Annotated in this window: 222 protein-coding genes, 6 tRNA genes, 1 other RNA gene and 1 pseudogene (2 of these 230 cut by a window edge); 117 read left to right on the top strand and 113 right to left on the bottom strand. The window is 62.2% G+C overall.

Going from position 1 to position 227,965, the window contains the following annotated elements; all coding sequences use genetic code 11:
- Positions 1-603: the 5' portion of a bifunctional 2-C-methyl-D-erythritol 4-phosphate cytidylyltransferase/2-C-methyl-D-erythritol 2,4-cyclodiphosphate synthase gene (locus tag OOT33_RS04740; protein WP_307748854.1), read on the bottom strand. It extends 570 nt beyond the left edge of the window; only the first 603 of its 1,173 coding nucleotides appear in the window; the start codon lies at positions 601-603; its stop codon lies off the left edge, out of view.
- A gap of 103 nt (positions 604-706) precedes the next feature.
- On the opposite strand from OOT33_RS04740, the gene dusB reads away from it, so the two are divergent.
- The 10 genes from dusB (at position 707) to OOT33_RS04790 (ending at position 11,348) form a co-directional block, all read left to right on the top strand.
- The gene (gene dusB / locus OOT33_RS04745) at positions 707-1,705 is read left to right on the top strand and encodes a tRNA dihydrouridine synthase DusB (RefSeq protein WP_307748855.1); all 999 of its coding nucleotides are present in this window, start codon (positions 707-709) and stop codon (positions 1,703-1,705) included.
- Between the two features lie 29 nt (positions 1,706-1,734).
- On the top strand, positions 1,735-2,817 hold the full coding sequence (locus tag OOT33_RS04750; RefSeq protein ID WP_307749302.1) for an ATP-binding protein: 1,083 nt from the start codon (positions 1,735-1,737) through the stop codon (positions 2,815-2,817).
- Entirely contained in the window at positions 2,814-4,292 is a 1,479-nt protein-coding gene (gene ntrC, locus OOT33_RS04755) for a nitrogen regulation protein NR(I) (RefSeq protein WP_307748856.1), read from the top strand. The genes OOT33_RS04750 and ntrC overlap by 4 nt, the downstream gene beginning before the upstream one ends.
- A gap of 147 nt (positions 4,293-4,439) precedes the next feature.
- Positions 4,440-6,644, top strand: coding sequence for an ATP-binding protein (locus OOT33_RS04760; protein ID WP_373690497.1), 2,205 nt, complete (start codon positions 4,440-4,442; stop codon positions 6,642-6,644).
- Positions 6,634-8,004 (top strand): sigma 54-interacting transcriptional regulator, encoded by a 1,371-nt coding sequence (locus OOT33_RS04765; RefSeq protein ID WP_307748858.1) that lies wholly within the window; start codon positions 6,634-6,636, stop codon positions 8,002-8,004. The genes OOT33_RS04760 and OOT33_RS04765 overlap by 11 nt, the downstream gene beginning before the upstream one ends.
- Before the next feature lie 150 nt (positions 8,005-8,154).
- Positions 8,155-8,646, top strand: coding sequence for an RNA chaperone Hfq (gene hfq, locus OOT33_RS04770; protein ID WP_307748860.1), 492 nt, complete (start codon positions 8,155-8,157; stop codon positions 8,644-8,646).
- 33 nt (positions 8,647-8,679) lie between these two features.
- On the top strand, positions 8,680-10,023 hold the full coding sequence (hflX, locus tag OOT33_RS04775) for a GTPase HflX (protein ID WP_307748861.1): 1,344 nt from the start codon (positions 8,680-8,682) through the stop codon (positions 10,021-10,023).
- Between the two features lie 142 nt (positions 10,024-10,165).
- Positions 10,166-10,411 carry a type II toxin-antitoxin system ParD family antitoxin gene (locus OOT33_RS04780; RefSeq protein WP_307748863.1) on the top strand — a complete coding sequence of 82 codons (246 nt, stop codon included), beginning with the start codon at positions 10,166-10,168 and terminating at the stop codon, positions 10,409-10,411.
- Positions 10,404-10,529, top strand: a complete 126-nt coding sequence (locus OOT33_RS04785; RefSeq protein ID WP_307748864.1) for a type II toxin-antitoxin system RelE/ParE family toxin — start codon at positions 10,404-10,406, stop codon at positions 10,527-10,529. Before OOT33_RS04780 ends, OOT33_RS04785 begins: the two co-directional genes overlap by 8 nt.
- A 30-nt stretch (positions 10,530-10,559) precedes the next feature.
- The gene (locus tag OOT33_RS04790; protein ID WP_307748865.1) at positions 10,560-11,348 is read left to right on the top strand and encodes an energy transducer TonB; all 789 of its coding nucleotides are present in this window, start codon (positions 10,560-10,562) and stop codon (positions 11,346-11,348) included.
- Between the two features lie 53 nt (positions 11,349-11,401).
- Here the strand turns inward: OOT33_RS04790 and mazG are convergent, their stop codons facing one another.
- The 12 genes from mazG to OOT33_RS04850 all read right to left on the bottom strand — a co-directional run bounded on the left by mazG (position 11,402) and on the right by OOT33_RS04850 (position 24,455).
- On the bottom strand, positions 11,402-12,181 hold the full coding sequence (gene mazG / locus OOT33_RS04795; RefSeq protein WP_307748866.1) for a nucleoside triphosphate pyrophosphohydrolase: 780 nt from the start codon (positions 12,179-12,181) through the stop codon (positions 11,402-11,404).
- A gap of 350 nt (positions 12,182-12,531) precedes the next feature.
- Positions 12,532-13,131 carry a TIGR02281 family clan AA aspartic protease gene (locus tag OOT33_RS04800; protein WP_307748867.1) on the bottom strand — a complete coding sequence of 200 codons (600 nt, stop codon included), beginning with the start codon at positions 13,129-13,131 and terminating at the stop codon, positions 12,532-12,534.
- 41 nt (positions 13,132-13,172) lie between these two features.
- Positions 13,173-13,961, bottom strand: a complete 789-nt coding sequence (locus tag OOT33_RS04805; RefSeq protein ID WP_307748868.1) for an MBL fold metallo-hydrolase — start codon at positions 13,959-13,961, stop codon at positions 13,173-13,175.
- Positions 13,961-14,737: a YchF/TatD family DNA exonuclease gene (locus OOT33_RS04810; protein ID WP_307748869.1), complete on the bottom strand. Its 777-nt coding sequence runs from the start codon at positions 14,735-14,737 to the stop codon at positions 13,961-13,963. Before OOT33_RS04810 ends, OOT33_RS04805 begins: the two co-directional genes overlap by 1 nt.
- Positions 14,734-16,314, bottom strand: coding sequence for a methionine--tRNA ligase (gene metG, locus OOT33_RS04815; RefSeq protein ID WP_307748870.1), 1,581 nt, complete (start codon positions 16,312-16,314; stop codon positions 14,734-14,736). The genes OOT33_RS04810 and metG overlap by 4 nt, the downstream gene beginning before the upstream one ends.
- 44 nt (positions 16,315-16,358) lie before the next feature.
- The gene (locus tag OOT33_RS04820; RefSeq protein ID WP_307748871.1) at positions 16,359-17,333 is read right to left on the bottom strand and encodes an AAA family ATPase; all 975 of its coding nucleotides are present in this window, start codon (positions 17,331-17,333) and stop codon (positions 16,359-16,361) included.
- Positions 17,330-17,974, bottom strand: coding sequence for a dTMP kinase (gene tmk / locus OOT33_RS04825; RefSeq protein ID WP_307748872.1), 645 nt, complete (start codon positions 17,972-17,974; stop codon positions 17,330-17,332). Before tmk ends, OOT33_RS04820 begins: the two co-directional genes overlap by 4 nt.
- Positions 17,971-19,131, bottom strand: coding sequence for a serine hydrolase (locus tag OOT33_RS04830; protein ID WP_307748873.1), 1,161 nt, complete (start codon positions 19,129-19,131; stop codon positions 17,971-17,973). The genes tmk and OOT33_RS04830 overlap by 4 nt, the downstream gene beginning before the upstream one ends.
- 50 nt (positions 19,132-19,181) lie before the next feature.
- Positions 19,182-20,075: a septal ring lytic transglycosylase RlpA family protein gene (locus OOT33_RS04835; protein WP_307748874.1), complete on the bottom strand. Its 894-nt coding sequence runs from the start codon at positions 20,073-20,075 to the stop codon at positions 19,182-19,184.
- 49 nt (positions 20,076-20,124) lie between these two features.
- Positions 20,125-21,183, bottom strand: coding sequence for a lytic transglycosylase domain-containing protein (locus OOT33_RS04840; protein WP_373690498.1), 1,059 nt, complete (start codon positions 21,181-21,183; stop codon positions 20,125-20,127).
- Between the two features lie 128 nt (positions 21,184-21,311).
- Positions 21,312-22,979 (bottom strand): MFS transporter, encoded by a 1,668-nt coding sequence (locus OOT33_RS04845; protein WP_307748876.1) that lies wholly within the window; start codon positions 22,977-22,979, stop codon positions 21,312-21,314.
- A gap of 27 nt (positions 22,980-23,006) precedes the next feature.
- Entirely contained in the window at positions 23,007-24,455 is a 1,449-nt protein-coding gene (locus OOT33_RS04850; RefSeq protein ID WP_307748877.1) for a DcaP family trimeric outer membrane transporter, read from the bottom strand.
- Positions 24,456-24,643: 188 nt separating this feature from the next.
- Between OOT33_RS04850 and acs the strand changes: the two genes are divergently transcribed.
- Together acs and OOT33_RS04860 are read left to right on the top strand one after the other, a co-directional pair.
- Positions 24,644-26,581 (top strand): acetate--CoA ligase, encoded by a 1,938-nt coding sequence (gene acs, locus OOT33_RS04855; RefSeq protein WP_307748879.1) that lies wholly within the window; start codon positions 24,644-24,646, stop codon positions 26,579-26,581.
- A 10-nt stretch (positions 26,582-26,591) separates the two neighbouring features.
- Positions 26,592-27,218, top strand: coding sequence for a LuxR C-terminal-related transcriptional regulator (locus OOT33_RS04860; RefSeq protein ID WP_307748880.1), 627 nt, complete (start codon positions 26,592-26,594; stop codon positions 27,216-27,218).
- A 12-nt stretch (positions 27,219-27,230) separates the two neighbouring features.
- Here the strand turns inward: OOT33_RS04860 and OOT33_RS04865 are convergent, their stop codons facing one another.
- Positions 27,231-30,587, bottom strand: a complete 3,357-nt coding sequence (locus tag OOT33_RS04865; protein WP_307748881.1) for a PAS-domain containing protein — start codon at positions 30,585-30,587, stop codon at positions 27,231-27,233.
- A gap of 209 nt (positions 30,588-30,796) precedes the next feature.
- Between OOT33_RS04865 and OOT33_RS04870 the strand changes: the two genes are divergently transcribed.
- A tRNA-Ser gene (locus OOT33_RS04870) sits at positions 30,797-30,886 on the top strand.
- Between the two features lie 316 nt (positions 30,887-31,202).
- Here OOT33_RS04870 and OOT33_RS17855 read toward each other — a convergent pair.
- From OOT33_RS17855 to tkt, 12 genes are all read right to left on the bottom strand, one after another.
- Entirely contained in the window at positions 31,203-31,361 is a 159-nt protein-coding gene (locus OOT33_RS17855; protein ID WP_373690499.1) for a hypothetical protein, read from the bottom strand.
- Positions 31,306-32,001, bottom strand: coding sequence for a hypothetical protein (locus OOT33_RS04875; protein WP_307748882.1), 696 nt, complete (start codon positions 31,999-32,001; stop codon positions 31,306-31,308). Before OOT33_RS04875 ends, OOT33_RS17855 begins: the two co-directional genes overlap by 56 nt.
- A gap of 2 nt (positions 32,002-32,003) precedes the next feature.
- Positions 32,004-32,561, bottom strand: a complete 558-nt coding sequence (locus OOT33_RS04880) for a hypothetical protein (RefSeq protein WP_307748883.1) — start codon at positions 32,559-32,561, stop codon at positions 32,004-32,006.
- Positions 32,562-32,815: 254 nt separating this feature from the next.
- A complete protein-coding gene (locus OOT33_RS04885) occupies positions 32,816-33,106 on the bottom strand; it encodes a hypothetical protein (RefSeq protein ID WP_307748884.1) in 291 nt (96 codons plus the stop codon).
- Complete coding sequence (locus OOT33_RS04890) at positions 33,103-33,306, bottom strand: hypothetical protein (RefSeq protein WP_307748885.1); 204 nt, start codon at positions 33,304-33,306, stop codon at positions 33,103-33,105. Before OOT33_RS04890 ends, OOT33_RS04885 begins: the two co-directional genes overlap by 4 nt.
- A gap of 184 nt (positions 33,307-33,490) precedes the next feature.
- The gene (locus tag OOT33_RS04895) at positions 33,491-33,676 is read right to left on the bottom strand and encodes a helix-turn-helix domain-containing protein (RefSeq protein ID WP_307748886.1); all 186 of its coding nucleotides are present in this window, start codon (positions 33,674-33,676) and stop codon (positions 33,491-33,493) included.
- A gap of 572 nt (positions 33,677-34,248) precedes the next feature.
- Positions 34,249-34,482, bottom strand: a complete 234-nt coding sequence (locus OOT33_RS04900) for a hypothetical protein (protein WP_307748887.1) — start codon at positions 34,480-34,482, stop codon at positions 34,249-34,251.
- Positions 34,479-35,723, bottom strand: coding sequence for an integrase arm-type DNA-binding domain-containing protein (locus tag OOT33_RS04905; RefSeq protein ID WP_307748888.1), 1,245 nt, complete (start codon positions 35,721-35,723; stop codon positions 34,479-34,481). Before OOT33_RS04905 ends, OOT33_RS04900 begins: the two co-directional genes overlap by 4 nt.
- Positions 35,724-35,974: 251 nt before the next feature.
- Positions 35,975-36,880, bottom strand: a complete 906-nt coding sequence (locus OOT33_RS04910; RefSeq protein WP_307748889.1) for a fructose bisphosphate aldolase — start codon at positions 36,878-36,880, stop codon at positions 35,975-35,977.
- A 58-nt stretch (positions 36,881-36,938) separates the two neighbouring features.
- Entirely contained in the window at positions 36,939-38,102 is a 1,164-nt protein-coding gene (gene pgk / locus OOT33_RS04915; protein ID WP_307749303.1) for a phosphoglycerate kinase, read from the bottom strand.
- Positions 38,103-38,197: 95 nt separating this feature from the next.
- Positions 38,198-39,208 carry a type I glyceraldehyde-3-phosphate dehydrogenase gene (gene gap / locus OOT33_RS04920; protein ID WP_307748890.1) on the bottom strand — a complete coding sequence of 337 codons (1,011 nt, stop codon included), beginning with the start codon at positions 39,206-39,208 and terminating at the stop codon, positions 38,198-38,200.
- A 33-nt stretch (positions 39,209-39,241) separates the two neighbouring features.
- On the bottom strand, positions 39,242-41,212 hold the full coding sequence (tkt, locus tag OOT33_RS04925) for a transketolase (RefSeq protein ID WP_307748891.1): 1,971 nt from the start codon (positions 41,210-41,212) through the stop codon (positions 39,242-39,244).
- 194 nt (positions 41,213-41,406) lie between these two features.
- Here tkt and OOT33_RS04930 point away from each other — a divergent pair, with 194 nt between their 5' ends.
- The 5 genes from OOT33_RS04930 (at position 41,407) to OOT33_RS04950 (ending at position 43,205) form a co-directional block, all read left to right on the top strand.
- Positions 41,407-41,595 carry a hypothetical protein gene (locus OOT33_RS04930; RefSeq protein WP_307748892.1) on the top strand — a complete coding sequence of 63 codons (189 nt, stop codon included), beginning with the start codon at positions 41,407-41,409 and terminating at the stop codon, positions 41,593-41,595.
- Positions 41,588-41,935 (top strand): cell division protein ZapA, encoded by a 348-nt coding sequence (locus OOT33_RS04935; protein WP_307748893.1) that lies wholly within the window; start codon positions 41,588-41,590, stop codon positions 41,933-41,935. The genes OOT33_RS04930 and OOT33_RS04935 overlap by 8 nt, the downstream gene beginning before the upstream one ends.
- Positions 41,936-42,252: 317 nt before the next feature.
- The gene (locus tag OOT33_RS04940; RefSeq protein WP_307748894.1) at positions 42,253-42,828 is read left to right on the top strand and encodes a 5-formyltetrahydrofolate cyclo-ligase; all 576 of its coding nucleotides are present in this window, start codon (positions 42,253-42,255) and stop codon (positions 42,826-42,828) included.
- A complete protein-coding gene (locus OOT33_RS04945; protein ID WP_307748895.1) occupies positions 42,825-43,049 on the top strand; it encodes a DUF2842 domain-containing protein in 225 nt (74 codons plus the stop codon). The genes OOT33_RS04940 and OOT33_RS04945 overlap by 4 nt, the downstream gene beginning before the upstream one ends.
- 79 nt (positions 43,050-43,128) lie before the next feature.
- Positions 43,129-43,205: transfer RNA gene (locus tag OOT33_RS04950), tRNA-Asp, on the top strand.
- Between the two features lie 88 nt (positions 43,206-43,293).
- Here OOT33_RS04950 and OOT33_RS04955 read toward each other — a convergent pair.
- The 5 genes from OOT33_RS04955 to glmM all read right to left on the bottom strand — a co-directional run bounded on the left by OOT33_RS04955 (position 43,294) and on the right by glmM (position 47,537).
- Complete coding sequence (locus OOT33_RS04955; protein ID WP_307748896.1) at positions 43,294-44,430, bottom strand: DNA methyltransferase; 1,137 nt, start codon at positions 44,428-44,430, stop codon at positions 43,294-43,296.
- Between the two features lie 212 nt (positions 44,431-44,642).
- Positions 44,643-45,224: a ribonuclease HII gene (locus OOT33_RS04960; protein ID WP_307748897.1), complete on the bottom strand. Its 582-nt coding sequence runs from the start codon at positions 45,222-45,224 to the stop codon at positions 44,643-44,645.
- Complete coding sequence (gene thiD / locus OOT33_RS04965) at positions 45,221-45,973, bottom strand: bifunctional hydroxymethylpyrimidine kinase/phosphomethylpyrimidine kinase (RefSeq protein ID WP_307748898.1); 753 nt, start codon at positions 45,971-45,973, stop codon at positions 45,221-45,223. The genes OOT33_RS04960 and thiD overlap by 4 nt, the downstream gene beginning before the upstream one ends.
- Positions 45,970-46,194 carry a DUF1272 domain-containing protein gene (locus OOT33_RS04970; protein ID WP_307748899.1) on the bottom strand — a complete coding sequence of 75 codons (225 nt, stop codon included), beginning with the start codon at positions 46,192-46,194 and terminating at the stop codon, positions 45,970-45,972. Before OOT33_RS04970 ends, thiD begins: the two co-directional genes overlap by 4 nt.
- Positions 46,194-47,537 carry a phosphoglucosamine mutase gene (gene glmM, locus OOT33_RS04975; RefSeq protein WP_307748900.1) on the bottom strand — a complete coding sequence of 448 codons (1,344 nt, stop codon included), beginning with the start codon at positions 47,535-47,537 and terminating at the stop codon, positions 46,194-46,196. Before glmM ends, OOT33_RS04970 begins: the two co-directional genes overlap by 1 nt.
- A 121-nt stretch (positions 47,538-47,658) precedes the next feature.
- Here glmM and OOT33_RS04980 point away from each other — a divergent pair, with 121 nt between their 5' ends.
- Positions 47,659-48,891: a cation:dicarboxylate symporter family transporter gene (locus tag OOT33_RS04980; protein ID WP_307748901.1), complete on the top strand. Its 1,233-nt coding sequence runs from the start codon at positions 47,659-47,661 to the stop codon at positions 48,889-48,891.
- Here OOT33_RS04980 and OOT33_RS04985 read toward each other — a convergent pair.
- Positions 48,878-50,398, bottom strand: a complete 1,521-nt coding sequence (locus OOT33_RS04985) for an oligopeptide:H+ symporter (protein WP_307748902.1) — start codon at positions 50,396-50,398, stop codon at positions 48,878-48,880. The genes OOT33_RS04980 and OOT33_RS04985 overlap by 14 nt on opposite strands.
- A gap of 128 nt (positions 50,399-50,526) precedes the next feature.
- On the opposite strand from OOT33_RS04985, the gene OOT33_RS04990 reads away from it, so the two are divergent.
- On the top strand, positions 50,527-51,114 hold the full coding sequence (locus OOT33_RS04990; protein ID WP_307748903.1) for a nitroreductase family protein: 588 nt from the start codon (positions 50,527-50,529) through the stop codon (positions 51,112-51,114).
- Between the two features lie 57 nt (positions 51,115-51,171).
- Here OOT33_RS04990 and rplS read toward each other — a convergent pair whose 3' ends face one another.
- The 8 genes from rplS to ffh form a co-directional block, all read right to left on the bottom strand.
- Positions 51,172-51,543, bottom strand: coding sequence for a 50S ribosomal protein L19 (gene rplS, locus OOT33_RS04995; protein ID WP_307748904.1), 372 nt, complete (start codon positions 51,541-51,543; stop codon positions 51,172-51,174).
- 41 nt (positions 51,544-51,584) lie between these two features.
- Positions 51,585-52,388, bottom strand: coding sequence for a tRNA (guanosine(37)-N1)-methyltransferase TrmD (gene trmD / locus OOT33_RS05000; protein ID WP_307748905.1), 804 nt, complete (start codon positions 52,386-52,388; stop codon positions 51,585-51,587).
- Positions 52,385-52,708 (bottom strand): hypothetical protein, encoded by a 324-nt coding sequence (locus OOT33_RS05005; RefSeq protein WP_307748906.1) that lies wholly within the window; start codon positions 52,706-52,708, stop codon positions 52,385-52,387. The genes trmD and OOT33_RS05005 overlap by 4 nt, the downstream gene beginning before the upstream one ends.
- A complete protein-coding gene (locus OOT33_RS05010; protein WP_307748907.1) occupies positions 52,708-53,085 on the bottom strand; it encodes a PIN domain-containing protein in 378 nt (125 codons plus the stop codon). Before OOT33_RS05010 ends, OOT33_RS05005 begins: the two co-directional genes overlap by 1 nt.
- The gene (locus OOT33_RS05015; RefSeq protein WP_307748908.1) at positions 53,082-53,351 is read right to left on the bottom strand and encodes an AbrB/MazE/SpoVT family DNA-binding domain-containing protein; all 270 of its coding nucleotides are present in this window, start codon (positions 53,349-53,351) and stop codon (positions 53,082-53,084) included. The genes OOT33_RS05010 and OOT33_RS05015 overlap by 4 nt, the downstream gene beginning before the upstream one ends.
- A 30-nt stretch (positions 53,352-53,381) precedes the next feature.
- Positions 53,382-53,864, bottom strand: coding sequence for a ribosome maturation factor RimM (gene rimM, locus OOT33_RS05020; RefSeq protein ID WP_307748909.1), 483 nt, complete (start codon positions 53,862-53,864; stop codon positions 53,382-53,384).
- Between the two features lie 3 nt (positions 53,865-53,867).
- A complete protein-coding gene (gene rpsP, locus OOT33_RS05025; RefSeq protein ID WP_307748910.1) occupies positions 53,868-54,401 on the bottom strand; it encodes a 30S ribosomal protein S16 in 534 nt (177 codons plus the stop codon).
- Between the two features lie 141 nt (positions 54,402-54,542).
- Entirely contained in the window at positions 54,543-56,009 is a 1,467-nt protein-coding gene (gene ffh / locus OOT33_RS05030) for a signal recognition particle protein (protein WP_307748911.1), read from the bottom strand.
- A 256-nt stretch (positions 56,010-56,265) separates the two neighbouring features.
- Between ffh and OOT33_RS05035 the strand changes: the two genes are divergently transcribed.
- The 6 genes from OOT33_RS05035 to ispZ all read left to right on the top strand — a co-directional run bounded on the left by OOT33_RS05035 (position 56,266) and on the right by ispZ (position 61,497).
- Complete coding sequence (locus tag OOT33_RS05035; RefSeq protein WP_307748912.1) at positions 56,266-56,772, top strand: hypothetical protein; 507 nt, start codon at positions 56,266-56,268, stop codon at positions 56,770-56,772.
- A gap of 124 nt (positions 56,773-56,896) precedes the next feature.
- The gene (locus tag OOT33_RS05040) at positions 56,897-57,847 is read left to right on the top strand and encodes a PAS domain-containing protein (protein ID WP_307748913.1); all 951 of its coding nucleotides are present in this window, start codon (positions 56,897-56,899) and stop codon (positions 57,845-57,847) included.
- Between the two features lie 51 nt (positions 57,848-57,898).
- Positions 57,899-58,702, top strand: a complete 804-nt coding sequence (gene dapF, locus OOT33_RS05045; RefSeq protein WP_307748914.1) for a diaminopimelate epimerase — start codon at positions 57,899-57,901, stop codon at positions 58,700-58,702.
- Entirely contained in the window at positions 58,699-59,943 is a 1,245-nt protein-coding gene (gene mtaB / locus OOT33_RS05050; RefSeq protein WP_307748915.1) for a tRNA (N(6)-L-threonylcarbamoyladenosine(37)-C(2))-methylthiotransferase MtaB, read from the top strand. Before dapF ends, mtaB begins: the two co-directional genes overlap by 4 nt.
- Entirely contained in the window at positions 59,940-60,872 is a 933-nt protein-coding gene (ftsY, locus tag OOT33_RS05055; RefSeq protein ID WP_307748916.1) for a signal recognition particle-docking protein FtsY, read from the top strand. Before mtaB ends, ftsY begins: the two co-directional genes overlap by 4 nt.
- Positions 60,865-61,497 (top strand): septation protein IspZ, encoded by a 633-nt coding sequence (gene ispZ, locus OOT33_RS05060; RefSeq protein WP_307748917.1) that lies wholly within the window; start codon positions 60,865-60,867, stop codon positions 61,495-61,497. The genes ftsY and ispZ overlap by 8 nt, the downstream gene beginning before the upstream one ends.
- Positions 61,498-61,739: 242 nt before the next feature.
- Here ispZ and OOT33_RS05065 read toward each other — a convergent pair whose 3' ends face one another.
- Entirely contained in the window at positions 61,740-63,818 is a 2,079-nt protein-coding gene (locus tag OOT33_RS05065; RefSeq protein WP_307748918.1) for a malate synthase G, read from the bottom strand.
- Positions 63,819-63,916: 98 nt separating this feature from the next.
- Between OOT33_RS05065 and OOT33_RS05070 the strand changes: the two genes are divergently transcribed.
- Positions 63,917-64,795, top strand: a complete 879-nt coding sequence (locus OOT33_RS05070) for a LysR substrate-binding domain-containing protein (RefSeq protein WP_307748919.1) — start codon at positions 63,917-63,919, stop codon at positions 64,793-64,795.
- Positions 64,796-64,815: 20 nt separating this feature from the next.
- On the opposite strand, the gene OOT33_RS05075 is transcribed toward OOT33_RS05070, so the two are convergent.
- The 6 genes from OOT33_RS05075 to OOT33_RS05100 all read right to left on the bottom strand — a co-directional run bounded on the left by OOT33_RS05075 (position 64,816) and on the right by OOT33_RS05100 (position 68,306).
- On the bottom strand, positions 64,816-65,151 hold the full coding sequence (locus OOT33_RS05075) for a PilZ domain-containing protein (RefSeq protein ID WP_307748920.1): 336 nt from the start codon (positions 65,149-65,151) through the stop codon (positions 64,816-64,818).
- A gap of 158 nt (positions 65,152-65,309) precedes the next feature.
- Positions 65,310-65,735, bottom strand: a complete 426-nt coding sequence (locus tag OOT33_RS05080; RefSeq protein ID WP_307748921.1) for a biopolymer transporter ExbD — start codon at positions 65,733-65,735, stop codon at positions 65,310-65,312.
- Between the two features lie 39 nt (positions 65,736-65,774).
- Positions 65,775-66,200, bottom strand: coding sequence for a biopolymer transporter ExbD (locus tag OOT33_RS05085; RefSeq protein WP_307748922.1), 426 nt, complete (start codon positions 66,198-66,200; stop codon positions 65,775-65,777).
- A 21-nt stretch (positions 66,201-66,221) separates the two neighbouring features.
- On the bottom strand, positions 66,222-66,713 hold the full coding sequence (locus tag OOT33_RS05090; RefSeq protein WP_307748923.1) for a biopolymer transporter ExbD: 492 nt from the start codon (positions 66,711-66,713) through the stop codon (positions 66,222-66,224).
- Positions 66,714-66,819: 106 nt separating this feature from the next.
- Positions 66,820-67,581 (bottom strand): MotA/TolQ/ExbB proton channel family protein, encoded by a 762-nt coding sequence (locus OOT33_RS05095; protein WP_307748924.1) that lies wholly within the window; start codon positions 67,579-67,581, stop codon positions 66,820-66,822.
- Positions 67,582-67,661: 80 nt separating this feature from the next.
- The gene (locus tag OOT33_RS05100; RefSeq protein ID WP_307748925.1) at positions 67,662-68,306 is read right to left on the bottom strand and encodes a TonB family protein; all 645 of its coding nucleotides are present in this window, start codon (positions 68,304-68,306) and stop codon (positions 67,662-67,664) included.
- 545 nt (positions 68,307-68,851) lie between these two features.
- On the opposite strand from OOT33_RS05100, the gene OOT33_RS05105 reads away from it, so the two are divergent.
- The 3 genes from OOT33_RS05105 (at position 68,852) to glpX (ending at position 71,856) form a co-directional block, all read left to right on the top strand.
- Complete coding sequence (locus OOT33_RS05105; protein WP_307748926.1) at positions 68,852-69,436, top strand: hypothetical protein; 585 nt, start codon at positions 68,852-68,854, stop codon at positions 69,434-69,436.
- Positions 69,437-69,519: 83 nt separating this feature from the next.
- Positions 69,520-70,797, top strand: coding sequence for a homoserine dehydrogenase (locus OOT33_RS05110; protein WP_307748927.1), 1,278 nt, complete (start codon positions 69,520-69,522; stop codon positions 70,795-70,797).
- A 69-nt stretch (positions 70,798-70,866) separates the two neighbouring features.
- Positions 70,867-71,856 (top strand): class II fructose-bisphosphatase, encoded by a 990-nt coding sequence (gene glpX / locus OOT33_RS05115; RefSeq protein ID WP_307748928.1) that lies wholly within the window; start codon positions 70,867-70,869, stop codon positions 71,854-71,856.
- Between the two features lie 52 nt (positions 71,857-71,908).
- Here glpX and OOT33_RS05120 read toward each other — a convergent pair whose 3' ends face one another.
- Together OOT33_RS05120 and OOT33_RS05125 are read right to left on the bottom strand one after the other, a co-directional pair.
- Positions 71,909-72,670, bottom strand: a complete 762-nt coding sequence (locus OOT33_RS05120) for an ABC transporter permease (protein ID WP_307749304.1) — start codon at positions 72,668-72,670, stop codon at positions 71,909-71,911.
- 8 nt (positions 72,671-72,678) lie between these two features.
- Positions 72,679-73,626, bottom strand: coding sequence for an ATP-binding cassette domain-containing protein (locus tag OOT33_RS05125; protein WP_307748929.1), 948 nt, complete (start codon positions 73,624-73,626; stop codon positions 72,679-72,681).
- Between the two features lie 91 nt (positions 73,627-73,717).
- On the opposite strand from OOT33_RS05125, the gene recJ reads away from it, so the two are divergent.
- The 3 genes from recJ to OOT33_RS05140 all read left to right on the top strand — a co-directional run bounded on the left by recJ (position 73,718) and on the right by OOT33_RS05140 (position 77,067).
- Positions 73,718-75,478, top strand: a complete 1,761-nt coding sequence (gene recJ / locus OOT33_RS05130) for a single-stranded-DNA-specific exonuclease RecJ (protein ID WP_307749305.1) — start codon at positions 73,718-73,720, stop codon at positions 75,476-75,478.
- A gap of 101 nt (positions 75,479-75,579) precedes the next feature.
- Positions 75,580-75,654: transfer RNA gene (locus tag OOT33_RS05135), tRNA-Glu, on the top strand.
- A 162-nt stretch (positions 75,655-75,816) separates the two neighbouring features.
- On the top strand, positions 75,817-77,067 hold the full coding sequence (locus OOT33_RS05140; protein ID WP_307748930.1) for an integrase arm-type DNA-binding domain-containing protein: 1,251 nt from the start codon (positions 75,817-75,819) through the stop codon (positions 77,065-77,067).
- Here OOT33_RS05140 and OOT33_RS05145 read toward each other — a convergent pair whose 3' ends face one another.
- The 3 genes from OOT33_RS05145 to traA all read right to left on the bottom strand — a co-directional run bounded on the left by OOT33_RS05145 (position 77,068) and on the right by traA (position 81,388).
- Positions 77,068-77,274: an AlpA family phage regulatory protein gene (locus OOT33_RS05145; RefSeq protein ID WP_307748931.1), complete on the bottom strand. Its 207-nt coding sequence runs from the start codon at positions 77,272-77,274 to the stop codon at positions 77,068-77,070.
- 403 nt (positions 77,275-77,677) lie between these two features.
- On the bottom strand, positions 77,678-78,421 hold the full coding sequence (locus tag OOT33_RS05150) for a DUF6118 family protein (RefSeq protein ID WP_307748932.1): 744 nt from the start codon (positions 78,419-78,421) through the stop codon (positions 77,678-77,680).
- A gap of 9 nt (positions 78,422-78,430) precedes the next feature.
- Entirely contained in the window at positions 78,431-81,388 is a 2,958-nt protein-coding gene (gene traA / locus OOT33_RS05155) for a Ti-type conjugative transfer relaxase TraA (protein ID WP_307748933.1), read from the bottom strand.
- A gap of 170 nt (positions 81,389-81,558) precedes the next feature.
- On the opposite strand from traA, the gene OOT33_RS05160 reads away from it, so the two are divergent.
- The 3 genes from OOT33_RS05160 to OOT33_RS05170 all read left to right on the top strand — a co-directional run bounded on the left by OOT33_RS05160 (position 81,559) and on the right by OOT33_RS05170 (position 84,464).
- Entirely contained in the window at positions 81,559-81,864 is a 306-nt protein-coding gene (locus OOT33_RS05160; protein WP_307749306.1) for a conjugal transfer protein TraD, read from the top strand.
- A 22-nt stretch (positions 81,865-81,886) separates the two neighbouring features.
- Positions 81,887-82,111 (top strand): conjugal transfer protein TraD, encoded by a 225-nt coding sequence (locus OOT33_RS05165; protein WP_307749307.1) that lies wholly within the window; start codon positions 81,887-81,889, stop codon positions 82,109-82,111.
- A 127-nt stretch (positions 82,112-82,238) separates the two neighbouring features.
- Entirely contained in the window at positions 82,239-84,464 is a 2,226-nt protein-coding gene (locus tag OOT33_RS05170; protein ID WP_307748934.1) for an adenosylcobalamin-dependent ribonucleoside-diphosphate reductase, read from the top strand.
- A gap of 31 nt (positions 84,465-84,495) precedes the next feature.
- On the opposite strand, the gene OOT33_RS05175 is transcribed toward OOT33_RS05170, so the two are convergent.
- The 5 genes and pseudogenes from OOT33_RS05175 to OOT33_RS05195 form a co-directional block, all read right to left on the bottom strand.
- Positions 84,496-85,218, bottom strand: coding sequence for a cyclic nucleotide-binding domain-containing protein (locus OOT33_RS05175; protein WP_307748935.1), 723 nt, complete (start codon positions 85,216-85,218; stop codon positions 84,496-84,498).
- Between the two features lie 109 nt (positions 85,219-85,327).
- Positions 85,328-85,882, bottom strand: coding sequence for a pyridoxamine 5'-phosphate oxidase (gene pdxH, locus OOT33_RS05180; RefSeq protein WP_307748936.1), 555 nt, complete (start codon positions 85,880-85,882; stop codon positions 85,328-85,330).
- 1 nt (position 85,883) lies between these two features.
- Positions 85,884-86,729: pseudogene (locus tag OOT33_RS05185) on the bottom strand (U32 family peptidase); the annotation flags it as partial.
- Between the two features lie 73 nt (positions 86,730-86,802).
- Entirely contained in the window at positions 86,803-87,759 is a 957-nt protein-coding gene (locus tag OOT33_RS05190; RefSeq protein ID WP_307748938.1) for a U32 family peptidase, read from the bottom strand.
- A gap of 40 nt (positions 87,760-87,799) precedes the next feature.
- Positions 87,800-88,336, bottom strand: a complete 537-nt coding sequence (locus tag OOT33_RS05195) for an SCP2 sterol-binding domain-containing protein (RefSeq protein ID WP_307748939.1) — start codon at positions 88,334-88,336, stop codon at positions 87,800-87,802.
- 80 nt (positions 88,337-88,416) lie between these two features.
- On the opposite strand from OOT33_RS05195, the gene OOT33_RS05200 reads away from it, so the two are divergent.
- Positions 88,417-89,655, top strand: a complete 1,239-nt coding sequence (locus OOT33_RS05200; RefSeq protein WP_307748940.1) for a hypothetical protein — start codon at positions 88,417-88,419, stop codon at positions 89,653-89,655.
- Between the two features lie 134 nt (positions 89,656-89,789).
- Here OOT33_RS05200 and OOT33_RS05205 read toward each other — a convergent pair whose 3' ends face one another.
- Positions 89,790-90,584, bottom strand: a complete 795-nt coding sequence (locus tag OOT33_RS05205; protein WP_307748941.1) for a helix-turn-helix domain-containing protein — start codon at positions 90,582-90,584, stop codon at positions 89,790-89,792.
- A gap of 156 nt (positions 90,585-90,740) precedes the next feature.
- On the opposite strand from OOT33_RS05205, the gene OOT33_RS05210 reads away from it, so the two are divergent.
- The 13 genes from OOT33_RS05210 (at position 90,741) to trmFO (ending at position 107,725) form a co-directional block, all read left to right on the top strand.
- The gene (locus OOT33_RS05210) at positions 90,741-93,440 is read left to right on the top strand and encodes a NarK family nitrate/nitrite MFS transporter (protein ID WP_307748942.1); all 2,700 of its coding nucleotides are present in this window, start codon (positions 90,741-90,743) and stop codon (positions 93,438-93,440) included.
- A 3-nt stretch (positions 93,441-93,443) separates the two neighbouring features.
- The gene (locus OOT33_RS05215) at positions 93,444-97,181 is read left to right on the top strand and encodes a nitrate reductase subunit alpha (RefSeq protein ID WP_307748943.1); all 3,738 of its coding nucleotides are present in this window, start codon (positions 93,444-93,446) and stop codon (positions 97,179-97,181) included.
- Positions 97,178-98,704 carry a nitrate reductase subunit beta gene (gene narH, locus OOT33_RS05220; protein WP_307748944.1) on the top strand — a complete coding sequence of 509 codons (1,527 nt, stop codon included), beginning with the start codon at positions 97,178-97,180 and terminating at the stop codon, positions 98,702-98,704. The genes OOT33_RS05215 and narH overlap by 4 nt, the downstream gene beginning before the upstream one ends.
- The gene (narJ, locus tag OOT33_RS05225; RefSeq protein ID WP_307748945.1) at positions 98,704-99,402 is read left to right on the top strand and encodes a nitrate reductase molybdenum cofactor assembly chaperone; all 699 of its coding nucleotides are present in this window, start codon (positions 98,704-98,706) and stop codon (positions 99,400-99,402) included. Before narH ends, narJ begins: the two co-directional genes overlap by 1 nt.
- Positions 99,395-100,090, top strand: coding sequence for a respiratory nitrate reductase subunit gamma (gene narI / locus OOT33_RS05230; RefSeq protein WP_307748946.1), 696 nt, complete (start codon positions 99,395-99,397; stop codon positions 100,088-100,090). Before narJ ends, narI begins: the two co-directional genes overlap by 8 nt.
- On the top strand, positions 100,087-100,893 hold the full coding sequence (locus OOT33_RS05235) for a peptidylprolyl isomerase (RefSeq protein WP_307748947.1): 807 nt from the start codon (positions 100,087-100,089) through the stop codon (positions 100,891-100,893). Before narI ends, OOT33_RS05235 begins: the two co-directional genes overlap by 4 nt.
- The gene (gene moaA, locus OOT33_RS05240; protein ID WP_307749308.1) at positions 100,893-101,903 is read left to right on the top strand and encodes a GTP 3',8-cyclase MoaA; all 1,011 of its coding nucleotides are present in this window, start codon (positions 100,893-100,895) and stop codon (positions 101,901-101,903) included. The genes OOT33_RS05235 and moaA (OOT33_RS05240) overlap by 1 nt, the downstream gene beginning before the upstream one ends.
- Before the next feature lies 1 nt (position 101,904).
- Entirely contained in the window at positions 101,905-102,441 is a 537-nt protein-coding gene (gene moaB, locus OOT33_RS05245) for a molybdenum cofactor biosynthesis protein B (protein ID WP_307748948.1), read from the top strand.
- A gap of 7 nt (positions 102,442-102,448) precedes the next feature.
- A complete protein-coding gene (locus OOT33_RS05250; RefSeq protein ID WP_307749309.1) occupies positions 102,449-103,636 on the top strand; it encodes a molybdopterin-binding protein in 1,188 nt (395 codons plus the stop codon).
- Positions 103,637-103,760: 124 nt separating this feature from the next.
- Positions 103,761-104,942 carry an NnrS family protein gene (locus tag OOT33_RS05255; protein WP_307748949.1) on the top strand — a complete coding sequence of 394 codons (1,182 nt, stop codon included), beginning with the start codon at positions 103,761-103,763 and terminating at the stop codon, positions 104,940-104,942.
- Positions 104,939-105,556: a carbonic anhydrase gene (locus OOT33_RS05260; RefSeq protein ID WP_307748950.1), complete on the top strand. Its 618-nt coding sequence runs from the start codon at positions 104,939-104,941 to the stop codon at positions 105,554-105,556. Before OOT33_RS05255 ends, OOT33_RS05260 begins: the two co-directional genes overlap by 4 nt.
- A 325-nt stretch (positions 105,557-105,881) precedes the next feature.
- Entirely contained in the window at positions 105,882-106,082 is a 201-nt protein-coding gene (locus OOT33_RS05265; RefSeq protein WP_307748951.1) for a hypothetical protein, read from the top strand.
- A 293-nt stretch (positions 106,083-106,375) separates the two neighbouring features.
- Complete coding sequence (trmFO, locus tag OOT33_RS05270) at positions 106,376-107,725, top strand: methylenetetrahydrofolate--tRNA-(uracil(54)-C(5))-methyltransferase (FADH(2)-oxidizing) TrmFO (protein WP_307748952.1); 1,350 nt, start codon at positions 106,376-106,378, stop codon at positions 107,723-107,725.
- Between the two features lie 78 nt (positions 107,726-107,803).
- On the opposite strand, the gene OOT33_RS05275 is transcribed toward trmFO, so the two are convergent.
- Complete coding sequence (locus OOT33_RS05275) at positions 107,804-108,268, bottom strand: hypothetical protein (RefSeq protein ID WP_307748953.1); 465 nt, start codon at positions 108,266-108,268, stop codon at positions 107,804-107,806.
- A 17-nt stretch (positions 108,269-108,285) separates the two neighbouring features.
- Positions 108,286-108,936 carry a hypothetical protein gene (locus tag OOT33_RS05280; protein ID WP_307748954.1) on the bottom strand — a complete coding sequence of 217 codons (651 nt, stop codon included), beginning with the start codon at positions 108,934-108,936 and terminating at the stop codon, positions 108,286-108,288.
- 141 nt (positions 108,937-109,077) lie between these two features.
- Between OOT33_RS05280 and OOT33_RS05285 the strand changes: the two genes are divergently transcribed.
- The 3 genes from OOT33_RS05285 to OOT33_RS05295 are packed head-to-tail and all read left to right on the top strand — an operon-like array spanning position 109,078 to position 112,660.
- Entirely contained in the window at positions 109,078-111,342 is a 2,265-nt protein-coding gene (locus OOT33_RS05285) for a pilus assembly protein TadG-related protein (RefSeq protein WP_307748955.1), read from the top strand.
- Between the two features lie 5 nt (positions 111,343-111,347).
- Positions 111,348-111,953 carry a TadE/TadG family type IV pilus assembly protein gene (locus tag OOT33_RS05290; RefSeq protein WP_307748956.1) on the top strand — a complete coding sequence of 202 codons (606 nt, stop codon included), beginning with the start codon at positions 111,348-111,350 and terminating at the stop codon, positions 111,951-111,953.
- Positions 111,953-112,660 carry a pilus assembly protein gene (locus OOT33_RS05295; RefSeq protein WP_307748957.1) on the top strand — a complete coding sequence of 236 codons (708 nt, stop codon included), beginning with the start codon at positions 111,953-111,955 and terminating at the stop codon, positions 112,658-112,660. Before OOT33_RS05290 ends, OOT33_RS05295 begins: the two co-directional genes overlap by 1 nt.
- Before the next feature lies 1 nt (position 112,661).
- Here OOT33_RS05295 and OOT33_RS05300 read toward each other — a convergent pair whose 3' ends face one another.
- From OOT33_RS05300 to eno, 4 genes are all read right to left on the bottom strand, one after another.
- Entirely contained in the window at positions 112,662-114,074 is a 1,413-nt protein-coding gene (locus OOT33_RS05300; RefSeq protein ID WP_307748958.1) for a pyruvate dehydrogenase complex E1 component subunit beta, read from the bottom strand.
- Positions 114,074-115,162, bottom strand: coding sequence for a pyruvate dehydrogenase (acetyl-transferring) E1 component subunit alpha (pdhA, locus tag OOT33_RS05305; protein WP_373690502.1), 1,089 nt, complete (start codon positions 115,160-115,162; stop codon positions 114,074-114,076). Before pdhA ends, OOT33_RS05300 begins: the two co-directional genes overlap by 1 nt.
- A 146-nt stretch (positions 115,163-115,308) precedes the next feature.
- Positions 115,309-115,560 carry a septum formation initiator family protein gene (locus OOT33_RS05310; protein ID WP_307748959.1) on the bottom strand — a complete coding sequence of 84 codons (252 nt, stop codon included), beginning with the start codon at positions 115,558-115,560 and terminating at the stop codon, positions 115,309-115,311.
- A gap of 160 nt (positions 115,561-115,720) precedes the next feature.
- Entirely contained in the window at positions 115,721-116,995 is a 1,275-nt protein-coding gene (gene eno / locus OOT33_RS05315; RefSeq protein WP_307748960.1) for a phosphopyruvate hydratase, read from the bottom strand.
- Between the two features lie 201 nt (positions 116,996-117,196).
- On the opposite strand from eno, the gene OOT33_RS05320 reads away from it, so the two are divergent.
- From OOT33_RS05320 to OOT33_RS05340, 5 genes are all read left to right on the top strand, one after another.
- Positions 117,197-117,796, top strand: a complete 600-nt coding sequence (locus OOT33_RS05320) for a hypothetical protein (protein ID WP_307748961.1) — start codon at positions 117,197-117,199, stop codon at positions 117,794-117,796.
- A 74-nt stretch (positions 117,797-117,870) separates the two neighbouring features.
- Positions 117,871-118,245 carry a hypothetical protein gene (locus OOT33_RS05325; protein ID WP_307748962.1) on the top strand — a complete coding sequence of 125 codons (375 nt, stop codon included), beginning with the start codon at positions 117,871-117,873 and terminating at the stop codon, positions 118,243-118,245.
- Entirely contained in the window at positions 118,242-118,613 is a 372-nt protein-coding gene (locus OOT33_RS05330) for a hypothetical protein (protein WP_307748963.1), read from the top strand. The genes OOT33_RS05325 and OOT33_RS05330 overlap by 4 nt, the downstream gene beginning before the upstream one ends.
- Complete coding sequence (locus OOT33_RS05335) at positions 118,606-118,914, top strand: hypothetical protein (protein ID WP_307748964.1); 309 nt, start codon at positions 118,606-118,608, stop codon at positions 118,912-118,914. Before OOT33_RS05330 ends, OOT33_RS05335 begins: the two co-directional genes overlap by 8 nt.
- Positions 118,915-118,960: 46 nt before the next feature.
- Positions 118,961-119,194 carry a DUF4170 domain-containing protein gene (locus OOT33_RS05340; protein WP_307748965.1) on the top strand — a complete coding sequence of 78 codons (234 nt, stop codon included), beginning with the start codon at positions 118,961-118,963 and terminating at the stop codon, positions 119,192-119,194.
- A 3-nt stretch (positions 119,195-119,197) separates the two neighbouring features.
- Here the strand turns inward: OOT33_RS05340 and OOT33_RS05345 are convergent, their stop codons facing one another.
- From OOT33_RS05345 to carB, 3 genes are all read right to left on the bottom strand, one after another.
- A complete protein-coding gene (locus OOT33_RS05345) occupies positions 119,198-119,851 on the bottom strand; it encodes a rhomboid family intramembrane serine protease (protein WP_373690503.1) in 654 nt (217 codons plus the stop codon).
- Between the two features lie 69 nt (positions 119,852-119,920).
- Positions 119,921-120,397, bottom strand: a complete 477-nt coding sequence (gene greA / locus OOT33_RS05350; protein ID WP_307748966.1) for a transcription elongation factor GreA — start codon at positions 120,395-120,397, stop codon at positions 119,921-119,923.
- Positions 120,398-120,482: 85 nt separating this feature from the next.
- Positions 120,483-123,800 carry a carbamoyl-phosphate synthase large subunit gene (gene carB / locus OOT33_RS05355; RefSeq protein ID WP_307748967.1) on the bottom strand — a complete coding sequence of 1,106 codons (3,318 nt, stop codon included), beginning with the start codon at positions 123,798-123,800 and terminating at the stop codon, positions 120,483-120,485.
- Between carB and OOT33_RS05360 the strand changes: the two genes are divergently transcribed.
- From OOT33_RS05360 to OOT33_RS05370, 3 genes are all read left to right on the top strand, one after another.
- The gene (locus tag OOT33_RS05360) at positions 123,781-124,107 is read left to right on the top strand and encodes a hypothetical protein (RefSeq protein WP_307748968.1); all 327 of its coding nucleotides are present in this window, start codon (positions 123,781-123,783) and stop codon (positions 124,105-124,107) included. The genes carB and OOT33_RS05360 overlap by 20 nt on opposite strands.
- Entirely contained in the window at positions 124,104-124,517 is a 414-nt protein-coding gene (locus OOT33_RS05365; protein ID WP_307748969.1) for a PIN domain-containing protein, read from the top strand. The genes OOT33_RS05360 and OOT33_RS05365 overlap by 4 nt, the downstream gene beginning before the upstream one ends.
- Positions 124,518-124,669: 152 nt before the next feature.
- The gene (locus tag OOT33_RS05370; protein WP_307748970.1) at positions 124,670-125,014 is read left to right on the top strand and encodes a DUF559 domain-containing protein; all 345 of its coding nucleotides are present in this window, start codon (positions 124,670-124,672) and stop codon (positions 125,012-125,014) included.
- 331 nt (positions 125,015-125,345) lie between these two features.
- Here the strand turns inward: OOT33_RS05370 and carA are convergent, their stop codons facing one another.
- On the bottom strand, positions 125,346-126,503 hold the full coding sequence (gene carA, locus OOT33_RS05375) for a glutamine-hydrolyzing carbamoyl-phosphate synthase small subunit (protein WP_307748971.1): 1,158 nt from the start codon (positions 126,501-126,503) through the stop codon (positions 125,346-125,348).
- A gap of 192 nt (positions 126,504-126,695) precedes the next feature.
- Here carA and OOT33_RS05380 point away from each other — a divergent pair, with 192 nt between their 5' ends.
- Positions 126,696-127,148, top strand: a complete 453-nt coding sequence (locus OOT33_RS05380) for a GatB/YqeY domain-containing protein (RefSeq protein ID WP_307748972.1) — start codon at positions 126,696-126,698, stop codon at positions 127,146-127,148.
- Positions 127,149-127,157: 9 nt separating this feature from the next.
- Here the strand turns inward: OOT33_RS05380 and OOT33_RS05385 are convergent, their stop codons facing one another.
- Entirely contained in the window at positions 127,158-127,937 is a 780-nt protein-coding gene (locus tag OOT33_RS05385; RefSeq protein ID WP_307748973.1) for a hypothetical protein, read from the bottom strand.
- 88 nt (positions 127,938-128,025) lie between these two features.
- On the opposite strand from OOT33_RS05385, the gene dnaG reads away from it, so the two are divergent.
- From dnaG to OOT33_RS05425, 8 genes are all read left to right on the top strand, one after another.
- The gene (dnaG, locus tag OOT33_RS05390; protein ID WP_307748974.1) at positions 128,026-129,882 is read left to right on the top strand and encodes a DNA primase; all 1,857 of its coding nucleotides are present in this window, start codon (positions 128,026-128,028) and stop codon (positions 129,880-129,882) included.
- Between the two features lie 39 nt (positions 129,883-129,921).
- Complete coding sequence (rpoD, locus tag OOT33_RS05395) at positions 129,922-131,970, top strand: RNA polymerase sigma factor RpoD (RefSeq protein ID WP_307748975.1); 2,049 nt, start codon at positions 129,922-129,924, stop codon at positions 131,968-131,970.
- Positions 131,971-132,124: 154 nt separating this feature from the next.
- Positions 132,125-132,811 (top strand): hypothetical protein, encoded by a 687-nt coding sequence (locus OOT33_RS05400; protein WP_307748976.1) that lies wholly within the window; start codon positions 132,125-132,127, stop codon positions 132,809-132,811.
- Between the two features lie 76 nt (positions 132,812-132,887).
- Positions 132,888-133,733, top strand: coding sequence for an AAA family ATPase (locus OOT33_RS05405; RefSeq protein WP_307748977.1), 846 nt, complete (start codon positions 132,888-132,890; stop codon positions 133,731-133,733).
- A gap of 1 nt (position 133,734) precedes the next feature.
- Positions 133,735-134,586, top strand: coding sequence for a subclass B3 metallo-beta-lactamase (bla, locus tag OOT33_RS05410; RefSeq protein WP_307748978.1), 852 nt, complete (start codon positions 133,735-133,737; stop codon positions 134,584-134,586).
- Between the two features lie 5 nt (positions 134,587-134,591).
- Positions 134,592-135,008, top strand: coding sequence for a GFA family protein (locus OOT33_RS05415; protein ID WP_307749312.1), 417 nt, complete (start codon positions 134,592-134,594; stop codon positions 135,006-135,008).
- A gap of 3 nt (positions 135,009-135,011) precedes the next feature.
- A complete protein-coding gene (locus OOT33_RS05420) occupies positions 135,012-136,193 on the top strand; it encodes a VWA domain-containing protein (protein WP_307748979.1) in 1,182 nt (393 codons plus the stop codon).
- 260 nt (positions 136,194-136,453) lie between these two features.
- Complete coding sequence (locus tag OOT33_RS05425; RefSeq protein ID WP_307748980.1) at positions 136,454-136,765, top strand: hypothetical protein; 312 nt, start codon at positions 136,454-136,456, stop codon at positions 136,763-136,765.
- Here OOT33_RS05425 and OOT33_RS05430 read toward each other — a convergent pair.
- Entirely contained in the window at positions 136,759-137,958 is a 1,200-nt protein-coding gene (locus OOT33_RS05430) for a DUF1343 domain-containing protein (RefSeq protein WP_307748981.1), read from the bottom strand. The genes OOT33_RS05425 and OOT33_RS05430 overlap by 7 nt on opposite strands.
- A 9-nt stretch (positions 137,959-137,967) precedes the next feature.
- Complete coding sequence (locus OOT33_RS05435) at positions 137,968-138,555, bottom strand: DOMON-like domain-containing protein (RefSeq protein WP_307748982.1); 588 nt, start codon at positions 138,553-138,555, stop codon at positions 137,968-137,970.
- A gap of 29 nt (positions 138,556-138,584) precedes the next feature.
- Here OOT33_RS05435 and tyrS point away from each other — a divergent pair, with 29 nt between their 5' ends.
- The gene (tyrS, locus tag OOT33_RS05440) at positions 138,585-139,799 is read left to right on the top strand and encodes a tyrosine--tRNA ligase (protein ID WP_307749313.1); all 1,215 of its coding nucleotides are present in this window, start codon (positions 138,585-138,587) and stop codon (positions 139,797-139,799) included.
- A 16-nt stretch (positions 139,800-139,815) separates the two neighbouring features.
- Here the strand turns inward: tyrS and recG are convergent, their stop codons facing one another.
- A complete protein-coding gene (recG, locus tag OOT33_RS05445; RefSeq protein WP_307748983.1) occupies positions 139,816-141,879 on the bottom strand; it encodes an ATP-dependent DNA helicase RecG in 2,064 nt (687 codons plus the stop codon).
- A gap of 65 nt (positions 141,880-141,944) precedes the next feature.
- On the opposite strand from recG, the gene OOT33_RS05450 reads away from it, so the two are divergent.
- Both OOT33_RS05450 and mfd read left to right on the top strand, forming a co-directional pair.
- Positions 141,945-142,211, top strand: coding sequence for a succinate dehydrogenase assembly factor 2 (locus OOT33_RS05450; RefSeq protein ID WP_307748984.1), 267 nt, complete (start codon positions 141,945-141,947; stop codon positions 142,209-142,211).
- Entirely contained in the window at positions 142,208-145,702 is a 3,495-nt protein-coding gene (gene mfd, locus OOT33_RS05455) for a transcription-repair coupling factor (RefSeq protein ID WP_307748985.1), read from the top strand. Before OOT33_RS05450 ends, mfd begins: the two co-directional genes overlap by 4 nt.
- Here the strand turns inward: mfd and OOT33_RS05460 are convergent.
- The gene (locus OOT33_RS05460; RefSeq protein WP_307748986.1) at positions 145,699-146,994 is read right to left on the bottom strand and encodes an EAL domain-containing protein; all 1,296 of its coding nucleotides are present in this window, start codon (positions 146,992-146,994) and stop codon (positions 145,699-145,701) included. The two genes, mfd and OOT33_RS05460, sit on opposite strands and share 4 nt — an antisense overlap.
- A 133-nt stretch (positions 146,995-147,127) precedes the next feature.
- On the opposite strand from OOT33_RS05460, the gene moaA (OOT33_RS05465) reads away from it, so the two are divergent.
- The 3 genes from moaA (OOT33_RS05465) to OOT33_RS05475 all read left to right on the top strand — a co-directional run bounded on the left by moaA (OOT33_RS05465) (position 147,128) and on the right by OOT33_RS05475 (position 149,086).
- Positions 147,128-148,150 carry a GTP 3',8-cyclase MoaA gene (moaA, locus tag OOT33_RS05465; protein WP_307748987.1) on the top strand — a complete coding sequence of 341 codons (1,023 nt, stop codon included), beginning with the start codon at positions 147,128-147,130 and terminating at the stop codon, positions 148,148-148,150.
- Positions 148,147-148,911 (top strand): NAD kinase, encoded by a 765-nt coding sequence (locus OOT33_RS05470; RefSeq protein WP_307748988.1) that lies wholly within the window; start codon positions 148,147-148,149, stop codon positions 148,909-148,911. The genes moaA (OOT33_RS05465) and OOT33_RS05470 overlap by 4 nt, the downstream gene beginning before the upstream one ends.
- Before the next feature lie 100 nt (positions 148,912-149,011).
- Positions 149,012-149,086 (top strand) — tRNA-Asn (locus OOT33_RS05475).
- Positions 149,087-149,203: 117 nt separating this feature from the next.
- Here the strand turns inward: OOT33_RS05475 and ald are convergent.
- Positions 149,204-150,319: an alanine dehydrogenase gene (gene ald, locus OOT33_RS05480; RefSeq protein WP_307748989.1), complete on the bottom strand. Its 1,116-nt coding sequence runs from the start codon at positions 150,317-150,319 to the stop codon at positions 149,204-149,206.
- A 128-nt stretch (positions 150,320-150,447) separates the two neighbouring features.
- Between ald and OOT33_RS05485 the strand changes: the two genes are divergently transcribed.
- Together OOT33_RS05485 and OOT33_RS05490 are read left to right on the top strand one after the other, a co-directional pair.
- Positions 150,448-150,924 carry an Lrp/AsnC ligand binding domain-containing protein gene (locus OOT33_RS05485; protein ID WP_307748990.1) on the top strand — a complete coding sequence of 159 codons (477 nt, stop codon included), beginning with the start codon at positions 150,448-150,450 and terminating at the stop codon, positions 150,922-150,924.
- Positions 150,925-151,086: 162 nt separating this feature from the next.
- Positions 151,087-153,267, top strand: a complete 2,181-nt coding sequence (locus OOT33_RS05490) for a tetratricopeptide repeat protein (RefSeq protein ID WP_307748991.1) — start codon at positions 151,087-151,089, stop codon at positions 153,265-153,267.
- A gap of 162 nt (positions 153,268-153,429) precedes the next feature.
- Here the strand turns inward: OOT33_RS05490 and folP are convergent, their stop codons facing one another.
- Both folP and OOT33_RS05500 read right to left on the bottom strand, forming a co-directional pair.
- A complete protein-coding gene (gene folP, locus OOT33_RS05495) occupies positions 153,430-154,545 on the bottom strand; it encodes a dihydropteroate synthase (protein WP_307748992.1) in 1,116 nt (371 codons plus the stop codon).
- Between the two features lie 85 nt (positions 154,546-154,630).
- Positions 154,631-155,245: a Fe-Mn family superoxide dismutase gene (locus OOT33_RS05500; protein ID WP_307748993.1), complete on the bottom strand. Its 615-nt coding sequence runs from the start codon at positions 155,243-155,245 to the stop codon at positions 154,631-154,633.
- Positions 155,246-155,472: 227 nt separating this feature from the next.
- On the opposite strand from OOT33_RS05500, the gene OOT33_RS05505 reads away from it, so the two are divergent.
- The 3 genes from OOT33_RS05505 to OOT33_RS05515 all read left to right on the top strand — a co-directional run bounded on the left by OOT33_RS05505 (position 155,473) and on the right by OOT33_RS05515 (position 157,575).
- Complete coding sequence (locus tag OOT33_RS05505; RefSeq protein ID WP_307748994.1) at positions 155,473-156,036, top strand: urate hydroxylase PuuD; 564 nt, start codon at positions 155,473-155,475, stop codon at positions 156,034-156,036.
- A gap of 85 nt (positions 156,037-156,121) precedes the next feature.
- On the top strand, positions 156,122-156,526 hold the full coding sequence (locus OOT33_RS05510) for a SufE family protein (RefSeq protein ID WP_307748995.1): 405 nt from the start codon (positions 156,122-156,124) through the stop codon (positions 156,524-156,526).
- A gap of 47 nt (positions 156,527-156,573) precedes the next feature.
- Positions 156,574-157,575 carry an MsnO8 family LLM class oxidoreductase gene (locus OOT33_RS05515; RefSeq protein ID WP_307748996.1) on the top strand — a complete coding sequence of 334 codons (1,002 nt, stop codon included), beginning with the start codon at positions 156,574-156,576 and terminating at the stop codon, positions 157,573-157,575.
- Here OOT33_RS05515 and OOT33_RS05520 read toward each other — a convergent pair.
- Positions 157,565-158,098: a DnaJ domain-containing protein gene (locus OOT33_RS05520; RefSeq protein ID WP_307749314.1), complete on the bottom strand. Its 534-nt coding sequence runs from the start codon at positions 158,096-158,098 to the stop codon at positions 157,565-157,567. The two genes, OOT33_RS05515 and OOT33_RS05520, sit on opposite strands and share 11 nt — an antisense overlap.
- A gap of 107 nt (positions 158,099-158,205) precedes the next feature.
- On the opposite strand from OOT33_RS05520, the gene rnpB reads away from it, so the two are divergent.
- Positions 158,206-158,630: RNase P RNA component class A (gene rnpB / locus OOT33_RS05525), an RNA gene on the top strand.
- Between the two features lie 130 nt (positions 158,631-158,760).
- Entirely contained in the window at positions 158,761-159,441 is a 681-nt protein-coding gene (locus OOT33_RS05530) for a PEPxxWA-CTERM sorting domain-containing protein (RefSeq protein ID WP_307748997.1), read from the top strand.
- 99 nt (positions 159,442-159,540) lie between these two features.
- On the opposite strand, the gene OOT33_RS05535 is transcribed toward OOT33_RS05530, so the two are convergent.
- The 8 genes from OOT33_RS05535 to OOT33_RS05570 all read right to left on the bottom strand — a co-directional run bounded on the left by OOT33_RS05535 (position 159,541) and on the right by OOT33_RS05570 (position 166,987).
- On the bottom strand, positions 159,541-160,269 hold the full coding sequence (locus tag OOT33_RS05535) for an N-acetylmuramoyl-L-alanine amidase (protein ID WP_307749315.1): 729 nt from the start codon (positions 160,267-160,269) through the stop codon (positions 159,541-159,543).
- A gap of 20 nt (positions 160,270-160,289) precedes the next feature.
- Positions 160,290-161,129 carry a CheR family methyltransferase gene (locus tag OOT33_RS05540; protein ID WP_307748998.1) on the bottom strand — a complete coding sequence of 280 codons (840 nt, stop codon included), beginning with the start codon at positions 161,127-161,129 and terminating at the stop codon, positions 160,290-160,292.
- Complete coding sequence (locus tag OOT33_RS05545) at positions 161,129-162,205, bottom strand: chemotaxis protein CheB (RefSeq protein WP_307748999.1); 1,077 nt, start codon at positions 162,203-162,205, stop codon at positions 161,129-161,131. The genes OOT33_RS05540 and OOT33_RS05545 overlap by 1 nt, the downstream gene beginning before the upstream one ends.
- Positions 162,206-162,241: 36 nt before the next feature.
- Complete coding sequence (locus OOT33_RS05550; RefSeq protein ID WP_307749000.1) at positions 162,242-162,604, bottom strand: response regulator; 363 nt, start codon at positions 162,602-162,604, stop codon at positions 162,242-162,244.
- Between the two features lie 119 nt (positions 162,605-162,723).
- Entirely contained in the window at positions 162,724-163,179 is a 456-nt protein-coding gene (locus tag OOT33_RS05555) for a chemotaxis protein CheW (protein WP_307749001.1), read from the bottom strand.
- Positions 163,176-165,596 (bottom strand): ATP-binding protein, encoded by a 2,421-nt coding sequence (locus OOT33_RS05560; protein WP_307749002.1) that lies wholly within the window; start codon positions 165,594-165,596, stop codon positions 163,176-163,178. Before OOT33_RS05560 ends, OOT33_RS05555 begins: the two co-directional genes overlap by 4 nt.
- 247 nt (positions 165,597-165,843) lie before the next feature.
- Positions 165,844-166,509 (bottom strand): histidine phosphotransferase family protein, encoded by a 666-nt coding sequence (locus tag OOT33_RS05565; RefSeq protein ID WP_307749003.1) that lies wholly within the window; start codon positions 166,507-166,509, stop codon positions 165,844-165,846.
- 67 nt (positions 166,510-166,576) lie between these two features.
- A complete protein-coding gene (locus OOT33_RS05570; protein WP_307749004.1) occupies positions 166,577-166,987 on the bottom strand; it encodes a Mov34/MPN/PAD-1 family protein in 411 nt (136 codons plus the stop codon).
- 17 nt (positions 166,988-167,004) lie between these two features.
- On the opposite strand from OOT33_RS05570, the gene OOT33_RS05575 reads away from it, so the two are divergent.
- The 13 genes from OOT33_RS05575 (at position 167,005) to OOT33_RS05635 (ending at position 177,604) form a co-directional block, all read left to right on the top strand.
- Positions 167,005-167,964, top strand: a complete 960-nt coding sequence (locus OOT33_RS05575; protein WP_307749005.1) for an RluA family pseudouridine synthase — start codon at positions 167,005-167,007, stop codon at positions 167,962-167,964.
- A gap of 70 nt (positions 167,965-168,034) precedes the next feature.
- Positions 168,035-168,937 carry an RNA polymerase sigma factor RpoH gene (rpoH, locus tag OOT33_RS05580; RefSeq protein WP_307749006.1) on the top strand — a complete coding sequence of 301 codons (903 nt, stop codon included), beginning with the start codon at positions 168,035-168,037 and terminating at the stop codon, positions 168,935-168,937.
- A gap of 221 nt (positions 168,938-169,158) precedes the next feature.
- Positions 169,159-169,644: a hypothetical protein gene (locus OOT33_RS05585; protein WP_307749007.1), complete on the top strand. Its 486-nt coding sequence runs from the start codon at positions 169,159-169,161 to the stop codon at positions 169,642-169,644.
- Between the two features lie 26 nt (positions 169,645-169,670).
- Complete coding sequence (ribD, locus tag OOT33_RS05590; protein WP_307749316.1) at positions 169,671-170,624, top strand: bifunctional diaminohydroxyphosphoribosylaminopyrimidine deaminase/5-amino-6-(5-phosphoribosylamino)uracil reductase RibD; 954 nt, start codon at positions 169,671-169,673, stop codon at positions 170,622-170,624.
- A 10-nt stretch (positions 170,625-170,634) separates the two neighbouring features.
- Complete coding sequence (locus tag OOT33_RS05595; protein WP_307749008.1) at positions 170,635-171,258, top strand: riboflavin synthase; 624 nt, start codon at positions 170,635-170,637, stop codon at positions 171,256-171,258.
- A 49-nt stretch (positions 171,259-171,307) separates the two neighbouring features.
- The gene (gene ribB, locus OOT33_RS05600) at positions 171,308-172,588 is read left to right on the top strand and encodes a 3,4-dihydroxy-2-butanone-4-phosphate synthase (protein WP_307749009.1); all 1,281 of its coding nucleotides are present in this window, start codon (positions 171,308-171,310) and stop codon (positions 172,586-172,588) included.
- Positions 172,589-172,600: 12 nt separating this feature from the next.
- Positions 172,601-173,023 carry a 6,7-dimethyl-8-ribityllumazine synthase gene (ribH, locus tag OOT33_RS05605; protein ID WP_307749010.1) on the top strand — a complete coding sequence of 141 codons (423 nt, stop codon included), beginning with the start codon at positions 172,601-172,603 and terminating at the stop codon, positions 173,021-173,023.
- 58 nt (positions 173,024-173,081) lie between these two features.
- Positions 173,082-173,753, top strand: a complete 672-nt coding sequence (locus OOT33_RS05610) for a COQ9 family protein (RefSeq protein ID WP_307749011.1) — start codon at positions 173,082-173,084, stop codon at positions 173,751-173,753.
- Between the two features lie 41 nt (positions 173,754-173,794).
- A complete protein-coding gene (locus OOT33_RS05615; RefSeq protein ID WP_373690504.1) occupies positions 173,795-174,442 on the top strand; it encodes an outer membrane lipoprotein carrier protein LolA in 648 nt (215 codons plus the stop codon).
- 249 nt (positions 174,443-174,691) lie between these two features.
- Positions 174,692-175,486, top strand: coding sequence for an exodeoxyribonuclease III (locus OOT33_RS05620; protein WP_307749012.1), 795 nt, complete (start codon positions 174,692-174,694; stop codon positions 175,484-175,486).
- The gene (gene ribA / locus OOT33_RS05625; protein WP_307749013.1) at positions 175,486-176,559 is read left to right on the top strand and encodes a GTP cyclohydrolase II; all 1,074 of its coding nucleotides are present in this window, start codon (positions 175,486-175,488) and stop codon (positions 176,557-176,559) included. The genes OOT33_RS05620 and ribA overlap by 1 nt, the downstream gene beginning before the upstream one ends.
- Complete coding sequence (locus OOT33_RS05630) at positions 176,556-177,080, top strand: L,D-transpeptidase family protein (protein ID WP_307749014.1); 525 nt, start codon at positions 176,556-176,558, stop codon at positions 177,078-177,080. Before ribA ends, OOT33_RS05630 begins: the two co-directional genes overlap by 4 nt.
- Before the next feature lie 92 nt (positions 177,081-177,172).
- Positions 177,173-177,604 (top strand): hemerythrin domain-containing protein, encoded by a 432-nt coding sequence (locus OOT33_RS05635; RefSeq protein WP_307749015.1) that lies wholly within the window; start codon positions 177,173-177,175, stop codon positions 177,602-177,604.
- Positions 177,605-177,628: 24 nt separating this feature from the next.
- On the opposite strand, the gene OOT33_RS05640 is transcribed toward OOT33_RS05635, so the two are convergent.
- A complete protein-coding gene (locus OOT33_RS05640) occupies positions 177,629-180,394 on the bottom strand; it encodes a [protein-PII] uridylyltransferase (RefSeq protein WP_307749016.1) in 2,766 nt (921 codons plus the stop codon).
- 8 nt (positions 180,395-180,402) lie between these two features.
- The gene (gene mutS / locus OOT33_RS05645; RefSeq protein WP_307749017.1) at positions 180,403-183,051 is read right to left on the bottom strand and encodes a DNA mismatch repair protein MutS; all 2,649 of its coding nucleotides are present in this window, start codon (positions 183,049-183,051) and stop codon (positions 180,403-180,405) included.
- A gap of 159 nt (positions 183,052-183,210) precedes the next feature.
- Here mutS and OOT33_RS05650 point away from each other — a divergent pair, with 159 nt between their 5' ends.
- Complete coding sequence (locus OOT33_RS05650) at positions 183,211-185,472, top strand: phosphate acyltransferase (RefSeq protein WP_307749019.1); 2,262 nt, start codon at positions 183,211-183,213, stop codon at positions 185,470-185,472.
- Here OOT33_RS05650 and OOT33_RS05655 read toward each other — a convergent pair whose 3' ends face one another.
- Together OOT33_RS05655 and OOT33_RS05660 are read right to left on the bottom strand one after the other, a co-directional pair.
- Complete coding sequence (locus OOT33_RS05655; RefSeq protein ID WP_307749021.1) at positions 185,473-186,153, bottom strand: SAM-dependent methyltransferase; 681 nt, start codon at positions 186,151-186,153, stop codon at positions 185,473-185,475.
- Positions 186,150-187,259, bottom strand: a complete 1,110-nt coding sequence (locus OOT33_RS05660; protein WP_307749022.1) for a Ppx/GppA phosphatase family protein — start codon at positions 187,257-187,259, stop codon at positions 186,150-186,152. The genes OOT33_RS05655 and OOT33_RS05660 overlap by 4 nt, the downstream gene beginning before the upstream one ends.
- Positions 187,260-187,435: 176 nt before the next feature.
- On the opposite strand from OOT33_RS05660, the gene OOT33_RS05665 reads away from it, so the two are divergent.
- Positions 187,436-187,509 (top strand) — tRNA-Gln (locus OOT33_RS05665).
- Between the two features lie 54 nt (positions 187,510-187,563).
- Here OOT33_RS05665 and OOT33_RS05670 read toward each other — a convergent pair.
- Positions 187,564-188,577, bottom strand: coding sequence for a polyprenyl synthetase family protein (locus tag OOT33_RS05670; protein ID WP_307749023.1), 1,014 nt, complete (start codon positions 188,575-188,577; stop codon positions 187,564-187,566).
- Between the two features lie 99 nt (positions 188,578-188,676).
- Here OOT33_RS05670 and OOT33_RS05675 point away from each other — a divergent pair, with 99 nt between their 5' ends.
- On the top strand, positions 188,677-188,955 hold the full coding sequence (locus OOT33_RS05675) for a chorismate mutase (RefSeq protein ID WP_307749024.1): 279 nt from the start codon (positions 188,677-188,679) through the stop codon (positions 188,953-188,955).
- 9 nt (positions 188,956-188,964) lie between these two features.
- On the opposite strand, the gene OOT33_RS05680 is transcribed toward OOT33_RS05675, so the two are convergent.
- Both OOT33_RS05680 and radA read right to left on the bottom strand, forming a co-directional pair.
- Entirely contained in the window at positions 188,965-189,531 is a 567-nt protein-coding gene (locus tag OOT33_RS05680) for a CvpA family protein (RefSeq protein ID WP_307749025.1), read from the bottom strand.
- An 11-nt stretch (positions 189,532-189,542) separates the two neighbouring features.
- On the bottom strand, positions 189,543-190,922 hold the full coding sequence (radA, locus tag OOT33_RS05685; RefSeq protein ID WP_307749026.1) for a DNA repair protein RadA: 1,380 nt from the start codon (positions 190,920-190,922) through the stop codon (positions 189,543-189,545).
- 89 nt (positions 190,923-191,011) lie between these two features.
- Between radA and OOT33_RS05690 the strand changes: the two genes are divergently transcribed.
- A complete protein-coding gene (locus OOT33_RS05690) occupies positions 191,012-191,731 on the top strand; it encodes an endonuclease/exonuclease/phosphatase family protein (RefSeq protein WP_307749028.1) in 720 nt (239 codons plus the stop codon).
- A 3-nt stretch (positions 191,732-191,734) separates the two neighbouring features.
- Here OOT33_RS05690 and OOT33_RS05695 read toward each other — a convergent pair whose 3' ends face one another.
- The 3 genes from OOT33_RS05695 to OOT33_RS05705 all read right to left on the bottom strand — a co-directional run bounded on the left by OOT33_RS05695 (position 191,735) and on the right by OOT33_RS05705 (position 195,275).
- Complete coding sequence (locus OOT33_RS05695) at positions 191,735-193,138, bottom strand: nitronate monooxygenase (RefSeq protein ID WP_307749318.1); 1,404 nt, start codon at positions 193,136-193,138, stop codon at positions 191,735-191,737.
- A gap of 108 nt (positions 193,139-193,246) precedes the next feature.
- Positions 193,247-194,404 carry a glycosyltransferase gene (locus tag OOT33_RS05700; protein WP_307749029.1) on the bottom strand — a complete coding sequence of 386 codons (1,158 nt, stop codon included), beginning with the start codon at positions 194,402-194,404 and terminating at the stop codon, positions 193,247-193,249.
- Complete coding sequence (locus OOT33_RS05705) at positions 194,397-195,275, bottom strand: alpha/beta fold hydrolase (RefSeq protein WP_307749030.1); 879 nt, start codon at positions 195,273-195,275, stop codon at positions 194,397-194,399. The genes OOT33_RS05700 and OOT33_RS05705 overlap by 8 nt, the downstream gene beginning before the upstream one ends.
- 37 nt (positions 195,276-195,312) lie before the next feature.
- On the opposite strand from OOT33_RS05705, the gene OOT33_RS05710 reads away from it, so the two are divergent.
- From OOT33_RS05710 to OOT33_RS05740, 7 genes are all read left to right on the top strand, one after another.
- Positions 195,313-196,707: a protein adenylyltransferase SelO family protein gene (locus OOT33_RS05710; protein WP_307749031.1), complete on the top strand. Its 1,395-nt coding sequence runs from the start codon at positions 195,313-195,315 to the stop codon at positions 196,705-196,707.
- Positions 196,708-196,753: 46 nt separating this feature from the next.
- Positions 196,754-198,187, top strand: coding sequence for a succinylglutamate-semialdehyde dehydrogenase (locus OOT33_RS05715; RefSeq protein WP_307749032.1), 1,434 nt, complete (start codon positions 196,754-196,756; stop codon positions 198,185-198,187).
- Between the two features lie 85 nt (positions 198,188-198,272).
- On the top strand, positions 198,273-199,061 hold the full coding sequence (gene cobA, locus OOT33_RS05720) for a uroporphyrinogen-III C-methyltransferase (RefSeq protein ID WP_307749319.1): 789 nt from the start codon (positions 198,273-198,275) through the stop codon (positions 199,059-199,061).
- Positions 199,058-199,354: a DUF2849 domain-containing protein gene (locus OOT33_RS05725; protein ID WP_307749033.1), complete on the top strand. Its 297-nt coding sequence runs from the start codon at positions 199,058-199,060 to the stop codon at positions 199,352-199,354. Before cobA ends, OOT33_RS05725 begins: the two co-directional genes overlap by 4 nt.
- A gap of 1 nt (position 199,355) precedes the next feature.
- On the top strand, positions 199,356-200,987 hold the full coding sequence (locus OOT33_RS05730; protein WP_307749034.1) for a nitrite/sulfite reductase: 1,632 nt from the start codon (positions 199,356-199,358) through the stop codon (positions 200,985-200,987).
- Complete coding sequence (locus OOT33_RS05735) at positions 200,980-201,411, top strand: DUF934 domain-containing protein (protein WP_307749035.1); 432 nt, start codon at positions 200,980-200,982, stop codon at positions 201,409-201,411. Before OOT33_RS05730 ends, OOT33_RS05735 begins: the two co-directional genes overlap by 8 nt.
- Before the next feature lie 2 nt (positions 201,412-201,413).
- The gene (locus OOT33_RS05740) at positions 201,414-202,193 is read left to right on the top strand and encodes a phosphoadenylyl-sulfate reductase (RefSeq protein ID WP_307749036.1); all 780 of its coding nucleotides are present in this window, start codon (positions 201,414-201,416) and stop codon (positions 202,191-202,193) included.
- Between the two features lie 188 nt (positions 202,194-202,381).
- Here OOT33_RS05740 and OOT33_RS05745 read toward each other — a convergent pair whose 3' ends face one another.
- From OOT33_RS05745 to OOT33_RS05785, 10 genes are all read right to left on the bottom strand, one after another.
- Positions 202,382-202,975, bottom strand: a complete 594-nt coding sequence (locus OOT33_RS05745) for a hypothetical protein (protein WP_307749037.1) — start codon at positions 202,973-202,975, stop codon at positions 202,382-202,384.
- A 76-nt stretch (positions 202,976-203,051) separates the two neighbouring features.
- Positions 203,052-203,426, bottom strand: a complete 375-nt coding sequence (locus OOT33_RS17860) for an HGGxSTG domain-containing protein (protein WP_373690506.1) — start codon at positions 203,424-203,426, stop codon at positions 203,052-203,054.
- A gap of 47 nt (positions 203,427-203,473) precedes the next feature.
- Positions 203,474-203,767, bottom strand: a complete 294-nt coding sequence (locus OOT33_RS05750) for a hypothetical protein (protein WP_307749038.1) — start codon at positions 203,765-203,767, stop codon at positions 203,474-203,476.
- Positions 203,768-203,911: 144 nt separating this feature from the next.
- Positions 203,912-205,123 carry an AAA family ATPase gene (locus OOT33_RS05755; RefSeq protein WP_307749039.1) on the bottom strand — a complete coding sequence of 404 codons (1,212 nt, stop codon included), beginning with the start codon at positions 205,121-205,123 and terminating at the stop codon, positions 203,912-203,914.
- Positions 205,120-206,106, bottom strand: a complete 987-nt coding sequence (locus OOT33_RS05760) for a CHC2 zinc finger domain-containing protein (protein WP_307749040.1) — start codon at positions 206,104-206,106, stop codon at positions 205,120-205,122. The genes OOT33_RS05755 and OOT33_RS05760 overlap by 4 nt, the downstream gene beginning before the upstream one ends.
- Entirely contained in the window at positions 206,103-206,309 is a 207-nt protein-coding gene (locus tag OOT33_RS05765) for a hypothetical protein (RefSeq protein WP_307749042.1), read from the bottom strand. Before OOT33_RS05765 ends, OOT33_RS05760 begins: the two co-directional genes overlap by 4 nt.
- The gene (locus tag OOT33_RS05770; RefSeq protein ID WP_307749043.1) at positions 206,302-206,610 is read right to left on the bottom strand and encodes a hypothetical protein; all 309 of its coding nucleotides are present in this window, start codon (positions 206,608-206,610) and stop codon (positions 206,302-206,304) included. Before OOT33_RS05770 ends, OOT33_RS05765 begins: the two co-directional genes overlap by 8 nt.
- Positions 206,603-206,785, bottom strand: a complete 183-nt coding sequence (locus OOT33_RS05775; RefSeq protein WP_307749044.1) for a hypothetical protein — start codon at positions 206,783-206,785, stop codon at positions 206,603-206,605. The genes OOT33_RS05770 and OOT33_RS05775 overlap by 8 nt, the downstream gene beginning before the upstream one ends.
- A 3-nt stretch (positions 206,786-206,788) precedes the next feature.
- Positions 206,789-206,977: a helix-turn-helix domain-containing protein gene (locus OOT33_RS05780; protein ID WP_307749045.1), complete on the bottom strand. Its 189-nt coding sequence runs from the start codon at positions 206,975-206,977 to the stop codon at positions 206,789-206,791.
- Positions 206,978-207,057: 80 nt separating this feature from the next.
- A complete protein-coding gene (locus tag OOT33_RS05785; protein WP_307749046.1) occupies positions 207,058-209,244 on the bottom strand; it encodes a hypothetical protein in 2,187 nt (728 codons plus the stop codon).
- A 330-nt stretch (positions 209,245-209,574) separates the two neighbouring features.
- Here OOT33_RS05785 and istA point away from each other — a divergent pair, with 330 nt between their 5' ends.
- Together istA and istB are read left to right on the top strand one after the other, a co-directional pair.
- Positions 209,575-211,089 (top strand): IS21 family transposase, encoded by a 1,515-nt coding sequence (istA, locus tag OOT33_RS05790; RefSeq protein ID WP_041378971.1) that lies wholly within the window; start codon positions 209,575-209,577, stop codon positions 211,087-211,089.
- A complete protein-coding gene (gene istB, locus OOT33_RS05795; protein ID WP_011950403.1) occupies positions 211,076-211,804 on the top strand; it encodes an IS21-like element helper ATPase IstB in 729 nt (242 codons plus the stop codon). Before istA ends, istB begins: the two co-directional genes overlap by 14 nt.
- A 20-nt stretch (positions 211,805-211,824) precedes the next feature.
- Here istB and OOT33_RS05800 read toward each other — a convergent pair whose 3' ends face one another.
- The 3 genes from OOT33_RS05800 to OOT33_RS05810 all read right to left on the bottom strand — a co-directional run bounded on the left by OOT33_RS05800 (position 211,825) and on the right by OOT33_RS05810 (position 214,196).
- Positions 211,825-212,607: a hypothetical protein gene (locus tag OOT33_RS05800; RefSeq protein WP_307749047.1), complete on the bottom strand. Its 783-nt coding sequence runs from the start codon at positions 212,605-212,607 to the stop codon at positions 211,825-211,827.
- A gap of 96 nt (positions 212,608-212,703) precedes the next feature.
- Positions 212,704-213,933, bottom strand: coding sequence for an integrase arm-type DNA-binding domain-containing protein (locus OOT33_RS05805; RefSeq protein ID WP_307749048.1), 1,230 nt, complete (start codon positions 213,931-213,933; stop codon positions 212,704-212,706).
- 189 nt (positions 213,934-214,122) lie between these two features.
- Positions 214,123-214,196: transfer RNA gene (locus OOT33_RS05810), tRNA-Gly, on the bottom strand.
- Positions 214,197-214,278: 82 nt separating this feature from the next.
- On the opposite strand from OOT33_RS05810, the gene OOT33_RS05815 reads away from it, so the two are divergent.
- On the top strand, positions 214,279-215,475 hold the full coding sequence (locus OOT33_RS05815) for a LysR substrate-binding domain-containing protein (RefSeq protein ID WP_307749050.1): 1,197 nt from the start codon (positions 214,279-214,281) through the stop codon (positions 215,473-215,475).
- A 201-nt stretch (positions 215,476-215,676) separates the two neighbouring features.
- A complete protein-coding gene (locus OOT33_RS05820) occupies positions 215,677-217,797 on the top strand; it encodes a TonB-dependent receptor domain-containing protein (protein WP_373690525.1) in 2,121 nt (706 codons plus the stop codon).
- Here the strand turns inward: OOT33_RS05820 and OOT33_RS05825 are convergent.
- From OOT33_RS05825 to OOT33_RS05835, 3 genes are read right to left on the bottom strand one after another with little or no spacing between them, the layout of a single operon-like run.
- Positions 217,794-218,159 (bottom strand): hypothetical protein, encoded by a 366-nt coding sequence (locus OOT33_RS05825; RefSeq protein ID WP_307749051.1) that lies wholly within the window; start codon positions 218,157-218,159, stop codon positions 217,794-217,796. The genes OOT33_RS05820 and OOT33_RS05825 overlap by 4 nt on opposite strands.
- 55 nt (positions 218,160-218,214) lie before the next feature.
- Positions 218,215-219,849, bottom strand: coding sequence for an L-aspartate oxidase (gene nadB / locus OOT33_RS05830; protein ID WP_307749053.1), 1,635 nt, complete (start codon positions 219,847-219,849; stop codon positions 218,215-218,217).
- A 20-nt stretch (positions 219,850-219,869) separates the two neighbouring features.
- Positions 219,870-220,805 (bottom strand): ATP-binding cassette domain-containing protein, encoded by a 936-nt coding sequence (locus tag OOT33_RS05835; RefSeq protein ID WP_307749054.1) that lies wholly within the window; start codon positions 220,803-220,805, stop codon positions 219,870-219,872.
- A gap of 79 nt (positions 220,806-220,884) precedes the next feature.
- Between OOT33_RS05835 and OOT33_RS05840 the strand changes: the two genes are divergently transcribed.
- The 3 genes from OOT33_RS05840 (at position 220,885) to OOT33_RS05850 (ending at position 223,999) form a co-directional block, all read left to right on the top strand.
- Entirely contained in the window at positions 220,885-221,085 is a 201-nt protein-coding gene (locus OOT33_RS05840) for a zinc-finger domain-containing protein (RefSeq protein WP_307749055.1), read from the top strand.
- Positions 221,086-221,184: 99 nt separating this feature from the next.
- On the top strand, positions 221,185-222,627 hold the full coding sequence (tldD, locus tag OOT33_RS05845) for a metalloprotease TldD (protein WP_307749056.1): 1,443 nt from the start codon (positions 221,185-221,187) through the stop codon (positions 222,625-222,627).
- A gap of 142 nt (positions 222,628-222,769) precedes the next feature.
- Positions 222,770-223,999, top strand: a complete 1,230-nt coding sequence (locus OOT33_RS05850; protein ID WP_307749057.1) for an FAD-dependent monooxygenase — start codon at positions 222,770-222,772, stop codon at positions 223,997-223,999.
- Here the strand turns inward: OOT33_RS05850 and OOT33_RS05855 are convergent.
- Positions 223,935-225,434 carry an EAL domain-containing protein gene (locus OOT33_RS05855; RefSeq protein ID WP_307749058.1) on the bottom strand — a complete coding sequence of 500 codons (1,500 nt, stop codon included), beginning with the start codon at positions 225,432-225,434 and terminating at the stop codon, positions 223,935-223,937. The two genes, OOT33_RS05850 and OOT33_RS05855, sit on opposite strands and share 65 nt — an antisense overlap.
- 277 nt (positions 225,435-225,711) lie before the next feature.
- Here OOT33_RS05855 and OOT33_RS05860 point away from each other — a divergent pair.
- From OOT33_RS05860 to OOT33_RS05870, 3 genes are all read left to right on the top strand, one after another.
- A protein-coding gene (locus OOT33_RS05860; RefSeq protein ID WP_307748392.1) for an IS5 family transposase occupies positions 225,712-226,472 on the top strand; the annotation gives its coding sequence in 2 pieces (ribosomal slippage) (positions 225,712-226,048 and positions 226,048-226,472; 762 coding nt in all).
- 149 nt (positions 226,473-226,621) lie between these two features.
- Entirely contained in the window at positions 226,622-227,056 is a 435-nt protein-coding gene (locus tag OOT33_RS05865) for a UrcA family protein (protein ID WP_307749059.1), read from the top strand.
- Between the two features lie 214 nt (positions 227,057-227,270).
- Positions 227,271-227,735, top strand: a complete 465-nt coding sequence (locus OOT33_RS05870) for an Hsp20 family protein (RefSeq protein WP_307749060.1) — start codon at positions 227,271-227,273, stop codon at positions 227,733-227,735.
- Positions 227,736-227,821: 86 nt separating this feature from the next.
- Here OOT33_RS05870 and OOT33_RS05875 read toward each other — a convergent pair whose 3' ends face one another.
- On the bottom strand, positions 227,822-227,965 hold the final stretch of the coding sequence (locus tag OOT33_RS05875; RefSeq protein ID WP_307749061.1) for a CTP synthase. The gene runs 1,491 nt beyond the window's last position; only the last 144 of its 1,635 coding nucleotides appear in the window; the start codon falls outside the window, past its right edge; its stop codon occupies positions 227,822-227,824.

The raw sequence follows: 227,965 nt of genomic DNA on the forward strand, positions 1-227,965 counted from the left end.
CACGGGAATGTCCATCAGCCGCAGCAGGCCCGCATCGTCCGTCACATCCGCATCGGCAGGGCAGGCGCGATGCGCATTGAGGATCGCGTCGAAGCGAAAGGCCTGTGGCGTCTGCACCCGCATCAATCCGTCGCGCGCCACCGGCCCGCCCATTGCGCCGCCGGTTTCGCGCACCAGCGTGTCGGCCACGGCAAGCGCGGGAATCGCGCCGTCATGCCGCTCCAGCGCCTCGATCAGTCTGTCGATAACGGCGGAGGGCAGGAACGGCCGCGCGGCGTCATGAATGAGCACCGCGTCCGCGCCGCCCGCAGCCTCTATCTCCGCCAGGGCCGCCATAACGGACTCGCGACGGGTCGCGCCGCCCTCCACCAGCCACGGATCCTCGGCAACGCCCGCCAAAGCCTCGCGCGCCATCGCTTCCTGCCCCGGCCCGATGGCGACGATCACACGCCCGATGCGCGGGTGCGACGCCAGGGCGGCATGGCTATGCGCCAGCACCGCCTGCCCGCCGAGCGGGGCATATTGCTTGGGCGCGTCCAGTCCGCTCCGCGCGCCGACTCCCGCCGCAACAATGATCCCAACGATGGAGCGCCCCGCTGTCATGACGCCGCGCCATAATGGAGGCCGGGCCGCAACGCCAGCCTCCTTGCGAGCGCACCACTATTCGGCTATGGCCTGCCTGTTTTTTAGGCAGATTCAAAGACCCATGCAGACGTTGAAACCCATCCAGATCGGGCCGGTTACGATCGACACGCCGGTGATCCTCGCGCCGATGACCGGCGTGACGGACATGCCGTTTCGCACCCTTGTGCGGCGCTACGGCTCGGGCCTCAACGTCACCGAGATGATCGCCTCACCGGCGATGATCCGCCAGACGCGCCAGTCGCTGCAAAAGGCGGCATGGCATTTGAGCGAAGAGCCGGTCAGCATGCAGCTCGCGGGGTGTGTCCCCGAAGAGATGGCCGAGGCGGCCAAGCTCAATGCCGACAAGGGCGCCGCCATCATAGACATCAATATGGGCTGCCCGGTTAAAAAGGTTGTCAATGGCGACGCGGGCAGCGCCCTGATGCGCGATCTGCCACTCGCAGCAAGGCTCATCGAGGCGACGGTGAAGGCGGTCGACGTGCCTGTCACGGTGAAGATGCGCATGGGCTGGGATCACTCCAGTCTCAACGCGCCGGAGCTGGCGCGCATCGCGCAAGATCTGGGCGCACAGCTGATCACCGTTCACGGCCGCACCCGCAACCAGATGTACAAGGGCAGCGCGGACTGGGCGTTCGTGCGCAAGGTGAAGGATGCCGTCAGCCTGCCCGTCATCGTCAACGGCGACATCTGCTCGATCGACGACGCGCGCACCGCGCTGGCGCAGAGCGGCGCCGATGGCGTGATGATCGGCCGCGGCGCCTATGGCAGGCCGTGGCTGTTGGGGCAGGTGATGCAGGCGCTTTCGGGCGGCACGCCGCGCGGCGAACCGTCGATGGACGAGCAATATGCCCTCATCATCGAGCATTACCGCGCGATGCTGGAGCATTATGGCGAGCAGGTCGGCGTCAACATCGCGCGCAAGCATCTGGGCTGGTACACCAAGGGGCTGGTCGGCTCGGCGGAATTCCGCAATGCCGTCAACCAGATCCCCGATAGCCGCACCGTGCTCGATATGCTGGCCCGCTTCTACGAGCCGCACTTAAGCAAAGCGGCTGCGTGACGACGGCCGCCGTAAAGGCATCCGCGCTCATGCCGCCCCCCAGTCGGCAAGGCCCGGGGATGGCGGATATGTTCTCCGCTCTTCCGGTGGCAACTCTCCTGATCGGCCCGGATAATATCATCATGGAGGCGAACGGCCGCGCCGAGGCGCTGCTCAACATGGCGCGCACCGCCATCATCGGCAGCGACATCGCCCGCACCGTCCGCATAGACGAGAGCCACCCCCGTTTTCAGCTCTGGCAGTCTGACAAGCCGCTGGCCGCCTATGACATCTCGCTCCACGCCGGGCGCAATGCCGCCATCAAGGCGGATGTGATGATCGCGCCGCTGGCAGAGCACGAGGGCTGGCGCGTGGTAACGATCCACGCCCAGAGCCTTGCGCAGGCCATAGGCGGGCGGCGCACATCTGGCGGTGCGCGCTCGGCCATGGGCGCGGCGGCCATCCTCGCGCACGAGATCAAGAACCCATTGTCCGGCATACGCGGCGCGGCGCAGCTGCTGTCCGGCAGCGACAATGAGGGAGACTCCGCGCTCACCCGCCTGATCTGCGACGAGGTAGACCGGATCGCCGCGCTGATTGACCGGATGCAGGATTTCACCACCGAGCGCCCGCTCGACTGCGTACCCACCAATATCTACCCTGTGCTCGACCGCGCGATCCAGATCGCCGGCAACGGCTTTGCCAGCGGCACCCAGATCATCCGGAAATATGACCCCTCGCTCCCCAACGCGCTGTGCAATCCAGATGCGCTCTCGCAAATCGTCATCAACCTGCTCAAAAACGCCAGCGAGGCGGCAGCCGGGCAGGAAAGGCCGGTCCTGCGCATCGAAACCGCGTTCCGCCATGGCGTCTCGGTGATGCTGGGCGAGGGCAAGGGCAACGCGATCCTGCCCATCGAGATCGTGGTGAGCGACAACGGCCCGGGCGTGCCCGCCCATATCCGGGATGACCTGTTCAACCCCTTCATCTCCACCAAGCGCGACGGGCAGGGGCTCGGCCTCGCGCTGGTCGACAAGCTGGTGCGCGATATGAACGGCTTCGTGCAGCATGCGCGAGATGAGGCGGCGAAGGAGACGGTGTTCCGTATTCTCCTGCCGATGGCTCCGGCATGATCGAGCGGCGCGGCCCCGGCGGCAAGGTGCTCGTCGTTGATGACGATCAGGCGATCTGCGTTGTGGTGAGCGAGGCTTTGCGCCGCGCGGGCCATACGGTGAAGGTCGGCGGGACGATCGCCGAGCGGGCGCAGCTGCTCGCCACTTTCCAGCCCGATATTCTCGTGACCGACGTCAAGCTTCCGGATGGCGACGGGCTGGACGACGTGCAGGCGATCCTCGAACGCTGGCCCGCTATGCGCGTGATCATCCTTTCCGCGCAGAACACGCTCAACACCGCCGTGAGAGCGGCGGAGCAGGGTGCGTTCGAATATCTGCCCAAGCCGTTCGATCTGAATGAGCTGACCCGCGCCGTAAAGGACGGGCTGGCCACCCGCCGCTCGCCCGAAACGGCTCTTTCCGAAGGCGCCGAGGGCGAGGCGGAGGACGACAACCAAATCAGCGAGGATATGCCGCTCGTCGGTCGTTCCGCCGCGATGCAGGAGGTCTATCGCACCGTCGCACGTGTGCTCGGCAATGATCTTACCATCCTCATCCTCGGCGAATCCGGCACAGGCAAGGAGCTCGTCGCGCAGGCCATCCACCGCCTCGGCCATCGGCGCGCGCATCCCTTTATCGCCGTCAACATGGCTGCCATCCCGCGTGAGCTGATCGAGGCGGAGCTGTTCGGGTATGAAAAGGGCGCCTTCACCGGCGCGACCCAGCGTACTGCCGGCAAGTTCGAGCAGGCCGATGGCGGAACGCTCTTTCTGGACGAGATCGGCGACATGCCGCTGGAGGCACAGACACGTTTGCTGCGTGTGCTCCAGAGCGGCGAGGTGACGACCGTCGGCGGCTCGACCCCGGTCAAGGTCAATGTCCGCATCATCGCGGCTACCAACAAGGATCTGCCTGCGCTCATCACGGAAAACCGCTTCCGGCAGGATCTCTATTACCGCCTCAACGTGGTTCCCATCGACCTGCCGCCCTTGCGCGCCCGGCGAGACGATGTGGCGCTGCTCGCCCGCCATTTCCTTGATCTCGCCGCGCAGGAGGGGCTGCCCCGCAAGACGCTGGATGGTGACGCCGCGCGCCTTCTCTCGCTCTACAGCTGGCCCGGCAACGTGCGCGAGCTTCAGAACCTCATGCAGCGCATGGCCGTGCTCAATCGGGAAGATGTCATTTCGGTCGAGGCCGTGCGCGCCAATATCGACATGGGTGATATCGCGGCTTCGTCCGGGGAGGCCGCTTCGGACGACCTCAACCGACTGCTGGAGGAGTGGGTGCGCCAGCGCGTCTCGCTCAACACCTATGGTGATGGCCCCGGCCTGCACGACGCCATGCTCGCGCTGATCGAACCGGTACTGCTGCGCGAGACGCTTTCCGCCGTCGACGGCAACCAGATCCGCGCCGCGAGCCTGCTGGGCATCAATCGCAACACGCTGCGCAAAAAGCTGACCGATTACGACATAGACCCTTCGCGACTACGGGCTTAGGTCTTCATCATCCTCCTATTTTGCGCAATTCGAGGAAACCTCCCTGCATTTCGTGTGTTCAACAAGGCACACATATGTTGTATAGCTGCAACTTCATGATGTTGAGAGGCTAAGTCCGCCATTTCGCTGAGTCGCGCATCACGGATATTGAGGGTGTGGACCCGCAACCCGCGTTTCTATGCGGGCGCGGAGATCGCGACCGTCTGCCTGATGTTGGCCACGGCGCTCGCCACCTACCTGTCGCTGTCCGATCAGGGCAACAACTCCGCGCTGCTCTCTCCTCCGGTCGTCGCGCTGCTGCTGATCGCCAACCTCGTGCCCGCCATCGCGCTGCTCGTGCTGCTGGGGCGGCGGGTGGCGATGCGCCGCGCCACCCGGTCCGCCATCGGCGGCGACGGCCAGCTCCATGTCCGCCTGGTCGCCATCTTTTCCCTCATCGCCAGCATCCCGACACTGCTGGTGGTGATCTTCGCCTCTTTATTGTTCCAATATGGCGTGCAGTTCTGGTTCTCTGACAGCGCCCGCGCCATGCTTCAGAACGCAGGCAATTTCGCGCGTGGCTATTATGAGCAGAACCTGCGAGAGGTGGGTGACGAGACGCTGACGATGGCGAGCGACCTGCGCGACTATCTCAACCAGTCGCGCGTCAACAGCCCGGAGTTCGCGGAAGGCTATATCTATCAGGTCGTTACCCGCAAACTCAACCGCTCGGCCATCATCGAGATCGGGCCGGACGGTATCGCGCGCACCGCCGCCACCGTGGACCCGGACCGGCGGCCCGTCGCGCAATATCTTACAAAGGACATCGTCAATCGGCTCGCGCGCGGGGAGGGCGTGGTCGTCTCCGCCGAACCTGATCAGATTCAGGCCTTCACCCAGCTTTACCCTGACCGCCGCATCTACCTCTACGCCACGCGCGATTCAGACGCGCCCGCCTTCAGCCAGGTAAAGCGCGCGCAGGCGGTGCTCGCGAATTATGAGAGCTTCGCCCGCCAATCCCGCGCCCTGCAAATCCGTTTCAACTCCGCGCTGTTCATCGGTTCGCTCGGGCTGATCGGTATTGCTGTGTATATCGCGCTCAAAGTGGCGGACAGGCTGGTCAAGCCGGTGAACGAGCTGGTCGACGCTGCCCGGCGCGTGGCGGCGGGTGACTTGAGTGTACGCGTGCCCGGCCCGCACGCGCGCGACGAGATCGGCGTGCTGTCCAACGCCTTCAACCGCATGACCCAGCGCCTGGAGGGCCAGACCGGCGCGTTGATGGCCGCCAACTCCCAGCTTGAAAACCGCCGCGCGTTCATCGAGGCGATCCTCTCGGGCGTCAGCGCAGGCGTGCTCGCCGTTTCGCAGGACCGGCACGTGCGCATGATGAACGATTCGGCGCGCAGCATCCTTGCCGTGCAGGAAGAGGATGTGACCGAAAGCCCGCTGCGCGAGGTCTCGCGCGATCTTGACGACCTGCTTGTCGAAGGGGCGAGCGCCGAGATCGTCCAGATCCGCGCGGGGACGGACCTGCGCACCCTCGCCGTCAAGATCGTGAAGGATCAGAGCGGCCATGTGCTGACGTTTGACGACATCACCCAGCAATTGTCGGATCAGCGCCGCGCTGCATGGTCGGATGTCGCCCGCCGCATCGCCCACGAGATCAAGAACCCGCTCACCCCGATCCAGCTCGCGGCGGAGCGTCTCCAGCGCCGCTATGCCGAGCAGATCAGCAACGATCAGGGCACCTTCACCCGCCTCACCGGCACCATCGTGCGCCAGGTGGGGGATCTGCGCCGCATCGTCGACGAGTTCTCTGCCTTCGCCCGTATGCCAAAGCCGGTGTTCCGTGCCGAGGCGCTGGCCGACATCGCCAGCCACTCGCTCTTCCTCCACGAGGTGGCCCACCCCGCCATCCGCTTCCGCTTCGCCGATGAAGCGCCCGACACGATGATCGTCTGCGACAGGCGGCAGCTGGGTCAGGCCTTCACCAACATCGTCAAGAACGCGGTCGAGTCAGTCGAGGCGCGGTGCGTGACCGAGCCCGATCATCAGGGCGAGGTCACGATGCGCATCGCGCGCGAGGCGGACGGGCGCATCGCCATCGAGGTGTGCGACAACGGCACCGGCCTGCCGCCGGAGCGCGACCGCATGATCGAGCCCTATATGACGACGCGCGCCAAGGGTACCGGCCTCGGCCTCGCCATCGTCAACCGCATCGTGCAGGAACATGGCGGAACCATGCACTTCGCTGACGCGCCCGGTGGCGGCGCGCGGGTCTGCATCCTGCTCGATCCCGAACATCTCGCCCGCATTGAGGAAAAGACCGCTGCTACTGAGCGGAAGGGAGAAGCCTTGGCCCATGGCGCTTGATATTCTGATTGTTGACGATGAAGAGGACATCCGCGAGCTGGTCGCTGGCGTGTTGGACGATGAGGGTTACCAGACGCGCACCGCCGCCAATGCCGACGAGGCGCTTGAGGCGCTTGCCGTCCGGCGGCCCTCGCTGGTGCTGCTCGATGTCTGGCTGCAGGGCTCCCGGCTCGACGGGCTGGAAATCCTTGACGAGATCAAGCGCCACGATGCCTCCATCCCCGTGCTGATGATCTCCGGCCATGGCAATATCGACACCGCCGTCGCCGCCATCCGCAAGGGCGCGGCGGACTTCATCGAAAAACCGTTCGAGGCCGACCGCCTGCTCCACCTCGTCTCGCGCGCGACAGAGACGGAGCGGCTGCGGCGCGAGAATCAGGAGCTGAAGGCGCGGGTAGGGCAGGACGATGAACTGACCGGTACCTCCGGCGCCATCAACAGCATCCGCGCGACCATCAAGAAGGTGGCAGGCACCGGCAGCCGCGTGCTCATCACCGGCCCGGCGGGCGTCGGCAAGGAGGTCGCCGCCCGCATGCTGCATAACTGGAGCGGCCGCGCCAACGGCCCGTTCGTGATCGTCACCGCCGCGCGCATGGACCCGGAGCGGGTGGAGGAGGAGCTGTTCGGGGTGGAAGACCCCAGCGGCCTCGTCCGCCCCGGCTATCTCGAACAAGCGCACGGCGGCACGCTCTATCTCGACGAGGTGGCGGACATGCCGCTCACCACGCAGGCGAAGATCCTGCGCGTGCTCACGGACCAGAGCTTCACCCGCGTCTCGGGCCAGCGCCAGGTCAAGGTCGATGTCCGGTTCATCAGCTCCACCGCCACCAACCTCGCCGAGAAGATCGAGGAAAAGCACTTCCGCGAGGATCTGTTCTACCGCCTCAACGTGGTGCCGCTCGCCATCCCCTCGCTGGCCGAGCGGCGCGAGGATATTCCGATGCTGGTCGAGCATTATGTCGCGCGCTTCGCCGCAGATCGCCGCGTGCCGCCGCCCGAAATCGCGCCCGACGCCATGGCCGCGCTTCAGGCGGGGGAATGGCCGGGCAACGTCCGCCAGCTGCGCAACATGATCGAGCGCACGATGATCCTCGCGCCGGGCGACCGCATCGGCCGCATCGAGCTGGACATGCTGCCCGCCGAGGCCAGCGCTGCCGACTCGGGCGATCAGGCGATGCCCGGCTCTATCATGACCGCCCCTTTGCGCGAGGCGCGCGAGAATTTCGAGCGTGAGTATCTGCGCGTCCAAATCCGTCGCTTTTCAGGAAACATTTCCCGCACCGCGAGTTTTATCGGCATGGAACGCTCGGCATTACATCGAAAACTCAAGTTGCTGGGCCTTACGGACGACAAGGATTAATTTATTACCATCGCTCAATTACGCCATGGAATTGCCTTCGCAACTGCGATATGAGGAATCGTCTCCGGCGAGCCGCGCCGGAATGGCACGACGCCCGGCACGGGCGCGAGTGCGGATAACATTCCGCCAATAAGGAAGGCATGATGCACCATGGCCGAAAAATCCAACAATCTTCAGGACATATTCCTGAATCACCTCCGCAAGACGAAAACTCCGGTCACCATGTTTCTGGTGAAGGGCGTCAAGCTTCAGGGCATTATCACCTGGTTCGATAACTTCTCGGTGCTGCTGCGGCGCGATGGGCAGTCCCAGCTCGTCTACAAGCACGCTATCTCCACCGTCATGCCCGCACAGCCGCTCGAGCTGAGCGACGTGCGCAAGGCCTTCGCCGAGGCAGGGCGCAAGTCCAAGCTGCTGCAGGAAGTGTTCCTCAGCGCGGTTCAGCGCTCGCAGGATCCGGTGACGATGTTCCTCGTCAACGGCGTCATGCTGCAGGGCGCGGTCGCCGCGTTCGATCTGTTCTGCATGCTGCTGGAGCGTGATGGCATGGCCCAGCTTGTCTACAAGCACGCCATCTCCACCGTCCAGCCGTCGCGCCCGCTCGACCTCTCCGGCGAGAGCGAGCAGGACGACAAGGAATAGGCTGACCGGAGCGCTCATGGCCGATTTCGCGCGATGAGCGTCTTCAACCGCGACAGCGACGACGAGGTCGCCCGTGGCGCGCGCGCGCTGGTCGTGCGCGCCGATGTCCCCGGCCCGGCCATGCGCGATGCCGCCGCGCGGTTGGAGGAGGCGAGGGGGCTTGCCCTCGCCATCGGCATCGATGTCGTCTGGAGTGACAGCTTCCGCGTCCGCCAGATCAAGCCCGCAACCCTGTTCGGCAGCGGGCAGGTGGAACAGATCGCCGCACAAGCAGAGGCGCACGGGGCCGAGCTGGTCATCGTCGACAATCCCTTAAGCCCCGTTCAACAGAGCAATCTCGAAAAGGCGTTCTCCGCCAAGGTGATCGACCGTACCGGGCTGATCCTCGAAATCTTCGGAGAGCGCGCCGCCACCAACGAAGGCCGGCTGCAGGTCGAACTCGCGCATCTCGATTATCAGGCCGGGCGCCTGGTGCGCAGCTGGACCCACCTTGAGCGCCAGCGCGGCGGCTTCGGCTTCCTGGGCGGGCCGGGCGAGACGCAGATCGAGGCGGACCGCCGCATGATCCGCGACCGCATGGCCAAAATCCGGCGCGAGCTCGATCAGGTGACGCGCACTCGCAGCCTCCACCGCGCCCGCCGCCAGCGCGCCCCCTGGCCGGTCATCGCGCTGGTGGGTTATACCAATGCGGGAAAATCGACGCTTTTCAATCGCATGACCGGCGCAGATGTCACCGCGCAGGACATGCTGTTCGCCACGCTGGACCCGACGATGCGCCAGATCAGCCTGCCGGGGCTGGACAAGGCGATCCTGTCTGACACCGTCGGTTTCGTTTCAGACCTGCCGACCCAGCTCATCGCTGCCTTCCGCGCGACGCTGGAGGAGGTGGTCCACGCCGATCTCATCATTCACGTACGCGATATTTCGCATCCCGATACGGAGGCGCAGCGCGCCGATGTGATGCAGGTCTTGTCCGAACTCGGCGTCAACCCGGCGGGGCAGGGGGAGGTCGCGGAAGCCGACGCCGACGCGCTCGCGCCCGCCTATATCGAGGCGTGGAACAAGATCGACCTGCTGCACGGCGAAGCGCGCGAAGACACGATCAGCGCCGCCGAGCGCCGGGCCGATGTCGTCCCGCTCTCGGCAGTGACGGGTGAAGGCCTCGATGCCCTGCGCCGCGCGGTGGCAGACCGGATGACCCAGGGCAGCAAGCTCCACCGCCTCACGCTCGCCACACAGGATGGCGCTTCGCTTGCGTGGCTGCATGAGCATGGCGAAGTGCTGGGCGTGGAAGAGCAGGGGGTGGATGGCGATGCGCTGACGGTATTGGTACGGCTGTCAGACCCGGCCTATGCGCGGTTCATGGCGCGGGATTGACTGCGCGCGCTCAAAGCAATGGTTACACAGGCATAGGGGCCGTGGCAGACAAAACTGCTTCGCGATGACGTAGAATGGTGTTATATTACACCAATAGTATGAACATATCATCAAACCCCTGGCATATCATGGAGGGCGCGATATGGCGACCGTGCGAAAAACCATCACCCTGACAGAGCAGCAAGACGCCTGGATTGCGGCACAGGTCGCCGCAGGCCACTACACAAACGACAGCGAAGCCATCCGCGACCTTATCCGCCGCGAACAGGAGCGCACCGCCGAGGTCGAGGCTATTCGCGCGGCACTCATTGAGGGCGAGAATAGCGGCACACCAAGGCCGTTTGACGCCGCCGCGTTCAAGCAGCGCATGGCTGCCACATATGGCTGAATATCGCCTTTCCCCCGCCGCCGAAGGCGACATGGAGGGGATTTGGCGCTACACGCGCAAGCAATGGGGCATCGAGCAGGCGCACCAAGAAAGTGATTATGCTCTTTACGTGGGATGACGCATCTCCAATAATAAACGATATAGCAAAATGGGGGTAATTGCTTTGTTACCAATAGTTCTTCTTGCATCGTCCGTTATAGCGGTTCCACAAACTGATCCGAGAACATGGCTAGACCCGGACGATTATCCAAAATCATCTATCATATCTGACAAAGAGGGCGCACTAACGGTTGCACTCGAAGTTGATGAGAAGGGGCAGCCCTCAGCCTGCAAAGTCATCGTGACATCTGCTGAACCCGATCTCGACGATCTTACCTGTGCGCTAATCATGAAGCGCGCTCAATTCGTATCGGCAAAGGATAAGTTTGGCCACCCAACCACATCAACATTTACACAGAAAGTAACATGGAGAATTCCTCGCGATAAGCTCATAACTCAAGGCTTCAAATTAACCTTTGTTGTAGATACTAAGGGGCGCTTGTCGGGATGTGAAAAGGTTGAGTATGGCGAACGAGACGATGATCTCAGGTGCGATCCCCAAATGATAGATGAGATTGCCCTACAAATGCTTCCTTCTCCTCTTTCATCATACAAAAGTCTGTCTTTGCTTCTTGCTATGGAGGTCGACCAGGCTAGTATCTCCATCCCTCGTGAAATGAATGACGAGCGAGCGATAATTTCCCGCGCGTTCTTCGATGTATCTCCAGCAGGGATCATTACTTCATGTAAGGCAGATATTGCTCGTTCATGGATGGGCAAACCGGCGGACCTCTGCCATGATGTTATAGAGATAGGTTCCAAAGAATTTGACCGTGACCCAGATGGCAGAAGTCGTAAGGCCATAGTGACGTTAGAAATTTCAGGCATGAAGAGATGACACCTACTCCCAACTTCGCTGACTACTGCGAAGCTCTTTGAATTAATTCAAACCTAACGTTCTTGCGCCTTTGCAGCTTTCCACAGAACCTCCATCTCTTCCAGAGATGTTGCAACAAAATCAATATCTTGTTCCACAGACTTCATTTCCATACTACGAAACCGCCGCTCAAACTTCGCATTGGCCGCGCGTAGGGCACTCTCTGCATCGACCTTCATATGGCGCGCGAGGTTGACGACCGCGAACAGCAGATCGCCGATCTCCTCGGCCTGTTCGTCCGGCGTCTGCGCCGCGCGAACCTCGGCCAGTTCCTCGTCGATCTTGGCGTAAACGCCGTCCGCATCCGGCCAGTCAAAGCCGGTGCGCGCGGCGCGTTTTTGCAGCTTTTCGGCGCGAACGAGCGCGGGAAGGGCGGTCGCAACACCCGCAAGCGCGCTTTTCTCATCATTTTTCAGGGGCTTGTCCGCGCGCTCGGCGGCCTTGATTTCCTCCCAGCCGGGCGACGTCGCGCCATCCGGGCCGAACACATGCGGATGGCGGCGGACCATCTTGTCGCAGATCGCGGCGATCACGTCCGCCAGCGCAAAATGGCCGGATTCCTCGGCCATCCGCGCATGATAGACCACCTGGAGCAGCAGATCGCCCAGCTCGTCGCGCAGCTCAGCCATGTCATTGCGCGCAATCGCGTCCGCTACCTCATAGGCTTCCTCGATCGTGTAGGGCGCGATCGTGGCGAAGCTCTGCTTGATGTCCCATGGGCAGCCGGCGTCCGGATCGCGCAGCCGCGCCATGATCGCCACCAGCGGTGCGATGTCTGCGGGTGTGCCGGTCACTGGGGTATCGGCAAATGCTGGAGGATGCGCGGCTCGCTCACTGGTGGCGATGGGTGCGCTGTCAGTGATTGCCGTATCGGCCGGCGACGCAGGGTGCGCGTCTCGCTCACCGGTGGCGACGTCGATACCGTCAGCGGTTTGCGCCGTGAGAGCAGTTTGAGCCGTGAGAGCGGTGTGAGCCGTCAGAGCCGTGTGAGCCGTGAGAGCGGTGTGAGCCGTGTGAGCGGTATGAGGGGGGCTGTCCGGCTTCAACGATCCATCTGATGCCATATACAAATCCGATAATATATATTATGTTAAATCAAGGACGATGCGGAAGGGCTTTCCACATGGAAAAAGCCGTGGAAACCTCAAGGCTCCAGCACCATCTCGCCATTCTCCACCCGCCAGCTTTTCAGCCGCGAAAGAAAGTTCATCCCCAGCACATTGACGCCGTTGAACCTGTCCGAAACCACAATCGGCAAGTCACTAGTGCGTATCGGCCCGACAGCCAGCCCGGTGATCGACGAGCGCTTGGCCATCACCACACCATTCGCCGTCTGCATCGCCATGCCCGGCGCATAGCTGTCGATATTGAGCCCGGCCTTCATCGCCACATCGTCGGACAGCGCCGTCACCGTCGCGCCGCTATCGATCAGGAAACGCGCGCTAGTCCCGTTGATTTCGCCGGTCACCCAGAAATGCCCGTCCGGCGCCTGGCGGATATGGAGCCGCTGGCCCTCCGCGCGTTGCAGCGGCTCGCCCAGCACCTGCTTCTTGACATGCAGTGCAACGCTGGTGAACTCCTGCCCATAGCTGAACAGCGCGAGCGCGCCGAGAAAGATCGCCACCCAGCCAAGCGCCATCGCCAGCGTGCCGCCCAGCGAAATCCTGCGCGCCAGCAGCGCCGACACCGGCAGCAGCGCCGCCAGCAGCCACCAGATCATCGTCGTGCCCTGATCGGCGCTCATTGCATTTGTTCCTCTCGTGCCCCCACACGAAATGCGCACCCTCAGGCGGCTTCGCGCAATCCATCATAGGCCGGGCGAACATGCGGCGGCAAGACCGCGCACAGCCGCTCATAGTCCAGGCTGTTGTCCATATGTGTCAGATAGGCACGACCGGGCGCAACGCAAGTGATGGCGTCGAGCGTCTGGGCAAGATGCGGGTGCGTGGGGTGCGGCTTTTCCCGCAGGGCGTCGACGACCCACACATCGACCCCGGTGAACAGCTCGACCATCGCGTCAGTCGTTTCGTGAAAGTCGGTCGCATAGCCTACCGATCGGCCGTCATGCTCAAACCGAAAACCGGTTGACCAGATCGCGCCGTGAGGCATGTCCACACAGCGGAGCTGTATATCGCCGATCATCAATTCGTCCGGCAACGAATGCCCGGCAACGATCGGCCGATAGCCCTCGCGCCCCTCGAACGCATAGGCAAAGCGCTGGCGTAGCAGCTTCAGTGTCGGCGCCCGCGCATAGCCGTCGATCGGTTCATTATGACGGCCCATATATGTGCGATGATGATAGACCTGCCGTAAGTCATCGATACCGTGGCAATGATCCGCGTGGTCGTGCGTCCACAACACAGCGTCCAGCGCGATCACCTCGGCCCTGAGCAGCTGTTCGCGCATGTCGGGCGAGGTATCGACAAGCAGCGTCGTCGTCTCGCTCTGCACCAGCAGCGACACACGCGTACGGCGGTTTTTCGGATCGGCAGGATCGCAGCTGCCCCAATCGTTGCCGATGCGCGGCACCCCTGCCGATGTGCCGCAGCCCAGCACTGTGAAACTCAGGGGCATCAGGCGGACTGCGCTTTGGTGAACAAGGCGTAAAAATTGGCGGTGGAGCTGTCGATGAGCGCCTCCTCCTCCACTCCGCGCAGATCAGCCAGGAAGCGCGCGGTGTCGGCCACAAAGGCTGGCTCACAAGTCTTGCCCCGGTGCGGCACCGGCGCGAGGAAGGGAGCGTCAGTCTCGATCAGCAGGCGCTCGGTGGGCAGACGCTGCGCCACTGCCTGGAGCTCTTTAGCGTTCTTGAACGTCACGATGCCGGAAATGCTGATATAAAAGCCCAGTTCCACCGCGGCGTCGGCAAACGCCCCGCTGGCAGTGAAGCAATGGATGAGACCGGGAAATGCCCCCTTCCCCGTCTCTTCGCGCAGTATGCTCAGCGTATCCTCTTCCGCGTCGCGCGTGTGGACGATGAGCGGCAGCCCGGTCTCGCGGCTCGCGTTTATGTGCGCGCGAAAGCTCGCCTGCTGCTGCACGCGGTCACTATGGTCGTAGTAATAATCGAGGCCGGTCTCGCCAATGCCGATGACTTTGGGATGCACGGCGGCGGCAACAAGCTTGCGCGCGTCGATGTCCGGGTGCGCGTCTGCCTCATGTGGGTGAATGCCGACGCTCGCCCAGATGTCCTCATGCGCCTCTGCGGTGGCGATGATGTCCGCCCACTCGCGTTCGCGCGTGGAGATGTTGAGCATGCCCCTCACCCCCGCCCCCCGCGCGCGGGCGATGACAGCGGCCTGATCCTCCACAAGTCCCTTGTAGTTGAGGTGGCAATGGCTGTCGATCATGCAGGCGAAGCGCCCTCGTCAGCGGGAAGTTCCAGCCGGGGAAATAGAGGCTTAGGCGGAGATAGGGTGAAACTGGACTCCGCGAGATCTGCATACCAGTAGCTGTCAATTAGTCCAAGGTCGCGTCTGCCGTATGCAATGCCCATTTGATCCAAGAGCGCTGCGGAAGTCATTGGAATGACGGGCTGAATGCCGATGGCAAGATGAGCAATAACCACATAAAGCGTCGCCAATACGGTCTCCATACGCGCAGGATCGGTTTTACGCAGGGTCCAAGGCGCTTGTGAATCGATGTAGGCATTGCAAGCAAACACTCCACGCATCCAGGCCTCAATGGCGATCGATGGCGAGAGAGCATTCATTGCTTCAGGAATTTCCCGTTTCACCACTTTGTTGATATTGGCGAGGAGACCCATATCTTCCTTGGTCGGGTCGCCACTAACCGGCAGTCTCCCATCCAAATTCTTCGCAATAAAGCTCAGCGTCCGCTGCGCCAGATTGCCGAAGCTGTTGGCAAGGTCGCTGTTTGCGCGCTGGACGATCGCTTCAGCGCTATAGCTCCCGTCATTCCCGAAGCTTACCTCGGCCAACAGGAAATAGCGCAGCTGATCCACGCCGAACTTCTCGGCGAGTTCGAGCGGGTCCGCGACGTTGCCGAGCGATTTCGACATCTTCTCGCCCCGGTTGAGCAGAAAGCCATGGCCGAACACGGTCTTGGGCAGCGGCAGCTTCGCGCTCATGAGGAAGGCTGGCCAGTAAACCGCATGAAAACGCACGATATCCTTGCCGATGATGTGCGTGATATCTCCGCCTTCCGCCCAATAGCGCGCCATGCGCTCCGCATCATCCGGATAGCCGCAGCCGGTCAGATAGTTGGTGAGTGCGTCGACCCACACATACATGACATGCCCTTCAGACCCCGGCACCTTCACGCCCCAATCGAAGCTGGTGCGCGAGACGCTAAGGTCCGAAAGCCCACCTTCGACAAAGCGCATCACCTCGTTGCGGCGGCTTTCGGGCTGAATGAATTCCGGGTGGTCGCGGTAGAGCGAGAGCAGCGGTTCCTGATATTTGGACAGCCGGAAAAACCAGCTTTCCTCCACTGTCCACTCGACCGGCGTTCCCTGCGGAGAAAATTTCGCGCCCCCCTCCCCGTCAGTCAACTCCTTCTCATCGTAGAAGGCCTCGTCGCGGACGGAATACCAGCCCTCGTAGCGATCGAGATAGAGGTCGCCGTTCGCCTCCATTGCCCGCCAGAGCGCCTGACTGGCGGTGTGATGATCCAGCTCGCTGGTGCGGATGAATCGATCATAGGAAATGTTAAGTGTGTCACACATTTCCCTGAAATAAGCAGACATTTCATCTGCCAACTCCTGCGGCGACACTCCCCTGCCCCGCGCGGTCTGCGCCATCTTGAGGCCATGTTCGTCCGTCCCGGTCTGAAAGAACACATCCCGCCCCATCATGCGCTGAAACCGGGCGAACGCATCGGTGGCAATCGCTTCATAGGCGTGGCCGATATGGGGGCGGCCGTTGGGATAGGAGATGGCGGTAGTGATCGTATAAGGCTTGCTCATCCCGGCACCTGTAACGGCGCGTGCGGATGAGGCCAAGGGGATATTCAGGCGAACAGGCTCGCCTCGGGCTCCTCCTCGGCCAGTGCCGCAACATGGGTGCAGAGTGCGAAGACCGTGGCGGCAGGATCGAGCGAGAGCGGGATCGCCTGTGCCGCAAGATCGCGTGCCTGCTCCCACCGCACAATGGCGGAGCGAAGCCGGTCCCCTTCATAAAGCCGCGTGCGCCCGGCTATAAAACTGGGCGCCAGCTCGAGAAAGGCCTCCAGACGGGGGCGTGCGGCCTTGGGCGTCAGCATCTTGGCGAGCGCAAGGCGTTCGCTATGCAGCCGGTCGCCGTCCCGCGCGATCCGCTCCAGCGTGCCGATCATCTCGCTGACCCCGAGGCCTGATAGCGCCAGCGCCCGGCCGGGAGAGCCTTCACCTATCGCGACCAGCTCCATAATGGCTGCCTCGCTCAAGGTCGCATCGGCGCCACGGAGCGCGGCCGCCATGTCTGCGCTCCCCAGCGGAGACAGCCGCAGCAGTCGGCAGCGGGAGCGGATCGTCGGCAGCAGACGCGAGGGAGCATGGCTGACGAGCAGGAACAACACATCGCGTGGCGGTTCTTCCAGGCTTTTCAGCAAGGCGTTGGCCGCGCCGCGCTCCATATCGTCGGCCGCGTCGATGAGGATGACGCGGCGCTGCGACACTGACGGCGCGGTGGAGAGTAAACGCGCCAATCCACGCACCTGATCGACGGAAATATTGCGGGCGCGTTCGCCCCCTTCCTTCTCCAGCCGCGAAAGTTCGGCAAAGTCAGGATGCGTGCCCGCCTCGAACAGATGGGCGGCGGGGTGTGATCCCGACACCTTGCCTGCGGCCTCCTCGCCCGCCAGCAGGGTCAGGGCCAGTTCGCGCGCAAGGCTGGCCTTGCCGATGCCGTGCGGGCCGGAAAGAATCCACGCATGATGCAGGCGCTGGCCCATGGCCGCTTCGAGGATCGCGCTGCGTGCCGCGTCGTGCCCGTAAACACGGATCATGACAGCAGATCCCCGAGTGCCTCAAATATCCGTGAAGAGACGGCTTCCGCACTGTCTGCGGCGTCGACGATACGGATGCGCTCCGGTTCCCGCGCCGCGAGCATGAGGAAAGCGGCACTCACCGCCTCATGAAATGAATGTCCCCTCGCCCCAAAGCGATCCGCCCGCCCCGCATCACGCTGCGCCGCGCGCTCTGCCGCAACATTGAGGGGCAGCGTGAGCAGCAGTGTCCGATCCGGCATCAGGCCACCGGACCCGATCTTGTGCGCCGCCATGATGTCCTCATCGGCCAGACCGCTCGCGCCTGCCTGATAGGCGCGGTTGCTGTCTATGAACCGGTCGCACAGCACCCACGCCCCGCGATCCAGCGCCGGGCGGATCACCCGCGCGACATGGTCCGCACGCGCGGCGGCGAAGAGCAACGCCTCGGCCTGCGCGTTCCACCTGTCCGCCGCCCCGCCGAGCAGCAGCGCGCGGATCGCCTCAGCGCCTTCCGTTCCTCCCGGCTCGCGTGTCTCGACCACCTCCAGCCCACGCTGGCGCAGCGCATCAGCCAACAGGCGGATCTGGGTCGATTTGCCGACCCCCTCCCCGCCCTCCAGGGTAATGAAGATACCGCGAGGGGGGCGTGCGTCGTTCACCCGAAGAAGTTCTTCAAACCATTCCAGAAGCGACCGAAAAAGCCTGCCTCGCTCACCGCTTCACCGGCGACCAGCGGCATCACCTGCTCGCCGGCATCGCGCGTGGAGACGACAAGGCGCGCAATCTCCTGACCCTTGGCGATCGGCGCCTTGATCGGCCCGTCATAGACCACCCGCACCGAAACCGCATTGGACGCCGTGCGCGGCAGCGTTACCGCGAGGTCGCGCGGGGCGACCAAGGGCACGCTGCTGGCCCAGCCCTGCTGCACCTCGGCCTGTTCTACCGTCGTGCCCTTGCGGAACAGAGGCATCGCGCGCCAGGCCTTGAAGCCCCAGTCCATGAAACGGACCGATTCCTCGATGCGCCCGTTGAAACTGTCCAACCCGGCGACCACCATGACAAGCCGCCTGCCGTTCTGGATGGCCGAACCGGTGAACCCATAGCCCGCTTCCTCGGTATGCCCGGTCTTGAGGCCATCCGCCCCGGCGATGCGACCCAATATCGGGTTGCGGTTGTCCTGCCGGATGGCCGAGCCGCCCATCGTCTGCCCCCAAGTGAACGAGCGCACCGAGTAGAACAGCTTGTAGAGCTGGGGCGTCTCCTCGATCGTCGAGCGTGAGAGCGTGACGAGATCGCGCGCGGTAACATAGGTGCGCCCTTCGTCCGGCCAGCCGTTGCTGGTGCCGAAATGGCTGTCCTTCATGCCCAGCCGCGCAGCTTCGGCATTCATCATGTCGGTGAAGGCTTCCTCTGTCCCCGCTATCCCCTCGGCCAGCACCACGCAGGCATCGTTGCCGGACAGCGTGACGATCCCGTGCAGCAGGTCTTCGACCGAGACCTGCTCTCCGGGTGAGAGGAACATCGTCGATCCCGCTGCCGGGCCATGCCATTTCTGCCATGTCTCGGGTTTGACTGTGAACTTCTGCTTCAGCTTCAGCTGGCCCTGCTGGATCAGGCGAAAGGCGACATGCGCTGTCATCATCTTTGCCATCGAGGCGGGCGGCATGCGCGTGCTGCCACCCTTGTCATAAAGCACGGCGCCGGACGAGAGATCCTGCATATAGGCAATCTTGGCCATGCTTTCGTACGAAGGAGCAGCGGCAGAAAGCGGCGTTGCAGTGAGGGACAGGGCAAGGACGGCAGAAATGATACGCATCGAACTCTCTGAACGACAAGGGGCGAATCCCGCGAACGGGCGGGTGTGCCTCAGTCGTTTACCACGATCCGCGCGCCTGGGAAGCCCGCCGCCGCAGCCTTTTCAATACCGCGCTGCGCTGCTGCCTGGTCGGCATAAGGGCCGGTGCGCACACGCCAGAGTTTGCCTGCGGGAGAAGCCGCGCCACCCAGCCTTTTAGCGATCGCTTCTGCCCCCTGCCTGCTGGAATAGGCACCAATCTGCACCATGATCCCGCGCGCTAAAATCGGTGCAGGCTTGATAGCAGGCGCGGGTTTGGGCGCGGAGGAGACTGGAGACGGCCTCGCCGCAGGTTTGATCGTCGGCATGGCCGTTCCGGCTATGTGGGCTTGGGGTTGAGGTGTCGCCGGAGGCGCTGCTGACGCTGGCGACGGCAGGCGCTTGCGCAGCTCAACCAGCACCGTCTCCGGCATGTCCATGCGCGCTGGCGCGCGTTTTCCAGCGCGCAGCAGGCCCTTCTCTGGCTCGGAAGGGTTGACGCGGCGCACCCGGACGCCAGCCGGCCCCGCCCCGCTTATGCCCAGTTGCTCCGCCGCCCCCTGAGACAGGGCGATCAGGCTGCCGCCGGTCGATGGCCCGCGATCGTTGACACGCACCACAATCGTGCGCCCGGTGTCGAGCGCCGTCACCTCGAGATAACTGGGCAGCGGCACGGTGCGATGCGCGACGGAGATGGCGGCGGGGTTATAGGTCTCTCCGCTCGCAGTGGTTTGGCCGGCCCGTGCGGCATCGTAAGGAACGGCATATCCGGTCTCGTCATAGAACGGATCGTCAGCGGGGACATAACGAACCCCGTTCAGCTGATAGGGTTCGCCGATCCTGACCGGGCTATCGCTCGCTACGCCCGATTGATGGATGACTGGTTGCGCCACCCTGACGCCACCGTCCGTCCTCCCGCCCGCCATCCCACATCCGACGAGCCCGAGCGCCGCCGCAAAACCGAGCCAATTTCTACTAGCTGCCCACCGCATCCGCCAACAACCCCACCGACAAGGCATAAAAGTTGGAGCAGTTATAATCGAGAATTGCTTGATAATTGCTTGTCAGCAGATAGCCGGTCTTGCCCGGGCCGTCAGGCTCCAGCAGCACGGCAAGCGTGTCATCGGAGAGAGCGGAGGGAACCACCGGCGCGACGCCAAGCCGCTTCCACTCGCCCAGCGTCATCCAGCGGCTGAACCGCTCGAACACACGCGGGCAGCGGGTCGGCGTCGTCCGGTTGGCAATGGCGGTTCGATCCAGAGTCGACGGAACGCTTACCGCCACGCCCCATGCCTGCCCCTTGCGCCATCCCGCGTCGACAAAATAGCGGGCGATGGAAGCGAGCGCATCGGCCTCACTGGCCCAGATATCCGCCTTGCCATCGCCGTCGCCATCGGCCGCAACGCGCAGATATACGGACGGCAGGAACTGGGGATAGCCGGTAGCACCAGCCCAGCTCCCCACCAGCTTGCTGCGGGGAATGCCGTTGTCCACCATCTTCACCGCCGCAAGGAACTCCGGCTCGAAAAGGTCGCGCCTCCGCCCTTCATAGGCCAGGGTTGCGAGCGAACGGAGCAGGTCGAAATCGCCCGTGAAGGTACCGTAGCTGGTCTCATGGCCATAGATGGCAACCATGACCGCCTCCGGCACGCCGGTCTCACGCTCTATCCGCTCCAGCATCCCGCGGTTGGAAGTCCACTCCGTGCGCCCGCGCGCGATCAGCGAGGGCGTAACATGCTTAAGTCGATAGGGTTCGAACGGCGGGATCGGGCCATCGAACGATCCGCCGGGCTGCGCCTGATCGAGCTGAATTACGCGCGGATTATAGCTCAGCGTCGCCGCTATGGCGTCAAGGGTCTGAGGGCGGATACCCATGGCCGTCGCCTTGCCTCGCAAGCTGGCGAGGTAGGCCTGAAACCCGTTCTCATTGGCTGGCGGCACGGTCTGCGCCGGAGCAGAATCTGGCGTCACAACGCCCAACGCAAGGAAAATGAGCAGGAGCTGCAGGGAGCGGAGGCGGATCGGGGTCTTCATTCCACCCTGATGGCAGAATTATCGCGCGGGGTTAACCCGCTTCGTCCCCCTATCCCGGCGCCGCAGCGCAAAAAAAGGGGAGGACGAGTCTTGCGACCCGCCCTCCACCCTCTCCCGTGGGGAGGAGTTTATTGGTCGATGTTCCGGCGGAAAGTCTCCGGAAGGAACAGCAGACCAACCACCACGGTCAGCGCGGCTACCACGACCGGATACCAGAGGCCGTAGTAGATATCCCCCGTCGCCGCGACCATCGCGAAGGCCGTGGTCGGCAGGAAGCCACCGAACCAGCCATTGCCGATGTGGTAAGGCAGCGACATCGAGGTGTAGCGGATCCGGCTCGGGAACAGCTCGACCAGCATCGCTGCGATCGGTCCGTAGACCGCCGTCACCAGCAGGACGAGGACGAACAGGATAGCGATCACCGCGGGCTTGTTGATCTGCGCCGGGTCGGCCTTGGCGGGGTAACCCGCGTCGGCGAGGCCCGCCTTCAGCTCATCCTGGAACTTGGTGATCGCGGCCTTCTTGTCGTCCTTCGAAAGGCCAGCCGGGTTGGGCGCCGCGAACACCGCATTGCCCACTTTTACCTGCGCGCCGCTTCCCGCCGCTGCGTCGCTGTTGCTATAGCTGATGCCCGTCTTCGCCATATAGGCCTTGGCGATGTCGCAGCTGCTGGTGTCGAACTTGTTCTTGCCGACCGGGTCGAACATGAACGAGCACTCTTCCTGATGGGCGACGATCGTTACAGGAGCCACCGCCTGGGCCTGAGCGAGAGCGGGGTTCGCCGCCGTGGTCAGAGCAGAAAACAGCGGGAAGTAGGCAAGCGCGGCAATCGCGCAGCCGCTGAGGATGATGGGCTTGCGGCCGATCTTGTCGCTGAGCCAGCCGAAGAACACGAAGAACGGCGTGCCCAGTGCCAGCGCAATGGCGATCAGCACGTTCGCCGTAGCGCCATCGACCTTCATCATCTTCTCAAGGAAGAACAGCGCATAGAACTGGCCGGTGTACCAGACCACTGCCTGCCCCGCGACAGCACCCACCAGCGCGATAATCACCCAGCGCAGGTTGCCCCACTTGGCGAACGCTTCCGTCAGTGGCGCCTTGGACGTGGTGCCTTCGTCCTTCATCTGCTGGAAGACCGGGCTTTCATTGAGCTGCATGCGGATCCACATCGACACCGCAAGCAGTACGATCGAGATCAGGAACGGCACCCGCCAGCCCCATTCTCCGAACGCCTCCTCGCCCATATAGGTGCGAAGGCCGATGACGACGAGCAGCGCAGCGAACAGTCCGAAGGTTGCCGTTGTCTGGATCCAGCTGGTGTAGAGGCCGCGCTTGTTGTTGGGCGCGTGCTCCGCCACATAGGTTGCCGCCCCGCCATATTCACCGCCGAGCGCGAGTCCCTGCAGCAGGCGCATTGCCAGCAGAATGAGGGGAGCCGCCACGCCGATGCTCTCATAGCTGGGCAGCAGGCCAACCGCGAAGGTCGACAGGCCCATGATACCCATCGTGACGAGGAAGGTATTCTTGCGGCCGACAAGGTCTCCGATCCGCCCGAACACCAGCGCGCCGAACGGCCTCACCGCAAAGCCCGCCGCGAATGCCGCCAGGGCGAAGATGAAACCCGTGGTTTCGTTCACGCCTGAGAAAAACTGCGCCGAGATGTAGGTGGCCAAAAGACCGTAGAGATAAAAATCATACCATTCGAACACCGTGCCGAGCGACGACGCAGCGATGACCAGCTTTTCGCTCTGGGTCGCCTTGTGGTGCTTTGGCATTCCGTCATAGACCGTAGCCATATGCCCTCTCCTTTCCCTATTTGCCGACTAGAATGAGTATTTCGCTGCGAATTCGAGCCGATCAAGCTGTCCGCTCGCGCCGCTCACAAGTTCCCGCACGCCATGACGATATTCGGCGCCAAGGTCGAAGCCCTTGGCAGGCGTCCAGAAGATATTCCCTGCAAAGCTGTAGGCTGTCTCGTTGAAGGTATTGAAGTACGCTGCAGCGAACCCGCCGGGATAGGAGACATCCTGATAGCTCGCCATCAGGTTCGTGCGCACGCTCGGCGTCAGGCTGATGCGCAATGCGGCAAAGCCCGCGAACAGGCGCGGCGTCTCAAGCTGCCCGGTAGCGCGAATGATGGCGTCGGGCGAGAAATTCAGGCCAACATAACGGCCGAGCCCTTCGCCATAGGTGGCCATGAAGCGCAGGTCGTGCTGCTTCTTGTCGCCGAACATCAGCTTGCCGGAGCCGCTCACGCCCCAGCCCATCGCGGTATCCTTGACCGCGCCACTATCGACGCGAAGCTGCCTGCCTATGCCTGCGAGTGCAAACTCGCCAGCCTTCGTCACCACGTTCAGACGAGCCACGATGTCAGGCATCTTGTCCTGGTCGTTCTCCACTGTCGCCAATGCGGGGCCTGTGGCGGACTGGGTCTCGCCATTTTCCACCGCGAGATGCAAGGTTGCCTTGTCTCCCAGCTTTTTGGAGTAACGCACCAGCGGCTGCCTTACGAAGACTGTGCCTTCCGTCGTGCCCACAAAGTCCGTCGATTCAGGCAGTGTGGCAACATTCTGGAAAGTGCTCCAGTCCTGCCCAACCGTCAGATTGTCGAACTGCACATAAGCACGGCGCAGCGCCAGATTATAGCCGTTGGTGGTGCGCTCGGACCCACCACCCGTGATGGTGGGAGCAGCGTTGGCCGTCGTCTGGAAATCCGTCTCGACATATCCTTTCAGTACATGTCCAGCCACCGTTGTGTCGAGGTTCAGCCACAGACGGGTGTGCTTGGCGGAATAATCGTTGTTCGTCGTGGACCGGGCTGGAACTGCTGCTCTCACCGGTATGGCCGATGGCAGATAGAAATCGCGGCCCAAGGAATTCGCCGCGACACTGCCGTCATCCCACTTGCTCATGGTCACGACCGTTTTCAGGAAACCGCCGATCTTGATCCGCGTGCTCCCGTTGCCGACTGTGAAGCCGTCCTGTTTGGCGGCGGCGAGCGCGGGTTTGGCGGCTTCAAGGCTCCTGGCCGCCTCGCCCGCCTTCGCCTGGGCGTCGGCCGAGCTCGCCTGCGCCTGCGCCACGGCGGCGCGCAGCTGCGCGTTTTCGGCCTGGCTGGCCTGGAGTTGCCCGGTTAGCGACCCGAAGGCTTTCTCCAGCGCCTCGATCCGCGCCTCAAGTTCCTTTTCCTTTTTGGTATCGGCATAGGCGCTGTTCGCCGAGAGCGCGAATATCGCTGCCCCCGCCATCAGCCCCGCATATGTGCGCTTCACTGACATAGTCCTCTCCCATTCAAGAACCTTCGCAATTCAATTTTCAGGGGAGAGTGTCCTCCAATATGCTAGTCTGGAATACTTAGACCTTGGTGGAACCTTGCTTAGACTTTAGTCTGGGATGAAGGCACGCCGCGACAGCGGTAGATATCGCGCGAGAACATGCGCATTTAAAGGAGGGCAGTGTCATGAGCAGCGTTCATCCCGTTCCGGCAGAGTGGGCCGCCAACGCCAAGATCAACGCAGAGCGCTATGAGGCGATGTATGCCGCGGCGGCGACCGACGCTGAGGGCTTCTGGCGCAAGGAGGCGATGCGGCTGGACTGGATGACCCCCTTCACAAAGGTGAAGAACACGTCGTTCAACGAGGCTGATTTCGGCATCAGGTGGTTCGAGGACGGGGCGCTCAATGTCGCGGCCAACTGCATCGACCGTCACCTTGCCGAGCGCGGTGATTCTGTCGCCATCCTGTGGGAAGGCGACTCACCGGGCGAGGATCGTCGCATCACCTATCGCGAGCTGCATGAAGAAGTCTGCCGCCTCGCCAACGCCCTGAAAGCCAATGGCGTGCGCAAGGGTGACCGGGTGACGATCTATCTGCCGATGATCCCGGAAGCGGCGTTCTCGATGCTCGCTTGCGCACGTATTGGCGCTATCCACTCCGTCGTGTTCGGCGGTTTCTCGCCTGATAGTCTTGCCGGCCGCATTGAGGACTGCGACTCGACGCTCGTCATCACCGCGGACGAAGGCCTGCGTGGTGGCAAGAAGGTGCCGCTCAAGGCCAATGTCGATGAAGCGCTGGCGAATTGCCCCGGCGTCTCGCGGGTATTGGTGGTCCGCCGTACCGGTGGTGACATCATGATGAAAGACGGCCGCGATGTCTGGTACCATGACGCGGTGGCGAAGGTGTCCGCCGACTGCCCGGCCGAGCCCATGAACGCCGAAGACCCGCTCTTCATCCTCTACACCTCTGGCTCCACCGGCAAACCCAAGGGCGTTCTCCACACGAGCGGTGGTTATCTCGTCTGGGCGTCGATGACCCATGACTATGTGTTCGACTATCGGCCCGGTGACATCTTCTGGTGCGCGGCGGACGTCGGCTGGGTCACAGGGCATACCTATGTCGTTTATGGGGCGCTGGCCAACGGCGCCACCACGCTCATGTATGAAGGCGTGCCCAATCATCCCGATTTCAGCCGCTTCTGGCAAATCGTCGATAAATATGAGGTCGACATCTTCTACGGCGCACCCACCGCGATCCGCGCGTTGATGCGTGAAGGCGAAGAATGGGTCAAGAAAACCAGCCGCAAGTCGCTGCGCCTGCTGGGCAGCGTTGGCGAGCCGATCAACCCCGAGGCATGGGAATGGTATTATCGCGTGGTGGGCGACAGCCGCTGCCCGATCGTCGATACATATTGGCAGACCGAGACCGGCGCCTGCATGATGACCCCCCTGCCCGGCGCGCATGCGCTCAAACCGGGCGCGGCATCAAAGCCGATGTTCGGCGTGAAGCCTGTCATCGTGGACGCGGAAGGCAAGGTGCTGGACGGACCGACCGACGGCAATCTGTGCATCACGGATAGCTGGCCCGGCCAGATGCGCACCGTCTGGGGCGATCATGAGCGCTTCTTCCAGACCTATTTCACAACCTATCCCGGCAAATACTTCACCGGAGACGGCTGTCGCCGCGATGAGGACGGATATTACTGGATTACCGGGCGCGTCGATGACGTCATCAACGTTTCCGGCCACCGCATGGGCACGGCGGAGGTCGAGAGTGCGCTCGTCGCGCACGCCAAGGTCGCGGAAGCAGCCGTGGTCGGCTATCCGCATGACATCAAGGGCCAGGGCATTTACGCCTATGTCACATTGAACGCCAATGAGACGGAGAGCGCAGAAGTGCGCGCAGAGCTGGTGAAATGGGTACGGCAGGAAATCGGACCGATTGCCACGCCGGATGTGATCCACTTCGCCCCGGGCTTGCCCAAGACCCGCTCCGGCAAGATCATGCGCCGCATCCTGCGCAAGATCGCGGAGGGCGATACGTCAAACCTCGGCGACATTTCCACGCTCGCCGATCCCTCCGTGGTGGAGAGCCTCGTCACCTCGCGGTCGGTGCCGGCCTGAGCGGTACGCCGTGTCGGGCACGATCCTGATCGCAGATGATCATCCCCTGTTCCGCCAGGCTCTGGCCATGGCGGCGCAGGGGGCGAGGCCCGACGCAAGAATCGCGGAAAGCGGCAATCTCTCGTCGGCGCTAAACCAGGCAATCGCAGCCGACGACCTGATCCTGATCCTGTTGGATCTCAAGATGCCGGGTGCCGAGGGCTATTCCGGCGTGGCGCTCCTCCATGCCGAGAAGCCCGGCGTGCCGATCCTTGTCGTCTCCAGTGCTGAGGCTTCACAGGCCGCACGCGAGGCTGTGCGCTTTGGCGCGGTAGGCTTTATCGGCAAGGACTCGGACCTTTCCGCCATCGAGGAGGCGATCCGCGATGCCTTGGCAGGCAAGCGCATGGAGGCCCCACGGGATGCCGCCATCGATCCGGTGGCCGCGCAAATCGCCTCGCTCACGCCAACGCAGCTCAAGGTCCTTCTCGGTGTGATGGAAGGGCGGTTGAACAAGCAGATCGCCTATGATCTCGGCATCAGCGAGGCGACTGTTAAGGCACACATGACCGCAATCCTGAAAAAGTTGGATGTGCATAACCGGACCCAGGCGGTTCTGGCCGCCAAAGCGCTCGGTCTCTCGATCAATCACCGTTGAGGAGGCAGGGCACTATGCGGGCACCGATTCCCGCGCTACGCCCACATCAGCGAGCCACGCATCGAGATCGGCAGGTGCAAGCGGCTTGCGCAGCACCTTCACTCCTGCGGCGCGCGCCCGGGTGACGTAATCCTGCTCCCGCGCCGCGGTCACCAGCGCGTACCGGGCCGCAGGCGCTTTTTTGCGAAGCGCGCGGATAAGCGCGATGCCGTCCATCCGACCATTGAGGTTGAAGTCGACGAAAGCCACATCGTAAGAACTATCCCCGCTCAGCGCCTCTTCAGGTGACTCGGCGCTGGTCACCACATGCCCTTGCGAACGCAGATACCCCCCCAAAGCCGCACGATTCGCCGCGTCGTCATCGACGACCAGCGCCTTGAGCACCTGTCCCCCTGCCCTCCGCCCCGGGCGTCCACTGGGCGCATCTTCCGGCTCCAGCGACGAGACCGGCAGCGCGATGCTGAACCTGCTTCCCCGGCCCTCCGTGGCATTGAGCGACACGCGCGCGCCGAGCAGCCGCGCCGTGCGTTCGACGATTGCAAGTCCCAGCCCGATCCCGCCCTCGCTCGCATTCTCCAGCCGCTCAAACTCGCGAAATATGATCGTTCGTTTATGTTCGGGGATGCCGGGTCCGGTATCGATCACGTCTATCCGGGCACTGCGTGAGCGGTGGCGCACGCCGACTATGATGCCGCCGCGCGTCGTGTAGCGGATTGCATTCGAGAGGAAGTTCTGCATGATGGAACGCAGCAGGCCCGGGTCACTCTCCACCACGGCATCACCCGGCCCGATACGCAACTCCAGTCCCTTCTCGCGTGCGAGCGGCATCATCGTCTCGACAAGGTCCACCAGCAGCGGCCTTAGCCGGATCGGCCTGATATCAGGGCGCACGCCGCCTGCGTCGAGTTTCGAAATGTCCAGCAGCGCACGGAGCAGGGACTCGGCGGACTGGATCGAGCGGTCCAACCGCGCCAGCACCTCCTGCTTTGCGTCAGGCAGATCGCGCCCGAGCGCCGCGGAAAATAGGCGCGCTGCGTGAAGCGGCTGTAGCAGATCATGGCTGGCCGCCGCGAGGAATCGCGTTTTTTCGGCATCCGCCTGCGCAAGCGCGTCATTGGCGGCGCGTAAGGCGCCGGTGCGCTCCTCTACCCGTTCCTCCAACTCGCTCCGTGCGCTGTCGAGGGCGCGCAAAGCCTCCTCCTCTGCCGTCACGTCGGTATAGCACATCACATAGCCGCCGCTCGGCATTGGCCCGCCGACGGTCTTCAGCACCCGTCCATCGGGCCGGATGCGCTTGAAGCTATGCTGATGGCCGCGCCGCATGTGGCTCAGGCGCCTTTCCACATGCGACTCCACCTCGCCCGGCCCGCACTCGCCCCGCACCGCGTTATAGCGGATCAGGTCGGCGATCGGCGCACCCACCCGCACCATGCTGGCAGGATAGTCGAACAGCTCCAGATAGCGCCGGTTCCAGGCGACGAGGTTGAGGTCGCGATCGACCACGCTGACGCCGGGGTCGATATTCTCAAGCGTCGCGGCGAGCAGCCCCTTCGAAAAACGCAGTGACTGCCCGGTGTCATCAAGGATGCGTTCCACCTCCCTGTGGGTGAGGTTCGATCCGTGCAGCGCGGAGCGGATGAAGGCGCGTGCCGACGGCATACCCACGACGCTTGCTATCATCCGCTCGGCCTGCCGCCGGTCGGTGCGGTCAATCGGCTTCGCCTCATCGCGCTCCCGGAAAGCGTCGTCCACCACCTCGGGGCCAACAAAGCGGGAGACGAGGCGCTTGAGGTCGGCCACACTCAGCACCGTTCCCACTGAGCTATTTGGCCTGTGCAAGAACTTCGGCAAGGCGGCGGGCGGCACGCGCCGCATTCTCATCAATAGGAAGGCGGTGATGTTGCCGCCAAGACTCCACAGCGCGCCATGGCCGACAAGACTCAGGTCGCCGATGCCCAGCAGCCGGGTCGGGTTCCAGGGTGTGCCCGCCAGCTCCGCAAGCAGCGCCTCGTCTGCCAGTTGCGGCAGCGCCAGCGTATAGAGCCACAGCATCAGCCCAACGCCCAGACCCCCTTTCGCAGCCTGCGCATCGCGGCTCCCGCCCATCACCGCCATCACAAGCACCGGCGCGAACTGAGCCATGGCGGCAAACGCGACAAGGCCGATGGCGGCAAGGCGCTCGTTTTCCCTAATGCCCAGGGCCCATCCGACTGCCCCCGCCATGATAAGCGCGATGAGCGCTCGGCGGACGCTGAGCAGCGCGCGCCCCATCTCGCCCTCTCCGCGCAGTTTCCGGCTGCGCAACAGAAGGGGCGCGACAAGATCATTGGAAACCATGGTGGACAGCGCGATCGTCTCGACCAGCACCATCGCCGTCGCCGCCGAAAATCCGCCGAGGAACACCAGCAGCGCAATGAGACTGCTGCCCTGCGATAGCGGAAGTTGCAGCACGTAGAGGTCCGAACGGACGGTATCCGGCAGCAAAGTGAGGCCCGCCGCCGATATGGGTAACACGACGAGCAGCGTCAGCATCATGTAGCCAATGAAGGGCCAGCGCGCGCGTTCCAGATCCGATGCGGACTGCGCTTCGATCACGGTGACGTAAAACTGGCGCGGCAGGCAGATGATTGCCGCCATGGAAAGGGCGGTAATGATGAAGAAATCTACTCCAATCAGCGAGGGTGCGAAGTTCTCGGACAGCCGTCGCATTCCCTCGTCAAGCGCTGGCGCCGGGGCTTCGCCCAGCAACATCAGTGCCGCCACCCCTGCCACGATAAGGCCGCTCAGCTTCATCAGCGATTCAAAGCCTACTGCGAACAACACAGAGTCGTTGCGACTGGCTGCCTCGTAGCGGCGCGTTCCATAGATCATCGCGAACAGCGCCAGCCCGGCCGCAGCCAGCGCAATGGTCAGCGGGCTGACCGCTGCGCCGGAGACCAGGGCATAGGTGGTTCCGAGCGATCGCAGCTGAAGCGCAAGATAGGGGATGCTGCCCAGCAGGGCCAGGATCGTCACCAGCGCCGCCACGCCCCTGCTGTTACCGAAGCGCCCGCCTATGAATTCCGAGATGGTGCTGGCGCCGTCCGCTTTTACAGCGTCGATCAGCCGGCGCAAAAACCTGTGGCCGAACAGGAACAGCAGGATCGGTCCCAGATAGATGGGAAGATACGACCAACCGTCGGCTACCGCGCTGCCGACGGCGCCATAATAGGTCCAGCTCGTGCAATAGACGGCGAGAGCGAGCGCATAGGCAGGCGGGCGGAGCTGGCCCTTGAGCCTGACATTACCCGTAGCTTCGGCCCAAGACGCGAAGGCGAACAGAAGCAATGCGTAAACCAGCGCAACCGCCAGTGGCAGCACAGCCTCCATGCACCCTCTTTATTCTGTTATTGCCTGTTCGCAGGATTTAGCACGAAGGCGGCATAGCGGAAAGAGGCCCTGAAGGTTGCTGCCTGTGATGGGTGAGTGCCCTGCCCCAGCCCTCACCACGACTTTACCCCTCGCCAAGAAATCCGCTTGGATTCTCGCACGCCCGCCGATAGGAAGGCGCGCCGGGGCAACCGCCCTGGCAACAATGCGGACAGGTGGCCGAGTGGTTTAAGGCAGCGGTCTTGAAAACCGCCGTGGGTGGAAGCTCACCGTGGGTTCGAATCCCACCCTGTCCGCCAATTGCAATTGATTTTGTTTCTATTTTTTCAAATCAACGGCTTTGTTCCCATAACCGCTCCCCGATAGACCACGCGCTAGGCGCTTAGCCTCACAATGCCGCCGGAATGAGATTGCAGATCGGCTAGGCCAGATCGGGCAACTTTTCAGGCTGGTGCGGGTGCAGTTCGATACACACCCTACGCGACAAATCGCGGCTGGAAATGGCGGAAAGCCGCGCATTCGCGGCAATGGCAGCTTTCCAGTCAAAAATGACTGGCAACGGGCAATTGACCGAAAGCGCCGAAACGCGAGGGAGGCGAGCCAATCAAGTTCAGGTCATGGCGTTTCGCGCACCAGCCGCGCAATTTCCCTCACGTATCGGGCCGCTGCCTTTGCCTTGGCAGAATAGCCGCCATGCTTTCGGGCGTTGCGGTTGCCCCTAGGTGCGCCGGGATTCGTGCCGCCGTGCATCCGGCAGCGGCGCTTGCCCTTCACTGCCGGGGACTTGCACTCCGTTCCCGAGCGGGTTCGGGCTAGGCAGCGCGGTGATTGCGCCAGCCGGGCCGGTTGCATCGGATTGTTTGACTGATTTTCCATTTTCCCGGTCCCCCTTGTGCTGGTGGAAATGATCGGCAACCACCGCCTGCCCGCCTTCGTTCACATGCACATGCTTGACGGTTTGTTCGCGCGGCTGGTGGAGCCTTGCCAGTGCCTCCAGCGTGGATCGACATGCAGCTTGGGCCTTGAGCGCCAGCCGCATGTATCTGTCCGCCGCGTCGGGATAATGACCCATGTTGTTGCCCGAGCGCCGGGCCATGTCGGTAAACAACGCGTCCAGCGAGATCGCTTGCGAGGTGAATATGCGGCTGGCCAGCGACAGGTCGCCTTTCATCGCGCGCTGAATTTCCTCCGCCAGCACTGCGCTGCTTTCGGCAATGTCGGGCTTGAGTTGGTCGCCAAACATTTGCGAGCCGAACGACATTGCCAAATTGGCATTGCGGGTTTGCGGGTCCAGCGTGATCCGGGCCAACGTCCGCCCGATTTTTTCGTCCGTCCGCTTTTCGACTTCGAGCTTGCCGGTTTCGCCCGGTGCCACCAGTCCATCGTCGGGATTGGCTTTCGCCTTTTTCGCCATTGTCAGTCCTTTGCCTTGCGCGCTTTCGCGCCGATGTTTTGAGAGGTTCCGCAACGCTTGCCGATCACGCGCCCGCCCGCCTCCAGCCGCTCCAGGCCGAATTTTGACGCGGCCTCAGGGCTTGCCCCTTTCAGGACATAGGCAAGCGCCGCCTCCAGATTGACGGCGTGGAGATCGGGATTGCCCGCCTCCAGCCCCAGCCGTCCGCCTATCGGTTTGCTGTGGATTACGCGCGCGCGATAACTGCGCAGTGTGATTCGGCGCAGCCAGCCCCGTTGCAGCGCCGTAACAACGGGAACGAGATCGGCAGGCACATGGGCGAGCAAGTGGCAGTGCCCGCCTTTCCCGTCGCCGTTCTCATGCGTCCAGAGCCATGCCGTCCCGCTGCCATGCCGGGCCAGAGCCTTCGCCATGAGATCGGTAAAGCGCCCGGTCGCCTTCGCCATGCCCGCCAAGGGCACTCCAGCGGCCTGCCAGTGAATTGAGATCATTCGGGTGAACGGCAGCCCGATTTTTTCGGCATGGCGCTCAGCGGCCTTGAGATTGCCAATTTGAGCCATTGTCAGAGCAAGGCTCTCCCGGTCGGCACGGTTGCGCGCGCCGCCTCTGCCAGTGCTGCAAGTGGAAAGGGCTGCCACACCAGAGGTAAGGTAATTAATCGCAAGCGCCGTGCCAGTTCGGACAATCGGCGGATTTGCGGGCGACTGTGGCTGGAGCGGTGCAATTGAAACTTCACCGAAACCGCGATCCCGGTGAAGTTTCAAAGCGCCGCCATGCCGGGCGCTATTGTGCGGCTTGGGCATGGCGGCAGCGATCACGCGGCAATCCAGACAATGGCCCGCTTGCCGGTGCTGTTCGGCCTGCGCTGCCCGCTGTCACGGATAAGCCCCTTGCGCCGCAACTCGCTGGTGCGGGGCTGGATGGACCAGCGGTCCATATCGAGCCGCGCCGCCAGTTCATCGGCGGTAAGGCCATGCGCGCCAGCATCGCGGATTGCGCCCTCCGCCATGCGCTGGAGCCGCCCCAGCTTGGGCGCTATGGCGTCGGCAGCGGCAATCGAGGTTTCCACATTCCGGTGCCCCGCTGCATCGGAATAGGCACTCATTTCGCGCCTCCCTGTGCCATCGGCGGCAAACTCGCGCGGTCCAGCAGCTTCGCAAGCCAATCGGCCTGCGCTTCGCTCATGGGCGTGGAATCGACGGCAAGCTGGCCAAGGAATTGCCCGGCCTTGCGGCTGAGCCTGTGATTGCCGTTGAGCAGGGCAAGCGCCGCTGCCCGGTGATCGGGAAAGGGCCGCTCAGTCATTGCAGCCCTCCCCAAAGCAGAGCCGCGCCATATCCCGCGCCATCCAAGGCGACAGGCAGAAACGGGCCGCAAGCATTTGCGCCCGCCAGTCCGATGCGGTAGATGAGGGATGCAACCAGCCGCCAAGTTGATTGCGCGAAGCCCCGGCCTGCCCGCCGGGGTTTTGCATTTGTGCTGCCATCGCTCATGCCCCCGCCTGATAGGTCGGAAGGCTGGCCAGATAGGTTTCGAGATCGGCAAACGAGATCAACGTGCGCCGCCCGGCCTTGCGAGCCTTGAGATCGCCGCGCTTCAACGCCTCATAGATTGAGGTGCGCGACATGCCCGAAAACTGCACGGCCTCGGGCAAGGTGCCGTATGCTTTTGTCATGGGAAATTCCCTGTGCTGCTTTGCCGCGATAAGTGCGGACGCACAGGGGTTTAGACTTGTCCGATTAGTCGCTTGTCGAAGTGCCTAAAATTCAAGTTTCGGTGGAATCCTGCGACTCTCGCTCAAAGCGACGATATGCTTGCCACAGGTTATCGACCGCTGATTCGGACAGCCCCGATAAACTGGCGACTTCGGCGATAATTCGTTTGCGCGTGCCCCTTCGCGGCTTTGTTGAGACTGTAACCAACCGTGGAGCCGCGCCAAGGTAGTTGCCGCTTTCGTCGCTAAAGGGGGTGCCAGCGCGATCATGGAGGAATGCCTCTATGTCGCCCCTGTGATCGTCATAACCATCGCCTGCGAGCCATGCCTTGCGTTGCGACACAGGGATTGCTTGAGCGCCTTCCTGAAGCGCCCGTATGTTGTCGGCATGGGGAAGGCGGGAAAGGCCCGCTTCAATGGCCAGCTTGGATTCTCCGCGCCAGCGCGTTTCGCAATCCTGGCCTATGGTCAACATCTGCCAAAAGTCATGTTTTCGTGGGCGTCCTGCCCCAGAGCGAGCGCCGCCGTGCCCACTATTCTTGCTTGGCTTTGGCACGGCTTTTCCGCTTCGGCTGGAGTTTCACAACTTCCGCATCCGGCGCACAACATACCTGCCAAGCATCCTGCATCACGGCTTGCCGAAACCTAAGCGCCACATGGGCGGGAAGGTGGAAGCGAAAGGCATCGCCGCCAGATTTGAACGTCACCAGCATGTGCCCGGTAGTGGCCTCAACCGCCGTTTCATCAATGTAGAAAATGCCGTTCATGCCGCCGCTCCCCGGATTGGCGAAACCTTGGCACCAGCCGCGCCGTCGCTGGCGCAATAGGTTGCCCAATCGGCCATGAGCCGCCGCCGCTTGTCGAATAGATCGCCGCGCCGGTAAGCCGCTTCGGACTTGTTGCCGATCACATGGGCCAGCGCCATTTCGCAAACTTCATGGGCATAGCCAGTGCATTCGGCTGCCCAATCGCGGAAGCCCGAACGGAAGCCGTGAACGGTGCATTCCAGCTTCATGCGGCGAAGCAACATTGACATGGCCATTGTGGACAGCTTGCCACCCTTGTCGGCTGGAAACAGGCTGGCCTTGCCGAGCGGTTTCACGGTCTCCAGAATCTCGACAGCGCGCGGCGACAGGGGAATGCGATGCTCCTTGCCCGCCTTCATGCGAGACGCTGGCACGGTCCAGATTGCCTTGTCCAAATCGACTTCGGCCCAAGTTGCCCCCAGCACTTCGCTGGTGCGCGTGGCGGTCAGAATGACAAACTCCAGCGCCAGTGCCGCCATTGCCTCCCGCTCCCGCAGTTTCACCATGAACGCCGGTATAGACTCATATGGCATGGCCTTGTGATGGCCGCGCGTAAGCCGGGAACGGGCTGGCAGGATTTGTGCGATATGGCCGCGCCAGCGGGCAGGGTTTTCGCCCTCCCGGTATCCGCGCGCCTTCGCGGCATCGAGGACGGTTTCAATCCTGCCCCGGATGCGGCTGGCGGTTTCGGGCTTGTCCTGCCAGATCGGTTCAAGGATTTTCAGCACATGCGCCGTGCCAATTTCGGCAACCGGCAATTCGCCCATGACGGGATAGACGTAGCTGGCCAGCGTGTTGCGCCATTGCTGCCGGTGCTTGTTATTGCGCCAGCTCGCCTCATTCGCGCCGATATAAGCCTCTGCCACAGCCTTGAACGTCATTCCGGCAATCGCAGCCGCCTGAGCCGCTGCAAGCGCCTCTGTGGCCTCCCGCTGGCGTTCCTCCAGTGGATCAATCCCGGCTTTCACCTTGAGCCGCAAAGCATCGCGCGCCGTGCGGGCATCGGCAAGGGAAATGCCGCCTTGTCCAGCCGCACCCAAGCCAATGTCGCGCGACTTGCCCTTGAGCATGAAGCGATAGACCCATGACCGCGCGCCGGTTTCCTTCACCAGCAAATGCAGCCCGCCCCCGTCCGCATGGCGTCCCGGTTTCGCGTTCTTGACCGCCAAAGGCGTTAGGGCGTTGCTGAGCTTGCGCGGCATGGCTTGCGTCTCCGTTCCCAAATCCGTTCCCCGATAATACGCCGGTTTTATGGGAACGCAACCGGATAGAACGGGACGGGAACGGAGTTGGATAGAGCCTATTATCGCTTATTTTCCGTGCTTATTCTAATGCTGACGGATGCATCCGGACGCTAGTTTCGGGGACACCCTGTCCGCCAATTTCTGATCCCGGCACCCCACAAAAAAGGGCGGGATCGCCCGCCCTTCCCTGTTTGCTTTTCCGCTATCGCTTACGCCGGGCTGTGTGCCTTGGCGGTCGACGCCGCGTGGATCTCGTTGATTGCGCCGCCCAGCGAGCGGTTGAACTCGTCATCAGACATCTGGTGGCGCAAATCTTCGAGCAGCGCGCGGCTGAAGCTCGCGATGATGCCGCGGTTCTTCGCCAGCTCGATGCAGGCCTCCGGGCGCTTGAACCCGCCCGACAGCGCAACGACGCGCAATACCTTGGGGTGGTCGACCAGCGGATCGAACAGCCCCGGCTTGGTGGGGAGCGAGAGCTTGAGCATCACCTGCTGGCCCTCGGGCAGCGCATCGAGCGCTTTCAGCGTCTCTTCGAGCAGGATCTGGTCGCACTCGGCGCGGGTCTCGCTCTTGATGTTCACTTCCGGCTCGATGATCGGCATCATGCCGTGGGAGAGGACCTGGCGGCCCACCTCGAACTGCTGCTTGACCACGGCGGCGATGCCCTCGCGGTTGGCGGAATTGATGACCGAACGCTCCTTGGTGCCGAACACGCCGAGCGCCTTCGCACGGGTGAGCAGCGCGTCCAGTTCCGGCATCGGCTTCATCAGCTGCACGCCGTTGGCTTCGTCCTCCAGACCCTTGTCGATCTTGATGAAGGGGACGACGCCACGCTCGACCAGCGCTTGCGGTGTCGGCTTGCCGTCGACGGTACCATCCATGGTGCGCTCAAACAGGATCGCGCCGATCACCTTTTCGCCGGTGAAGCAGGGCGAGGTGATGATGCGGCTGCGCATCGCGTGGATCAGGCCGAACATCTCCTCGTCGCCGGAATAGGCGTCTTCCTCTATGCCATAGCCCTTCAGCGCCTTGGGGGTGGATCCGCCGCTCTGGTCTAGCGCGGCGATAAAGCCGTTGCCGTCGGCCATCTTGCTGGTCATTTCATCAAACTGCATCTGCACATGCTCCGCTTGCTGTGCCGGCCTCGGGCCAGCGTTGTGTCCCCAATTAGGATCAGTTCATTAACGCTTTGACACCCGGCAGCTCCTTGCCCTCCATCCATTCGAGGAAGGCACCGCCTGCGGTCGAAACAAAGCTGAAATCGGCGCCCACGCCCGCATGGTTGAGCGCGGCGACGGTATCCCCGCCCCCCGCCACCGAAGTGAGCGACCCTTCCTTGGTCAGCGCCGCCGCCGTCTGCGCGAGCGCGACCGTCGCCTTGTCAAACGGCGCGATCTCGAATGCGCCGAGCGGGCCGTTCCACACCAGTGTCTTGCAGGTCTTCAGCACGTCCGCCAGCGCTTCCACCGCCGCCGGGCCAACGTCGAGGATCATTTCGTCGGCGGCAACCTCATGTACGTTGCAGGTGCGCACCGAGGGCGGGTTCGCCGCAAACTCCTTCGCCACCACCACGTCATAGGGCAGATGGATCGTGCATCCTGCCGCATCCGCCGCGTCCATGATCTTCTCGGCAGTCTCGGCCAGATCATGCTCGCACAGCGACTTGCCGACATCGACCCCGCGCGCGGCAAGGAAGGTGTTCGCCATGCCACCGCCGATGATGAGATGATCGACCTTGGTGATGAGGTTGGTCAGCACATCGAGCTTGGAAGAGACCTTCGCCCCGCCGACCACCGCCGCAACCGGCTTTACCGGGCTGCCGAGCGCCGCCTGAAGCGCGTCCAGCTCCTTCTCCATCGAACGACCGGCAAAGGCCGGCAGCTTGTGCGCCAGCCCTTCGGTCGAGGCGTGGGCGCGGTGCGCGGCGGAGAAAGCGTCGTTGACGTACAGGTCACCCAGCGCCGCAAAGCGATCGATCACGGCAGGATCGTTCTTTTCCTCTCCGCCGAAAAAGCGGGTGTTTTCCAGCACCGCAATGTCGCCGGGCTGAAGGGCAGAGACTGCGGCAGCGTCCCCTTCCCAATCCACATAGCGCACTGCGCGGCCCAGCACGGCGGCAAATGCGTCCGTAACCTGATTGAGCGAAAACTCGGCGCTAGGCTGACCCTTGGGCCGCCCAAAGTGGGCGAGCACCAGCACGATCGCGCCCCGGTCAGACAGCTCGTTGACGGTCGGCATGGCCGCACGCAGGCGGGTATCGTCCGTCACCGCGCCATCCTTCATCGGCACGTTGAGGTCTTCGCGCACCAGCACCCGCTGGCCGCGGATCTCGCCCATGTCATCAAGTGTCTTGAAGGGTTTCACGTCACGCTTTCCATATCATGCAAAACCGCCCGCCGATCTGATGAAGGGCGGGCGGTCGGTTATTCGGATCAGAGGAACTTCGCCACCACACCCGAGGTGTCGATCATGCGGTTGGAGAAGCCCCATTCATTGTCGTACCAGCTGAGGACGCGGACGAGGTTGCCGTCGATCACGGCCGTCTCCAGGCTGTCCACGGTCGAGCTGCGCGGATCGGTGTTGTAGTCGATCGAGACCAGCGGCTCATCCGAATAGCCGAGCACGCCCTTCAATGGCCCATTCTCGGACGCTGCCTTCAGCAGGCCGTTCACCTCGTCCACGGTGGTCGAGCGCTTGGCGATGAACTTGAGGTCGACGACCGATACGTTCGGCGTCGGCACGCGGACGGACGAACCATCCAGCTTGCCCTTCAGCTCGGGCAGCACCTCACCCACCGCGCGGGCAGCACCGGTGGTGGTCGGGATCATCGAAACAGCGGCGGCGCGGGCGCGGCGCATGTCCTTGTGCAGTTGATCCAGGGTGTTCTGGTCGTTGGTATAGCTGTGGATCGTCGTCATGAAGCCCTTTTCGATGCCCACGGCGTCATGCAGCACCTTGGCGAGCGGGGCGAGGCAGTTGGTCGTGCAGCTGGCATTCGAGATGACGATGTCGTCGGCCGTCAGGCTCTCATGGTTGACGCCGAACACGATGGTCTTGTCTACGCCGGTTGCCGGAGCGGAGATGACGACGCGCTTGGCGCCAGCGGTGAGGTGGGCCGAAGCCTTCGCCTTGTCGGCAAAGATGCCGGTGCATTCGAGCGCGATCTGCACGCCGTTCGCCGCGTGGGGCAGGTTGGCGGGGTCGCGCTCGGCGGTCACCTGAATGCGCTTGCCGTTGATGATGAGGTCATTGCCGTCGACCTCGACCGTGCCGGCGAAATTGCCATGCACGCTGTCGCGCTTGAACAGCAGCGCGTTGGACTTGGCGTCGCCGAGGTCGTTGATGCTCACCAGCTCCAGATCATGGTCGGTGCGCGAAAGGATCGCGCGGGCGACAAGACGGCCGATGCGGCCAAAACCGTTGATTGCTACTTTGACAGCCACTGTTCTAGCTCCTGCTTGTTATTGCGTATTCATTCAGTCGTTAAGTGCCGCAACGATCTGCGGCGTGATCTTTTCCGCGGTCAGGCCGAAATGGTCATACAGCGCCTCGATGGGGGCAGACGCGCCGAACGTGTCTATGCCGAAGCGCAGGCCGTTGATCCCGGTGATGGCTTCCCAGCCGAAGGTCGTGCCCGCCTCGATCGAGACGCGCAGCACATGGTGCGGCAGAATCTCGTCACGATAGGTTTCCGGCTGCGCCATGAAGCGGCTCCACGACGGCATAGAGACGACATCCGCGCCGATGCCGTGCGTCTCCAGATTGAGCGCCACCTGCATCGCAATCTCGACCTCGGACCCGGTGGCGACGATCACCACCTTACGATCCTCCTCAGAGGAAAACAGTGTGTAGGCCCCGCGTGCGCAGCGGTTCTCGGCTGCTTCGGTGCGCAGTTGCGGCAGGTTCTGGCGGGTCAGCGCCAGCACCGAGGGGGTGTTTTCGTTGCGCAGCGCCAGCTCCCAGCACTCTGCCGTCTCGATCACGTCCGCCGGGCGGAACACCTCGAGATTGGGGATCATGCGCATAGACATCACATGCTCGATTGGCTGGTGCGTCGGGCCGTCCTCGCCCAGCCCGATGCTGTCATGCGTCAACACATAGACCACGCGCTGGCGCTGAATCGCGGACATGCGGATCGCGTTGCGGCAATAGTCTGAAAACACCAGAAACGTGCCGCCATAGGGAATGATGCCGCCATGCAGCGCCATGCCGTTCATCGCGGCAGACATGCCGAACTCGCGGATGCCGTAGTAGACATAGCGGCCGTCGTAGCTGTCAGGCCCAAAGGGCGCAGTCGCCTTGGTCTTGGTGTTGTTGGACCCGGTTAGGTCCGCCGAACCGCCAACCATTTCCGGCACGGCGGCAGTGAGCACTTCCAGCGCCATTTCAGAAGCCTTGCGGGTGGCGACCTTTTTCGGGTCTGCCATCAGGCCGTCGATATAGCCCTTGAGGCCAAGATCGCCCGTCGGCAGCTCACCCGCCATGCGGCGCTCGAACTCCGCCTTGTTGGCAGAAGCTGCAAGGCGCGCTTCCCAATCGGCACGGGCCGCATCGCCCCGCTCGCCTGCCTTTTCCCACTCGGCCTTGATGTCCGCCGGAATCTCGAACGGCGCATACGCCCAGCCCAGCTCGGCGCGCGCGGCGGCGATTTCATCTCCACCCAGCGGTGAGCCATGCACGCTGTGGCCGCCCTGCTTGTTCGGAGCGCCCTTGCCGATGATCGTACGGCAGGCGACAAGGCTCGGGCGCGGATCGGCGGCGGCTTCGGCAAGCGCGCGACGGATGTCGGCAAAGTCATGCCCGTCACAGCTCACCACATGCCAGCCGGTGGCAACATAGCGCGCCTTGATATCTTCGCTCGACGACATGCTTACGTCGCCGTCGATGGTGATGCGGTTGTCGTCCCACAGCACATTCAGGCGGCCAAGCTGCAGATGCCCGGCAAGGCCGATTGCCTCATGGTTGATGCCTTCCATCAGGCAGCCATCGCCCGCGATCACCCAGGTCCTGTGATCGACCAGCTCATCCCCGAACACACCGTTGAGGTGCCGTTCGGCCATCGCCATGCCGACGGCCATAGCCAGCCCCTGCCCCAGCGGCCCCGTGGTGCATTCCACGCCCGGCAGCTCGAAATTCTCCGGATGGCCCGCGCAGGGGCTATGCAGCTGGCGGAAATTGCGGATGTCCTCGATCGTCGGCCGTGCATAGCCGCTGAGGTGCAGCAGCGCATAGATGAGCATCGAGCCGTGCCCGGCCGACAGCACGAAACGGTCCCGATCCGCCCAGTGCGGGGCGGAAGCATCGAATTTCAGGAAATCACGAAACAGCACCGTGGCGACATCGGCCATACCCATGGGCATGCCGGGGTGGCCGCTATTGGCCGCCTGCACCGCATCCATGGCGAGCACCCGTATCGCGTTGGCCAGCGTCTGTTCGGAAATGCTCATCGGACGAATGCTTTCGTGCGCGGGGTTGGCGGGCGCGCCCGCGTAGATAGCGAGTCGCAGGCTTGCGCGGTTCCTTTGTCCCGCTATCCGTGAGTCGTCAACCGCGGCAACCATCATTTGCGCTGTTGTCCAGTTGGAAAAGGGTGCAATCTGGGTGCTTGTGCCGAGTTTAAAGATGTTGCTATGACCGGACCATGGCAGGCCAAACCCTCAATGATGCGCTAGACCGGCTCGATCGCGCGGTCGCAGGCGCGGAGACCGCGCTTCTCCGGCAACATGCAGACGTGCAGACCCGCGTTGCCCAGAAAGACGCCGCCATGCGTCAGGCAGTGGGGGAACTGGACGCACTCATCGCCTCCCTGGGCGGAGGGCGTGATGGCTGAAGTCACGCTGGACATAGCGGGCCGACACTATGACGTGCACTGCCGCGATGGCGAGGAAGGGCAGCTCCGCCGCCTCGCCGCCATCATCGACGAGAAAACCGCCGTCGCCCGGCGCGCTTCGCCGGGTCTCACCGAGGTACGCCAGCTGCTGTTTGCGGCGATCCTGCTGGCCGACGAGCTGCATGACCTGCGTGGACAAGGGAAGGCGCAGGGCGCGCTCGATCTTTCCCCCGGGCAGGGTGGTGTTGACGAACAGGCGGCCGCAGCACGGATAGAGGCTATCGCCGCGCGCCTCGAATCCCTCACGCAAAAGCTTGCAGGCGGGGCCAGCGCACCCTAAGTAGGTCAGTGGCGGGTACTGCCCGGCACGAGCCTTTGCGAACATCCCTGAGGCGATATCACATCCAAGGGGGCTGTCCCTGTGCGGGTCGTGGCCCGACATATATGGTCCCCACCTGACGTTGAGGCGTCAGAGGATATTCCGGCAAACGACCACGGCGGTCCCGCCAACCGCCATTCCGTTGATACGGGCCTGCAAAGCGCGATCTTCTGCGCTCCGGTGCTCACGTGCATTTGAGCACGCTGCGCTCCGGTGCTCGAACATCACACTTTTCGGCTCCGTCTGAACGGAATGCCAACATTTCGCCGGGGCACATTTTGAACGATCCTCAGAACAAATCCGCCCTGCGCCTGTCCGCTCGTGCCACGCGCGCGGCGTTCGTGGCGGGGCTGGACCAAATGGCTCACCGCCTCGCCTTTCGCGCGCTGCCCAGCCCCGTGCGCGCACTGCTGTCAGACCGGCGGATGATCGCGCTCTATGTCGCGATGAACGACGAAGCCCCCGCCTTGCGCCTGGCCGAGGCGCTGTTGGCAGAAGGCAAGGCATTATGCCTGCCGCGTACGGTGGACCGCAGGGGCACCATGGAGTTTCGCGCATGGGCGCCCGGCGATGCGCTGGAGGACGGGCCGTTCGGCACCCGACACCCTCCGGCTACCGCGCCCCTCTGCCACCCGGATGCAATCATCGCGCCCTTGCTGGCGTTTGATGAGCGGCTGATGCGGCTCGGCCAAGGTGGCGGCTATTATGACCGCGCCTTCGCCCGTTATGAAGGCGCGCTGCGCATCGGCCTCGGCTGGTCGGTGCAGCAGGTGGAGGAGGTGCCGTCCGATCCGTGGGACGTGCCGCTGCATCTTGTCATAACAGAGCGCAGCCTGATAGAGCCAGCCGCATGATCGGCGCCCCTCCACCGCCAAGCTGGCGCAAGCCAGCGGGTATGTTTGCGATACTTGCGCTCATCGCGCTCTGGGCTTTCGTCATCGGCAGCCTGTCCGAGCCTTTGGCCCGCCTTCCCGGTTGGGCGCAGATACCGATCTACGTGGTAAGCGGGATCGTCTGGATCATGCCCCTGAAGCCGCTTCTGCAATGGATGGAGACGGGGCGCTGGAAGGCCTGAAAGCCTTTCAGCAATAATTACGCGGCGGGTGTTGACAGCATCCTCCCCATCCGATAGCTGGCCCCTCCACACCTGATGCGCGGGTGTAGCTCAGTTGGTTAGAGCGCCGGCCTGTCACGCCGGAGGTCGCGGGTTCGAGCCCCGTCACTCGCGCCATATCCTGCGGTTTTTTACCGCAGAGACAGGGTAGCTCCCTCCCGCAATTTGTAGGAACCTGGCGCCGCCGCGCGACCGTTGGTTTGGCTCAGGGTTCCGTTGCCAGCAGATATGTCTGGCGCAACGTGTCGATTGGCTTCAGGCCATCTGCCGTGTCCACCTGCCAGAAGGTCCAGCCGTTGCAGCTTGGCGCGCCCTGCAGCTTTGCGCCCAGTCCGTGAATCGAGCCGCTCTGCCCGCCGCATTCCAGCGAACCGTCCGCGCGCACCACGGCCTTCCAGCGCCGTTTGCTATCGCACAGTGTCGCGCCGGGGGGCAGCATACCCGTCTCGACCAGCGTACCGAACGCGACCTTGGGGGCCTGGCGCGGCGTCTGCATGATCGCGACCGCGCTTTCATCGAGCGGCAGCGCCGCCTCGATCCGTTCCAGCGCCGCCTCGATATAGCTTTCCTCGCGCTCGATGCCGATCCATTTGCGACCCAGCCGCTTGGCGACCGCGCCGGTCGTCCCGGTGCCGAAGAAGGGATCGAGCACCACATCGCCCGGCTTTGTGCAGGCAAGCATCACGCGATACAGCAGGCTTTCCGGCTTCTGCGTCGGATGGACCTTTGTCCCGCCCTTTTTCAGCCGCTCCTGCCCGCCGCAAATGGGCAGCACCCAGTCGGACCGCATCTGCAGCTCATCGTTCAGCGTCTTCATCGCGCGATAGTTGAAGGTATATTTCGCCTTCTCGCTCTGGCTCGCCCAGATCAGCGTCTCATGGGCGTTGGTGAAGCGCGTGCCCTTGAAATTGGGCATCGGGTTCGCCTTGCGCCAGATGATGTCGTTGAGGATCCAGAAGCCCTGATCCTGCAGGCTCGCACCCACACGGAAGATATTGTGATAGCTGCCGATCACCCAGAGCGTGCCGGTGGGTTTCAGAATGCGCCGGGCTTCACGCAGCCAGTCGCGCGTGAAGGCGTCATAGGCGGCGAAGCTGTCAAACTTGTCCCACTCGTCGGTTACGGCATCGACATGGCTGCCATCGGGGCGGGAGAGGTCGCCGCCAAGCTGGAGGTTATAGGGCGGATCGGCGAAGATCATGTCGACGCAGGCATCCGGGAGTGCACGCATGGCGGCGATGCAGTCGCCCCGGATCAACCGATCGGTCTCGAGTACGACCTCCGGCACAGCGATTGCCACTGCCTTCGCCTTGCGCCTGTCGACCCGTTCCAACACACCCATATTTCATCCCCCGAAATCATTCAGAAGGCCTGCATGAATCCTCGGATTCCGTGCGTCAAGCTCGGTAAACTTGGTTAATTTTTCGTTATATCGCGCGTGGATGAGTCCGAACCGGGAACACGGCCAGATGTAGAGTCACGACGATTCGCGCGGACTCAACATATGGGGGTGTGGCGAAAAAGACTCAGCGCGCAGAGCCTTGCAAAATATTTTCAGAGCAGCTCCAGCTGCGCCACTGGCGCGAAGCTGCGGCGGTGTAGCGGGGTTGGTCCATGCTCGCGCAGCGCCGCGAGATGGTCGGCGGTGCCATAGCCTTTGTTGCGCTCCCACCCATAATGCGGGTGCACCCGCGCCGCCTCGCGCATCAGCGCGTCGCGATGCTCCTTGGCGACGATCGACGCAGCGGATATGCACGGCTCGATCGCGTCACCGCCGACAATCGCCCGCGCCTGCCAACGCCACTCAGGCCGCCGACCATGTGGCGTCAGATTGCCGTCCACCAGCACTTGCAGCGGGTCGCAGCCGATCTTGGCGCACAAACCCTCCACCGCCAGCGTCATCGCCAGCATCGTCGCGCCGAAGATGTTGAGCCGGTCGATCTCGGCGACATCAACCACGCCAACCGCCCAGTGGCACCGCCGCCTGATCGTCTCGGCAAGGGTCGCGCGTCGCGCTTCGGGAATTTTCTTGCTGTCGTCCAGCCCGGCGGGGCGCGGTTTGCACAGTATCACCGCCGCCGCAACCACCGGCCCGGCAAGAGGCCCCCTGCCCGCCTCGTCAACCCCGGCGATCATGAAAACCGCTCCGCCGGAAAGCCCATCGGGCCATGCCCCTGCCCCAACCCCGGCGCACAGGACAAGGCCGCACGGACATAGGCGCGCGCGCGGGCGATGGCATCGGGCAGGCTCATGCCCTGCGCCAGGCCCGTGGCAATGCCGGATGCCAGCGTGCAGCCGGTACCGTGCGTGTGGAGCGTATCGATCCGCGCGTCCTGCCAGAGCGTCTCCGCTCCATCAGCCGCAATCAGCCGGTCGGTAAGGAGGTCACTCGTCCCATGCCCGCCCTTCACCAGCAGCGCGCAGCCATGCGCCCGTACCGCATCCTCTCCGCCCAGCGCCGCCAGCTCTGGTAGATTGGGCGTGGTGAGCGTGGCAATGCACATCAGGCGGGTAAAGGCCGCGATGGTATCGCTATCCGCCAGCGCGGAGCCGCTCGTCGCCACCATCACCGGATCGAACACGATGGGCACGCCCGCAAGCCGCTCTAGCTCCCCCGCCACCGCCTGCGCCGTCGCTGCCGAGCCGATCATGCCGATCTTCACAGCGTCTACGCCAATGTCGGACAGCACGGCATTCATCTGTGCCACCACCATCTCCGTCGGCACCGGATGAACCGCGTCAACCCCCAGCGTATTCTGAGCCGTGATGGCGGTGATGGCCGTCATCGCATGCCCGCCCAGCGCGGAGACGGCCTTGATATCCGCCTGTATGCCCGCCCCGCCGCCGCTGTCAGACCCGGCGATGATGAGGACGCGGGCGATCATATCTTGTGATAGCGTGTGGTGGATGCCGGGTTTGCGGCAAGTGCCTTGCCAGTGCGCGTGGGCCTGTCGAGCAGTTCCCCGCCGCAATTGGGGCATCGGTCATCCAGCGCCTCGGCGCATTCGGCGCAAAATGTGCACTCGAACGAACAGATGAACGCCCCGCCCGCATCCGCCGGAAGATCGACGCCGCAGCGTTCGCAATCCGGCCGCATTTCCAGCATCAGGCCGCGACCCGCGCGACTTCAGCACAGATGCGCTCGACCACATCCTTAACCTGATCTGCGCTGTCGCCTTCGGCCATCACGCGGATGACAGGCTCCGTGCCCGAGGGACGGATAACAAGCCTGCCGCTGCCGTTCAGCTCCGCCTCCGCCTGCGCGATGACACGCTGCACATCGGCATGATCCAGCGGCCTGCCGCCCGCGAAGCGCACGTTCTTCAGCAGCTGGGGCACCTTGTCGAACTGATGCATCAGCTCGCTCGCCCGTTTGCCGGACCGCACCAGCGCGGCCAACACCTGCAGCGCGGCGATGGTCCCATCGCCCGTCGTTGCATAATCGGTCAGGATCATATGGCCGGATTGCTCGCCGCCAACATTATACCCACCGCTGCGCATCGCCTCGAGCACGTAGCGGTCCCCAACCTTGGTGCGCAGCAGGTTGATGCCACGCGCCGAGAGAAACCGCTCCAGCCCGAGGTTTGACATCACGGTAGCGACCAGCCCGCCGCCTGAGAGCCGCCCCTCCTCCGCCCAGCGCGAAGCGATCAGCGCCATGATCTGGTCGCCATCGACAATCTGGCCCTTCTCATCAACGATGATCAGCCGGTCCGCGTCGCCATCGAGCGCGATCCCAATATCCGCGCCGGCAGATACTACCGTCTCCTGCAACAGCATCGGCGAAGTGGACCCGCATTGGTCGTTGATGTTGAGGCCATCGGGCGTCACGCCGATTGCAATCACTTCTGCGCCGAGTTCCCAAAGGGCTGAGGGCGCGACCTGATAGGCGGCACCGTTCGCGCAATCGACGACGATGCGCAGGCCATCCAGCCGCAGGTCGGCGGGAAAGCTCGATTTTACCGCATGGATATAGCGCCCGCGTGCATCCTCCACTCGCCGCGCCCGGCCAATGTCTCGCGGTTCCGCCAGCGCAATCTCCTCCCCCAACAGCGCCTCGATCTTCGCCTCGTCCTCGTCAGACAGCTTGTAGCCGTCCGGCCCGAACAGCTTGATGCCGTTGTCGTGAAACGGATTGTGGCTCGCCGAAATCATCACGCCCAGGTCCGCGCGCATCGATTGAGCCAGCAGCGCCACTGCGGGCGTAGGGATCGGCCCGAACTGCACCACATCCATGCCCACGCTCGTGAAGCCCGCTACCAGCGCGTTTTCCACCATATAGCCCGAGAGCCGCGTATCCTTGCCGATGACAACGCGATGGCGGTGGCTGCCGCGCAGGAAATGCTTGCCCGCCGCCATGCCGACCTTCATCGCCAGCTCGGCGGTCATCGGCCACTGGTTGGTGCGCCCGCGTATGCCGTCCGTCCCGAAAAATGTGCGCCCGCTCAAAAGTCCCGCCTCACGCTGGTTTCGTTCAGCCCCGGCCTTAGCGAAAAGCGGCTCCCAAGAAAAGCTTTGCGGAGCGGGGATCGGGCGGCATAACCAGCGGTTCAACGCGCAAGGAACGCCTATGGCTCGAACATTGCTCATCCTTGCCAGCCTGATTGTCGGGCTATCCCTCGGCATGGCGATGGGCAACCATGCCGCCGGTGGGCGAGAGGCCGCCGAGATTGTCGGCACGATCTGGCTGAATGCCTTGCGCATGACGGTGCTGCCCCTCGCGGTCGCACTGCTCATTACTGGCATCGTGAAGACGGCGCAGACCGCGAGCTCTGGTAGGCTGGCGGCAAGGAGCATCGGCTGGATGCTGGCGTTGCTCGTCCTTTCAACCTGCATCGGCGCATTGCTGATCCCGGCGATGCTCCGCCTGTTTCCGGTGCCAGAGCAAGCCAGCATGGCGCTGCAGGCCGGCATGGCGGGGTTGGGCCACGTCACGGCGCCGCAACCGAGCGACTTTTTCCTCTCCATCGTCCCCACCAACATCATTGCCGCTGCTGTGGATGATGCGATGTTACCGGTGATCCTGTTCTCGCTGCTGCTTGCGTTCGCGCTCCTGCGTGTGCCCCAACAGCAACGCGCGCCGGTCACGGACTTTTTCGAGGGACTGTCCGCCGCGATCATCATCATGATCGGGTGGATATTGTGGCTGGCGCCGCTCGGCGTGTTCGCGCTTGCCTATGGGCTGGGCGCACGAAGCGGGGCAGCGGCGTTCGGCGGCCTTGCGCATTATGTGCTGATACTGGTGACGACCGGAGCGGTCATCTGGCTGGGCGCTATGCTGCTCGCGCTCGTGGGTGCGCACGTCGGCCCGGCACGGTTCCTGCGCGCATCGATCCCGGCGCAAGCGGTGGCGCTCTCCACCCAGTCATCATTGGCATCCCTGCCAGCGATGCTGGAAGGTGTCGATGCGCTGGGCGTGCGGCGCGAGACTGCGGATGTCGTATTGCCCATTGCCGTAACGATATTTCGTGTCACCAGCCCGGCGTTCAACCTCGGCGTCGCGCTTTACGTCGCGGCGTGGGCGGGCATCGCGCTGACCCCGTGGCAGATAGGCATAGGCGTGGGCGTCGCGACGCTGACGACACTCGGCTCGGTCAGCCTGCCCGGCTCCGTGAGCTTCATCGGATCGATCGGGCCGATCTGCCTCGCCATGGGCCTGCCGATCGAGCCGTTGGGCCTGCTCGTGGCGATAGAGAGCTTCCCTGACCTGATGCGCACGCTGGGCAACGTGACGATGGACATGGCTCTCACCGCGACGATCGATCGGCGTGAGGGTGGGAACGCGGAGGTCAGGCTTCCTTGAGCTTGTCGAGGTGCATCAGCCGCTTGACGAAAGGCGCTACCAGCACCACCAAGCCGCCCACGACAATGCCGAACCAGCCGACGGAGCTGTACACCTCCAACGTCGCCAGCGCAGGATCGGCGCTCGCCGCGCTCTTTGCCCCGATATTGGCGGCGATCAGACCGGCGATGAAATCTCCCGCCGCAGTGGCCAGGAACCACACGCCCATCATCAGCCCCAGCATCCGCGGCAGCGATAGCTTGGACATGGCGGAAAGCCCCACCGGCGAAAGACACAGCTCGCCCATCGTGTGCAGCGCATAAATGACGAAGATGAAGAACACCGGTGTCGGATTGTCCAGCCCCGCCCAATGCGCCCCCCATACCAGCGCGAGGAACCCGAGCCCGACCTGAATCAGCGCCAGCCCGAACTTGGCGGGCGTCGATGGCTCTCTGCCGCGCTTGCCCAGCCACACCCACAGTCCGGCAAACATCGGAGCGAGCAGGACCACGAACATCGAGTTGACGGACTGGAACACCGAGGCGGGCACCTCCCAGCCCAATATATGCCGGTCCACATGTCTGTCGGTGAACAGGTTGAGCGAAGACCCTGCCTGCTCGAACAGCCCCCAGAACAGTGGGTTGAGCGCCAGCAGGAACAGCGCCGCCAGCATCCTGTCGCGGTCGATCCGCTCCATCCGCGCGAACGCCTCCCACAACAGATAGGGCACCGTCAGCACGCCACAGGCAATCAACAGCCAGCCGACCGCATCATGATTGCCCACCAGCCAGGCCACACCCAGAACAGACAGCACCGCGCCGCCATAGATGATCCACTCGCGCGTCAGCGGGCCGACGACGCGCTCGGTCAGCACCTCCGGCTGCGCAGGCTCGCCTTTTCCGAGCAGCAACGGCTTGCCCAGCACGAACACGACAATGCCGAGCAACATGCCCGCCGCCGCAGCGCCAAACCCCCATGACCAGCCGACCGTCTCGCCCAATATGCCGCAGGCTATCGGCCCCAATATCCCGCCCAGATTGATGCCCATGTAGAAGATCGTATAGGCGGGGTCGCGGCGCACGTCGTCACGCGGGTAGAGTTGGCCCACGATGGCGGAAATGTTTGCTTTCAGGAATCCCGTGCCGACGATGATGAACGCCAGCGCCGTCCAGAAGGCATTGAGCGCGACCGCATCCTGCCCGCCGCCACCTTCCACGCCGAGCAGCAGGTGCCCGATAGCGATCAATATACCGCCGAACAAAACCGCCTTCCGCTGCCCCAGATAATGGTCGGCCAGCCACCCACCCACCACCGGAGTGATATAGACGAGGCTGGTATAGGCGCCATAGACATAGCCCGATTGCTCGTCCGACATCAGGAAATGCTTGGTGAGATACAGCACCAGCAGCGCGCGCATGCCATAATAGGAAAAGCGCTCCCACATCTCAGCGAAAAAGAGGATGAACAGCCCCTTGGGATGGCCGAGCAGGGTTCCGTGCGTGTTACCCTGTGGTGCCGTGGTGGCCATGCTTGCTCCTGTGGTCTGTGATCTGTGGGCGGGTGCTCGCCGCCAGACTAGCCGAAATCGCGGGGCTGTGAAGCGCCAAAGCGCTGCGGGCCTTGCCTCAATCCGCTCTTTGTCGCAGATGCGCTTTCATGTTCAACGACACCTCCTCCCCCCTCGCCCTCCTCAAGACCCGCCGTTCCGGCAAACCGCGAGAGCTCATCGCCCCCGGCCCGGATGATGCGCAACTGCGAACCATGCTGGAGATAGCGAGCCGCACCCCCGATCACGGCAAGCTGTTCCCGTGGCGCTTCGTGATCGTGCGGCCCGATCAGCGCGATGCGCTCGCCGCGCTGCTGGAAAGCGCTTATCTGGCCGAGAAGCCCGAGGCGGGAAAGCTCGAGATCGCGGCCATGCACGAGTTCGCGCATCAGGCGCCGTGCCTTGTCGTGGTGCTCTACAGCCCCAAGCCTGAGAGCCACATCCCGTTATGGGAACAGGAACTGTCGGCAGGCGCTGCGGCGATGAACCTGCTCCACGCCGCCCATGCCAGCGGCTTTGCTGGCGGCTGGCTCACCGCCTGGCCCGCTTACTCCAACGCGGTGAGGGATGCCTTCGGTTCCGCGCCTGAGAAGATTGCGGGGTTCGTGTTCATCGGCACGCCGGGCAAAGAAATGTCCGAGCGCCCCCGTCCCGATTATGAAGCCGTCGTCTCAACCTGGCAACCGCCCCAGGCATAAGAAAAGGCCCGCTCCAGCGAGGAAGCGAGCCTTCTAAACGCGATAGGGTTTGCGTTATCAGCCCTCGGTCGGGCGATTGTCGCGACGCTCGGCGATGCGGGCGCGCTTGCCGGTGCGGCCACGCAGATAATAGAGCTTGGCGCGACGCACGACGCCCTTGCGCACCACGGTGATGCTGTCGATATTCGGGCTGTAGAGCGGGAAGACGCGCTCGACGCCCTCGCCAAAGCTCATCTTGCGGACGGTGAAGTTGCTGCCCATGCCCTTGTTGGAGCGGGCGATGCAGACGCCTTCATAGTTCTGAATACGGGTGCGCTCACCCTCAACCACCTTCACACCGATGCGCAGCGTGTCGCCTGCGCGAAATTCGGGGATGGTCTTGCCTGCCTTGGCGATTTCCTCGGCTTCGATCTGTTCGATGAGGTTCATAGCCTCTTTTCCTTCGTCTGTCGTCGCGCGCCAGAGGCAGGTCAGTCCCGAACGCCCCTGTGGCGCTCCCAAAGGTCCGGCCTGCGTAACCGTGTGTCATCCTCCGCCATTTGTTTCCGCCAGGCGGCGATTTTCGCATGATCCCCCGATCGCAACACTTCAGGGATCGCGCGCCCTTCCCACTCAGCGGGCCGGGTATAGTGCGGATATTCGAGGAGGCCGCTTTCGAAGCTTTCCTCGACTCCGCTGGAAGGCGCGCCCATTACCCCGGGAAGCAGGCGAATGCAAGCGTCGAGGATGGTAAGCGCCGCCATCTCGCCGCCGGAAAGGATGATGTCGGTTAGCGAGACCTGCTCGATCTGCGGGCGGGCCTCGAACAGCCGCTCGTCAAACCCCTCGAACCGGCCGCACAAGATGGTGACGCCGGGCCCGGCGGCGATCTCGCGAATGCGCTCCTGCGTGATCGGCTTGCCACGCGGCGTCATCGCGAGGATGGGGACTCTAACTAGTTCGTCATCCCCGCGAAAGCGGGGATCCAGAATCTTTGGTCCGGCGCTTTCCGCTCTGGATTCCCGCCTTCGCGGGAATGACGAGAGCAGGCCAAGCATCCGCCGCTCCGCCTCATCCACCGCCGCGCTGAGCACATCGCACCGCAGCACCATCCCCGCCCCACCACCCGCAGGGGTGTCATCAACGGTGCGGTGCTTGTCGGCTGCAAAATCGCGGATCTGGATCGGATCGCAGGACCATATCCCCTGTTCCAGCGCCCGCCCCGCGAGCGACACGCCCAACGGCCCGGGGAACATCTCCGGATAGAGGGTGAGAATTTGGGCGACGAAGGTCATGAACTTGATTTTCGCTTAACCAACACATTGGCCGAAAGCCATCCTAACCACCAGCCGACGGTACCGATCAATATAAGCACTACGCCAATGATCACTCGTCCTTGAGGGTTCTCATCAACATCCAAAGGCACAGAAAATTCAATCACGAGTAATAATATGCAGAACAGCGGCAGTGGCCCCGCAGACCAGTTAACGACATCCCGATCTTCCATATTTGGCCGGTAGCGCTTCAATATTTGGACACAAATGCATGATGCCACGGAAACGAAAGCCAATGGCAGCAAACTGAATAGGACTGAGAAACCGATCAACTCTGCCATCACACCGCCCAATTCTCTGTCTTCAGCCCCGGCACATCGGCAAAGTCTTCCTCGTTATTCGTCACCACGATCGCGCCGATGCTGAGCGCGTGGGCAGCTAGAAGGCGGTCGAAACGGGCGCGCTTGAACGGCAGGCGCGCATATTCCCGCGCCGCCGCCTCGTCGAAATCGACAATCGGGATCACACTTATGAAAGCGTCCAGCACTTCGGGCGGAGGCGGTTTACCCCTGCGCGTGCCGTAAGCCACCTCCGCATAGCTGATTGCGGAAATGCCCACTTCGCCCACTTCGCATTCCGCCAACCGAGCCTTCAGGCCATCATTTCCAACGTCCATCGCGTAGACAGCAATATTGGCGTCAACCAGATATCGGATCACGCCAATCCTGCCGCCTTGCGCGCCGCGATTGTGCTCGGCCGCTCTTCAAAGTCCTCGCGCGGCGCCATTTTGATACCCGGAGCCTTCCCCGCGAAACCGCTGATGTCGATCTTCTTCGGCGCGGCATCGACCGGAAACGCCGTGAAGCTCCCCTGCTGCTCCCGCAGGATCATCTCGGTGCCTTCCTTGATGCCCAGCGCCTTCGGCAGACGCAGCGCCACCGAGTTACCCGACTTGAACACCTTGGCCCTATATTCCTCGCTCATCGCATGCTCCGTATATACTTCGCGTATATACTACTCTACATACGCCGCGTCAATCACGGCCCTGTCCGCTTCAATCTGTGCCGAGTGGATCGGCACCATAAAGCGTTTGCCGTCTGGGCGCTCGATCTCCAGCACATCACCCGCGCCGAAATTCTCGACCGCGACGATATGCCCCAGCGCCTCACCGCTATCGGCAACGCACGCCAGGCCAATCAGGTCATGATGATAATATTCGCCTTCACCCAGCGGCGGCAGGGCGGAGCGGGGGACGGTGAGCGCGACGCCGCGCAGAGCCTCCGCCGTATTGCGGTCCTTCACCTCGGCAAAGCGGGCGACCGCGCCGTTCGAACCGGCCCGGATGGACGAGAGGGTGAGCACGCGCCCACCCCCGTCGAACGTCTTATAGCGCTTGAGGCTTTCCGGCCCCTCGCAAAACAGCTTCAATCGCACCTCGCCCGCCACGCCGTGCGCGCCGATAACGGCCGCGAGGGTGACGGGGCGGTCGGCGGTCAAGGATCAGCCCTGGGCCTGCTCTTCGCTGGCCTCGGCAGCGGGCGCTTCCTCAGCGGCGGCTTCCTCGGCGGCGGCTTCCTCGGCGGGAGCTTCGGCAGGCGCGGCCTCTTCAGCTACCGGAGCTTCCTCCTCAGCGGGAGCCGGAGCAGCAGCGGCAGCGGCGGCTTCTTCCGCAGCGGCCTTGGCGGCTTCCTCGGCCTCAGCGACCTTCGCGGCCTTCTCCTCGGCGCGGTCCTTGGCCTTCTCGCCGGGGACGCCCTTGTTCGGGTTGTTGCGCGCGGCGCGCTCCTTCACACCAGCGGCGTCGAGAAAGCGGGCGACGCGGTCAGTCGGCTGGGCGCCGTTGGCGACCCAATACTTCGCACGTTCAGTATCCAGCACGACGCGCTTTTCGTCGGTCTTGGCGAGCAGCGGGTTATAGCTGCCGATGCGCTCGATGAACTTGCCGTCGCGCGGGGCGCGGGCGTCAGCCACAACGATGCGATAATAAGGGCGCTTCTTGGAGCCGCCACGCGACAGACGAATTGATGTTGCCATATGTTCTAACCTTACCTTTCTGTATATATTCAACTGTTTAATTCAAATGTCATCCCGGACTTGATCCGGGATCCAGAATGGCGAAGGATACCCTCTATTCTGGATTCCCGCTTTTGCGGGAATGACGCTTCACTGTAATCTTCACTTCTTCATGAATTTCTCGAAACCGGGAGGAAGCCCGCCCGGTGCGCCTCCGCCCAGGCCCGGAAGCCCTGCGCCTGCCCCCCCGCCGCCCATGCCGCCGAGCATGTCGCCAAGGCCACCGCCCTTCCCGCCCATGAACATCTTCGCGAGCGCGCCGAAGCCGCCCATCTTGCGAATCTTCTTCATCGCGGTTTCCATTTCCTGATGCATCTTGAGGAGTTTGTTCACCTCCTGCACCGTGCGGCCCGCACCCTTGGCGATGCGGATCTTGCGCTTGGCGTTGATGATCGCCGGGCGCTCCCTCTCCTTGGGCGTCATCGATCCGATGATGGCGTCCAGATGCACCAGCGCCTTGTCGTTCGCGCCGCTCTGCGCCATGGCCGCCTGCGCCTTCTTGAGGCCAGGGATCATGCCCGCCATCGCGCCAAGCCCGCCCATCTGCTGCACCTGTTTCAGCTGCATGCGCATGTCGTTGAGGTCGAACTGGCCCTTCGCCATCTTCTTGGCGAGCTTGTCGGCCTCCTCGGCATCGATCGCCTCTGCGGCTTTCTCGACCAGCGAAACGACATCGCCCATGCCGAGGATGCGCTGCGCCACGCGCGCGGGGTGAAACGGCTCGATCGCGTCGAGCTTTTCGCCGGTACCCGCAAACTTGATCGGCGCGCCGGTGACGAAGCGCATAGAGAGCGCCGCGCCGCCACGCGCATCGCCATCCATACGGGTCAGCACCACGCCCGTGAGCGGCACCTGCTCGGTGAAGCTTTTCGCGACGTTGACGGCATCCTGCCCGGTCAGGCTGTCGACGACCAGCAGGATCTCCTGCGGGGCGGCGATACCGGCCACCGCCTTCATCTCGTCCATCAGCGCCTGATCGACGTGCAGGCGGCCCGCGGTATCGAGCATTACCACGTCATAGCCCTGCAGCTTGGCGGCCTGAAGCGCGCGCCGCGCGATATCGACCGGCTGCTGCCCCGCAACGATAGGCAGGGTCGCCACATCGGCCTGCGTGCCCAGCACCGCCAGCTGCTCCTGCGCTGCCGGGCGATTGACGTCCAGCGACGCCATCATCACCTTCTTGCGCTCTTTTTCCTTCAGGCGCTTGGCGATCTTGGCGGTGGTAGTGGTCTTGCCCGAACCCTGCAAGCCCACCATCATGATGACGGCGGGCGGGGTAACATCGAGTATCAGGTCGGAGCTGTCCGACCCGAGAAATTCCGTCAGCGTATCCGAGACGATCTTGACGACCATCTGCCCCGGCGTGACCGAGCGCAGCACATCGCCACCCACGGCCCTGTCCGTCGCGCGGTCGACGAATTCCCGCACCACGGGGAGCGCAACGTCCGCCTCCAGCAGTGCGATTCGCACCTCGCGCATCGCGGTGCGGACGTCATCCTCGCTCAGCGCACCGCGCCCGCGCAGCTTGTCGAACACCCCGGTAAGGCGATCGCTCAATGAGTCAAACATCGACACCTCGTTGCCCGGCCTGAGCCGCGTAAAACCTCAATCCCTGAAACGACAAACACGCCGGTGGGCGAAACCTCGCCGACCAGCGTCGATCCATGGACCATGAGGGCGCAGCAGCCCAAGCCAGGGATGTCCTTCAGGGCGCCAGACAGGCCCAGGGCCCGCTGACTTGGGCGGCACATATGCGAAAGCGGCCGGAAAGGCAAGCACTACGGCGGCTTTCCATATGCCCGCCGGCGCCTTAAGGTCTGCCGCCATGACAGCGCGCAAGACCATCATCGTCAACGACAGCATGCAAAGCGGATACCGCTACGAACTTGCGGCACCGGAAGGGGCGGACTTCGACCCCGGTTTCACTCCGCATTTCTCTCCGCGAGAAATGCTGGAAATGGGCGTGTTCGAGGGCAAATATTGCAACGACTGCCGCGACGAGCTGCCCGCCGCGTGGTTCGAGAACGCGCGGATTTCGGACAAGCCGGATATCTCCTGCAACTATTTCGGCGTAAAAAGCCGCCAGCCATTAAGTGTCTGGCGCGAAAAGGGCTGGATCTACGGGCCAGACGTGCGTGGCTGGTTCCAGTGGTATTGCCGCTATTATATGGGCCGCCGCCTGCCCGAGATTGACGCGATCCAGATCAAGCGATGGCGCGCCTTCTCCCGCCACGCCGGGCAAATCCGCGCCAACTGTGCGCCGGGCGATATATTCTGTCGCCCGCGTCAGCGACAAGGGCTGCTGCAATGGGCATACGATCCGTTCGTGTAAGCCCGCTCCCGCGACCATACAGAAAGTTGAAATGAACCGGGTGGTTTCGTATAATGAAGGGCCTGTGTTCTATTGATTAGAGCGAGGTTCCACCCTTGTATTTAATTTTCTGGAACATAATCAAATGCTTAGAAAAGCATCGATATCTACCGAAGCTTTAGCGAACGTCTTGACGCAGAGCAGCGACTGCGTGAAGTTGATCGATGAGCACGGCGCGCTGATCTGGATGAATCCGAACGGCCTGTGCAGCATGGAGATAGACGATTTCAGCTCTATTGAAGGTCAGCCCTGGGCCAGCCTCTGGCCCGAGAGCGCGAGACCGCAAATCGAGTCTGCATACACTTCGGCCAGAAGCGCGCTGCCCCAGAGATTCCAGGCCCACTGCCCCACAGCAAAGGGCAACGACAGATGGTGGGACGTCAGCGTAACGGCGCTGTCAGCCTCAGATGGCAGTTTCAGCGGTTATCTCTCGATTTCCCGGGACATCACCGACTCAGAACTGGCGCGGCAGGCGCTCAGCATTGCTGCATCGGAAATGCGCCACCGCCTCCGCAACAGCTATGCGATCATCAGCAGCCTTCTTCATTCCCACGCGCGGGGCACGCCCGATCTGGAGGCATTTTCACACGAGATGGTTGACCGGATTTCCGCGCTCGGCAGCGCGCAGACGCTGTTTCATGACGGACAGGCCTCGTGCGAGCTTGCGGCGCTCATCCCGGCACTGGTCGATCCCTTCCGGCGCAAGGAGACGGACGTGCGTCTCGACATCGACGCGCCGACGCCGGTCGGTCAGTCAGCCGCCGATGCCATTGCGCTGGTGATCGGTGAACTCTCGGTAAATTCCACCAAGCACGGCGCATTCGCCCACGGCGGCCATATCCACATCACCGCGCAAACCGGAGAGGATATCGCGATCCGTTGGGATGAAGACAGCGCGCGCGCGGTAAGCAGCCACGAACGCCAGGGCGGTCAGGGGCTTCGCCTGATCGAGCGCATAACCAAGGCACGGCGTGGCACCTTCGAGCTGGAATGGAAGCAAAACGGCCTCAGCGCGCATCTGACGCTGCCGTTCTGAATCTAACCCAATCGTGGACTTTTCCACCGCCCCTCCCTACATGCGCTCTCCATGAGCAAGTTCGCCAAAATGCACGGGTTGGGAAATGATTTCGTGGTGATCGACGCGCGCGTGGTGCCCGTCGACATTACCGCGCAGCGCGCCCGCGCCATTGCAGACCGGCACACCGGCATCGGCTGCGACCAGCTCATCGTGGTCGGCAAGTCCGACAAGGCTGATGTCGCGATGCGCATCTTCAACGCAGACGGCTCTGAAGTCGAGGCGTGTGGCAACGCCACCCGCTGCATACCCTTGTTCATCGGCCGGGACGTGACGATCGAGACCAGGGCCGGGCTGCTGGACGCCCGCCTCGCAGGCGATGGCGCGAGCGTCGATATGGGCGCGCCCCGCTTCGAGTGGGATGCGATCCCGCTCGGCTATGCGATGGACACGCTCAGCCTGTCGGTAAGCTGGGAAGACCTGCCCTCCCCCGCCGCGGTCAATGTCGGCAACCCGCATGTGATCTTCTTCGTCGACGGTCTGGAGGCGGTGGAGACAGAGCGCCTCGGCCCGCTGATCGAGCATGATCCGCTCTTCCCGGCGCGCGTCAATGTCAACTTCGCGCAACCATTGAACGACCGCCACATCCGCCTCATCGTGTGGGAGCGTGGAGCCGGGCTGACCCAGGCCTGCGGCACAGGCGCGTGCGCGACCGCAGTCGCCGCAATCCGGCGCGGGCTGGCCCGCGGCCCGGTCACGGTGTCGCTCCCCGGCGGTGACCTCGAGATCGAGTGGCAGCCAGGCGGACATATCCAGATGACCGGCCCCGCCACCTTCGTCTTCTCGGGCGAGGCGGACTGGAGCCGGTTCGGGTGAGCGGCCCGGAGCTGATCACCTTCGGATGTCGCCTCAACATTGCCGAAAGCGAGGCGATGCGCGGCCTTGCAGGCGATGACCCGAGCCTCGTCATCGTCAACAGCTGCGCCGTAACGGGCGAAGCAGTGCGGCAGGCGCGACAGGCGATCCGGCGGGCGAAGCGCGCGCGCCCGGATGCGCGCATCGTCGTCACCGGCTGCGCGGCACAAACCGACCCTGCCCTTTTTGCCGCCATGCCCGAGGTTGACCGCGTGATCGGCAATGCCGAAAAGATGGAACCACGCTCCTTCGCTCCGGCGCAGGAGAAGGTGCGCGTGTCGGACATCATGCAGGTGCGCGAAACCGCCCCGCACCTCATTTCAAGTTTTTCAGATCATGCCCGCGCCTTCGTCGAGGTGCAAAACGGCTGCGATCATCGCTGCACCTTCTGCATCATCCCCTTTGGCCGGGGCAACAGCCGCTCCGTTCCCGCAGGCGCCGTGATCGAGCGGATCGCCGCGCTGGTGGACGAGGGCTATCGGGAAATCGTCCTCACCGGCGTCGATGTGACCAGCTACGGCACGGACCTGCCCGGTGCGCCAACTCTCGGCAGCCTCGTCGAGCGCATCCTTGCCCATGTCCCCGCCCTGCCCCGCCTGCGCCTCTCCTCCATCGACAGCGTGGAGATAGACGAGCGGCTGTTCGCGCTACTCACGCAAGAGTCGCGCGTGATGCCGCATGTGCACCTCTCGCTGCAATCGGGCGACGACATGATACTGAAACGCATGAAGCGCCGACACGATCGCTCCGATGCCATTCGCATTGTCGAGCGGCTGCTCTCCGCCCGCCCCGCAATCAGCATCGGCGCAGACATCATCGCCGGTTTCCCTACCGAGACGGACGCGATGTTCGAAAACTCGCTGAAGCTGGTGCACGAATGCCGCATCGTCCACGGCCACATCTTCCCCTATTCCCCGCGCACTGGCACACCGGCATCAAAGATGCCGCAGGTCGACCGCGCCGTCATCAAATCCCGTGCCGCGCAGCTGCGCGAGGCCTGCGCAGACAATCGCGCGCGCTGGCTCACCTCGCTGGTCGGCACGACCCAGAAGGTGCTGGTCGAGGGCGACGGCACATCGGGCCACGCCGAAAATTTCGCGCCGGTCCGGCTCCCCACCCCGCAAAAGCGCGGTAAAATCGTAACAACGCCTGTCATCGGGGTTGAGAATGGCAGGCTGATCGCGCAAGAGGCTGTGCAATGACGGATACGGCACCCAAAAGCTGGCGCGAAAAGCTGTTCGGCGGCCTCAAGCGCACTTCGGAAAAGCTCGGCGAAAACCTCACCGGCCTGTTCGCCAAGCCGCTGGATGCGCAGACGCTGGACGAGATCGAGGAGGCGCTGATCGTCTCGGACCTCGGCCCCGCGATGGCGATGCGCATCCGCGACCGGCTCGAGGACACGCGCCACAGCCGCCCCATCACCGAGGAATATGTCCGAGAGGTGATCGCCGACGAGGTGGAGAAGGTGCTGCGCCCGGTGGCCAAGCCGCTGGAGTTCAAGCCCGCCCGCCCGCAGGTCATCCTCGTCATCGGCGTCAACGGCTCTGGCAAGACGACAACCATCGCCAAGCTCGCCAAGCGCTTTCAGGAGCAGGGGCGCAGCGTGATGCTGGCGGCGGGAGACACATTCCGCGCTGCCGCTATCGGGCAGTTGAAGGTCTGGGCGGAGCGCATTGGCGTTCCCATCGTCTCGGGAAAAGAGGGCGGCGATGCGGCGGGCCTCGCCTTCTCGGCAGTTCAGCAGGCAACCGAGCAGGGCATCGACATCTTGATCGTCGATACCGCCGGCCGCTTGCAGAACCGCACGGAGCTGATGGATGAGCTGGCCAAGATCCGCCGTGTCTTGGGCAGGCTGGACCCCGCCTCCCCGCATGATGTGGTGCTAGTGCTGGATGCGACCTCTGGCAACAACGTCCTCTCTCAGATTGAGGTGTTCCGTGATGTCGCGCAGGTCACGGGCCTCGTCATGACCAAGCTCGATGGCACGGCGCGCGGCGGCATGCTGGTGGCGGCGGCAGAGAAATATGGCCTGCCCATTCACGCCATCGGCGTCGGCGAAACTATTGACGACCTGAGGCCGTTTGATCCGGCAGACATGGCAAGAGCCATAGCAGGAAGCGCTTATGCCTGAAGCCACATCGACCAAGCCCGCCCACAACCCCAATCTCTCGCTCGCGCTCGATTTCGGGCCGTTGCTGGTCTTCTTTCTGGGCTACAAGTTTCTCGGTATGGTCACCGGTACGGCGGCCTTCATGGTCGCAATCAGCCTCGCCGTGCTCATATCGAAAGTGAAGCTTGGCAAGGTGTCGCCTATGCTCTGGCTTTCTGCCGTGCTCGTGGTGTTCTTCGGCGGGTTGACGATCTGGTTCAACGATCAGCGTTTCATCCAGATCAAGCCGACCATCATATACAGCTTCTTCGCGTTGATGCTGCTCGGCGGGCTGGCGCGGGGCAAACCGCTGCTCAAATATCTGCTACAGGCGGCTTACGACGGCCTCAGCGAGGAAGGTTGGGCCAAGCTTTCGCGTAACTGGGCGATCTTCTTCATCGTCATGGCCGTCGCGAACGAGATCATGCGCGCCAGCCTCAGCTTCGACAGCTGGCTATCGCTCAAGGTCTGGGGAGTAACGATCGTCTCGTTCCTGTTCGCCGCCGCCAATGTGCCGATGCTGCTGAAGCACGGGCTGGTGCTCGACAAGAGCGCCCCCGCCAAGGCCGAACAGGCTGTAGCGCAGGGCGAACCGCCGCAGGGGTGACGCTCACCCGCTGCGTAGATGTCTGCGTTAGCGGTGTTTCTTACCGTCATTCCCGCGCAAGCGGGAATCCAGTTCCGAGCAAGCATTTGACTCTAGAGCGCGCTGCGTTAAATCTAGATCGGTCAGCGCGCTCTAAGTTTTTGTTTTACCGCATCGTTTTGGCGCAAAACCGGTTCCCACTTTTGCGCACGATGCTCCAAGCGTTCTGGATCCCCGCTTGCGCGAGGATGACGCCATCAACCCTATTGTTGCGCCTTCAACTTCAAGCGATAGGCGTGCAGCAGCGGCTCGGTATAGCCCGACGGTTGCTCGACGCCCTTGAATACCAGATCGCGCGCAGCCTGATAGGCGAGGCTCGTCGCCTCGTTGCCGGACATCGGGCGATACAGCGGATCGCCCGCATTCTGCGCATCGACCTTCTTGGCCATGCGCGCGAACGCGGCGTCGATGTCGGCCGCGCTCACCACGCCATGCAGCAGCCAGTTCGCCATATGCTGAGAGCTGATGCGCAGCGTCGCGCGGTCTTCCATCAGGCCGATGTCGTTGATGTCCGGCACCTTGGAGCAGCCGACGCCCTGATCGACCCAGCGGACGACATAACCGAGGATACCTTGCGCATTATTGTCCAGCTCGGCGCGGATTTCCTCGTCCGACCAGTTGACGCCTTGCGCGACCGGGATCGAAAGCAGCGGATCGAGGCCGGTCACGCCCTCTGCCTTGCGCTCGGCCTGGCGGGCGAACACATCGACGGCGTGATAATGCGTGGCGTGCAGCACGGCGGCGGTGGGCGATGGCACCCAGGCGGTGTTCGCCCCGGTCTTCGGGTGACCGATTTTCTGGTCCAGCATATCGGCCATCCGGTCCGGCGCGGCCCACATGCCCTTGCCGATCTGCGCCTTGCCCGAAAGCCCGCAGGCAAGGCCGATCTGCACATTGCGGTCCTCATAGGCCATGATCCAGCTTGAGGTCTTCATGTCGCCCTTGCGGATCATCGGCCCGGCGCGCATGCTGGTGTGCATCTCGTCGCCCGTGCGGTCGAGGAAGCCGGTGTTGATGAACATGATGCGATGCTTCACCGCCTCGATGCACGCGGCGAGGTTGGCAGACGTGCGGCGCTCCTCGTCCATCACGCCGATCTTCAGCGTATGGCGCGCCATCCCGAGCATGTCCTCGATCTCATCGAACAGCCGGTTGGCGAACGCGGCCTCCTCCGGCCCGTGCATCTTGGGCTTGACGATATAGACGCTGCCCGTGCGGCTGTTCTTATATATGCCGTTGCCTTTGAGGTCATGCAGCGCGATCATCGAGGTGACGATACCGTCGATGATCCCTTCCGGCGCCTCGCTGCCATCGGGCAGGAGCACGGCGGGCGTGGTCATCAAATGGCCGACATTGCGCACGAACAGCAGGCTGCGGCCCGGCAGGGTGAATTTGGAGCCCGACGGTGCGGTATACTCCCGGTCCGCATTCATACGCCGCGTCATCATCGCGCCGTTCTTCTCGAACGTGTCCTCCAGATCGCCTTTCATCAGGCCAAGCCAGTTGGAATAGGCGAGCGTCTTGTCCGCGCCGTCAACCGCCGCGACCGAGTCCTCAAGGTCGCAGATCGTGGTAAGCGCGGCCTCCAGCACCACGTCGGAGATACCGAGCGGATCGGTCGCGCCTATCGGGTGCGAGGAGTCGACATGCACCTCGATGTGCAAACCGTTATGTTTGAACATATAGCCACCTTCAAAGGTGCAGAAGGGCGGCGCACCCTCTTCGCCTTTGAGCGCCTTTTCCCAGCCCGGCACGGCGCTGTTCAGGAAGTTGCGCGCCCAGGCGATCACTTGGCTTCCCCGTTCCGCGTCATAGCCCTTGCCCTGCGCACTGCCCGGAATCGCGTCCGTGCCATACAGCGCGTCATAGAGGCTGCCCCACCGGGCGTTGGCTGCGTTGAGCAGGAAGCGTGCGTTGAGGATCGGCACCACCAGCTGCGGCCCGGCCATGGTGGCGAGTTCCTCGTCAATATTGGCGCTGGTCACCGCGAATGACGCGGGTTCCGGCACCAGATAGCCGATCTCGCGCAGGAAGTTCTGATATTCTTGGCTGTCCAGCGGCTTACCGGCGCGGCTCTGGTGCCACGCGTCGATCTTCGCCTGCAGATCCTCACGTTTGGCTAGCAATGCCGCATTTTCAGGCGCAAAGCGGGCGAGAATATCGGCCATGCCCGCCCAGAATCCCTCCGGCGTCAGGCCGGTGCCCGGCAGGGCCTTCTGCTCGATGAAGTCGGCCAGCTCCTGTGCAATTTGCAGCCCTGCGCGCGTGGTCATCGCGGTCATTGTACTTCCTCCTGATTCAGCTGGTCTACCGCGTAGCGTGTCGCGCAAAAATGCGGTAGTGGGAAATAATTCAACGCACCTCGTCCATAGAGTTAACAATGTTCGATCCCGACTACGAACTGTTCCTTTCTATCATCGACGCGGGAACCATATCGGCTGCCGCCCGCGCGCGCGGGCTCACCACGGCAGCGGTGTCAAAGCGGCTCGCGCGTCTTGAACAGCGCCTCTCTGCGCGCCTCGTCAACCGTACCACGCGGCGCCTTGCTCTCACGCCTGCCGGGCAGGATCTCTATGAAACGCTCCTGCCGCTGCGGTCTTCGCTTGCGGCGGTGGAAGAACGGATCAGCGGAAGGCACGAGCTGATCAGGGGCGATCTGCGCCTGACCGCGCCGACATCCTTCGGGCGGATGCACCTGGCTCCCTGCCTCGCCCGCTTTACCGAGGCGCATCCCGACATCGCACTGACGATCGACCTTTCGGACAGCTTCGTCGATCTGCTCGCCAGTCCCTATGACGCCGCCGTCCGCATCGCGGTCGATGTCGGCTCGGGCCTGGTCGGGCATCGCCTGATGGGCAGCCGCCGTGTGCTGTGCGCCGCGCCCGCCTATCTCGCTCGGCAGGGCGCACCCCAAAGCCTGGCGGAGCTGGAGCGTCACGCCCTGCTCGCGGCCGAGGGACAGTTGCCGTGGCAGCTCGAGGGGCCGGACGGGCACATCGTCTTCCAGGGGCGCAGCGCAATCCAGACCAACTCCAGCGAGGCCGTGCGCGAACTGACAGCGGGGGGATGCGGCATAGCGCTGCGTTCGCTCTGGGATGTTGCGGACCTGCTGCAGTCCGGCGACCTCGTGCAAGTGCTTCCGGAATATGAAGGCGCGCGCGAGGCCGCGATCTACCTCGTCCACGCACCCATGCCCCAGCTGCCCGCCAATATCGCCGCGCTTCTTGGCTTTTTAAGGGAACATTTTACCGAGGAGTGACGGTCAAAAGGGATCGGGCTCTAAGGCGCGCTCACGCGCATGATATGTTCGTAGATCGCCCGGTGGAGCGGCGCTTCGAACATGCAACCGGCCTCGGCGCCCTTGGTCCACATCACGGTGGCGCGCCGCCCTTCAAACCCTGAGAACATCACCCAGATTGTCATCCCCGGCTTGAGGTTGACGAAGCTGTGAAGCCGGAACCCGGTCTCGGACAGGTTGGAGACGCGGCTCGTGAACCAGGTCTCGCCAGGCCTGCGCAGCTTGACGCCGATGAGCACGGCATGGCGCGCCTTGCGCGGCGCATCCTCTGCCTCAAGAGATGTCTGGTCGATATAGGTCATCGCAAACTCGCGCATCCTCCAATGCGCTGCTATCGCAGATCAGCGTAAGCATTTCGTTAAGAGATGCCCGGGCACAACTCTTTCCTGCGCAACCGCCTGCCACAAAAAAAGGGAGGCCGAAGCCTCCCTCTCATCCGTGATACTGCCGGAGGCTCAAGCCTCCCGATGCGGCATCAGAAATTGTAATAGCGCTCGTTGCCCACAAACCCCAGCTTCGTCACTTTCGAGGCCTTGATGATCGCGAGGACCTCGTCAACCGTCACATACCGGGTCTGGCGATCCGGCTCGAACTGCAGCTCCGGTTCCACCGGCAGCGCCATCGACGCGCGGAGATATTGCCGCAGCGTCAGCTTGTCGATCGGGCTGCCATTCCAGGTGATCGTGCCGGCGGCATCGATCGCCACCTTGTTCTTTATGGGGTCGGGGGGAGGGAACTTGTCTGGTAAATCGGTTCTTGGGAGATCGATCTTTACCGCATGGGTCTGAATTGGAATCGTAATGATGAACATGATAAGGAGAACAAGCATGACGTCGATCAACGGCGTCGTATTCATTTCCATCATCGGCTCGCCATCATCTGAGCCTCCACTCATGGCCATAGCATTCCCCCCCACCTGTTATGCGTAAAGTCTGTACCCTCAGAAATTGTAATAGCGCTCGTTGCCCACAAACCCCAGCTTCGTCACTTTCGAGGCCTTGATGATCGCGAGGACCTCGTCAACCGTCACATACCGGGTCTGGCGATCCGGCTCGAACTGAAGCTCCGGTTCCACCGGCAGCGCCATCGATGCGCGGAGATATTGCCTCAGCGTCAGCTTGTCGATCGGGCTGCCATTCCAGGTGATCGTGCCGGCGGCATCGATCGCCACCTTGTTCTTCACCGGATCGACAATGTCCGGCGGAGGCGGATCCTGGTTGTTGGGCAGGTCGATCTTAACCGCGTGGGTCTGGATCGGGATGGTGATGATGAACATGATGAGAAGCACGAGCATGACGTCAATCAACGGCGTCGTGTTCATCTCCATCACCGGCTCACCATCGTCGGAACCGCCACTCATGGCCATGGAATTTACTCCTGCAAACGCTTAGAGACGCTGGACGCGGATCGAACCCGGATCAGGCTGAGAGATAAAGCCCACCTTCGGGAAACCGGCCAGCTGCATGGTATAGATGGTGCCGCCAACGCAGCGCCACGGCGTGTTGATATCGGCGCGGATATGTGCCTCCGGCAGATCCTCCGCCGTCATGTTCTGGATGCCACCCGCCTTCTCGATGTCGCTTTTCAGCTTGGCGACGGCGCGCTTCAGCAGCTCGTCCGACTTCACCTGTGTCAGGTTCCAGTACACCTGGCACGAGCCGTCCGGCGCGGAATTAATGGAGAGGGAAACATTTTCCGGCTTGGTCGTCGTCGGCTCGAACGGCACCTTCGGCAGGTTGAGCTCAATCGTCTGAACCACGACAGGAACCGCGATCAGGAAGATGATGAGCAGCACCAGCATGACGTCGACAAGCGGGGTCGTGTTGATGTCGGACATCGGCTTGTCGTCGCCGCCGCCGGATCCAGCACTAATTGCCATCGATCAGTATCCTACTTTTCATATCATTTATGGGCTTTGGAACGAGCCCGGTGCGAACCGGTGGCCGCTTGCCGCAAGAGCGGAAGGCGGCCACTCGGCGTAAGGCTTAAGCTTTGGTAGGAGCAGCTGCGGCCGGACGCGCAGCGGCAGTCGGCGCCGCTGCAACAGACGGACGGACCTGGCCGTTGGACATCAGGAAGCCCAGCAGATCGACCGAGAAACCATTGAGGTCTTCGGCGATCGACTTGTTGCGACGCTGCAGCCAGTTGAAGGCAAGCACGGCCGGAACCGCGACAACGAGGCCGAGAGCGGTCATGATGAGCGCCTCACCGACCGGACCGGCAACGGTGTCGATCGACGCCTGACCGGAAGAACCGATCTTGATCAGCGCGCGATAGATGCCGACCACGGTACCGAACAGGCCGATGAACGGCGCGGTCGCGCCCACCGTCGCGAGGAAGGCCAGGCCGCTGCCGAGCTTCGAGTTGATCGCAGCTTCCGAACGAGCGAGCGATCCGTGCATCCAGTCATGCGCTTCGACCGGGTCGGTCAGCTTGCTATGCTGCTCCTGCGCGGAAAGCCCATCATCGACCAGCTGCTTGTAGGCAGTGTTCTTTTCGAGCTTCGCACCGGCCTCCTTGAGGCTGGCCGAACGCCAGAAGCTCTGCTTCACCTTTTTGCCCTGGCTGATGATCTTCTGCTGTTCGATCAGCTTGGTGAAGAGGATGTAGAACGAGAAGATCGACATACCCACAAGGATGACGAACACGGACTGCGAGATGATACCGCCCTCTTCGAGCGCGGCCTTCAGACCGTACGGGTTTTCCTGCGCGGCCCCGGCGGCAGCGGCTGCAATAGAAATGAACATCGTTAGTTACTTCCCTCTCAAATATAAACCAAAAATGTGGGCGGGTGCAGCCTGACCGGCTCCAACCGCCCCTCAAAATCCTACTCCGGTATCCGCCACACAAAGCGGCTGGACCAGCTGTCTGCCATCGGCTGGCCGTCAGAACCGGTCGCGGGCTTGAAGCGTCCGCGACGCGTCACGAGCTGACATGCCGTGCTATCGAGGTCCGAATGTCCGCTCGATGAGGTGACCGTGCACCCTACGACCCTGCCGTCAACGCTAACGTCAAGACGCAAGCCGACAACACCCGAACGTTCTTCGCGCAGCGCACGGCTCGGATAATCGTCAGACGTAACCCAGTCCCCGGGCCTTCCCTTCGGCGCGGCGCGCGCGACAGGCCGCGGCGGAGGCGGCGCGCTTACCACGGGGGGCAAGGGCGGCAAAGGCGGCGGCGGCGTTGCGACGCTCGTCACCTGCGGCGCAGGAGCGGGCGTTTGCACCATTGGCGGTGGAGCCACGACCGGCGGCGGCGGCACATCCGCCGGCTTCGGCGGGGGTGGCGGCGGCTCGTCCGGTGGCGGCGGCTCTTCCTTGACGTCGATCACGTTCAGCTGTTCCGCGGCTTTCTTGACATATTTCATGCCGAGGCCGGTCACGAAAGCATATCCCAGAACAACGTGAATCAAGGCGACGATAATAATCGAGATTGTTCTACTCGATGCCTCCGAGTGATCTGCGTAGGCCATTCAGCAACGACACTCCTTAACTCAGCTTGTAATTAACACTGCGACACCCAGAAATGCGGAACGCAAGGTATGCGCCTTCACATGCCTCAAGCACCGCCTCTGCTGTTTACTATCATTTCCCCGCTTCCTATCGTGGCGCAGGAGCGGAAGCAAACGCTTTGTGCGCCTTTCTCGGCAGTGGGTTGAGAATCTTCGGGCGCTGGCGCACAATTGGTTATCGGGTGCGTGTCGCGGCCTGTTCGGGCGACAATCGCCAAAAAAGGAATATCCCCTTCTTTTCACTAGAGCGTAAACATATGAAATCCATCGCCTTTACCTTCATTTTGGTGGGTTTTTCGCTCGCCCTGCCGGTCTCTGGCCGCCAAACACCCATCGAGCGCCCGGCGTTGTCATTTGCCGACATCGCAGACCTTGCCACTGGCGCTCCGCTGATAGCGAAAGCGCGGATCTCAGGCGTAAGAAATGTTCAAGGAGGGGGCGCAAGAAATGTTCAAGGAGGGGGCGCAGACCTCACCGCATCACCCAGGAAATTTCAACTGATCACGGTGAAGGTCGAATCGCTGATTCGTGGTCAAGGCGGCATCGCGCCGCGGGTCAGCTTTCTGGCTCTGGCGAACGCCCGGCGGTTCAGAAATGGCGCGCAGGTGCTGCTCTATGCCCGGCCGGGGCAGAGGGCAGGACAGGTCCAGCTCGTATCGGCGAATGCACTACAGCCATGGAGTCCGGAGCTGGAGGCTACCACGCGCGCGGTGACCACAGAGCTGCTTGGCGCTCAATCCATCCCCGCTATCGTCGCTGTGGGCGATGCCTTCCACGTTCCTGGTACCGTGCAGGGCGAAAGCGAGACGCAGATATTCCTCAAGACGGCGACCGGCGAGCCGGTATCGCTCTCGGTCGTTCACCGCGCGGGCGAGGCCACCCGCTGGGGCGTGTCGCTGGGAGAGATCGTCGATGACGCGGCGGTGCCGCCCGCGCCCGGCACGCTGCTGTGGTACCGGCTTGCCTGCGCGCTACCGGAGGTGCTTCCCGCTGCGTCCACCCGCGCGCTGGCGGTGCTGGATGCCGAAGCCGCGCGCGGGGACTACAGATTCGTTATGGAAAGCCTTGGCAGCTGCGGCCGCACATTGTAGCGGGGCGCACAAGGCGGGCGATTGTTCCGCTGGCCACAGGTTCAGATTAACAAAGCGGGATGGCGATGCAGGATCAACGACCGATGCGCGTAGCACTGGTGGGGCTGGGAACGGTGGGCACCGGGGTGATCCGCCTGCTCGATGCGAACAGGGAATTGATCGCCCGTCGCGCTGGCCGGATCATCGAGGTGCGCGCCGTGAACGCCCGGGACCGCAATCGCGACCGTGGCTTCGACATTACCCGCTTCGATTGGGTCGACGACATGATGGAGCTGGCCCGCCGCGACGATATCGATGTGGTGGTAGAGCTGATCGGCGGGTCGGACGGCCCTGCCCTCGCATTGGCGCGCGCCGTGCTCAGCGCCGGCAAGCCTCTGGTCACCGCGAACAAGGCGATGCTCGCCCATCATGGCCTCTCGTTGGCCACGCTCGCCGAACAATCGGGCATACCGCTGAAATATGAGGCGGCGGTCGCAGGCGGCATTCCTGTGATCAAGGGGCTGCGGGAGGGTGCCGCCGCCAACGAGATCAGCCGCGTCTACGGGATATTGAACGGCACCTGCAATTATATCCTCACCACCATGGAGCGCGAAGGGCGTGACTTCGATGAGGTGCTGAAGGAGGCGCAGGAGCTTGGCTATGCCGAGGCCGACCCGAGTTTCGATGTCGATGGGGTCGACGCTGCGCACAAGCTCTCGATCCTCGCCAGCTTGGCCTTCGGGACGCAAATTGATTTCGACGCCGTCGATATAGGCGGCATCCGCAATGTGACGGCCGCAGACATTCGGGAGGCGGCGGCGCTCGGTTATCGCATACGGCTCGTCGGCATGGCGGAAAACCGGGCGGATGGCCTGTTTCAGCGTGTCCAGGCCGCGCTGGTCCCGATGCATCATCCGCTTGCCAGCGTGGAGGGATCGCTGAACGCCGTGCTGGCCGAGGGTAATTTCGTCGGCAGCCTGTTCTTCTCGGGCCGCGGGGCGGGCGAAGGGCCGACCGCGTCCGCCGTCGTGGCGGATCTCATAGACATCGCGCGCGATGAATATGGCGATCCCTTCGCCATGCAGGTAGAGCAATTGGCGCGCCAGCCCAAGGCGGACAGCGGTGACACGATCCGGCGCGTCTATCTCCGCTTTCTGGTGCAGGACAAGCCCGGCGTGCTGGCCGAAATCGCTGCCGCAATGCGCGATGCGGGCGTCTCGATCGAAAGCGTGATCCAGCGCGGCGCGCACGAGGACGGCTCCGTCCTGCTCGTCGTCGTCACGCATGACAGCACGGAACGCGCCATTGATGACACCCTGAGGCGGCTCGGCGGATCGGACAACCTGATTGCAGACCCGGTGATCATGCCTATTCTGGGTTAACTACCTCCCACTCTCGACATCCGCCTCTCCCGCCGTTATCGGGACCGCGCGACCCTACAGGAAGGATATATGATGACGGTGCAGCCCAGTTCGGTTCTCGACCGCGTTCTGGTTTTGGAGATGGTCCGCGTGACCGAAGCGGCGGCAATCGCCGCGTCGCGCCTCATCGGCCGGGGAGATGAAAAGGCCGCCGATGCCGCCGCCGTCGAGGCAATGCGCATGGCGTTCAACGATCTGTACATGGACGGCACCGTGGTCATCGGCGAGGGAGAGCGTGACGAGGCGCCGATGCTCTATATCGGCGAGAAGGTCGGCAACGCCATCGGCAAGGGTCCGCGCATCGACATCGCGCTCGATCCGCTGGAAGGCACGACGATCACCGCCAAGGCCGGGCCGAACGCGCTCGCCGTGCTGGCAATTTCCGAGGAAGGCGGCCTGCTGAACGCGCCAGACGTCTATATGGACAAGCTGGCGGTCGGGCCGGGCTATCCGGAAGGCATCATCGATCTCGCCAAGTCACCTTCAGAGAACGTGAAAGCCGTTGCGGCGGCGAAGGGCGTATCGCCCAGCGAGATCATCGTCTGCGTGCTCGATCGCCCGCGCCATGAAAAGATCATCGCGGAGCTGCGCGCGCTCGGCTGCGGCATCATGCTCATCCCGGACGGCGACGTCGCCGGCGTCATCGCCACCACCAACCCCGAAACCACGATAGACATGTACATGGGCTCCGGCGGCGCGCCCGAGGGCGTGCTGGCCTGCGCGGCGCTGCGCTGCGTCGGCGGCCAGTTCAAGGGACGCCTGCTGTTTCGCAACGACGACGAGAAGGCCCGCGCCCGCAAATGGGGCATTACAGACCTCGACAAGATCTATGATCTCAAGGAGCTGGCAATCGGCGACTGCATCTTCGCCGCAACCGGCGTGACGGACGGCTCGCTGCTCAAGGGTGTCAAGCGCCTGCCCGGCGGCGTCATGACCACGGACAGCGTCGTCATGCGCGCCTCGTCCGGCACCGTGCGCTGGATCAAGGGCGAGCACCACGCCGAGCGCAAGGACAAATAAGCGGCTCCCTCGCGGAGGTAGCAAGCTGGAGGGGCGCTGGAAACGGCGCCCCTTATTTCTTGAGCCTGTAGCCCGTCTTGAACACCCAACCGATGGCCGCCATGCACACGATCAGCAACACCGCGACGAACGCGAGGCTATAGCCGATCGCCACGTCTCCCTTGCCGAAAAACGTCCAGCGGAATCCGCTGATGAGATAGATCACAGGGTTGAACAGCGTGATCGTGCGCCACGGCTCCGGTAGCATCGAAACGGAATAGAATGCACCGCCCAGAAATGTCATCGGCATGATCACAAGCAGCGGCACGACCTGCAGCTGCTCGAAATTCTGCGCCCATACGCCCAGGATGAAACCGAACATGCAAAAGCTGATCGCGATCAGCGCCATGAAACCCAGCATCGCCAGCGGATGCGCCACGGACACATCCACAAACAGGTGCGCCGTGGCAAAGATCACCAGCCCGATCATCATGGACTTGCTCGCCGCCGCACCGACATAGGCGATCACCGTCTCCAGCGACGAGAGCGGCGCGGACAGCAGCTCGTAAATCGTCCCCGTCCACTTGGGCATATAGATGCCGAAGCTCGCGTTGAAGATGCTCTCCTGAAACATCGAGAGCATGATGAGGCCCGGCACGATGAATGCGGCATAGGGTATGCCGTCGATCTCCGTCATGCGCGAGCCGATGGCCGAGCCGAACACGATGAAATAGAGCGACGTGGTGATGACTGGGGTCATCAGGCTCGTCCAGAAGGTCCGGCCAAAGCGATGCAGCTCGAAGCGGTAGATGGCGGCGATGCCGCGCCAGTTCATGCGGCCGCTCACGCCTTTGCCTCCTGCCCGCCGTCTTGCGAATGCACCAGCCCCACGAAGATATCCTCCAGCGAGCTTTCGCGGGTGGAGATGTCATGATAGCCGATACCGGCCTGCCCCAGCGCGGCGATCAGCGTGGGCACCCCGCTCTCGTCCGTCTTGGCGTCAAAGCGATAGTTGAGATCGGAGCCGCCGCCGCCCAGCGTCAAGTCCCAGCGGCTCAGCGCATCCGGAATTGCGCCAAGCGGCTGGTCGAGATGCAGGGTCAAAGTTTTGGTGCCGAGCTTGCGCATCAGCGCCTCCTTCTCATCGACCAGCATCAGCCGGCCATTGTTGATGACGCCCACCCTGTCCGCCATCTCCTCTGCTTCCTCGATATAATGGGTAGTGAGGATGATCGTGACGCCGGTGTCGCGCAGGTCACGCACCATGGCCCACATGTCCTTGCGCAGCTCCACGTCAACGCCCGCCGTCGGCTCGTCGAGAAACAGCACGCGCGGCTCATGGCTCAGCGCCTTTGCTATCATAACCCGCCGCTTCATCCCGCCGGACAGCTCCAAAATCTTGGCGTCGCGCTTGTCCCAAAGGGACAGGTCGCGCAGCAGCTTTTCGATATAGGCGTCATCCCGCGGCTTGCCGAACAATCCCCGGGTGAAGCGGACGGTGGAGATCACCGGTTCGAACGCATCGGTATACAGTTCCTGCGGCACCAGCCCGATATCGGTTCGGGTGTGGCGATACTCGCGGATGATGTCCCGCCCGTTCACCAACACCTGTCCGCTGGTGGGCGAGACGATGCCGCAGATGATGCTGATCAGCGTCGTCTTGCCCGCTCCATTCGGGCCGAGCAGCGCGAATATCTCACCCTCGCGTATATCGAGGTCAACAGAATGCAGCGCGACATGCCCGGAGGCATAGGCCTTGCCGAGGCCCGAAATGGAAATGATGTTGGTCAAGGAAGAAACTCTCGGCGAAGATGTGTTGCACGAGGAGATAGTGATTTACCCGCACGTGACAAGCCGTACCGCAACGACTAGTGAAATGGCCATGCTCCCCCTCTCCCGCATCCCGACCTCGATCACCGGCCAGACATGGTGCTGGCGCGGCGCTGCCAATGGCGAGGACGCGCACGCCGATGATCTGGTGGCACAGCTGTTGATGGCGCGCGGGTGCCCCCGCGAAGACCTTGCCATCCATCGCGCGCCCACACTGCGACACTTCATGCCCGATCCTTCCCTGTTCCAGGATATGGATGTTGCGGCGTCCCGCCTTGCCGATGCTGTGGAGGCCAACGAGACCGTCACCATCTATGGCGACTATGACGTCGATGGCGCGACCAGCGCCGCCCTGCTCATCCGCCTGCTGCGCGCGCTCGGGCAGGAGCCGGGCTATTACATCCCGGACCGGCTGATGGAGGGCTATGGCCCCTCCGGCGCCGCGCTCGTAAAGCTCGCACAGGGCGGGTCCAGCCTCATCGTCACCGTCGATTGCGGCGCGCAGGCATTCGAAGCACTGGCTATGGCGCGCGTCGAGGGTGTGGACGTGATCGTCGTCGATCATCATCAGTGCGCTACCACCCTCCCCCCTGCCCTCGCACTGGTCAATCCCAACCGGCTCGATGAATGCGCGGAAGGCGCGGCGCACGGCCATCTCGCGGCGGTGGGGGTGGCCTTCCTATTGGGGGCCGCACTGGTGCGGGAGTTACGCTCACGCGGCTATTTCGCGGCCCGGGCCGAGCCGCCGCTGCTGGACCTGCTCGATCTGGTGGCGCTCGGCACCGTGGCGGACGTGGCGCAGCTGCGCGGCCTCAATCGCGCGTTCGTGGCGCAGGGTCTCAAGGTGATGGCGGGCCGCCGCAATCTCGGCCTTGCCACCCTTGCCGCTGTCAGCCGCCTGACGCGGGCACCCTTGTGCCACGATCTCGGCTTCGCGCTCGGGCCACGCATCAACGCGGGCGGACGGGTCGGCAAATCCGACCTCGGCGTGCGGTTGCTGACTACCGAGGATGACGAAGAAGCCCGCGCCATTGCGCAGGAGCTTGACCGGCTGAACGAGGAACGCCGCGCCATCGAATCCATCGTGCAGGAAGAAGCCGCGCAGATGTCGGAGCATCAGGGCAACCGCTCGGTCCTGTTGGTGAGCGGAGATGGCTGGCACCCCGGCGTGATCGGCATCGTCGCCGGGCGGCTCAAGGAAAAGTTCGGGCGCCCCGCCATCGTCATCGCCACCGACGAGACCGGCACCGGCAAAGGCTCCGGACGCTCGATCAGCGGGGTAGACCTCGGCGCGGCAGTGCTGGCGGCAAAAGAGAGCGGCCTGTTGGCGGCGGGGGGCGGCCACGCGATGGCAGCCGGTTTGACCGTGAATAGCGACAGCATCGGCTACCTGCATGACTTCCTAGATGAACGCCTCGCCGCCGATGTCGCGAGAGCCAATGCAGAGCGTGTGCTGGTGGTGGACACCCTGCTCAGCCCTCGCGGCGTCAACCCGCGCATCGTGGCCGAGATGGATGCCGCAGGCCCGTTTGGCGTCGGCTGGCCCGCCCCGCGGATCGCCACCGGCCCGCTGCGCATCGTGAAGGCCGATACCGTAGGCAGCGGCGGCCATGTGCGGCTCATCCTGACGGGGCAGGACGGCGCGTCGCTGAAGGCGGTCGGCTTCCGGCAGGCCGAAACGCCACTGGGCCAGGCACTGCTCGGCGCCTCGCGGGGGCGCAGCCTGTGGCTCGCCGGGCGCGCCAAGATCGACGAGTGGGGCGGCGGCAAAAGCGCCGAACTGCACATTGACGACGCGGCCTGGGCAGACTGATCCACCAACTTGAAAATTGTGCTCTATCCGGCTTGACCCGAAGCGCCCTTCCCCCTAATGCCGCCCTCGCCTCGGCACGAGCATTCGCCCGGCACCGGCATGGCCCCTTCGTCTAGCGGTTAGGACGCGGCCCTTTCACGGCTGAAACACGGGTTCGATTCCCGTAGGGGTCACCATATTCGCTTCCCAGGCGATGTCAGAACGGCTCAGGATTGGCTGTTTTCCGGTGATATTTCTGATATAGTCATCCCAATCGGACTGGCTGCAACTCAATCCATACCAGCGGATTGATGGTATTTCGGGTGGCAGATTCCAGTCTCAGGATTGGAGATACCATCATGGGACAGCGGTCTGGATTATCTGTAACGGCGATCAAGGCGGCCAAGGGCCGTGACAAGCCCTACAAGCTCACCGACGGCGATGGTCTGTTCCTCCTCGTGCGGCCCAATGACGGCCGCTACTGGCGGATGAACTATCGTTATTTGGGTAAACAGAAGACACTGGCCTTTGGCGTGTGGCCAGAGGTCGGTCTGGCGGACGCACGCGCAAAGCGCGATGCGGCACGCAAGGTTCTGGCGCGCGGCGACGATCCTGCCGAGACGATCAGGCTGGAGAAGCTCTCCGCCAGTATTGCCGCCGCCAACAGCTTCAAGGCGGTGGCCGACGAATGGCTGGTCAAGATGGAGCGCGAAGGGCGCTCCCCTGTCACGATGAAGAAGCTGCGCTGGCTGCTCGATTTCATCAACGCATCTATCGGCAGGCGGCCAATCGCGTCTATTACCGCACAGGAACTGCTGCTGATGCTCCGCAAGATGGAGAGTAAAGGTCGCTATGAGACCGCCAAGCGTTTGCGCAGCAGCTGTAGCCAGATATTCCGCTATGCCATCGCCACGGCCCGCGCGGAACGCGATGTAGCGGCGGACCTGCGCGGGGCGTTGATTGCACCGCAGCCTGTCCATAGAGCGGCGATCACGGATGGTATCAAGGCGGGTGCGCTGCTGCGCGCGATTGATGCGTTTGAAGGCCACGCCAATACCAGGGTATCCCTACAACTCCTGCCGCATGTGTTTGTGCGCCCAGGCGAGCTGCGTTACGCCGAATGGGCGGACTTCAATCTCGAAAAGGGCGTATGGACCATCCCTCCGCACAAGACGAAGATGCGCAAAGTGCATAGCATTCCCCTCTCCTCCCAGGTGATCGAGATACTGGGACGGATTGAGCATGATGCCGACTATAGCCGTTTCCTGTTTCCGTCGCTGCGTTCGGTGTATCGACCGATGTCGGAGAACACCATCAACGCGGCGCTGCGGCGCATGGGTTATGCCCAGGACGAGATGACCGGCCATGGCTTTCGCGCGATGGCGGCGACATTGCTCAACGAGATGGGACTATGGCATGCCGATGCGATTGAGCGTCAGCTCGCCCATAGCGAAAACAACGCCGTCCGCCGCGCCTATGCGCGCGGCGAATATTGGGATGAGCGGGTTAAGATGATGCAACACTGGTCGGACTATCTTGACGGCCTACGCAACGGCGGGAAGCTGGTGCAGGGTAAGTTTGGAAAAAGCCCTGCCACCCGGCAAGTCTGATCACCCTGTCCTCTGCTCGCGCCCATAATGCACAGGGTCTGCGATCCAGCGGTTGATCTCGGACTCATACCATCCTGCGCCATGAATGCTGATCTGGATTTGGCGCGGGAACGTGCCTTCGGCGATCTTGCGATAGAGGGTGGAACGGGAGAGGCCGGTACGAGACAGAACGGTCGGCAGGCGGAGAATGCGATCAGGGGTAGTCATGGGATGTTCTTCCTTTCGGTGACGGTCAATGGCTCCCCCTGAACCGGATTGTGGCGTTGGCATTCTTTCGCACAAGTACCTTTACGGTGCCGCTGGACGCCTGTCGCGGCCACGGCGGCTAAGACAGGCGAGCGGCGGCGAATGGATAAGGATACGCAGGCAAGCGTGCGAATGCGTGGAATCGAGAGCGGCAGGCAATCGCCGCGCTGTCGCCTTGATGAGTGTCGCGGGCGTATCGTTCTCGCCGACATCGTTGACGCGACAGCATCGTCGTTCCCGTCTTGCCCAGATCCCGATTCGCGAACCATTGCAGTTCCAGCCTGTATCGGTCCGCACGCCATAAGATTGCCTGCATCGTACACGCGCCGACTACAAGGGGTGAGGTACGTATATGCCGGTTTGACTACTGAGATGGCACCGGCTCGATCCTGATTGTGCAGCGAACGGCATGTTTGCCTTTGCTAGCAGTTTTTTCGCAGGCCGTAATGCTGTCGCTGTTTGCGCGCGCGATGTCGGTGACACGGGTGATGCTATTCCACGCTTCTGGATTGCCAGCCTGCATCAAATGAACGCCTGCTTCCCATAAGGTCGGCTCGCGCATGGTGCGCGCGGCTATATGTTCGGGCCAGTGCCATGGAGTTGGGACGGATCGGGCGATCATACCGGGCAGAAATGAGCAGAGCATCATACCCGCGAGCAGCGCGCCGCCGCCCACCCAGGTAAGGCGGCGGCGCTGCTCGTCGGCGGTGCGGGCGGTTGCGACGATCTGGCGCATATCGGCTGTGGCCTTGTCGAGCTGGTCGCGTGCTTCGATCTGCGCGGCATGGTCGGAACGACGTGCTCCCTGCGCGGCGGCATCGATCCGCTGCGCCAGCGATTCCGGGGTGAGTTTGAGCGCTGGGCTGGCTGCCATTTGCTCCATGTCACCACCAATCTCGCCAAGGGTAAGCGCGATCTTACCCAGCGTAGCGCTATAGTCGGGCAGCACAATGTCGGCGCGTTCCGACGCCAGTTGCTCGACCGCGCGGCGCAAGAGGGCGACCTCCCCTCGTAGCTCGGCAAAGGCCTGTGCTGCCGGATCGGGAGGTTGTTGCGGTTCGACAAGCGCCAACAAGTCAATATCCTTAACTTCGTCATCGTCCTTCATCTCTGCCTCCTATCGGCTCATGCCAAGACCTCGGCCCCGATTGAGGCCCAGCGACTGGACAAGATCATGCGATATGCTGCTGCCTTCCGCCCGCATCGGCGGCAGCGACAGGTCCAGCTTATGGGCATGTTCGCACAGCACCGATTCCATTTGCGGATCGCGCTCCAGGCTTTTCGCCATGCCAGCCATCTGCTCGCCGACCTTGCGCGCACCGCGTGCGTCACCAGCGCGCTGCAACTCGTCGCGATGTTGTTTAAGCTGCTGCCAGCCTTCGACGAAGCGGTCAGCGCGCTTAAAAGGATCGCTGCGGATTTCTGCTTCCAACTGCATTGCCTGCATGGCGGCCTGGGTTCGCCCTCCGGCTGCCTCCTGGACAAGCTCAGACTGCCGTTTGAATGCACTCTTCAGATCATCGGCAGCATGGGGCCGGACGGCATCCAACCCCGCGCGCGCCTTGTCCAGCGCCTCGCGTTGATGCGGCAGCACTGGCAAGTCCCGACCTTTCATGCGCCCAATGTCGACAGCAGCGCGGGCATAGCGTTCGACCGCAGGGCGTAGATCGGGCGCACGAGTCGGCTGTCGCACACCTTCCGGCCCGTGGGATTGGGGACGGAAGTTCGCGAATATGCCCGCTGCACGTTCAGGCACCTGCTCCTTGGGCCGGAACCCATCGAACATGCCACGCACCTTTTCCGGAACGATTTTTCTGACGATCTCGGTGACACGCTCGCGGAACGTGATGCCACGCCGTTCGGCGAAATCTCGCGTGGGATCGGTGCGTGTATAATCGCTTACCATGTCCTTGGCGCGCTCGCGCGACAGGGTGTCAACGAGTTTCGACTGATCCCGGAAATCGTCGCGGCCATAATGAAGCTGCACACCGTCGCGATGACGGGACATGGCGACATAACTTCCGTGGCTGTCCATGCCGGATGTCGCCAGCACATGCGCCCTCTCCACGGTCATGCCTTGAGCCTTGTGGATCGTAGCGGCATAGCCATGATCGACATGGGCATAGTCCTTCATGTCGAAAGCGACGTTGCGCCCCTCATCGGTACGGACGGCGACATGCTCCGGGCCGACCTTTTCGACCGTGCCCAACGTGCCGTTCTTGACGCCAAGACTGCGCTCGTTTTTCAGGAACATGATACGGTCGCCCGATGCGAAAGTGCGCGGACCGCGTTCCGTCTTCACCAGCATGTCATCCCCAAGCTGACCCGCATGACGCATCCGGTCACGCGCGGCTTCATTGAGTTCGCGAACCTCGTCATTTGTGTGGGCGAGGATGATGCGGCTCTGATCCGGCGCGGCGATGCGTTCGCGGTCCCATCGCGCGATAAGCTCGCTGCGCGCTGCCTCGCGCGTCTCGGCAGCATGGACCATGCCACGCTCCGCATAGGAATGGATGGCTTCGCCGGTCCTGCCGGTTGCCAGCTGCCGGGTGGCATCCTGCTGCCACTCCTCATGCTGGCGGCGAACCTTGATGATCTCGATGCCGCCATGCCGTTCATGGATCGCGCGAAACGCCGCTCCGGCTTCGATGGCCTGCAACTGTTGTGGGTCGCCTACCAGCACGACCTTTGCGCCAGCATCGGCGGCATGGGACAACACGCGTTCCATCTGGCGCGTGCCGACCATGCCCGCTTCATCAATCACCAGCACGTCGCGCGACGTGAGCAAATCGCGCCCCTGCGTCCATCTATGCTCCATGCTGGCGATGGTACGCGACGCGATGCCCGAACCGTTCTCAAGGCCCTCCGCTGCGATGCCGGACAATGCCGCACCGCGCACCTCGTATCCGGCGCGCTCCCATGCCTCGCGCGCAACGCCCAGCATCGCGCTCTTGCCTGTTCCGGCATAACCCACCACCACGCCAAGGCCGTGCCCGCTCGTCACATGCTCCAATGCCGCGCGCTGCTCGCCGGTTAGCACAAGCCCGCGCCCTTCTGCGCTGGTCAATGCGCTCGTTCGTTCCTTCTCATTGACGCGGTGCTGTTCACGCTCCGCCATCAACTCCGAAGCGCGGTGCAAACGCTGCTCGGTCTCGATCATCTCGCGCGTCGTGAAGCGATCTTCTCCGCGCCCGTCCCTACCTAATGCAATCAGGTCGGGCGATGTGCGCACCGCACTCATCACAGCATCGAATTGCTCTTTTCCGTCCGAATGGCGATGCAAGAACATCGCAAGATCGCGGTTGGTGAAAGTTGCCTGTTGCTGGGCGATGGCATCGAGCGCGACCGATGGGTTCTCAATGATTCTCTGGCCATTGGCACGGGCAATCTCTCGATGGAACTCGATCCGCTCTGAGTGCAAACCATCATGACCCATGCGTGAAGCGGCGGGTCCGATCTTGTCCTGCGGGCGAAACTCGATGCCCTGTTCCTGCAAACTGCGATGATCGATCCGCGCATCGATGTCGAGTTCGGCAAGCCGCTCATTCACATGGCTGGCCCAATGCTCGCGCCACTGCTCGACTTGGGCCGTCGCATTCCACTCGCGCACCTTCGCGCCGAACCCGTCTTCGCCGACTTCCCGCATCGTGAGCATCACATGGGCGTGGGGCTTGGGCTGGCCATCGGCACCGATATCCCAATGCACATTGAGGTCGGCGATCATGCCCTTGCCGACAAACTCGACTTGGACGAAATCTCGCGCCAGCTCGATGCCCTGCTGCCGGTTCAGTTCACGCGGGATGGCGAACTCGACCTCGCGGGCCAGTTGCGCGTCCTTGCGAATCTCCGCAGCCTCGACTGCGTTCCAGAGCTTTTCGCGATCGATGAACTCTCCTTGCGCGTTCTCCGGCAGCATCATCTCGCTATGCACGACGCCCGATTTGTTGGTGAAATCATGGTCGCGATCCAGCCGCTCGTCATGCAGCCGTTCGCCCGCGCGATAGGCCGCGGCGGCTACGGCGCTGCGCCCGCTGGCGCGGCTGATGACTTTGGCCGAGAGGTGGAAAATTGCCATGACGGCAAACCATCTACACTACAACGAGCACGTCGGAACGACGTATAAGCGCGCCCTCACCAGAATAAATCCTGTTCGGGACTGCTGCATCCCAGCTTGTTCCGGCAACACTACAGCCAGACGCCGGGACAGCAACTATGATGGCTCTACCGATATAGATGGAGACCCTCATGCGTAAACCACGCGATTTTGATTCGGAGCTCAAAGCGCTTGCCGACAAGGCGAAGCAACTGAAAGAACGCCGCGTGCAGCAGCTCGGCGAACTAGTGATCGCTACAGGAGCCGACGCGACCGATGCGGAGACATTGGCGGGCGCGCTGCTTGTGATCGCCGAAACCGCTGACGCCGCCAGAAAGGAGAGCTGGCGCAAACGCGGCGCTGCCTTCTTTCAAGGCAAGGCGCGTGGTCGAACTGCAGGAACTGATCGCGACAACGGCAGCACTGCGCCGCACGACAACGGCGCGGCATCGCATTGAAGCAAGGAAAGCGAGAACCGACATGCACGAATGGGCTGTGCAACGCCGCGAACGAACGCGACATCTGATCGAGCTTGGCGGTCTCGTCGTGAAGGCTGGCCTCCCCGATCTCACCGATGATGACCGCGCCACACTCTATGGCGCATTCCTTAATGTTGCGGAGAAGCTGCAAGGCCAAGATCGCGAACAGGCACTCGCGCTCTGGAAGCGAAAGGGGAAACGGGCATTTGAGAACACAGCTCCATAAAGCAACCGACCAAGAGCCCGCTCTACAGGCGTTGATCAAAATTACCGAAGAATGACCCAGATCACTTTTCCGGATAAAGCACCATATATAGGCCCGTAGAATAACGTGGATACAATATGTGGTGAATATGTTTGATACAAGTCTTGCCCAGGAAATCTGGACCAAAAAATACCGCTTCCAGCCAGTCGATGGCAGTGGGGATGAGGATGTACAGGCAACGTGGCGACGGGTGGCCCATGCCGTTGCCGCCAACGAGGCACCAACCGAACAGCCACGTTTTGGTCAGGAGTTTCTGGATGCGTTGAGCGACTTCCGCTTCATTCCAGCAGGGCGCATTCTGGCAGGAGCAGGCACCGGACGCAACGTAACCCTGTTCAACTGTTTCGTGATGGGAGAAATCCCCGACGATCTGGACGGAATATTCATGCATTTGCGCGAAGCCGCACTGACGATGCAGCAGGGCGGTGGAGTCGGTATGGATTTTTCGTCCATCCGACCGGAAGGTGCTGCGGTGCGCGGCGTGGGAGCCAAAGCCTCCGGACCATTGAGCTTCATGGACAGCTGGAACGCGATGTGCGGCACGATCATGGCAGCTGGCCAGCGGCGCGGTGCGATGATGGGATGCCTGCGTATCGGCCACCCCGACATTGAAGCCTTTGTCGATGCCAAGCGGGACCCCGCGCGTTTTCGGAATTTCAATCTGTCCGTTCTCGTCAGCGACGATTTCATGAAGACGCTCGCCAGCGACGGCGAATGGCCGCTGACATTTGACGGGGTCATTCACCGCACAATCGGCGCGCGCGATCTGTGGCGGAAGCTAATGCAGGCCACTTATGATGTCGCCGAGCCGGGGGTCATCTTCATTGACCGAGTGAATCAACAGAACAACCTTAGCTATTGCGAACAGATCCTGGCGAGTAATCCCTGTGGAGAACAGATGTTGCCACCCTATGGCGCCTGCCTGCTGGGATCTATCAATCTTGCCAGGCTCGTGCCGCAACCCTTTGCAGATGCCGCGATATTGGATGAGGAAGAATTGACGACGTTGACTGCCACGGCGGTACGATTTCTCGACAACGTCATCGATATTTCGCGCTATCCTCTGGCTCAACAAGAGGCTGAAGCGCGGGCAAAGCGGCGCATCGGTCTGGGCGTCACGGGTTTGGCAGACGCCCTACTGTTCTGCAATGCGGCCTATGGATCGGGCCGTGCGATTACGCTGACGCAACAATGGCTGGGAACCATTAAGCGTGCCGCTTACCGCACCAGCGCGATACTGGCGGCAGAAAAAGGTGCTTTTCCGCTCTATGATCCCGTGATTCTGAACCGACCGAACCTGCAATCGCTCGATAAGGCAACGCGCGATTTGATAGCCGAACACGGGCTTCGCAATGGCTGCCTCACTTCAATCGCACCGACAGGCACCACCTCGTTGCTGGCAGGTAATGTGTCATCGGGAATCGAACCTGTCTTTGCCTATAGCTATAACCGCAAGGTGCGGGAGGCCGATGGCACGACCCGCGAAGAAGCAGTCGAGGATCATGGCTATCGCGTTTGGAAGCAAATCAAGGGCGAGGAGCCTCCGCCAGACGAACTGTTCGTCAGCGCCCAGTCGCTTGATCCGTCCGATCATCTCGCCATGCAGGCTCCAGCCCAGGCATTCATTGACAGTTCGATTTCCAAAACGGTGAACTGCCCCGAAGACATCAGCTTCGATGCTTTCATGGACATCTACGCCGAAGCCTATCATCTTGGTTGCAAGGGACTGACTACCTATCGCCCCAATGCCACGACAGGGTCGGTGCTCAGCGTTGCATCACAGTCCGCGCCTAAGCCTGTCGATGTGGTCGAGTTGCCTCAAAGGCCGGAATCGCTTCACGGCACCACATACAAGATCAAATGGCCAGATAGCGCACATGCCGTCTATGTCACCATCAACGATATCGACAATGGAGGTGTGCGGCGCCCCTTCGAGATGTTCGTCAATTCGAAGAATATGGAGCATTATGCCTGGACACTCGGTTTGACGCGGATGATTTCCGCCGTGCTGCGGCGGGGCGGCGACATCGCCTTCGTCGCCGAGGAGCTGAAAGCCGTGTTCGATCCACGTGGCGGTGCGTGGATGGGCGGACGTTATGTCCCTTCCCTGCTGGCAGCGATTGGCGACCTGTTCGAGCGGCATCTGGAGGCACTCGACAACCGCGAGGGGCCGCGGCCCGATCCTGTCGAAACACATCCAGCGAGAGAGAATGCTGTCATCCCCAGAATATGTCCCCAATGCAGCGCGGCCGCCGTACAGCGCTCCGAAGGATGCGACAAATGCCTCGAATGTGGCTATTCCAAATGCGGTTAACGAATAGCGGGGTCCCGCAATCTGTGCATGTTTACGCTGCGATGCCGTAAGCGAGTTCCTGCATCCGTTGCGGATCCAGAATTTCGACCAGAGCCAGCGAACGCGGACGGATAACCCGTGAGGCACGCAGACGGGTAAACTCCCTGCTAACGGTCTCCTTTGTGAGTCCCAGATAATCGGCTATGTCGCCACGACTCATCGGCAGAGGAATCAGTTTCACACCATTGGACTCCTTCCTGCCAATCCGCCGATGAACATCGGCGAGGAAACTCGCTAGCCGCTCCGCTGCGGTCATGCGGCCAAGCATAACGATCTTCTGATGTGCCAACGCCAGTTCTCCCGCCGCCTTCCGATATCGTGCATCGGCAAGCGCGGGATAGCGGCTGACGAAGCCCTCGAAACGCCCTTTGAGAAAGCGACATAACCTCACTTCGCTCACGGCTTCGGCGCTGAAGTTCCGCCTTTCTCCCGCTTCCAGGCCGACAAAATCGCCCGGAAATAGAAACGCGATCACTTGCCTGCGCCCATCGGGCAGGATGGAATTGAGCTTGATGACACCACTGGTCAAGCTGAATACGCAATCCGCCGGATCTCCCTGATGAAAAAGTGGTTCGCCCGCTGCAATGCAAACATTTCCGCCCTGATTTCTAAAATCGGACAGGGTATCGGCATCAAGCGCACAACACAAAGCTTCCGCGCTGACATGACAGGTTTGGCACGGATGATCTTCCGGCAACATCGGGCGTTTAGTCATGAACGGTCCCCCATTGAATATGTTCTTGCTGCTCGCGCAGCGAAGGGGGCTCTGCAATTCCAAATCAACGCCGGAATGATGTGGATCAAGCGGCCGACATGCCATGATCCTATGAAATGGCCAAACTGGAAAATATTTGGAAATCGTCTTTCGATTGGAAGCGAATTTCCTCCGGCACCACCCGAAACCCGGACCAGAATGCCGGGCGCGTCAGCCGCCCTAACGCCCAAATTACGGCAAAGCGTATGATCCGGGACAGGAGTAAAAAACGGCTGGGCAGTGGCCACGACTGGCGCGAGGCCCAAGCCCCGATCCGGGACAGGACTGATCGACTGGCGAAATAGTTGTCTGCCTCCGTTGCATCTACTGGCTCGACGCGACCTACGATTTGCACTTCTCGGTCCAGCTCAGGCCAGAAGAACATCAGCGCGGCATAAGGGTTTTCAGTAATATCAAATGCTTTGCGGCTACCGAGATTGGTATAGAATACAAATCCTCGATCATCAGCCTGCTTGAGAAGGACCATGCGCGCGGCTGGAAACCCCGCCTTGTTTGCGGTCGCTAACGCCATTGCGGTCGGTTCAACTACCCCAGAATCTACTGCCTCAGCCACCCATTGACGGAACAGGGCCAGTGCAAATGACCTGTCCCCTGCGGTGGTCATGTCAGGCGAGTTCCGAGGCCTCGAAATAACGGTGCCCCTGACGTCCATGCCAGAACCCGTTGGAAAAGGATGCTGCGAGGTTCAACTCACCAAGTTGCGCCAAGGCATCCGCAACGTCGGTGCGTCCGGCTAGCCGGTCTGCGAATATTGCGGCTACTGCCACCATGTCGATACTGTGCGGCATCAGGCGGAAATGGCGTATACCGAGTGCACGCATATCCTCGACTTCCGCGATCAGATTCATATAGCTGTGGGACAATGTCTGTATCCCGTTGATTGCCAGCATATTATCGCCGTCCAGCGTCCGCAGTGTCATTCCGTCCGGATCCTCCTGACATACGAACTGGCACTCATCCTTCGTGCGACGATGTGCGCGAGCATGATAACATCGTGCCGACAGGGCCAGCGACGCGCGGCCGAACACCTGCATCTCTATCGTTACGCCCAGATCATCCGCCTTTTCTGCCAGCACCTTCGCCGCCTTGCGAGGCAGTTCCACCGGCAGCGTGAAATGCACCGCGCCCTGGCTGGCAAGATGAGCCATAGTTCGCTCGTTATATATATTCATCATTGGCCCGATATGATGCGGGCGGGCGTCGACCGTGGAGAGACCGGCTGCATTGTTAATTTCCACCAAGCAATCCGCTTGGCTACACAGGTCCATTGTCGCTTTCCGTTCCCGTGGAAGCACGATTTCGGAAAGAGTGGAAAGAACAACCCGCTTTCCACCACGCTCCAGGCGCTCGATCACGTCAGGGTAATGGCGTTCGAAGAACGGGCTACGTTTCGAGCAGATCATCTCGCCCAGATAGACAATGTCGACCTGTGCTTCGTCAGCGATACGGGCATAGAAGTCGCGTTTCCTGTCCGCATCCCAATGGAACAGGATTGGCCCTAGAGTCAGGTTCGTGGTCATATGACTATCGCCATTTCTTGGTCGCGAACGCGCCCTGTGTCTGCTTCTGTCCTTCGGTCAGGGTGATCAGATCAGGTGCTGACGGCATTGCCTCTCCCGCCATCGCAGCATCGATTGCGGCACGAAATGCGCTCACTACCGCTGCGACATAGGCACGCGAGCGCTGTCGTCCTTCGATCTTGAAGGCATCAACGCCTGCGCCGATGAGATCTGGCAGCATGTCCATCAGATTGAGACTGATCGGCTCTTCAAAAGCGTAATAAGGTTCGGCACGAGCCGGAGCGCAATATCGGCCCTTGCAGATGGTTGGGTAGCCAGCCTGTTCATGTGATGCGAATCGATCAATGACGTGGCAGCCCAGCCGTGCGATGACCGACCCATCATCGCCACGTTCATAATGAACCTCTGAAGCCGGAGAGCAAGCACCATCCATGTTGGTTGAGCGACCCACCGCATAATTGGTCAGGCTGCATCGTCCCTCAACCATTAGGCCATGATTACCGAAAACGAAGGTTTCAATCTCACAGGGAATTTCCGACTTGAGCTGACGAATCTCAGGCACCGTCAATATCCGCGGTAGCACGACGCGCCGCACACCGAACTGCGCGCAGTAATAGCGGATGGCCTCTGAGTTGGAAGCGGCCGCCTGAACGGACAGGTGCAACCGGCAATCCGAATGATGCTCTGCCATATAGGCCGCCAGCCCCATGTCAGCCACGATGAAGGCGTCTATACCAAGCGCCGCGCCAATATCTGCCGCCTGCTTCCATAGATCGAACAGGCCTGCCGGAGGAAAGGTATTGAGCGCGAGTAGCACTTTTGCTCCTGCCGCATGGGCGTAGCAGACAGCGGCTTCCAGCTCTTTTGGCGTGAAGTTCAGGCCTGCGAAATTGCGGGCATTGGTGGCGTTCTGAAATCCGCAATAGACGGCGTCCGCTCCAGCATCGACCGCCGCGCGCAATGTAGCAGGTGTACCTGCCGGGCAGATGAGTTCCGGGACTTTAGTCACGGCGAATTCCTCTTACGCGTCCACTATATCGACGGCGCATCAACCTCCACGCGGCGCTGCTTGCCGGACCGAGCGATAAGGCAACCCGATCCGCGATCGATCCCTCTACATCGTCGATTGCATTGCGAAGACAGACCACCGCCTCCAGATTTCCGGTAATGTCCAGATCGCGTGAGAAGAACAAGGCGTCCCCATCTCTGCCTCCCTCGATCAGACCCAGCATATTGCGAAGCCGACCCGCTATCCGCGCGTTGGATGCTGGCTCGCTATGGCGCGACACAGCCCTGAGATCCGGCTTTTCAGGATCAGGGCGTAATAACAGTAGAAACGGTAAATCAAGAACGTCTATCAGAAAACGGCTGTGCTGGTGCGGCCCCAGACGTGTAAACAGCTCCGGCATTTCACGTGCAATACTGCTCACGATCCTGTTCAGCACGGGCTGAATCAGCAGGATGAGCGCGCGCGCAGGCGGAGCGGGACGCCGCGGGACGAAACGCCTGGGCACCAAGAAGGGAGCAAGGAAAGACATGGCCGCCTTCTATTCCTCCCAATCAAACAGGAAATGATATATGTCAATTCCTGGGCCGTAAATCGCTGTAACGGGGCGGCATGAGAAAGCTGACCTTTCAAACCTTGCCGCTGATCGCCCTCATGGCGATCCTTCCCACAATCAACACAGCAGCCTGGGCCGACACCCCGGTCGGAAAGGCGCAGACGAAGCCCGTAACGCCCTATGCCGATATCCGCTACCGCCTGGAGATAGTTGATCAGGATGGTCTGCCGCACAATGCGACGGCATCCACACTCCGCCTTCGGGCGGGAGTCCGCACGGCCGAATGGAACGGCCTGTCCGCCCAGATCGAAGGCGAGGCAATCACTGTGCTCGGCAAGACAAAATATAACGACACCGTCAATGGCAAGCTCTCCTATCCTGTCGTGGCAGATCCGGAAGATGTGCTGCTCAATCAGGCATTCGTGCGCTGGAAGCCAGTGCCGCAGATCGAAGCGGTAGCCGGGCGGCAGGCCGTGAATATCGACAACCAGCGTTGGGTCGGTTCCGTCGGGTGGCGTCAGAATGATCAGACTTTGGACGCGGCGCGCCTCACGGCGCGCCCCGCGAAGACGATTACTGTTGATTATCTCTATGCTTGGCGTGTCAACCGTGTGTTTGGTCCAGACTCGCCGCAAGGCATCTGGCACGACACAAATATACATGGCGCGCGTGCGGCAGTGGTGGTCAAGGAGGTTGGAACACTGTCCGGCTACGGCTATTGGTTGGATATCCCAGCTTCCCCGACATCCTCTACGGCGACGCTCGGCCTGCGTTTGTCCGGCGAGCACGCCCTGAATTCGAAGCTGAAGTTGCTCTATAGCGCTGAATATGCGCGCCAGCGAGACTATGGGGTCAACCCTCGCAACTTCGCGTTGGATTATGCGCTAGCGGAAGGCGGCATAGGCTTCGGCCCTGCTTCTGTGCGCCTTGGCTGGGAGCGACTGGAAGGTAACGGCATATCTGCCGTGCAGACGCCGCTGGCGACGTTGCATGCCTTCAACGGCTGGGCAGACAAGTTTCTCACGACGCCCGCCGATGGCCTGCGGGACGTCTATATCGATCTGGGCTATCGCCTGACCGCGAAAGGCCCGCTCAAGGGAACGAGTTTCCGAGTGGCTTGGCATGACTTCCGCGCCACCCAAGGCAATGTCCATTACGGCCAGGAATGGAATGCATCGGCGACCTTCCCGGTGCATAAATACGTGTCGCTGGTGACCAAGGTTGCCAGCTATGATGCCGATCGATTTGCCACGGACACTGTCAAGGCGTGGTTTGGTATCGAATTCAAAATCTGAACAAGCGCTTAGGCGGTCGATTGTTCTAAACTACGAAGTTCCCTGGTGGTGGTCCAGGGGGGGCGTCCGTTTTCCCCGTTTTGTATGGACGCCCCTTTCGCTATTGGCCCAAAGCGGGCTTGGATCTCATTCAGTTATAAGGGGTCGTAGAAAGGATCGGGATGGGAAAACGCTTCCAACCGTGCACGATCCGTGATGCTCACTTGAGAGCCACTTATTATGACGCCTTCCGCTGCCAGCGCACCGAAGCCGCGCGACAGATTTTCCGGAGTCATACCCAGCAGCGAAGCGAGCATCTTCTTCTCCCCCTTTAACTGAAAATTGTCAGCGCCGCCGCGACGACGGCTTTGCAGCAACAGGTGATTACCTATCCTCTCTGTCGATTGCCTGAGTTTCAGGTCCGTCAGCGCGCGCACAAATTCACGATACCCATTGGCCAACTCGCGTATCACAGCCATCATCAGTGCCTTGTCCTGCCGAATTAATCCGCGCACCAGTTCCGCTGGCACAAGAAGTATGCGAGAAGCACTGAGCGTACGTGCGGTCATCAGATAAGGCATATCAGTGACTACAGCGGCAAGTATGAAGCTGTGTAACGGTTCGACCAACGTCAAACTGGTTTCTCGCCCATGATTGGCGGCCTTCAGTTCCACCAAACCATCAACCAGAACATGCAAAAAATCAGCCTGCTGCCCCGCCTCAAAAAGAGTTAACTCAGGAGGAAACACCTGGAGGAAGGAAGCCGCGAACAGCCGGTCTCGTTCTTCCTCTCGCATCTCCGCAAACAGAGGCAATCGGGAAATTTCAGGACGTTCACCTGGACGCATTGCAACCGCCTCATCTAATATCGAACGGTGCGTTATATCGTATATTTGATATTTATCAATCGAATCCCAAGGTATATCAAGCTTCACTTTGTTCGATTTCAAGCGCCTAAGCATATACCCGGCTGCGACTCTCAAAGCTTGACCCAAGTCAACAAAGTAGCGCCCAAGGGGGCCTTAGGTCCCTCCCGCCAATCATCAGATTCGGGGCCAAACATGCCGACTACAGCTGGACTATCACAGGCAGGACGCCAGAGGGCATTGGGACTAAGCACCTTCGCCTTCACTGTCTGTTTTGCCGTATGGACGATCTTCGCGATCATAGGGATCAAAATAAAAAGTGAACTGGGATTAAACGATACACAGTTCGGGCTGCTGGTCGGCACTCCTATCCTGACCGGTTCGTTGGTGCGATTATTTCTTGGTGTGTGGACCGATCAATATGGCGGGCGCATTACCTTCCCGCTGACAATGCTCGCCTCAGCGGCTTCGACTTTTTTGCTTTCCTACGCACATACCTATCCGTTGATGCTGCTTGCCGCTCTGGGCTTGGGTCTAGCCGGCGGTGGCTTCGCCGTCGGTGTCGCCTATGTTTCGAAGTGGTATCCGCAGGAGAAACAAGGCTCGGCCCTTGGCTTTTTTGGCATGGGTAATGTCGGCGCGGCCGTGACAAAATTTGTCGCACCGTGGGTCATGGTCGCATTCGGATGGGAAGCCGTCGCCCAGATATGGGCTGGCTCACTGGCACTGATGGCTGTGTTGTTCTTTCTGTTTGCACAGGACGATCCTGAACTGGCGGCCCGCAAGCGCACGGGCATAAAAGCCCAGAGTCTGAAAGAACAGTTGGAGCCTTTGCATAACGAGCAGGTCTGGCGCTTCTCATTATACTATTTCTTCGTCTTCGGTGCCTTTGTTGCGCTGGCACTGTGGCTGCCGAAATATCTAATCGGCGTATATGGCGTGGATGTCAAAGTCGCCGGCATGCTCGCCGCCACCTTCTCGCTATCTGCCAGTATTTTCCGGGCTTATGGCGGTGTTTTGGCAGACAGATATGGTGCACGCCGGATCATGTATGCGACCTTTGGCGTCTCGATGCTTTGCCTGTTCATGCTGTCCTATCCGGCAACCGATTATGTAGTTCACGGTATCAAGGGTGACATCCATTTCGCGACATCAATGAGTCTGGTACCCTTTGTTATTACCATTTTTGTCCTTGGCTTTTTCATGTCGCTGGGCAAAGCTGCCGTCTACAAACATATACCTGTCTACTATCCCAGCCACGTCGGCTCCGTTGGCGGACTTGTGGGTTTGGTAGGCGGCCTCGGCGGCTTCATCTTGCCAATCGTTTTTGGCGCAGTGAGCGACCTCACCGGTATCTGGACCAGCTGCTTCATGGTGCTGTTTGCACTTGTAGCCATCGCTTTGGCATGGATGCACCTCGCCATCCGTCAGATGGAACAGAAGGCGGCAGGGATCGATACCCGCTCGCTGCCGGAATTTCCCGAAATGGCGTCCCTGCATGATGCAGAGCGTCATTCGCAGCATGCCGCGGGCACCAAACTGCTAACCGAGTGGAAGCCGGAAGACCCGGATTTCTGGGAGGCAGTAGGCAACCGCATCGCACGGCGCAATCTGCTCATCTCCATACCTGCTCTGCTGCTGGCCTTCTCCGTCTGGATGGTGTGGTCGGTGGTTGTCGCAAAGCTGCCGCTGATCGGATTCGACTACACGACGGATCAGCTGTTCTGGCTCGCTGCTTTGCCGGGCTTGTCGGGGGCAACATTCCGTATTTTCTATAGTTTCATGATCCCGATTTTCGGCGGGCGGCTATGGACAACGCTCAGCACGGCATCGCTCCTCATTCCCGCCTTCGGCATTGGCTACGCAGTGCAAAACCCGGAAACGCCCTATGTGATCTTCCTGGTTCTGGCGCTGTTGTGTGGCTTTGGTGGCGGCAATTTTGCCTCGTCCATGTCCAACATCGGCTTTTTCTTCCCGAAGGCCCAAAAAGGCAATGCGCTGGCGCTCAACGCTGGCCTCGGCAACCTCGGCGTATCGGTCATGCAATATGTCGTGCCGTTGGTCATTACGGCTGGCGTATTCGGCGCACTGGGCGGCGAAGCGCAAACAGCAAAAGATGGCGGCCAGCTCTGGTTGCAGAATGCCGGTTTCATCTGGGTGCCGTTCATTATCGCCTCCACCCTGCTGGCTTGGTTCGGCATGAACGATATCGCCGATGCCAAGGCGAGCTTCGCCGAGCAGTCGGTGATATTCCAGCGCAAACACAACTGGTTGATGTGCTGGCTGTATACCGGTACCTTCGGATCGTTCATCGGTTTCTCGGCTGGGCTGCCGCTGCTCGCCAAGAGCCAGTTCCCCGATGTCAATGTGCTCAAATATGTGTTCCTCGGACCTCTGGTCGGCGCGATCAGCCGGGCGGCTACAGGCTGGCTATCCGATCGCTGGGGCGGCGCGCGCGTCACCTTCTGGGTTTTTCTCGGCATGATGCTGGGTGTCGTTGGCGTGATCCACTTCCTCGACGCCAAGGATTTCACTGGCTTCCTGGGAATGTTCATCTTCATGTTCTTCGTCACGGGAGTTGGCAATGCGTCGACTTTCCAGATGATACCCAACATCATGCGCCTCGAAGTGCCGCGCCTGATGCCGGAGCTGAATGCGGCCCAGCGGACGCGGCAGGCCGAGAAAGAATCGGCGGCGATCGTCGGCTTTACCTCGGCGATCGCGGCCTATGGCGCCTTCTTCATCCCGAAATCCTTCGGCAGCGCCATCGCCATCACCGGAACGCCACATGCCGCGCTCTATGGCTTTCTCGCCTTCTACGCGAGCTGCGCGGCGCTGACATGGTGGGCTTACACGCGCCGGGGCGGCCTGCTGCATGACATCGAGCGGGGTCTGGTGACGGCTCCGACAACCACTCCCATCCGTTCCACAGGAGCCTGATCCATGAGCCATCTGCTTGACAGACTGACCTTCTTCAAACAGGCTCGCGAGCCTTTTTCCGACATGCACGGCGTTACTACCGCAGAGTCGAGAGGGTGGGAGGACGCCTATCGCAAGCGGTGGCAGCACGACAAGATCGTGCGCTCCACCCATGGCGTGAATTGCACAGGCTCCTGCTCATGGAAGATATACGTAAAGGGCGGGATTATCACGTGGGAGACCCAGCAGACGGACTATCCGCGCACGCGGCCAGATTTGCCTAATCACGAACCGCGCGGCTGCCCGCGCGGGGCGAGCTACAGTTGGTATATCTATTCGGCGCAGCGTCTCAAATATCCGCTCATCCGCAAACGGCTGGTCAAGCTGTGGCGAGAGGCGCGGAAAAACCTCCCGCCCGTCGCCGCCTGGACCTCAATCCAGGCGGACCAGGCCAAGCGCAAAAGCTATACCGCGATCCGTGGCCATGGCGGCTTCGTCCGCTCGACATGGGACGAAGTCAACGAAATCATCGCAGCTGCCAACGCCTATACAGCCAAGACCTATGGCCCGGATCGCGTGATTGGCTTCTCCCCCATCCCCGCCATGTCGATGGTGAGTTATGCCGCCGGATCGCGCTATCTGTCCTTGCTGGGCGGAACCTGCATGTCTTTCTACGACTGGTATTGCGACTTGCCGCCTTCGTCTCCGATGACCTGGGGCGAGCAGACCGACGTTCCGGAAAGCGCCGACTGGTATAATGCCGGTTTCCTGATGCTGTGGGGATCGAACGTGCCGCAGACGCGCACGCCTGACGCCCATTTCATGACCGAGGCGCGCTATCGCGGCGCCAAGGTCGCGGTTGTCTCCCCGGATTATGCAGAGGCGACGAAATTCGGCGACATCTGGCTCAACCCGCAGCAGGGCACTGACGCCGCGCTTGCCATGGCCATGGGCCATGTCATCCTGCGTGAATATCATCTCAATTGGCAGGCTCCCTATTTCGAGGACTATTGCCGCCGCTATTCCGACATGCCCATGCTGGTGAAGCTCGTGGGCAAGGATGGCGCATTTGTGCCTGACCGGATGCTGCGCGCCTCAGATTTCCAGGATGATTTGGGCGAGAAAACCAACCCTGAGTGGAAAACGGTGGCGATTGACGATAGCACTGGCGCTCCTGTCGTTCCCGCAGGTTCTGCCGGTTTCCGCTGGGGTGAACAGGGCAAATGGAACCTTGAAGAGAAAGACGGCGCAGGCGATCCTGTAACGCTGCGCATGACTGCCATACTTGATGACAGGCATGATGCCGTAGTCGATGTTTCTTTTCCGTATTTCGGCAATCGCGAGCATGACTATTTCAAAGGCTCAGATCACCCCGGTGTTCTTAATCGACGCGTTCCGGTTCGGGAGATAAAGCTCAAGGATGGAAATGCTTTTGTTGCCTCTGTGTTCGATCTGCTCTGCGCGAACTATGGTCTTGACCGTGGATTGGGCGGTAGGAATGTCGCGACGGACTATTCGGCTGATATTCCGTATACGCCAGGATGGGCGGAGAAGATCACGGGAGTGCCCGCCGACGACATAATTACTGTTGCCCGTGAATTTGCCAGTAATGCCGAACAAACCAACGGCAAGTCGATGGTGATCCTGGGGGCGGGCCTCAACCACTGGTATCACATGGACATGAACTATCGCGGCATCATCAACCTGTTGGTGATGTGCGGATGCGTGGGCCAGTCGGGCGGCGGCTGGGCGCATTATGTGGGGCAGGAAAAGCTGCGCCCGCAAACCGGATGGGCCCCGCTGGCCTTCGGACTGGATTGGAGCCGGCCTCCCCGGCAGATGAACTCCACCAGCTTCTTCTATGCCCACACCGATCAATGGCGTTACGAGACGCTGGACGTCAGTGAAATTCTGTCACCCACCGCACCTGAGGGCGATTGGGACGCCAGCCTGATTGACTATAACGTAAGGGCCGAGCGCATGGGCTGGCTACCCTCCGCGCCGCAGTTGCGCACCAATCCTCTCGAAATCGCGTCTGCGGCGCAAGCTGCTGGTCAGGATGTGAAGGATTATGTCGTCAGCGGACTCAAGGATGGTTCGCTCGAAATGTCCTGTGTGGACCCCGATGCCCCAGAAAACTGGCCGCGCAACATGTTCGTATGGCGCTCCAACCTGCTCGGCTCGTCGGGCAAGGGCCACGAATATTTCCTGAAACATCTTCTGGGAACCGCGCACGGTGTGCAGGGCAAGGATCTTGGCCAGACTGGCCAACAGAAGCCCAAGGAGGTCAAGTGGCATGAAGATGCGCCCAAGGGAAAGCTGGATCTGCTCGTTACGCTGGACTTCCGGATGTCCACAACCTGCGTCTATTCGGACATCGTCCTGCCGACTGCCAGCTGGTATGAGAAGGACGACCTGAACACATCGGACATGCACCCGTTCATCCACCCGCTGTCGGCGGCGGTCGATCCGGTATGGGAGTCGCGCAGCGACTGGGAAATCTACAAGGGAATCGCCCGGAAATTCTCCGAGGTCTCTACCGAAGTGCTGGGGGTCGAGCAGGATGCGGTGCTGGTGCCGATCCAGCACGATACGCCCGGAGAAATTGCGCAGCCTTTCGATGTGGCCGACTGGGGCAAAGGCGAAGTGGACGCTGTTCCAGGCAAAACGATGGCCGGTATCACCGTGGTCGAACGCGATTACCCCAACCTTTACAAGCGCTTCACAGCGCTGGGTCCGCTCATGGACAAGCTCGGCAACGGCGGTAAAGGCATCGCCTGGAATACGGAGCGTGAGGTCGATAACCTTCGCAAACTCAATGGCGTAGTCGCCGACGAAGGGCCGACGAAAGGCATGCCCCGCATCGAAACCGCGATCGACGCGGCCGAAGTGCTGTTGATGCTGGCACCGGAGACCAATGGCGAAGTAGCGGTGAAAGCGTGGGCCGCGCTTTCGCAGAACACCGGATTGGATCACACCCATCTTGCCCTACCGAAGGAAGAGGAAAAAATCCGCTTCCGCGATATTCAGGCCCAGCCGCGCAAGATTATCTCCTCACCCACATGGTCAGGGCTGGAGAGTGAGCATGTATGCTACAACGCGGGCTACACCAATGTGCATGAGTTGATACCGTGGCGGACGCTGACAGGGCGGCAGCAGCTATATCAGGATCATAAATGGATGCGGGCCTTTGGCGAGGCGTTGTGCGTTTATCGACCGCCCATCGACACCAAGGCGGTCAAGCCGATGCTGGATCATGCTGCGGGACAAAAGCATGTGGTGCTGAACTTCATCACCCCACATCAGAAATGGGGCATCCACTCCACCTACACCGACAACCTTCTGATGCTCACGCTATCTCGCGGCGGGCCGATCGTTTGGATGTCTGAAACCGATGCCGCCAGTGCGGGCATCGTCGACAATGACTGGGTCGAGGCGTTCAACGCCAATGGCGCCTTGGTTGCCCGCGCGGTCGTGTCGCAACGCATGAAGGAGGGAACACTCTTCATGTACCACGCTCAGGAAAAGCATGTGAACGTGCCGGGATCGCCGCTCACCGGCCAGCGCGGCGGCATTCATAATTCCGTGACCCGCGCCGTATTGAAGCCGACGCACATGATCGGCGGCTATGTTCAGCAATCCTATGGCTTCAATTATTATGGAACCGTCGGTTCCAACCGCGATGAGTTCGTGATCGTCCGCAAACTGAAAAAGGTCGACTGGCTCGAAGGAGCATTGGCCGAAGGGGAGACCGCAGCATGAAAGTCCGCGCCCAGATCGGGAAGGTTCTCAACCTCGATAAATGCATCGGTTGCCACACCTGCTCGGTGACTTGCAAGAATGTTTGGACCAGCCGCGAAGGGCTGGAATACGCCTGGTTCAACAATGTGGAAACAAAGCCCGGCGTAGGCTATCCCAAGGACTGGGAAAATCAGGACCGCTGGAACGGCGGCTGGGAAAGACTACGCAACGGCTCCATCCAGCCGCGCATGGGCGGCAAGTGGCGCCTGCTTGCCAAGGTTTTCGCCAACCCGGACCTGCCGGAAATCGATGATTATTACGAACCGTTCACCTTCGATTACGGCCATCTTCAGCAGGCGGGCGAGAGCAAGGCATTCCCCACAGCGCGTCCGCGCAGCCTGATATCCGGCGAACGGATGGAAAAAATTGAAAGCGGTCCGAATTGGGAAGAGATACTGGGCGGCGAATTTTCCAAGCGGTCTGCAGACTATAATTTCGAAGGGGTGGAAAAGGAGATTTACGGCCAGTTCGAAAACACCTTCATGATGTATCTGCCCCGGCTGTGCGAACATTGCCTCAACCCGACGTGCGTCGCGGCTTGCCCGGCGGGTTCAATCTACAAGCGGGAGGAGGACGGCATCGTCCTCATCGATCAGGAAAAATGCCGGGGCTGGCGCATGTGCGTTTCCGGCTGCCCCTACAAGAAAATCTATTACAACTGGAAAACCGGAAAATCGGAAAAATGCATCTTCTGCTACCCGCGTATCGAAGCAGGACAACCTACGGTATGCTCTGAAACATGCGTGGGGCGCATCCGCTACCTGGGTGTGATGTTGTATGATGCCGATCGGATCGAAGAGGCTGCAAGCACTGAAAGAGTTACTGACCTCTATCAGGCACAGCTCGACATCTTCCTCGACCCCAATGACCCGGCAGTCATCGCGCAGGCGCGAAAGGATGGCATTCCCGATGCGTGGATCGAAGCAGCGAAACATTCCCCAGTGTGGAAGATGGCGATGGAATGGAAGGTCGCTTTTCCATTGCACCCGGAATATCGCACGCTGCCGATGGTCTGGTATGTGCCACCCTTGTCGCCGATCAGCGCGGCGGCGAGCGCAGGCAGAATCGCGACAAACAATGGCATGCCAGATGTGCGTTCGCTGCGGATTCCAATGAAATATCTCGCCAACTTGCTGACTGCAGGAGACGAGGAACCGATCTCCGCCTGTCTTGAGCGGATGCTCGCCATGCGTGCCTATATGAGGGCCAAGACAGTCGGCGGAGTGATCGAGGAGGGGATCGCTGCATCGGTTGATCTTACAGGTAGCCAGATCGAGGAAATGTATCAGGTGATGGCTATCGCTAATTATGAGGACAGGTTCGTGGTGCCTGCCGGCCACCGTGAAGACGCCGAAGACATATATGACGAACGTGGCGGTTGCGGCTTCTCGTTCGGCAATGGCTGTTCGGGTGGTTCCACCGATACGAACCTGTTCGGTGCGCCCGCACGCAAGCGACTCCAGACCCCGACGGAGGTATTCTGATGCAATGGACCTTACGTATTCTCTCCACGCTTCTGCGTTACCCCGACGACACAGTGAAGCAACTCGCACCGGTGCTGCTCGACGCACTGGAGCGAGACGCCGTTTTTACTGCCCGTCAGCGGGAAACACTTAGGCCGCTGATTGACCAACTGATTGGTGATGATCTGCTGGATCTGCAGGAGCGCTACGTCGCGCTGTTTGACCGCGGACGCACGTTGTCCCTTCACATGTTTGAACATGTGCATGGCGAGAGCCGTGACCGCGGCCAAGCCATGGTGGATCTGCGCGCGCGCTACGAGGCGCAGAGGTTGGAAATTTCGGCAAAGGAGTTGCCCGACTATTTACCCCTGTTTCTTGAATATTTGTCGGTCTTGCCCGCAGAACAGGCATTGATGGAGCTGGCTCAACCCGGTGTCATCATCGGCGCCCTCGCCGAACGGCTGGAGCAGAAGGTCACTCCCTATGCCGCACCGATGCGTCTGCTCGCCGATCTGGCGGGAGCGGGCGGGGAGCCTCTCTCCCTCGCGCCCGCCGACGACCCGGACGACCTCGCCGCTCTCGACGCGCTGTGGGAGGAGGAGCAGGTTCGTTTCGCTGCACCAGCCGCCCCCGGCGCGGTGCCCGCCTGCCCGCAGGCATCCGCGATGGTGGCGCGGTTCCAGTCACCTGAACTGAACAGGAGTTCCGCTCATGGCTGATTACATCCATCATCTGCTATTCGGAATCTACCCCTATGTTGCGCTCGCCGTTCTGGTTGTAGGTTCAGTAATTCGGTATGATCGCGAACCCTACAGCTGGCGTGCCGGATCGAGCCAGCTGCTGCGCCGCAAGCAGCTCATGATCGGATCGGTGCTGTTTCATGTCGGTGTGCTCCTGATCTTTGCCGGGCATCTGGTGGGCCTGCTGACACCGATTGCACTGTTCGATGCGTTAGGCGTCTCTCACGGTGCCAAGCAGCTGCTCGCGATGAGTGCGGGTGGCGTGGCAGGTGTAATGGCGATCATCGGCGCAACCCTGCTGATCCACCGCCGTTTTTTCGATCCACGAGTGCGCGCCGCATCCAGCTTCAGCGACAATATGATTATCCTGCTGCTTTGGGTGCAGCTTGCTCTGGGGCTTACCACTATCCCCCTATCCGCCCAGCATCTGGACGGGCATGAGATGGTGAAATTCATGCAGTGGGCGCAGGGGATTTTCACGTTCCGCAGCGGCGCCTCCGACGCTATCCTCGATGTGGCGCTGGTGTTCAAGCTACACCTTGCCCTGGGTTTGACTATCCTGCTGTTGTTCCCGTTCACGCGGCTGGTGCACATGCTCTCCGCGCCAGTTCGCTACATTTGGCGACCGGGTTATCAGATTGTCCGGTCGCGGAAACTGGCAGCATGAGTGACCCTTTCGCTCCAGTCATAGTTGGTGGCCGGGAGATTCCGGCCGCCACAATCGCCGCCGAGGCGCAGCATCACCCCGCCCACAATGCGGACACCGCTTGGGCAGTTGCCGCCGAGGCACTTGTCGTCAAGCAATTGCTGCTCGACGAAGCGCAACGGCTGGGTATCTCTCCCGATCCGGCGACGGATCGTGATGGGCGCCTTCTGACCGAAGAGGACGCGCGCATAGAAGCGCTACTCGAACGGGAAGTGCATGTGCCTGAAGCGGATGAGGAAACCTGCCGTCGCTACTATGACACACACGGACAACGCTTTCTTTCGCGCTTGCAGGTTGAGGCAGAGCATATTCTTTTCAAGGTCCAACCCGACGACCCTATTGCGCTTGGTCTTGCCACAAGCGACGCGCGCGGGGCCATACGGGAAATCGTACACGATCCGGGTGTCTTCGCAAAGCTGGCACAGACCTATTCGGGTTGTCCCTCTGCAGCACATGGGGGGCAGTTGGGGTTAATCGCGGCAGGACAGGTCGAGCCAGCCTTTGAAGCCGCACTATTCGCTCTTGCTGAAGGGCAATTGTGTCCGCATCCGGTAAGGAGCCGCTACGGCGTGCATGTCATTCGCGCGGGCAGACGCATAGAAGCGCGTCTGGTGCCATTCGAAGCAGTGCGCCGTGATATCGCCCATTATCTCCGTGAGGCGAGCCTGCGCCGTGCCATTTCGCAATATATCCCCCTCCTTGCTGCACGCGTGGGTGTGAGCGGCGTGGAGATCACAATACCGGAAGGTATGCTGGTGCAGTGATGGCTGCCGATCCCGTCGCTCATACCCCAAAGTTTCTCCACGACCTCCATGGCCGCAAACTCGAATATCTGCGCCTGTCGATCACGGATCTCTGCAATTTTCGATGTAGCTATTGCTTGCCCAATGGCTATCGCAAACCAAGAGGTGCGCCTGCACCGCTATCGGTTGAGGAAACAGCCCGACTGGTGCGCGGCTTTGCCGCGGTAGGTGTGTGGAAAGTCCGGCTGACGGGTGGAGAGCCCACATTGCGCCCCAATTTCGAGCATATCGCTGCTACAGTCGCCACTGTGTCCGGTATCCGTCGGGTAGCAATGACGACAAACGGCTATCGTCTGGCCGAACGGGCGGAAGCATATCGTGCCGCGGGGATAACTGCGATCAATGTCAGCATAGATTCAATGGATTCCGCCAAATTTAACGCAATAACCGGCCATGATCGGCTAGCTGAAGTGCTTGAAGGGCTGGATGCCGCGCTGGCCGCAGGGTTCGACAGCATCAAGGTCAACACAGTTTTGATGCAGGACATAAACGATGGTGAATTGGACGCGATCGTCGATTTCGTGGCCGGGCGAGAGCTTTCGCTACGCTTCATCGAGGTGATGCTCACAAACGGCAATCGGGATATCTTTAATCGCCACCATATTCCCGGAGCCAGCATTGTCGCGCAACTGGAACGGCGCGGCTGGTCGCCCGTGGCGCGACAAGCAGGCGAAGGTCCGGCAATCGAATATGCACACCCGGCTGCGAAAGGTCGTATCGGCATCATCGCTCCCTACGGACGAAATTTTTGTGCTTCTTGCAACCGCGTGCGGGTCTCGGCATCAGGGCAACTGCATCTGTGTCTCTTCGGTGACGGCGGGGTCGACCTGCGGCCGCTGCTCCAGTCCGACGATCAGTATGATGCGCTCGTAAGGCGCATCCGTGCCCTGACTGATGGCAAGCCAGTCGCCCACCGACTGCATAGCAGCAACAGCGGCGCCACGCCCCATCTCGCATCCATCGGAGGCTGACATGCCCGGCATAGACAAGAACCTGACCTTCCATCCGCTCAATATTGCGATTTTGACGATCAGCGACACTCGAACTCTGGAAACTGATGCATCGGGCGCATTGCTCGCCAAACGCCTACAGGCAGCAGGCCACCAGCTTGAAGACAGGCAAATTGTGCGGGACGATATTCCAGCCATCCGACATCAGGTCAAGCTGTGGGCGGAGGATGAGCGCGTGGACGTTATCCTTTCGACCGGAGGCACTGGGTTTATGGAACGCGACCTGACACCTGAGGCGGTCCGTCCCATGCTCGACAGAGAGATGGATGGCTTTGCTGTGCTTTTCCATTTGGCGAGCCAACAGACGGTAGGGATCTCTACTCTGCAATCACGTGCGCTGGCAGGGCAGATCGGAAACAGTTTCATCTTTTGCCTACCGGGATCGCCTGGCGCATGCAGCGATGGATGGGACATGGTTCTTGCACTCGAACTCGACAGCCGCCACCGCCCCTGCTCACTAGCCGGCGTCATTCCTCGCCTGATGCATGTCTGCGTCTAAGCCTGTGATGATCGGTTTCGATGAAGCGATCGCACGGATTGCGGAGCATGCTCACCCGCTGGAACGGGAAATGACGCCGCTGGAATGTGCCCACAGGCGCATATTGGCCGATCCTGTCATCGCGAGAGTGAGCGCACCAAAGACAGATGTGTCGGCGATGGACGGTATCGCCGTGCGCGACACAGATCTTCGAGCGCTGCCCGCAACACTACATGTGGTGGGGGCAGCGTTCGCCGGGGAGCCTTGGATAGGCGGGATCAAATCCGGAGAGTGCGTACGTATCTTCACCGGTGCGGCCTTGCCAAAAGGTGCTGATCGCGTCGTCATGCAGGAGCATGTCAGCTTCAGTGACGGTCTGGCGATTGTAACGGAAGGCTATGGGCCGGGGTGGCACGTGCGCTCCGCAGGGGCCGATTTCAGATCAGGCGACATACTGGTTCCTGCGGGCACCCGACTTGGACCCCGACATGTGCTGTGCGCTGCGGCGGCGGACCAAGCCGCACTGCCTCTATGGCGCAGACCACGCGTAGCAATAGTAAGCACCGGCACAGAGCTTGTTCCTGCAGGCAGCGCATCCAGCATGACCGACCATCTGCCCGACAGCGTTTCGCATGGCATCGCCGCGCTCGTCGATATATGGGGCGGAGAAGTGATCGAACGCAGGCTAGCTGGAGATGATCTGACCGATTTGCGCTCCATGGCGGGGGTTATGCTGGAGGAAGCCGACATTATCATCGTGACTGGTGGAGCCTCGGTGGGGGAGCGCGACCATGCCAAGGATATGTTCATTCCCTACGGCCTCGATCTGATCTTCTCAAAGCTCGCAATAAAGCCCGGAAAGCCTATCTGGCTTGGCCAGTGCGGCAGCAGGTTCGTGGTCGGGCTTCCCGGCAATCCTACCTCCGCTATGGTGACTGCTCGCCTCATCCTTGCGCCTTTACTGGCGCTTATTACAGGGCGCTCATGGCAAGCGGCCCTGGGTTGGCGGCGCCTTCCTGTGATGGGCGATATACAGCAGGATCCAAAGCGAGAGCATTTTGTGCGTGCCCGGATTGAAGGCGGACTGGCATTCGTGTTGTCATTTCAGGACTCAGCTATGCAGAAGCCCCTCGCCGATGCAGACCTGTTGATACGCGCGTCAACATTGGAGAAAGGGAAGGATGGACGGCTTAGCGCCCTGTGTCTTGATTTTTAACGAGACGCGATCCGCGCGCGGTCCAGAAGCAAGCTATGGATGATTTCACGCTCACGAGCATTGTCGAATCAATGACCCCACTAATCGGCCCCGTCGACGACACTCACGGCCCGCAGTGAACTCAATGAACCTCTTCGCTGCTCCCCATCGCCTTCTGTTTCTCATTGGTGTGAGCCAATTGATGCTGAGCATATTGTGGTGGAGTTTGACACTGGCAGCTGTCTATCCGGCTGGGGCCATGGTGGACGCTATTCCTGTCATACTGCTGCATGCGCCGATGCTGCTTTATATAGGGTTGCCACCTTTGTTCTTCGGCTTTTTGCTGACTGTATTCCCCCGCTGGATGGGCTATCCCGACATGAAACCCGGTGCCTATGCCCCTGCTGGTGGCGGCTATGCTATCGCGGCGCTGATGAGTTGGACTGCCCTGCTGACGGGATATGGCGCTCTGCTCGTCAGCGCGTTTCTCGGTGCCTTGCTCGCTAGTTTGTGGGGTTTAGCCATGCTACTACAGGTAGCCCTTCGCGAACGACACGACGGCAAAGGGCCAACATGGCATGCATGGTCAATTTTGGCTGCGTTCTGCGTTGCAATAGCGGGGCAGGTCGTATTGCTCCACTTCCTGTTCAGCCATGACGCCGCTTCCTGGTTCTTCGCCAACCGCATTGGCCTCCATCTGTTTCTCATGCCGGTGTTTCTCACCGTTTGTCACCGCATGATTCCCTTTTTTGCTGCAAATGCTGTACAGAACTACCGGCCTTGGAGACCCTTCTGGGCGCTGGGCGGCCTCTGGATCGGGATGATTCTGCTCGCGTCTGGCGAACTGGCAGCAGTGCCCGTGTTGCACGGAGGAGGCGCCGCTCTGCTCGCGATGCTGACTGGCCTTATGCTCTGGAAATGGTGGCCAAGAGGGAAGGCACCCGGCTTGTTGTGGGTTCTGGTAGTCGGCTTTGCATGGGTTCCTGTTGGCTATGCGCTGGTGCTGCTTGACAACACAGCCATTGAACTCGGCCGCGCGCCGGACCACGCCCTTACCATCGGGTTTGCAGGTAGCCTGATCGTGGCAATGGTGACACGGGTAACCCAGGGGCACTCCGGTCGTCCCCTCCTGCTACCAGTCACAGGCATTATTGCATTTTCCGGAGTGCAGCTTGCGGCCCTGACCCGCATCGGTGCGGCCGTTTTTGAGGAACAACCAGAAATCTTGGTGGTATCGTCCGCAATCATGGCATTAGCGCTGATCCCTTGGACAGCGCGCAACGTACTTATCTATTTGCGCGCCCGGCTGGATGGGAGGGCAGGATGAGCGCCCCGCCCATGACACCGGATGATGTGTTGGCGCTCCTCAAGGAAGGTAACCGCAGGTTTCTGGCCGACGTGCCCTATGAACCGCATGCGGACCGATCCAAAAGACTACGGATGCTGGCTGCACAAAAACCGATTGCCGCCTATCTGAGCTGCTCAGATTCCAGGGTCGCTCCCGAACTTCTTTTCGGGCGCGGGCTGGGAGAGTTGTTCATCATCCGTAACGCTGTGAACAGTCTGTGCTCCACAGCCATCGGTAGTCTGGAATTCGCGGTCTCGGCGCTTCAGGTCCCTCTCATCGTGGTGATGGGGCATGAGAATTGCGGAGCGGTTCGGGCCGCCGTATCCGTCGTGCGAGAGCATTATTGTTTTTCTGCCAACATCAGCAAAGTGCTCCAACCCCTCTATCCAGCAATAATGGAAGTGGGACATGAGGACCAGCATGATCTGGTGAATGCGGCCTCAAAACAGAATGTGCTCCGGGTCGTGCGCGAGTTACAGGAAGAATCTTCTCCTGCCATTTTGAGACCTCAGAAGCATGGCCTACTGAAAATCGTAGGAGCCTTTTATCATCTTGTGTCCGGGGAAGTCGACTGGCTGAACGATTTGGGTTGAGTCAAGAGCGCACAAGGAAGATTAAGCAGATGCGCTGATGGTATTTATGAGGGCACACTACACCTCCATCTGAATATTTCTTTTTCTATTCAATATATTGCGGCTCATCCAGCATCCCGTAGGGGTCACCACCAATAAATGTCTCGCGAGCTCCATTGAGAGATGGAGCATCGGGCTTCCAGCTCATTATTCCTGTCAGCTATTGACCGAACCCGTCACGGGATCAACCGTTCAGCACGTGCGGTCACTTTCGCATGTTGCCACTGGCAATATTTCTGCGCGCGGTCTAAACGATCAAACAAATTCGTAACAATAGATCGACCTCATGCAAGAAATTACCAAATTTAACCAGGCTGAAATGCTGTCTAGAATGGGAATTCCATTACACGAAGCGTTGTCTCATGTCGATCTGAACTTGAATCGCTACAATTATTTATATAAGAAAAAATATGGTGGTAAATCAATATCTTTGTCTGGTATTTTTAAGTTGTTCCATCTTCCCAAAAATCGTTCGCGGCATAAATGAAGAAACGCAGCGCGCTCTAGGGGCTGTGGGGATTCAGTTCAGATGGAGCCGGGGCCGCAGGCGACCGCAGGGCAAAAGGGGGATTTTCGAGCATCGGAGCGCAGCGTACTTAAAGGTACGTGAGCACCGAAGCACAGAAAATCGCGCTTTGCAGGCCTATATGGACTGAGTCCCCACAGCTCCTAGCGCGTGCTGAAGGCCACACAATCCTGTCGAGCTCAAATTTTTCGATAGCGCGATCGATCGCCCCGACCGCCCTATCCAAGCCTGGTAAAGCGCGTTATGGCGCGCCGATGACGCATCAGGTACATATCATCGGCGGCGGCATGGCGGGGTCCGAGGCGGCATGGCAGCTTGCCCAGGCAGGGATTAAGGTGCGCCTCTCGGAAATGCGCGGCGCAGGCCACATGACGCCCGCGCATCAGACCGATGGCCTAGCAGAACTGGTCTGCTCCAACAGTTTCCGTTCCGACGATGCACAGAACAACGCCGTCGGCCTGTTGCATCAGGAAATGCGCGATCTCGGCTCGATCATCATGGCGCAGGCTGAGAAGGCGCGTGTGCCCGCAGGGTCGGCGCTGGCGGTGGACCGGGACATATTTTCCGCCCACGTCACCCGCGCGCTGTCCGATCATCCGAACGTGGAAATTGTGCGTGAGCGCATCGACGCCCTTCCCTCCTCTGGCCTCACTATCATCGCTACCGGCCCGCTCACCGCCGAGCCGCTGAGCCATAGCATCGGCGCGGCGACGGGGATGGACAGTCTTGCGTTTTTCGATGCCATCGCACCCATCGTCTATCGCGACAGCATCGACATGGGCATCTGCTGGATGCAGTCGCGCTGGGACAAGGGCGAGACCAAGGATTACATCAACTGTCCGATGGACAAGGCGCAATATGACGCCTTCGTCCAGGGCTTGCTCGATGGGCCCAAGACCGAATTCAAGGAATGGGAGACGAACACGCCCTATTTCGAGGGCTGCATGCCGATCGAGGTGATGGCGTCGCGCGGGGTCGAAACGCTGCGCCATGGTCCGATGAAGCCGATGGGCCTCGATGATCCGCGCACCGGGCGCTGGCCCTATGCGGTGGTTCAGTTGCGGCAGGACAATGCGCTCGGCACGCTGTGGAACATGGTCGGCTTCCAGACCAAGCTCAAACATGCCGCGCAGGTCGAGCTTTTTCGCACGATTCCTGGGCTGGAGCAGGCGGAGTTCGCGCGTTTGGGCGGGCTGCATCGCAATACCTTCATCCAGTCGCCCAGGTTGCTGGATGCGACTTTGCGCTTGAAGTCCGCGCCGCACATCCGTTTCGCCGGGCAGATGACCGGTTGCGAAGGCTATGTCGAAAGCGCCGCCATCGGTCTGATTGCCGCGCGCTTTGCGGTGGCGGAATTGGGCGGACGAACACTCCCCCCGCCGCCGGTGACGAGCGCGCTTGGCGCTTTGCTCAGTCATGTGACCGGGGGAGCGGAGGCCGATACGTTCCAACCCATGAACGTCAACTTCGGCCTGATGCCTCCGCCAGACGGGCGCGTGAAAAAGAAGGAACGCAAGGCCGCCTACACCACGCGCGCCCGGGCGGATTTCGGCGCATGGGCGCGGGAGTTTGGTCTGTTGGAAGGCGCGGCCTTACCCGTCTGACCTGTTGGAAACGCCCCTGTCGGAAACCGGGCTGTAGGATCGCCAAAAAACACGTTTCCACGTGGAAAAAGCCCTCTACTAACACCGGCATTTGGGTTTGGGTTCCGGCTTCGGCGCCGTGGTGGCGAACTCCGTCCGGGTCAATTTCCCGTCGCCATTGCCGTCCGCCCCGGCAAAGCGATCCGCCGTCTTCACCGCCCACTCTTCAAAGCTCAAAAGGTTGTTGCCGTCCGTATCCAGCTTGCGGAAATCCCTGGTCCGGCTCCCCAGCATTTCGGTGCGGGTAATGATCGCGTCCCGGTTCCTGTCATAGCGGTTAAAGCGCTGCGCCTCGCGGTCTTCCGCCCGCGCTTCGGGCGGCATCGGCGGCGCTGCGCCAAAGGCGTTCTCGTCTCCCTCGGGCAGCCCTTCGTCCACGGGTGATGAGGCGGAGGCAGGCACAAGCGCCCTCTCCCGCTGCCGCTCGGCATGTCCCTGCCACCAGAACAATCCCGCCGCCGCCATCAGCAGACCCGCCACCCCGCCCGCCACAAATCGGTTCATGGACTTCCCCCACCCACCTATCGCCCAAATAACTGGATGCGCATCATCCGTGCATAGAGGCCGGGCGTCAACAGCGGCGGCGCGCCCCTGCCCCGCCGCACATCAGCGATGGCAGGCCCGGCCAGCATTTTCAACATGCGGGGCAACGCGGCGGTAATGGCTGCCTGCGCAACCTCCCGCCCGAGCTTAACGGCCTCTTCAGCCAGCGTAGCGTCGCTCAGATGCCCGGCCAGATCCCATAGCGCCCACACGCGCCCGGCCGCTGCGCGCTCCTCCGTGCGTTCAGGCGCCAATGCCGCAAACAACCCCTCCCCACGCCCCTGCGCATAACCCATTAGCATGTCGTGGGGGCCACCCTCGCCCCCGAGGATAAGCTCCTCCCACCCGTCGACCATCGCGACAAGGCCGGGCCGCGCCCGCTCAAACCCGTCGATCGCGCGGAGTGCCACCATATCCGGCGCGTCATGCTGAGACGTTAGCCTGTCAGCCAGCAGCCCGTCCCGCCACCAGGCAAGGCGGATCTGCGCCATGATCGGCTCCCTCGCCGCGCGAGCGATATGGGCACATGCGTTGTCGAGCATGAAAATGCGCTCAACCCGCGCGCGCGCACGGCCAGCGCCAGCCGCGACAAGCGCCTGAAACGGGAGCATTTCCGCCGCGTCAGCCATAGTTCAAGATTTTCTTAACTCCACCACATCACCAATTCTTAAGACCTCCGCCCTATCCCTTCACGATAGCTCGCAATGCGTCCGCGCGGCGGATGACCGCCGCTGCGTGCCATTCGGGATGTGGGACCAAGGCAAGGCAATATGGGCAATCGCATGGCACGGAAACCAAACGGGCAAAAGGGCTTTCTCGCCCGCCTGCTGCGCAATCAGTCCGGCAACGTCCTGGCGATGACGGCGGCGTTCCTCATCCCGCTTCTGGGACTTGTCGGCGGCGGCGTTGATATGAGCCGCATTTATCTTGCCAAGACACGCCTGCAACAGGCGTGCGACGCAGGTGCTCTGGCGGGGCGGAAAGCGATGGCAGACGGAAGCTGGACGCCCGGTACTGCGACGAGCACCACAGAGGGTCGCGCCCTCAATATGTTTTCCGCGAATTTCAAGGATGGGTCTTTCGGAAGCGGCACTGTTACGAAAAACTTTTCAGAATCTGGTGGTGTCGTAAGCGGAACGGCGTCCGTCACCATGCCGATGATGGTCATCAAGGTCCTTGGCATCACGTCGAAGTCGATCAGCGTTTCCTGCACAGCCAAGATGGAAATCCCCAACACCGACGTGATGTTCGTCATCGACAACACTGGCTCGATGAACTGTCAGGTCGCGCACAGCGGCTATAGTTGCCCCGGCGGCGATAATTATGGTGTCGAAGACAGCGTCGCGAAGATGAAAGGCCTTCGCTCCGCCATCAAGTGTTTCTACGAGGCGCTGGCGAAGATCGATACAACCGAAAACTGCGGCTCGACACCCTCGGGGACGGTAACAGCCCAGATACGCTTCGGATTCATGCCCTATTCCGTCAATGTGAACGTCGGCAAGTTGCTGCCGAACAGCTTCCTCGCCGACAGCTGGACCTACCAGTCGAGGGAGCCGATATACACGACAGTGTACGCATGGACGGCTGGAGCCGAAAGCGCGATCAGCTGGGGCAGTTGGCCCTCAAACCCGTCAAGCCTGACCAATGCGTCGACCTATTCCGGTTGGGGCGATATCAGCACATCGGGTAGCACCACCGTCACAGTCAATGGTGTGACATACACAAAGCGTCCGACTGGGTACAACAGCACGACCTGCCTCCAGCTCAACACGATGACGCCAGACACTCTGCTTACCTACAGCTACACCACCAATCTCCAAACCGCAGGGGCAACAGGCAGCAGCACCCCCACCTATCCCGCTGACACAGTTCAGACATTAAATTATTCGCAGGACGATGACCGGCAGGCAATCGGGTACCGGTACCGGTGGAGCACCAGCGGAAGCGGGTCTTGCCGTCTGCAGAGCTCCAACAACTATCCCTATACGATCACGCGCACCGGTAGCTCGACCAAACCGCTGACCTGGACCAGCTACAATAACCTGAGCGGCTGGACCTACAAGGAGATGTCTCACAATATCTCAGGTTTGAAGGCTGGCGGATCGAGCTGGAACGCCAGCGTTGCCCTGCCCCTGACCAGTGCGAACGGAGCGAGCGTCACCCTGTCCGGCTCGACAACGCCGACCTACCTCCAAGTAGTGGCCAACACCAATGTTGCCTGGACCGGCTGCATCGAGGAACGCCAGACTTTCCAGAACACCAATAGCAGCACGATTACTACTACCGACTGGAACCCGATACCCGCAACAGCGTACGACACGGATTTTGTCACTGTGCCGACTTCCAGCAATAGCGCGACTTTGTGGGGTCCGATTTTGCGCACAGCGACGTGGCTGCGTTATGACAATTCCGGCAACAAAACGCTGGCCCAAACGACCAACGCTTCCCAGACCTCTCAACTTTCTTCCGTGGACTGTCCTACAGAGGCTAAGAAGCTTCAGGTCTGGTCCACAGCCAGCTCGTTGGAAACATATCTTGCTAGCCTTGTTGCCGATGGAAGCACCTACCACGATATCGGCATGGTGTGGGGCGCCCGCTTCATTTCGCCGAGCGGGATATTCGCCAGCGAAAATGCCGCCACTCCCTCCGGCCAGCCTATTCAGCGCCATATTGTCTTCATGACCGATGGCGACACCAACACGAGTACGACCAATCACTCAGCCTATGGCGTGACGTGGTGGAATCGCAGGCAGACCAGCTACGCGCCGAGCAGCTCCAACACCAACAGCATCGTGGACACCCGGCTTTCGGCGCTATGCAGTGCCATCAAGAACCAGAACATAACGTTGTGGGTCGTCTCATATGGTGGCAGCGTGAATGCGACCACCGAAACGCGGCTTCAGAACTGCGCGTCGACACCCAACGCACCAAGCGCTGCGAACACCCATTTCTTTAGCGCGACCGATACAGCGACCTTGATCGCCAAGTTCAAGCAAATCGCGTCTGAGATCGCTGATCTGAGGCTGATAAGCTGATGGTAATGCGCAAGATCATCTTCGATCGCCAAGGCACGGCGGTGACAGAATTCGGGTTGATCGCGCCCATGTTCGCCTTTCTATTGATGGGAACCTTGGACATCGCACACACGCTCTACATGAAGGCCGTGCTCCAAGGGACTATTCAAAAGGCAGCTCGCGACAGCACACTGGAATCGGGCACAGCGTCGGCAACACAGACGACAATAGATGGACGCATTCGCTCGGCGGTAAAAAAACTCAATAGCTCGCTTGCGGATTCGGACATCGCAGTTGACCGGCGGTATTATAAGACCTTTTCGACCGCCGCTACTGCGCAGGCTGAGCCCCTGACGAGTGACGCCAATGCTAACGGCCAATGCGACGGCGGTGATCAGTATACCGATACAAACGGCGACGGAGATTGGGACAGCGACGGCAGCAGCTCGGGACAGGGCGGAGCGAGGGATATCACTGTCTACACGGTTACGGTCACCTATCCCCACATGTTTCCGCTGTGGAAGATGTTGGGCGCGTCTAACATTAACACCGTCACAGCCAAAACCGTAATGGCCAATCAGCCGTATGGGGCGCAGTCGCAGTTCTCAACCCCTATGACGAGGACTTGCTAATGCGCGCCCTAGACGCCCTGCGCCGGCTTTCGCGTCAAATGCGCCGCATAGGGCGAGACCGCAGCGCCATCGCCGTGGTCGAGTTCGCCGCGACACTTCCATTCCTGATGGTAACATTCATCAGCGCCACAGAGCTGACCAATTTCACCATTGTGCGCATGCGTGTGGGTCAGGTCGCGCTCCAAGTGGCTGACAATGCTTCTCGCATGGGTAGGGTCAGCCTGACCGGCAATCCCCAAGTGACGGAAACAGACATCAATGATTTGCTCACCGGTGCAGACATCCAAGCGAGAAATCTCAATTTGTATTCGCGCGGGCGGGTGATCGTCTCTAGCTTGGAGCCGACGGCTAACCCCAACACCGCAGGCACGTTCAAAATAAGGTGGCAGCGTTGTCGCGGCCTGAAATCTTCCGTTTCATCGTGGGGTGTTCAAGGCGCTGTAAATCTTAATGGAATGGGCCCCACGGGTCAGGTGGTCACCACACCGGATGACACCGGGGTGATGTTCGCTGAGATCTTTTACGATTATCAGCCGCTATTCGCCTCTGGCTTGGTGCCGCACACGACCATTCATGAGTTTGCCTCGATGATCGTGCGCGACAGCCGCGACTATAATGGACCAACCAGCGGTACAGGAGCGAACGGGGGCGTCTACAACGCTGAATCCGCCACCGTCCACGCCTGCGATCAGTTCACCACGACCTGATTTACCGATAACACACCTTCTTAGCCGCTGCGACCACACGCCCCGCATCGATCAACGCGGCCTTTTCGAGGTTCGCCGCATAGGGTAGCGGGACATCCTCGTTGGTGACGCGCTGGACCGGAGCGTCGAGGTCGTCAAAGCCCTGTTCCATGCACACTGCCATGATCTCGCTGGCGATGGAGCATACTGGCCAGCCCTCTTCCACCACCACGACGCGGTTGGTTTTTTTAAGGCTTGCGAGTACCGTTTCCGTATCGAGCGGGCGCAATGTCCGCAGGTCTATCACCTCGGCGCTGATGCCTTCTCCCGCCAGCGCTTCCGCCGCCTCCAGAGCGATGCCAACGCCGATCGAATAGCTGACCAACGTCACGTCCGCGCCCTCGCGCACGATGCGGGCTTTGCCTATGGGCAGGACATGGTCGTCCAACACCGGCACGTCGAAGCTGCGGCCGTAAACCAGCTCGTTTTCAAGGAACACCACCGGATCGGTCGAGCGGATAGCCGCCTTCAGCAGTCCCTTGGCATCGGCGGCATCATAGGGCGCGATCACGATGAGACCGGGCACGGAGGCATACCATGGCCCGTAATTCTGGCTGTGTTGCGCGGCAACGCGGCTCGCCGCGCCGTTGGGGCCACGAAACACGACCGGGCAGCGCATCTGCCCTCCGGACATATAATTGGTCTTGGCAGCGGAGTTGATGATCTGGTCGATCGCCTGCATCGCGAAGTTGAAGGTCATGAACTCGATGACGGGCTTGAGGCCGCCCATCGCCGCGCCGACGCCGACACCCGCAAAGCCATGCTCAGTGATCGGCGTGTCGATGACACGCTTGGGGCCGAATTCCTGCAACAGGCCCTGTGTCACCTTGTAGGCGCCCTGATATTCGGCGACCTCCTCGCCCATCACAAACACCCGCTCGTCCGCGCGCATCTCCTCGGCCATCGCGTCGCGCAATGCCTCCCGCACGGTGAGCTTGGTATAGCTTGTGCCGGCGGGGACGGCAGGATCGGACGCCGCGGCCTTGGCCTCGGTCACAAGTTGATCGGTGCCGGTCTCTGCGGGTGCCTTTTCAGGAGCAGCCTCCGGCGCGGCGGGCAGTGCGCTCTCCACCTGCGCTGGCGCTGGGGCCGGGGCGGCTTGCGCGGAAGGAGGCGGCACGGAAACCGCCTCTCCCTCGCCAGCCATCACGGCAATCACGGCACCCACCTTAACATTTTCGGTCCCCGCCGGGATCACAATCTGACCGATTACACCCTCATCTACTGCCTCGAATTCCATCGTCGCCTTGTCCGTCTCGATCTCGGCAAGCAGGTCTCCGGACTTAACGCTGTCGCCTTCCTTCACCATCCATTTGGCGAGGGTGCCTTCCTCCATCGTCGGGGAGAGCGCCGGCATTTTGATCTCGATACCCATCAATATGTCTCCACCAGAACATCAGTATAGAGCTCGGACGGTGCCGGCTCCGGCGCGGTTTCCGCGAAATCCGCGCTGTCGTTGACGATCTTGCGGATGCTCTGGTCGATGGTCTTGATCTCGTCCTCGCTCACGCCCGCCGCCGCGAGGTGCCTCTTGACGCTTTCGATCGGATCGGACTTTTCCCGCATTTCCTGCACTTCCTCGCGCGAGCGATATTTGGCTGGATCTGACATCGAGTGGCCGCGATAGCGATAGGTTTTCATTTCCAGCAGGATCGGGCCGTTGCCGCCCTGCACCCATTTCAGCGCTTCCTCCGTTGCGCCACGTACGGCGAGTACATCCATGCCATTGACCTGGAGGCCTGGGATGCGGAAGGATTCGCCGCGGCGGAACAACTTATCTTCGGCGGAAGAACGGTTGACCGAAGTGCCCATGGCGTACTGGTTGTTTTCGATCACGAAGATGATCGGCAACTTCCACAGCTCCGCCATGTTGAAGCTTTCGTATACCTGGCCCTGGTTGGAAGCGCCGTCACCGAAATAGGCTACGCACACGCCGCCGTCACCCTTGTATTTGTGTGCAAAGCCCAGGCCGGTACCCAGCGACACCTGCGCGCCTACGATACCGTGCCCGCCGAAAAACTTGTGCTCAACGCTGAACATGTGCATCGAGCCGCCCTTGCCCTTGGAAATGCCCGCTGCGCGCCCCGTCAGTTCAGCCATGATGAGATTGGGGTCGATACCATAAGCGAGCATGTGACCATGATCGCGATAGCCGGTAATGACGCTGTCCTTGCCTGGTGTCAGTGCGGACTGAATGCCCACGGCGACCGCTTCCTGGCCGATGTAGAGGTGACAGAAGCCGCCGATCAGACCGAGGCCGTAGAGCTGACCTGCCTTTTCCTCAAACCTGCGGATGAGCACCATCTGGCGATAGAATTCCAGCAGCTCTTCTTTGCTCGCGGCGTAGTCTTGCGGCGTAGCCAGACGATTGCTCGTCGCTGGAGCCGACTGGCCTGACGGGGAAAGAGCTTTCTTGTTGCGAGAGGGCCTTTGAGCTGCACGCGCTGGCGGAGATTTTGCCAAGGGTTGAGCATCCTTCTTTTTCGCTGGGGAGAAGGAATGATTATAGAGCGCCGCGATGGACAATCCATCAAAATTCGAAATGAGCGCCTATTTGGTTAGAATAAATCAAATTCTCTAACCTCAACTGGTGTTCCGCCGCAAAAAGCTTAGTTGAGCGGCACCACCACCTCGTCAGGGTGCCCGACATTCAGCTCGCGCCGAATCAACTCGTCGGCGAGATCGGGGTCGACATGTGCGGGGTCGAGGAGCTGCACCCGGTTGACGATGCGGGCACGCTCAGCCTCGACAGACTTAAGCTCTGCCTTGCTGTCATGAAGCTGACTGCTATACCCGCCCCACGCGAGCAAACCGTTGCGGCTGAATATGGCATAGCCCAGCAACATCGAAACAAGAAGCACAGCTAATGCCGGGCCCAGGGCCGACGAAAACAAGCTCCTAAGTTTCAGCAGATGCGCCATGAGCCTTTGAATCACACCGGATTCCTCCGCGCAACCAAAAAATGGTTAACGCGCCAATTTTCATCGCATTCCGTGCTGGAAAGCTGCCCGGCGGCCGCATTCAGCGAAAAATCGCGCGCCCGGCATAATGCGCCACGTCGCCCAGCTCTTCCTCGATACGGATGAGCTGGTTGTACTTGGCGAGCCTGTCCGAACGAGCGAGCGAACCGGTCTTGATCTGGCCACAATTGGTGGCGACGGCGAGGTCGGCGATAGTTGCATCCTCGGTTTCACCGGAGCGATGCGACATCACAGCAGTGTAGCGCGCGCGGTGGGCCATATCAACTGCGGCCAGCGTCTCTGTCAGCGAACCGATCTGGTTGACCTTGACGAGCAGCGAGTTCGCCAGCCCTTGCTCGATCCCCATGGCAAGGCGTTTGGGGTTGGTGACAAACAGGTCGTCGCCCACCAGCTGAACCTTGCCGCCGATCTTGTCGGTCAGCAGCTTCCAACCCTCGAAATCGTCCTCGCTCATGCCGTCCTCGATCGACTTGATCGGGTAACGTGCACACAAATCGGCCAGATAATCCGCCATTTCGGCCGGGCTCAGACTCTTGCCCTCGCCCACCATCTCATACTTGCCGTTCTTGAAGAATTCGGTCGACGCGCAATCGAGCGCGAGCATCACGTCATCGCCCGGCTTGTACCCAGCCTTCTCGATCGAAGCGAGAATGAAGTCGAGCGCATCAGTCGTGGACGAAAGATTGGGCGCGAAACCGCCTTCGTCGCCTACCGAAGTCGCCAGCCCCTTGTTGTGCAGGCCCTTCTTCAGCGTGTGAAAAATCTCCGCGCCCACCCGCACAGCGTCGGCGAGGCTCTCCGCCCCCACCGGCATGATCATGAATTCCTGGAAGTCGATCGGATTGTCCGCATGTTCGCCGCCGTTGATGATGTTCATCATCGGGACGGGAAGGACGTGCGCCTGCACCCCGCCGACATAGCGATAGAGAGGGAGTCCACGCGCATCGGCCGCCGCCTTGGCCACCGCGAGCGAAACGCCAAGAATGGCGTTGGCGCCGAGGCGACCTTTGTTATCGGTTCCGTCGAGCGCGATCATCGCCCCGTCCACCTCGGCCTGATCTTCGGCATCCAGGCCAACGACCGCCTCGGCAATCTCGCCGTTCACGGCCTCGACGGCCGCAAGAACACCCTTGCCGAGATATTTGCTCTTGTCGCCATCGCGCTTTTCCACCGCCTCATAGGCTCCGGTAGACGCTCCGGAGGGAACTGCCGCGCGCCCGAAACTGCCATCTTCCAGCAGAATATCGACCTCAACCGTCGGATTACCGCGGCTGTCGAGGATCTGGCGGGCGTGCACATCGAGAATGGCGGTCATGGAGCTTCCTTCTGTCTGGCGGGTAGGCAGGGCCTTCCGATGGGCGACCGCTTAGCCAGACCGGGCAGCCAAGGCAAGTTGCGGTAGCTTTTGATGAGGAAATTTTGATCTGATCGGGTGAAATCCGCTGAGGGAACTGTTATCTCCGCGAAAGATTATATACACCTCGTGGCATAGCCAGCATATCGGAAGGATATTATCATGGCCGACAGCATCGACACACCGCTCGCTCCCAAGCGCCGGGGACGCAAGCCCGGATCAGCCAAGGCAGCCGCGCAGGGGGAGTCAGCAGGCAGCTCCACCGATTTTTCTGAATCCGTCAAGCTTGCAGGTGCAGCAGTATCATCGGCGAAGAAGACTGCGCGAGCCAAAGTGACAGGCGCAACCGAGAAGGTGAAGGTTGCCACCGGCAAGGTCAAGGCCGCCAAAGAAAGCGTTTCTGCCTTTGACTGGAAGAAGCAGGCTGAAGATGTCACCGCACAAGCCAGCAAGATGGCTAAGGATACGGCCACCACAGCAAAGACCAAAACCACCAGCGCCATGGACGGATTGGCGAAACTCATTACCGAGACCGCCCAGACAGTCGACAGCAAACTCGGTCCTCAATATGGTGATTATGCGCGCAAGGCTGCCAACGCGGTTGCTGGCGCGGCCAAATCGCTCGACGGCAAGGACGTTGAGGAATTGTTAGGCGATGCCCGCAACTTTGTGCGCAAAAGCCCTGCCGTTGCAATTGGCGCGGCCGCCATTGCCGGCTATGTTCTCATGCGCCTCGCCAGGGGTTCATCTGACGAAGAGTGAACCTTGCACAAGGTGATGGTGTGAAGAACAGGGATCAATCAGGGTGGGCGCCAGAGGAGACACCGGAGCAGAGCGTGCCCGGTACCGATGGCGATGGGATCGAAGTGGGGAACGTCCCCCTACCTGAGCTCGCACGTCGCATCGTTAGCGAAGGTCGGGCGTATGCGACGACTGAAATTGAGCGCCAGCGCGTAAAGGCACTGATCATCGGCAGCGGCGCCAGAGATATGGCATTGCTGGCTCTTGCTGCGATATTCTTGCTTTTCGGGGTCATGACGGCCCTCGTCGTCGGCTTTGTCTGGATGCTGGCTCCGCTAGTGGGTGTAGCGGGAGCCTTGGCGATCACAATCCTCGGAACGCTGTTGATCGTGGCGCTGCTGCTGCTGGCTGCGCGCGCATGCATTCGCCGCGCTGTCCGCATGGCGTTCGGAAATGAGGATAGCGTATGAGCAAAACCTTACTTCCGCCAGAGCCAGATAAATATTTACGAGAGCTGGCTGATCGCGCCCGCGCTCAGCGCAGCGCGCTTCAGCTGAGCATAGCGGCGATGAACGCAAAACTGCGCCCCTCGCGGCTTCGCACTCGCGCACAGGATCGCATGCTCGACGGAGCTCTCGATACTCTCGCTCAGGCTCAAGCTGCCGTGGTAAGACACCCTGCCCGTGCCATTGGCCTCGCCGCCTTGATCGGCGCCTTTTTAGCCCGCAAGCCGCTTTGGCGTATGGTCGCGAGCGGCGTGCGAGCGGGTAAGGATTATGCTGCACGGTTGTATCACGCGCATCGGGAACCGCGCCATGAAGAGGAAGAATATGAGTAGGAATGCCCATGGCGGCCTCCGCCGCGTCCGCAGTCTCACCAAAAGGAATGTCGAACGAGCCACATCCGGCATTGAACAAGGCGCGAAGCTGGTTCGCGAACGCGCCAAGGCGGCGACCGAAGGCGCAGGCGAGACGATTGGCGCAGCCAAGCTCAAAGCTGACAAGGCGGCGATAGAGGCCACGCGGGTAATTACGGAGCATCCGCTGGCCGCAGTCGCTGCGGCGGCGGCCATCGGTGCTCTCGCGGCCAACCTGTTGCCGCGTTTCAGGCGTCGGCGTCCTGCTGAAGGCGATGAATAAGCTACACCCAGTTGATTTCGGCAGGATCACGGCCTAGACGGGGCTTATGAGCAAGATGCACCTCGTCATGGGCGGGCGCGTAAAAGACCCCCGCACGCTAGATTTCGAAGATCTGGAAGCTATCGACCTAGTGGGCGTATTTCCCGATTTTGCTGCGGCCGAGAAGGCCTGGCGCGGCGCGGCGCAACGGACCGTCGATGATGCCGAGATGAAATATGTGATCGTCCACCTGCACCGGCTGCTCGATCCGGCGGCGGAAACAGGGGATCACTCTCACTGACAGCTATTGGCGTGATGCGCGCCCCCCGAACCGGATTTTCAGCAACGGCCGCGTCAACAGCAAGCCCGCGATAAATCCGCCGATATGCGCGCCGATCGCAACTTCTGCGTTGCCTGTCCCCAAGCCCAGAGTCCCGGCGCTGGACGCGATCCCAATCAGAAACTGCAACATCGTCCACCCCGCACCGAGCCATAGCATGCGTACGACACTGGCCGGGAACGGGCCCCAAGCCTTGACTTCCCTGTTACCGAACAGGAGCGCGTAGGCGCCGATGACAGCCGAGATCGCTCCACTCGCACCGATCATCGGTACAGCTATCTGCGGACCCAAGGCCCACTGACCGAATGCCGCAGCATACGCCCCGCCTACATAAAGCGGGATCATTAGCCGACCGCCGACAACTTCTTCTACCTGTCGGCCGCAGAACACGAGCATCAGCATGTTGAAACCGAGGTGCAACCAGCCGCCGTGGAGGAGCGCAGAGCTGAGCGGCGTCAGCCAAACAGGAACTGTCGGGAAGCTCAGCCCTGCATGCGCCAGCAAATCGGGCTGAGCTACTCGTGCAGGAATAAACCCGGCCGCATACGCTAGCTCCGCCTCATAACCACTCATCCGCGCAAGCAAGAACACCCCAACTGTCACCATGGCAATGGCCATCACGATGCCAGAAATAGATGAAGCGGGCCGCATGGGCTTCAGTTCAGCGTAACAGGTCGCAGAGCGCGGTCAGATGAACTCGATTTTCTCGACGCCGTAATATTTCTCGCCCGCAGGTACGACGACTTCGATATCGTCGCCCACCTGCTTGCCAATCAGTGCACGGCCAAGCGGACTGTTATACGAGATCATGCCAAGCTTGGCGTCCGCCTCGGCCTGGCCGACAATCTGATAACGCACCGGCTTGTCATCCTCGTCCAGCAGAGTGACTGTCGCGCCGAACACGATCTTGTCACCCGACAGCGTCTTGGGATCGATTACCTGCGCGCGCGAGAGCTTGTCTTCCAGGTCGGCGATGGACGCTTCAACCTGACCCTGCCGCTCTTTCGCGGCGTGATATTCGGCGTTCTCAGAGAGGTCTCCGTGCGCACGCGCTTCTTCGATGGCATCGACGATCTGGGGGCGCTCGGCCTTGAGGGTACGCAGCTGTTCATTCAGCTTCTCGTACCCTATCGCCAGCATCGGCATTTTCTCAACAGTCGCCATCTGAAAGTCCCCAATAAAACAGCGTGCCGGCTGCTCAAAGCGCCGACGAGTGATCTCAATCCTGAGCGGAATTTTCTAGTCAGGGTTAGTTATAATAGGACTGCAAAGCCCTCACTTCAAGAGGATGCGCCTTCAACGCCTCGATGGCATCGACGGCGGCCACGCTTGCTGCAGCGGTGGTGAAGCTCGGTGTCTTCATCCTCAGCGCGCTGGTGCGGATCGAGTGACTGTCTTTCAGCGATTGCCAGCCCTCGGTGGTGTTGAAAACCATCGCTATGCCACCATCGGTGATCCGGTCGACGATATGCGGGCGCCCCTGCGCCACCTTGTTGACGGTCTCGACCGCGATCCCCTGCTCCGCGAGATAGCGCGCCGTGCCGCCCGTCGCGACGATGGCAAAGCCCAAAGCGGCTGCTTTCTGCACCGCAGGCAGGATAACCGGCTTGTCGCTATCCTTGACCGAAACGAAGATCGCGCCGTCACGCGGCAGGACGACGCCCGCGCCGAGCTGTGACTTGGCGAACGCGGTCGCAAAATCCGCGTCTATGCCCATGACCTCGCCCGTGCTCTTCATCTCCGGGCTGAGCACCGGGTCGACGCCGGGGAAGCGGTTGAATGGGAACACGGCCTCTTTCACCGCAATGTGGCTGATGGCGTTGCGGTCGATCTTCGGCAGATTTGCGAGCTTTTCTCCCGCCATGACCCGCGCAGCGATCTTGGCGACGGGCGCGCCGATCGCTTTGGCGACGAAGGGGACGGTGCGGCTGGCGCGGGGGTTTACCTCGATGAGGTAGACCGCGCCGTCCTTTACCGCGAACTGGATGTTCATCAGGCCGCGTACCTTGAGAGCGCGGGCGAGCGCGTCGGTCTGGCGCTCAATTTCCATGACTATTTCCACGTGGAGAGAGTATGGCGGCAGGGAGCAGGCGCTGTCTCCCGAGTGCACGCCCGCCTCCTCGATATGCTGTAGGACGCCGGCGACGACGACATCATCCCCGTCGCAGATCGCATCGACATCCACTTCTATCGCGTCGCGTAAATATTGGTCGATAAGTACCGGAGAATCCCCGGAAACTTGAACCGCCGTCGCGATATATTCCTCGAGCTGCGCCTGCCCGTCGACGATCTCCATCGCCCTCCCGCCGAGCACATAGGAGGGGCGCATCAGCACCGGATAGCCGATGCGGTTGGCGACCGCGATAGCCTCCTCCCGGCTCCGCGCGATGCCGTTGGCGGGTTGCTTCAAACCCAGCTTCGTCACCAGCGCGGCGAAGCGTTCCCGGTCTTCGGCGAGGTCGATCGCGTCCGGCGTGGTGCCGAGGATCGGGATGCCCGCGTCCTCCAGCGCCTGCGCCAGCTTCAGCGGCGTCTGCCCGCCAAACTGCACGATAACGCCCACCAAAGTGCCGTTTTGCATCTCTTTCTGCAGGATTTCGAGCACATCCTCGACCGTCAACGGCTCGAAATAGAGCCGGTCAGACGTGTCATAATCGGTGCTCACCGTCTCCGGGTTGCAATTGACCATGATCGTCTCGTAGCCCGCCTCATCGAGCGCGAAACAGGCGTGGCAGCAGCAATAATCGAACTCGATCCCCTGCCCGATCCGGTTCGGCCCGCCGCCGAGGATCACGACCTTCTTGCGGTCTGTCGGCGCGCTCTCGCACTCCGGCTCGCCAAACGAAGGCGCTTCGTAGGTCGAATACATGTAAGGCGTCTTGGCTTCGAATTCCGCCGCGCAGGTGTCGATGCGCTTGAAGACCGGGCGCACGCCGAGCTTGTGGCGCAGCGCGCGCATTTCCGACTCCGTGGTCGCGCCGGTCAACGCCTTCACCGCGTCATGGACAAGGCCATGGCCCTTCGCCGCCTGCGGGGCAAGCAGATGCGCCGATTGCAGCGCGAGGAACGACAGCCGCGCGTCGGAAAAGCCCATGGACTTGAGCTTGCGCATGCCCTCCGCCGTCTGCGGCAGACCGTTTTCCAGCACTTCTGCCTCGGCCTCGACGATCTCCTTGATCCGCTCCAGGAACCATGGGTCGAACTTTGCGACCGCGTGGACCTCCGCCACCGACAGCCCCTCGCGCAACGCCTGCGCAGCGATCAGCAGCCGGTCTGGCGTCGGCTGGCCCAGGGCTGCGACGATGTCATCCTTGGGCGCACCGACCAGATGATCGACGATGTTGAAACCGCTCAGCCCCGTTTCCAGCCCGCGCAGCGCCTTTTGCATGGATTCGTGGATGTTGCGGCCGATCGCCATCACCTCGCCGACGGACTTCATCGCCGTGCCGAGCAGCGGCTCCGCGCCCTTGAACTTCTCGAACGCGAAGCGGGGGATTTTCGTCACGACATAGTCGATCGTCGGCTCGAAGCTGGCGGGCGTCGCGCCGGTGATGTCGTTCATGATCTCATCGAGCGTGTAGCCGACGGCGAGCTTTGCCGCGACCTTCGCAATCGGGAAGCCGGTCGCCTTGGACGCCAGCGCCGACGAGCGCGACACGCGCGGGTTCATCTCGATCACGATCAGGCGGCCATCCTTCGGGTTGACCGCGAACTGCACGTTGGAGCCGCCGGTCTCGACGCCGATCTCCCGCAACACCGCCAGCGAGGCGTTGCGCATGATCTGATATTCCTTGTCGGTCAGCGTCAGCGCAGGGGCGACGGTGATCGAGTCGCCGGTGTGCACGCCCATCGGATCGACATTTTCGATGGAGCAGATGATGATGGCGTTGTCGTTGCGGTCCCGCACGACCTCCATCTCATATTCTTTCCACCCCAACAGGGATTCCTCGATCAGCACCTCGGTGGTGGGCGAGGCATCGAGGCCGGAGGCGACGATCTGGCGGAATTCGTCCCTGTTATACGCGACGCCGCCGCCGGTGCCGCCCATGGTGAAGCTGGGCCGGATGATCGCGGGCAGGCCGGTGAATTCCAGCGCGTCCATCGCCTCGTCCATCGTATGCGCAATGCGGCTGCGCGCGGATTCGAGGCCGATCTTGTCCATCGCGTCACGGAACTTGAGGCGATCCTCCGCCTTGTCGATAGCCTCGGCATCCGCGCCGATCATAGCCACGCCAAACTTCTCCAGCGTGCCATCGCGGAACAGGGCGAGCGCGGTGTTCAATGCGGTCTGGCCGCCCATGGTGGGCAGCACGGCGTCCGGCCGCTCCTTTTCAATGATCTTGGCGACGATTTCCGGCGTGATCGGCTCGATATAGGTCGCGTCCGCCAGCTCCGGATCGGTCATGATCGTCGCGGGGTTGGAGTTGACGAGGATGATGCGATAGCCTTCCTCTTTCAGCGCCTTGACCGCCTGCGTGCCCGAATAATCGAACTCGCACGCCTGACCGATAATGATCGGCCCCGCGCCAATGATGAGGATGGAGGAGATGTCAGTTCTTTTGGGCATTGAATATTTCGCTATCATTGATTACATTGATTGCATTGCAATCATAAGGTGTATGACCGTGGGTGCTATCACGATCCGAAAAATTGACGACGCCTTGAAACAAGCAATGCGAGAGGAAGCCGCCGCCAATGGCCGATCCATTGAGGCCGAGGTGCGCGCCTTGCTCGAGCGCACTTACGGAGCGCGGGGCGGCGATGGTCGCAGACCGGGTGAAGGCCGCATGGAATATCTGCTGCGCATCGCGCCCGATATGACCGGGTTCGAATTGCCTGAACGACAGTCTATCCGTGAACCACGCTTTCCGTGATTCTGGTCGATTCCAATATCTGGCGTCAGACGGAGAATCCCGGTGGCAACCCCACGGTCCAGCAATGGCTGTCCGACAACGATGCAAACCTCGCGCTATCGGCAGTCGTCCTTGGTGAAATGCACTTTGGCATGAAACTGATGCCCGAAGGAAAGCGAAAGACTGACATTGCCCAATGGCTTGAGCAACTCTCCCGTTCTTTCGAAGGCTCCATCGTGTCATTCGATCGAGATTGCGCTGTAGCCTTTGGCGAACTCGCCGCTCATGAGAAGAGGGCAGGTCGCAATCCGTCGACGATTGACCTACAAATCGCTGCGCAAGCGATAACGCATCGGATGTCGATAGCGACCCGCAATGTGAAGGATTTCGCGCATAGCGGCGTGACACTAATAAACCCCTGGGAAGCATGACACCACGCTCCGCCTTCGGGCCTGCGTCGATAAGAGGCAAGGAGGATATGTCAGTTCGTTTGGGCATTATGCTCTCATTGCCTTATGAGGACTGTCGCCCCTCTCCCCTTGCGGGAGAGGGTGGTCGCGAAGCGACCGGGTGAGGGGGAAAAGTGACCGACTTCGCGAAACAGCAGGCGCGCTGCCTGCGCCGGGACGCTACCGATGCAGAGACGCTGCTTTGGGCGCGGCTGCGCAACCGGCAGCTTTATGGCGCGAAATTCCGCAGGCAGGTGCCCATTGGCCGCTTCATTGCGGATTTCCTCTGTTTTGAGGCGCGGCTGATCGTGGAAGCGGATGGCGGGCATCATAGCGTTGAGGCTGACGCCGAGCGCACCGCCTTCCTCGAAGCGCAGGGTTTCACGGTCATCCGCTTCTGGAACCATGAGGTGCTGGGCAATATCGACGGCGTGCTGGAAACGATAGCGAGGCACCTGCCCCCTCACCCGACGCGCTGACGCGCGCCACCCTCTCCCGCGGGGGGGAGAGGGTTTGGACAATGAGGAGATGTTAGGGATTAGGGGCATTAGCGAGTTACCAGCAAACCTAGTCTCTTGAAGTGATCATAAATACACTGCTCTTTAGCTTCGTGATTTGGAACAGTTTTCGGAACATAAGCCGCCCAAGCATCTCCAGCCTCTGTTGGCTCGAAGTTAGGCACTCCACATTTAGCAGCTGCCTCTATTATCTCAGTTCTACCCGCCCAGCATTGAGCGCCACCATCTATGCAGAGTCGTTCCGAACAAGCTGATAAAGAAAGCAGCGAGAGAGAAATTATATTCAGTCTCTTCATCCCAATCCTCCCACAAACTTCTCGAACAGGTAGAAGCTGTCCTGCGGGCCGGGGGAGGCTTCGGGGTGATATTGCACACCGAAGGCGTTCTTGTCGGTGAAGGCGATGCCGCAGTTGGAGCCATCGAACAGGCTCACATGCGTTTCCTTTACGTTGTTGGGCAGGCTCGCCGCATCCACCGCGAAGCCGTGGTTCATGCTGGTGATCTCGACCACATTCTTTTCCAGATGCTTGACCGGGTGGTTCGCGCCGCGATGGCCCTGATGCATCTTGATCGTCTTCGCACCCGCCGCCAGCGCCAGCATCTGGTGGCCCAAGCAGATGCCGAAGATCGGCATGTTGGCGTCCAAGAGCTTGCGGATCACCGGCACCGCATATTCGCCTGTCGCCGCCGGATCGCCGGGGCCGTTGGAGAGGAACACGCCCGCGGGATTGAGCGCCATGATGTCGTCATAGCTCGCCGTGGCGGGCAGCACGGTGACGCGCGCGCCGGCTTTTACCAGCGAGCGGAAGATATTGTCCTTCGCGCCATAATCTATGGCAACGACGTGGGGCTTCTCGCTCCCCTCGCCTTGGGCATAACCCTGCCCCAGCGTCCACGCGCCGCCTTCCCATGCGCGGTGCTGGCCCGTTACCGTGAGCGCGAGGTCCATGCCTTCCAGCCCCGGCCAGCTCTTGGCCTTGTCATGCAGGGCGGCGAGATCGAACTTGCCCGCCGGATCATGTGCGATCACGGCGTTAGGCGCGCCTTGCATCCTGATGCGCCGGGTGAGTGCGCGGGTATCCACGCCGGAAATGCCGATGCGCCCGGTCTGCGCCATCCAGGCGTCGAACCCCTGCACATTGCGGAAGTTGCTCGGTTCGGTCACATCCTCACGCACGATGCAGCCGAGCGCGTGCGGCGCCTCGCGCTCCACATCCTCCGGGTTGGTGCCGACATTGCCGATGTGCGGGAAAGTGAAGGTGATGATCTGCCCGGCGTAGCTCGGGTCGGTCATGATCTCCTGATAGCCGGTGATCGCGGTGTTGAAGCACACCTCGCCCACCGCATCGCCGACCGCGCCAAAGCCCCGGCCAAAGACGCAGGTGCCATCCGCCAATACCAATACCCCGGTCGCTCCTTTAGGCGTGATTGGGTATTTGGCGGTTGCCATGGTCGTTCGTTCCTTGCTTTTGCTCTGTGGGCTTTTGCTTTGTGTTGGGCAGCGCTTCTTCGCTCAAGAAACGCAGGCTAAACGGCCGGTTCCCTATGCGCTTGGGCCGGTGCGGTCAATGACTGTTAAAAAATGATTTCGCCGTTATAGGTGGTCCTTTATTCCAGCATTCATCTAAGGATTCGCACCGTCATGATCCGTGACGATATCAAGGCCGCGCAAATCGAGGCGATGAAGGGCGGCGACAAGGAACGCCTTGCCGCCGTGCGCCTCATCCTCGCCAAACTGAAGGACCGGGACATCGAGCTGCGCACCGCATCCCAGGTGCCGGAGGATGATGCGATCGTCGTCGATGTATTGCAAAAGATGGTCAAGCAGCGGCGCGAATCGATTGCAATGTATGAGCAGGGCGGCCGCGCCGAGCTGGCGGCGAAGGAGCAGGCCGAGCTTGACGTGATCGAGAGCTTCCTGCCGCGACAGCTGAGCGAGGACGAGACCAAGGCGGCGATCGAGGCGATCAAGGCCGAAGTCGGCGCCGCGTCCGTCAAGGATATGGGGCGCGTGATGGCGCTGTTGAAGGAACGCCACGGCACCGTAATCGACATGAGCAAGGCGAGCGGCCTCGTGAAGGCGGCGCTGGCCTGAGCCTGCCGGTCAGAAGCCGGGCGGCAGGAATGCCTCCATCGGCCGCTGCGCGCCCGGCGTGCCCGCGACGACAGCCTGCGTGACGGCGGCGCCCCAGTCGCTGAAGGCCAGCACATCGGCAACAAGCTGAGTGAGGAGAATGGCGCCGATACCCCACGCCCAGGCGGGGTGAACGCGGCCTGTGCGGCGCTTGTCCGCAATCATGCCCGCTATTGGGAACACCAGAACGAGCATCGTCGTCCCCAGCCATGCGTAAGGGATCATGTATGGCAGTGGCAACAGGCGGCCAATGCCGGGGTTGACCAGAAGCGCCATCCCGGTGAGCATCAGGCGCGGGTGCCAGCCGGTGCTGCGCGGCATGCGCAGTGCCGTGATCGTCAGTATCGCGAACAACACCAGCATCATGCAGTTGCTGAACAGGAACTCGCGCTGGTCGAAGAAAGGCGGCCCGCCCATGCGCCGCATCGAGGTGAGCAGCATGGCGATACCCAGCACGACCATCGCCGGCGCCCAGGCATAAGCAACCTTCCCCAGCGCGCGATGCAGCCGGATATGGCCCCGCGCTATCGTGAAGGTCTGCGCAAGATACAGTGCCACCCAACCGAAAAAGACGAGGGCGTGGACGTGATAGATGGGCGGGACGGCAAAGGTGGACCGGCCCATCGCCAGATTGACGGAAAATCCGGCAACGATCACTAGCCCCATGATGACGGCGCAGATCGTGAAAAACGAAGACTCGGCGGGGCGGGCGCTGCTGTCCGTCGATGCCGCGCTGCTCGCTGTTGCCATAGTTGCTCTCCCCCGGCTGTTTTGATTTATATACCGTTATTGACGATTGAAACCAGCCCGTTTCGGAGGTAGACAGGTATAATAGGCCATGTCCCTATCGCCCCAGTTCCTTGACGAGTTGCGCGCGCGAACCACGCTCTCCACCCTCATCGGCAAGAGCGTGAAGGTGAGCAAGGCTGGGCGGGAATATAAGGCCTGCTGCCCCTTCCATAACGAGAAGACACCCAGCTTCACGATCAACGACGAAAAGGGCTTTTATCACTGCTTCGGCTGCGGCGCGCATGGCGATGCGATCCGGTGGATGACCGACCAGCGCGGCCTGCCGTTCATGGATGCGGTCAAGGAGCTGGCGGACGCGGCTGGTCTGGAAGTGCCCGCGCCCGATCCGCGCGCGGCAAAGAAGGCTGAAGCGGCGAAGGGGCTGCATGAAGCGTGTGCGGCGGCGCAGGACTGGTTCGAAACCCAGCTCGGCGGGCTGGATGGCGCGGAAGCGCGCGCCTATCTGGAAAAGCGCGGCATTTCGGACGCCACCCGCCGCGCCTTCGGCTTTGGCTATGCCCCGGATTCGCGCGGCAAGCTGAAGACCGCGCTGCGCGATTTTCCGGAGGCGCTGCTGATCGAGGCGGGCCTGCTGATCAAGCCCGAGGACAAGGGCCGCGAGGCCTATGACCGCTTTCGGGGCAGGCTGATGATCCCGATCCGCGATGCGCGCGGGCGCGTGATCGCATTCGGAGGCCGTATTCTAAGCGCGGGTGAACCGAAATATCTGAATTCCCCCGACACGCCGCTCTTCGACAAGGGGCGCACGCTCTATAATATCGACAAGGCGCTGCCTGCTGCCCGGGCGGCCGGGCGGATCATCGTCGTCGAGGGCTATATGGACGTGATCGCGCTGGCACAGGCAGGCATCCACGAATGCGTCGCGCCACTGGGCACCGCGCTGACAGAACATCAGATCGAGCGGCTGTGGAAGATGGTTGATGTGCCAATCCTCTGCTTCGATGGCGACAGCGCCGGTCAGAAAGCGGCGGACCGCGCCGCCTTGCGCGCGCTGCCACTCCTCCAGCCCGGTCGATCATTGAGTTTCGTGACCCTTCCCGGCGGCATGGACCCCGACGATCTGGTGAAGGCGAAAGGGGCTGCGGGGTTTGAGGCGTGCGTTGCGTCCCCTACGCCGCTGGTCGAGCGGCTATGGCGGCATGAGCACGAGGCTGCCCCTGCCGCCACACCGGAAGCGCGCGCGGGCCTGCAACAGCGCCTCAACGAACATGCCGCGACCATCTCCAACGATCTCGTTCGCCGCGAATATGAGCGGGCGCTGAAGGACCGCTTCTGGGCAGAGTTCGGTTGGAAAAAGCAGGAACGCTCCGCCGTGCGCGGGTTCATCAACCGCTCGCGCGAAGAAATACGCGGCGGCGATCTCGGCAATATGGGCGCGCGGATCGAACGCATGGTCAAGCGCGCGGTCCTGCTGGGCCTGTCGCGCTATCCGGCCGTTCTGTATAGCCATCGCGAGCAGATCGGCGCGCTTGCCATGCCGACCGATACGCTGAAGGCCTGGGCCAGCCTGCTGGTGCGCGCATCATTCGAGCGCGCCACCCTTGAAACCAGCCTGATCGACTCCATATTGCTAGACGCTTCTCTGCCCGAAACCGAACGGCGCGATATCGCGCATGACCTTGGCTTCTCGTTTTTCCGGGCTGATGCGGACAGGCAACTGGCGGAAAACGACCTGGGCGAGGTCATCAATCTGCTACTGTTCGAGCAGGAATTCGCTCCAAAGCTTGAAGGATTGAAAACGGCCCTCTATGCGCGCAGCGAAGATAATGACATCGATGAAGCAAGTTGGCAGGAACATCTCGCGCTGATCAAGCTTAAACATCAGAACGACGAGCGGCTGCGCGAGTTGAAGGCGAACATCGAAGAACAGCTTATGGCCGCCTGACGGCCATTACAGGACACGGCGAAACATTAGGGCGAATACATGGCGAGCAAGGCGAATAAAGGTCAGGGCGATGAACTGGATGGCGGCGATGCACCGCTGCTCGACCTCAACGAGGCTTCGGTCAAGAAGCTGATCGCGCGCGCAACCAAGCGCGGATATATCACCTATGACGAGCTGAACGCCGCGCTGCCCCAAGACCAGATGTCGTCCGAGCAGATCGAGGATGTGATGTCTGCCCTGAATGACATGGGCGTCAACATCGTCGAGAACGAGGAAGCGGGCGAAGAAGGCGAGGATTCGCGCGAGGAAGAGGTTGAGGCGATCGATTCCTCCGGCGAGGAATCCGGCGAGGACGGCGAGCTGCTCGTCACCGAAAAGAAGAAGGAAACCGTCGACCGCACGGACGACCCGGTGCGCATGTACCTGCGCGAGATGGGCGCGGTAGAGCTGCTGTCGCGCGAGGGTGAAATCGCGATCGCCAAGCGCATCGAGGCCGGGCGCGACACGATGATTCTGGGCCTGTGCGAAAGCCCCACCACATTCCACGCGATCATCGAATGGTCGACCGCGCTCAACAATGGCGAGATGCAGCTGCGCGAGATTCTCGATCTTGAAGCGATGCTCTCAAAGGACCCAGCACCCGAGAGCCTGTCTGACGACGATGAGGGTGACGACGACGGCGAGATTTCAGAGAAGACCGCCGGCCCCAGCTTCAAGGATGAGGAAGAGGTAGAGGACGAACCGGAATCCGCCGACGAGGACGAGGATTCGCTCGTCGAACGCCGCGCGCCGCGCGTTGAAGAAGAGGACGAGGACGACAACACCCTCTCGCTCGCGCAGATGGAAGAGACACTCAAGCCGATGGCGCTGGAGAAGTTCGCCGCCATCGCCGAGATCTTCCACCAGTTCGCCGCCGCGCAGGCCGCCCGGCTCGATGCGATGGCATTGGGCGAAACCATCAGCCAGGCCGATGAGGATTCGTATCAGCAGCTACGCGAAGACCTCACCGCCGAGGTCGAGAGCGTCCAGTTCCATCAGCAGAAGATCGAATATCTCGTCGATCAGCTCTACAGCTATAACCGTCGCCTGACCACGCTGGGCGGGCAGATGCTGCGCCTGGCAGAGCGCCATAAAGTTCCCCGCAAGGACTTCCTCGACAACTATATCAACCACGAGCTGGACGAAGGCTGGCTGGAGAGGGTCGGCGGGATCGACAAAAAGTGGGCCGCCTTTGCCGCCGGCGAAGCACAGGCGGTGGACCGCATCCGCAACGAGGTATCGGAAATTGCGCAGGCGACCGGCATGGCGCTCAGCGAGTTTCGCCGCATCGTCAACATGGTGCAGAAGGGCGAGCGCGAAGCGCGCATCGCCAAGAAGGAGATGGTGGAAGCGAACCTGCGCCTCGTCATTTCCATCGCGAAGAAATACACGAACCGTGGCCTGCAGTTCCTCGACCTCATCCAGGAAGGCAATATCGGCCTCATGAAGGCGGTGGACAAGTTTGAGTATCGCCGCGGCTACAAATTCAGCACATATGCAACCTGGTGGATCCGGCAGGCGATCACCCGCTCGATCGCGGATCAGGCACGCACGATTCGCATCCCGGTGCACATGATCGAGACGATCAACAAGCTGGTGCGCACCAGCCGCCAGTTCCTGCACGAGCAGGGCCGCGAGCCGACGCCGGAGGAAATGGCCGAGCGCCTTTCCATGCCGCTGGAGAAGGTGCGCAAGGTGATGAAGATCGCCAAGGAGCCGATCTCGCTCGAAACGCCGATCGGCGACGAGGAAGATTCGCACCTCGGCGATTTCATCGAGGACAAGAACGCGATCATTCCGGTCGACGCCGCGATTCAGGCGAACCTCAAGGAGACGGTCACGCGCGTGCTGGCCAGCCTTACCCCGCGCGAGGAGCGCGTGCTGCGCATGCGCTTCGGCATCGGTATGAACACCGATCACACTCTGGAGGAAGTGGGCCAGCAGTTCTCGGTCACACGCGAGCGAATCCGCCAGATCGAGGCCAAGGCGCTGCGCAAGCTGAAGCACCCATCACGCAGCCGGAAGATGCGATCCTTTCTCGATCAGTAACCATAGAAAGGTGGTTAACGGCTCAAAGCGGGACATATGCGGCCGCTTTTTTGCGTTCAGTCGAGAGGCTGTATAAACCCGTCGTTTACTGCGCGGCGATAAAAATGATCCTCGAACCCCAGGGCCATAAAACGGGGGAATGAACGAGGTAGATATGCAGCACACGAACATTTCGCATGGCCCGCGCACGGAAGCCATGGACACAATTTTGATGGCCCTGGTCGAGGCGGATGGCACGGCGGCGCAACCGCATGTGCAGGGCCTCTGCGCCGATGCCGACAATCATGGCGCCCGCCCCCTCGCCTCGCTGGCGGATGCCGTTCATTATCTCTGCCTGCTGCATGGGCGCTTCCCCGGTGTGGTCGATAACGCCGCCACCCGCAGCACCGACAACGCCGCACGCAAATGGCTGGTGCAGGCGTCAGAGGCGTTTGCCGATGAGCGCGCCACCCTGACCCGCGTTTCAGTCGCTCTTGGCCCGGTGCCGAGCACTTCCGGCCAGAACAACTGCGATTCTGCGGTGCTGCAACAACGCCATGCGCTCGAAATGCTCTCACAGTCGGACCGGCGCGGCTGCGCCATGGGTGCGGCATTGACGCTGGTGCTGGACTGGAGCGGCGTGCGCTATCTTCTCGACAAGGCGGCCATTCGCGCTGGCGTCGAACCGCGCAAATGCACCCTCCCCTCGCGTGAGGATACGCTGGAAGTCGCGCGCGCAATCGCGGTAGATGAGGCCTCGAGCCGCGCGATCCAGTTTGGCGCACGCCAGCTGCTCAACCAGCATCGCGGCCTGTGGGCGTTGATGCAGGCCCGCGCCAGCATCCGGTCCGTCGAAGGATAATCGCCCTTCTCCGCTTGCCCTCGCTTTCGGTCCGTTCTACGCCCATGTGCATTGCAACATGGGAATGGACAGGTTCATGCGTTTCGAAGGCACCGCCGATTATGTCGCCACTGCTGATCTCAAGGTAGCGGTCAACGCCGCCGTGCTGCTGCGGCGGCCGTTGCTGGTCAAGGGCGAACCGGGCACTGGCAAGACGGTATTGGCGCAACAGATCGCCGCCGCGCTGGACGCGCCGCTGATCGAGTGGAACATCAAGTCCACCACCAAGGCGCATCAGGGCCTCTACGAATATGATGCGGTCGCCCGCCTGCGTGACGGCCAGCTGGGTGACGAGCGCGTCCACGACATCTCCAACTATATCCGCAAGGGCAAGCTCTGGGAGGCGTTCACCTCGCCGAAGCTCCCCGTGCTGCTGATCGACGAGATCGACAAGGCGGACATCGAGTTCCCCAACGACCTGTTGCAGGAACTCGACCGGATGGAGTTCCACGTTTACGAGACCGGCGAGACGGTGAAGGCGCAGGAGCGCCCGATCGTCGTCATCACCTCGAACAACGAGAAGGAACTGCCCGACGCGTTCCTGCGCCGCTGCTTCTTCCACTACATTCAGTTCCCCGATCGGGAGACAATGCAGGCGATCATCGATGTGCACTTCCCGGGCATTCAGAAAATATTGGTGAACCGCGCGCTGGAAATCTTCTACGACGTGCGCGAGGTGCCGGGCCTCAAGAAAAAGCCGAGCACGAGCGAGCTGCTCGACTGGCTGAAGCTGCTGCTGGCGGAGGATATGCCGCTGGACGTGCTGCAATCGAAGGATGCACGCAAGGCCATCCCCCCGCTGCATGGCGCATTGCTGAAGAACGAGCAGGATGTCATGCTGTTCGAGCGACTGGCCTTCATGAGCAGGCGGCAGGGCGTCTAACGTGCACAGGACGCTCATCGGGCTGGCGGCGCTCATGTGGGCCGGCACGGCTGGCGCGCTTGAGAGTCCTGAGGAATGGAGCCGGCCGACGGCACCCTTTCATGTCGCAGGCCCGATCTATTATGTGGGGACGGAGGGGATTGGCGTTTACCTCTTCGATACCGGCTCGGGCCTCATCCTGCTCGACGGCGGGCTCGCCGAGAGCGCGGCATCGGTGGAGCGCAGCGTGCAGACGCTGGGCTTTCGCCTGCGCGACATCAAGCTGATCGTCGCAACGCACGCGCATTTCGATCATGCGGGCGCACTGGCGCAGTTGAAGCGGGATACAGGCGCGCGCTTCTACGCGAGCGCGGCCGATCGGCGCGCTTATGAGACGGGCACGCCCCCGAGCGATGTCGATTATGGTGTCGTTCGTTTCGCACCGGTGAAAGTCGACCGCACACTCGCCGATGGTCGCGCGATCAAGATGGGGCGGGTCGCCCTCGTCCCCCTGCTTACGCCCGGCCATACGCCTGGATGCACCAGCTGGGCGTTGCACATGCGCGAGTCCGGGCGCACGATCAAGGCCGTGTTCCCGTGCAGCCTGACGGTGGCGGGCAACAAGCTTTACAACAACCATGGTTATCCCGGCATCGTCGCCGACTTTCGCCGCAGCTTCGCCCGCGTGCGCACATGGAAGGCAGACATCGTCCTGCCCGCCCATCCAGACTTCGGAGACGTGCTTGGCCGCGCACGGCGTCAACGCATGGGCGAGAAGGACGCTTTCATCGCGCCTGACCTGTTGCCCGCTATGGTCGCGAAGGCCGAGGCCGACTTCAAAGCCGAACTGAAAAAACAGGAGCTGGTGAAGTGAAACATATGGGGAGATGTTTCTGCGGTGCTGTCGAGATCAGCATCGAGGCGGAGCCACTGGGTGCCCGACTGTGTTGGTGCAGAGACTGTCAGCGGCTTGCCAGCGGCTCTGCGACCGTCAACGTCCTCTTCCCCCCAGACGCTGTGCATCTGCAAGGACCAGTCAGCACCATCGCGCGCGTGGCGGACAGCGGTAACCGCGTCGAGCGGGGTTTTTGCGCATCGTGCGGGTCGCAAATTTTCAGCAAGACCGTCAACGTGGCGGAGCTTCCGATGCGGATCAGGGCCGGAATACTCGACGATCCGGAACTGGTTCGACCTTCGGCCATCATATGGGCCCAGAGTGCTCCGTCCTGGGCAATTCTCGATCCCGCATTGCCCCATCATCCTGGTGGTCCGGAAACCCAACCGATGGCCCGATAACCCATGCTTCTGAACTTCCTCGACGAGCTCCGCTCCGCCGGCATCCCTGCCTCCGTCAAGGAGCATCTGGTGCTGCTCGACGCGCTTGAGAAAGAGGTGATCGAGCGGACGCCCGAGAGCTTCTATTATCTCGCCCGCGCCACCTATGTGAAGGACGAGGGGCTGATCGACCGGTTCGATCAGGTGTTCTCCAAGGTGTTCAAGGGCATATTCTCGGACATTCCGGGCAATGTCTCAGGCGATATCCCGGAGGATTGGCTGCGGGCAGTGGCGGAGAAATTTCTGAGCCCCGAGGAGATGGAGAAAATCAAGTCCCTGGGCAGCTGGGACGAGATCATGGAGACGCTGAAGAAGCGGCTTGAGGAGCAGCAGGGTCGGCATCAGGGCGGTAACAAGTGGATCGGCACCGGCGGCACCTCGCCGTTCGGCAACGGCGGCTATAATCCCGAAGGCGTGCGGATCGGCGGCGAATCGCGTCACAAGCGCGCGATCAAGGTGTGGGAAAAGCGCGAGTTCCAGAACCTCGATTCGAGCCGCGAACTTGGCACCCGCAACATCAAGGTCGCGCTGCGCCGCCTGCGCCGCTTTGCGCGCGAGGGCGCGGCCGAGGAGCTGGACATGGGCGCGACGATCGAAGGAACCGCCAAGCGCGGCTTCCTGGACATCCACATGCGGCCAGAGCGGCGCAATGCGGTCAAGCTGCTGCTGTTCCTCGATGTCGGCGGATCTATGGACCCGCATATCAAGCTGACCGAGGAGCTGTTCAGCGCCGCCACGTCAGAATTCAAGAACATGGAATTTTTCTATTTCCACAACTGCCTCTACGAAGGCGTGTGGAAGGACAACCGCCGCCGCTGGTCCGAGCGCACGCCGACATGGGACATCCTCCACAAATATGGGCACGATTATAAGGTCGTGTTCGTGGGGGACGCAGCAATGTCACCCTACGAGATCACCCATCCGGGCGGCAGTGTCGAGCATATGAACGAAGAACCGGGCGCGGCATGGCTGGAACGGGTAACGCGCACCTACCCCGCAACCGTCTGGCTCAATCCGGATAAGCAGGACTATTGGAGTTACAGCCAGTCCAACCGCATGATCCGCGAGCTGCTCGATGAGCGCATGTATCCGCTCACGCTGGATGGGCTGGACGACGCCATGCGCGAATTGAGCCGGAAGCGCTGAGACTGCACACATCAACTTGTAAAATCGTCGCATCGTAAAAATACTGACTCTACATAATGCGTTTCTGTGTTATAGTTAACGCAACATATTGCTTTTGATACGAATTGATGCCGGGGGAAAATACGGGGGTTGATTCAATGAAGCAGAGCCGAAACCGCGGTCGCGGTGCCAATAGTCGTCGTCGCAGCAATACGCCTGCGGTCATCTGCCTTCCCCAGGCCAAGCCACCGCTGACCCCGCCCCGCAAGGAACCCGAAGCAATGCGCGCTCTTGCCTTGCCGAAGCTGAGGGAGCCGCTGGCGAAGGGAACAGCGATGGCACCGCATGCTGGTGAGGCTGCGTCCGCCCCGCTGCCGCGCGAACGCGCGCTGGTGGTGGCGCCGCAAAAGGGCTTGGTCGCGCTAAAGCAGTGGCTGCGCACGCTGGTGATGAAGCCCAGGAAGGCTGCACTCACGATCGACAGGGCTTCCGCGAAAACACAGGTAAGAGCGCTTCGGGTCGAAGTAGCGCAACTCCAACGGTCGCTCGACCAGCTGATGGCGCAGCTGAAGGCGGCCGAGCGCGGTCAATAGAGCAGGTACGGACGGCGCTCGTCCGCCCACGCGTCCTCGTCCGGGCAAGCGAGCGCATCGAGATCGGCGGGTGAGGCGTCCGCGTCATCCACCCATTCGCGTAGCAGCGGGGAACCGTTGATCACGTCTATGGGCAGCTTGCCGAACTCATATTCATAGGGGAAATCGCGCCACAGCTCGTAATCCGGCCATAATCGCCGGATCGCCTTGAAGGCGAGCGCCTGCACACGCCACGGGCGGAATTCGGCATGGTCGTAATGGCCGCCTTCCGCATGAATATGCACACCGTTGCATTGCTGGCCGACATGCTTGTGGAACGTCGGCTCGAACCAGATGTCGCGCAGGGTGCAACCCTTGAGCCAATCCGGCGCGAGGCTGCGCATCTCCATAATCACCGCGCGCGCGTCGAGATCGGGCGCACCGAAAATCTCGAGCGGGCGGGTGGTGCCCCTGCCCTCACTCAAGGTCGCGCCCTCCAGCATCACCGTGCCGGGATAGGCGCGCGCCATGTTGAGGCTGGGTGCGTTGGGGCTGGGGTTGATCCACAGCCGATCCTGCGGCCAACCATGGCCCGGCGCGGCATCGGGCGCCCAGCCCTCCATCGCTATTACGCGATAGTCGACATCGAGCTTGTAGTGCTTGATGAACCAGTGCCCCAGTTCGCCCAGCGTCAGGCCATGGCGCATCGGCATTGGCCCGGCCCCGACAAAGCTCTCCCATCCGGGGCGCAGACTCAAGCCCTCCACCGGGCGGCCGATGGGGTTGGGCCGATCCAGCACCCAGACGGACTTGCCGTGCGCAGCCGCAGCCTCAAGCACATAGAGCAAGGTGGTGATGAATGTGTAGATGCGGCAGCCCAGATCCTGAAGGTCGATCAGGATGACATCGAAGCTCGCCATCATCGCTTCGGTCGGGCGGCGGACGTCGCCATAGAGGCTGAAAACGGGAATGCCGTGGACAGGATCGGCGAAGTCTGGCGACTCCATCATATTGTCCTGCTTGTCACCGCGCAGGCCGTGCTGCGGGCCGAAAGCGGCGGAGAGCGTGATATCATCGCACGCCGCGAGGGCATCGAGGCTGTGCGTCAGATCCGCCGTCACCGACGCCGGATGAGCGAGCAAGGCTACGCGCCTGCCCGCAAGAGGTTTACGCAGTTGGGGATCGGCAATCAGCCGGTCGATGCCATTGTTCATGAAATTCGCTTACCCGTCGTTATGGGCCACGCCACCATAGTCCTCCGCCCGTGGCCGAGGGCCATCCGAGGCTGGCAACTCGAATGCGAAGCTGTAGGGGTGATGGAAGTCGAATGGTTGCCCCTCACGATGCCGCAACGCCCAATAAGAGAAGCGACCGTTCTTTTCCTCGATCACCGTGCTCGCGGCGACCATCTGCGGGCCGAGGCGGGGCGACACGAAGGTAACGTCAGCGATCAGCGCATCAGGCGATACCGACACCTCGATGCGTGGCGCCCAGATGTCGATATCGTGCATGCCTTCGCGATAGTCGGAAAAGCCATAGGCCGCCCATCGGCGCGAGGGCGAGAAATTATACTCGCGATAGGCGATGTCCCCCGCATCACGAGTGAACAGCTCGAAACAGGTGGTCTTCCATAAAAGATCCGTGCGCGCCGGCTCCATTGCCTCCGGCACCACGAGCCGCGCAATATCCCCCTGCACATGATAGCGCATGGTGACGAAACCACCGGGCGCGCGCATTCCCGATACGATGATCGCCGACACGGCGTCGGTCGGACTATCCGGGTGGCAAACAAGGCTCGCTATATTGTCCAAAGTGCCGCTCCATGCTAACCGCCCGCGCCATGACAGAATATCGCTCCGACCTGCTGCGCTTACTCTCTTCGCGCGGCTATATCCACCAGATAACCGATGCGGAAGGGCTAGATGCGCTCAGCTCACGGCAAATTGTGCCGGGATATATCGGCTTTGACGCGACCGCGCCGTCGCTGCATGTCGGCAGCCTGGTGCAGATCATGATGCTGCGCCGGTTGCAGCAGGCGGGGCACAAGCCGATCGTGCTGATGGGCGGCGGCACCACCAAGGTGGGCGACCCAAGCGGGAAAGACGAAAGCCGCAAGCTGCTCACCAACGACGATATCGGCAACAATATCAATTCTATAAAGCAGGTTTTTGAACATTTTCTGACCTTTGGGGATGGGCCGACCGACGCGGTGATAGTCAACAACGCGGACTGGCTCGATGCGCTCGAATATGTGCCGTTCCTGCGCGACATCGGCCGCCATTTCACGATCAACCGGATGCTGACGTTCGATTCCGTCAAGCTGCGGCTCGAGCGCGAGCAGCCGCTGACCTTTCTCGAATTCAATTACATGATCCTGCAGGCCTATGATTTTCTCGAGCTGTCACGCCGCTCAGCCTGCCGGTTGCAGATGGGCGGATCTGACCAGTGGGGCAATATCGTCAACGGGATAGAGCTGTCACGCCGTGTTGACAGCACAGAGGTCTATGGCCTCACCACGCCGCTCATCACCACGGCTGACGGCGGCAAGATGGGCAAGACAGCCAAGGGTGCGGTGTGGCTCAACGCCGATCAGCTGCCCGCTTATGATTACTGGCAGTTCTGGCGCAACACGCAGGATGCGGACGTTGGCCGGTTCCTGCGGCTGTTCACGGACATGCCGCTGGATGAGATCGCGCGGCTGGAGGCACTGCAAGGCGCGGAGATCAACGACGCGAAGATAGTGCTGGCGAACGAGGCCACCGCGATCCTGCACGGACGCGCGGCGGCGGAAGCGGCGGCCGGGACGGCGGCCGCGACTTTCGCGGGTGGCGCGGGCGCGGATTTACCGAGCGTTGCGATCGGCCAGGCCCCCAACATCGTCGCCACGTTGGTGGCTCTGGGCTTCGTCGCCTCCAACGGCGAGGCCAAGCGCAAGCTGGAAGAAGGCGCGGTGCGCGTGAACGATGAAGTGGTGCGCGATGGCGCCCACGCTCCGCAGGCGGGCGACAAGATCAGCCTAGGCAAGAAGAAGCACGGCATGGTCAGCGGCAACTGAGTATCAGGGCGGATCGTCACCCCGCCTTCAACAATCCCACCGCCGCATCCCGCTCAAACAGATAGAGGCACATGCGCGCCGCCTGACCCCGCGCGGAGGCCAGCCCACCGTCGCGCTCTATCAGCAGGCGCGCGTCGTCCCGCGCCATGTCTATGAGGTCCGATATGTCGGCATCGCCCGCAAGGCGGAACTTCTGCTCGCCGGATTGACGCGTGCCCAGATAATCCCCTGCCCCGCGCAGGCGAAGATCTTCCTCGGCGATCCGGAAGCCGTCGTTGGTCTCGCGCATCAGGGCAAGCCGCGCCCGCGCCGTTTCGGACAGCGCATTGCCGCGCAATAGAAGGCAGGTGGACGCCTTGTCGCCGCGCCCTACCCGCCCGCGCAACTGGTGCAGCTGGGCCAGCCCGAAGCGATCCGCGCCCTCGATGATCATCAGCGTCGCGTTGGGTACGTCGACGCCGACCTCGATCACGGTGGTTGCCACCAGAACGCTCGCCTCTCCGCTCGCGAATCGCGCCATTGCGGCGTCTTTCTCCGGCCCCTTCATCCGCCCGTGGACCAGAGCCACCTTGTCGCCAAAGCGCGCACGCAACGCCTGCGCCCGCGCCTCTGCCGCCGCCTGATCGGAGACCGCGCTTTCCTCGACCAGCGGGCACACCCAATAGGCCTGCCCCCCGCCAGCAATATGGCGGCCCAGCCCCTCCACCACGTCCACCAGCTTGTCGATAGAGCTGACGGTGGTGCGGATCGGCTGGCGGCCGGGCGGCATTTCGTCGAGACGGCTCACCTCCATGTCGCCATAATATGTAAGGGTGAGCGTACGCGGGATCGGCGTTGCCGTCATCACCAGCATATGGGGGTTGAGCCGCGCCTTGGAGGCGAGCATCATGCGCTGGACGACCCCGAACCGGTGCTGCTCGTCGATCACAACCAGCCCCAGATGGCGATAGCTCACCGCCTCCTGAAAAATCGCGTGCGTACCGACGAGAATGTCGATGCTGCCGTCTGCGAGTCCCATCAACGTCGCCTCGCGCGCCTTGCCCTTGTCCCGCCCGGTCAGGATCGCGATGTTCACCGGCACGCCCGAGAGCATGTTCCGCAACGTCTCATAATGCTGGCGCGCGAGGATCTCCGTAGGCGCCAGTAGCGCGCCCTGCATCCCGCTCTCGACCGCGCCGAGCAGCGCCATCAGCGCGACCCATGTCTTGCCGCTTCCCACATCGCCCTGCAACAGCCGCAGCATCGGGTGGTTCTGCGCACAATCGCCATCTATCTCCGCCACCGAGCGGCGCTGCGCTCCTGTCGGCGCGAAGGGCAGCTTCACGGCATCGCGCAGGGCTCCGGTTGGGCGGATCGGCTCGGCTCGGCGCTGGCGCGAGGCGGCGCGCACCAGCATCAGCGCGAGCTGGCCGGAGAATATCTCGTCATAGGCGAGGCGGCGGCGGGCCTCCCGGCTGTTCGGGCTGGCGTGGGCGCTCAAAAGACTGTCATGCCAGCCCTTCCAGCCGTGTGAACCGAGCACCGAAGCGTCGATCCACTCCGGCATCTCCGGCGCGCGCGACAGTGCCTCACTCACAAGGTCGCGCATGCGGGCGTTGGTGATCCCTTCGGACAGCGGATAGACCGGCTCCATCACCGGTATCTGCAATGCCTCCTCGAGCAGGCCGACATGATCCGGGTGGATGACCTGGAGCTGATCGCCATAGGCCTCCAGCTTGCCGGAAATGACACGCGGTTCGCCGATGGGGAGCAGCTTGCGCGGCCAACCGCTGTTTTTGCCGAAATAGACCAGCGCCACGCCGTTGCCCGCGCCATCGACCGCCCAGACGCGGAACGGCGCGCGAGGCGAACCCCCCGCGCGATAATCGGTGGGGGTCAGTGTGATGATGATGGTGCGGCCGATATCGTTGTGATCAAGCCGCGAAACGCGGTGCCGCTCCACCCAGCCGGTCGGCAGATGGAAGGCGAGATCGACCATCTTGGTGAGGCCCAGCCGGTCGAGCGGCTTCGACAGCGCGTTGCCCACGCCCTTCAGCACCGAAATTTCGGCAAACAGCGGATTGAGAAGTTCGGGTCTCATAGCTATGCGGGCTTGCTTAGCTCAGCCCGATGGCGGGAGCAAACACCTCTGGGACCCAAGAAGCCATGCAAGACGATCCCCGCCTGCGCCGCCTCCATTTCCGCGCATGGCATCGCGGCACGCGCGAGGCCGATTACATGGTCGGCGGCTTCTTCGACCGCTATGGCGCTGGCTGGGGCGAGGCGGAGATCGCGTGGTTCGAGGAGCTGCTGGAAGAGCAGGATGTCGACATCATGGCATGGGGGCTGGGAACGGCCTTGGTGCCCGAGCGGTTTGACGGGTCTTTGATGGACCAATTCAAGAAGCTGGATTTTATCTCGATCCCCAAATGACCGATCTTAACCGCATCCTCTCTTCCCGCGCGCCGCTGACGCTGGCAGGTGCGCCGAACGGGTTCTTGCCCCTGTTGCTCAGCGACCTGGCGCGCGCGGCTGCGGGTGGCGGCTCCGCGCGCCGGGCCGTGTTCATCGCGCCGGACGAGCAGGCGATGCTGGCCGTGGCGGATGCGGCCGCGTGGTTCGCGCCGGAGCTGGAGGTTGTGACCATCCCGGCTTGGGACTGCCTGCCCTATGACCGCGCGTCGCCCTCGCTGCGCAGTGCGGCGCAGAGGCTGGCCGGGCTGCACGCCTTGCAGGCACCGGTCAAAGGGCCGCAGTTGGTGCTCACGACGGCGGCGGCGGTGCTGCAAAAGACGCTCACGCCGTTTCGCGTGCGACAGCTTGTGGCGAGGCTCGCGCCCAATGAGCGTATCGCGATCGAAACGCTGACGAAACTGCTTCAGGCGAACGGATACAGCCGCACGGATACCGTGCACGATGCTGGCGAATATGCGGTGCGCGGCGGCATTGTCGATCTATTCCCCGGCGGCGCGAAAGAGCCGCTACGCCTCGATTTCTTCGGCGACGAGATAGAGACGTTGCGCAGCTTCGATCCGCACACCCAGCGCTCGACCGGCGACGTGCCGAGCTTTACCGTGCTGCCCGCATCCGAAGCGCTGTTGGACGAAGAGACGATCAAGCGCTTCCGTGGACGCTATCGGGAACTGTTCGGTGCATCCGCCACCGGCGATCCGCTCTATCAGGCGGTGAGCGATGGGCGGCGGCTGGCCGGCATGGAGCACTGGCTGCCCCTGTTTGAAGAACGCCTCGTGCCGCTCGCCGACCATTGGGGTGCGGATGCGCTGGTGGTGCGCGATGGCGGCGTGACCGGCGCGGCGCAGTCCCGGCTGGAGGCGATCACCGATTATCACGCCAACCGGGTGGCGGCATTGAAGGGCGATCCGGGCAGCTATCGCCCGCTTGAGCCGGACCAGCTCTATCTCACGCGCGCGGAGTGGGACGGCGCGATCACCGCGCAGCCCATGCACATCACCTCGCCCTTCCATGAACCGGAAAGCGGGTCGGTGGTCGATTTCGGGGTCGATGCCGCGCGGGATTTTGCGCCCGAGCGCGCGCAGAACGCCAATGTCTATGACGCGGTTGCGGTCCATATCGAGAACCAGCGCAAGGCCAAAGATACCGGACAAAGCCGCAAGATCATCATCGCCAGCTATTCCGGCGGCGCGCGGGAGCGGCTTTCCGGCCTGTTGACCGAGCACAAGGCGGGCGCGCTCGCTCAGGCCGACAGCTGGCAAGAAGCGCAGGGACTGGCCGCCAAGGGCGCGACGGCGCTCGTCGTGCTGCCGCTCGACCACGGCTTTACCACCGCCGACGTCACGCTGTTGACCGAGCAGGACATGCTGGGCGACCGGCTGGTGCGGCGCGCCAAGCGCAAGAAGAGTACAGACGCCTTCCTCGCCGAGCTGGCGACGCTGACGCCGGGCGATCTTGTCGTCCACGCCGATCATGGCATCGGCAAATATGAGGGACTGACCTCGATCCCCGTCGGCAACGCGCCCCATGACTGCGTGGCATTGGAATATGCGGGCGGCGACAAGCTCTATGTGCCGGTCGAGAATCTCGATGTCCTCTCGCGCTATGGCGCGGAGAATGAGGGCGTAGCGCTCGATCGACTGGGCGGCGAGGCGTGGCAGCGGCGCAAGGCGCGGATGAAGGAGCGCATCCGCGAGATCGCGGGTGAGCTGCTGAAAGTGGCGGCGGCGCGCGCGCTGCGTCCTGCACCGGTGGCCGAGCCGGACAGCGGCGGCTACCCCGCGTTCGTCGACCGCTTTCCCTATGACGAGACCGAGGATCAGGACCGCGCGATCGCCGATGTGATTGAGGATCTGAGCGCCGGCAGGCCGATGGACCGGCTGGTGTGCGGCGATGTCGGCTTCGGCAAGACCGAGGTGGCGCTGCGCGGGGCGTTCGTCGCGGCGATGGCGGGCATGCAGGTGGCGCTGATCTGCCCTACCACCCTGCTCGCGCGCCAGCATCACCGCCATTTCGTAGAGCGGTTCGCCGGTTTCCCGCTCAACATCGGTCGCCTTTCCCGCCTCGTGCCCGCCGCCGAGGCCGCCAAGACCAAGGAAGGGCTGGCAGACGGCACGATCGACATCGTCGTCGGCACCCATGCGCTGCTTACCAAGGGGCTGGAATTCAAGCGCCTCGGCCTCGTGATCGTGGACGAAGAGCAGCGCTTCGGCGTTGTTCACAAGGAGCGGCTGAAGCAATTGAAGACCGACGTGCATGTGCTGACGCTGACGGCGACGCCGATCCCGCGCACATTGCAGATGGCGATGAGCGGCCTGCGCGAGCTGTCGGTGATCCAGACTCCACCGGTCGATCGTCTCGCGGTGCGCACCTATGTGATGCCGTGGGACGGCGTGGTAATCCGCGAGGCGCTATTGCGCGAGCATTATCGCGGCGGGCAGAGCTTTTTCGTCGTCCCGCGCATCACGGACCTCACCGAAATCGAAGACTTCCTGCGCGAGCAGGTGCCGGAGGTGAAGCCTGTCGTCGCCCATGGCCAGATGGCGGCGGGCGAAGTGGAAGAGCGCATGTCCGCTTTTTACGACAAGAAATATGACGTGCTGCTCTCCACCACCATCGTCGAGAGCGGGCTGGACATACCGAGCGCCAACACGCTGATCATCCACCGGGCGGATCGCTTTGGCCTCGCCCAGCTTTATCAGCTGCGCGGCCGGGTTGGACGCAGCAAGACGCGCGCATATGCCTATTTCACCACGCCCGCCGACCGGATCATCACCGAGACAGCAGAAAAGCGCCTCAAGGTGCTGTCAGACCTCGATACGCTGGGTGCTGGATTCCAGCTTGCGAGCCATGACCTCGATATTCGCGGCGCGGGCAATCTGGTGGGAGATGAGCAATCCGGCCACATCAAGGAGGTGGGGTTCGAGCTGTATCAGTCGATGCTGGAGGAAGCGATCCTGGAGGCGAAATCCGGTGGTTCGACCGACTTCGTGCCGCGTGATGCCTACTCGCCGCAGATCACGATCGACGCGCCGGTGCAGATCCCCGAGGATTATGTGCCCGATCTTGACCTGCGCATGGGCCTGTATCGTCGCCTCAACGATCTGGAGGATGCGCGCGGGGTTGAGGCGTTCGCGGCGGAGTTGATCGACCGGTTCGGCAAGCTGCCCACCGCCACCGAAAATCTGCTGACCCTCATCCGCATCAAGCAGAATTGCGTGAAGGCAGGGATCGCGCGGCTCGATGTCGGCGGCAAGGGCGCGCTGGTGGCCTTCCACAACGACCAGTTCGGCAACCCCGCCGGGTTGATCGACTATGTGCAGCGGCTTCAGGGCACCGCAAAGCTGCGGCCGGACAACAAGCTCGTCATCACCCGCGCGTGGAAAGACGGCGCCGCGCGCCTGCATGCGGGTTTGCAGCTCTCCAAGGGATTGGCGAAGGTGGCGGGTTAACCCGCCTTTTCCACCATCTCCACCAGCTCCGCGCTGGTGACCGGGCGCGAGCGCAGGAAGCCCTGATAGATGTCGCAACCCTCACGCGCCAGCAGCGTGAGCTGTTCCTCGCTCTCCACCCCTTCGGTGATGACCGTGAGCGCCAGGGACTTGGCCATCGATATGATGGCGCGCAATATGATGCGATCCCGCGGCGTGCCGAGAATGTCGCGGCTGAGGCTGTGGTCTATCTTCAGATAATCGGGATGCAGCGCCTTCAGATAGGCGAGGCTGGAATAGCCGGTGCCGAAATCGTCGATCGCGACGCGCAGCCCCTCCTTGCGCAGCTCGGCGAGCAGTGCAGCAGCCTGCTCGATATTCTCGATAAGGCCGCTCTCGGTGATCTCCACTGTTACGCGCTCACGGGGGAACCCGCTGGCATCGATCATGGCGAGCATGTGGCCGGTGAAGTCCGCCTGCGCGAGGTCTACCGCCGTCACATTGATGGACAGGCGCAGTTTCGACAGGCCTTCCGGCCACTGCCCGGCCTCCTCCAGCGCGCGACACTGAATGTGGCGGGAGAGCGGTAGCAGGAAATCGGCGCGGTCCGCCGCCTGGAACAGGGTTCCGGCGTCCAGCTGGCCCAGTTGCGCATGGTTCCAGCGCGCGAGTGCCTCTACGCCGATGATCGCATCGTTGAGGCTGTCATATTGCGGCTGATAGACGATGCCGATCTCTCCGCGATCCAGCGCGAGCCGAAGATCAGCATCCAGCCGATCATGCTCATCGCCGCCGGGGACCAGGCCGGAGCGCACGCAAATCTCGCTGGTGGCGGAGCGGCGCGCATCGGCCAGCGCAGCGGTGGCGCGGCGCAGCAGGCCGGAGGGGTCGTCCCCCGCCACCGGCGCGGCGATGCCGCAGCGCGCAGTGAGCCTGATCATGCTGTCTTCCGCCATGAACGGGCGCGAGACCGCCGACAATATGAGGCGGGCGATATCCTCCGCCGCCACTTCGAGCGATGCGGGGAAAGCGACGAGAAACTCTGTCCCACTCATACGCGCGATGAGGGCCTCGCTGCCCAATATTCCCTCCAGCCGCGCTGTGATCGCCTGTGCTACGCGCAGCAAAATGGCGTCGCCCATCTGGTGCCCATAGGCGGCGTTGACGCTGGCGAACTGGCTGATGCCGATGAGTATGCACGCGCCGACCCCGCCACCGCCGCCCGGAGCCAGCCGCCGGTCCAGCCAGTCGCGCGCGCTGCTGCGCGAAGCCAGCCCCGTCAGCGCGTCTAAGTCACTATGATCATCCGTCATTCAGCTGTGCCGCCGCGCGTCAGAGAGTGCGTCCATCAAAACGCCATATACCCATGAGGTTACTCATCGCTTAGCGCGCGGGCAAGTGTGTGCGGCCCTTGCGCAGGCCCCCGGCATGGCCTAGCTATGCGCCATGCGTAGCGCTGCCGCCCCGATCAACCACTCCATGACCGATGGCTTTGGCCGCCGGATCGAATATCTGCGCATTTCCGTGACCGACCGGTGCGATCTGCGCTGCCGCTATTGCATGGCCGAGAAGATGACCTTCCTGCCGCGCAACGAGGTGCTGAGCCTGGAAGAAATCGCGATTATCGCGGACAGGTTCATCGCGCGCGGGGTGCGCAAAATCCGCCTGTCGGGCGGCGAACCGCTGGTGCGTCGCGATTTCATGGAACTAGCGCGGCGGATCGGACGGCATCTGGACGGCGGCGGGCTTGACGAGCTTACGCTCACCACCAACGGCACGCACCTGGCCGAACATGCCGAGGCGCTGTTCGATGCTGGGATGCGTCGGATCAACGTCAGCCTCGATAGCCTCGACCCGGAGCGATTTGCATTTATCACGCGCGGCGGCGACCTCGACAAGGTGCTGGGCGGGATCGCAGCGGCGAAGGCAGCGGGGCTGCGCGTCAAGATCAACATGGTTGCGCTCAAAGGCTTTAACGACGACGCGTTCCTGCCCATGCTGCGCTGGTGCGCTAATCACGGGCACGACCTGACGCTGATCGAGACGATGCCTCTGGGCGATACCGGCGAGGACCGGACGGACCGCTATCTGCCACTTGGCGAGGCGGTGACGCAGATCGAGGCTAGCCATCCGCTCTCCCCCCTGACCTATCGCAGCGGCGGCCCCGCGCGCTATTTCTCGGCCCAAGGCATGGAGCATATCCGCCTCGGCCTCATCACGCCGCTGAGCAACAATTTCTGCGCAGGCTGCAACCGCATGCGCCTCACGTGCGAGGGCAAGATCTTCATGTGCCTCGGCCATGAGGACCATGTCGACCTCAAGACTGCCTATCGCACCGGGGGGGGCGAGGCGGTGGATGACGCGCTCGACCGGGCGCTCATCGCCAAGCCGCTGGCTCATGGCTTCGCCATCGGTCCCGACGGCACCTATGGCCAGACCCGTCGCCACATGAACGTCACCGGCGGATGAGCAGGGCGCTGCTGGTGTCGCCCACCCCTGCCGCCCGCGCGGCGGAGGAGCGGTTGCGCGGATCCTATGAATTCGTGCCGGAAGGCGAAGCCGAGATGATTGTCGCGCTGGGCGGCGATGGCTTCATGCTTCAGGTGCTGCACCAGATGCTCGAAGCGCGCAGCATCAAGCCGGTGTTCGGCATGAACCTCGGGACGGTCGGCTTCCTGATGAATGAATGGCGGCTGGAGCGCCTCGAACAGCGCATTGCCGCCGCCAAGGAGTTCAAGGTCAATCCCCTGCGCATGACGGTGATGACCGTGGACGGCGAGGATATCTCGTTGCCCGCGATCAACGAAGTCTCTTTGCTGCGCGAAACCCGCCAGACCGCGCGGGTGGAGGTCTCGGTCAACGGCAGGGTCGCCCTACCCGAGCTGGTGTGTGACGGCGTGTTGGTGGCAACCCCGGCTGGTTCAACCGCCTATAATCTTTCGGCCCATGGCCCGATCCTCCCGCTAGGCTCCGGCCTCATAGCATTGACGCCGATCAGCCCGTTTCGCCCCCGGCGCTGGCGCGGCGCGATCCTGCCGGAGAGCACGCGGGTGAGCTTCAAGATACTGGAGGCTGAAAAACGTCCGGTCAGTGCGGTGGCCGACCAGCGCGAGGTGCGCGACGTCAGCTCGGTCGAGGTGGCGATAGACCGGGCTACCCCGCTCACCCTGTTGTTCGATCCCGAACATACGCTGGATGACCGGATCGCGGCCGAGCAGTTTATCGCCTGACCGGCCGTTGCCATTATTTGCCCGCGCTGTGGCAGAATGGCCTTGCCTTCCCGCGAAAGGCGCTGCTATAGGCGCGGCCTGCCCAGCGAGAGCGGGCTGCTCCCCGATAGCTCAGCGGTAGAGCATTCGACTGTTAATCGAATGGCCGTAGGTTCGAATCCTACTCGGGGAGCCACAATTTTCCAAATAAAACAGGTTCTTGCTGGGCATTCTTGTGCGTGCCTGCCAAGATGCGGTTCCTGGCGTGGCTGAACGTCGCCCGGCGACAACGGCAACTTAGAGCTTATTCAAATTAGCGCGCATTCAATGCCGTCGCGGCGTCAATATGGTTTAGACCAAGACTTTTGGCGACGGGGGCGCTGGTGAGCTGGCCTCTATGAACGGAGAGGCCTGAAACAAGGCCCGCATTCTTCACAATCCCCCCCACGCCACCATCTGCCAATGCCAGACCGTAAGGCAAGGTTGCATTATTGAGCGCGTGGCTGGACGTGCGCGGCACGCTGCCCGGCATGTTGGCGACGCAATAGTGGATGATGCCATCAACCTCATAGGTCGGCTCAGCATGGGTGGTGGCGTGGCTGGTCTCGAAGCAGCCGCCCTGGTCGATCGCGACATCAACCAGCACCGTGCGCGGTTTCATGAGCGCCAGCATATCGCGCGTAATCAGCTTGGGCGCGCTCGCGCCCGGCACAAGCACCGAGCCGATCACTACATCCGCCTGCCGGATTTCCTCTTCGATACCATCCAGCGTAGAGAAGCGTGTGCGCACCCTTCCTCCGAACAGCTCATCCAGTGCACGCAGGCGCGGGAGGGAACGTTCCACGATCGACACTTCGGCCCCGAGGCCCACAGCCATGCGCGCGGCGTGCGTGCCCACGACGCCGCCGCCCAGCACAACCACGCGCGCCGGTGCCACGCCCGGAACCCCGCCCATCAGCAAGCCGTTACCGCCGTTATAGGCGCGCGAGGCAGTCGCTGCCGCCTCGATCGACAGGCGCCCGGCCACCTCGCTCATCGGCGCGAGCAGGGGCAGGCCGTTGCCCTCGGTGACGGTTTCATAGGCGACGGCCGTGACGCCACTGTCCAGCAGGCCGCGCGTCTGCTCTGGATCGGGCGCGAGGTGAAGATAGGTGAAGAGTATCTGCCCTTCCCGCAACTGCGCCCACTCGCCAGGTTGCGGCTCCTTGACCTTGACGATCATCTCGGCGGCGGCGAACACCTGCGCGGCATCGGCGGCAATGGTCGCGCCTGCCTGGGCATAGGCTGCATCGTCCGCGCCAATGCCCGCGCCCGCCCCGGTCTCGACCAGAACCGTGTGCCCATGCGCGACATATTCGCGCACCGCAGCAGGGGTCAGACCGACGCGAGCCTCCTGCTTTTTGATTTCCTTGGGAACGCCGACCAACATCGCCACTCTCCCGCAATAATGCAGTGTTCATCTATATCACGGATCGGCGACAAAATCTGTTCAACTTTTAATGATATTCCCCCTATTTGCTCGTATATTGATCGCCTTTTCTCAGGGAGACGCACAAAATGATCATAGATGGTTTTGATCGCAAGATCCTCGCGACACTGCTCGAAAACGGCGTGGCGACCCAGGCCGAGCTGGGCGAGGCCGCTAACCTCTCTGGCCCGGCCGCCGGGCGGCGACAGCGCCAGCTGCAGGAAAAGGGCCTGATCAAGGGCTATCACGCAGAGCTGGATTTCGGGCGTTTTGGCTTCGGCGTGCTGGTGATGGTGTTGATCCAGCTGGAGCGACAGAGCCAGGAAACCCTTGCCGCGTTCGAACGGGCGGTAGCGCTGTGCCCCTCAGTCATGTCATGCCATCTGCTATCGGGCGGGGAGGACTATCTGATAACCCTGCGCGCGCGCGACCTGCCCGACTTCGAGCGGATCCACCGGACCGAATTGTCCGAGCTGCCGGGCGTGGTGCGCATGCAGTCATTGTTTACGTTGCGCGAAGTCGTCTCGCGCGCCGCGCCCCCCGCTCTGCTGGCGCCGTTGCCTTGATCAGTGATGTCCGGGCCAGAATCGACGCCCTTACGACCTACTGCTTCTATAAAATCAGCGATTGCGGCAGGGCTGGTAAACAAGAATTAACCGCAAAAATTTACCATGCCCCTGCCTCGCGTCCCTGAAGCGCGGGCGTGAACGTGGCAGAGGGGCAAAACATTGCAGATATTGATCGACCAGGCGCTGGAACTGGCGGGCACCCTTCCTCGCGCCGAGGCGGAAATGGTGTACCGCGAGCTGCTTACAGTGGCTCCGGGAAACCCGGCGATCCTGCAGGCCCTTGCGGCACTGCATGAGCCCGCGCCGCAGGAGTTGGCACCGCCGACCGAGGCTCTGGACGAGATCGTGTCGCTCTACGCTGCCGGACGTTTTCCAGAGGCGCTGGCACAGGCGACCGCCTTGCTCGACTGCTGTTCCCAAAGCGAGGTGCTCCATAACATCGCGGGCGCGCTGCATGCGGCGATGGCCCAATTTCAGGAGGCGATAGCGCATTACGATCAGGCGCTGGCGCTGGCGCCAGACTATTTTGAGGCGCTCAACAACCGGGGTATCGCGCTGATTGCCAGCAGGCGGTTGCCAGATGCCGTCGACAGCTTTGACCGGGCGCTCGGCTTCAACCCTGATTATGCCGAAGCCCATATGAACCGGGGCATAGCCCTCACCAGGCTGGGTCGCTGGGAAGACGCGCTCACCAGCGCAGATGCCGCCCTCCGGCTCAATCCCGGTCTGGCGGAAGCTTATAACAATCGCGGTAACACGCTGATGGGCCTTCATCGGGCAGACGAGGCGCTTGCCGATTTTGATCGGGCCATCGCGCTGCGTCCGAACTTCGCCGATGCCTTCGTCAATCGCGGCAACGCCCTCAAGACGCTGAAGCGGCCTGACGAGGCGGTCGCCAGCTATGATCAGGCACTTGCCTTCGTCCCCGCGCTTGTGGCCGCATGGAGTAACAAGGGCAGTGTCCTCAAGGATATGAAGCGGCTCGATGACGCGCTCGCCAGCCACCAACAGGCCCTCTGTCTCAACCCCGGCTCGGCCCTTGCCATGAGCGAAGTGCGCACGCTCAAGGCGCATATGTGCCTCTGGGACGAGGATAACCGCCCTGCGCTGCTCGGGACGGGCGACGATGCCGTGCCGCCCTTCTACATGCTGCGGCTTGACGATGACCCTGCGCGCCAGCTGCAAGGCGCGCGAGCGTGGAGCGCGGCGCGCTATGGCCCCGACCGCGACCCGGCCTTTCCGCCGCGCGAACGGGGTGGAAGGATCCGCATCGGCTATTTCTCGGCAGATTTTCGAGAGCATGCGGTCATGTATCTGATCGCCCGATTATTCGAATTACACGACCGGGAGCGTTTCGAGATTCACGCCTTCTCCTATGGTGCCGCCGCGCGCGACGACATGCGACAACGGCTGGTGTCGGCGGTCGATGAGTTTCACCAGGTCGATCATCTTGGCGACGAAGCGATATCCAAACTCGCGAGAAGCCTCGATATCGATATCGCAGTCGACCTGATGGGGCATACAGAGAATACGCGGATGGGCATTTTCGCGCATCGCGCAGCGCCGGCGCAGGTAAACTATCTCGGCTATCCCGGCACCAGCGGGGCGGAGTTCATTGATCACATCATTGCCGACCCCATCGTGATCCCGCAGGCGCAACGCCCGCACTATTCAGAGAATGTGCTGTACCTGCCGCATTGCTATCAGCCCAACGACAACCGCCGCGCCATCGCTGACCACATGTTCACCCGCGCCGAGGCTGGCCTGCCGGAAAATGCGTTCGTCTTCGCCTGCTTCAACGCCAGCTACAAGATCACGATGCAGGAGTTCGATATCTGGATGCGGCTGCTCGGGCAGGTACCAGGCAGCGTGCTGTGGCTCTACCGGAGCAACCGCTGGGCCGAGGACAATCTGCGCAACGAAGCGGAAAAGCGCGGCATTGATGCGCGGCGCCTCGTATTTGCCGGCGCCTTGCCGGTGGAACAGCACCTTGCCCGCCAGCATCTGGCCGATCTGTTCCTCGATACCTTTGCGGTGAACGCGCACACGACCGCGAGCGATGCCCTGTGGGGCGGCCTGCCGGTGCTGACCTGCATGGGGCAGAGCTTTGCGGCCCGCGTTGCGGGCAGCCTGCTCTATGCGGTGGATTTGCCCGAACTGGTGACGCAAACGCGCGAAGACTATGAAGCCTTGGCGCTCGATCTCGCCACCAACCCGCAGCGCCTTGCCGACCTGCGCGCGCGGCTTGCGGCCAACCGGCTCTCCGCGCCGCTGTTCGATACCGAGGGACATGTTCGCGCGGTCGAACAGCTCTATGAGCAGATTACGCTGCTGCCCTAGGGGCCGTGGGGATTCAGTTCAGATGGAGCCGGGGCCGCAGGCGACCGCAGGGCAAAAGGGGGATTTTCGAGCATCGGAGCGCAGCGTACTTAAAGGTACGTGAGCACCAAAGCGCAGAAAATTGCGCTTTGCAGGCCTATATGAACTGAATCCCCACAGCCCCTAGCCGACCAGCGCGGCGTCGCGCAGCCCTCGCCACACATGCACCGCCTGCACCGTCTCGCGCACATCGTGCACGCGCAGTATCTGCGCGCCCTGCTCCACCCCGCGCATGCCGAGCGCGAGCGAACCGCCGAGCCGCGCATCCGCCGGGGCTTCGTTTGACAGCGCACCGATCATCCGCTTGCGGCTTGCTCCCAGCAACACAGGCACGCCCAGCCCCTGAAACAGCGCCAGCCTATTCATGATGGCGAGGTTGTCGGCGAGCGACTTGCCGAAGCCTAGTCCCGGATCGACGACAATCTTGTCCTGCGGGATCGCTGCCGCGACACAGGCTGCTATCCGCGCCTCCAGCGCATCATACACATCGAGTACGGCATCCTGATAGCTACCGCCCGCATGCGGATCGTCACCGGCCGAGGGGCTGTGCATCAACACCACCGGGCACCCCGCCCGCGCCACTACCTCCATGCTGCGCGGATCGTGCGCCAGGGCGGATATATCGTTGATCAGGCCCGCGCCCGCCGCCAGCGCCGCCTCCATCACCGCGGCCTTGCGCGTATCGATGCTGACCGGCACTCCACTGGCGGCCAATCGCTCGATCACGGGAACAACGCGGGCGATCTCGTCTCCCTCCCAGACCTTTTCGGCGCGGGGGCGGGTGGATTCGCCGCCGACGTCTATGATCGCCGCCCCCGCAGCCGCCATCGCAAAACCCGCGTCGGCCGCCGCCTGCGCGTCATCCAGATGCTTGCCACCGTCAGAGAAGCTGTCCGGCGTCATGTTCATTATGCCCATAACCTGAGGCACATCGAAGCGGATCATGCGGTCGCGAAGCGCGATCGGCGGGCGAATCGCGGTGATGTTGCGCGCAAGCTGCGCCACCCGCTCCGCAAGTGGCGCGATCAGATGTGCGCACCAATCATCGAACTCGGCCACGGAGACGCGGTGACGCTGGATCGTCCCCTCCGCGCGCGAGGTGACCTCATAGCCCTGAAACCAGATGAGGCCACCGCCCATGCGCGCGGTCTGGCCGTCCAGCCCCACCGGACTTTCAGCAAACCAGATCGGGCGGAGATAGAGCTGCGTGCCAGCGGTGAGGAGCGAAGGATCGATCATGTAGCCGTTATGGAGCGCGGGGCGCGGCAGGGCAAGCGGTCACGCCTTCGCAACTGCATGTGACACCTGCCCTCCCTCGCTCCTTTCAGCCTGGCTGGTCAGCGCGGGCGGCGCCGTCGCCATCCAGATTCTGCCCGACGAAATCCCAGTTAACGGCGTTGCGGAGCAGCGCCTCGGCATAGTCCGGCCGGGCGTTGCGATAGTCGATATAGTAGGCGTGTTCCCACACATCGAGGATGAAAAGCGGCTGCACGCCCTCGTGCGCGACCGGCGTGTCGGCGTCATGATAGGAGGTCACTTCGAGCTTTCCATCCTTGAGGTTGAGCGCCGCCCAACCGGACGCGAAATGCCCCACGGCCTCGGCCTTCAACTTGCCCACCAGTGCGTTGAGAGAGCCGAAGGCTTCGTCGATCATCGTTTCAAGACGACCGCTGGGCTGTGTCGGCTGCGGGCTGAGGCACTGCCAGTAGAAGCTGTGGTTCCAGATCTGCCCCACCTGATTGAACAGCGTTCCCGAGGACGATCGGATGAGTTCCACCAGCGACTTGCCCTGCAACGCCGGATCGGCCGCAATCAGCTCGTTCGCCTTGGTCACATAAGCCAGATGGTGCTTGCCGTGATGATAGTCGAAGGTCTCGGCGGAGAGATAGTCACCGAAGGCGTCTTTGGAATATGGAAGATCGGGAAGCGTGAAAGCCATGGGATTGTCCTGTGTCAGGGTTGGAGGATCTTTGTGAACGCCTCCAACGCTCCGACCGGGAAGAATGTCCGGCTCCGGCGGATTTTATTGCGTCATGGTAAGTTCTGCTAACGCCACGTGCGACGAAACGCATTAACTGTGTGACAATCCGTTCATCTTGGAATAAACCTCGGGCACAGCGGCGCTGGAGGCCGCGGTGAATTCAAAATCATAGCATGGGGGAAGCCATGACCAAGTTTTTCGGAAATCTTCATATGGTGCTGGTTGCCGGCCTGGTGCTGGCGCTTGCGGTAATGTTCGGCGCGCATGCTGATATGGTGACAGCCAACGCGGTGTTTCGCTGGTTGCACCTGTTCTTCGGTATCACATGGATCGGCCTGCTCTATTATTTCAATTTCGTGCAGATTCCGACCATGCCGAAAATTCCGGCTGAGCTGAAGCCGGGTGTCTCCAAGCATATTGCGCCCTCCGCTTTGTTCTTTTTCCGCTGGGGCGCGGCTTTCACGGTGCTGACCGGCCTTATCGTCGCCTATCTTTCGGGCTATCTGGTTGAGGCGCTGAGCCTGCAGGAGCCGTTCAAGCTGATCGGCATCGGCATGTGGCTGGCGCTCATCATGGCATTCAACGTCTGGTTCGTGATCTGGCCGGCGCAGCAGAAGGCGCTGGGTCTCGTCGAGGCGGACGACGCCACCAAGGCGGCGGCGGCGACCCGCGCGATGATGTTCTCGCGCACCAACACATTGCTCTCGCTCGCGATGCTCTATGCCATGGTCAACGCCAACAACGGCTGACGCAAAGCGCGTTTAAACAGGGGAAAATGCGGGGAGAAGGCGGCGAACGCTTCCTTCTCCCCGTTTTGCGTTTATAGCGGCCGGCATGACCGCACTTTCCGAGATATATGAGGAATATGAGTTCCTCGAGCCTGACGACCGCTATCGCCTGCTGATCGAGCTGGGGCGCGCGCTTGAAGCGATGCCCGACGCGCTCAAGACCGACGCGACTCTGGTGCGCGGATGCTCAGCCGCCGTCTGGGTCTATCCTCAACGCATGGAAGACGGGCGGCTGCATTTCCTTGCGGACAGCAACGCCGCAATCACCAAGGGCATCATCGCGCTGGTGCTCAAGACCGTTCAGGACCAAAGCCCGCGCCAAGTGGCGGACGCTGATATTGAGGGCGCTCTGGCGCCGTTCGACCTCAAGAACCAGCTTTCCTCCAACCGCACGCAAGGCATCCCCAACATGATCGCGCTGATCCGTGAGACGGCGGCGCGCTATCTTTGAACGACAGGGGGGATGACGCCACAGAGTACGCACCCCATATGGCGGTGATGACCAAACTCTCCCTCCTCGATCTCGTCCCCGTCACCCAAGGCGGAAGCGTGCGCGAAGCGCTGATCCGCGCCGCCGATCTTGCCCAACATGCCGAGGCATTGGGCTATGAACGCTATTGGACCGCCGAACATCACGGCATGGCTGGCATCGCATCCGCCGCCACGTCCGTCGTGCTCGCCCATGTCGGCGCGGCGACCAAGAGCATTCGCATCGGCGCGGGCGGGATCATGCTGCCCAATCATGCTCCGCTCGCCATTGCCGAGCAGTTCGGCACGCTCGACGCGCTGTTCCCGGGCCGGGTAGACCTCGGCCTCGGCCGCGCGCCCGGATCGGACCAACGCGTCGCGCAGGCGATGCGGCGCAACCTCATGAGCGGAGCCGAGAGCTTTCCGCAGGATGTGATGGAGCTTCAGGCCTATTTTGCCGGGGATGCGCGGCTGGGTTTCGAGGCAACGCCGGGCACTGGCGCGAATGTGCCGATCTGGATACTGGGTTCCAGCCTTTATGGCGCTCAGCTCGCCGCGCATCTGGGCCTGCCCTATGCCTTCGCCTCGCACTTCGCGCCCGATATGCTGGACGACGCGCTGCACATCTATCGGCGGGATTTCAAACCGTCGGCCCAGCTGCAACAACCTTATGCCATGGCCGGCTTCAACATCTTTGCCGCCGAAAGCAAGGAGGAGGCCGAGCTGATCGCTACCTCGATGATGCAGTCAGTGGTCGCGCTGCGGACCGGCAATCCGGGCCTGCTGAAACCGCCGGTCCCGGGCTATCGTGATACGCTGCCGCCGATGGCGCAATCGATGCTGGCGAATTTCTTCGCCGCGTCGAGCATCGGTACGCAGGAGGATGTCGAGCGTGATCTCGCCGCCTTCATTCGCCGCACCCGTGTCGACGAAGTCATCGTCGGCGGGCACATTTATGACCAGAGCGCGCGCAAACGTTCGCTGGAAATCGGCATGGCTGTATTGCAGGCGATAGAGGCGGTTACGGCTTGAAGGTCCGGCGCTCCTCGGCGGTGCGCAGTACGTCATAAGCCGCCTGAATCGCCTGAAACCTGAGCGCGGCGTCCTTGTCGTCGGGCTTCACGTCTGGGTGATTGGCCTTGGCGAGCCGCCGCCAGCTCTTGCGCACTGCCTCGAAGTCGGCGTCGCTCTCCAGCTCCAGTATCTCCAGCGCACGCATCTCGTCGCGACTGCGGGTGCCGTCACCGGGCGCTCCCCAGCCATAGAAGGCGCCGCTGGAAAAGCCGCCTGCGTCACGCCGCTCGTCATGCTCGCGCCGCGCCCGCTCTTCCTCGTCCAGCCCCTGAAAATAGTCCCAGCCCTTGTTATATTCGGCGGCATGGGCTTGGCAGAAATACCAGCGCTCCTTGCTGTTGGGTGATTTGGGCGCGGGGCAATCTCCACGTTCTTCGCAACCATGCCGGTCGCACAGCCGCACCTGCTGCGCCGCGCGATCCGCGCCATAGCCGCCCCAGCGGGGAAAGCCCCAATCGTTCCTGCGTCCTGCTCTCGCCATAAGCCGCACAATGTAGCCGCCCGATGCGACGGAAGGAAGACGCAAGGGTGCCACAGCGCCGTTTTTTCTCGTCGCCTTGCGCCATCGATGCTGCTATTGCGACCGGGCCAGAGGGTCGGGCGGCCGCGGCGGGGGCAACCCCGGCGAGGAAAGTCCGGGCTCCACGAAACAACGGTGCCGGATAACGTCCGGCGAGGGTAACCTCAGGGACAGTGCAACAGAAAGCAGGTCGCGTCAGCCTTCAAGGCTTAAGGCTTCGGCCGCGTGACAGTGAAAGGGTGCGGTAAGAGCGCACCGCGCCCCCGGCAACGGCGGGCGGCACGGTAAACCCCACCGGGAGCAAGACCGAATAGGGACGGCGCGCTTGTCCGCAAGGGCCAAGCAGGGTGTTTCGCCCCAGATCGTCCGGGTTGGTTGCTTGAGGGGCGGAGCAATCCGCCTCCTAGAGGAATGGCCGCCCATCCGCCCGCATGTCCCTTTTGGGAAACGGCGGCGCGGTGGACAGAACCCGGCTTATAGACCCTCTGGCGCTTGTTTTTTCCGCAAGATCAGTGTCCCGTGCTGAGACGATACGTAATCAGGTCCATTTTGGTGCGACTTTCAGCTTGCCAGCGCGAGCGGAATTGCGGATGCGCGAGGGGTATCATTCTTCGGGGGATGGCATGAAGGCGGCGAAATGGGCGAGCGCGGCGATTGCGGGTGCGATGATGATGGCAGCGCCGAGTCATGCTAAGATTCTCGTTTTCAATTACAGCGCGAGAGTGGATCAGTCTGGGCAGGGTGCACCAGTGGGAACGCTGATCGCTGGCAGTTTTTCCTATGACAATAACTTGCAACCCCACGCTTCGTATCCAGGCACTTATGGCGACGTTGGGGCATATCAGAGCCCAACAATTCGATTGAGCGCCAACATCAGCGGGAGCAAAATATCCGGCGGCGGAACTGCAACGGTTTTCGATTCTCACACCCCCTATTCAGTGAATACTCCTGCTGACGAAGACAGCCTCTTTATCGGTGATTTTACTGGACCTTTAATCGGCATTTCAATTTATGGCCCGAACGAAAACTGGCTAAACAACACAAATTTACCCTCCGCCTTTCCCTTCACCCTGACACAAGGCCACTTTCCGGACCCACGCGACGGAGACGGCCTCATGGTTCCTGCGGGCGAGTTGTTTTATAATGATCTAAAAGGGTATGGCTTCAACGCGGTGGTCCTCTCCGTGACAAGTGCCGCCGTTCCCGAACCCGCAACATGGTCCCTCCTCATCATCGGTTTCGGCGGTATCGGCGCTGCGATGCGGCGCCGGATGAAGCACGCTGGGGCGCTGGCCGGAGCCTGAAAAACTCATCGTCATCCCCGCGAAAGCGGGGATCCAGATTTTGCGAGCGTCGGCTCAGACTAGATTCCCGCGTTCGCGGGAATGACGATAATCGCCTGCTCAATCCCCCGTCGGCTTGGGCAGCAATAGTGCCAGCAAGATCGCCCTGCACTCGCCGCATATCACCCCGTCGATCAGCTCCGGCCGGAACCTTCGCTGGAACGCCCTCACCGCCTCCTCGGGCTCCTTGATGTCATAGCCGAACCGCTCCAGCGCCAGCATGAAGGCGCTGTCTGACCAGAGCGGGTCCATCAGATGCTTGGTCGGGCGCGGCAGGGCGAGGCGCAGGCGCGCGAGGCGGCCCCAGGGAAACAGCTCGCCGGGGTCCTGCTTGCGCCCGGGCGCAACGTCCGAATGGCCGACGATGTTGCCACGTGTGATGCCGTGGCGCGTCACGATATCGTGCATCAGCGGGATCAGCGCCTCGATCTGCGCCTCGGGAAAGTCCCGATAGCCCCATTCATGGCCGGGGTTGACGATCTCTATGCCGATGCTGGCGGAGTTCACATCCGATATGCCGCGCCACCAGCTCCTGCCCGCATGCCAGGCGCGCTTGTCTTCCGCCACCATGCGGATGACCTCGCCATCCTCCGTCACGACATAATGCGCGGAGACCTTCGACTCCGGGTTGGCGAGCCAGTCGATCGCGCTCTGCGCATCGGGCATGCCGGTATAATGCAGCACCAGCATCGACACCGGCAGCTTGCGCTCATCATGATTGGGGGACGGCCGTTCTTTCACCCTGTACTCTGCCCTCAAAGCCCTGTTGCGCTGCTCAGCGCGGACCATGGCGGACTGAGCGACGGCGATCAAGCGGGATCGACTCTCCGATACGCACCGCGATGGTCTGGGCAGGCGGCAAAGTCGGTCGTCAGATCGATAGTGGTCTCGCCCGCGCCCAAGAGCAGCCAGCCGCCCGGCGCGCTATGGCGGGCCAGCACCGAGAACAGGTCGCGTTTGCGCTCTGGCGTGAAATATAGCAGCACGTTGCGGCAGAGGATGAGGTCATAGTAGCCCGAGGGCACCTTGGGATCGATGAGGTTGTCGCGGCGAAAATCGACCTTGCCGCGAAGCGCCGGGCCGATGCGCCAGTCGTCGCCCTCAGGCTCCATCCAGCGCAGCATTTCCGACACGGGCAGACCGCGCTGCGCCTCTATCTGAGGCACGATGCCCGATTGCGCGCGCGCGATGGCGCTGTGGGAAATGTCGGTCGCGAGGATTTCCAGCCGCCAGTCCGGCCAGCGGGCGCGGCCATTCTCGAACAGCATGGCGAGCGACCACGCCTCCTGCCCGGTGGAACAGCCCGCGCACCATATGCGCAACGTCGGTTCGCGGCCCTGCGCCTGTGTGCGCGCGATTGCCTCGGGGATCAGCGCGTTGCCGATCATCGCGAAGATATGCGCATCGCGGAAGAAGCTGGTTTCATTGTTGAGCAGCGCATCGACCACATGCGTTGCAAGGCCGCCGCTTGCGTCCGCCTGAACGGCTTCCCCAAGCGCCTCAAGCGAGTGGATCGCGCGCGCGCGCATAACGGGGCCGAGCGCAGTCTCAAGGCGCCATAGTCGGCTTTCGGAGAGAACCTGCCCCGTCTTCTGCTCCAGCAGTTCGGTGAGCATACGCATCGCGGAGGTGGCCACGATCTCCCTCATCAGCCCAGTCCGAAATGCGCACGCAGGTAGTGCGGCATCTCATGCGGGGCGAGGCAGGCGGACACCAGCCCGGCGCGTGCGGCAGAACCGGGCATGCCCCAGACGGTGCTGCTGGTCTCGTCCTGCACTATCACTGCGCCACCCGCCTTGACGACGGCCGATGCGCCCGCCGTTCCATCCCTCCCGATGCCGGTGAGGATGATGCCGAGCGAACCCGCGCCATAGCTTTGCGCCATCCCCGCAAACATCGGGTTGACCGAAGGCCGCGCTGAGGAGAGCATGTCCCGCTCCGCGATCAGGCGCGCGCGCACCTTTGCGCCATCGCGTATACAGGAAAGGCTCGCCTCACCCGGCGCGATATAGACATGGTCATCGCGCAGCACTTCGCCATCCCGCGCGATGCTGACCGGCATGTCCGTCATACGCGCGACTTGCTTGGCGTAATGCGATATGAAGGCTGCCGGAAGATGTTGCGTAATGAGCACGGGCGATCCCGGACGAGCAGATACCGCCGACAAAAGCTCCGCCAGCGCATGGATACCACCCGTGGAGGCACCGATGCCGATGCAGTGCACAGCGAACCCTTCGGGAAAGGGACGCAATATCAGCCGGTCAGCCTCTGCGCTGTTCTGGCAGCGTGCGCTGGCGAGGCGACGAATGCGGGACAGAAGCTGTTCCGCGAATTCCGGGCCGGAGTCCATCGCGGACGGCTTGGCCAGCGCATCGCTCGCGCCGATAGAAAGCGCGGCGACTGCGGTCTTGCTGCCGCGTTGGCAATGGGAAGACAGCATGATGACATGCGCATCATGTGCAGCATCGAGCAGGGCAGGTAGCGCATCCAGCCCCTTGCGGCCGGGCATTTCATGGTCGAGCAGGATGATGTCGACCCGCTGCTCGGCCAGAAAGGCAAAGGCCTCGTCCGGACTGCTGACGCGGCTGACGAGATTTACGTCCGCGGCATCGTCGATAATGCGACCGATCACCGAGCGAGAGACGGCGGAATCGTCCACCATCAACACCCGCACGGGCACCCGATGAAGGGTGCGGGGCGATGCGGCCGGCAGAATGGCGTTCATCGCCCGATCCTGAATGAGAAGAGAGTTCGGGTCGGCTTAGAGCACGCCGACGATTTGGAGCTTGCTCTCCAGCGTATCGCGATCGAAGGGTTTCATCACATATTCGTCGGCCCCGGCATCGAGCGCCGCCTTGATGTGGCCCAAGCCGTTTTCGGTGGTGCAGAAGATCACCTTCGGTCGGCTGGAGCGCGTGGCGTTGAGCTGTTGCAGAAATTCCATTCCGCTCATCACCGGCATGTTCCAGTCGAGCAATACGACGTCGGGATCGCTGCTCTGACACTGGCTCAGCGCCTCACGCCCGTCGCACGCCTCGCTGACTGTGATGTCGAGCGATTCGAGAATATGACGGGCAACCTTGCGAATGACCTTCGAGTCATCCACCACCAAGCAGTTCTTCATAGCGGCTTTTCCTGAAAAGTTGGCCTTGTTTCATCATTATAGGCAGCAATGTTGAGCGAAAGGTAAACGGCTCGATCCGCAAAGGCGCCTTTGCGGTGGATGGAGCACGAAAGGCTGGCTCAAGCCGCCTGCGCATTAAGGCAGGAATCAAGGAAGCTTGAGAGCGATACAACGAAATAGGGTCGCCCCTCGCTTTCGATCACGCCTTGGGCATAGGGCTGCCAAGCTGGGTCGATGCGCCCACAAATGGGCAGCGGCGTGCTGTCCACCGTCTGGATATCGTCCACACGGTCTACCACGATACCATAGCCGTGGCCGCCAATCTCGCAGACGATGGCGTGGCTGCCCCCGTCGCGCACCAGTGCGCCACCGGGTTTGTCCTGCTGCGCATTCACCAGCGCCGCGGCGTCGATTATGGTCAGCACCCGGCTGCGCAGCGCCGCAAGTCCGGCAACATGGCTTGGAACACCGGGAACGACAGACAGCTCGTTGAGCCGCACCACCGCGTCGACCTCGTTCGTGCTGATCGCAACGGCTGTGCCGCCAATATGCGCGAAGAGATAAAGACGGTTCATGCCGCTACTGTCCCGTTGCCCAGCGCCGCAATCGCGCCGATGAGCGCGTCCTGATCATAGCGATAAATGCTGTCATCCTCCGGTCCGCCCGGCTGGCTTGCCCGGCGCAAACGCACAATGGGCGCATCGGCCGGCGTCTCCGGCGGATCGCCATCGTCCGCCGTCAGCAACAGTACATCGCCCCGCTCGGCATGCGCCTCCTCACCGCCCCAGATCACCTCGAAACCAGCCTGCCTCAGCAGCGGCGCCAGAATCTCCCGGTTCCAGGGGTCATTGGCATCGCCAATGACGCAACGCGTCGGCCGGACACCGCAATCAGGCCGCACCTCTGCCTCCCCTGCCAGCGCCAGCAGAGCCATGCTATCCACCACCTCGACCTGACGGCCATTGAGGAGAACAAGCCCGGCGACCAGACCATGGCGGGCGGACATATCCAGCTCGGCCGATACGTCCTCAATGTCCAGCACCATGCGAATGGGATAGCACAGCTCGTGCAGGTCATCGCGGATTCGCAGGCATGTCACTTCACGCGTGCCAGGCTGGCAATCGCTCTCGCCCACCGCCTGCGAACTGTTTACGATACGCCCGCCAAGCGTGACATAGGGCCGGCCTGCCGACACGCCGAACTGGCTGAGGGGGATATCTTCCACCCGCTCCACCAACGACAGACGCACAACGCGTTCCTCGCCCGAGAGCTCGATGTAACGCAGGCCCGCATAGCTACCGTCAGCGACGGCATCCTCGCGCCCCTGAGATCCGAAAGCATCTGCCGTTTCGACGATCAGCGGCAGCTGCGCCACCTGCGCAATGCCGCCCGCGTCCAACAAGAGCATCGGCTGGCCGTTATCGGGAAGCGTCATTCCGGCATAGATACCCGCCGCCATCACCATCGGCGCGGCCGGGCGGATCACCAGTTCCTCGTGGTTTTCAACACTGGCGACGCTCAGGATATACGGGTTGCCCCCCGTAGAGCGCACCAGCATCAGCGAACGCGGCCCTTGGCGCTCCAGCATCGGCATGCCGATTACGTCTTCAAGTTCGATCATGGAATAACGGCTGCTGCGGATCGTCGCCGTGAGGCCGCCACCCAGCCGCGATACGGACACTGTCGGGTTGTTGTCATGCAGGATCTCGATAACCGCCGAGCGCGGTATCGCGAAGTTGATTCCGCCTGCGTTCAGGATCAGCCCGGGGATAATGGTGAGCGTCAGCGGCACGCGCATCGTGATCGTCAGCCCACGCCCCGGCTCGCTTGTCAGCGCGATGACGCCGCCGATCCGCTCGATATTCGCGCGCACAATGTCCATTCCCACACCGCGACCGGAGATTGCGGTCACTTGGCTTGCTGTGGAAAGGCCGGGCGTGAAGATGAGGTCGACCTTTGCCTGTTCGCTGAGCTGTGCCACCTCCTGCTGGCTGATGATCCCTGCGGCGATCACCTTGTTTACCACCGCCTCGGTGTTGATCCCGCGCCCGTCGTCCGCCACCTCGATGACGATCTGGCTGCCGGATTGGTGCGCTGAGACGCGCAGATGCCCCGCCTCGCTCTTGCCCGCCGCACGGCGCTCTGCGGGCATCTCGATGCCATGGTCGATGCTGTTGCGGACGATATGGGTAAGCGGATCGAGCACCGCCTCGACCATCTCGCGGTCCATCTCCACATCGCCGCCTTCGAGCACCAGTTCGATCTTCTTGCCCAGCTCACGTGAAAGGTCGCGCACCATGCGGGGGATCGCCATGAACAGGCGGTCCACACGCTGCATCCTCGTTTTGGATATGGTGTCGCGCATGTCGGCGATGCAGCTGGAAAGGCGCTCGAACGCCGCCTCCAGCTCAGGCTCAGGCTCGGTTACGCGCAGCTTTCGGGACAGCTCGTTACGCGCCAGCACCATGTCCGACACGCCGTTCATCAGCTGGTCGATCAGCATTAGCGGAAGACGGATAGTCCGCGCGGCGCCAGGCAGACGCGCCTGTGCATCCTCGCGTTCGACAGCGGTGCCGCCCTCCCCTTCTCCACCGCTTGCGCCATCCTCGCCGCGCGACTGGGCAACGCACTCGCGCAGGGCGGCGATGATGACTTCGTCGTCTTTGCGGTCAAGCGTATCGCCGGATTCGATCGCGGCGCACAGCTCGGCGATGCGATCCATGATCGCGAGGACGGCGGAAATGATCGCGGCATCGGGCACGCTCTCGCCCGCGCGCACCTTGGACAGCACATCCTCCGCCGCGTGGCTCAACTTTTCGAAGCGCGGCAGGTTGAGGAAGCCCGAGCTGCCCTTGACGGTATGAAAAAAGCGAAACAGTTCATCGAGCCGCTCTCGGTCAGACGGATCCGCCTCCAGCGCCACCACAATGTTGGCGAGCGCCTCCAACCCTTCCTGGGTTTCCGCCACGAAATCGGAAAGCAGTTCTTCCATGTACCCGCCTGCGACAGCTGTTCACAGGCATGATTGGGCGACCATGGTTAATTCCGCGTTAAAAGCGGGATGAATCGCAGCCTAGGGGCTGTGGGGATTCAGTTCAGATGGAGCCGGGGCCGCAGGCGACCGCAGGGCAAAAGGGGGATTTTCGAGCATCGGAGCGCAGCGTACTTAAAGGTACGTGAGCACCGAAGCGCAGAAAATAGCACTTTGCAGGCCTATATGGACTGAATCCCCACAGCTCCTAGCCGGGAAGGACCGCGCCGAAGACCAGAGCGGGTTCACCCGGCGCGGACAACATCATGCTGCCACCGGCCCGCTCGACGATCCTGCGGGTCATCCACGCGGCAGCGGAGCGTGATGTAACAGCGTCGTCGCGCAGCTGCCCCGAAAGGGCGGCGCGCAGTTCCTCATCGAGAACGATCTTCTGCCCCTGACCGCGCACGGCAAGCTCAATACTGCCTGCCTGCACCTCTACGCCGATGTCGAGCTGCCCGCCGCGCACCAGCGCATCGCCTGCAATCAACGCCAGGTTCAGGAGCACCTTTACCGCCCGTTTGTTGATTGCCTCTGCGGGCACCAGCCAGCCGACCTTGACCCTGCCCGAAGAGGCAAACATGCCCTCGATCGCCTGCCGCGCTTCCTCAGGCGGCACCGCATCGCCATAGCCACCGGCAGAACCGAAGGCGAGACGGAAGAATTTGAGCTTCGCAGCTGAAGTTCGCGCGCTTTCGGCCAACAGATCGAGGCAGCGGGCGCGCATCTCCGGATCGGTTTCGTCCGCCATCAGCTCCAGCCCGTTGTTGAACGCGCCAACCGGGCTCAGCAGATCATGACACAGGCGCGAACACAGCAAAGCCGCGAAGTCCAGCGCAGGATCGACCTGCTGCCCAGTTGACTGACTGCTCATCCTGTCCCCCAAAATACTATTCCGCCTGTCTTTGCCGTCATGCCGCCAGCGAAGCAAGCGATAAGGGCTATGGTTCGCACACTTCAAGCGCGCAGAGCGTGAAACGGCCGTGCAACCCGCCCGTTCCCTCGCGCCACAGCGCATGGCCGCCATCCGGTGCGCAAATAAGCCAGAGCGCCCTATCCGCAGGCGCTTCTGCGGCATCGCATGATGATGGCTCCACATCGCCGCCCGGATGGGAATGATAATGGCCGATTACAGATGGCCCGCCCGCCCTCGCGGCCCTGTGCGCTGCTATCAGGGCCGTGGGGTCCAGCTCGAAGCGCCGCGCGGCATCCTGCGCGACATTGGCGGCAGGCTGCGTTTCCTCTATCCGCGCCTCGCCGCCCAGCAACAGGCCGCACACCTCCTGCCCCGGATGCGCGGCGGCATGCGCCAAAACCCGCTCCAGCGCCGCTCTTGATATATGCACCGTCATCCCCACATCGCTAGCCTATGGGGGAAGCGAGTTCCAGTCTAACGGCTATCGTCGACGAGGCATTGTCAGGCGTGCGGCTCGACAAGGCACTGGCCGGCCTCGTCCCTGCATTGTCGCGCGAGCGCCTGAAATCGCTGATCCTTGAAGGCCATGTTGCCGGTAGTCGCGGGCAGGCCGTGCGCGATCCGGCCGTGAAAGTTGCGGCGGGCGAGAGCTTCACCGTCACCCTCCCCGCTCCCGAGCCGTCCGAAGCCATAGCGCAGGATATACCGCTCAATATCGTCTATGAAGACGCGCATCTCATCGTGGTGGACAAGCCCGCGGGCCTCGTCGTGCATCCCGCAGCGGGCAATCTTGACGGCACGCTTGTAAACGCGCTGCTGCACCATTGCGCCGGGCAACTTTCAGGTATTGGCGGCGTGGCGCGCCCGGGGATCGTCCACCGCATCGACAAGGATACCTCGGGCCTGCTGGTCGTCGCCAAGACGGACGCCGCCCATGAGGGGCTGGCGCGCCAGTTCAAGGACCACAGCATCTCCCGGCGATATCATGCGCTCGCCAGCGGGCATCCCAGGCCGTTGAGCGGTACGGTCGAGACATGGATCGGCCGCTCTGACCATGATCGCAAGAAAATGGCGGTGCAGCGCGAGGGGCGCGGCAAGCATGCCGTCACCCATTATCGCACGCTGGAAACGCTTCGCAATGCGGCGCTGGTGGAATGTGTGCTGGAGACAGGCCGCACCCATCAGGTGCGCGTGCATATGGCGCATATCGGCCATCCGCTGATCGGCGATCCGGTCTACGGCAAGGCGGGACGCATGAAGCTGGCGCAGGGCGCGGCAAAGAATAACTTCCGGCGCCAGGCGTTGCACGCGGCCGCGCTGGGGTTTATCCATCCTATAACACAAGAGCGGCTCACGTTCGAAAGCGCACTGCCATCGGATATGCAGGAACTGTTAAGCCAGCTTCGCGTATAAACGGGAGCTGGAGTGAAGACTACGCCGCCGCCCACATGGGGACGGCAGAAAGGGACCAGGGTTAGACGACATGGCCAAAGGCAACACTTCCAGCGCAATCGTGCCGGTTCTCGGCTCGGATGCCAGTCTCAATCGCTATCTGGCGGAGATCCGGAAATTCCCGATCCTGACGCCCGAGCAGGAATATATGCTCGCCAAACGCTATCAGGAACATCAGGATCCTGAAGCAGCCGCCCAGCTCGTCACCAGCCACCTGCGCCTCGTCGCCAAGATCGCGATGGGCTATCGCGGCTATGGCCTGCCAGTTTCCGAATTGATTTCCGAAGGCAATATTGGCCTGATGCAGGGCGTGAAGAAGTTCGAGCCCGATCGCGGCTTCCGCCTCGCCACATATGCGATGTGGTGGATCAGGGCGTCCATCCAGGAATTCATTCTGCGCAGCTGGTCGCTCGTTAAAATGGGCACCACCGCCGCGCAGAAAAAGCTGTTCTTCAACCTGCGCCGGATGAAGAACAATATCGAGGCGTTCGAGGACGGTGATCTCCATCCCGACGATGTCACCAAGATCGCGACCGACCTCGGCGTATCGGAAGACGATGTCGTCAGCATGAACCGGCGGATGGCGATGGGCGGGGATACGTCCCTGAACGTGCCGATGCGCGAGGACGGCGAAGGCCAGTGGCAGGATTGGCTGGCGGATGACGGCCCCCTTCAGGATGAGCGCGTCGCCGAGGCTGAAGAGCAGGATGTACGCCACAGCCTGTTGCTGGAGGCGATGGACAGCCTCAATGATCGCGAACAGCATATCCTCACCGAGCGCCGCCTTGCCGAAGAGCCGAAGACGCTGGAGGAGCTGAGCCAGGTTTATGGCGTCAGCCGCGAGCGCGTAAGGCAGATCGAGGTGCGCGCTTTCGAGAAGCTGCAAAAGGCGATGATGCGAATCGCGGGAGAACGCCATTTGCTGCCAGCCTAAGTTGCGCTTACCTTCAGCACCGCTGGAATTTTGAATAGATTATTGATATAAAAAGAAAAACCCGGCATCCTGTTACAGATGCCGGGTAAGGTGTCCAGGAAGCCGTAGCTTTCCCTTCAGGTCGCGGAAGTAAAGCTAAGCTTCCGAAGTTGAAAATTCTGTGACTTCCGTCAAAAAATCGCATTTTTGCATCGCTGCGCCGGTGCGTTTATAAGGCATACATGGCTATCTTCCCACGCCCCGTCTCTCCCAGAAGCGCCGCTGGCGACCTGTGGGGCTACCTGCTGGAAAAACGGTCGCACCGCTGGCCGTTGCTGGGCCTGTCTGCCGCGCTGACCTGGGTGATCATTTGGATGTTCGTGCTTGATGCGAACACCAACACCATGCCCAAGCAAAACCAGATCACCTATTTCCAGAACTGGACCGCCGATCGCTCGGATGTCGCCGTGATCCTGCAACAGAAAAAGGATCTGGCGGCGCGGGTGAAGGCGCTGCATGCCAAGCAGAAGGAAATGCAGAAGATCGCCGACATGTTCGGCATCGAATGGCGCGAGGAGGCGAAGCGCAATGCGGCGCGGGAAGCCGAGGCAGTGCGTTATCTCAACGCCCAGCTCGACAAGAAGCTGGCTGAGGCTCAGGCAAAGCTGGACGCGGGCCAGCCCTTGGCCTCCCCCGCCCCGCTTGCTCCCGTCGGCACGCCCGAATGAAGGCAAGCGCCGCTGACACGCGTTTGATGCGGGCGGCGATCGCGCTGTCGCTGCGCGGACAGGGCCGCACAACTCCCAACCCCAATGTCGGTTGCATCATCGTGAAGGATGGCGTCATCATCGGGCGCGGGTGGACACAGCCGGGCGGGCGCCCTCACGCCGAGGCACAGGCGCTTGCCCAGGCCGACGGCCTGACGACGGGTGCCACCGCCTATGTCTCGCTCGAACCTTGTTTTCACCTCAGCCCCCGTGGTCCTCGCTGCGTCGACCTGATCCACCGCGCCGGGCTGGCGCGTGTGGTCATCGCCGCGACCGATCCTGATCCGCGCACCAACGGCCAGAGCATTGCTTGGCTGCGGGCGCAAGGAATTGCCGTCGAGACAGGCCTGCTTGCGGAAGAAGCGCAGGCGGCGATGGATGGTTTCGTCACCCGCCAGACCCTCGGCCGCCCGGCGGTGACGCTCAAGCTCGGTCTCTCGCTCGATGGCTGCATCGCTGCAGCGGACGGCACAAGCCAATGGATAACCTCGGCGCCCGCCCGCCATCATGCGCACATGATCCGCGCCCGGCATGACGCGATTCTCGTCGGGCGGGGCACATGGTGGGCGGACAAGCCCCGGCTAGACGTGCGCCTGCCCGGCCTTGAGGACCGCGCGCCCCGGCGCATCCTGCTCGGCCATGGCACCGCGCCGGACGGCTGGACGATCATAGATGATCCTGCGCGCATCGCGGACATGGAAGGCGTCTCACGCGTGCTTGTCGAAGGTGGCGCGCAGACAGCCGCCTCATTCCTCGCAGCTGATCTCGTGGATACGGTTTTGCTCTATCGCGCACCGATCATCCTGGGAGGCGGCAAACCCGGCATTGCCGACATCGGCCTGCCCTCCCTCGCAGCCGCACATGGCCGCTGGCGCTTGGTCGACCGGCGGATGTTGGGTGTCGACGCGATGGAGGTTTACGCGCGCGTTCGGGCAAGCTAGAGCCTCAGCCATGTTCACCGGCATCATCACCGACATCGGCACCATCCTCTCCGCAGACCCGCGCGGCGACCTGCGGCTTACCATCGGCTGCGGATACGATATGGACGGCGTGGCGCTGGGTGCGTCGATCGCCTGTTCAGGCGTGTGCCTCACGGTGGTGGACAAGGGGACCGGCGCCGATGGCCAGGGCTGGTTCGCGGTCGACGCTTCGGCAGAGACGGTGCGCCGTACAGCACCTGGTATGTGGGAGGCTGGCCGCCGCCTCAACCTTGAACGCGCGCTCAAGCTGGGTGACGAACTGGGCGGACATATCGTCACCGGGCATGTCGATGGCATCGCAACCGTGATCGGTGTGTGCGAGGAGGGCGAGTCCCGCCGTGTCGGCTTCACAGTGACGCCCGAAATCGCGCCGTTCATCGCGCCCAAGGGTTCGGTAACTGTCGATGGCGTATCGCTGACCGTAAACGAAGTCGCGGACCACAAGCGTGACACGCATTTCAGCGTCAATCTGATCCCCCACACATGGTCGGTTACGACGCTGGACGAGCTGGCAGAGGGACGCGCCGTGAACATCGAGATCGATGTGCTCGCGCGCTATCTTGCCCGGATGAAAGAGCGGATCACCGTCGTCTGATGTGATTGGACCGCTTGACTATCACATTACAGTGTGATTATCCTGCATAATGTCTATGCAGCTCATTGACCAGATCACATCGTTGATCCGTAGCGGTGCGATGTCTCGCTCCGGCCTTGCCCGCGCAGCAGGCCTCCACGCCAACAGCCTGCGCAAGCTCGGCGACGGCGACTGGAACCCCACAGCGGACACCCTATCCCGCCTCGAAGCCTATCTCGCCAAGCGCGAGAGCGGCACTGCGCTCGCCAGCCCGGAGGAGATCATCAACGAGGCGCGCAATGGGCGCATGTACATCCTCGTCGATGATGAAGACCGCGAGAACGAGGGCGATCTCATCATCCCGGCTCAGATGGCAACGCCGGACGCAATCAACTTCATGGCTACTCATGGCCGGGGCCTGATCTGCCTTGCGCTCAGCAAACAACGGGTCGATCAGCTGGGGCTGGACCTGATGAGCCGCGCCAATGGCACCCGGCATGAGACCGCGTTCACCGTCTCTATCGAGGCGCGCGAGGGTGTGACCACCGGCATATCGGCGGCCGACCGCGCCCGGACCATCGCCGTCGCGATCGACTCGTCGAAGGGGCGGCAGGACATCGTGACGCCGGGCCACGTCTTCCCCCTCGTCGCGCGCGACGGCGGCGTCTTGATCCGGACCGGCCACACCGAGGCAGCCGTGGACGTGTCGCGCCTTGCCGGGCTCAATCCCTCCGGCGTGATCTGCGAGATCATGAACGACGACGGCACGATGGCGCGACTGGAAGATCTTATCCCGTTCGCCCGCCGCCATAACCTCAAGATCGGCACAATTCGCGATCTGATCGCCTATCGGCGGCGGCACGACCATCTGGTGGAACGACGGGCCGAAGCCAGCTTCACCAGTCGCTGGGGCGGCGAGTGGAAGGCGATCACCTTCTACAACACGGCAACGCAATCCGAGCAGCTTGTGTTGCAAAAGGGCAATATCGACCCTGACAAGCCGACTTTGGTGCGGATGCATCAGATCAGCCCCCTCGCTGACGTCTTTGGCGCGGAAGGCGCGCGTTCCGGCTTGTTGGCCCGGTCTATGGAGGCCATCGGCGCAGCAGGATCAGGGCTTATCGTCGCTATCAATCGCCGCAGTCCGAACGACTTCTCCCGTCTTCTGCAAGTGCATTCGGGCCAACAAACGCGAGACATGGATGAGCTGCGCGACTATGGCGTCGGCGCACAAATTCTGGCCGAGCTGGGCGTGCACGACATGATCCTGCTCACCAACACCCAGCATAGCCTCGTAGCACTCGACGGCTATGGCCTCGCGGTGGTGGGCCAGCAGTCGATAGATATTTGAGGAGCACAAAAGGTGGCCCATTTCCTGATCATTGAGGCACGATTTTACGACCACCTGAACGACCTGCTGATCGAGGGCGCGGTTGCCGCGCTGGAGGGGGCCGGACATAGCCACGAGGTCATCACCGTGCCGGGCGCGCTGGAAATTCCGGGCGCGGTGGCGCTGGCCAGCGAGAGCGGCCGCTATGACGGTTATATCGCGATTGGCGTCGTGATCCGCGGCGAAACCTATCACTTTGAGGTGGTCTCCAACGAGAGCGCACGTGGCCTGATGGCGCTCTCGCTCGATGGCCTGCCGATCGGCAACGGTATTTTGACGGTGGAGAACGAGGCGCAGGCCCTCACCCGCGCCCGCCGAACGGAGAAAGACAAAGGCGGCGAGGCGGCGAAGGCAGCCATCCGCATGCTGGAGCTGCGGAAGCAGTTCGCCTCCTGATCGGGGGCGAGGCCGCTTTCCCTCTTGCCTGCCTCGCACGCTGGCTTACATGAGAAGCATGGCCGTTTCTCCTCCCCTTCCATCGGACCCCACCCTTGATGAGGTGCGCGCCGCGCTGGCTCCGCTCGTCGCCCGCGACGCCGCCTTTGACGGCTGGAGCCAGGCGGCGGTGGATATGGCGGCCCAGCAGGCGGGCGTTGACAAGGAAATTGCCGCCCTCGCGTTTGACGGCGGCGCCATTGCCATGATCGACGCATGGTTTGCGCATGTCGACGCTGCGATGCTAACAGCCTGCACACCCGAGCGACTGAGCGTCATGAAGGTGCGCGCCAAGATCACTGCCCTCATCGAGGCGCGGCTCAAAGCCTTGGCGCGGGACAAGGAGGCCCTGCGCCGGGCCTTGTCCATCCTCTCCCTGCCCCAGAATGTAGCGCGCGCGGCAAGCCTAGGCTGGCGTGCGGCGGACCATATCTGGCGCGCAGCGGGCGACACTGCGGTCGACTATAACCATTATACCAAGCGCACGCTCGTGGCCGGCATCTATGCCGCTACGTTGCTGGTGCTCCTGGACGACGAGAGCGAGGGTCACGCCGATACAAAGGCCTTCCTCGGCCGCAGGATCGAAGGCGTTATGCGGTTCGAAAAGGCGAAGGCGCGCCTTTCCGCCAACGCGGAACGCCGCCCCAGCCTTGCGCGTTTCGTTGGTCGCCTGCGCTATCACGCGCGTTGACATTCAGGCCAAGTTCAAGGCCGATGCCTCAAAGGACCCTGATGAAGCCCATCCGATATGCCCTCATGCTGGCGTGCTGTGCAGCACCCATGCTCGCTGCGCCGACGAAGACGCAGGCTCAAGCCGCCACCAGCAATGCGCAGGACCTCGCCCGCGTCGCCGACTATATCCGCCAGACCAAAAGCCTGGTCGCCAGCTTCGCCCAGACCGACCGCAATGGCCAGACGCTGACCGGCACACTCTCCCTCAAGCAGCCCGGCAAGATCCGCTTTCAGTATCAGAAGGGCGTGCCGCTGCTCATTGTGGGCGACGGCAAGGCGCTGACGGTGATCGATTACGAGGTGCGGCAGGTGCAGCGCTGGCCGATCGGCAGCTCTCCCCTCGGCGCGCTCATCGACCCATCGCGCGACTTCACCAAATTCAGCAAGGTGATCCAGACCGGTGACCCGGCCACCCTTTCGATAGAGGCGCGTGACCCCAAACGCCCGGAGTTCGGCACCATCACCCTCGTCTTCCAGCGGCAGCCGTCAGCACCCGGCGGCCTCAATCTATACGGCTGGGTCGCGCGCGATGCGCAAGGCAACCGCACGGCGGTTCGCCTTTCTTCGCAGCAGTATAATGCGCCGGTTGCGGACTCTGTTTTCCGCTGGAGAGATCCCCGTCCCTCCGGGCCGCGTGGAGGCGGCTAACCGAGCCGTCAGAGCGATGAACGGGGCGTTTCTACAGTCTGTTAATGTTGGGGACAGCCACCGCCCACTATAAGGGGTCAACCGCAGAGGAAGCGGCCGGACTTCCCCCTGTTATCCGGCATGCCCCCTTTGTGATTGCGCCCAATAGCGCATACTGGAACCCTCGCTCCATGCCCCCGGAGCGGGGGTTCTTCATTAACTCTGAACCCCTCTTGCTTCGCCATGCCAAGCCCCCTAGGGGATGGGGTCATGCCTCAAACACTTAAAATCGCATCGTGGAATATCAACAGCGTCCGCGCCCGTATTGACCTTGTCACCCGGTTCCTGACCGAAGAAGCACCGGACATCCTCTGCCTGCAGGAAACCAAGGTGACGGACGATATCTTCCCCGGCGGCGTGTTCCGCCAGATGGGCTATAATCACCACATCCTCCATGGCCAGCCGATGCACCACGGCGTCGCGATCATCAGCAAGGTGCCGATGCGCGAGGATGACCGACTGGACTGGCAGGCCAACCGTGAGGCGCGCCATGTCGGCGTGCGGCTCGACAACGGCGTGCGGCTCGAAAACGTCTATGTCCCGGCAGGGGGCGAGGTGCCCAATCGCGACGAGAATCCCAAATTCGGGCAAAAGCTCGATTTTCTCGAGCGGATGATCGAGTGGTCTTCCAACCTCTCGGTGCCGACGATCCTCACAGGAGACTTCAACATCGCCCCGCTGGAATGCGATGTGTGGAACCACAAGCAATTGATCGACGTGGTCAGCCACACGCCACTGGAGTGCGAACTGCTCGGCCGCCTGCAGGCCGCGCACAACTGGGTCGATCTGGGCCGCCAGTTCTTCCCCGCGCCACAGCGGCTCTACACCTGGTGGAGCTATCGCGCGAAGGACTGGCTTGCGTCAGACCGGGGGCGCAGGCTTGACCATATGTGGGTGAGCCCCGAACTGGCGGACAAGGCGGTGAGCCACCGCGTGATCGAGGGATGCCGCAGCTGGGCGCGCCCGTCCGACCATGCGCCGCTCGTCACGGAGTTCGTCTTCTGATGAACGCGGATGCGTCCGCGCGGTCGGTCGCACGGGCGATAGACGCGCTGCGGCGCGGCTGGGCGATCGAGGTGACTGCCGGGGGCAAGGCGCTGCATCTGCTCAGCGTTGAGAGCGCGGACGAGCAAAGCCTTCCGCTATTCGATCCCGCCTCGACTGCGCCGATCCTGATCTCCGCGTCACGGGCGCAGACGCTGCGCCTCGCCAACCAGCGCGAGGCTGCAGACCCGGAGGCGCCGGTACTGGTGCAGCGGGAAAGCTGGATTGACCTTGGCGGCGCGATGGCGCTGGCCGATCCGGTGCGAGACCTTGCGACCCCGCTCAAAGGCCCGTATCGCGCGCTTTCCCTGCCCAATCCGGAACTCGCTGCGGCCGCGCTTCGCCTCGCCCGGCTGGCTGGAATATTGCCTGCGTTCTTCGTGGCGAGCACACCGGTACCCACCGAGGCCAGCGCAGAGGCGAGCTCAATCATGGTCTATGGCGGTGGGCCTCAGCTCCACATCGCCACCCGCGCCCGCCTGCCGGTCTCGGCTGCTGAAAATGCGGAGATTGTCGCTTTCCGCACCCCCGGCGACCCGCGCGAGCATGTCGCGCTCGTGGTCGGCACACGGGATGACAGCGTTCCGGTGGTGCGGCTGCACAGCGAATGCCTGACCGGAGATGTGCTGGGCAGCCTCAAGTGCGACTGCGGGCCACAGCTTCACGCCGCACTGCATCAGATCGCCCATGCGCGCTGGGGCGTGCTGCTTTACCTGCGGCAGGAAGGGCGTGGCATCGGCCTCATCAACAAGCTGCGCGCCTATGCGCTGCAGGATCAGGGATTCGACACGGTCGACGCCAACACCCGCCTCGGCTTCGCGATCGACGCGCGCGATTTTTCGGTGGCGGCGCAGATGCTCAAGCTGATCGCGGTCGACGAAGTGCGGCTGCTGACCAACAACCCGGCCAAGGTCACCGGGCTGGAGGCAGAAGGGATCAGGGTGGCAGAGCGTGTCCCACTCTCCATCGCCGCCAACCCGCACAATGCCCGCTATCTCGACACAAAGCGGGATCGCACCGGGCACCAGCTATGACGATGCGCCTGCGCGTCGACACCGCCGCGCGGCTGCTGCATTTTAACGGCGAGGCTATCCCCTGCGCCATCGGCAAGGGCGGGGCATGTGCCGCGTCCGAAAAGCGTGAAGGCGATGGCTGCACGCCGCGGGGCATCTGGCCAATCCGGGGTGCGCTACTGCGGCCAGGGCGTGTGGCATTGACGCGGGCACCGCTCCTCCCGTGGCGCTGGACACGTGCAAACGATGGCTGGTCAGACAGCATCGACGACCCGGCCTATAACCGCCCCATCCTCCTCCCCCACCCCTTCTCTCACGAGCACCTCCAGCGCGAGGATGCCGCCTACGACATCGTCATAGTGCTCGGTCACAACGACGCGCCGCCACAGCCCGGCCTGGGCAGCGCGATATTCTGGCATATTTGGGTGGCGGATACGGTCGGGCTGCCCAAGCCGACCGAAGGCTGCATTGCCATTTCGCGCGCTGACATGGACCGCATCCTGCCTGCGCTAGAATCGAGTATGGCTATGGAAATCCAGTAAAAGCAATAATATACCTTATGTTCCCATTGCGATAAGGCATTGATTAACCGAAAGTCGGATATGCGCGGAGGATATCCAGGTGGAGGTACGCCATGCATAACTTGGCCAGGCTTGTCGACGAACATGACGCATTGGCAGACGCCGCGCGCACCCTGATTGCGTTCGCTACAGAGGAGTGTGGCCGCCCGGCCGAAGCACACCGGGAACTGACCGGCTTCAGAGACCGGCTCGATGTGCACCTCGCAGCAGAAGCGGACTTCATTTATGCTGACGAGATGCGCAAGGATCCTACCCGCCTCGATACCGAAATAATCGCATTCGAGCAGGAATTTGCGGACCTCAAGAACAACTGGGCGGATTATCTTGAGCAGTGGTCGCTCGAGGCAATAACGGCCGATTGGGCCGGCTTCGCCAATGCTACAACCATGATGATGCGTCGCCTGCTGGAGCGGATCGATGCGGAAAACGCGATACTCTATCCCCTGGCCCTGCAACATGGGCGCATCCGGCTGCGCGCGGCCTGAGCAGCGCACGACATGGCGGCGTGATCATGCCGCCATTTGCTGCTCCGCCGTCCGTGCCTCTGAGGCCTCCAGCAGCCTTCGCTCCAATGTCTGCAGCCGCGATTTGCTCTCGATCTTTCCACCGAGCAGATCGGTGATGTAGAAAGTATCGACCGCGCGCTCGCCGTACGTGCTGATATGCGCGCTGTGCACGGTCACCTTGGACTGGAAGAGGGCATAAGCAAGGTTGAACAGCAACGCCGGCTTGTCCCGCGCATGGATCTCTATCACCGTGAAGCGGTTGGACGCCTTGTTGTCGATCAGTACGTTGGGCGCGATGGCGAATGCCTCCGCGCGGGTCCGCGAGAGCGGGCGGGCTTCGAGCCGGGGCTGAAGCTTCTGCTTGTTGGCAAGCGCGTCCTTGATGGCCTGCTCGATGCGCGCCAGCTGGCTCGGCTCGTCAAATGGCCGCCCGAGCGGGTCCTGCACCAGAAAGTTGTCGATCGCCATGCCATCGCGCGTGGTGTGGATGCGCGCGTCGATGATGCTGCCGCCCGCGACGTGAATCGCACCGGCAATCCGATAAAAGATGCCGGGGTGATCGGCTGCATAGATGGTGACAAGGCTGGCGCCGCGCTCGGGGTACACCTGCGCCGCGATGGATAGCGGTTCCTTGCCCGCCGCCAATATGTGGCGGGCATTGTGCGCAAGAATGTCATCCGCTTCGGCGATCAGATAGCTATCCGGCAGGCGCTTTGCCAGGCGGGCAAATTCCGCCTCGCTGACGTTGAGCGTTGCCTTGAGCGCCGCCAGCTTGGCCGCGATCCGCTCCTTGCGCCCGCTCGATTTATGGCCCAGGCGCAGCACCTCTTCTGCCCCATGATAGAGATCGCTCAGCAGCTGCCGCTTCCAGCTGTTCCACACGCCCGGCCCAACCGCGCGGATATCTACCGTGGTCAACATCAGCAACAACCGCAGCCGCTCGGCGCTCTGCACGGTTTCGGCAAAATCCATTATGGTCTTGTAATCCGAAAGGTCGCGCTTGAAGGCGGTCGAACTCATCAGCAGATGATAGCGGACCAGCCACGCGACCGTCTCGGTCTCGGCAGCGCTCATCCCCAGGCGCGGGCAAAGCTTTTCAGCGACCTCCGCCCCCAATATGCTGTGATCCCCGCCCCGGCCTTTGGCAATGTCATGCAGCAGCACCGCGACATACAGCACCCGGCGCGAAACCAGCCTGCCCATCAGCTCGGTGGAGAGCGGATGATCCTCCGCCAGCTCTCCGCGTTCGATCTGGGCCAGCAGTCCAACCGCGCGGATGGTGTGCTCATCCACCGTATAGTGATGGTACATGTCGAACTGCATCTGCGCGACGACACGGCCGAAATCCGGAATGAAGCGGCCGAAAACATTCGCTTCGTTCATCCAGCGCAGCACGGTTTCGGGGTCGCGCGGTGAGGTGAGCACCTCGAGGAAGAAGGCGTTTGCGCGCGGGTCCTTGCGCACGGCATGGTCGATCAGCGGTGCGTCCCTACGCGCCGCGATCATCGCGCTGGGGTGAATGGCAAGGCCGTGCCGATCCGCCAGCGCGAAAATCTCCAGCAGGCGCACGGGGTCCTTCTGGAAGAAATCATCGCTGGAGAGCGCAATGCGCCCACGCTCCAGCACGAACCCGTCGAGCTTTCGCGGGCGGCGGAACAGCGTCGGCATGAAGCGCCGCCCCCGCACGGCCCATTGCTCGTCCAGATGCGCCAGAAACACCCCGGTCAGATCGCCCACCAGTTTCGCCATCAGAAAATAATAGCGCATGAACCGCTCGACGCTCGAGCGCCCCTCGCGCGCCGTGAACCTCATGCGCCGCGCCACCTCGAGTTGAAGGTCGAAGGTCAGCCGGTCTTCCTCACGCTTTGTGACGGCGTGAAGATGACAACGCACCGCCCACAGGAAATTCTCGGCCTTCTGAAACTGTTTCAACTCTTGCCGGGTGAGCAGGCCGGCCTCGACCAAGCCAGCCACATTATCGACCCGGTTCACATATTTGCCAATCCAGAACAGGGTCTGCAGGTCGCGCAGGCCACCCTTTCCTTCCTTGACGTTCGGCTCGACGACATAGCGGCTGTCGCCCATGCGTTTGTGCCGCTCCTCCCGTTCCGCCAGCTTTTCAGCGACGAAGCTACGCGCGCCGTCTTTCACAATCTCAGCGCCGAAGCGAGCGCGCGCCGAATCATATACTGCGCGATCCCCCCACACATAGCGCGCCTCCAGCAGGGCGGTGCGCACGGTGAGGTCCGCCTTCGCCATGCGGATCATTTCATCGACTGAACGGCTGCTATGCCCCACCTTCAGGCCCAGATCCCACAGCGAGTAGAGCATCGATTCAATGACCTGCTCGGTCCAGCTTGTCGGCTTGTAGGGCGTGACAAAGGCGATATCGACATCAGAGCCGGGCGCCATTTCGCCGCGGCCATAGCCACCCACGGCAAGCAGCACCATCTGCTCGGACGTGCTGCGGTTGCCTGGGTCATAGAGGTGACGGATCGTTGCGTCGTAGAGGATGCGCAGGATCTGGTCTGTAAGAAACGCGAATGCCTGCACCGTCTCGCGCCCATTGGTGGGGTGGGCCTCAAGTCGCCGCATCGCCTCCGCGCGACCCGAAGCCAGCGCGTCGACGAGCACGGCAACGATTATTCCGCGCAGAACCGTGGCGTCGTTGCTGCCCGCCTCGGCCAGCAACTGTTCCAGACGGTCGGCCACCGCGCGGCGGTCTATGATCGCCCTGCGGTTGGGCAATGCTGAGAAAAAATCGCTCATGGCCTTATCTAGGGTTTCCTCGCCGTGTCCGCCACCGCTTTGAGCTTGTAAATCAGCTCCAGCGCCTCGCGCGGGGTCAGAGCGTCCGCGTCTGTCGCATTGAGCAGCTCCTTTAGCGGATCGGGGTTACTATCTTCCTTATCGGGCATCGTGGCAGCAAACAGCGGCAGATCGTCCAGCCCAGCCGCGATGCCGCCGGTCTTGGCTCGCCCCGCCTCCAGCTTGGCCAGCACCGCCTTGGCGCGCGCCAGCACAGCGGGCGGCAGGCCCGCGAGGCGCGCCACGGCAATGCCATAGCTCCGGTCCGCCGGGCCTTCCGTAACCTCATGCAACAGCACGAGGTCGCCCTTCCATTCGCGCGCGCGGACATGATGGAGCGAGAGGGCGGACAACGTCTCGGCAAGGCGCGTCAGCTCATGATAATGCGTTGCGAACAGGCATCGGCACTGGTTCACCTCATGCACAGCCTCCACCACCGCCCAGGCCAGCGCGAGGCCATCATAGGTTGATGTACCGCGCCCGACTTCATCAAGGATCACGAAGCTGCGTGATGTAGCCTGAGAGAGGATTGCCGCCGTCTCGACCATCTCGACCATGAAGGTCGAGCGCCCGCGCGCCAGATTGTCCGACGCACCGACGCGGCTGAACAGCCGGTCGACAAGGCTCAATGTGGCGGACTGCGCGGGCACATAGCTCCCCGCCTGCGCCAACAGCACGATCAGTGCGTTCTGCCGCAGGAAGGTCGATTTGCCACCCATGTTGGGGCCGGTGACGAGCCAGAGCCGGTCCGCTGCCGCCAGCGTGCAGTCGTTGGCGACGAACGCCTGCCCCTCGCGCCGCAAGGCCTCCTCCACCACAGGATGCCGCCCGCCGACAATCTCCAGCCGCTGATCCGCCACGAAGGCGGGCCGCGCCCAGCCTCCTTCCGCCGCGCGCTCGGCCAGGGCGGCGGCCACATCCAGCCGCGCCAGCGCCTGCGCCGCGCGCGTGATCGCCTCCTTGCGGGCAAGCGCCTGCTCGATCAGGCTTTCGAGATGCGCTGCCTCGGCGGCGAGGGCATGCGCGCCCGCCTGTGTCACCCGGTTCGCTTCCTCGTGCAGATCGACGGAGTTGAAACGCACCACTCCGGCCAGCGTCTGCCGGTGCGTGAAGCCCGAACCCTCGCGCATCAGCGCGTCGCCGTGCTTGCCCGGCACCTCAACATGATAACCCAGCACCGCATTGTGGCGGATCTTGAGGGCGGAAATGCCGGTCTCATTGCGATAGCGGGCCTCAAGCTGCGCGATGGCCCGCCGCCCGTCGCTCGCCAGACGACGCAGGTCGTCCAGCGCCGCGTCATACCCTTCCGCAATATAACCGCCGGACGATGCCTCGGTCGGCGGGGTGGGGACAAGCGCGCACGTCAGCTCATCCACAAGCTCGCCATGGCCATCGAGCGCCGGGAGCAGCCGGTCTAGCAGGGCAGGCCCCGCCGCCCCGTCCGCCCTCCCCAGTCGCTCTCGCAGGGTACGCGCTCCAGACAGGCCATCACGAAGCTGCCCCAGATCGCGCGGCGAACCGCGCCCGAACGCGAGCCTGCCCAGCGCGCGGCCAATATCGGGCAATGCCCTCAGCGCCGCGCGCAGGGCGTCCCTCCTGCCGCTGTCGTCATGCAGCCATTGCACCAGATCGAGCCGTGCGCCGATCTCGCCCTCATCCAGCAACGGCGCGGCAAGGTCCGCCGCCAAGAGCCGCGCGCCCGCGCCCGTCACGGTCCGGTCGATGCTGTGGAGCAGGCTGCCCGCCCGGCTGCCGCTCATCGTGCAGACGATCTCCAGGCTCTCGCGCGTCGCAGCATCAATCGCCATATGGCTGCCCGGCGCGATGTGAATCGGCGGCGCCAGATGCGGCAGGCGCCCCTGCCCGGCATGATCGAGATAGCCCAGCAACCCGCCAATGGCGGCCAGCTCGGCGCGGCAAAAGCTGCCGAACCCGTCGAGCGTCGCCACGCCGAACAGGCCTTTCAGCCGTGCCTCCGCGCGCGCGGACGAAAACGCAGCCTTGTCGAACATGTGCGCGCCTGGAACATCGAGCGCGCAGCCTTCCGCCACCACGATCTCGGAAGCGCCCAAGCGCGCCAGTTCGGCGGAAAGCGCCGCGCTATCGACGCTCATTGCCTCGAACCGGCCGGTCGATATGTCCGCCGCCGCGAGCGCAATCTCGCCGCCAGCCTCGCCGATAGCGACCAGCATATTGTCCACCCGCGCGTCGAGCAGCGTATCCTCGGTCAAGGTGCCGGGGGTGACATAGCGGATGATGCCGCGCGCGACCAAGGCCTTGCTGCCGCCGCGCGCCTTCGCCTCGGCGGGGGTCTCGGTCTGCTCGGCAATTGCCACGCGGTGCCCGGCGCGGATCAGACGGGCGAGATAGGCCTCCGCGCTATGCACCGGCACACCGCACATAGGAATGGGAGCGCCGCCATGCTCCCCGCGCGAGGTCAGCGCGATGTCGAGCGTTTGTGCGGCCGCCTTGGCGTCATCGAAAAACAGCTCGAAAAAGTCGCCCATGCGATAGAACAGCAGGCAGTCCCGCGCCTGCGCCTTCAATTCGAAATACTGCGCCATCATGGGCGTCATCGACGCGGCGGCAGCGTGCGCGGAGGCGGCGGGTTGATCCATCGGCCCATGCGATAGCGGCTTCGGCTGCGCATGGAAAGGCCGCTCCGTAACGGCTTCCCACCGACAACTAATTTGCCCCCGCCCCTTGTCGGGTGCCTATAAATAAAGCTAGGGCAACCACCATCTGCACGCCTCGGTCCAATAAAAAGGGAGACATCCATGTCCGATCGCCCGACAATCGAATTTTCCGAGCGTGAGGCACTTTTTTTCCATTCGACCGGGCGCCCCGGCAAGATCGAAATCGTCGCGTCCAAGCCGATGGCAACGCAGAGAGACCTGTCGCTTGCCTACTCCCCCGGCGTTGCGGTGCCGGTAAAGGCGATCGCCGATAATCCTGCGACAGCCTATGATTACACCGCCAAGGGTAACCTGGTCGCGGTCATCTCGAACGGCACAGCGATCCTGGGCCTCGGCAATCTGGGCGCGCTCGCTTCCAAGCCGGTGATGGAAGGCAAGGCGGTACTGTTCAAGCGCTTCGCCGACGTGGACTCGATCGACATCGAAGTGGCGACCGAGGACCCACAGGCGTTCATCGACGCGGTGGCCCTGCTCGAGCCCACGTTCGGCGGCATCAACCTTGAGGATATCAAGGCGCCCGAATGCTTCATGATCGAGCAGGCGCTGAAGGAGCGGATGAACATCCCGGTCATGCATGACGACCAGCATGGCACCGCGATCATCTGTGCGGCGGGGCTGATCAACGCGCTCCACCTCACCGGGCGCGATATCAAGGATGTCAGCATCGTCGTAAACGGCGCGGGCGCAGCGGCGATTGCCTGCACAGAGCTGATCATCGCGATGGGTGCGGACAAGGCACGCATTCTGATGTGCGATAGCAAGGGCGTCATCTATCAGGGTCGCACCGAAGGCATGGACCAGTGGAAATCGGCCCATGCCGCCAAGACTGATCGACGGTCGCTGGAGGAAGCGCTCAAGGGCGCAGATGTTTTCATCGGGCTTTCCGTGAAGGATGCGGTCAAGCCCCATATGGTGAAGGACATGGCGGCAAAGCCCATCATCTTCGCCATGGCGAACCCCGACCCCGAAATCACGCCGCCAGACGCGAAGGCCGCGCGGCCCGACGCCATCGTCGCAACCGGGCGTTCGGATTACCCGAACCAGGTCAACAACGTGCTCGGCTTCCCGTTCATCTTTCGCGGCGCGCTGGATGTACGGGCGACCGCAATCAACGAGGCGATGAAGATCGCCGCGGCCGAAGCCATCGCCGATCTCGCGCGCCAGCAGGTGCCGGAGGAAGTGGCGCGCGCCTATGGCAAGCAACACAATTTCGGGCCGGACTATATCATTCCCGCCCCATTCGATCCGCGCCTGATGGAGGTCGTGTCCACGGCCGTCGCCAAGGCAGCAATGGAGAGCGGCGTCGCACAGAAGCCGATCGAGGACATGGATGCCTATCGCCAGGCCCTCAAGGCCCGGCTCAATCCAACCACGTCGGTGCTGACGCTGGCTTACGAAAGCGCGAAGGCACACCCCAAGCGCGTCGTCTTCGCCGAGGGTGAGGAGGAAGTGGTCCTTCGCGCCGCCATCCAGTTCCGCGATGGCGGCTATGGCATTCCGGTGCTGGTCGGGCGGCAGGATGTCTATGACCGGCTGCGCGCGCTGGGCGTTGCCGATCCGCACAGCTTCGAGGTGCACAACAGCGTGAACTCGCCGCTCGTGCCCAAGATGGTCGACGCGCTCTATGCCCGCCTGCAACGGCGCGGTTATCTGCGGCGCGACTGCGAGCGCATGGTGAACCGGGACCGCAACATCTTCGGCTCGCTGCTGCTCAAGATGGGCGAGGCGGATGCGATGATCACCGGCATGACGCGCACCTATGCCCAGACCATGCGCGAAGTGCGCCGGGTGATCGATCCGGTGCCCGGCCGCACGAACTTCGGCGTCCACATCCTCGTTGGTCAGAGCCACACCGTATTCATGGCGGATACGACGGTGCACGAGCGCCCCTCGGCGATCGAGCTGGCCGACATAGCGGAGGGCACAGCCGCTGTCGCCCGCCGCATGGGGCACGAGCCGCGCGTTGCCTTCCTCTCCTATTCCACCTTCGGCAATCCGTGGGGCAACTGGCTGGAGAATATCCGCGAGGCGGTCGCGATACTCGACGAGCGCGGGGTCGACTTCGAATATGAAGGCGAGATGGCGCCGGACGTGGCATTGAACCCCACTGTGATGAAGAATTACCCGTTCTGCCGCCTGTCCGGGTCGGCCAATTGCCTCATCATGCCCGGCCTGCAGTCGGCCAATCTGTCCGCCAAGCTGTTGCGTGAACTGGGCGGAGACAGCGTGATCGGCCCGATGCTGGTCGGCATGGAAAAATCGGTACAGGTTGCAACGATGGCATCGAACGCCAGCGAGCTGCTCACCCTTGCCGTGCTCGCGGCGGGCGGGATAACAGGATAATCATTCGGGCGGGGTATCGGTGCTCCGCCCCTTGAACCCCTGGGCAATCACATACCACTCGCTGCTGCCCTTGCGGCTTGCGGGGGGCTTGGCGTGCTTCACAGTAGCGAAGTTGCGCTTCAGGAGCACGAGTAGCTCCTTGTCCGTGCCGCCCGCAAAGACCTTCGCGACGAAAGCCCCGCCGGGCTTCAGGTGCTCAACTGCGAACCATGCCGCCGCCTCCACCAGCCCCATGGTGCGCAGATGATCGGTCTGCGCATGGCCGACGGTGTTTGCCGCCATGTCTGACAGCACGAGGTCCGGCGCTTCGCCCAGCGCCTTGGCAAGCGCCGCGTCCGCTGCTTCGTCGGTGAAATCCATCTGGAGCAGCGACACGCCCTCGATCGCGTCGACCGGCAACAGGTCGATGCCCACCACCTTCGCCTGCGGCGTGCGCTTGCGCACCACCTGCGCCCAGCCGCCCGGTGCGACGCCGAGGTCCACCACAGCGCGCGCGCCTTTCAGCAAGCCGAACTTGTCGTCCAGCTCCATCAGCTTGAACGCCGCGCGGCTGCGCCAGCCTTCGGCCTTCGCCTGTTTGACATAAGGATCGTTGAGTTGCCGCTGCAGCCAGCGGGTCGATTGTGCGCTGCGGTTCTTCGCGGTTTTGACCCTCACGCGCCCGGCGCCTGCGCCCCTCACAGCCGCTGCTCCATCAGACAGCGCAATATTCCCTCGCGAATGCCCCGGTCGGCAATGCCAAGGCGCTCGGCGGGCCAGATGTCGAGAATGCCCTCTAATATTGCACAACCCGCGATCACGAGGTCCGCCCGCTCCGGCCCGATGCTCGGCAGCGCGCGCCGCTCCTCCAGCGTCATCAGGGAAAGCCGTTGCGAAATGGCGCGCATCGAGCCGGTCGGCACTATCAACCCGTCAATCAGCTGGCGGTTATATTTCGGCAGGTCGAGGTGCACGCTCGCCAGCGTCGTCACCGTGCCTGAGGTGCCGAGCAGGCGCGGCTGGTGCGCGGGTGTGGGAACCCGCCGGGCAAACGGCGTGATGGCGTCGGCAACGCGCGCGCGCATCCGGCTATAGGCCTCGACCCGGGCGTTCGGCGCGCTCCCCTCCGGCGCGCCCTCGCATTCGGTGAGCGACACCACGCCCCAAGGCATGCTGAGCCAGTCAATGATGCGCGGGCCGGGGCCGGTGCTCTCCACCAGCACAAGCTCGGTCGACCCGCCGCCGATGTCGAAGATCAGCGCGGGGCCATCCCCCGGTTCCAGCAGGGCGTGGCAACCAAGCACTGCCAGTCGCGCTTCCTCCTGCGCCGAGATGATATCGAGCGCGATGCCGGTCTCGCGCTTCACCCGCGCGATGAACTCCGCACCATTCGACGCGCGGCGGCACGCCTCGGTCGCCACGGATCGCGCGAGCGTAACCTGCCGCGCGCGCAGCTTCTCCGCGCAGACGGAGAGCGCCGCCACCGCCCGGTCCATCGCGGCCTGCGACAGGGCGCCCGTCGCCGCCAACCCCTCGCCCAGCCGGACGATGCGTGAGAACGCGTCCACCACGACGAACCCGTCGGCAGACGGCTTTGCGATCAGCAGGCGGCAGTTGTTGGTCCCCAGATCGATCGCGGCATAGCTCGTTCTTGAGGAACCGGCGCGAGAGGCTGTCGGGCGTGGGGGTCTGATGCGGCTGGCCTGCCCGTCCTGTGTTGGCGCGGGAACGGATGCGGTCTCCGTAACCCCTTCCTGCCGCAAAGACGGGCGCACTTTCGCTGCCCTCTGGCGGGTCTGTTGCGCCATGCCTCGTCACTCACTTATGCCACAGCCGCGCGGTGCGCGCGGTACTTGGGCATGACCCTAAGGCCTGCGGGCGCCATGCGCAACCCGCCGGAAAGAGCCATCGTCATAATCGGGCAAACAAGCGGTGCGTGGCGCCTTGACAGGGCTGAGACGCCAGCCTAGATCGACGCCTCCGTTGCCCCGTCGTCTAAAGGTAAGACTACGGACTCTGACTCCGTCAATCGAGGTTCGAATCCTCGCGGGGCATCCAAATCTGCCGAAGCTGCGCAGTCAAGCGTGTTATGCCGCCCTTCCGGCGGCGGCCTCAGTACGCCCGCGCGATCGCGAACTCGACCGCCTCGATCAGCGCGTCCTTGGCCTTGCCCGCCGGGAAGATGCCGAGTGCGTCGATCGCCCGCTGGCCATAATGCCGTGCGCGCGCCAGCGTATCGTCGATCGCGCCTGAGCGGCGCAGCAGCGTGGTGGCATGGGCGAGGTCGTCATCAGACACCTTGTGCCCCGCAATGGCCGCGCGCCAGAACGCCCGGTCCTCGTCATTCCCGCGCGCATAGGCGAGGATGACGGGCAGCGTCACCTTGCCGTCGCGGAAGTCGTCGCCCAGGTCCTTGCCCATCGTCGCGCCGTCCGAGGCATAGTCGATGGCGTCGTCGACCAGCTGGAACGCGATGCCCAGATGGCGGCCATAATTGTCCAGCGCCTGCTCCTGCGCCTCGTCCTTCTCGGCCACGACGGCGGCAATGCGGCAGGCGGCGGCGAAAAGCGCGGCCGTCTTGGCGTTGATGATGTCGAGATATTGTTCTTCGTCGGTCTCGACCCGGCGCTGCGCGGAGAGCTGGTTGACCTCGCCCTCGGCAATCACGGCCGAGGCGTTGGAAAGGATCTTGAGAACCTTCAGCGAGCCGTCCTCGACCATCAGCTCGAAGCTGCGGCTGAACAGGAAATCGCCTACGAGCACGCTGGCGCTGTTGCCCCAGATGATGTTCGCTGTCTTGCGTCCGCGCCGCATGCCGGAGCCATCGACGACATCGTCGTGCAGCAGCGTTGCGGTGTGGATGAACTCCACCGCGGCGGAAAGCTTGTGATGGCGCGTGCCCATATACTGGATCAGGCGCGCGCAGGCGAGCGTGAGCATCGGGCGCATGCGCTTGCCCCCGCCAGCGATAAGATGGCCCGCCAGTTCGGGGATCAGCGGGATCCGCGATTGCATCCGGTCCAGGATCACCGCGTTGACGCTGTTCATGTCCTCCGCGACGAGGGTCATCAGCGGATCGAGCGAGGGCGGCGTGGCGCGGCCGATGCGGTGGATGCTTGCGGTCATGGCGGCGATTTACGCCCTCATGCGCCAAAGGCAAGCGTTAACCCTTGCGCGCGTGCGCATCAGCGGCAAAAAGGCGCTGACCAAGAGGGGAGAGAAGCGGTGAGCGAATCGCTGGATCAATTTCGGCAAAGCATCGACAATATCGACGCGGCGCTCATCTATATGCTGGCCGAGCGGTTCAAGGTGACGCAGGCAGTGGGGCGCTATAAGGCCGAGCATGCGCTGCCCCCGGCCGATCCCGGGCGCGAGGAGCGCCAGATCGCGCGGCTCCGCCAGCTCGCCGCCGATGCCAATCTCGACCCTGTGTTCGCCGAAAAATTCCTGCGCTTCATCATTGATGAGGTCATCCGCCATCACCGGCAGTTTCAGGGGGGCTGAGAGAGCCACCTACTGCGCGTTTTCCTCATCCGCCAGCGTGCGATCCTTGTCACCCGCCTCATCCTGAGCCAGCGCATCTTCGCCATTCATGCGCCGTCCGATCATCTGGCTCATCGCCTCGCCGCTGGCATTGAGCAACGGATAGCTGCGCGAGGTGCTGATCCAGCCGGGAAGGCCGCCGTCCTTGCCGAAGAAAAACTGATAGGCGAGCGAGAAGGCAAGGAAGGCGAGCGTCGCCACCACCAACCCCTTGAGCGCGCCAAAGCCCGCGCCCAGCACACGATCCATCGGCCCGATCACGGAGGAGCGAACCCCCTGCCCCACCCGCCCGGCGATCAGCTTGCCGGCGAGAAAGGTTAGCGCAAACAGGCCGCCGAACGCCAGCAGCGAAGCGGTCGCTCCCGCGCCGATCCACACACCCGCAAGGTCGGTGATCGGCGCAAGGAACAGCCGCACGGCGACAACCGCCACCACCCAGGCGAGGAGCGAGAGCACCTCCTGCACGAAACCCCGGAGAAAGCCCGTAACGGCCATTCCCCCCATCAGCAGCACCAAGGCCATATCGAGCGCGGTCATGGCGCGCAGGCTTATCCGCGCCCCAGCACCCGGTCAACATAGTGCGACAGCGCGCGGTAGCCCTGAAGCTGCATCCCGCCCTCGTCCGCGCTGATGTTGGCGGGAACGCCGGCCAGCTCGAACCCCAGCTTCTTCGCTTCGCGCAGGCGCAGCTGGGCGTGGGAAACAGGCCGGATTTCTCCCGAAAGCGCCACTTCGCCAAAGAAGATCGCGCCGCTCGGCACCGGCCGCTCGGCGAGCGCGGAGACGAGCGCCGCCGCCACGGCAAGGTCCGCCGCCGGGTCCGCGATCCGGTATCCACCCGCCACGTTCAAATAGACCTCGCAATTGGCGAAGCTGAGGCCGCAGCGCGCCTCCAGCACAGCGAGCAACATCGCGAGCCGCCCGCTGTCCCACCCGACGACCGCACGGCGCGGCGTCGCCCCGCTCTGCAGCCGCACGGTCAGCGCCTGAATCTCGACCAGCACCGGGCGCGTGCCCTCCAGGGCCGGAAACACGGTGGCGCCGGTCACGCTTTCGGCGCGGTCGGTGAGGAACAGCGCGCTGGGGTTGGGCACCTGCTCCAGCCCCTGCTCCGCCATTGCGAACACGCCGATCTCGTCCGTTCCACCAAAGCGGTTCTTGAGCGCGCGCAATATGCGATACTGGTGGCTGCGTTCGCCCTCGAAGGCGAGCACGGTATCGACCATATGTTCAAGCACGCGCGGCCCGGCAATGCTGCCGTCCTTGGTGACATGGCCGACGAGCACCAGCGCGGTGCCGTTTTCCTTGGCAAACCGAATCAGCTCCTGCGCCGAGGCGCGCACCTGGCTGACTGTACCAGGCGCGCTGTCGATCAGGTCCGAGTGCATGGTCTGGATCGAATCAATCACCAGCAGGTCCGGCGCTGCGCCGTCCCGCCCCGCCTGCCCCATGGTCGCCAATATGTCGCGCACCGAGGTGGCGCTGGCGAGCTGGACCGGCGCATCACCCAGCCCCAGACGCCGCGCGCGCAGGCGCACCTGATCGGCCGCTTCCTCGCCGCTGATATAGGCGACACTCAGGCCGCGCCGCGCCATTTCCGCCGCCGTCTGAAGCAGCAGCGTCGATTTGCCGATGCCCGGATCGCCGCCGATCAGCGTCACGCTGCCCGACACCAGCCCGCCGCCCAGCGCGCGGTCGAACTCCGCTATCCCGGTCGCTGCACGCTCCGGCAGCGCGACCTCGCTGTCCAGCGTGGTGAGCACCAGCGCCCGCCCACCTTTCTGGAGGTCATGCCGCGCGGCAAAGACCGTGGGCGCCGCCTCCTCGACAAGCGTGTTCCACCCGCCGCAATCGTCGCACTGCCCCTGCCACCGGGGTGATGACCCTCCGCACTGCTGACACACAAAATTTTTCTTCGCCTTGGCCATGCGTGGAATATGCAGAACATTTAGCGAACATCAAGGGCAAATCGACATGGTGGTGGAAACGGTCGCAGGCTTCGGGCATTGGGACACCCATGCATCCTTCGCCGCGCCACCCACAGGCCATTCGCATCGCCAGCTACAATATCCGCAAGGCCATCGGCACCGACCGGCGTCGTAACCCGGAACGGGTTCTTGCCGTGCTGGCGGAGGTGGATGCCGACATCGTTGTGCTGCAGGAGGCGGACCGGCGCTTCGGTGCGCGGACAGCCGCCCTCCCCCCCGCCCTGCTGGAACTGCACAGCGACTATCGCGCCGCGCCGCTGAATGTGCAGTCTGACAGCATCGGTTGGCATGGCAATGCGATCCTGCTGCGCAAATCGGCGGAGTTGCGGCAATCCGACATCATTCACCTGCCCTGTCTGGAGCCACGCGGAGCCGTGCTGGCCGAGGTCGCGCTGAATGGATTTACACTTCGGCTGATCGGCATGCACCTCGATCTCTCGGGCCTGTGGCGCAGGCGGCAGGCGGCGGCGATCGTCCACGCGCAGGCGCATCTGCCCGAAATGCCGACCGTGCTGGCCGGAGACCTGAACGAATGGAGTGCCGAACGCGGCTGCCTCGCCGATTTCGCGCGGCATTTCCGGTTCGCAGAGACCGGCAAGAGCTTTCACGCACGCAGGCCGGTGGCACGGCTTGACCGCATCTTGCATTGCGGCCGCCTGAGACCGTCGGCAGCGGGCGTACACGATAGCGCGCTGGCACGGCGCGCGTCAGACCATCTGCCGATCTGGGCCGACTTCAAGCTGGCTTAGCGCCTAGTCTCCGGTGAGGATCCGGTCCACCAACTGCTTCACCGTCGGCACGAAGCCGTTGGAATAGAACGGATCCTGCCCAAACTTGAACGCGCTGTGCCCGGCAAACATCAGGTTGTTCTCCGGCTCGCCACCATGGGCGATGTCCTGCAGTGTCTTCTGGATGCAGAAGCTGCGCGGATCGGCGAGCCGCCCGGTGGTATAGTCGTCATAATCCTTCCAGCTCGAAAAGCCGCAGTGAGAGAGGCAGCCCATGCAGTCCGTCTGGTCCTTGCGGATTTCCGCGCGCTCGGCCTCGGTGACGAAGACGAGCGTGTTGTCAGGTGTCTTCAGCGCGCTGGTGAACCCCGCGCCAAACCACTCGCGCGCGCGCAGCAGGTCGCCGGGCGTGACCCAGAAATTCTTGCCCTTCACCCCCACATCGAGCTGATAGGTATGGTCGCCCGCATGCTCCAGCGAAAACGCAATCTGCCGCTCCGACCGCGCCTCGAGATTGCGCAGGAACGGGTTGCGCACTGCCGACGAATAAAAGCCGGTCGGCGAGAAGCGGTGCAGGAGGATGTCGCCCTCCTTGAGGTGGGTCAGCTTGTCCTTCCACACCTGAGGGATCGGGCTTTCCTGCGTCAGCAAGGGCCGTGTGCCGAACTGGAAGGCGATGCTGCCCAGCTCAGGGTTGTCGATCCAGTCGTTCCAGTCGCGCAGATACCAGACGCCGCCCGCCATCACGATCGGCACGTCATCCGAAATACCGCCCTCGCGCATGGTGTCGCGCAGCGCCTTCACGCGCGGGTAGGGATCTTCGGGCTTCAAAGGATCTTCCGCGTTGGAAAGGCCGTTATGCCCGCCCGCGAGCCATGGGTCTTCATACACCACCGCAGCCAGCCATTCCGCCGCCTTGGAATAGGCCCGCTTCCACAGCGCGCGAAAAGCGCGGCCGGAGCTTACGATGGGCAGATAATAAACGCCGTAATGCGCCGCTATCTCGCTCAGCTTGTAGGGCATACCCGCGCCGCAGGTCACGCCCGCCACCATGCCTTTGGTGCGCTCCAGCACGCCGTGCAGCACCTTCTGCGCGCCGCCCATTTCCCACAGCACGTTGATGTTGATCGCGCCCTTGCCGCCCGCAATATCGAATGCGCGCTTTACCTGCTCCACAGCGCCCTCGATGGCATAAGCGACCAGCTCATCATGCCGTTCGCGCCGGGTGCGGCCATGGTAGATCTGCGGGATCGGGTTGCCGAAAGCGTCATAGCTGTCGGCGTTCACGGCCGAAACGGTGCCGATGCCGCCTGCGGCAGCCCATGCTCCGGAACTCGAGTGATTGGAAACAGCGACACCCTTGCCGCCCTCTATCAGTGGCCACACCTCGCGGCCCCCGTAATTGATGGGCTTTAACCCCTTGAACACGTGCATCAGCTCCTGATCGCGACCCGCGCAGTGGCGGATGAAGCGCCGCCTATAGCAACTTTTATCCGGCACGCATGGAAAAAGTGCGCCAGAACGAGTCGCTGCTATCTAACCGGCAGAAAGCACGCCGGGGCGGCTCATTGCATCGGAGTATAGCGCAGAATAGCGCGCCAGCATATCCGTTTCCTGATAGTCCGCCCGCGCCCGCTGTTGGTTGACAGCCCCCAGTGTGGCGCGCAGTCCCGCCTCTCCTGCCATTCTGGCCAGGGCAGCGGAGAAACCCGCCTCATCATGTACCGGCACGATGAACGGCAGATTCGCCTCCGCCACCATGTTGCGTACATCCCCCACATCGGTTGCAACGACCGGCAGCCCTGCCGCCATCGCCTCGACCAGCGAGATCGGGAACTGCTCGCTGTCCGAAGAGAGCGCAAATATGTCGAACAGGCCCATGAAGTGCGCAGGATTCGCCATGAAACCCGGCAGTGCGAGGCGGCTTTCAAAGCCCAGCGCGCGGGCCTGTGCAGCTATCGCGTCGCGTTCCGGCCCCTCGCCCACAATCACCAGCCGCACCTTGTCCCCTAGCGGAGCGGCGGCGCGCACAATGCGGGGCAGGTTCTTTACTGCGCGAAGACCAGCAAGCGTGCCGATAGTGACAACACCCTCCTCGCGCGCAAAGCCGGCGATAGCGTCCGCACGCAGCGGCTTGTGATATGCGGCTACGTCAATGCCATTGGGAATGCGCACCACGCGCCGTCTCGGCTGCGCCCATGCGCCCAGTGCTATGTCTTCCAGCACGCGCGAGGGCACCACCAGCGCGGTGGCCCTCGCCAGCGCCGCCTGCCGGAACAGGTTGCGCTTGGGGTTCAGCCGCGCCGCCTCGTCCTCGTTGAAGCCATCTTCGTGGTGGATGAGCGGCGGCAGCGTCATGAAGGGGCTGAAGATGCGGTGCGCCATCACCCCGTCCATCGACCCCCAGTTGTAGGAGAGGACAAGATCGAAATCGCGCATATGCCGCGCCCATTGCCAATAGCGGCGCAATCCGGGCAGACCGTTGAGCGAGGGGGCTGCGTCCATCGGGAAGGCGCACGGCACGTCGGCGGCAATCGCGGCCCGCGCGCCCATCGCCTCATGGTCTGCGCTGATGACCGTATGATGCGCGCTCTCCCCCCAGTGGTTCATCAGGCGCACCGCCCGCGCCTCCTTGCCGCCGAGGTTGAAACCGCTGTGGAGGTGAAGAATGCGCGGCGGGCGCCCCTCAGCCACGCGCGAGGACCCGTTCCAACAGCCGGTCGATAGCCGCCACCGCCTCCGGCTCGTCCAGCGTCGGCGCATGGCCCACACCGGGCACCGTCACCAGCTCCGCGCTGTTTCCAACAGCTTCCAACATCCTACACGCGGTCTCCGCGCTCATCAGATCAGACAGCTTTCCACGTAGAAAAAGGCATGGAATATCTTGGAAAGCCGCCAGCACCGGCCACATGTCCACACCGGCCTCATTGCCCGGCACCTTCAGCGGTTCGGCAATCCGCTGATCATAATCCAGCACAACCCTGCCGTGGCTGTTCAGGCGATAGAGCCGCTTCGCCATCGCCAGCCATTGCTCCAGGCTATATTCGGGATAGATCGCCCCTTGATTTTCGGCGAGCGCGCGCGCGGCATGCACCCATGTCGGATAGCCGCCGCCCGACCCGACATAGGCGCGGATGCGCTCCAGCCCCGCCTTCTCGATCGTCGGGCCGATGTCGTTCAGAACTGCCCCCGCCAGCCTGTCCCGATGCGTGGGCGCCATGATCATCGTCAGGATCCCGCCGAGCGAGGTGCCTATCGCGACGAAGCGCTTCAGCGCCAGATCGGTCAGCAGCCGCTCCAGATCCTGCACATAGGTGAGCGGAACATAGGTCATCGGGTCCTTGGCATAGGCGCTTTCCGCGCGCCCGCGCATCTCGGGGCAGATCACCCGCCAAGCACCGGCAAGACGATCTGCCAAAGCCTCGAAATCACGCGCGTTGCGGGTCAAGCCAGGCAGGCAGAGCAAAGCAGGGCGGCCGTCATTTTCAGCGTCCGCCGGATAATCACGGTAATGCAGGCGAAGGCCGTCGTTCGACCACCAATATTTGTCTTCGTAGCGCGCCATACTTGATCCCCGCCTGTGCCGTGCCCCATATTGCCGCATGATCCTGACCCCGCAACCCGCGAAATTCACCCCAGCGCGCGATATTCTCGATGTCCCCTCCCTTGGCGACGCCGTCGCTCCCGCGACTTTCCCCCAGCATATCCTGCGCTATCGCAACGATCGCTGGGCGCAGAGCGTAGGGCTTGGCGAGCTAGGCGATGCGGAGTGGGTCAATCATTTCGGGCGGTTCGCGCCGCTGGCCGGTAGTCTGGAGCGCCCACTCGCCTTGCGTTATCATGGCCATCAGTTCCGCGTCTACAACCCCGACATCGGCGACGGGCGCGGCTTCCTTTTCGCCCAGATGCGCGATCATCTGGGCCGCCTCATGGACCTCGGCACCAAGGGATCGGGCCAGACACCGTACAGCCGCTTTGGCGACGGGCGCCTGACGCTGAAGGGCGGGGTGCGCGAGATACTGGCGACGGAGATGCTGGAGGCGCTGGGCGTGTACACGTCCAGGAGTTTCTCTCTGATCGAGACTGGCGAGGCGCTTGAACGCAATGATGAGCCATCGCCTACCCGCGCCGCAGTGCTGGTGCGGCTGTCGCACTCGCATATTCGCATCGGCAGCTTTCAGCGCGCTGCGACGCTTCACGACGAAGGGCTACTTAAGGCGCTAACCGACTATGCGCTAACGAAGCTGTACGACGCCACGCCAGGCGAAAACCCGGCCGCGCAGTTGCTGGGTCTCGTGGTCGAGCGCACGGCGGACCTCGCCGCGAGCTATATGATCGCGGGCTTCGTGCATGGAGTGCTCAACAGCGACAACATCAACATCACCGGCGAGAGCTTCGACTATGGCCCATGGCGCTTTACCCCGCTGTGGGAACCGGGCTTCACCGCCGCTTATTTCGATCATCAGGGGCTATACGCCTTCGCACGTCAGGCAGAGGCCATTCACTGGGATGTGGCTCAACTCGCACTCTCACTTCGCACGTTGAGCGAAACCGAGCCGCTGGTAGATGCACTCAACCGGTTTCCTGAGCTCTACGCTGCGGCCATGCGGCGGCGCTTTTGCTGGCGGCTGGGGATTGCCGAGGGAGATGCCGACACGACCTCGGCGCTCATCGAAAGCGCTGTGCGTGCAATGATCGAGAGTAAAACGCCGATCGATCGCTTCTTCTTCGACTGGCGCGGAGGAGTACTCCGAACGCCCACCAGTGAGCAGCATTATACAGGTCCGGTGTGGGCGGAGCTCAAGGGAAATGTCGCGTCGTTCGCCAATCCCGCAGCCGCATCCCACATATATTGGCACGGCGAAGCGCCCTGCTCGATGCACATCGACGAGGTAGAAGCGATCTGGGCAGCCATCGACACGCGCGACGACTGGACAATGCTGGAAGCAAAGATCGCACAAATCGCGGACTTACGCGAAGCAATGTCCGGGCCCTGAACCTCCCGCTTTCCTTGCGCCCGGAAATAAGGCATATCGTCCGGTAATGACAGAAAAACTGCAATCCTTTGAGCCTGCTACAGGCACATTACTGTGGGAGGGGTTGCAAGGCGATGTCGATGCGGAGGTGGAGCGCGCTGCGTCCGCATGGCCGCTGTGGGCCGCGCAGCCCGTCACCACGCGTATGGAAGCAATGCGCCGTTTCGCCAACGCCGTGCGCGGGCGCGAGGATGCCCTGTCTGATCTGATCGCGCGCGAAACCGGCAAGCCGCTGTGGGAAGCGCGGATGGAGGTTTCCTCTGTCATCGCGCGGGTGGATATGCACATCTCCACATATTCCGAGCGCACCGGGCAAAAGCGGATGGAAGGGGCTATGAATAGCCGCCAATCAGTCCGCCACAAGCCGCACGGAGTGGTGGCGGTGATCGGCCCCTATAACTTCCCGGCGGATGTGCCGGCTGGTCAGATCATCCCGGCGCTTATCGCGGGCAATGCAGTTGTGTTCAAGCCATCGGAAAAAACGCCAGCGTCCGGCGCGATGCTTGTTGACCTGCTACATGAGGCAGGTGTGCCGCGTGATGCCGTGCGGCTGCTTGTCGGCGGTGCCGAGGTCGGTAAGGTATTGGTCAAACATGAAGGCGTGAATGGCGTGCTGTTTACCGGGTCGGCACGGACCGGCATCGCTATCAACCGCGCGCTGGGCGCATATCCAGAAAAGATCGTCGCCCTCGAAATGGGCGGTAACAACCCGCTCGTGCTGTGGGACACACCGGATTTGGCCGCCGCCGCCGCGATCATCGTGCAGTCCGCCTATGGCACATCTGGTCAACGCTGTACGGCCGCGAGACGGCTGATCGTCAAGGACAGTCTGGCGAGCGGTATCATCTCCGAATTGCGCAAGCTGATTGCGCGCCTGATCGTCGGCCCGCCCCACGCCAACCCCGCACCGTTCATGGGACCTGTGATCGACAATGAGACGGCGGACGGGCTGGGCGAAAGCTTCATGGCGCTGATGAACATGGGCGGACGACCACTGGTGCATCTCGCGCGGCCCGACGAGGCGCGACCCTTTCTCTCGCCTTCGCTAATCGACGTTACCCCAGTTGCCCAACGGCCCGACATCGAGTTGTTCGGCCCTATCCTGCAGCTCGTCCGCGTGGCGGATTTCGATGCGGCGATCCGCGAGGCAAATGCCACCCGCTATGGGCTATCCGCCGCGCTCGTCGGCGGATCACCCCAGCATTATGAACAGTTCTGGCGGCATGTACGCGCCGGGATGATTAACTGGAACGGGCCGACCTTCGGTATCGGCGGCTCAGCGCCGTTCGGCGGAGTCGGCGTCTCTGGCAACCACCGTCCGGGTGGCGGCTATGCGGCCGACTTTTGCGCCTATCCGGTGACGTCGTCAGAGGCGGAGCAACCGCGCGCCAGCATCGGCATAGGCCTAGCGCCCATCGACACCAGCGCCATGGGCGACTGACGCGGCGACACCGCATAGTTTTGCTTGGCGGGGCGAAAATCATTTTGCGTTGCGAAAAATGGGTCACAGCCCCATTTCCCCGAACATGGCCGAAGCTCCATCCTCTTCTGAACGCGGGACGGTGTATCTCGTGGGTGCGGGTCCGGGCGATCCGGAGCTGCTGACGCTGCGCGCCGCGCGGCTGATCGGCTCTGCGACATTGATCGTTCATGATGGGCTGGTTGATGACACGATTCTGGCGCTCGCCCCCGAAGGCGTAGAGCTCATCTCCGTTGCCAAGAGCCGGGCGCGCCACACATTGCCGCAGGAAGAGATCAACGCACTTTTGGTGCGCGAGGCACTGGCCGGGCGTGATGTGGTGCGCCTGAAGGGCGGCGACCCATTCATTTTCGGTCGCGGCGGCGAGGAGATGGACGCCTGTGTAGCGGCCGGCGTGGCGGTAGAGGTAGTCCCGGGCGTCAGCGCAGCCATTGGTTGCGCGGCCGAGGCGAGGCTTCCCCTCACGCATCGGGGGGTGTCAAGCGCCGTCACTTTCGTTGCGGGACAATGCAAAGGGTTGGCCGAGCAGAACTGGGCTGGTCTTGCCGGGAAAGACCGCACGCTCGTCATCTATATGGGCGTCGCGTCTGCCGCCACCATCGCCGAAAAGCTGATGGCAGACGGGCTGTCCCCGGACATTCCCATCGCAGTTCTGGAAAAGGGGACGCGGGCGGATAGCCGGGTGCTGCGCGCGCGCCTGGCGGAACTGGCTGGCGTCATTGCGCGCGAACGGGTAGTGAGCCCGGCGCTTATTGTCATCGGTGAGGTGGCGGGCAGGGCCGAGGAACAATCGCTCCGGTCGATAGCCGACGGGGCAAGGGAGAAAGCAGCGTGAAGATTTTAACGGCGAACGATCTCGCGACCGGCGATGTCGTGTGGTGGGCAGGCGATGGCTGGAGTCGCCTGTTGGCGCAAGCGGTGGATACCGCCTCAGAGGGTGATGCTATCGGCAAGCGCGAGGAAGCTGCGCGCCATGTGGTCAGCGCCTATGTCGTGGATGCCGAAATGACCGCTGACGGCCCCCGCCCCGCCCATATCAAGGAGCGTATTCGTGGCCTCGGCCCCACCGTCCGTCCGGATCTGACCCTGAAGCCCGAAGCGGGCGACCTTACAGCGTGGGTGATTTAAGATGTATCAGTATGACAATTACGATCAGGCCATGGTCGACGCCCGCGTGGCGGAATTCCGCGATCAGGTGAGCCGCCGTCTGGAGGGCAAGCTGACCGAGGAACAGTTCCGCCCCCTGCGCCTGATGAACGGCCTCTATCTTCAGCTTCATGCCTATATGCTGCGTGTCGCGGTACCCTATGGCACGCTCTCCGGCCGCCAGATGCGCATGCTCGGGCATATCGCCCGCAAATATGACCGCGGCTATGGCCATTTCACCACGCGGCAGAACATCCAGTACAACTGGATCAAGCTTTCCGACGCCCCGGATATTCTTGCTGACCTGGCGAGTGTCGAGATGCACGCTATCCAGACCTCGGGCAATTGCATTCGCAACATCAGTTCGGATCAATATGCCGGCGTAGCGGCAGACGAGGTGGCTGACCCACGCCCCTGGGCCGAACTGATGCGCCAATGGTCGAGCTTTCACCCGGAATTCAGCTACCTTCCTCGCAAGTTCAAGATCGCGGTGATCGCGTCGCCGGAAGACCGCGCGGCCATGCGTCTGCACGATATTGGGCTGGAGCTGGTGAAGCGCGACGGTGTTATCGGCGCCCGCGTGTTCGTGGGCGGGGGCATGGGTCGTACGCCGATGGTCGCTCCGGAGGTCAATCCGTTCGTCACCGAGGACGAGATCATCGCCTATGTCGAGGCCTGCCTGCGCGTCTACAACCGCTACGGCCGCCGCGACAACAAGTACAAGGCGCGGATCAAGATCCTCGTGCATGAGCTGGGCGTCGAGGAATATCGCCGTCAGGTGGCGGAAGAATTCGCCCACATGAAGGCGCTCGGCCTCAACCCGCCGCGCGAGGAGCTGGCGCGCATTGCCGCCTATTTCGCCGATCCTGCTTATGAGGGTGGCTTGCCAGATGCTCTCGACCGGTCGGACCCGGACTTCGCCTTGTGGGTCGACCGCAATGTCGCCACGCACAAGCAGCCGGGCTATGCGATCGTCAACATCAGCCTGAAGCCGATCGGTGGCATCCCCGGCGATGCGTCCGCTGATCAGATCGAGTTGATGGCCGATCTGGCCGAGCGTTACTCGATGGACGAGTTGCGCGTGACCCACGCGCAGAACATCGTGCTGCCCTATGTGAGGAAGGCGGAGCTGTATGCGCTTTGGCAGGAACTGCATGCAGCTGGCCTCGGTGAACCGAATCTCGATCTGGTGACGGACATCATTGCCTGCCCGGGCCTCGATTACTGCAGCCTCGCCAACGCCCGCTCCATCCCGGTCGCGCAGAAGATCGCTCAGCGTTTTGCGGGTAATGGTAAGGATGCGCACATCGGCGAGCTGAAGCTCAAGATTTCGGGCTGCATCAACGCCTGCGGCCACCACCATGCGGGCCACATCGGTATCCTGGGCGTCGACCGAAAGGGCACGGAGAATTACCAGCTGCTGCTCGGCGGATCGGGCGCGGAAGATTGCTCGCTGGGCACGATCACCGGCCCCGGCTTTGATGAGAACGGCATTGTCGATGCTGTCGAAAAGGCGACCGACCTTTACCTGCGTGAGCGGGCGGAGGGCGAGCGTTTTCTCGATACCTATCGCCGACTTGGCATGGCCCCGTTCAAAGAGGCGATTTATGGCTGATTTCCTTTCTTTTCGTACTGACGAAGCTTCGCAGGAGCCGGTTGTCACCCTCGAGTCTTTCGGTGATCAATCGAACGCCACTGCCGTACGGATCGAGCCAAGCGAGGACGCGCGCGCGCTGTTGCCCTTCCTCGATCGCATCTCGCTGGTCGAAGTCAGTTTCCCCGCCTACACCGATGGGCGGGGCTACAGCGCGGCGCGCATCCTGCGTGAGGCGGGCTATGAAGGCGAGCTGCGCGCGGTTGGTGACGTACTGGTCGACCAGATTGCCTATATGCGCCGCTGTGGGTTCGACAGCTTCAAGCCCAATGCGCCGCTGGACGATGCCGACGTAGAAGCTGCAATCGCCCGTTATCCGGATGTTTATCAGAAGACCATCGATGGCCGCACGCCCATTTGGGCAAAGCGGCATGAAAGCGCCTGAAAATGAACGCCCCTGCCCGCCAGCTTGACGTTATCGACGCCCGCCCTGCCTTCACGCAGGCCGACGCGGATGCACTGAACGCGCGCTTCGAAGGCGTGGATACGCTCGCCATGCTGCGCGCGCTGTTCGCGGAAAAGCTGCTGGGCGAGGTGGCCGTGGTCTCGTCGTTCGGCACGGAGAGCGCTGTTCTGCTTCATCTCGTTGCGCAGGCGGACAAGAGCGTGCCCGTGATCTTCGTCGATACGCTCAAAATGTTTCCGGAGACGCTGGACTATCGCGAGACGCTGATGCGCACATTCGGGTTCACCGACAGCAGGGTGGTTACGCCGAATCCCGAGGTGCTCGCTGCAAAGGACGTCAACGGCCTGCGCTGGTCCTACGACCCGGACGGCTGCTGCGACATCCGCAAGGTCGAGCCGCTTGCCCGCGCAAAACAGGGGCTGGACAGCTGGATCTCCGGTCGCAAGGCATTCCAGTCCGTCACCCGCCAGAACCTCCCTCGGTTCGAAATCGAGGACGGTCGGCTGAAGGTCAACCCGCTGGGTGACTGGACCAAGGATGACCTCGAAGCTTATTTCACAGAGCATGACCTGCCCCGCCACCCGCTGGAGGCTCAGGGCTATCTCTCCATCGGCTGCGAGCCGTGCACGTCCAAGGTTCTGCCGGGCGAGGATCCGCGCGCAGGGCGCTGGCGCGGGTGGGACAAGGTGGAATGCGGGATCCACACCGCCTCCACCCCGCTGGCGGACCCGGACGATCCGGCCAATATGCCGGTGTTCTGAGCGGTGGCTCAAGCCTTTGCCTGATTGATGGTAATGAACAGGAAATTGGAGCGGTAGCGGGAATCGAAAACCTGCCAGAAAATAAAGATATTCCGGGAATTATTTACCTGCAGTTTCGCAGGATACCCCCAATCATACCCCCAAATGCGCTGGATAGGGGCGGACGGGGGTGAACTTTTAGATGCGCGCTAGTCCGGGTCGACCTTGGAGGTTGGTACCCTTTCCTTTCGTTTTTCCATCAAGCGATTGTGCCCAATCTCCAGCAATGAAACTGCGAGCAAAAATGGAAACCACCATGCCGCTGCCAGTGCAAACCGGCCGAATCTTTCCCATGCATCCGCATCTGGGCCAATGCCCGTGAATATCTGTATGCCGATCATGAAATAGCAGGCGAGCGGGATCGACCAGAGAAACCCGGCCTTTGGGAAATACCAAGCAAATCGGTGTTCATGAAAACTCTTTTCCGCTGTATAGCCGCCGACAACGACCCAAATCACAAATAGCCATACAAGCCAATCGGGGATACCGAAGCCATCACTTGTGCCGATCAAGAATGCAGGCATTTGCCCCATGATGGCCGCGATAATGAAAAAGATGGCTAAGCATCCCCATTGAGTAAAGATCTCTTTGGTAGCGGCCCACAGGTCCAGCATGGTCACTTCCGCCATAACTTCTCGCAAGCGAGCTTCACGATCTATTGCCACTGCTCTGTCCCCTTTTACCAATTCGACGGTTTCGACCATTTCAGGCATACCGTAAAGGCGCAAGCGATGAAGCCGCACAATCCCCCTCAGCTATCGAGTCCACGCCGACTCGCGCGTGCGTATTGCGCGAAACAATCCCTGTACTTTTTCAACTCTATGAGTTCCCGCGTTTCAGGCGATCCAATTTAAGGTTTTCTATAGCCCTTGCGCGGCCCTCGGGCGTGCGCGGACCCGTGGATGCGCCACCGTGGAATTTGCATCGCCCATTGGCGCAAAGCGTTGTGGAACGGCAGTGCGTCCCGTCCTTTTTCTTCGCACCACAGGTGAGTCCTCGAAGATAGCGCGGGCAGCTTCTAACATATCTGCCAGCCGCCTGTGCCACGCTCGCCTCGGCCCACCATTGCCGAAATAGCTGTCTTTTGCTTTCATCCGGGAGTGTTGCTGCACACACCGCCCACTGACGCTCTGCCTCGGCGGCCCGATGGAGCAATGCCAGTGCATCGGCCACGCCCTTATAGTGCCTGCCCATTTCTGTCTCCCTTCGCGCGCGTGGGCGTATGGCATGGCAAAATTACCCTAATCATGTAGCCCCCGGCAAATATCGTATGAATAGCCCTCGCTACAGGTGCAAGGCAGCCTTGCTGTTCGCGCAGCTTCCGCCATTCCCTTCGGATCGCGCGCTATCGCCTCGACCATCACACGAAGCCAAGCCGGTTCACTCAATCCCTGTTCGGCATTTCGGACAGCCGCATAACCAATCCCATACCGATCAGCGAAAGCCCGCTGCGATAGTTTGAGCCTGCGGAAACGTAATCGAAACAGGTGGAGCGCAAAACCTTGCTTGCCAAAGTCTGGATCAAACACTGCCATTGTCACGCTCCCACCACCCCGCACCTCAAATTCATGCCCTCCACGTCCGCACCGTACCCCGCACCCCTATACAGGTGCGGTGCGGGATACCGGCGGCCCGTACTTTCCGCACGTCGGCTCCCGCACTTTTGAAGGTGCGGATTGTCATGACTGCACCACGCGACCGACGACCACAAAAGGGCGCTCATCCGAATTGCCATCCTTGCGCCGCTCGATGCCAAGCACACCATTTGCAATCCATTCCTTGAGAATGATCTTGATGCGCGCCTGATCGGCCCTGCTGTCCGCATTAAGGTTCAGCACCTGTGCGACGGCATGACCAGCCCATTTAGCCGCCTGCACATTTTGCTTCCACTCACCATCGGCAATGAGCGCTTGCACCTGAGCGATATGGGCGGGCGTCACATTGTCGAACGGATCGGGCGGGGTCCATGTTTCAGCAACCGCCACACTGTCCCCGTTGCCGATGCTGTTTTGCGGGCCGTTGCCCAGATCGACAGATGCCAGCCGATACCAGTCCGCCTTTTCGGCTGGAGCGCGATTGTGCTTATCGTCCTGCACCGAAATATAGCGGCGGCGTTCATCGGCAGGAATGCCCAGCCGGTCCGCCTGATCCGGCTCCATGCGGTTGATAACAAGAGTGCTGCGCGCCGCATTGATGAGCGCCACGGCACCCCGCGCTGACAGGGCTGTTACCTCGGCTGATCCTGCCTTGCTGGTATGATGCACCAGCACAATGCAGCAATTGGCATCCTTTGCCACGCGCGCCCATGCCTTTGCAATCTTGTCGATCTTGCTGTTGGCATTTTCCTCGACCTCATGGCTGGAAACGAACGGATCGACGATCAGCACATCTATGCCCCGCCCGATCAGTTCATCCTTGAGCGCCTGATAAACGGGAGCGAGCAAAACGAATTTGCCCTCATGCTCGATCGCTGTGCACAGTCCCGCGCCCTCCATTGCGCTATCGACGAACAGTCTGCCTTCGATGTCGGATCGTGCGATGTCATGATGGATGGTGGCCGCCTGTATCGAGCGGGCCAGTTCGTCCAGATCGTCCTCAAGGTTCCACAGCCATACGCGCTTCGGACCTTCCCACACAGCTTTGCCGAGCAAGCTCTGTCCGGTTGCCATCGCGAGCGCCGTTCCCGCAACGAGCGTGGATTTGCCAACACCGCCCGGCGCGACGATGCAGGCGACAGTACCGCGCAGAAACCAGCGGCCATAAACCCAAGGGCGCATGGGGATGGTGGCTGGATCGCGCCACTGATAAAGGGTCGCGCTGATGGAAACTCTATCCTCGGCAACGGCAATGGGAGCATTTTCCAGTCTCTCGGCCAATGACAGCGCGTTCATGAGCGCACCCCCATCAGTTCCGCATTGAAGTCCTTATACCCGTCCAGCGGGCGAATAATCCGCACCGTGAGGCCGCGAGCCGTGAACGCGCTGGCGGCCTTGTTCGCTGCGACCGTCCCCGCTTCATCATTGTCTTCACCGATGACGATCGACCGGACACAATCGGGAAACTGCATCGACGGCAACATGCTCGCGCCAGCCGCCACCCAGACCGGGCCGCCAAGTTCCTGGGCCAGTGTCAAGCCATCCTCCAGCCCTTCGCAGACGGTAAGGGTCGCGCTCTCATCCAGTGCGCCCAGCCGGATCGCTCCGCCCGCTATCTTGCCCAGAGACAGCTTCGGCTTCGTCATCGCCGCCTTACTGGCCCCATTTTGACTCAGGAACGTGCGCTGGAGTCCGATCAGGCTATCTTGGCTGTCAGATACCTTTGCGACAAGCGTGGGCCTCTGCGGCCCCTTTCCCGGCGAAATATGGGCATATCGAATGGAGGGAGGAATTGGGCTGATAATACCGCGCGAACGGAGATAGGTTTCTGCCAGTGTGCCTGTTGCGGGAATCGCCTGCTCCCATAGTGCTTGCGCCTCCGCTGTGCGGGACGCTTCGCGCGTGCGCGCGGAATGCGCAACCGGCACGGATATGACCGGCAATTGCCCACCTTCCAGCAGTTCGGCTACCTCGACAAGCCCAACGCCATGAATACGCTGCACATAATCCAGAACGTCGCCGTGGAAGCATCCCGCGAAGCAATGCCCTTTCCAATGGCCGCTTTTGCCGTCCAGATAGATCGTGAAGGACGGCGAGCGATCAGGATGAAAGGGGCAGCACCCCTTCCACTCATCCCCAGCGCGTTGGAGCTTAACCCCTGCCGCCACGATGGACGGCAAGGGATTGGCGCGCCGGATAGCGTCCAGATCGAGCTTCTGGCGCTTGGGCAGTTGCGAGGCATAACGCTCCGCAAACGTCGTGAACGGATTGGCTGTCATGGCAGCGCCTCCGTCTCATCGACGACGACCCAGCCGGTTGCCTTGCTCTTTTCCCCAGCATAGTGTCGCGCGGCTTCCGCGTTCCTGAAAAACTCGGTCGGATAGTCGATCCGGCGCGGGAGAATTTCGACATAGCTGCGCCTGCCGAATACAGGATCAGGCCGCACAAAGATCGTGGGATGGAGCGGGACATTATCAGCCATTGGCCCGCCCTCCTTCGCTGCGCGGGCGGGCATGATCGGGGATCACCCAGACAATCGCCCGCTTGCCGCTGGGGTTGAACCGGGTGCGACCGGAATCGACAACGCGATCCTTGCTCACCAGTTCAGATATGCGCGGCTGGATGCTCCAGCGGTCACGTCCTGACGCTGCGACGACCTCCAGTGCTGTCATGCCGCGTTCGCCCGCCTCATGGATAAGACGATAAGCGATGGCCCGCAGTGTGTCGGAAATGGGCGCAATAGCCGCATAGGCTTCGGAGCTTGTGCGCGTGTGTCTACCCATGCACCCCTCCATTGAAGGCGAGCGCGGCGATCACCGCTGCCAGTTCTGGGCGGACGCAGTGCGCCAGCATCAGGAATTGAGTTTGGTAGTGGTAAAGGCTAGAAGGCTTCAACGCTGTGCCGACCAAGCTTGCGTCAAAGCCCTTTCCAGCAATGGAAGGGGTTTTGTTTTTCATGGCTCATGACTCCCCCGCAATGAGGGCATGAAGGCTTTCGGCGGGGATGAGCGTGCGCCCACCTACGCGAACCGCCTTTAAACGGTTGGCGGAAATATGGGCGTATAAGGTCGTCCTGCCCAAGCTGGAGGCGGCACAAGCCTCCTTGATGCTGTAGGCGATCTTTTGTGGATCATGCTTGATGGTCTGCATTGGTTTACCTCGGTTTGATTGGAACCGAGAACCATTTCAGGCATCCATTGCCCACGATAAACAGCCACGAAAATCGGTGATCAACTTAATTTTGTGGCCCTCTCCGATTTGTATCGGCGATGGCGCTCGCGTATGCGATTCTCTATTGTTCCTTTCGAAGCGGGATCAGCCTTCGGATATTTCTTACGATACCATCCGGCCAAATATGCAGCCTCGTCGGCAAGTGTCTCCAATGCTTCGCTAGCTCCGCATCGTCGCTCGTGCTCCTCGCAATAAAGATTGTATCCCTTAGCCGGGCGTCCGGGATCGCCGGTGCGCAGAACTTCTATAGACGAATCGGCCATTACCAACTGACTCGAATCGCTTTCATATGCAGCGACATGGATCGAATACAATGTCGCCTCACCCTCTAGTTCTGCCCAAGCTGCGCCCGGCTGGCCAAAGCCCCAGCTCTTGATTGTATAAGCGCGAAAGATGTCAGCCGGAACCTTGGTGAAAGGTGCGACTTTGCTGCCAGCCCGCGCCCATATCTCGCATTGGCCTTCGTGAATTGCGCTGTAAAATTCGCTTTTGAGCCATTCCTGAAGGCTTGCGGCTGTTGCATAAGCACCCACAGCGCGCGCATATTGGTCAGGCAGTATCCAGAACGAACGGAAAAGCTCATTGCGCGCATTGGCATCATTGCGAATCCTGTCATGCAGCGCAGTAAGCAACACGTCGTAATAGGAAACCTTTTGGGTGCGACCATCCTCACCGCGCTTCGCAAGCCACTCGATAATTATTGCACCGTCCAATTCATCGATTCGAACTGAATAGAGGGGTTCGTGGCGACCATTTCCAGATGCTCCTTCATCCGCAAATTGATGCATTCTCTCTATTGTGTGACCTGGGCCAAACATTCCGCGATCATATGTCGCTCGAAATTTGAGCGGTCCTTGCCACAACTGTAGCCAGCCCGGCTCAGGAGAGGAAAACTTCACCTGATCGGTTTTGGAATGTTGAACTAAGGGCGCGGCCAGATCAGGTTGCCTACAAGAATCTTCTGCCAGCCATTCGGCTATTGCATCATTGATCCGTTGTTTGTGTTCGTTTGTTAGCGAATCAAAATATTCCCTGATCCGGCCATCGACCCGATACCGACCACTAGGATTGGTGATTATCGATGACACCTCTTGTTGGAACTGCTCCAGACAGGAAATAGCGCCGTCGCGTAGTGAACCGTAAATGCTCTCAGGAGCATTCATCGTGCGCGCTCTGTCAAGCAAATCAAGAACCGGACTTAGGGCGGCTTCCAACAACATTCGAATATGCGCTGAGCTTAGAAAATGACCCGCCAAACTGGCTTTTGAATTTGCCAGATCGCGCTGATGGTCAAATTCTCGCTTCGCGGCCTGATTCCAGTGTCCAAGGAGATTTTTCCATCTGTTCCACTCTGGCGGCCATGTCTGTTCGACCTGCTCCTTATTCACCAATAAGCTCCAATATCTCTCCTTGAATCCATAGGTCGAATAGGGGTCGCGCATGGTATGGTCGTGGCCAAACCAGTAGTCGTTTGTAATCAAGTGGGAGAATTTGTGATCCTCCCAATATTCGGGTTTGATGCGCGTCCAAATCTCGCTGGGATGGCCTGCCGGTTTGGGTGGCGGAAGCTCCGCCTTTCCAAAGATTGTTATACGCTCATCCAAGGCCGCCTGCCGTAACGCTATCTGCGTCCGCAAAAAGCAGCCATGCTCGTCATCATCATCAATGATGGAGCGGATATACTCTACCGCCTTCCATATTGGCCAGTCATAGCTACGACCGTCTAGGTTCGGGTAATCCGTAGTGGTATTGATTATGTCGTCAGTGAGTAGCTTGGAAGCGTGCGGAACAACGAGAAAAGCGCGGGCTTTGTCGCTGGCAATTTGAGCCAGCAATCCTTCCCACTCGCTCACCAGAAAATACAGTTTATCGGCCCGCAGTCCATCTTCGCCGTCAAAAGCCCTCTTCGCCCATCCCGGCCCTGCAACTTCCAAATTACCTTGGTCAGTCTCACGCCACACTGTAATTTTTGAACCACCGATGAAGCCTGCCAATTCCTCGTGCGCTCGCTCTTGGCATCGGCGCATTTCCTCTCTGCACTGATCCCTAACATGTGGCTGCACGCTTCGCGGATCGCTGCCAAGCGGTCTGGAGTCCATAGTGTCTAAGCCAGCATCAATGGCGTAGTGCTGGCGCAGATGATCCCGCGCAATATTCAGACGAATATGTTGCCCTTGGCTACTCAATAACCGCCTCCCTAGCGGCTCCCATGAATGAGCGGGGAAGCGCGTGGGATGCGCGCTTGTCGGCTGGCCTGCCTATCCCCGCCTGAAAGATGGGCGTTTATTTCCAACAATTCAATTCCGCGCAGCCATCAGACCGGACTACCGGGTTGACGCTGGAATTTCGCGGTGCCGATGTGAATTTCGCCGGTATCCGCAGACCTGATCGGCTGGCCTGTAACTGTGGATCGGCGTGCAAAAAGGACCCCGTTAGCGGGGTGATCGGCGTCTAAAAGGGACCCCTCATTTCGATGGTTTAAGCAGCCGGCTGGATTTTCAGGCGGCGAGATCGGGATGTTGATTTTGGAGACAGTGGTTCGGATTCGGCGCGAGTATGCCGGCGGCAAGGCGATCAAGGCGATCGCGCGGGATTTGCATGTGTCGCGGAAGGTGATCCGCAAGGCGATCCGGGCGCCGGAAGGCGCATTCGACTATCAGCGCAAGGTTCAGCCACTGCCTAGGATCGGGCCGTTTCAGGATCGCCTGAACACACTGCTGGAAGAGAACGAGGTGCGCGGCAGGCGCGAGCGACTGCGGATGACGCGGATACATGATCTGCTGGAGCGCGAAGGTTTTGAGGGTTCCTACGATGCCGTTCGGCGCTACGCGGCGCGCTGGAAGGCCGACCGGCGCAAGGATGCCGGCGATGGTGTCACCGCCTTCATCCCGCTGATGTTCAAGCCGGGCGAGGCCTACCAGTTCGACTGGAGCCATGAGGATGTGGAGATCGCCGGCAAGCCGATGCGCGTGAAGGTTGCGCATATGCGGCTGTGTGCATCGCGGGCGGTCTATGTCCGGGCCTATCCGCGCGAGAGTCAGGAGATGCTGTTCGACGCGCATGCGCGCGGCTTTGCTTTCTTCGGCGGCGTGCCGGGCCGCGGCATCTACGATAATATGAAGACGGCGGTGACGAGCGTGTTCACGGGGAAGGAGCGGGTCTTCAACCGGCGGTTCCTGATCATGACCGACCATTATATGGTCGAGCCCACCGCCTGCTCGCCGGCGGCGGGATGGGAGAAGGGCCAGGTCGAGAACCAGGTGCAGACGATCCGGGGCCGCTTCTTCCAACCCCGGTTGCGGTTCGCCAGCCTCGACGAGCTCAATGGCTGGCTGGAGGCCGAGTGCCAGCGCTGGGCGGAACGACAGGCACACCCGGAACAGGGCGAGCTGACCGTGGCGCAGGCGCTGGAGATCGAGCGATCGGCACTGCAGCCGATGCTGGGACCGTTCGACGGCTTTAACGAGAGCGAGCATGCGGTGACGGGCACCTGCCTGATCAGCTTCGATCGCAACCGCTACTCGGTTCTCTCGACGGTGGCGCGGCGGACGGTGCAGGTCCGGGCCTATGCCGACCGCATTGTCGTGCGCTGCGGCGAGGAGGTTGTCGCCGAGCATCCCCGCTACTTCGGGCGCAACCGCACGATCTATGACCCCTGGCATTATCTGCCGGTACTGGCCCGCAAGCCCGGAGCGCTGCGGAACGGCGCGCCCTTCCAGGACTGGGATCTGCCGCCGGCGCTGGCGCGCCTGCGCCGCAAGCTTGGCAATGGCGACGATGCCGACCGCCGGTTCGTCCGTGTGCTGTCGGCCGTGCTGACCGATGGTCTGGAGCCGGTCGAAGCGGCCGTCCGCGAGGCATTGGCGACCGGCACGGCGAGCGACGACCTGATCCTCAACATCCTGGCGCGGCGCCGCGAACCGCCGCGACCGCTCACCATCATCACCTCCGAAGACAGCGCCTTGCGCCATCCGCCGATCGCCGACTGCGCCCGTTACGACCAGCTGAGGACCTTCGATGCAGCGGCATGACATGATCGAGGCGATGCGCGGGCTTGGGCTCAAGGGCATGGCGGGCGCGTTCGACGATGCGGTCACCACCGGCCTTCAGCGCCAGCGCACCACGATGGAGATACTGACCGACCTTCTGCGCGCGGAAGCAACACATCGCCATGCTGCCTCGATCCGATACCGGATGGCGGCCGCCCGGCTGCCGGTCGTGAAGGATATCGATGCGTTCCGGTTCGAGGGCACGCCGATCAACGAGGGGCTGGTGCGTTCGCTGCACAGTGGCGCGTTCCTGCCCGCTCGGCGCAACATCGTCCTGGTCGGCGGCACGGGCACCGGCAAAACCCACCTGGCCATCGCCATCGCCGCCAATGTCGTTCGCTCGGGTGCGCGAGGCCGCTACTTCAACACCGTCGATCTGGTGACCCGCCTCGAAGAGGAGGCCAGGATCGGCAAGAGCGGCGCTCTCGCCGCCCAGCTATCCCGCCTCGACCTGATCGTGCTCGACGAACTGGGATATCTGCCGTTCGCCCGCTCGGGCGGCCAGTTGCTGTTCCACCTGATCAGCAAGCTCTACGAGCAGACCAGCGTCATCATCACCACCAACCTCGCGTTCGGCGAATGGCCCACCGTGTTCGGCGATCCCAAGATGACCACCGCGCTCCTTGATCGCGTCACCCACCATTGCGACATCGTCGAGACCGGCAATGACAGCTGGCGCTTCAAAAACCGCAGCTGATCGCCCCCACCGACCTCCGATTAAAAGATGCTTTGCGCTGCGCGCGCCTCCGGTCGGGCTCCGCCCTCCCTACGCCGCGCGCAGCGCAAAGGCGCGTGTCCGATCAACCTTGCGCCATCGTGAAAGGGGGTCCCTTTTGCGCGCCGATAGGGGGTCCCGTTTGCACGCCGATTGACACCTGTAACGAATGATGACATGAGGTTGCTGAAACCCAGATCGACGCGGCGGTCCGTGAATATGTTATGCTCCGCGCTGACGACCGGGAGCATAGGCACATCGTCCGGCATCTGCTCGCGCTCGCCATCATCGACATCGCCCGGCCCCATATTCCAGTTGGCCTCAGTGATGCCCATGACGGGACCGGAGGTCACACGGTCATCGCCAGCAAGGCAGCAATCTTCCTCCGCATCAAAGCCCTGCGGGTCATCCTCTATCGACGTGTCAGCGTCACTGTCCTCATCATCCTCATGCAGAGGGCCATCCGGTCCGGCTACTCCGGGATTGAGCTTGTGAGCGCCGCGCGTGTGAAACTCGGTCCATGATGTATCAGCTTCATCGCCAGCCGGTTCGCAGTCATCGGGCAGATGCTCTCGCGCAACGGCCCGCACATCCTCCGGCCAGTTCGAGCCTTCCGCATCGGTGTCGCCATCCATCACGTCCATCAGGTCGATTGCGATGGACACAAAGGCCGCAAGTTTGCCCCTGTCATGCCGCGCCAGTATCCTTGCGACGGCTGGCATGGGCGGGAATGTCCCCGGAAGGGTGACGGGACGCGATTCAACCTCTATTGGATTCGTAGCCATGATTGCACCTCCGTTGTGCATTGTGGTTAGACCCGGCCGAGTGGTACCAGCACCCAGCCGGGTCGCTTCATCGGGCGTGTATGCCCGGTGAACTTGTCATCGACGCTTCGCCTTGATGGGGATCACGTCAGCACCCTTGCGGAGCTGATCGAGATAATCGCTCCACCATTGCGCCATTTCGACCCGCTCTTTCCAATGTGCGCCACGATGATAAGCGGCTCGCACCTTGTCATCATCGGCATGCGCAAGCGCGCGTTCAATCGCATCCGGGTGCCACTTCCCGGATTCGTTCAACAGTGTGGAAGCCATCGCGCGGAAGCCGTGGGCAGTCATTTCGTCGCTGGCATACCCCAGCCGCCGCAGCCCGGCATTGATCGTGTTCTCGCTCATCGGCCGGGTACGTGTGCGGATTGAGGGAAACACATAGCCGGTCGGGCCACTTGCTTGCTGCACCTCCTTGAAAAGGTCCACGGCCTGCCGGGATAGCGGGACGACATGAGATTTGCGCATTTTCATCTTCTCGGCCGGGATCGTCCACAGCCCGGCATCCAGATCAATTTCGCTCCATTCTGCATGGCGCAGCTCGCCCGGCCGGACAAAAACATGCGGGGCAATCTGCATCGCTATCTTGGTAAGCCCCTGCCCTTCATAGCCATCTATGGCGCGCAAAAGCTCGCCCACGCTCTTGGCATCGGTAATGGCCCCATAATGCGTAACCTTGGGCGCTGTTAGTGCACCTCGCAGATCGCGCGTAGGATCAGACCCCAGTCGCGCAGTCGCCACAGCATAGCGAAAGACCATGCTGGCGAGTTGCAGGGTGCGCCGCGCGCTTTCCAGATTGCCCTTGCCCTCAATCTTGCGGACAGCCGCCAACACGTCCGCAGGCTCAATCTCAATGATCGGCAAACGACCTATGCCGGGTGCCAGCAGCGATAACAGATATTCGCTCCGGGTAGCAGTAGCGGGCGACCAGCCCTTTTCACCATCCCGCTTGCGCTTGTTGCAATATTCCTTGGCGATGGCGGCGAATGTATCCGCCGATTCCAGCCGTGACCGGGCCTTGGCCTTCTGCTTTTCACGCGAAGGGTCTTTACCCTCGGCAATCAAGGCCCGCGCCTCATCGCGCCGCTTGCGGGCGTCGCTCAGGCCGATCTCAGGATAAGACCCAATCGCCAGCAGCTTCTCGCGCCCATCTATCCTGTATTTGAGCCGCCAGAGCTTGCCACCTGCCGGGGTCACATAAAGGAACAAACCGCCACCGTCCGCCATTTTGGCTGGCTTCGCGGCTGGCTTGGCGTTTCTGATCGCAATATCCGAAAGCGGCATTTCCTGTCTCCACATACCCCCATGCGTGGGGGTATCGAATTGACCGCTTTCAACATACCCCGAAATAATACCCCCACAGCGGGGTGACTGCTCTTGAACGGGAATGAACACAAGCGGCCTGTTATCCGCAGAAATAGAGCATTTCTCTGGCAAAGGCCAGACATATGCGAACGTCGATGAACAGGAAATTGGAGCGGGTAGCGGGAATCGAACCCGCCTAGCTAGCTTGGAAGGCTAGAGCATTACCACTATGCTATACCCGCTCATCGGCTGGGCCGCCCTTGCCACGGCCGGGACGGGTTCGTCAACATCGGATACGGCGATTGCTCTCAAGATTGACGGAAAATGCTGGTCGCGTTTGCGGATGATCGATTGCGCTTTACGCTCTTCCCCCGCTTCGCCTATCGTGCCGCGATGAATGGTCCGTTAGCGCAGCAGTTCGATGTGTTCGCCCACTTGGTGGCGACCGGCAACATCGCTGCTTGCTCCGATGCGCTGGATCTTCCTGCCGCCACTGTGATCGAGACGATGAACGCGCTGGAGGACCTGGTCGGCTTCCAGATCTTCAGCGTGGAGGAAGGCGGGGTCGAGCTGACGGATGCGGGCCGCAAGGTCGTCGCTGCACTGGGCACCGTCGAGCTGGATGGCTCGGGAGACTGGACCGAGGCCCTGATAGTGCCGCGCGAGGTGGACGCCGCCGCCCCGGCGCTCGATCCGGAGCCGAGAGAGGTACCGCCCACCCGGGTGCCGGAGATCGAAACGGTGGCATATGAACAGCTGGACGAGGAGGCGCCGGTTAGCCCAAAGCATTTCCGGCCGCATCGTCCGCTTTCGATAGCGCCGCTGGAGGATGAGCCGGATGCTCCGCCCAGGAACGACCAGCAGGAGCGGCGCGCGCCGCCTGCCTCCCCTGCACCGCAAACTTCGATGCAGACGATCACCCTCGCCTCTCACCCGGCGATCTTCAGCCATTTCCAGGAGGCGTTGCTCGCGTTCGAGGAGGCGAGCCCGGACATCGGCATTACGCTGATGCTGGAGAGCATCGACGAGGATCAGGCGGCGCGGCTGTTTTACGAGGGCACGGCGGACATCGCTTATTATTACGCGCTGGCGGAGGGGCGGAGCTTCCCGAGCCGCTATGCCTGGAGCGAGCGCATCTCGATCTTTGTGAGCGCGGATCATCCGCTGGCGGCCGAGGAGGCGCTGGGCGCGCGGGAGATCGCGGCGCTGCCTTATGCGGCGCTGGGGCATGGCAACCTCTCCCGCATGCTGGCCGAGGAGGCACTGAGGGACAGCGGGCTTGCCCTGCCCGCTCCGGAGCTGGAGACGGACGACCTCTACGCCATCATGAAGCACCTCAAGGAGGGCACGGCGTGCTTCCCCGCCTTCGGGCCGATGGCGCGGGACTTCGGGAAGATGCGGGGGATCGCCAGGCTGGCCTATGCCTCCGGGCTACCGCAGATTCAGGTGCGGCAGGCGATCCGCCCGGCACTGGCGCAGGACCCGGCGGTGCAGGCGCTGGCGGAGTTTCTGTTCCGCTGAATTAAGCAGTTTTCCATGGCATTTTCCACGTGGAAAGCGGTTCCGCATTTTGCAATTGATATGTTATATCATTCACGGTAGAGCGCAAGCGTCGAACGCACACCCCCTGCTGACCCCCCTGCCGGAGCCTGCCCTGTGACCAAACCCTCCCGCCGCCTCTACCCTGTGACCAAACCCTCCCGCCGTCTTCGCCCCGTGACTATAGCCGCCCGCCGCCCCTCCCCAGTTCTCCTCGCTTCGGCTGCCGCGATCCTCTTTGCACCGGCTGCGGCCCATGCGCAGACGCAGAGCCGGGCAGGCGACCCGAGCTATCATGACCGTGCGCCGCAGGACATCGTGGTAACCGCCCTCGTCAACCGCAGCCTTGGCGACACGCTGGGCGGCGTCTCGGTCGTCTCCGGCGAAACGCTCGCCCGCGAATTGCGCGGCACGATCGGCGAGACGCTGTCCCGCCAACCGGGCGTTTCCGCCACCAGCTTTGGCCCCAGCGCCTCGCGCCCCGTGCTGCGCGGCCTTCAGGGCGAGCGCGTGCGCGTGTTGACCGACGGCATCGGCAGCTTCGACGTTTCCAACACTTCCGTGGACCATGCCGTTGCGATCAACCCGCTAACCGCACAGCGGATCGAGGTGGTGCGCGGCCCTGCCGCCCTGCTCTATGGATCAAGCGCGATCGGCGGCGTAGTGAACGTCGTCGATGCACGCATTCCGCACAAGATCCCCGACGAAGCCGTCCATATCGAAGGCATCGGTACTTATGGCAGCGCGGCAGACGAGCGCACGCTTTCGGGCAAGGCGGAAGCGCCGCTGGGGGGAGGCTTTGTCGCGCATGTTGACGGCAGCTGGAGCAAGAGCGGTAACTTAAGCACCGGCGGCTTTATCCTCACCCCGGCTTTGCGCGCCGAAGCCATTGCGAGCGGCGACCCGGACATCGCAGAGCTCGCGACAGTGAAGGGCAAGCTGCCCAACAGCGCGGCGGAAAGCTGGGAGGTGGCGGGCGCGCTCGCCTACATCGGCGAGGGCGGCGACATCGGCTTTTCCGTCAACCATATCGACAACAGATATGGCGTGCCGATCCGCTATGCGCTGGTGCCCGGCGAGGAAGCCGAGGCGGTGAGCATCCACATGAAACAGGACCGCGCCGACCTGCGCGCCGAACTGCACGCCAATGGCGCGATTGTGGACCGCATCCGCCTGCGCGCGGGCTATGCCGACTATAGACATGCCGAGATCGAGGAAGACGGGACTGTCGGCACGCGCTTCTTCGCCAAGGGCATGGAAGGGCGCGCGGAACTGGTGCAAACGAAACGCGGCGGCTGGGATGGCGTGAGCGGCTTTCAGATCCTCAACCGGGATTTCCACGTGATCGGCGACGAGAAATTCCTGCCCAAGAACAGCACGACGCAGTTCGGCCTGTTCACCCTGCAATCGCTGGACATGGGCAAGCTGCGCGTCGAGGGCGGCGCGCGCTATGAACATGCGCGGGTGAGCGCGGCGGAGGATGCGGACCTGGGCGTGCTGGCGCAGGGGCGCAGCTTTGATGCGCTGTCTTTCTCGGCAGGGGCGAGCGTGGAGGCGGTGCCGGGCTGGCGGCTGGGGGTGAGCGCAGTGCGCAGCGAGCGCGCCCCGGCGGCAGAGGAGCTGTTCGCGCGCGGGCCGCATGCGGGCACGCAGACGTTCGAGCTGGGCGATCCCGGCTTCGGTAAGGAAAAGAGCTGGGGCGTGGAAGGCAGCTTGCGCGGCGCGGGCGCGGGCTATGCGGTTTCGCTCAACGCCTATCACAACTGGTTTGACGGCTATATTTACGACTCCGTGGCGGACGACACCGTGTGCCTCGCCGCAACTGGCCTCTCCGCCATCGAGTTTCCCTGCTTTGCCTTTAGCCAGGCCGATGCGCGAACCTATGGGTTCGAGGCGGAGGCGAGCGTGACGGCGGCGCGCTGGGGCGAGACGGCGCTGACGCTCGACGGTTCGGCGGATTATGTGCGCGCGACGATCAAAGGCGCAGGCCCTGCCCCGCGCATCCCGCCGCTGCGCGTGATGGGCGGCGCGGAGCTGGGCGATGAGGCATGGACGGTGCGCGCCGAGGCGGAACACAGCTTTGCGCAGAAGCGGGTCAACGCGCGCGAGACTGAGACCGGCGCGTTCACGCTGGTCAATGCGTCGGTCAGCTGGCGGCCGATCCCGGATAACCGCGCGACCAGTATTACGCTATCGGCCAATAATATCTTCGACGTGACCGCGCGGCGGCACGCGAGCTATTTGAAAGACTATGCGCCGCTCGCCGGGCGGGATGTGAGGGTGACGGCGCGGTTGGGATTCTAGGGCTGCTGCCGCTTTGCCCGACGCACCATCGCCCGCAAAATCTGGCCCCTGCTCTTCGGCTTATGCGGCTCGATGTCCAGAAGTCGATGTCCGGCCAGGGTCATGACGACCTGCTCGGCGCGCATATAACCTTCGGACCATTTTTCATCATGGTGCCGGGAGAGGGATTTTATCTCCTCTTCCAGCGCCTTGACTATATTCGCGTGCACACGGTCCGCCACCCATTTGGCAGATCCCCGACGATGCGTTGCGAAATGGCCCGCGATCTTTTCGATATGTTCAGCGGTGACGGGCGGTCCCAGATCCATCGCGAGATTATTTGCCGCGATCCGATCCACGCTCCAGATATCCGAATCGCTCATGCCCATCCCTCCGGGCGGAAGAGTAGGGCCGCGCCCGCTTATTTTACAAACATAATCAAGGCGCCAGCACGGTATCTTCTGCCTTGGGCAGCATCTCCGGATAGTCCAGCGTGTAGTGCAGGCCCCGGCTTTCGTGCCGTTTCAGCGCCGAGCGGATGATGAGGCGGGCGACGTCGACGAGGTTGCGCAGTTCGATCAGGTCTGGCGTCACGCGGAAATTGCCGTAATATTCGTCCACCTCCGAGGCCAGCAGGTCTATACGGTGCTTGGCGCGCTCCAGCCGCTTGGTGGTGCGCACGATGCCGACATAGTCCCACATGAAGCGGCGGATTTCCTTCCAGTTGTGCTGGACGATCACTTCCTCGTCGCTGTCCGTCACGCGGCTTTCGTCCCACGGTTTAATCGCGGGGGGCGCGGGCAGCTCGTCCCAGTGCGCGCGGATATGTCTGGCCGCCGCCTCGCCGAACACGAAGCATTCGAGCAGGCTGTTGGACGCGAGGCGATTGGCGCCGTGCAGGCCGCTTTCGCTCACCTCGCCTGCTGCATAGAGGCCGGGCAGGTCTGTGCGCCCATCGAGGTCTATGATCACGCCGCCGCAGGTATAATGCTGGGCGGGGACGACCGGGATCGGCTCTTTCGTGATGTCGATGTCAAGATCCAGCAGGCGCGCATAGATCGTGGGGAAATGCTCCTTCACGAAGGCTTCGCCCTTGTGGCTGATATCGAGGTGGACATAATCGAGGCCGAGGCGCTTGATCTCGTGGTCGATGGCGCGGGCCACCACATCGCGCGGGGCGAGTTCGCCGCGCTTGTCGTGCCGGTCCATGAAGCGCTTGCCGCCATTGGGCGCGCCGGGGGGCAGCTTCAGCAAGCCGCCCTCACCGCGCACGGCCTCGGTGATGAGGAAGTTCTTGACCTCCAAGTTATAGAGGCAGGTGGGGTGGAACTGGTTCATCTCCATGTTGGAGACGCGGCAGCCCGCGCGCCATGCCATCGCGATACCATCGCCGGTCGCGCCGCGCGGGGCGGTGGAAAAGAGATAGGCGCGCCCTGCCCCGCCGGTGGCCAGGATGGTGGCGCGGCCGATGAAGGCGTCGACATGCTTGGTCTTGCGGTTGAAGGCGTAGACTCCCCAGACATGCCCATCGCCCGAGTAACGCTCGGCATGGCGGGAGGTGATGAGGTCCACCGCCACCATGTCTGGCATCAGGGTGATGTTGGGATTGGCCTCAGCCGCTTTCACCAGCGCCTGCTGCACGGCGGCGCCGGTGGCATCGTCGACATGGACGATGCGGCGGTGGGAATGGCCGCCCTCGCGTGTGAGGTGCCAGCGCTCGCCGAAGGCCGCGCCGCCCCTGTCTTCACTGGCGTTACCTTCGCTGGCGTTGAAGGGCACGCCGAGCGCGGCGAGGCGCTCTATCGCGGCGGGGGCTTCGGACACGACGAACTCGACCGTGGCGCGGTCATTCAGCCCTCCGCCCGCGATCATCGTATCCTCGACATGGCTTTCGAAGCTGTCACCCGCATCGAGCACCGCCGCGATGCCGCCCTGCGCCCAGTTGGTCGACCCGCCATCCAATGCGCCCTTGGCGAGCACCAGCACGCGCTTGTCCTGCGCGAGGTTGATCGCGGCGGTCAGCCCGGCAGCGCCCGAGCCGATGATGATGACGTCATAGGGACGGATGGTCATGACCGCTTACCGTCTCGTGCTCAAGCCGCATCGGCCGTGAGGTTCAGGAACACGTCCTCCAGATCCGGCTCACGCGTGGCGACGTCGGCTATGCCGAAGCCGGAGGCCTGCACGGCGTCGAGCACCTGGCCCGCATTGGCGCGGTCCTTGCGGTAGCTGATGCTCAGCACCCGATCGCCGGTTTTCTCGACCTTGTCGAAGCTCGGGTGCGCGGGGAGCGTGGCGATGTCCCGGTCTACCGTCACCATCACGATCTTTTCCTGCGCCATGTCCACCAGCTCGCGCGTCGGCTTGTCGGCGATCAGGCGGCCATGATTGATGATGGCGATGCGGTCGCACAGCTGCTCGGCCTCTTCGAGATAGTGCGTGGTGAGCACGATGGTGACGCCCTGCGCGTTCAACTCACGCACATAGTCCCACAATTGCTGGCGCAGCATGATGTCCACCCCCGCCGTCGGTTCATCGAGCACGAGGATAGGCGGGGAATGCACCATCGCCTTCGCCACCATCAGGCGCCGCTTCATGCCGCCCGAGAGGGTGCGGGCATAGGCATGCGCCTTGTCTTCCAGATGCACGGCGCGCAGCAGCTCCATCGAGATGCGCTCGGATTTGGGCACGCCATAGAAGCCCGCCTGATTTTCGAGTGTCTCGAACGGGGTGAAGAACGGATCGAACAGGATTTCCTGATTGACGATACCGATGCTGTTCTTGGAATTGCGGGGGTTCGCATCGATGTCGAAGCCCCAGACGCGGGCGCTGCCCGATGTTTTCGTCACCAGCCCGGCGAGGATGTTGATGAGCGTCGATTTGCCCGCGCCGTTGGGGCCAAGCAGGCCGAAAATGCGGCCGCGCGGGATGTTGAGGCTCACGTCGTCGAGCGCCTTCTTGCCGCCCGCATAGACCTTGGTCAGCTGCGCGATCTCTATGGCGTTCTGCGCGGAATTAATGTCTGTCATCCCCGCGTCATAGCGACGATTGCGGCGTGCGCAAACGGCATATTGAACCGATTACCCGCCGATGCTAAGGCGCGGGTCCATGAGCAGCCAGCCCGACCCCTACCGCCCGGAAACCATCCGCACCGACAAGCGCCGCATCGCCTGCGACGGATCGGGCGATATTCCCGCCGCGCTCGGCCATCCGCGCGTGTGGCTGGAAATCGACGAGAGCGGCGCGGCGGAATGCGGCTATTGCGACCGGCGGTTTGTGCTGATCGGCGGGCCGGCCGACACGCATTAGGAGCATCGCGCGAAAAAGTGGGAACCGGTTTTTCGCAAACAGCGATGCGAAGCCGAATTCAACTATGGCGAAAGCCGCGTCATTGCTTATATCCGAAGCATGACAGACAGCTCTTCCCAATATACCGATGCCCGTGGCCTGCTCTATCGCGACGGGATGCTCGACCCCGATGGCGCGAAACGTCTTACCGCCGCCGCCCTCAAGAACTGCGACGATGGCGAGCTCTATCTGCAATATCGGGCGACCGAGAGCTTCGGATTTGACGACGGGCGGCTGAAAACAGCCGATTATTCGACCGACAAGGGCTTTGGCCTGCGCGGGGTTTCGGGCGAGATGACGGGCTTTGCCCATGCCAACGAGATCAGCGAGGCAGCGATCAACCGCGCGGCGCAGACGCTGAGCCTGCTCGATCCGGCGAACCAGTCCCCCGCCCCGCCCCCGACGCGGACAAACCGGCATTTGTACACCGAGGCCAACCCACTAGAGTTGGTTCCCTTCGCCGAGAAGGTGGCGCTGTGCGCCAAGATCGACGCAGTGGCGCGTGCCGCCGATCCCCGCGTCTCGCAGGTGTCGGTCAACCTCGCGGGCAGCTGGTCCGTGATCGATATCGTGCGCGCCGATGGCTTTACCGCGAGCGACATCCGCCCGCTGGTGCGCCTCAACGTCTCTGTCATCATGGAGGAGAATGGGCGGCGCGAAACCGGCGTGTTCGGCGTCGGCGGGCGTTATCTCTATGACGGCGTGATGGAGGAAAGCGTTTGGCGCCGCGCGATCGACGAGGCGATAAAGCAAGCGCAGACCAACCTCCGCTCGGTCGATGCCCCGGCCGGTGAGATGCAGGTGCTGCTCGGCTCCGGCTGGTGCGGCGTGCTGTTGCACGAAGCGGTCGGCCATGGGCTGGAAGGCGATTTCAACCGCAAGGGCACCTCGGCTTTTTCCGGCCGCATCGGCGAGCAGGTGGCGGCCAGGGGCGTCACCGTGGTGGACGATGGCTCGATCTTCGAGCGGCGTGGTTCACTCTCGATCGATGACGAGGGCACGCCGACGCAGGAGACGGTGCTGATCGAGGACGGGATCCTCAAGGGCTATATGCAAGACCGATTGAACGCGCGCCTGATGGGCGTTGCGCCCACGGGCAACGGGCGGCGCGAGGATTATGCCCACGCGCCGATGCCGCGCATGACCAATACCTTCATGAGAGGCGGCGAGGACGACCCGACGGAGCTGCTCTCCCGCGTGAAGGACGGTATCTATGCCAAGAGCTTTGGCGGGGGGCAGGTCGATATCGTATCAGGCAAGTTCGTGTTTTCCTGCACCGAGGCCTATCGCGTGAAGAACGGCAAGATCCTCGACCCGATCAAGGGCGCGACGCTGATCGGCGACGGGCCGGAGGCGATGAGCCGCATCAGCGGAATCGGCAACGACATGGCGCTGGATGAAGGCATCGGCATGTGCGGCAAGGCGGGCCAGAGCGTACCCGCAGGCGTGGGCCAGCCGACGCTGTTGATCGACCGGCTGACGGTGGGGGGAACCGGGGGATGACCTTTCGCGTCATTCCGGAAGCCTATTTTCTGCAATCTTCGATGGACAAGAGAATCGCGCTATCCGGAATCCAGCGACATGTGAAAAGGTTCAGCGGGATTCCGGATCAAGTCCGGAATGACGAAGATTTAGAGGTCTTCCCATGAACGATCGGCGCTTTGATGTCATCATCATGGGCGGTGGGCTGGTTGGCCTGACGCTCGGCATCGGCCTTTCGAAACACGGAGTCTCGTGCGCGGTGATCGACCCGGCGCAACCGGACGCCACGCTCGCACAGAATTTTGACGGGCGCGTTTCGTCTATCTCCAGCGCGAGCTGGAAGCTGTTTCAGGCGATCGGCATCGCCGAGCGGCTGGAAGGCAGGGGCTGTGCGATCGAGCGCATCTGGGTTTCCGACGGGTTGCAGCCGGGCACGCTCGATTTTGCGCCACCGCAAGACGACGACACGCCGATGGGCATCATGTTCGAAAACCGCGAGACGCGGCGGGCCCTGCGCGAGTGCGCCGAAGCGGCAGAGCACCTCACGCTGTATCAACCCGATAGCGCCTTGCATGTCGACCGCAGCATTGAGGGCGTTTTTGTGACGCTGGCGAGTGGTGCCAAGCTATCCGGCTCGCTGCTTGTGGGCGCAGAGGGGCGCGCCAGCCCGACGCGCGAGGCGGCGGGCATCACGGTCGCGAAATGGGCCTATGATCATGTCGCGATCGTCACCGCGTTTCATCATGAGGTCGATCACGCGGGCACGGCCTACGAGATTTTCTACCCCGGCGGGCCGTTCGCGCTGCTGCCGATGCAGCCGGCATTGCCGGGCAAACACCGGAGCGCCGTTGTCTGGACCGTGCCCTCTGCCCACGCACCCGCCATGCTGAAGCTGGGCGAGCGCGGATTCCTGGCCGAGGCGCAGAAGCGGATCGGCGGTTTTCTGGGTGAGATCAGCCTTGCAGGGCCGCGCTCCAGCTATCCGCTGGGCTATCATCGGGCAGCGCGCATCACCGACACGCGCCTGGCGCTGGCCGGGGACGCAGCGCACGGCATCCATCCGATTGCGGGACAGGGCGTGAACCTGGGTTTTCGCGATGTCGCGGCGCTGATCGAGGTCATCGTCGACGGTATGCGCCTCGGGCTGGAACCGGGCGATGCGCAGCTCCTCACCCGCTATCAGCGCTGGCGCAGCCTCGACACTCTGTCGGTCACGATGGCGATGGGCGGGCTGGTGCGCCTGTTCGATGTGCCGGGGCGGCTTCCTTCGCTTGTCCGGCGCGCGGGGCTGGCGGCGGTGCAGCGAGCCGGGCCATTGAAATCCCGTTTTATGAACGAAGCGCGCGGCGAGAGTGGAGCTCTGCCTCGGCTGCTGGCCGGGGAGATGGTGTAGCGGCGGGAGCAGCGGACCGGGTGGCGGCGGTCCATGCGGTGCCATTGCGGGTGATGAGATCGGTCATCTGATCGGCCGGGACAGCTTTGCTGAAATAATAGCCCTGCCCCACGGCGCAGCCCAGCCCTCGCAATATATCTGCAACGCTTGCCGTCTCAATACCCTCAGCGATCACAGGCAGGTCAAGATGGTGGGCCAGCCCGATCATGGCCTTTGCCATCTTCAGCTTGTCTGCATCATGATCTATATCCGTGATGAAGGTGCGGTCGATCTTGATCTTGTCAAAAGGCAGCAACCGCAGGTGATGCATGCTGGCATAGCCGGTGCCGAAATCATCAAGGCCGATCTTCATCCCCTGGTTTTTGAACGACTCGATGCTGCGGGTGGCATTTGGCTCGTCTGAGATGATCGCGTTCTCGGTTATCTCGATCGCAAATCTTTGCGGCGCAAAGCCGTTGCGCGTGAGCGCGGCAAGGATCTTGTGGCTGAGCCATGGATCCTGGAACTGCACCGGCGAAATGTTGATCGCGATCGTGAGGTCGGAGCGCCATTTGCGCGTGTCCTCGCAGGCTTGGTCGATCAGGCACAGCATCAGATCGGTGATGAGGCCGCACTCTTCGGCGATCGGAATGAACTGATCCGGCCCGATGTCATAGCCATCCTCGCGCGGCCAGCGGGCAAGCAATTCCACCCCGATCAGCGCGCCGGTCTCGAGATCGACGAGCGGCTGATAGAACGGCACAATCTGCTTGCACGCAACCGCCGTGCGCAGATCAACCTCAAGCGCGGCGCGCGCCTTGATATGCTCGTCCATCGCCGCTTCGTAGCAGCGGCATTGATTGCGCCCCGCTTCACGCGCGCGGTTCAGGGCGACATCCGCAGCGCGCATCAGGCCCAGATGATCTTCTGCGTGCGCAGGGAAATGAGCAAGGCCCGCGGTTGCACCGATATAGTGCACGAGCCGCTGGTCTTCGAACGGCTCCGTCATCATCCGGACGATGCGCCGCGCCGTATCCTCGGCGTGCGCCCGGTCCAGCCCCGTTATGTCCATCACCACCGCGAACTCGTCGCCGTCAAGCCGATAGGCGGTGTAATCCGCCGACTTGTTGTGAGCCAGCCGCTGGGCGACCTGGCGCAGCAGCCTGTCGGCCGCAAGGTGCCCATGCATGTCGTTCACCCATTTGAAGCGATCGAGATCGAGATAGATCAGCGCGATCTGCCTTTTGCCGGGGCCGGAGGCAAGCAGCTTGAGATTGTCTCTCAGCGCCGCACGATTGGGCAGGCCGGTAAGGGGGTCATGATACGCCATCATGCGCACCTTCTGCTCCGCCTTTTCCCGGGCGGAACTGGCGAGGAGCATTTCCCGATATCGCCGCCATGCGAATATGGCGATGCCGAACGCAGCGAGAATGAACGCGAGTATTACCGAATCCATCTCGGTATCGGGATTCTGCTGAATCCACTCAAAGAAGCGATCACAGGTTTCGGTCCGCTCGATTGCAAACCAGACCAGCCCCGCAGAAAGCGATATTAAGGTAAAGTCTTGTTTTGCCGAAGAAATATATCGCATTTTGCTTTTACATCCCCTTCGGCACTGGAGCATTTCTTTGATATTAGACGCCCTCAATTCTGGTTTTATTATCCACTAGGGTCAGGACCCATTGATTATCGGGCTGCAATGTGATTCAGGCGCGCAGTAAGGAGCCTGAGAGATGCGTGATTTGTTTTGGCTGACGGACGAGCAGATGGCTCGGCTTCAGCCCTATTTTCCGAAAAGCCATGGTCGCCAGCGGGTTGATGATCGACGGGTGTTAAGCGGGATAATCTTCGTCAATCGCAATGGATTACGGTGGTGCGATGCGCCAAGGGAATATGGCCCGGCGAAGACGCTTTATAACCGCTGGAAGCGCTGGGGAGACAAGGGTGTCTTCGTCCGGATGATGGAAGGCCTAGCCGCACCGCAGGCTCCCGAACGCAAGACGGTCATGATCGATGCAACTTATCTCAAAGCCCACCGCACGGCGTCCAGCCTGGCGGTAAAAAGGGGGAAGCTGGACGCCTGATCGGGCGCACGAAGGGTGGCATGAATACCAAGCTGCATGCCGTCACCGATGCAAACGGTCGCCCAATCAGCCTCTTCATAACCGCAGGTCAGGTCAGCGATTATACAGGGGCCGCCGCCCTGCTCGACACCCTCCCCAAGGCACAGTGGCTGCTGGCTGATCGGGGTTATGATGCGGACTGGTTCCGTGATGCCTTGCGGGAAAAGGGCATCAAACCCTGCATTCCGGGCCGTAAATCCCGGAACAAAGCCGTCAAGTACGACAAGCGCAGATACAAACGCCGCAACCGCATCGAGATCATGTTCGGTCGCCTCAAGGACTGGCGGCGTATCGCAACACGCTATGACAGATGCCCAACCGTCTTTCTCTCGGCCATCGCCCTCGCTGCTACCGTCATCTTCTGGCTCTGATCAATGAGTCCTGACCCTAAGGGTTAATTTTCTGGTTGCGGACCGGGTAAATCCCCCGCCCAACCGGGAACCTGATGGCAGCAAACGGGTTCTTGCCCCTGTGGGGTGGTAACACGCCGCATGTCTGCGGCGACCCAGGAGATGAAGCCATGCACCACCGTTTTCTCATCACGGCATCCCTCATCGGCACCGCGTTTATCGGCGGCACGCTCGCCCAGGCGCAAAGCTCGACGACGGCGGACACCGAGGACATCGTCATCACCGGCAAATATGGCCGCAGCGCGGACGACATCAAGTCGCTCTCGCAGTCCGTCAGCTATGCCGACCTCGATATCAGCACTGCGGAAGGCAAGAAGATGCTAAGGCAGCGGGTGAACCTCACCGCGCGCTGGCTGTGCGAAAAGCTGGGCGAGTCGGACAGCTCGACGCCGCCGGTGCCGTCATGCCGCCAGGCTGCGGTGAGCGATGCCATGGCGCGCGTCGGCACGCTCGAAGCCGGAGCTGCACCGCGCGGCACCACGTGGACGGCGCCCGCAGCATGGAAGGCGCCTTATCCGGCCGACTGGTCCACCAAATATCCCTGATCCCGCCCCGAGCGGCACCCGTTAGCTCCCAAGCGGCAATCGGCGTCTTCCAATGGGGAGGCGCCGATTGTTTTGGGGCGAAAATACACCCCTTGAAACCCCATGCACCCTTCCTAAATCTCCTGTGTCCGGGCGCTGAAGCGGCGGACATTTTGGCCGGATGCCATGATGGATCCGGCGCAAGTGCAACTCGCTCAACAGAGGAGATATGACTATGCGTGGATTTGACCTTACCCCCTATCGCCGTTCGACCGTGGGCTTTGACCGCCTGTTCGACCTGATCGAGAACAATGCGCGCGCGGTTCAGGGCGATAATTATCCCCCGTTCAACATCGAGCGTCTTTCCGACGACAAGTACCGCGTGACGCTCGCCGTCGCGGGCTTCCGCGAGGATGAGCTCGACATCGTGGCCCAGCAGAACCTCCTGCAGGTATCTGGCCGCAAGGCCGAGATCAGCAACGACGAGCGCGCGAAGTTCGTGCATGTCGGCATCGCCAACCGCAGCTTCGAACGCCGTTTCGAGCTCGCCGATTTCGTGCGAGTCGAGAGCGCGAACCTTGCCGACGGCCTGCTGACGATCGAGCTGGTGCGCGAGGTGCCCGAGGCGATGAAGCCGAAGAAGATCGCCATCAATGGTGGGCAGATCGTCGAGATCGGCAAGCAGAGCGACGCGGCTTAAGTCGAGCTTTTGGATCGCGGGGCGGGTTTAGAAGGCTCGCCCCCACCCCAAACCCCTCCCCTCAAGGGGAGGGGCTTTTGTTTGCATCAGACCAGGCGGCTTTGCTTCACTGCGGCCTCGATGAACCCGGCGAACAGCGGGTGCGGATCGAACGGTTTGGATTTCAGCTCCGGGTGGAACTGTACGCCGATGAACCACGGGTGATCCGGACGTTCGACGATCTCGGGCAG

Origin of the sequence: Sphingobium sp. DEHP117, from assembly GCF_030867385.1 — a bacterium.
GTDB lineage: Bacteria > Pseudomonadota > Alphaproteobacteria > Sphingomonadales > Sphingomonadaceae > Sphingobium.

Bases quoted from the DNA above. Each gene is read 5' to 3' on its own strand.
- dusB (WP_307748855.1), top strand. From the start codon at position 707: ATGCAGACGTTGAAACCCATCCAGATCGGGCCGGTTACGATCGACACG.
- OOT33_RS04750 (WP_307749302.1), top strand. From the start codon at position 1,735: ATGCCGCCCCCCAGTCGGCAAGGCCCGGGGATGGCGGATATGTTCTCC.
- ntrC (WP_307748856.1), top strand. From the start codon at position 2,814: ATGATCGAGCGGCGCGGCCCCGGCGGCAAGGTGCTCGTCGTTGATGAC.
- OOT33_RS04765 (WP_307748858.1), top strand. From the start codon at position 6,634: ATGGCGCTTGATATTCTGATTGTTGACGATGAAGAGGACATCCGCGAG.
- hfq (WP_307748860.1), top strand. From the start codon at position 8,155: ATGGCCGAAAAATCCAACAATCTTCAGGACATATTCCTGAATCACCTC.
- hflX (WP_307748861.1), top strand. From the start codon at position 8,680: ATGAGCGTCTTCAACCGCGACAGCGACGACGAGGTCGCCCGTGGCGCG.
- OOT33_RS04780 (WP_307748863.1), top strand. From the start codon at position 10,166: ATGGCGACCGTGCGAAAAACCATCACCCTGACAGAGCAGCAAGACGCC.
- OOT33_RS04785 (WP_307748864.1), top strand. From the start codon at position 10,404: ATGGCTGAATATCGCCTTTCCCCCGCCGCCGAAGGCGACATGGAGGGG.
- OOT33_RS04790 (WP_307748865.1), top strand. From the start codon at position 10,560: ATGGGGGTAATTGCTTTGTTACCAATAGTTCTTCTTGCATCGTCCGTT.
- OOT33_RS04800 (WP_307748867.1), bottom strand. From the start codon at position 13,131: ATGAGCGCCGATCAGGGCACGACGATGATCTGGTGGCTGCTGGCGGCG.
- OOT33_RS04805 (WP_307748868.1), bottom strand. From the start codon at position 13,961: ATGCCCCTGAGTTTCACAGTGCTGGGCTGCGGCACATCGGCAGGGGTG.
- OOT33_RS04810 (WP_307748869.1), bottom strand. From the start codon at position 14,737: ATGATCGACAGCCATTGCCACCTCAACTACAAGGGACTTGTGGAGGAT.
- metG (WP_307748870.1), bottom strand. From the start codon at position 16,314: ATGAGCAAGCCTTATACGATCACTACCGCCATCTCCTATCCCAACGGC.
- OOT33_RS04820 (WP_307748871.1), bottom strand. From the start codon at position 17,333: ATGATCCGTGTTTACGGGCACGACGCGGCACGCAGCGCGATCCTCGAA.
- OOT33_RS04830 (WP_307748873.1), bottom strand. From the start codon at position 19,131: ATGCGTATCATTTCTGCCGTCCTTGCCCTGTCCCTCACTGCAACGCCG.
- OOT33_RS04835 (WP_307748874.1), bottom strand. From the start codon at position 20,075: ATGGCGGGCGGGAGGACGGACGGTGGCGTCAGGGTGGCGCAACCAGTC.
- OOT33_RS04840 (WP_373690498.1), bottom strand. From the start codon at position 21,183: ATGAAGACCCCGATCCGCCTCCGCTCCCTGCAGCTCCTGCTCATTTTC.
- OOT33_RS04845 (WP_307748876.1), bottom strand. From the start codon at position 22,979: ATGGCTACGGTCTATGACGGAATGCCAAAGCACCACAAGGCGACCCAG.
- acs (WP_307748879.1), top strand. From the start codon at position 24,644: ATGAGCAGCGTTCATCCCGTTCCGGCAGAGTGGGCCGCCAACGCCAAG.
- OOT33_RS04865 (WP_307748881.1), bottom strand. From the start codon at position 30,587: ATGGAGGCTGTGCTGCCACTGGCGGTTGCGCTGGTTTACGCATTGCTT.
- OOT33_RS04875 (WP_307748882.1), bottom strand. From the start codon at position 32,001: ATGGCGAAAAAGGCGAAAGCCAATCCCGACGATGGACTGGTGGCACCG.
- OOT33_RS04880 (WP_307748883.1), bottom strand. From the start codon at position 32,561: ATGGCTCAAATTGGCAATCTCAAGGCCGCTGAGCGCCATGCCGAAAAA.
- OOT33_RS04885 (WP_307748884.1), bottom strand. From the start codon at position 33,106: ATGAGTGCCTATTCCGATGCAGCGGGGCACCGGAATGTGGAAACCTCG.
- OOT33_RS04890 (WP_307748885.1), bottom strand. From the start codon at position 33,306: ATGACTGAGCGGCCCTTTCCCGATCACCGGGCAGCGGCGCTTGCCCTG.
- OOT33_RS04895 (WP_307748886.1), bottom strand. From the start codon at position 33,676: ATGACAAAAGCATACGGCACCTTGCCCGAGGCCGTGCAGTTTTCGGGC.
- OOT33_RS04900 (WP_307748887.1), bottom strand. From the start codon at position 34,482: ATGAACGGCATTTTCTACATTGATGAAACGGCGGTTGAGGCCACTACC.
- OOT33_RS04905 (WP_307748888.1), bottom strand. From the start codon at position 35,723: ATGCCGCGCAAGCTCAGCAACGCCCTAACGCCTTTGGCGGTCAAGAAC.
- OOT33_RS04910 (WP_307748889.1), bottom strand. From the start codon at position 36,880: ATGCAGTTTGATGAAATGACCAGCAAGATGGCCGACGGCAACGGCTTT.
- pgk (WP_307749303.1), bottom strand. From the start codon at position 38,102: ATGGGCGAGATCCGCGGCCAGCGGGTGCTGGTGCGCGAAGACCTCAAC.
- tkt (WP_307748891.1), bottom strand. From the start codon at position 41,212: ATGAGCATTTCCGAACAGACGCTGGCCAACGCGATACGGGTGCTCGCC.
- OOT33_RS04930 (WP_307748892.1), top strand. From the start codon at position 41,407: ATGGCAGGCCAAACCCTCAATGATGCGCTAGACCGGCTCGATCGCGCG.
- OOT33_RS04935 (WP_307748893.1), top strand. From the start codon at position 41,588: ATGGCTGAAGTCACGCTGGACATAGCGGGCCGACACTATGACGTGCAC.
- OOT33_RS04945 (WP_307748895.1), top strand. From the start codon at position 42,825: ATGATCGGCGCCCCTCCACCGCCAAGCTGGCGCAAGCCAGCGGGTATG.
- OOT33_RS04955 (WP_307748896.1), bottom strand. From the start codon at position 44,430: ATGGGTGTGTTGGAACGGGTCGACAGGCGCAAGGCGAAGGCAGTGGCA.
- OOT33_RS04960 (WP_307748897.1), bottom strand. From the start codon at position 45,224: ATGATCGCCGGGGTTGACGAGGCGGGCAGGGGGCCTCTTGCCGGGCCG.
- thiD (WP_307748898.1), bottom strand. From the start codon at position 45,973: ATGATCGCCCGCGTCCTCATCATCGCCGGGTCTGACAGCGGCGGCGGG.
- OOT33_RS04970 (WP_307748899.1), bottom strand. From the start codon at position 46,194: ATGCTGGAAATGCGGCCGGATTGCGAACGCTGCGGCGTCGATCTTCCG.
- OOT33_RS04980 (WP_307748901.1), top strand. From the start codon at position 47,659: ATGGCTCGAACATTGCTCATCCTTGCCAGCCTGATTGTCGGGCTATCC.
- OOT33_RS04985 (WP_307748902.1), bottom strand. From the start codon at position 50,398: ATGGCCACCACGGCACCACAGGGTAACACGCACGGAACCCTGCTCGGC.
- OOT33_RS04990 (WP_307748903.1), top strand. From the start codon at position 50,527: ATGTTCAACGACACCTCCTCCCCCCTCGCCCTCCTCAAGACCCGCCGT.
- rplS (WP_307748904.1), bottom strand. From the start codon at position 51,543: ATGAACCTCATCGAACAGATCGAAGCCGAGGAAATCGCCAAGGCAGGC.
- trmD (WP_307748905.1), bottom strand. From the start codon at position 52,388: ATGACCTTCGTCGCCCAAATTCTCACCCTCTATCCGGAGATGTTCCCC.
- OOT33_RS05005 (WP_307748906.1), bottom strand. From the start codon at position 52,708: ATGGCAGAGTTGATCGGTTTCTCAGTCCTATTCAGTTTGCTGCCATTG.
- OOT33_RS05015 (WP_307748908.1), bottom strand. From the start codon at position 53,351: ATGAGCGAGGAATATAGGGCCAAGGTGTTCAAGTCGGGTAACTCGGTG.
- rpsP (WP_307748910.1), bottom strand. From the start codon at position 54,401: ATGGCAACATCAATTCGTCTGTCGCGTGGCGGCTCCAAGAAGCGCCCT.
- ffh (WP_307748911.1), bottom strand. From the start codon at position 56,009: ATGTTTGACTCATTGAGCGATCGCCTTACCGGGGTGTTCGACAAGCTG.
- OOT33_RS05035 (WP_307748912.1), top strand. From the start codon at position 56,266: ATGACAGCGCGCAAGACCATCATCGTCAACGACAGCATGCAAAGCGGA.
- OOT33_RS05040 (WP_307748913.1), top strand. From the start codon at position 56,897: ATGCTTAGAAAAGCATCGATATCTACCGAAGCTTTAGCGAACGTCTTG.
- dapF (WP_307748914.1), top strand. From the start codon at position 57,899: ATGAGCAAGTTCGCCAAAATGCACGGGTTGGGAAATGATTTCGTGGTG.
- ftsY (WP_307748916.1), top strand. From the start codon at position 59,940: ATGACGGATACGGCACCCAAAAGCTGGCGCGAAAAGCTGTTCGGCGGC.
- ispZ (WP_307748917.1), top strand. From the start codon at position 60,865: ATGCCTGAAGCCACATCGACCAAGCCCGCCCACAACCCCAATCTCTCG.
- OOT33_RS05065 (WP_307748918.1), bottom strand. From the start codon at position 63,818: ATGACCGCGATGACCACGCGCGCAGGGCTGCAAATTGCACAGGAGCTG.
- OOT33_RS05070 (WP_307748919.1), top strand. From the start codon at position 63,917: ATGTTCGATCCCGACTACGAACTGTTCCTTTCTATCATCGACGCGGGA.
- OOT33_RS05075 (WP_307748920.1), bottom strand. From the start codon at position 65,151: ATGCGCGAGTTTGCGATGACCTATATCGACCAGACATCTCTTGAGGCA.
- OOT33_RS05080 (WP_307748921.1), bottom strand. From the start codon at position 65,735: ATGGCCATGAGTGGAGGCTCAGATGATGGCGAGCCGATGATGGAAATG.
- OOT33_RS05085 (WP_307748922.1), bottom strand. From the start codon at position 66,200: ATGGCCATGAGTGGCGGTTCCGACGATGGTGAGCCGGTGATGGAGATG.
- OOT33_RS05090 (WP_307748923.1), bottom strand. From the start codon at position 66,713: ATGGCAATTAGTGCTGGATCCGGCGGCGGCGACGACAAGCCGATGTCC.
- OOT33_RS05095 (WP_307748924.1), bottom strand. From the start codon at position 67,581: ATGTTCATTTCTATTGCAGCCGCTGCCGCCGGGGCCGCGCAGGAAAAC.
- OOT33_RS05100 (WP_307748925.1), bottom strand. From the start codon at position 68,306: ATGGCCTACGCAGATCACTCGGAGGCATCGAGTAGAACAATCTCGATT.
- OOT33_RS05110 (WP_307748927.1), top strand. From the start codon at position 69,520: ATGCGCGTAGCACTGGTGGGGCTGGGAACGGTGGGCACCGGGGTGATC.
- glpX (WP_307748928.1), top strand. From the start codon at position 70,867: ATGATGACGGTGCAGCCCAGTTCGGTTCTCGACCGCGTTCTGGTTTTG.
- OOT33_RS05120 (WP_307749304.1), bottom strand. From the start codon at position 72,670: ATGAACTGGCGCGGCATCGCCGCCATCTACCGCTTCGAGCTGCATCGC.
- recJ (WP_307749305.1), top strand. From the start codon at position 73,718: ATGCTCCCCCTCTCCCGCATCCCGACCTCGATCACCGGCCAGACATGG.
- OOT33_RS05140 (WP_307748930.1), top strand. From the start codon at position 75,817: ATGGGACAGCGGTCTGGATTATCTGTAACGGCGATCAAGGCGGCCAAG.
- OOT33_RS05145 (WP_307748931.1), bottom strand. From the start codon at position 77,274: ATGACTACCCCTGATCGCATTCTCCGCCTGCCGACCGTTCTGTCTCGT.
- OOT33_RS05150 (WP_307748932.1), bottom strand. From the start codon at position 78,421: ATGAAGGACGATGACGAAGTTAAGGATATTGACTTGTTGGCGCTTGTC.
- traA (WP_307748933.1), bottom strand. From the start codon at position 81,388: ATGGCAATTTTCCACCTCTCGGCCAAAGTCATCAGCCGCGCCAGCGGG.
- OOT33_RS05160 (WP_307749306.1), top strand. From the start codon at position 81,559: ATGCGTAAACCACGCGATTTTGATTCGGAGCTCAAAGCGCTTGCCGAC.
- OOT33_RS05165 (WP_307749307.1), top strand. From the start codon at position 81,887: ATGCACGAATGGGCTGTGCAACGCCGCGAACGAACGCGACATCTGATC.
- OOT33_RS05170 (WP_307748934.1), top strand. From the start codon at position 82,239: ATGTTTGATACAAGTCTTGCCCAGGAAATCTGGACCAAAAAATACCGC.
- OOT33_RS05175 (WP_307748935.1), bottom strand. From the start codon at position 85,218: ATGACTAAACGCCCGATGTTGCCGGAAGATCATCCGTGCCAAACCTGT.
- pdxH (WP_307748936.1), bottom strand. From the start codon at position 85,882: ATGACCACCGCAGGGGACAGGTCATTTGCACTGGCCCTGTTCCGTCAA.
- OOT33_RS05195 (WP_307748939.1), bottom strand. From the start codon at position 88,336: ATGTCTTTCCTTGCTCCCTTCTTGGTGCCCAGGCGTTTCGTCCCGCGG.
- OOT33_RS05200 (WP_307748940.1), top strand. From the start codon at position 88,417: ATGAGAAAGCTGACCTTTCAAACCTTGCCGCTGATCGCCCTCATGGCG.
- OOT33_RS05215 (WP_307748943.1), top strand. From the start codon at position 93,444: ATGAGCCATCTGCTTGACAGACTGACCTTCTTCAAACAGGCTCGCGAG.
- narH (WP_307748944.1), top strand. From the start codon at position 97,178: ATGAAAGTCCGCGCCCAGATCGGGAAGGTTCTCAACCTCGATAAATGC.
- narJ (WP_307748945.1), top strand. From the start codon at position 98,704: ATGCAATGGACCTTACGTATTCTCTCCACGCTTCTGCGTTACCCCGAC.
- narI (WP_307748946.1), top strand. From the start codon at position 99,395: ATGGCTGATTACATCCATCATCTGCTATTCGGAATCTACCCCTATGTT.
- OOT33_RS05235 (WP_307748947.1), top strand. From the start codon at position 100,087: ATGAGTGACCCTTTCGCTCCAGTCATAGTTGGTGGCCGGGAGATTCCG.
- moaA (WP_307749308.1), top strand. From the start codon at position 100,893: ATGGCTGCCGATCCCGTCGCTCATACCCCAAAGTTTCTCCACGACCTC.
- moaB (WP_307748948.1), top strand. From the start codon at position 101,905: ATGCCCGGCATAGACAAGAACCTGACCTTCCATCCGCTCAATATTGCG.
- OOT33_RS05250 (WP_307749309.1), top strand. From the start codon at position 102,449: ATGATCGGTTTCGATGAAGCGATCGCACGGATTGCGGAGCATGCTCAC.
- OOT33_RS05255 (WP_307748949.1), top strand. From the start codon at position 103,761: ATGAACCTCTTCGCTGCTCCCCATCGCCTTCTGTTTCTCATTGGTGTG.
- OOT33_RS05260 (WP_307748950.1), top strand. From the start codon at position 104,939: ATGAGCGCCCCGCCCATGACACCGGATGATGTGTTGGCGCTCCTCAAG.
- OOT33_RS05265 (WP_307748951.1), top strand. From the start codon at position 105,882: ATGCAAGAAATTACCAAATTTAACCAGGCTGAAATGCTGTCTAGAATG.
- trmFO (WP_307748952.1), top strand. From the start codon at position 106,376: ATGACGCATCAGGTACATATCATCGGCGGCGGCATGGCGGGGTCCGAG.
- OOT33_RS05275 (WP_307748953.1), bottom strand. From the start codon at position 108,268: ATGAACCGATTTGTGGCGGGCGGGGTGGCGGGTCTGCTGATGGCGGCG.
- OOT33_RS05280 (WP_307748954.1), bottom strand. From the start codon at position 108,936: ATGGCTGACGCGGCGGAAATGCTCCCGTTTCAGGCGCTTGTCGCGGCT.
- OOT33_RS05285 (WP_307748955.1), top strand. From the start codon at position 109,078: ATGGGCAATCGCATGGCACGGAAACCAAACGGGCAAAAGGGCTTTCTC.
- OOT33_RS05290 (WP_307748956.1), top strand. From the start codon at position 111,348: ATGCGCAAGATCATCTTCGATCGCCAAGGCACGGCGGTGACAGAATTC.
- OOT33_RS05295 (WP_307748957.1), top strand. From the start codon at position 111,953: ATGCGCGCCCTAGACGCCCTGCGCCGGCTTTCGCGTCAAATGCGCCGC.
- OOT33_RS05300 (WP_307748958.1), bottom strand. From the start codon at position 114,074: ATGGGTATCGAGATCAAAATGCCGGCGCTCTCCCCGACGATGGAGGAA.
- eno (WP_307748960.1), bottom strand. From the start codon at position 116,995: ATGACCGCCATTCTCGATGTGCACGCCCGCCAGATCCTCGACAGCCGC.
- OOT33_RS05320 (WP_307748961.1), top strand. From the start codon at position 117,197: ATGGCCGACAGCATCGACACACCGCTCGCTCCCAAGCGCCGGGGACGC.
- OOT33_RS05330 (WP_307748963.1), top strand. From the start codon at position 118,242: ATGAGCAAAACCTTACTTCCGCCAGAGCCAGATAAATATTTACGAGAG.
- OOT33_RS05335 (WP_307748964.1), top strand. From the start codon at position 118,606: ATGAGTAGGAATGCCCATGGCGGCCTCCGCCGCGTCCGCAGTCTCACC.
- OOT33_RS05340 (WP_307748965.1), top strand. From the start codon at position 118,961: ATGAGCAAGATGCACCTCGTCATGGGCGGGCGCGTAAAAGACCCCCGC.
- OOT33_RS05345 (WP_373690503.1), bottom strand. From the start codon at position 119,851: ATGGCCATTGCCATGGTGACAGTTGGGGTGTTCTTGCTTGCGCGGATG.
- greA (WP_307748966.1), bottom strand. From the start codon at position 120,397: ATGGCGACTGTTGAGAAAATGCCGATGCTGGCGATAGGGTACGAGAAG.
- OOT33_RS05360 (WP_307748968.1), top strand. From the start codon at position 123,781: ATGTCAGTTCTTTTGGGCATTGAATATTTCGCTATCATTGATTACATT.
- carB (WP_307748967.1), bottom strand. From the start codon at position 123,800: ATGCCCAAAAGAACTGACATCTCCTCCATCCTCATCATTGGCGCGGGG.
- carA (WP_307748971.1), bottom strand. From the start codon at position 126,503: ATGGCAACCGCCAAATACCCAATCACGCCTAAAGGAGCGACCGGGGTA.
- OOT33_RS05380 (WP_307748972.1), top strand. From the start codon at position 126,696: ATGATCCGTGACGATATCAAGGCCGCGCAAATCGAGGCGATGAAGGGC.
- OOT33_RS05385 (WP_307748973.1), bottom strand. From the start codon at position 127,937: ATGGCAACAGCGAGCAGCGCGGCATCGACGGACAGCAGCGCCCGCCCC.
- dnaG (WP_307748974.1), top strand. From the start codon at position 128,026: ATGTCCCTATCGCCCCAGTTCCTTGACGAGTTGCGCGCGCGAACCACG.
- rpoD (WP_307748975.1), top strand. From the start codon at position 129,922: ATGGCGAGCAAGGCGAATAAAGGTCAGGGCGATGAACTGGATGGCGGC.
- OOT33_RS05400 (WP_307748976.1), top strand. From the start codon at position 132,125: ATGCAGCACACGAACATTTCGCATGGCCCGCGCACGGAAGCCATGGAC.
- OOT33_RS05405 (WP_307748977.1), top strand. From the start codon at position 132,888: ATGCGTTTCGAAGGCACCGCCGATTATGTCGCCACTGCTGATCTCAAG.
- OOT33_RS05415 (WP_307749312.1), top strand. From the start codon at position 134,592: ATGGGGAGATGTTTCTGCGGTGCTGTCGAGATCAGCATCGAGGCGGAG.
- OOT33_RS05420 (WP_307748979.1), top strand. From the start codon at position 135,012: ATGCTTCTGAACTTCCTCGACGAGCTCCGCTCCGCCGGCATCCCTGCC.
- OOT33_RS05425 (WP_307748980.1), top strand. From the start codon at position 136,454: ATGCGCGCTCTTGCCTTGCCGAAGCTGAGGGAGCCGCTGGCGAAGGGA.
- OOT33_RS05430 (WP_307748981.1), bottom strand. From the start codon at position 137,958: ATGAACAATGGCATCGACCGGCTGATTGCCGATCCCCAACTGCGTAAA.
- tyrS (WP_307749313.1), top strand. From the start codon at position 138,585: ATGACAGAATATCGCTCCGACCTGCTGCGCTTACTCTCTTCGCGCGGC.
- recG (WP_307748983.1), bottom strand. From the start codon at position 141,879: ATGAGACCCGAACTTCTCAATCCGCTGTTTGCCGAAATTTCGGTGCTG.
- OOT33_RS05450 (WP_307748984.1), top strand. From the start codon at position 141,945: ATGCAAGACGATCCCCGCCTGCGCCGCCTCCATTTCCGCGCATGGCAT.
- mfd (WP_307748985.1), top strand. From the start codon at position 142,208: ATGACCGATCTTAACCGCATCCTCTCTTCCCGCGCGCCGCTGACGCTG.
- OOT33_RS05460 (WP_307748986.1), bottom strand. From the start codon at position 146,994: ATGACGGATGATCATAGTGACTTAGACGCGCTGACGGGGCTGGCTTCG.
- moaA (WP_307748987.1), top strand. From the start codon at position 147,128: ATGCGTAGCGCTGCCGCCCCGATCAACCACTCCATGACCGATGGCTTT.
- OOT33_RS05470 (WP_307748988.1), top strand. From the start codon at position 148,147: ATGAGCAGGGCGCTGCTGGTGTCGCCCACCCCTGCCGCCCGCGCGGCG.
- ald (WP_307748989.1), bottom strand. From the start codon at position 150,319: ATGTTGGTCGGCGTTCCCAAGGAAATCAAAAAGCAGGAGGCTCGCGTC.
- OOT33_RS05485 (WP_307748990.1), top strand. From the start codon at position 150,448: ATGATCATAGATGGTTTTGATCGCAAGATCCTCGCGACACTGCTCGAA.
- folP (WP_307748992.1), bottom strand. From the start codon at position 154,545: ATGATCGATCCTTCGCTCCTCACCGCTGGCACGCAGCTCTATCTCCGC.
- OOT33_RS05500 (WP_307748993.1), bottom strand. From the start codon at position 155,245: ATGGCTTTCACGCTTCCCGATCTTCCATATTCCAAAGACGCCTTCGGT.
- OOT33_RS05505 (WP_307748994.1), top strand. From the start codon at position 155,473: ATGACCAAGTTTTTCGGAAATCTTCATATGGTGCTGGTTGCCGGCCTG.
- OOT33_RS05510 (WP_307748995.1), top strand. From the start codon at position 156,122: ATGACCGCACTTTCCGAGATATATGAGGAATATGAGTTCCTCGAGCCT.
- OOT33_RS05515 (WP_307748996.1), top strand. From the start codon at position 156,574: ATGACCAAACTCTCCCTCCTCGATCTCGTCCCCGTCACCCAAGGCGGA.
- OOT33_RS05520 (WP_307749314.1), bottom strand. From the start codon at position 158,098: ATGGCGAGAGCAGGACGCAGGAACGATTGGGGCTTTCCCCGCTGGGGC.
- OOT33_RS05530 (WP_307748997.1), top strand. From the start codon at position 158,761: ATGAAGGCGGCGAAATGGGCGAGCGCGGCGATTGCGGGTGCGATGATG.
- OOT33_RS05535 (WP_307749315.1), bottom strand. From the start codon at position 160,269: ATGGTCCGCGCTGAGCAGCGCAACAGGGCTTTGAGGGCAGAGTACAGG.
- OOT33_RS05540 (WP_307748998.1), bottom strand. From the start codon at position 161,129: ATGAGGGAGATCGTGGCCACCTCCGCGATGCGTATGCTCACCGAACTG.
- OOT33_RS05545 (WP_307748999.1), bottom strand. From the start codon at position 162,205: ATGAACGCCATTCTGCCGGCCGCATCGCCCCGCACCCTTCATCGGGTG.
- OOT33_RS05550 (WP_307749000.1), bottom strand. From the start codon at position 162,604: ATGAAGAACTGCTTGGTGGTGGATGACTCGAAGGTCATTCGCAAGGTT.
- OOT33_RS05555 (WP_307749001.1), bottom strand. From the start codon at position 163,179: ATGAACCGTCTTTATCTCTTCGCGCATATTGGCGGCACAGCCGTTGCG.
- OOT33_RS05560 (WP_307749002.1), bottom strand. From the start codon at position 165,596: ATGGAAGAACTGCTTTCCGATTTCGTGGCGGAAACCCAGGAAGGGTTG.
- OOT33_RS05565 (WP_307749003.1), bottom strand. From the start codon at position 166,509: ATGAGCAGTCAGTCAACTGGGCAGCAGGTCGATCCTGCGCTGGACTTC.
- OOT33_RS05570 (WP_307749004.1), bottom strand. From the start codon at position 166,987: ATGACGGTGCATATATCAAGAGCGGCGCTGGAGCGGGTTTTGGCGCAT.
- OOT33_RS05575 (WP_307749005.1), top strand. From the start codon at position 167,005: ATGGGGGAAGCGAGTTCCAGTCTAACGGCTATCGTCGACGAGGCATTG.
- rpoH (WP_307749006.1), top strand. From the start codon at position 168,035: ATGGCCAAAGGCAACACTTCCAGCGCAATCGTGCCGGTTCTCGGCTCG.
- OOT33_RS05585 (WP_307749007.1), top strand. From the start codon at position 169,159: ATGGCTATCTTCCCACGCCCCGTCTCTCCCAGAAGCGCCGCTGGCGAC.
- ribD (WP_307749316.1), top strand. From the start codon at position 169,671: ATGCGGGCGGCGATCGCGCTGTCGCTGCGCGGACAGGGCCGCACAACT.
- OOT33_RS05595 (WP_307749008.1), top strand. From the start codon at position 170,635: ATGTTCACCGGCATCATCACCGACATCGGCACCATCCTCTCCGCAGAC.
- ribB (WP_307749009.1), top strand. From the start codon at position 171,308: ATGTCTATGCAGCTCATTGACCAGATCACATCGTTGATCCGTAGCGGT.
- OOT33_RS05610 (WP_307749011.1), top strand. From the start codon at position 173,082: ATGGCCGTTTCTCCTCCCCTTCCATCGGACCCCACCCTTGATGAGGTG.
- OOT33_RS05615 (WP_373690504.1), top strand. From the start codon at position 173,795: ATGAAGCCCATCCGATATGCCCTCATGCTGGCGTGCTGTGCAGCACCC.
- OOT33_RS05620 (WP_307749012.1), top strand. From the start codon at position 174,692: ATGCCTCAAACACTTAAAATCGCATCGTGGAATATCAACAGCGTCCGC.
- ribA (WP_307749013.1), top strand. From the start codon at position 175,486: ATGAACGCGGATGCGTCCGCGCGGTCGGTCGCACGGGCGATAGACGCG.
- OOT33_RS05630 (WP_307749014.1), top strand. From the start codon at position 176,556: ATGACGATGCGCCTGCGCGTCGACACCGCCGCGCGGCTGCTGCATTTT.
- OOT33_RS05635 (WP_307749015.1), top strand. From the start codon at position 177,173: ATGCATAACTTGGCCAGGCTTGTCGACGAACATGACGCATTGGCAGAC.
- OOT33_RS05640 (WP_307749016.1), bottom strand. From the start codon at position 180,394: ATGAGCGATTTTTTCTCAGCATTGCCCAACCGCAGGGCGATCATAGAC.
- mutS (WP_307749017.1), bottom strand. From the start codon at position 183,051: ATGGATCAACCCGCCGCCTCCGCGCACGCTGCCGCCGCGTCGATGACG.
- OOT33_RS05650 (WP_307749019.1), top strand. From the start codon at position 183,211: ATGTCCGATCGCCCGACAATCGAATTTTCCGAGCGTGAGGCACTTTTT.
- OOT33_RS05660 (WP_307749022.1), bottom strand. From the start codon at position 187,259: ATGGCGCAACAGACCCGCCAGAGGGCAGCGAAAGTGCGCCCGTCTTTG.
- OOT33_RS05670 (WP_307749023.1), bottom strand. From the start codon at position 188,577: ATGACCGCAAGCATCCACCGCATCGGCCGCGCCACGCCGCCCTCGCTC.
- OOT33_RS05680 (WP_307749025.1), bottom strand. From the start codon at position 189,531: ATGACCGCGCTCGATATGGCCTTGGTGCTGCTGATGGGGGGAATGGCC.
- radA (WP_307749026.1), bottom strand. From the start codon at position 190,922: ATGGCCAAGGCGAAGAAAAATTTTGTGTGTCAGCAGTGCGGAGGGTCA.
- OOT33_RS05690 (WP_307749028.1), top strand. From the start codon at position 191,012: ATGCATCCTTCGCCGCGCCACCCACAGGCCATTCGCATCGCCAGCTAC.
- OOT33_RS05705 (WP_307749030.1), bottom strand. From the start codon at position 195,275: ATGGCGCGCTACGAAGACAAATATTGGTGGTCGAACGACGGCCTTCGC.
- OOT33_RS05710 (WP_307749031.1), top strand. From the start codon at position 195,313: ATGATCCTGACCCCGCAACCCGCGAAATTCACCCCAGCGCGCGATATT.
- OOT33_RS05715 (WP_307749032.1), top strand. From the start codon at position 196,754: ATGACAGAAAAACTGCAATCCTTTGAGCCTGCTACAGGCACATTACTG.
- cobA (WP_307749319.1), top strand. From the start codon at position 198,273: ATGGCCGAAGCTCCATCCTCTTCTGAACGCGGGACGGTGTATCTCGTG.
- OOT33_RS05730 (WP_307749034.1), top strand. From the start codon at position 199,356: ATGTATCAGTATGACAATTACGATCAGGCCATGGTCGACGCCCGCGTG.
- OOT33_RS05735 (WP_307749035.1), top strand. From the start codon at position 200,980: ATGGCTGATTTCCTTTCTTTTCGTACTGACGAAGCTTCGCAGGAGCCG.
- OOT33_RS05740 (WP_307749036.1), top strand. From the start codon at position 201,414: ATGAACGCCCCTGCCCGCCAGCTTGACGTTATCGACGCCCGCCCTGCC.
- OOT33_RS17860 (WP_373690506.1), bottom strand. From the start codon at position 203,426: ATGGGCAGGCACTATAAGGGCGTGGCCGATGCACTGGCATTGCTCCAT.
- OOT33_RS05750 (WP_307749038.1), bottom strand. From the start codon at position 203,767: ATGGCAGTGTTTGATCCAGACTTTGGCAAGCAAGGTTTTGCGCTCCAC.
- OOT33_RS05755 (WP_307749039.1), bottom strand. From the start codon at position 205,123: ATGAACGCGCTGTCATTGGCCGAGAGACTGGAAAATGCTCCCATTGCC.
- OOT33_RS05760 (WP_307749040.1), bottom strand. From the start codon at position 206,106: ATGACAGCCAATCCGTTCACGACGTTTGCGGAGCGTTATGCCTCGCAA.
- OOT33_RS05765 (WP_307749042.1), bottom strand. From the start codon at position 206,309: ATGGCTGATAATGTCCCGCTCCATCCCACGATCTTTGTGCGGCCTGAT.
- OOT33_RS05770 (WP_307749043.1), bottom strand. From the start codon at position 206,610: ATGGGTAGACACACGCGCACAAGCTCCGAAGCCTATGCGGCTATTGCG.
- OOT33_RS05775 (WP_307749044.1), bottom strand. From the start codon at position 206,785: ATGAAAAACAAAACCCCTTCCATTGCTGGAAAGGGCTTTGACGCAAGC.
- OOT33_RS05780 (WP_307749045.1), bottom strand. From the start codon at position 206,977: ATGCAGACCATCAAGCATGATCCACAAAAGATCGCCTACAGCATCAAG.
- istA (WP_041378971.1), top strand. From the start codon at position 209,575: ATGTTGATTTTGGAGACAGTGGTTCGGATTCGGCGCGAGTATGCCGGC.
- istB (WP_011950403.1), top strand. From the start codon at position 211,076: ATGCAGCGGCATGACATGATCGAGGCGATGCGCGGGCTTGGGCTCAAG.
- OOT33_RS05800 (WP_307749047.1), bottom strand. From the start codon at position 212,607: ATGGCTACGAATCCAATAGAGGTTGAATCGCGTCCCGTCACCCTTCCG.
- OOT33_RS05805 (WP_307749048.1), bottom strand. From the start codon at position 213,933: ATGCCGCTTTCGGATATTGCGATCAGAAACGCCAAGCCAGCCGCGAAG.
- OOT33_RS05815 (WP_307749050.1), top strand. From the start codon at position 214,279: ATGCTGGTCGCGTTTGCGGATGATCGATTGCGCTTTACGCTCTTCCCC.
- OOT33_RS05825 (WP_307749051.1), bottom strand. From the start codon at position 218,159: ATGAGCGATTCGGATATCTGGAGCGTGGATCGGATCGCGGCAAATAAT.
- nadB (WP_307749053.1), bottom strand. From the start codon at position 219,849: ATGACCATCCGTCCCTATGACGTCATCATCATCGGCTCGGGCGCTGCC.
- OOT33_RS05835 (WP_307749054.1), bottom strand. From the start codon at position 220,805: ATGACAGACATTAATTCCGCGCAGAACGCCATAGAGATCGCGCAGCTG.
- OOT33_RS05840 (WP_307749055.1), top strand. From the start codon at position 220,885: ATGAGCAGCCAGCCCGACCCCTACCGCCCGGAAACCATCCGCACCGAC.
- tldD (WP_307749056.1), top strand. From the start codon at position 221,185: ATGACAGACAGCTCTTCCCAATATACCGATGCCCGTGGCCTGCTCTAT.
- OOT33_RS05850 (WP_307749057.1), top strand. From the start codon at position 222,770: ATGAACGATCGGCGCTTTGATGTCATCATCATGGGCGGTGGGCTGGTT.
- OOT33_RS05855 (WP_307749058.1), bottom strand. From the start codon at position 225,434: ATGGATTCGGTAATACTCGCGTTCATTCTCGCTGCGTTCGGCATCGCC.
- OOT33_RS05865 (WP_307749059.1), top strand. From the start codon at position 226,622: ATGCACCACCGTTTTCTCATCACGGCATCCCTCATCGGCACCGCGTTT.
- OOT33_RS05870 (WP_307749060.1), top strand. From the start codon at position 227,271: ATGCGTGGATTTGACCTTACCCCCTATCGCCGTTCGACCGTGGGCTTT.